At 43.9% G+C, this 230,686-nt stretch carries 205 protein-coding genes, 6 tRNA genes, 3 rRNA genes, 4 pseudogenes and 1 riboswitch (2 of these 219 only partly in view); of the genes and pseudogenes, 105 read left to right on the top strand and 113 right to left on the bottom strand.

The genetic code is table 11. The features are described from left to right. Positions 1-488, bottom strand: the 5' portion of a protein-coding gene (locus VA249_RS16000; protein ID WP_221071525.1) for a phosphate ABC transporter substrate-binding protein. It extends 334 nt beyond the left edge of the window; 488 of the gene's 822 nt are visible here — the first part of the coding sequence; it begins with the start codon at positions 486-488; the stop codon falls past the left edge of the window. A gap of 325 nt (positions 489-813) precedes the next feature. Then, positions 814-2,157, bottom strand: coding sequence for a DEAD/DEAH box helicase (locus tag VA249_RS15995; protein WP_221071524.1), 1,344 nt, complete (start codon positions 2,155-2,157; stop codon positions 814-816). A gap of 422 nt (positions 2,158-2,579) precedes the next feature. On the opposite strand from VA249_RS15995, the gene VA249_RS15990 reads away from it, so the two are divergent. Then, on the top strand, positions 2,580-2,834 hold the full coding sequence (locus tag VA249_RS15990; RefSeq protein WP_211917843.1) for an Lpp/OprI family alanine-zipper lipoprotein: 255 nt from the start codon (positions 2,580-2,582) through the stop codon (positions 2,832-2,834). Positions 2,835-2,866: 32 nt separating this feature from the next. On the opposite strand, the gene VA249_RS15985 is transcribed toward VA249_RS15990, so the two are convergent. The 4 genes from VA249_RS15985 to VA249_RS15970 all read right to left on the bottom strand — a co-directional run bounded on the left by VA249_RS15985 (position 2,867) and on the right by VA249_RS15970 (position 7,054). Continuing rightward, complete coding sequence (locus VA249_RS15985; RefSeq protein ID WP_221071523.1) at positions 2,867-3,793, bottom strand: L,D-transpeptidase family protein; 927 nt, start codon at positions 3,791-3,793, stop codon at positions 2,867-2,869. A 6-nt stretch (positions 3,794-3,799) separates the two neighbouring features. Continuing rightward, positions 3,800-5,215: a deoxyribodipyrimidine photo-lyase gene (gene phrB / locus VA249_RS15980; protein WP_221071522.1), complete on the bottom strand. Its 1,416-nt coding sequence runs from the start codon at positions 5,213-5,215 to the stop codon at positions 3,800-3,802. A gap of 95 nt (positions 5,216-5,310) precedes the next feature. Further along, positions 5,311-6,114 carry a MerR family transcriptional regulator gene (locus VA249_RS15975; protein ID WP_221071521.1) on the bottom strand — a complete coding sequence of 268 codons (804 nt, stop codon included), beginning with the start codon at positions 6,112-6,114 and terminating at the stop codon, positions 5,311-5,313. Then, on the bottom strand, positions 6,104-7,054 hold the full coding sequence (locus VA249_RS15970) for a YbgA family protein (RefSeq protein WP_221071518.1): 951 nt from the start codon (positions 7,052-7,054) through the stop codon (positions 6,104-6,106). Before VA249_RS15970 ends, VA249_RS15975 begins: the two co-directional genes overlap by 11 nt. Before the next feature lie 387 nt (positions 7,055-7,441). Between VA249_RS15970 and deoD the strand changes: the two genes are divergently transcribed. The 4 genes from deoD (at position 7,442) to VA249_RS15950 (ending at position 13,031) form a co-directional block, all read left to right on the top strand. Then, positions 7,442-8,152: a purine-nucleoside phosphorylase gene (deoD, locus tag VA249_RS15965; protein WP_005441106.1), complete on the top strand. Its 711-nt coding sequence runs from the start codon at positions 7,442-7,444 to the stop codon at positions 8,150-8,152. A gap of 99 nt (positions 8,153-8,251) precedes the next feature. Next, positions 8,252-9,721, top strand: a complete 1,470-nt coding sequence (locus tag VA249_RS15960; RefSeq protein WP_221071516.1) for a lactate dehydrogenase — start codon at positions 8,252-8,254, stop codon at positions 9,719-9,721. A 258-nt stretch (positions 9,722-9,979) separates the two neighbouring features. Beyond that, complete coding sequence (locus tag VA249_RS15955) at positions 9,980-11,464, top strand: tetratricopeptide repeat protein (protein WP_221071514.1); 1,485 nt, start codon at positions 9,980-9,982, stop codon at positions 11,462-11,464. Next, positions 11,448-13,031: a GGDEF domain-containing protein gene (locus tag VA249_RS15950; protein ID WP_221071510.1), complete on the top strand. Its 1,584-nt coding sequence runs from the start codon at positions 11,448-11,450 to the stop codon at positions 13,029-13,031. Before VA249_RS15955 ends, VA249_RS15950 begins: the two co-directional genes overlap by 17 nt. A gap of 116 nt (positions 13,032-13,147) precedes the next feature. Here the strand turns inward: VA249_RS15950 and VA249_RS15945 are convergent, their stop codons facing one another. After that, positions 13,148-14,038, bottom strand: a complete 891-nt coding sequence (locus VA249_RS15945; RefSeq protein WP_221071508.1) for a DMT family transporter — start codon at positions 14,036-14,038, stop codon at positions 13,148-13,150. 146 nt (positions 14,039-14,184) lie between these two features. On the opposite strand from VA249_RS15945, the gene VA249_RS15940 reads away from it, so the two are divergent. The 5 genes from VA249_RS15940 (at position 14,185) to VA249_RS15920 (ending at position 19,140) form a co-directional block, all read left to right on the top strand. Continuing rightward, a complete protein-coding gene (locus tag VA249_RS15940; protein ID WP_221071506.1) occupies positions 14,185-14,556 on the top strand; it encodes a DUF3302 domain-containing protein in 372 nt (123 codons plus the stop codon). Continuing rightward, positions 14,556-15,686, top strand: coding sequence for an HlyD family secretion protein (locus VA249_RS15935; protein ID WP_221071504.1), 1,131 nt, complete (start codon positions 14,556-14,558; stop codon positions 15,684-15,686). The genes VA249_RS15940 and VA249_RS15935 overlap by 1 nt, the downstream gene beginning before the upstream one ends. Before the next feature lie 308 nt (positions 15,687-15,994). After that, complete coding sequence (locus VA249_RS15930) at positions 15,995-16,543, top strand: ECF-type riboflavin transporter substrate-binding protein (protein WP_128812659.1); 549 nt, start codon at positions 15,995-15,997, stop codon at positions 16,541-16,543. 6 nt (positions 16,544-16,549) lie between these two features. Continuing rightward, positions 16,550-18,304 (top strand): ABC transporter ATP-binding protein, encoded by a 1,755-nt coding sequence (locus VA249_RS15925; RefSeq protein ID WP_221071502.1) that lies wholly within the window; start codon positions 16,550-16,552, stop codon positions 18,302-18,304. Further along, positions 18,301-19,140, top strand: a complete 840-nt coding sequence (locus VA249_RS15920) for an energy-coupling factor transporter transmembrane component T family protein (protein WP_211917868.1) — start codon at positions 18,301-18,303, stop codon at positions 19,138-19,140. The genes VA249_RS15925 and VA249_RS15920 overlap by 4 nt, the downstream gene beginning before the upstream one ends. A gap of 123 nt (positions 19,141-19,263) precedes the next feature. Here VA249_RS15920 and VA249_RS15915 read toward each other — a convergent pair whose 3' ends face one another. Next, complete coding sequence (locus tag VA249_RS15915) at positions 19,264-20,445, bottom strand: MFS transporter (RefSeq protein WP_221071500.1); 1,182 nt, start codon at positions 20,443-20,445, stop codon at positions 19,264-19,266. 205 nt (positions 20,446-20,650) lie between these two features. Between VA249_RS15915 and VA249_RS15910 the strand changes: the two genes are divergently transcribed. Continuing rightward, the gene (locus VA249_RS15910; RefSeq protein ID WP_221071491.1) at positions 20,651-21,400 is read left to right on the top strand and encodes a metalloregulator ArsR/SmtB family transcription factor; all 750 of its coding nucleotides are present in this window, start codon (positions 20,651-20,653) and stop codon (positions 21,398-21,400) included. A 152-nt stretch (positions 21,401-21,552) separates the two neighbouring features. Here VA249_RS15910 and napH read toward each other — a convergent pair whose 3' ends face one another. Both napH and napG read right to left on the bottom strand, forming a co-directional pair. Continuing rightward, positions 21,553-22,407, bottom strand: a complete 855-nt coding sequence (gene napH / locus VA249_RS15905) for a quinol dehydrogenase ferredoxin subunit NapH (protein WP_221071489.1) — start codon at positions 22,405-22,407, stop codon at positions 21,553-21,555. Beyond that, positions 22,407-23,177 carry a ferredoxin-type protein NapG gene (napG, locus tag VA249_RS15900; protein WP_221071487.1) on the bottom strand — a complete coding sequence of 257 codons (771 nt, stop codon included), beginning with the start codon at positions 23,175-23,177 and terminating at the stop codon, positions 22,407-22,409. The genes napH and napG overlap by 1 nt, the downstream gene beginning before the upstream one ends. Before the next feature lie 391 nt (positions 23,178-23,568). On the opposite strand from napG, the gene VA249_RS15895 reads away from it, so the two are divergent. Further along, entirely contained in the window at positions 23,569-24,069 is a 501-nt protein-coding gene (locus VA249_RS15895) for a GNAT family N-acetyltransferase (protein ID WP_221071485.1), read from the top strand. 293 nt (positions 24,070-24,362) lie between these two features. Beyond that, positions 24,363-25,109, top strand: a complete 747-nt coding sequence (locus VA249_RS15890; RefSeq protein WP_221071483.1) for a flagellar brake protein — start codon at positions 24,363-24,365, stop codon at positions 25,107-25,109. 195 nt (positions 25,110-25,304) lie between these two features. Here the strand turns inward: VA249_RS15890 and VA249_RS15885 are convergent, their stop codons facing one another. Then, positions 25,305-26,933, bottom strand: a complete 1,629-nt coding sequence (locus tag VA249_RS15885) for a methyl-accepting chemotaxis protein (protein ID WP_221071481.1) — start codon at positions 26,931-26,933, stop codon at positions 25,305-25,307. Positions 26,934-27,139: 206 nt separating this feature from the next. Continuing rightward, positions 27,140-29,500, bottom strand: coding sequence for a Lon protease family protein (locus tag VA249_RS15880; RefSeq protein ID WP_221071478.1), 2,361 nt, complete (start codon positions 29,498-29,500; stop codon positions 27,140-27,142). Positions 29,501-29,696: 196 nt separating this feature from the next. On the opposite strand from VA249_RS15880, the gene VA249_RS15875 reads away from it, so the two are divergent. After that, positions 29,697-30,194, top strand: a complete 498-nt coding sequence (locus tag VA249_RS15875) for a hypothetical protein (RefSeq protein ID WP_221072191.1) — start codon at positions 29,697-29,699, stop codon at positions 30,192-30,194. A 288-nt stretch (positions 30,195-30,482) separates the two neighbouring features. On the opposite strand, the gene VA249_RS15870 is transcribed toward VA249_RS15875, so the two are convergent. Together VA249_RS15870 and VA249_RS15865 are read right to left on the bottom strand one after the other, a co-directional pair. Next, positions 30,483-32,516 carry a prolyl oligopeptidase family serine peptidase gene (locus VA249_RS15870; protein ID WP_221071476.1) on the bottom strand — a complete coding sequence of 678 codons (2,034 nt, stop codon included), beginning with the start codon at positions 32,514-32,516 and terminating at the stop codon, positions 30,483-30,485. A 214-nt stretch (positions 32,517-32,730) separates the two neighbouring features. Then, positions 32,731-33,630, bottom strand: a complete 900-nt coding sequence (locus VA249_RS15865) for a LysR family transcriptional regulator (RefSeq protein WP_221071474.1) — start codon at positions 33,628-33,630, stop codon at positions 32,731-32,733. Between the two features lie 160 nt (positions 33,631-33,790). Here VA249_RS15865 and lldD point away from each other — a divergent pair, with 160 nt between their 5' ends. Beyond that, positions 33,791-34,930 carry an FMN-dependent L-lactate dehydrogenase LldD gene (gene lldD / locus VA249_RS15860; protein WP_221071472.1) on the top strand — a complete coding sequence of 380 codons (1,140 nt, stop codon included), beginning with the start codon at positions 33,791-33,793 and terminating at the stop codon, positions 34,928-34,930. Between the two features lie 146 nt (positions 34,931-35,076). Here the strand turns inward: lldD and VA249_RS15855 are convergent, their stop codons facing one another. Beyond that, entirely contained in the window at positions 35,077-35,424 is a 348-nt protein-coding gene (locus tag VA249_RS15855; RefSeq protein ID WP_128812647.1) for an XRE family transcriptional regulator, read from the bottom strand. Between the two features lie 250 nt (positions 35,425-35,674). Here VA249_RS15855 and VA249_RS15850 point away from each other — a divergent pair, with 250 nt between their 5' ends. Then, complete coding sequence (locus VA249_RS15850) at positions 35,675-36,790, top strand: mechanosensitive ion channel family protein (RefSeq protein WP_221071471.1); 1,116 nt, start codon at positions 35,675-35,677, stop codon at positions 36,788-36,790. A gap of 160 nt (positions 36,791-36,950) precedes the next feature. Further along, positions 36,951-37,265 carry a DUF1840 domain-containing protein gene (locus VA249_RS15845; protein ID WP_128812645.1) on the top strand — a complete coding sequence of 105 codons (315 nt, stop codon included), beginning with the start codon at positions 36,951-36,953 and terminating at the stop codon, positions 37,263-37,265. 149 nt (positions 37,266-37,414) lie between these two features. Here VA249_RS15845 and VA249_RS24345 read toward each other — a convergent pair. Beyond that, a pseudogene (locus tag VA249_RS24345) lies at positions 37,415-37,537 on the bottom strand (IS5/IS1182 family transposase); the annotation flags it as partial. 556 nt (positions 37,538-38,093) lie between these two features. Between VA249_RS24345 and VA249_RS15835 the strand changes: the two are divergent. The 5 genes from VA249_RS15835 (at position 38,094) to VA249_RS15815 (ending at position 44,052) form a co-directional block, all read left to right on the top strand. Beyond that, a complete protein-coding gene (locus VA249_RS15835) occupies positions 38,094-38,735 on the top strand; it encodes a winged helix-turn-helix domain-containing protein (RefSeq protein ID WP_221071470.1) in 642 nt (213 codons plus the stop codon). A gap of 1,430 nt (positions 38,736-40,165) precedes the next feature. Beyond that, positions 40,166-41,248 carry a hypothetical protein gene (locus VA249_RS15830; protein ID WP_221071469.1) on the top strand — a complete coding sequence of 361 codons (1,083 nt, stop codon included), beginning with the start codon at positions 40,166-40,168 and terminating at the stop codon, positions 41,246-41,248. A 137-nt stretch (positions 41,249-41,385) separates the two neighbouring features. Further along, positions 41,386-42,774 carry a coiled-coil domain-containing protein gene (locus VA249_RS15825; RefSeq protein ID WP_225927143.1) on the top strand — a complete coding sequence of 463 codons (1,389 nt, stop codon included), beginning with the start codon at positions 41,386-41,388 and terminating at the stop codon, positions 42,772-42,774. Further along, positions 42,767-43,585, top strand: a complete 819-nt coding sequence (locus VA249_RS15820; RefSeq protein ID WP_221071468.1) for a hypothetical protein — start codon at positions 42,767-42,769, stop codon at positions 43,583-43,585. Before VA249_RS15825 ends, VA249_RS15820 begins: the two co-directional genes overlap by 8 nt. Then, positions 43,585-44,052 carry a GIY-YIG nuclease family protein gene (locus VA249_RS15815; protein WP_221071467.1) on the top strand — a complete coding sequence of 156 codons (468 nt, stop codon included), beginning with the start codon at positions 43,585-43,587 and terminating at the stop codon, positions 44,050-44,052. The genes VA249_RS15820 and VA249_RS15815 overlap by 1 nt, the downstream gene beginning before the upstream one ends. A 790-nt stretch (positions 44,053-44,842) precedes the next feature. On the opposite strand, the gene tdh is transcribed toward VA249_RS15815, so the two are convergent. The 9 genes from tdh to VA249_RS15770 all read right to left on the bottom strand — a co-directional run bounded on the left by tdh (position 44,843) and on the right by VA249_RS15770 (position 56,081). Further along, complete coding sequence (gene tdh / locus VA249_RS15810) at positions 44,843-45,874, bottom strand: L-threonine 3-dehydrogenase (protein WP_221071466.1); 1,032 nt, start codon at positions 45,872-45,874, stop codon at positions 44,843-44,845. 64 nt (positions 45,875-45,938) lie between these two features. Then, positions 45,939-47,132 (bottom strand): glycine C-acetyltransferase, encoded by a 1,194-nt coding sequence (locus VA249_RS15805; protein ID WP_128812611.1) that lies wholly within the window; start codon positions 47,130-47,132, stop codon positions 45,939-45,941. 209 nt (positions 47,133-47,341) lie between these two features. After that, positions 47,342-49,669 (bottom strand): putative bifunctional diguanylate cyclase/phosphodiesterase, encoded by a 2,328-nt coding sequence (locus VA249_RS15800; RefSeq protein WP_221071465.1) that lies wholly within the window; start codon positions 49,667-49,669, stop codon positions 47,342-47,344. Next, on the bottom strand, positions 49,666-50,562 hold the full coding sequence (locus tag VA249_RS15795) for a transporter substrate-binding domain-containing protein (protein ID WP_420864281.1): 897 nt from the start codon (positions 50,560-50,562) through the stop codon (positions 49,666-49,668). The genes VA249_RS15800 and VA249_RS15795 overlap by 4 nt, the downstream gene beginning before the upstream one ends. 100 nt (positions 50,563-50,662) lie before the next feature. Continuing rightward, positions 50,663-52,069, bottom strand: a complete 1,407-nt coding sequence (locus VA249_RS15790; protein ID WP_221071463.1) for an aminotransferase class V-fold PLP-dependent enzyme — start codon at positions 52,067-52,069, stop codon at positions 50,663-50,665. A gap of 386 nt (positions 52,070-52,455) precedes the next feature. Next, positions 52,456-53,829, bottom strand: a complete 1,374-nt coding sequence (locus VA249_RS15785) for a sensor histidine kinase (protein ID WP_221071461.1) — start codon at positions 53,827-53,829, stop codon at positions 52,456-52,458. 42 nt (positions 53,830-53,871) lie between these two features. After that, a complete protein-coding gene (locus tag VA249_RS15780) occupies positions 53,872-54,603 on the bottom strand; it encodes a response regulator transcription factor (RefSeq protein WP_221071459.1) in 732 nt (243 codons plus the stop codon). Between the two features lie 85 nt (positions 54,604-54,688). After that, positions 54,689-55,387, bottom strand: coding sequence for a spondin domain-containing protein (locus tag VA249_RS15775; protein ID WP_221071451.1), 699 nt, complete (start codon positions 55,385-55,387; stop codon positions 54,689-54,691). A gap of 10 nt (positions 55,388-55,397) precedes the next feature. Next, positions 55,398-56,081: a spondin domain-containing protein gene (locus VA249_RS15770; protein WP_221071449.1), complete on the bottom strand. Its 684-nt coding sequence runs from the start codon at positions 56,079-56,081 to the stop codon at positions 55,398-55,400. Positions 56,082-56,329: 248 nt separating this feature from the next. Here VA249_RS15770 and VA249_RS15765 point away from each other — a divergent pair, with 248 nt between their 5' ends. From VA249_RS15765 to gloA2, 3 genes are all read left to right on the top strand, one after another. After that, positions 56,330-56,812, top strand: a complete 483-nt coding sequence (locus tag VA249_RS15765) for a hypothetical protein (RefSeq protein ID WP_221071447.1) — start codon at positions 56,330-56,332, stop codon at positions 56,810-56,812. A 77-nt stretch (positions 56,813-56,889) separates the two neighbouring features. Beyond that, a complete protein-coding gene (locus VA249_RS15760) occupies positions 56,890-57,810 on the top strand; it encodes a LysR family transcriptional regulator (protein ID WP_221071445.1) in 921 nt (306 codons plus the stop codon). A 61-nt stretch (positions 57,811-57,871) separates the two neighbouring features. Further along, entirely contained in the window at positions 57,872-58,255 is a 384-nt protein-coding gene (gloA2, locus tag VA249_RS15755) for an SMU1112c/YaeR family gloxylase I-like metalloprotein (protein WP_221071443.1), read from the top strand. A gap of 66 nt (positions 58,256-58,321) precedes the next feature. Here the strand turns inward: gloA2 and VA249_RS15750 are convergent, their stop codons facing one another. Together VA249_RS15750 and VA249_RS15745 are read right to left on the bottom strand one after the other, a co-directional pair. Then, on the bottom strand, positions 58,322-58,711 hold the full coding sequence (locus tag VA249_RS15750) for a cytochrome b562 (protein WP_211917921.1): 390 nt from the start codon (positions 58,709-58,711) through the stop codon (positions 58,322-58,324). A gap of 156 nt (positions 58,712-58,867) precedes the next feature. Then, complete coding sequence (locus VA249_RS15745) at positions 58,868-59,620, bottom strand: phosphatase (RefSeq protein ID WP_221071441.1); 753 nt, start codon at positions 59,618-59,620, stop codon at positions 58,868-58,870. Between the two features lie 289 nt (positions 59,621-59,909). Here VA249_RS15745 and VA249_RS15740 point away from each other — a divergent pair, with 289 nt between their 5' ends. Then, positions 59,910-60,986, top strand: coding sequence for a S1 family peptidase (locus tag VA249_RS15740; protein WP_221071439.1), 1,077 nt, complete (start codon positions 59,910-59,912; stop codon positions 60,984-60,986). A 71-nt stretch (positions 60,987-61,057) separates the two neighbouring features. On the opposite strand, the gene fliJ is transcribed toward VA249_RS15740, so the two are convergent. The 8 genes from fliJ to VA249_RS15700 form a co-directional block, all read right to left on the bottom strand. Further along, entirely contained in the window at positions 61,058-61,498 is a 441-nt protein-coding gene (fliJ, locus tag VA249_RS15735) for a flagellar export protein FliJ (protein WP_221071437.1), read from the bottom strand. 68 nt (positions 61,499-61,566) lie between these two features. Continuing rightward, positions 61,567-62,913 carry a flagellar protein export ATPase FliI gene (gene fliI, locus VA249_RS15730; protein WP_221071435.1) on the bottom strand — a complete coding sequence of 449 codons (1,347 nt, stop codon included), beginning with the start codon at positions 62,911-62,913 and terminating at the stop codon, positions 61,567-61,569. Continuing rightward, positions 62,906-63,637 (bottom strand): flagellar assembly protein FliH, encoded by a 732-nt coding sequence (gene fliH, locus VA249_RS15725; protein WP_420864280.1) that lies wholly within the window; start codon positions 63,635-63,637, stop codon positions 62,906-62,908. Before fliH ends, fliI begins: the two co-directional genes overlap by 8 nt. 27 nt (positions 63,638-63,664) lie before the next feature. Further along, positions 63,665-64,684 carry a flagellar motor switch protein FliG gene (locus tag VA249_RS15720; RefSeq protein ID WP_221071431.1) on the bottom strand — a complete coding sequence of 340 codons (1,020 nt, stop codon included), beginning with the start codon at positions 64,682-64,684 and terminating at the stop codon, positions 63,665-63,667. Next, positions 64,647-66,398, bottom strand: a complete 1,752-nt coding sequence (gene fliF / locus VA249_RS15715) for a flagellar basal-body MS-ring/collar protein FliF (RefSeq protein ID WP_221071429.1) — start codon at positions 66,396-66,398, stop codon at positions 64,647-64,649. The genes VA249_RS15720 and fliF overlap by 38 nt, the downstream gene beginning before the upstream one ends. Positions 66,399-66,401: 3 nt before the next feature. After that, entirely contained in the window at positions 66,402-66,758 is a 357-nt protein-coding gene (fliE, locus tag VA249_RS15710) for a flagellar hook-basal body complex protein FliE (protein WP_221071427.1), read from the bottom strand. Between the two features lie 13 nt (positions 66,759-66,771). Further along, on the bottom strand, positions 66,772-68,103 hold the full coding sequence (locus VA249_RS15705; protein WP_221072186.1) for a sigma-54-dependent transcriptional regulator: 1,332 nt from the start codon (positions 68,101-68,103) through the stop codon (positions 66,772-66,774). Further along, the gene (locus VA249_RS15700; protein ID WP_221071425.1) at positions 68,103-69,125 is read right to left on the bottom strand and encodes a MotY family protein; all 1,023 of its coding nucleotides are present in this window, start codon (positions 69,123-69,125) and stop codon (positions 68,103-68,105) included. Before VA249_RS15700 ends, VA249_RS15705 begins: the two co-directional genes overlap by 1 nt. Before the next feature lie 372 nt (positions 69,126-69,497). Here VA249_RS15700 and VA249_RS15695 point away from each other — a divergent pair, with 372 nt between their 5' ends. The 20 genes from VA249_RS15695 (at position 69,498) to VA249_RS24120 (ending at position 86,221) form a co-directional block, all read left to right on the top strand. After that, complete coding sequence (locus VA249_RS15695) at positions 69,498-70,316, top strand: FliM/FliN family flagellar motor switch protein (RefSeq protein ID WP_128812593.1); 819 nt, start codon at positions 69,498-69,500, stop codon at positions 70,314-70,316. After that, positions 70,313-70,681, top strand: a complete 369-nt coding sequence (gene fliN / locus VA249_RS15690; RefSeq protein ID WP_128812592.1) for a flagellar motor switch protein FliN — start codon at positions 70,313-70,315, stop codon at positions 70,679-70,681. The genes VA249_RS15695 and fliN overlap by 4 nt, the downstream gene beginning before the upstream one ends. Positions 70,682-70,747: 66 nt before the next feature. Further along, the gene (gene fliP, locus VA249_RS15685) at positions 70,748-71,473 is read left to right on the top strand and encodes a flagellar type III secretion system pore protein FliP (protein WP_164837325.1); all 726 of its coding nucleotides are present in this window, start codon (positions 70,748-70,750) and stop codon (positions 71,471-71,473) included. Positions 71,474-71,485: 12 nt separating this feature from the next. Further along, positions 71,486-71,755, top strand: a complete 270-nt coding sequence (gene fliQ, locus VA249_RS15680; RefSeq protein ID WP_128812590.1) for a flagellar biosynthesis protein FliQ — start codon at positions 71,486-71,488, stop codon at positions 71,753-71,755. Next, a complete protein-coding gene (fliR, locus tag VA249_RS15675) occupies positions 71,755-72,531 on the top strand; it encodes a flagellar biosynthetic protein FliR (RefSeq protein WP_211917941.1) in 777 nt (258 codons plus the stop codon). Before fliQ ends, fliR begins: the two co-directional genes overlap by 1 nt. After that, on the top strand, positions 72,528-73,655 hold the full coding sequence (flhB, locus tag VA249_RS15670; RefSeq protein ID WP_221071423.1) for a flagellar biosynthesis protein FlhB: 1,128 nt from the start codon (positions 72,528-72,530) through the stop codon (positions 73,653-73,655). The genes fliR and flhB overlap by 4 nt, the downstream gene beginning before the upstream one ends. Before the next feature lie 31 nt (positions 73,656-73,686). Beyond that, positions 73,687-75,777 carry a flagellar biosynthesis protein FlhA gene (gene flhA / locus VA249_RS15665; RefSeq protein ID WP_221071421.1) on the top strand — a complete coding sequence of 697 codons (2,091 nt, stop codon included), beginning with the start codon at positions 73,687-73,689 and terminating at the stop codon, positions 75,775-75,777. Then, on the top strand, positions 75,770-76,567 hold the full coding sequence (locus VA249_RS15660) for a diguanylate phosphodiesterase (protein ID WP_225927142.1): 798 nt from the start codon (positions 75,770-75,772) through the stop codon (positions 76,565-76,567). Before flhA ends, VA249_RS15660 begins: the two co-directional genes overlap by 8 nt. 262 nt (positions 76,568-76,829) lie before the next feature. Continuing rightward, complete coding sequence (gene lafA, locus VA249_RS15655) at positions 76,830-77,696, top strand: lateral flagellin LafA (RefSeq protein WP_221071419.1); 867 nt, start codon at positions 76,830-76,832, stop codon at positions 77,694-77,696. Between the two features lie 59 nt (positions 77,697-77,755). Continuing rightward, on the top strand, positions 77,756-79,081 hold the full coding sequence (locus VA249_RS15650; protein WP_225927141.1) for a 6-hydroxymethylpterin diphosphokinase MptE-like protein: 1,326 nt from the start codon (positions 77,756-77,758) through the stop codon (positions 79,079-79,081). Further along, the gene (locus VA249_RS15645; protein WP_221071417.1) at positions 79,071-79,325 is read left to right on the top strand and encodes a hypothetical protein; all 255 of its coding nucleotides are present in this window, start codon (positions 79,071-79,073) and stop codon (positions 79,323-79,325) included. The genes VA249_RS15650 and VA249_RS15645 overlap by 11 nt, the downstream gene beginning before the upstream one ends. Before the next feature lie 285 nt (positions 79,326-79,610). After that, positions 79,611-80,963: a flagellar filament capping protein FliD gene (gene fliD, locus VA249_RS15640; protein WP_221071415.1), complete on the top strand. Its 1,353-nt coding sequence runs from the start codon at positions 79,611-79,613 to the stop codon at positions 80,961-80,963. A gap of 13 nt (positions 80,964-80,976) precedes the next feature. After that, positions 80,977-81,363: a flagellar export chaperone FliS gene (gene fliS, locus VA249_RS15635; RefSeq protein ID WP_128812583.1), complete on the top strand. Its 387-nt coding sequence runs from the start codon at positions 80,977-80,979 to the stop codon at positions 81,361-81,363. Beyond that, positions 81,347-81,661: a hypothetical protein gene (locus VA249_RS15630; RefSeq protein WP_221071413.1), complete on the top strand. Its 315-nt coding sequence runs from the start codon at positions 81,347-81,349 to the stop codon at positions 81,659-81,661. The genes fliS and VA249_RS15630 overlap by 17 nt, the downstream gene beginning before the upstream one ends. Positions 81,662-81,679: 18 nt before the next feature. Next, the gene (locus VA249_RS24125; protein ID WP_225927140.1) at positions 81,680-82,720 is read left to right on the top strand and encodes a flagellar hook-length control protein FliK; all 1,041 of its coding nucleotides are present in this window, start codon (positions 81,680-81,682) and stop codon (positions 82,718-82,720) included. 22 nt (positions 82,721-82,742) lie between these two features. Beyond that, positions 82,743-83,246: a flagellar basal body-associated FliL family protein gene (locus VA249_RS15620; protein ID WP_221071411.1), complete on the top strand. Its 504-nt coding sequence runs from the start codon at positions 82,743-82,745 to the stop codon at positions 83,244-83,246. 12 nt (positions 83,247-83,258) lie between these two features. After that, positions 83,259-83,987, top strand: coding sequence for a FliA/WhiG family RNA polymerase sigma factor (locus tag VA249_RS15615; protein WP_221071409.1), 729 nt, complete (start codon positions 83,259-83,261; stop codon positions 83,985-83,987). A gap of 10 nt (positions 83,988-83,997) precedes the next feature. After that, a complete protein-coding gene (gene motA, locus VA249_RS15610; RefSeq protein WP_128812578.1) occupies positions 83,998-84,855 on the top strand; it encodes a flagellar motor stator protein MotA in 858 nt (285 codons plus the stop codon). Beyond that, positions 84,855-85,847: a flagellar motor protein MotB gene (locus tag VA249_RS15605; RefSeq protein WP_128812577.1), complete on the top strand. Its 993-nt coding sequence runs from the start codon at positions 84,855-84,857 to the stop codon at positions 85,845-85,847. The genes motA and VA249_RS15605 overlap by 1 nt, the downstream gene beginning before the upstream one ends. Positions 85,848-85,933: 86 nt before the next feature. Beyond that, positions 85,934-86,221: a hypothetical protein gene (locus VA249_RS24120; protein ID WP_128812576.1), complete on the top strand. Its 288-nt coding sequence runs from the start codon at positions 85,934-85,936 to the stop codon at positions 86,219-86,221. 106 nt (positions 86,222-86,327) lie between these two features. Here the strand turns inward: VA249_RS24120 and VA249_RS15600 are convergent, their stop codons facing one another. The 4 genes from VA249_RS15600 to VA249_RS15585 form a co-directional block, all read right to left on the bottom strand. Beyond that, entirely contained in the window at positions 86,328-86,798 is a 471-nt protein-coding gene (locus VA249_RS15600; RefSeq protein ID WP_221071407.1) for a hypothetical protein, read from the bottom strand. Between the two features lie 218 nt (positions 86,799-87,016). Beyond that, positions 87,017-87,439, bottom strand: a complete 423-nt coding sequence (locus VA249_RS15595) for a hypothetical protein (RefSeq protein ID WP_221071406.1) — start codon at positions 87,437-87,439, stop codon at positions 87,017-87,019. 149 nt (positions 87,440-87,588) lie between these two features. After that, positions 87,589-87,852 (bottom strand): DUF3012 domain-containing protein, encoded by a 264-nt coding sequence (locus VA249_RS15590; RefSeq protein ID WP_128812574.1) that lies wholly within the window; start codon positions 87,850-87,852, stop codon positions 87,589-87,591. Positions 87,853-87,970: 118 nt separating this feature from the next. Next, positions 87,971-88,408: a PACE efflux transporter gene (locus tag VA249_RS15585; protein ID WP_221071403.1), complete on the bottom strand. Its 438-nt coding sequence runs from the start codon at positions 88,406-88,408 to the stop codon at positions 87,971-87,973. A gap of 137 nt (positions 88,409-88,545) precedes the next feature. Between VA249_RS15585 and VA249_RS15580 the strand changes: the two genes are divergently transcribed. Beyond that, positions 88,546-89,433 carry a LysR family transcriptional regulator gene (locus tag VA249_RS15580; RefSeq protein ID WP_221071401.1) on the top strand — a complete coding sequence of 296 codons (888 nt, stop codon included), beginning with the start codon at positions 88,546-88,548 and terminating at the stop codon, positions 89,431-89,433. Positions 89,434-89,447: 14 nt separating this feature from the next. Here the strand turns inward: VA249_RS15580 and fni are convergent, their stop codons facing one another. Both fni and VA249_RS15570 read right to left on the bottom strand, forming a co-directional pair. Next, on the bottom strand, positions 89,448-90,467 hold the full coding sequence (gene fni, locus VA249_RS15575) for a type 2 isopentenyl-diphosphate Delta-isomerase (protein WP_221071399.1): 1,020 nt from the start codon (positions 90,465-90,467) through the stop codon (positions 89,448-89,450). A 285-nt stretch (positions 90,468-90,752) separates the two neighbouring features. Then, positions 90,753-92,546 (bottom strand): cation:proton antiporter, encoded by a 1,794-nt coding sequence (locus tag VA249_RS15570; RefSeq protein ID WP_221071396.1) that lies wholly within the window; start codon positions 92,544-92,546, stop codon positions 90,753-90,755. A gap of 213 nt (positions 92,547-92,759) precedes the next feature. Between VA249_RS15570 and VA249_RS15565 the strand changes: the two genes are divergently transcribed. After that, positions 92,760-95,486, top strand: a complete 2,727-nt coding sequence (locus tag VA249_RS15565; RefSeq protein ID WP_221071389.1) for a DUF2339 domain-containing protein — start codon at positions 92,760-92,762, stop codon at positions 95,484-95,486. A 102-nt stretch (positions 95,487-95,588) separates the two neighbouring features. Here the strand turns inward: VA249_RS15565 and VA249_RS15560 are convergent, their stop codons facing one another. The 16 genes from VA249_RS15560 to flgB form a co-directional block, all read right to left on the bottom strand. Then, positions 95,589-96,737, bottom strand: a complete 1,149-nt coding sequence (locus VA249_RS15560; RefSeq protein ID WP_221071388.1) for a polysaccharide pyruvyl transferase family protein — start codon at positions 96,735-96,737, stop codon at positions 95,589-95,591. Then, positions 96,692-97,816, bottom strand: a complete 1,125-nt coding sequence (gene neuC / locus VA249_RS15555; protein WP_221071387.1) for a UDP-N-acetylglucosamine 2-epimerase — start codon at positions 97,814-97,816, stop codon at positions 96,692-96,694. Before neuC ends, VA249_RS15560 begins: the two co-directional genes overlap by 46 nt. Positions 97,817-97,820: 4 nt before the next feature. Next, positions 97,821-98,861 (bottom strand): N-acetylneuraminate synthase family protein, encoded by a 1,041-nt coding sequence (locus tag VA249_RS15550; RefSeq protein WP_221071386.1) that lies wholly within the window; start codon positions 98,859-98,861, stop codon positions 97,821-97,823. Further along, positions 98,858-99,586, bottom strand: coding sequence for an acylneuraminate cytidylyltransferase family protein (locus VA249_RS15545; protein WP_221071385.1), 729 nt, complete (start codon positions 99,584-99,586; stop codon positions 98,858-98,860). Before VA249_RS15545 ends, VA249_RS15550 begins: the two co-directional genes overlap by 4 nt. A gap of 77 nt (positions 99,587-99,663) precedes the next feature. After that, positions 99,664-100,707 carry a flagellin gene (locus VA249_RS15540; RefSeq protein ID WP_221071384.1) on the bottom strand — a complete coding sequence of 348 codons (1,044 nt, stop codon included), beginning with the start codon at positions 100,705-100,707 and terminating at the stop codon, positions 99,664-99,666. 12 nt (positions 100,708-100,719) lie between these two features. Beyond that, positions 100,720-101,619 carry a flagellar hook-associated protein FlgL gene (gene flgL / locus VA249_RS15535; protein ID WP_128812570.1) on the bottom strand — a complete coding sequence of 300 codons (900 nt, stop codon included), beginning with the start codon at positions 101,617-101,619 and terminating at the stop codon, positions 100,720-100,722. A 12-nt stretch (positions 101,620-101,631) separates the two neighbouring features. Next, the gene (gene flgK / locus VA249_RS15530) at positions 101,632-103,005 is read right to left on the bottom strand and encodes a flagellar hook-associated protein FlgK (protein ID WP_221071383.1); all 1,374 of its coding nucleotides are present in this window, start codon (positions 103,003-103,005) and stop codon (positions 101,632-101,634) included. After that, positions 103,006-103,554 carry a rod-binding protein gene (locus VA249_RS15525; protein WP_221071382.1) on the bottom strand — a complete coding sequence of 183 codons (549 nt, stop codon included), beginning with the start codon at positions 103,552-103,554 and terminating at the stop codon, positions 103,006-103,008. A 10-nt stretch (positions 103,555-103,564) separates the two neighbouring features. Continuing rightward, entirely contained in the window at positions 103,565-104,686 is a 1,122-nt protein-coding gene (locus VA249_RS15520) for a flagellar basal body P-ring protein FlgI (protein ID WP_221071381.1), read from the bottom strand. Then, positions 104,686-105,375: a flagellar basal body L-ring protein FlgH gene (gene flgH / locus VA249_RS15515; protein ID WP_221071379.1), complete on the bottom strand. Its 690-nt coding sequence runs from the start codon at positions 105,373-105,375 to the stop codon at positions 104,686-104,688. Before flgH ends, VA249_RS15520 begins: the two co-directional genes overlap by 1 nt. 13 nt (positions 105,376-105,388) lie before the next feature. Beyond that, on the bottom strand, positions 105,389-106,174 hold the full coding sequence (flgG, locus tag VA249_RS15510) for a flagellar basal-body rod protein FlgG (protein ID WP_221071378.1): 786 nt from the start codon (positions 106,172-106,174) through the stop codon (positions 105,389-105,391). 39 nt (positions 106,175-106,213) lie between these two features. Continuing rightward, complete coding sequence (locus tag VA249_RS15505; RefSeq protein WP_211917977.1) at positions 106,214-106,945, bottom strand: flagellar basal body rod protein FlgF; 732 nt, start codon at positions 106,943-106,945, stop codon at positions 106,214-106,216. Positions 106,946-106,957: 12 nt separating this feature from the next. Further along, complete coding sequence (gene flgE / locus VA249_RS15500; RefSeq protein ID WP_221071377.1) at positions 106,958-108,157, bottom strand: flagellar hook protein FlgE; 1,200 nt, start codon at positions 108,155-108,157, stop codon at positions 106,958-106,960. Positions 108,158-108,182: 25 nt separating this feature from the next. After that, complete coding sequence (gene flgD / locus VA249_RS15495; protein ID WP_221071376.1) at positions 108,183-108,866, bottom strand: flagellar hook assembly protein FlgD; 684 nt, start codon at positions 108,864-108,866, stop codon at positions 108,183-108,185. Then, complete coding sequence (gene flgC / locus VA249_RS15490) at positions 108,866-109,300, bottom strand: flagellar basal body rod protein FlgC (protein ID WP_128812562.1); 435 nt, start codon at positions 109,298-109,300, stop codon at positions 108,866-108,868. The genes flgD and flgC overlap by 1 nt, the downstream gene beginning before the upstream one ends. Before the next feature lie 2 nt (positions 109,301-109,302). Then, positions 109,303-109,665, bottom strand: a complete 363-nt coding sequence (gene flgB / locus VA249_RS15485) for a flagellar basal body rod protein FlgB (RefSeq protein WP_128812561.1) — start codon at positions 109,663-109,665, stop codon at positions 109,303-109,305. A gap of 76 nt (positions 109,666-109,741) precedes the next feature. Between flgB and flgA the strand changes: the two genes are divergently transcribed. The 4 genes from flgA (at position 109,742) to VA249_RS15465 (ending at position 112,172) form a co-directional block, all read left to right on the top strand. Next, a complete protein-coding gene (gene flgA, locus VA249_RS15480) occupies positions 109,742-110,539 on the top strand; it encodes a flagellar basal body P-ring formation chaperone FlgA (RefSeq protein WP_221071375.1) in 798 nt (265 codons plus the stop codon). Between the two features lie 135 nt (positions 110,540-110,674). Next, positions 110,675-110,956, top strand: a complete 282-nt coding sequence (gene flgM / locus VA249_RS15475; protein WP_221071374.1) for a flagellar biosynthesis anti-sigma factor FlgM — start codon at positions 110,675-110,677, stop codon at positions 110,954-110,956. A 21-nt stretch (positions 110,957-110,977) separates the two neighbouring features. Beyond that, positions 110,978-111,415: a flagellar protein FlgN gene (locus VA249_RS15470; RefSeq protein WP_221071373.1), complete on the top strand. Its 438-nt coding sequence runs from the start codon at positions 110,978-110,980 to the stop codon at positions 111,413-111,415. After that, entirely contained in the window at positions 111,396-112,172 is a 777-nt protein-coding gene (locus VA249_RS15465; protein WP_221071372.1) for a lytic transglycosylase domain-containing protein, read from the top strand. The genes VA249_RS15470 and VA249_RS15465 overlap by 20 nt, the downstream gene beginning before the upstream one ends. Before the next feature lie 368 nt (positions 112,173-112,540). On the opposite strand, the gene VA249_RS15460 is transcribed toward VA249_RS15465, so the two are convergent. Next, positions 112,541-113,059 carry an NUDIX hydrolase gene (locus VA249_RS15460; RefSeq protein ID WP_221071371.1) on the bottom strand — a complete coding sequence of 173 codons (519 nt, stop codon included), beginning with the start codon at positions 113,057-113,059 and terminating at the stop codon, positions 112,541-112,543. A 257-nt stretch (positions 113,060-113,316) separates the two neighbouring features. Here VA249_RS15460 and VA249_RS15455 point away from each other — a divergent pair, with 257 nt between their 5' ends. Both VA249_RS15455 and VA249_RS15450 read left to right on the top strand, forming a co-directional pair. Continuing rightward, positions 113,317-113,577, top strand: a complete 261-nt coding sequence (locus VA249_RS15455) for a putative hemolysin (RefSeq protein ID WP_128812556.1) — start codon at positions 113,317-113,319, stop codon at positions 113,575-113,577. Positions 113,578-113,827: 250 nt separating this feature from the next. Next, on the top strand, positions 113,828-114,487 hold the full coding sequence (locus VA249_RS15450; protein ID WP_221071370.1) for a hypothetical protein: 660 nt from the start codon (positions 113,828-113,830) through the stop codon (positions 114,485-114,487). A gap of 65 nt (positions 114,488-114,552) precedes the next feature. Here the strand turns inward: VA249_RS15450 and VA249_RS15445 are convergent, their stop codons facing one another. Then, on the bottom strand, positions 114,553-115,395 hold the full coding sequence (locus VA249_RS15445) for a YdcF family protein (protein WP_221071369.1): 843 nt from the start codon (positions 115,393-115,395) through the stop codon (positions 114,553-114,555). Positions 115,396-115,584: 189 nt separating this feature from the next. On the opposite strand from VA249_RS15445, the gene VA249_RS15440 reads away from it, so the two are divergent. Together VA249_RS15440 and VA249_RS15435 are read left to right on the top strand one after the other, a co-directional pair. Continuing rightward, entirely contained in the window at positions 115,585-116,955 is a 1,371-nt protein-coding gene (locus tag VA249_RS15440; protein WP_221071361.1) for an L-serine ammonia-lyase, read from the top strand. Positions 116,956-117,435: 480 nt separating this feature from the next. Then, positions 117,436-118,920: a peptide MFS transporter gene (locus VA249_RS15435; RefSeq protein ID WP_221071359.1), complete on the top strand. Its 1,485-nt coding sequence runs from the start codon at positions 117,436-117,438 to the stop codon at positions 118,918-118,920. 99 nt (positions 118,921-119,019) lie between these two features. Here VA249_RS15435 and VA249_RS15430 read toward each other — a convergent pair whose 3' ends face one another. The 4 genes from VA249_RS15430 to VA249_RS15415 form a co-directional block, all read right to left on the bottom strand. After that, positions 119,020-120,291, bottom strand: coding sequence for an Nramp family divalent metal transporter (locus VA249_RS15430; RefSeq protein ID WP_221071357.1), 1,272 nt, complete (start codon positions 120,289-120,291; stop codon positions 119,020-119,022). A 231-nt stretch (positions 120,292-120,522) separates the two neighbouring features. Beyond that, the gene (locus VA249_RS15425; protein ID WP_221071354.1) at positions 120,523-121,296 is read right to left on the bottom strand and encodes a phosphotransferase enzyme family protein; all 774 of its coding nucleotides are present in this window, start codon (positions 121,294-121,296) and stop codon (positions 120,523-120,525) included. A gap of 219 nt (positions 121,297-121,515) precedes the next feature. Then, positions 121,516-122,487, bottom strand: a complete 972-nt coding sequence (locus VA249_RS15420) for an outer membrane beta-barrel protein (RefSeq protein WP_221071352.1) — start codon at positions 122,485-122,487, stop codon at positions 121,516-121,518. Positions 122,488-123,029: 542 nt separating this feature from the next. Beyond that, a complete protein-coding gene (locus VA249_RS15415) occupies positions 123,030-124,154 on the bottom strand; it encodes a M14 family metallopeptidase (RefSeq protein ID WP_221071350.1) in 1,125 nt (374 codons plus the stop codon). Between the two features lie 275 nt (positions 124,155-124,429). On the opposite strand from VA249_RS15415, the gene VA249_RS15410 reads away from it, so the two are divergent. Further along, positions 124,430-127,756 carry a mechanosensitive ion channel domain-containing protein gene (locus tag VA249_RS15410; protein ID WP_225927139.1) on the top strand — a complete coding sequence of 1,109 codons (3,327 nt, stop codon included), beginning with the start codon at positions 124,430-124,432 and terminating at the stop codon, positions 127,754-127,756. A 108-nt stretch (positions 127,757-127,864) separates the two neighbouring features. On the opposite strand, the gene VA249_RS15405 is transcribed toward VA249_RS15410, so the two are convergent. Continuing rightward, on the bottom strand, positions 127,865-128,404 hold the full coding sequence (locus VA249_RS15405) for an NUDIX domain-containing protein (protein ID WP_128812548.1): 540 nt from the start codon (positions 128,402-128,404) through the stop codon (positions 127,865-127,867). Positions 128,405-128,650: 246 nt separating this feature from the next. Between VA249_RS15405 and VA249_RS15400 the strand changes: the two genes are divergently transcribed. Both VA249_RS15400 and VA249_RS15395 read left to right on the top strand, forming a co-directional pair. Then, a complete protein-coding gene (locus VA249_RS15400) occupies positions 128,651-129,112 on the top strand; it encodes a hypothetical protein (protein ID WP_128812547.1) in 462 nt (153 codons plus the stop codon). 179 nt (positions 129,113-129,291) lie between these two features. Then, complete coding sequence (locus VA249_RS15395) at positions 129,292-131,274, top strand: hypothetical protein (protein ID WP_221071349.1); 1,983 nt, start codon at positions 129,292-129,294, stop codon at positions 131,272-131,274. Between the two features lie 176 nt (positions 131,275-131,450). Here VA249_RS15395 and yjjG read toward each other — a convergent pair whose 3' ends face one another. After that, positions 131,451-132,125 (bottom strand): pyrimidine 5'-nucleotidase, encoded by a 675-nt coding sequence (gene yjjG, locus VA249_RS15390; RefSeq protein WP_221072180.1) that lies wholly within the window; start codon positions 132,123-132,125, stop codon positions 131,451-131,453. 261 nt (positions 132,126-132,386) lie between these two features. Between yjjG and VA249_RS15385 the strand changes: the two genes are divergently transcribed. Then, positions 132,387-133,790 carry an endonuclease/exonuclease/phosphatase family protein gene (locus tag VA249_RS15385; RefSeq protein ID WP_221071347.1) on the top strand — a complete coding sequence of 468 codons (1,404 nt, stop codon included), beginning with the start codon at positions 132,387-132,389 and terminating at the stop codon, positions 133,788-133,790. A gap of 88 nt (positions 133,791-133,878) precedes the next feature. Here the strand turns inward: VA249_RS15385 and VA249_RS15380 are convergent, their stop codons facing one another. Continuing rightward, the gene (locus tag VA249_RS15380; protein ID WP_221071345.1) at positions 133,879-134,043 is read right to left on the bottom strand and encodes a hypothetical protein; all 165 of its coding nucleotides are present in this window, start codon (positions 134,041-134,043) and stop codon (positions 133,879-133,881) included. A gap of 110 nt (positions 134,044-134,153) precedes the next feature. On the opposite strand from VA249_RS15380, the gene VA249_RS15375 reads away from it, so the two are divergent. Further along, on the top strand, positions 134,154-134,636 hold the full coding sequence (locus VA249_RS15375; protein WP_221071343.1) for a DUF4405 domain-containing protein: 483 nt from the start codon (positions 134,154-134,156) through the stop codon (positions 134,634-134,636). A 35-nt stretch (positions 134,637-134,671) separates the two neighbouring features. Here the strand turns inward: VA249_RS15375 and VA249_RS15370 are convergent, their stop codons facing one another. Then, entirely contained in the window at positions 134,672-135,223 is a 552-nt protein-coding gene (locus VA249_RS15370) for a sugar O-acetyltransferase (RefSeq protein WP_221071341.1), read from the bottom strand. Positions 135,224-135,332: 109 nt separating this feature from the next. Further along, a complete protein-coding gene (locus tag VA249_RS15365) occupies positions 135,333-135,731 on the bottom strand; it encodes an OsmC family protein (protein ID WP_221071339.1) in 399 nt (132 codons plus the stop codon). Positions 135,732-135,916: 185 nt separating this feature from the next. Here VA249_RS15365 and msrB point away from each other — a divergent pair, with 185 nt between their 5' ends. Together msrB and VA249_RS15355 are read left to right on the top strand one after the other, a co-directional pair. Next, positions 135,917-137,059: a peptide-methionine (R)-S-oxide reductase MsrB gene (gene msrB, locus VA249_RS15360; RefSeq protein WP_221071337.1), complete on the top strand. Its 1,143-nt coding sequence runs from the start codon at positions 135,917-135,919 to the stop codon at positions 137,057-137,059. A gap of 44 nt (positions 137,060-137,103) precedes the next feature. Continuing rightward, positions 137,104-137,247, top strand: coding sequence for a DUF2256 domain-containing protein (locus VA249_RS15355; protein WP_221071335.1), 144 nt, complete (start codon positions 137,104-137,106; stop codon positions 137,245-137,247). 69 nt (positions 137,248-137,316) lie between these two features. On the opposite strand, the gene VA249_RS15350 is transcribed toward VA249_RS15355, so the two are convergent. The 3 genes from VA249_RS15350 to VA249_RS15340 are packed head-to-tail and all read right to left on the bottom strand — an operon-like array spanning position 137,317 to position 140,920. Further along, positions 137,317-138,024 (bottom strand): SDR family oxidoreductase, encoded by a 708-nt coding sequence (locus VA249_RS15350; protein ID WP_221071333.1) that lies wholly within the window; start codon positions 138,022-138,024, stop codon positions 137,317-137,319. After that, on the bottom strand, positions 138,024-139,568 hold the full coding sequence (locus tag VA249_RS15345) for a cryptochrome/photolyase family protein (RefSeq protein WP_221071331.1): 1,545 nt from the start codon (positions 139,566-139,568) through the stop codon (positions 138,024-138,026). The genes VA249_RS15350 and VA249_RS15345 overlap by 1 nt, the downstream gene beginning before the upstream one ends. Positions 139,569-139,585: 17 nt before the next feature. Further along, positions 139,586-140,920: a DASH family cryptochrome gene (locus VA249_RS15340; RefSeq protein ID WP_221071330.1), complete on the bottom strand. Its 1,335-nt coding sequence runs from the start codon at positions 140,918-140,920 to the stop codon at positions 139,586-139,588. Between the two features lie 274 nt (positions 140,921-141,194). On the opposite strand from VA249_RS15340, the gene gefA reads away from it, so the two are divergent. After that, positions 141,195-142,208 (top strand): diguanylate cyclase GefA, encoded by a 1,014-nt coding sequence (gene gefA, locus VA249_RS15335; protein ID WP_221071328.1) that lies wholly within the window; start codon positions 141,195-141,197, stop codon positions 142,206-142,208. A 127-nt stretch (positions 142,209-142,335) separates the two neighbouring features. Here gefA and VA249_RS15330 read toward each other — a convergent pair whose 3' ends face one another. Continuing rightward, positions 142,336-142,914, bottom strand: coding sequence for an aldolase/citrate lyase/malate synthase family protein (locus VA249_RS15330; protein WP_221071326.1), 579 nt, complete (start codon positions 142,912-142,914; stop codon positions 142,336-142,338). A gap of 269 nt (positions 142,915-143,183) precedes the next feature. Between VA249_RS15330 and VA249_RS15325 the strand changes: the two genes are divergently transcribed. Beyond that, positions 143,184-144,740 carry a DUF3612 domain-containing protein gene (locus tag VA249_RS15325; protein ID WP_221071324.1) on the top strand — a complete coding sequence of 519 codons (1,557 nt, stop codon included), beginning with the start codon at positions 143,184-143,186 and terminating at the stop codon, positions 144,738-144,740. A gap of 366 nt (positions 144,741-145,106) precedes the next feature. On the opposite strand, the gene VA249_RS15320 is transcribed toward VA249_RS15325, so the two are convergent. Then, the gene (locus VA249_RS15320; RefSeq protein WP_221071322.1) at positions 145,107-146,462 is read right to left on the bottom strand and encodes a diguanylate cyclase; all 1,356 of its coding nucleotides are present in this window, start codon (positions 146,460-146,462) and stop codon (positions 145,107-145,109) included. Positions 146,463-146,567: 105 nt separating this feature from the next. Between VA249_RS15320 and VA249_RS15315 the strand changes: the two genes are divergently transcribed. Then, positions 146,568-147,185, top strand: coding sequence for an alpha-ketoglutarate-dependent dioxygenase AlkB family protein (locus VA249_RS15315; RefSeq protein ID WP_221071320.1), 618 nt, complete (start codon positions 146,568-146,570; stop codon positions 147,183-147,185). Between the two features lie 78 nt (positions 147,186-147,263). Here VA249_RS15315 and VA249_RS15310 read toward each other — a convergent pair whose 3' ends face one another. Beyond that, the gene (locus VA249_RS15310; RefSeq protein WP_128812532.1) at positions 147,264-148,472 is read right to left on the bottom strand and encodes a NupC/NupG family nucleoside CNT transporter; all 1,209 of its coding nucleotides are present in this window, start codon (positions 148,470-148,472) and stop codon (positions 147,264-147,266) included. Positions 148,473-149,058: 586 nt separating this feature from the next. Here VA249_RS15310 and VA249_RS15305 point away from each other — a divergent pair. Together VA249_RS15305 and VA249_RS15300 are read left to right on the top strand one after the other, a co-directional pair. Then, positions 149,059-149,142, top strand: a tRNA-Leu gene (locus tag VA249_RS15305). Positions 149,143-149,171: 29 nt separating this feature from the next. Continuing rightward, positions 149,172-149,782 (top strand): annotated as a pseudogene (locus VA249_RS15300) (DUF2913 family protein). A gap of 98 nt (positions 149,783-149,880) precedes the next feature. Here the strand turns inward: VA249_RS15300 and VA249_RS15295 are convergent. Together VA249_RS15295 and VA249_RS15290 are read right to left on the bottom strand one after the other, a co-directional pair. Beyond that, complete coding sequence (locus VA249_RS15295) at positions 149,881-151,281, bottom strand: tryptophanase (protein WP_211918040.1); 1,401 nt, start codon at positions 151,279-151,281, stop codon at positions 149,881-149,883. 297 nt (positions 151,282-151,578) lie between these two features. After that, positions 151,579-152,823, bottom strand: coding sequence for an NADH:ubiquinone reductase (Na(+)-transporting) subunit B (locus VA249_RS15290; protein WP_221071318.1), 1,245 nt, complete (start codon positions 152,821-152,823; stop codon positions 151,579-151,581). A 361-nt stretch (positions 152,824-153,184) separates the two neighbouring features. Between VA249_RS15290 and VA249_RS15285 the strand changes: the two genes are divergently transcribed. Further along, the gene (locus VA249_RS15285) at positions 153,185-153,586 is read left to right on the top strand and encodes a cystatin domain-containing protein (RefSeq protein ID WP_128812528.1); all 402 of its coding nucleotides are present in this window, start codon (positions 153,185-153,187) and stop codon (positions 153,584-153,586) included. Positions 153,587-153,769: 183 nt separating this feature from the next. On the opposite strand, the gene lhgO is transcribed toward VA249_RS15285, so the two are convergent. The 3 genes from lhgO to VA249_RS15270 form a co-directional block, all read right to left on the bottom strand. Further along, positions 153,770-155,017, bottom strand: coding sequence for an L-2-hydroxyglutarate oxidase (gene lhgO / locus VA249_RS15280; protein WP_221071316.1), 1,248 nt, complete (start codon positions 155,015-155,017; stop codon positions 153,770-153,772). Between the two features lie 8 nt (positions 155,018-155,025). Further along, positions 155,026-157,149 (bottom strand): TRAP transporter permease, encoded by a 2,124-nt coding sequence (locus VA249_RS15275; protein ID WP_221071314.1) that lies wholly within the window; start codon positions 157,147-157,149, stop codon positions 155,026-155,028. Positions 157,150-157,231: 82 nt separating this feature from the next. Continuing rightward, positions 157,232-158,242, bottom strand: coding sequence for a TAXI family TRAP transporter solute-binding subunit (locus VA249_RS15270; RefSeq protein WP_221071312.1), 1,011 nt, complete (start codon positions 158,240-158,242; stop codon positions 157,232-157,234). Between the two features lie 832 nt (positions 158,243-159,074). On the opposite strand from VA249_RS15270, the gene brnQ reads away from it, so the two are divergent. Both brnQ and VA249_RS15260 read left to right on the top strand, forming a co-directional pair. After that, positions 159,075-160,382 carry a branched-chain amino acid transport system II carrier protein gene (gene brnQ / locus VA249_RS15265; RefSeq protein WP_221071309.1) on the top strand — a complete coding sequence of 436 codons (1,308 nt, stop codon included), beginning with the start codon at positions 159,075-159,077 and terminating at the stop codon, positions 160,380-160,382. Positions 160,383-160,545: 163 nt separating this feature from the next. Further along, positions 160,546-161,751: a GGDEF domain-containing protein gene (locus VA249_RS15260; RefSeq protein ID WP_221071307.1), complete on the top strand. Its 1,206-nt coding sequence runs from the start codon at positions 160,546-160,548 to the stop codon at positions 161,749-161,751. A 158-nt stretch (positions 161,752-161,909) separates the two neighbouring features. On the opposite strand, the gene VA249_RS15255 is transcribed toward VA249_RS15260, so the two are convergent. Further along, a complete protein-coding gene (locus tag VA249_RS15255; protein WP_221071306.1) occupies positions 161,910-163,277 on the bottom strand; it encodes a sigma-54-dependent transcriptional regulator in 1,368 nt (455 codons plus the stop codon). 186 nt (positions 163,278-163,463) lie between these two features. Here VA249_RS15255 and VA249_RS15250 point away from each other — a divergent pair, with 186 nt between their 5' ends. After that, positions 163,464-165,530, top strand: a complete 2,067-nt coding sequence (locus VA249_RS15250) for a sensor histidine kinase (RefSeq protein ID WP_221071304.1) — start codon at positions 163,464-163,466, stop codon at positions 165,528-165,530. A gap of 168 nt (positions 165,531-165,698) precedes the next feature. Then, a complete protein-coding gene (locus VA249_RS15245; protein ID WP_221071303.1) occupies positions 165,699-167,090 on the top strand; it encodes a glycoside hydrolase family 1 protein in 1,392 nt (463 codons plus the stop codon). A 126-nt stretch (positions 167,091-167,216) separates the two neighbouring features. On the opposite strand, the gene VA249_RS15240 is transcribed toward VA249_RS15245, so the two are convergent. Further along, on the bottom strand, positions 167,217-169,253 hold the full coding sequence (locus VA249_RS15240) for a PhoX family protein (RefSeq protein ID WP_221071302.1): 2,037 nt from the start codon (positions 169,251-169,253) through the stop codon (positions 167,217-167,219). Between the two features lie 235 nt (positions 169,254-169,488). Here VA249_RS15240 and VA249_RS15235 point away from each other — a divergent pair, with 235 nt between their 5' ends. The 4 genes from VA249_RS15235 (at position 169,489) to VA249_RS15220 (ending at position 173,690) form a co-directional block, all read left to right on the top strand. Beyond that, positions 169,489-169,827, top strand: a complete 339-nt coding sequence (locus VA249_RS15235) for a YggL 50S ribosome-binding family protein (RefSeq protein ID WP_128812519.1) — start codon at positions 169,489-169,491, stop codon at positions 169,825-169,827. 1,190 nt (positions 169,828-171,017) lie between these two features. Continuing rightward, a complete protein-coding gene (locus VA249_RS15230; RefSeq protein ID WP_221071301.1) occupies positions 171,018-171,926 on the top strand; it encodes a LysR family transcriptional regulator in 909 nt (302 codons plus the stop codon). A gap of 367 nt (positions 171,927-172,293) precedes the next feature. After that, positions 172,294-173,199, top strand: coding sequence for a 30S ribosomal protein S6--L-glutamate ligase (gene rimK, locus VA249_RS15225; protein ID WP_128812517.1), 906 nt, complete (start codon positions 172,294-172,296; stop codon positions 173,197-173,199). A 62-nt stretch (positions 173,200-173,261) separates the two neighbouring features. After that, positions 173,262-173,690: an ATP-dependent zinc protease family protein gene (locus VA249_RS15220; protein WP_128812516.1), complete on the top strand. Its 429-nt coding sequence runs from the start codon at positions 173,262-173,264 to the stop codon at positions 173,688-173,690. Between the two features lie 95 nt (positions 173,691-173,785). On the opposite strand, the gene VA249_RS15215 is transcribed toward VA249_RS15220, so the two are convergent. Beyond that, positions 173,786-174,520, bottom strand: coding sequence for an MBL fold metallo-hydrolase (locus VA249_RS15215; protein WP_221072178.1), 735 nt, complete (start codon positions 174,518-174,520; stop codon positions 173,786-173,788). A gap of 370 nt (positions 174,521-174,890) precedes the next feature. Here VA249_RS15215 and speA point away from each other — a divergent pair, with 370 nt between their 5' ends. The 4 genes from speA to VA249_RS15195 all read left to right on the top strand — a co-directional run bounded on the left by speA (position 174,891) and on the right by VA249_RS15195 (position 181,610). Beyond that, positions 174,891-176,801 (top strand): arginine decarboxylase, encoded by a 1,911-nt coding sequence (gene speA / locus VA249_RS15210; RefSeq protein WP_221071300.1) that lies wholly within the window; start codon positions 174,891-174,893, stop codon positions 176,799-176,801. Position 176,802: 1 nt separating this feature from the next. Beyond that, entirely contained in the window at positions 176,803-177,723 is a 921-nt protein-coding gene (speB, locus tag VA249_RS15205) for an agmatinase (RefSeq protein WP_039976066.1), read from the top strand. A 262-nt stretch (positions 177,724-177,985) separates the two neighbouring features. Next, complete coding sequence (emrD, locus tag VA249_RS15200; protein WP_221071293.1) at positions 177,986-179,191, top strand: multidrug efflux MFS transporter EmrD; 1,206 nt, start codon at positions 177,986-177,988, stop codon at positions 179,189-179,191. A 253-nt stretch (positions 179,192-179,444) separates the two neighbouring features. Further along, positions 179,445-181,610 (top strand): S9 family peptidase, encoded by a 2,166-nt coding sequence (locus VA249_RS15195; RefSeq protein ID WP_221071291.1) that lies wholly within the window; start codon positions 179,445-179,447, stop codon positions 181,608-181,610. 160 nt (positions 181,611-181,770) lie between these two features. On the opposite strand, the gene VA249_RS15190 is transcribed toward VA249_RS15195, so the two are convergent. The 11 genes and pseudogenes from VA249_RS15190 to VA249_RS15145 all read right to left on the bottom strand — a co-directional run bounded on the left by VA249_RS15190 (position 181,771) and on the right by VA249_RS15145 (position 192,669). Continuing rightward, positions 181,771-182,829 carry a porin gene (locus tag VA249_RS15190; RefSeq protein ID WP_221071289.1) on the bottom strand — a complete coding sequence of 353 codons (1,059 nt, stop codon included), beginning with the start codon at positions 182,827-182,829 and terminating at the stop codon, positions 181,771-181,773. Between the two features lie 215 nt (positions 182,830-183,044). Then, positions 183,045-183,228, bottom strand: a pseudogene (locus tag VA249_RS24115) (ABC transporter substrate-binding protein); the annotation flags it as partial. 145 nt (positions 183,229-183,373) lie between these two features. Beyond that, positions 183,374-184,546, bottom strand: coding sequence for a tetratricopeptide repeat protein (locus VA249_RS15185; RefSeq protein ID WP_221071287.1), 1,173 nt, complete (start codon positions 184,544-184,546; stop codon positions 183,374-183,376). Further along, positions 184,543-185,163 (bottom strand): energy transducer TonB, encoded by a 621-nt coding sequence (locus tag VA249_RS15180; RefSeq protein WP_221071285.1) that lies wholly within the window; start codon positions 185,161-185,163, stop codon positions 184,543-184,545. Before VA249_RS15180 ends, VA249_RS15185 begins: the two co-directional genes overlap by 4 nt. Further along, positions 185,163-185,567 carry an ExbD/TolR family protein gene (locus VA249_RS15175; RefSeq protein ID WP_128812508.1) on the bottom strand — a complete coding sequence of 135 codons (405 nt, stop codon included), beginning with the start codon at positions 185,565-185,567 and terminating at the stop codon, positions 185,163-185,165. Before VA249_RS15175 ends, VA249_RS15180 begins: the two co-directional genes overlap by 1 nt. Continuing rightward, positions 185,564-186,118, bottom strand: a complete 555-nt coding sequence (locus tag VA249_RS15170; RefSeq protein ID WP_221071283.1) for a MotA/TolQ/ExbB proton channel family protein — start codon at positions 186,116-186,118, stop codon at positions 185,564-185,566. Before VA249_RS15170 ends, VA249_RS15175 begins: the two co-directional genes overlap by 4 nt. Further along, on the bottom strand, positions 186,118-187,518 hold the full coding sequence (locus tag VA249_RS15165) for a MotA/TolQ/ExbB proton channel family protein (protein ID WP_221071282.1): 1,401 nt from the start codon (positions 187,516-187,518) through the stop codon (positions 186,118-186,120). The genes VA249_RS15170 and VA249_RS15165 overlap by 1 nt, the downstream gene beginning before the upstream one ends. Then, a complete protein-coding gene (locus tag VA249_RS15160) occupies positions 187,519-188,286 on the bottom strand; it encodes a DUF3450 domain-containing protein (protein ID WP_221071280.1) in 768 nt (255 codons plus the stop codon). A gap of 75 nt (positions 188,287-188,361) precedes the next feature. Then, the gene (locus tag VA249_RS15155) at positions 188,362-190,455 is read right to left on the bottom strand and encodes a TonB-dependent siderophore receptor (RefSeq protein WP_221071278.1); all 2,094 of its coding nucleotides are present in this window, start codon (positions 190,453-190,455) and stop codon (positions 188,362-188,364) included. A 175-nt stretch (positions 190,456-190,630) separates the two neighbouring features. Beyond that, positions 190,631-192,004, bottom strand: a complete 1,374-nt coding sequence (locus tag VA249_RS15150; RefSeq protein ID WP_221071276.1) for a sensor histidine kinase — start codon at positions 192,002-192,004, stop codon at positions 190,631-190,633. Next, positions 192,001-192,669 carry a response regulator transcription factor gene (locus VA249_RS15145; protein WP_221071274.1) on the bottom strand — a complete coding sequence of 223 codons (669 nt, stop codon included), beginning with the start codon at positions 192,667-192,669 and terminating at the stop codon, positions 192,001-192,003. The genes VA249_RS15150 and VA249_RS15145 overlap by 4 nt, the downstream gene beginning before the upstream one ends. A gap of 225 nt (positions 192,670-192,894) precedes the next feature. Between VA249_RS15145 and VA249_RS15140 the strand changes: the two genes are divergently transcribed. After that, a complete protein-coding gene (locus VA249_RS15140; protein ID WP_221071272.1) occupies positions 192,895-193,605 on the top strand; it encodes a glycerophosphodiester phosphodiesterase family protein in 711 nt (236 codons plus the stop codon). A 39-nt stretch (positions 193,606-193,644) separates the two neighbouring features. Here the strand turns inward: VA249_RS15140 and VA249_RS15135 are convergent, their stop codons facing one another. Beyond that, positions 193,645-194,127 (bottom strand): L,D-transpeptidase family protein, encoded by a 483-nt coding sequence (locus tag VA249_RS15135; RefSeq protein WP_221071270.1) that lies wholly within the window; start codon positions 194,125-194,127, stop codon positions 193,645-193,647. Positions 194,128-194,406: 279 nt separating this feature from the next. On the opposite strand from VA249_RS15135, the gene VA249_RS15130 reads away from it, so the two are divergent. Beyond that, positions 194,407-195,402, top strand: coding sequence for a 2-hydroxyacid dehydrogenase (locus tag VA249_RS15130; protein ID WP_221071268.1), 996 nt, complete (start codon positions 194,407-194,409; stop codon positions 195,400-195,402). 84 nt (positions 195,403-195,486) lie between these two features. Continuing rightward, complete coding sequence (locus VA249_RS15125; protein WP_211918098.1) at positions 195,487-195,843, top strand: YibL family ribosome-associated protein; 357 nt, start codon at positions 195,487-195,489, stop codon at positions 195,841-195,843. Between the two features lie 122 nt (positions 195,844-195,965). Here VA249_RS15125 and VA249_RS15120 read toward each other — a convergent pair whose 3' ends face one another. The 11 genes from VA249_RS15120 to VA249_RS15070 form a co-directional block, all read right to left on the bottom strand. Next, positions 195,966-196,316, bottom strand: a complete 351-nt coding sequence (locus VA249_RS15120) for a DUF3147 family protein (protein WP_221071267.1) — start codon at positions 196,314-196,316, stop codon at positions 195,966-195,968. A gap of 492 nt (positions 196,317-196,808) precedes the next feature. Then, positions 196,809-197,588, bottom strand: coding sequence for a hypothetical protein (locus VA249_RS15115; protein WP_221071265.1), 780 nt, complete (start codon positions 197,586-197,588; stop codon positions 196,809-196,811). Between the two features lie 377 nt (positions 197,589-197,965). Next, positions 197,966-198,056, bottom strand: a tRNA-Ser gene (locus tag VA249_RS15110). Positions 198,057-198,146: 90 nt separating this feature from the next. Then, positions 198,147-198,263, bottom strand: a 5S ribosomal RNA gene (gene rrf / locus VA249_RS15105). 91 nt (positions 198,264-198,354) lie between these two features. Next, positions 198,355-201,247, bottom strand: a 23S ribosomal RNA gene (locus VA249_RS15100). A gap of 328 nt (positions 201,248-201,575) precedes the next feature. Further along, positions 201,576-201,651: transfer RNA gene (locus VA249_RS15095), tRNA-Val, on the bottom strand. A 35-nt stretch (positions 201,652-201,686) separates the two neighbouring features. After that, positions 201,687-201,762: transfer RNA gene (locus VA249_RS15090), tRNA-Ala, on the bottom strand. A gap of 28 nt (positions 201,763-201,790) precedes the next feature. Further along, a tRNA-Lys gene (locus VA249_RS15085) sits at positions 201,791-201,866 on the bottom strand. A gap of 2 nt (positions 201,867-201,868) precedes the next feature. Continuing rightward, positions 201,869-201,944: transfer RNA gene (locus tag VA249_RS15080), tRNA-Glu, on the bottom strand. Positions 201,945-202,034: 90 nt separating this feature from the next. After that, positions 202,035-203,587, bottom strand: a 16S ribosomal RNA gene (locus VA249_RS15075). The 16S, 23S and 5S rRNA genes sit together here with 5 tRNA genes alongside, the layout of an rRNA operon. Positions 203,588-204,056: 469 nt before the next feature. Then, entirely contained in the window at positions 204,057-204,581 is a 525-nt protein-coding gene (locus tag VA249_RS15070) for a DUF3087 domain-containing protein (protein WP_221071263.1), read from the bottom strand. Positions 204,582-204,829: 248 nt separating this feature from the next. Between VA249_RS15070 and trmY the strand changes: the two genes are divergently transcribed. Then, positions 204,830-205,429 (top strand): tRNA (pseudouridine(54)-N(1))-methyltransferase TrmY, encoded by a 600-nt coding sequence (gene trmY, locus VA249_RS15065; protein WP_005374282.1) that lies wholly within the window; start codon positions 204,830-204,832, stop codon positions 205,427-205,429. A gap of 69 nt (positions 205,430-205,498) precedes the next feature. On the opposite strand, the gene VA249_RS15060 is transcribed toward trmY, so the two are convergent. Next, a complete protein-coding gene (locus tag VA249_RS15060; RefSeq protein ID WP_221071261.1) occupies positions 205,499-206,842 on the bottom strand; it encodes a TldD/PmbA family protein in 1,344 nt (447 codons plus the stop codon). Then, positions 206,842-208,227 carry a TldD/PmbA family protein gene (locus VA249_RS15055; RefSeq protein ID WP_221071250.1) on the bottom strand — a complete coding sequence of 462 codons (1,386 nt, stop codon included), beginning with the start codon at positions 208,225-208,227 and terminating at the stop codon, positions 206,842-206,844. Before VA249_RS15055 ends, VA249_RS15060 begins: the two co-directional genes overlap by 1 nt. Positions 208,228-208,623: 396 nt before the next feature. After that, positions 208,624-208,733, top strand: a riboswitch (TPP riboswitch). 112 nt (positions 208,734-208,845) lie between these two features. Between VA249_RS15055 and thiD the strand changes: the two genes are divergently transcribed. The 8 genes and pseudogenes from thiD (at position 208,846) to VA249_RS15015 (ending at position 215,411) form a co-directional block, all read left to right on the top strand. Further along, entirely contained in the window at positions 208,846-209,739 is an 894-nt protein-coding gene (gene thiD, locus VA249_RS15050; protein ID WP_221071247.1) for a bifunctional hydroxymethylpyrimidine kinase/phosphomethylpyrimidine kinase, read from the top strand. Further along, positions 209,729-210,493, top strand: a complete 765-nt coding sequence (locus tag VA249_RS15045) for an ABC transporter ATP-binding protein (RefSeq protein WP_221071245.1) — start codon at positions 209,729-209,731, stop codon at positions 210,491-210,493. The genes thiD and VA249_RS15045 overlap by 11 nt, the downstream gene beginning before the upstream one ends. Positions 210,494-210,551: 58 nt before the next feature. Then, positions 210,552-211,286, top strand: a pseudogene (locus tag VA249_RS15040) (ABC transporter permease); the annotation flags it as partial. Between the two features lie 47 nt (positions 211,287-211,333). After that, positions 211,334-212,284: an ABC transporter substrate-binding protein gene (locus tag VA249_RS15035; protein WP_221071241.1), complete on the top strand. Its 951-nt coding sequence runs from the start codon at positions 211,334-211,336 to the stop codon at positions 212,282-212,284. A 54-nt stretch (positions 212,285-212,338) separates the two neighbouring features. Further along, positions 212,339-213,007, top strand: coding sequence for a thiaminase II (gene tenA / locus VA249_RS15030; protein ID WP_221071239.1), 669 nt, complete (start codon positions 212,339-212,341; stop codon positions 213,005-213,007). Between the two features lie 12 nt (positions 213,008-213,019). Continuing rightward, positions 213,020-213,811 carry a hydroxyethylthiazole kinase gene (thiM, locus tag VA249_RS15025; RefSeq protein WP_221071237.1) on the top strand — a complete coding sequence of 264 codons (792 nt, stop codon included), beginning with the start codon at positions 213,020-213,022 and terminating at the stop codon, positions 213,809-213,811. A gap of 64 nt (positions 213,812-213,875) precedes the next feature. Next, positions 213,876-214,490, top strand: coding sequence for a thiamine phosphate synthase (gene thiE, locus VA249_RS15020; protein ID WP_221071235.1), 615 nt, complete (start codon positions 213,876-213,878; stop codon positions 214,488-214,490). Between the two features lie 195 nt (positions 214,491-214,685). After that, positions 214,686-215,411 (top strand): phosphatase PAP2 family protein, encoded by a 726-nt coding sequence (locus VA249_RS15015; RefSeq protein WP_221071233.1) that lies wholly within the window; start codon positions 214,686-214,688, stop codon positions 215,409-215,411. 86 nt (positions 215,412-215,497) lie between these two features. On the opposite strand, the gene VA249_RS15010 is transcribed toward VA249_RS15015, so the two are convergent. Continuing rightward, positions 215,498-217,945, bottom strand: coding sequence for a molybdopterin guanine dinucleotide-containing S/N-oxide reductase (locus tag VA249_RS15010; RefSeq protein ID WP_221071231.1), 2,448 nt, complete (start codon positions 217,943-217,945; stop codon positions 215,498-215,500). Between the two features lie 23 nt (positions 217,946-217,968). After that, positions 217,969-219,063 (bottom strand): NapC/NirT family cytochrome c, encoded by a 1,095-nt coding sequence (locus tag VA249_RS15005; protein WP_221071230.1) that lies wholly within the window; start codon positions 219,061-219,063, stop codon positions 217,969-217,971. Between the two features lie 252 nt (positions 219,064-219,315). On the opposite strand from VA249_RS15005, the gene VA249_RS15000 reads away from it, so the two are divergent. Next, positions 219,316-219,780 (top strand): HAD family hydrolase, encoded by a 465-nt coding sequence (locus VA249_RS15000; RefSeq protein WP_221071229.1) that lies wholly within the window; start codon positions 219,316-219,318, stop codon positions 219,778-219,780. 69 nt (positions 219,781-219,849) lie between these two features. Next, complete coding sequence (locus VA249_RS14995) at positions 219,850-220,365, top strand: GNAT family N-acetyltransferase (RefSeq protein ID WP_221071228.1); 516 nt, start codon at positions 219,850-219,852, stop codon at positions 220,363-220,365. On the opposite strand, the gene VA249_RS14990 is transcribed toward VA249_RS14995, so the two are convergent. Further along, positions 220,347-220,826, bottom strand: coding sequence for a c-type cytochrome (locus VA249_RS14990; RefSeq protein WP_221071227.1), 480 nt, complete (start codon positions 220,824-220,826; stop codon positions 220,347-220,349). The genes VA249_RS14995 and VA249_RS14990 overlap by 19 nt on opposite strands. A 129-nt stretch (positions 220,827-220,955) precedes the next feature. Here VA249_RS14990 and VA249_RS14985 point away from each other — a divergent pair, with 129 nt between their 5' ends. Then, a complete protein-coding gene (locus VA249_RS14985) occupies positions 220,956-221,594 on the top strand; it encodes a cytochrome b/b6 domain-containing protein (protein ID WP_221072177.1) in 639 nt (212 codons plus the stop codon). Between the two features lie 10 nt (positions 221,595-221,604). Further along, positions 221,605-222,033 carry a MarR family winged helix-turn-helix transcriptional regulator gene (locus VA249_RS14980; protein WP_221071226.1) on the top strand — a complete coding sequence of 143 codons (429 nt, stop codon included), beginning with the start codon at positions 221,605-221,607 and terminating at the stop codon, positions 222,031-222,033. Between the two features lie 146 nt (positions 222,034-222,179). Here VA249_RS14980 and VA249_RS14975 read toward each other — a convergent pair whose 3' ends face one another. Both VA249_RS14975 and VA249_RS14970 read right to left on the bottom strand, forming a co-directional pair. Beyond that, the gene (locus tag VA249_RS14975) at positions 222,180-222,731 is read right to left on the bottom strand and encodes a type II secretion system protein (RefSeq protein WP_221071225.1); all 552 of its coding nucleotides are present in this window, start codon (positions 222,729-222,731) and stop codon (positions 222,180-222,182) included. Positions 222,732-223,124: 393 nt separating this feature from the next. Next, entirely contained in the window at positions 223,125-223,412 is a 288-nt protein-coding gene (locus tag VA249_RS14970) for a hypothetical protein (RefSeq protein WP_128813489.1), read from the bottom strand. A gap of 290 nt (positions 223,413-223,702) precedes the next feature. Between VA249_RS14970 and VA249_RS14965 the strand changes: the two genes are divergently transcribed. The 6 genes from VA249_RS14965 (at position 223,703) to VA249_RS14940 (ending at position 228,024) form a co-directional block, all read left to right on the top strand. Further along, on the top strand, positions 223,703-223,876 hold the full coding sequence (locus tag VA249_RS14965; RefSeq protein WP_128812475.1) for a hypothetical protein: 174 nt from the start codon (positions 223,703-223,705) through the stop codon (positions 223,874-223,876). Positions 223,877-224,061: 185 nt separating this feature from the next. Continuing rightward, positions 224,062-225,909, top strand: a complete 1,848-nt coding sequence (locus VA249_RS14960; protein WP_221071224.1) for a M3 family metallopeptidase — start codon at positions 224,062-224,064, stop codon at positions 225,907-225,909. A 70-nt stretch (positions 225,910-225,979) separates the two neighbouring features. Next, complete coding sequence (locus VA249_RS14955; RefSeq protein WP_221071223.1) at positions 225,980-226,516, top strand: DUF924 family protein; 537 nt, start codon at positions 225,980-225,982, stop codon at positions 226,514-226,516. A gap of 143 nt (positions 226,517-226,659) precedes the next feature. Beyond that, positions 226,660-226,950, top strand: a complete 291-nt coding sequence (locus VA249_RS14950; RefSeq protein WP_221071221.1) for a putative quinol monooxygenase — start codon at positions 226,660-226,662, stop codon at positions 226,948-226,950. A gap of 132 nt (positions 226,951-227,082) precedes the next feature. Next, positions 227,083-227,400, top strand: coding sequence for a DUF4144 family protein (locus VA249_RS14945; RefSeq protein WP_221071219.1), 318 nt, complete (start codon positions 227,083-227,085; stop codon positions 227,398-227,400). Positions 227,401-227,538: 138 nt separating this feature from the next. Then, on the top strand, positions 227,539-228,024 hold the full coding sequence (locus VA249_RS14940; RefSeq protein ID WP_128812472.1) for a VOC family protein: 486 nt from the start codon (positions 227,539-227,541) through the stop codon (positions 228,022-228,024). Between the two features lie 92 nt (positions 228,025-228,116). Here VA249_RS14940 and VA249_RS14935 read toward each other — a convergent pair whose 3' ends face one another. Further along, on the bottom strand, positions 228,117-229,208 hold the full coding sequence (locus VA249_RS14935; RefSeq protein ID WP_221071217.1) for a methyl-accepting chemotaxis protein: 1,092 nt from the start codon (positions 229,206-229,208) through the stop codon (positions 228,117-228,119). 366 nt (positions 229,209-229,574) lie between these two features. Here VA249_RS14935 and VA249_RS14930 point away from each other — a divergent pair, with 366 nt between their 5' ends. Together VA249_RS14930 and VA249_RS14925 are read left to right on the top strand one after the other, a co-directional pair. Beyond that, a complete protein-coding gene (locus VA249_RS14930; RefSeq protein WP_221071214.1) occupies positions 229,575-230,171 on the top strand; it encodes a LysE/ArgO family amino acid transporter in 597 nt (198 codons plus the stop codon). Positions 230,172-230,280: 109 nt separating this feature from the next. After that, positions 230,281-230,686, top strand: the 5' portion of a protein-coding gene (locus tag VA249_RS14925; RefSeq protein WP_221071212.1) for a VOC family protein. It continues 20 nt past the right edge of the window; the window shows 406 of its 426 coding nt (coding positions 1-406); it begins with the start codon at positions 230,281-230,283; the stop codon falls past the right edge of the window.

The raw sequence follows: 230,686 nt of genomic DNA, 5'->3' as shown, positions 1-230,686 counted from the left end.
ATTTTTAGAGACATGATGTCTTCGAATGCGCCGCGAGTACCAGAAGCCGTATCACGAGTGATTGCGACGATTGGTTTATCTGCACCGCCAACATCTTTCCAGTTTGTTACTTCACCTTTGTAGATAGCAGTAACTTGGTCTGCCGTTAGGCCTGCCAGTTTATTTTGTGGGTTTACAACTACTGCAATACCGTCAAGAGCAACGGTCTCTTCTTTAAGAGAAGATTCTTTCTCATCGTCTTTTAGGTTACGAGAAGACATACCTAAGTCCGCTGAACCGTTTTTCGCTGCTTTAACACCAGCAGATGAACCAGGGCCTTGAACTTCAATAAATACATTTGGGTTTGTCTTCATGTATGTTTCAGAGAAAACTTCCATCAGTGGCGTTACGCTGCTAGAACCCACTGCAGAGATAGTTTCTTTAGCAGAAACAGGAGTCACTGCCATTGCGCCTAGAAGTGCGATTGCACCGATTACTGTCTTTTTCATCACAATTTCCTTTAAGTGGCTTCATTGCCGTTGTTTTTCACTTGAACGGTGCTCACTTTAGAATCCTATTGTGACAGTTGTGTTTCACTTCGTTGAAGCCTATGTGACACGTTAAAGAACACTATTATTTAACGCCTATTTTCCCAGCTCATTGCGGCTTATATGTGCAAAGTCGAGATTTAGAGGCTTAGCCGATCTCAAGAAAACAGCCATGATTAGGGCTTGTCGATAGAATAATCGAGAAAGAAATTTAAGATTTAATGGCAAAAAAAAAGTCCGAACAATATGTTCGGACCTCTGAGATAGGTGAGCAATTTGCTGAAATTTAATCTTCAGCGCTTGGCTCTGCAGGCTTTTTCTTAGGGATAAACACGTTGTCACCCACAGCCACGTTTTGGTAGTAACTTTTGTCACGTTTAGCAGGCGCTTTTGCAACTTTCTTCGCTTGAGGACGAGCTTTTGGCGTTGCTGCTTTCTTATTACGGAAATCCTGTTTCTTCGGTTTCAGGCCGGTAAACTTACCTTTTAAGCCATCAAGTACAGAGAAATTTAGATCCTGCTGTAGGTACGCTTCCACGCGCTTAAAGCTATCCCAGTCTTTTGGACCAACAAGCGAAACTGCATCGCCCTTGTTACCTGCACGACCAGTACGACCAACACGGTGTACGTACTCTTCTGTATGCTTTGGCATATCAAAGTTGATTACGTGAGTAACGGTTGAAATATCCAAGCCACGAGATGCTACGTCCGTGGTAACCAAAATCTTGAACACTGCACGTTCAAACTGACTCATGATGGTATTACGTTGCGTTTGGTTTAAGTTGCCACTTAATGCCACCGCTTTAAGCTTTTTCTCATTCAGCTTATTGGTTAAACGCTCAGTATCGTCACGCGTTGCAGTAAAGATAATAACCTGACGGTATTCCGCTTCTTCTAAGACGCGCTCAAGAATCGCTTCTTTATGATCTAGGTGATCGCATAAGTAGAATTTTTGCTCAATATCTTTGTGCTGTTCATTGGATACGCCAATAGCGATGCGCTTTGGTGCATTCAACATCTCTGCTGCAATATCGTTCACTTCAGCGTGGTCTAGTGTTGCTGAAAACATCAACGTTTGACGACGACGGTGTTTAGCCGCTTTATGAATACGGCGCAACTCTGGAGCAAAACCAAGATCTAGCATGCGGTCTGCTTCATCTAAGATCAGTGTTTCTAATCCATCAAGGTAAAGAGAACGGTGTTCCAAATGGTCCGCTAAACGTCCTGGCGTTGCCACGATAAACTTAGGGTAACGACGAAGCGCTTTCACCTGATCGTTAAAGTTCTCACCACCAAGAATCAAAGTCGCATCATAGGTTAAACCTGCCAGCATAGAGCGAAGTTCACCATACACCTGTTTTGCAAGTTCACGCGTCGGAGCAAGAATCACTGCACGAGGATCTTTCGCAGAAAAAGATTTCGTCTTAAGAGACTTGTGAAGCATTGGCAATACAAACGCCAAAGTCTTGCCCGAACCCGTTTTCGAAGATGCCAGTAGATCCTTACCGGCAATCGCTACAGGTATTGCCTGCTTCTGAATGTCAGTCGGTTTTTTAAAATCGTAGTGTTTTAGGTTCTTCAACAATCGGTTGTCTAGGCCCAGATCTTTAAATTGCAAAGTATTCTCCAATAAATCAATAAGCGTCTCAGCGCTTTCTCAGTGTCATTTCCGCTTTAAATGCAGCAAAAAATAAAAGCTCGGTATAGTACCGCAAATCCTATGAGTATAGATAGAGATCACACAAACTTATTGTTCACGCGCAACGAACTTTCCATCAGAAACTTTATTTTATTGGAATATCGTCTAAATTATTGATATCAGGCAAGTGGCAAATTGACCTGTTGTAAGGCTAGCTTTTAATGTTTTTTTGACGCAGAGCTTACTTTTGTAAAGTCCAAGTAAACATTAAATGTGAGTAGCCTATGAAATTCTTGGATTTTTTTGACTTTTGCTACATCATGTACTGATAGAATTTATCCACACTTAACTCTACGACTATATGACATGTTGTTAATAGCGTAGAACTTTCACTATAAGCAAGGAGTTCTTACATGAACAAAACGTTGATCGCAGCTGCAGCAACTTCAGTACTTCTACTAGCTGGTTGTGCTTCATCTGATGATGCAGCAATGGCAAACGCAGCAAAACTAGACGAGCTAAGCAACCAAGTTAGCCAACTAAGCCAAGACGTTCAGTCTCTACAGTCTAACGTTCAAGCTGCTGGTAACGCGGCAATGTCAGCACAAGAAGAAGCAGCACGTGCAAATGAGCGTATCGACAACATCGCTCAATCTTACACTAAGTAAGATATCGCTTTACTGCCGCGCTTTAACAGCCGTTAAGGCGCGGTAATTTCTACTGGTACACCATTTTGAGCAGCAATCGTTGCTTTCGCTTTTACATCCGTCAAGCCAAATTCATCTAGCCACCAGCCCAACTCTTTTGGCAAAGACAAATCATCTTTTTCACCATTGCTACGCGTTAGCGGTTCATGCGCCTCAACAAACACACTACGGTCAGGTTCTAGCGTCACTTTCACTGGCTCATTGATAATACGTACTTTTTCTCCGCGACGTACTTTCTCAAACAACCATTCGATATCATTTGGGTCCATACGTATACAGCCCGCGCTCACGCGCATACCAATACCAAAGTCTTTATTCGTACCATGGATCAAATATTCACCGTTACCATATGCTAAGCGTAAAGCAAACAAACCGAGGGGGTTATCTGGGCCAGCTGGAACTACCGCAGGTAAATCGACGCCTTTCGCTTTGTACTCCGCTCGGATAGATGCAGGCGGAGTCCACGTTGGATTTGGCCGCTTCTGACTGATGCTCGTCGTCATCACCGGTGTATCTCTACCAATGCGTCCGATTCCAACCGGGAAGACATGCACAATGTTTTCTTTGGGTGGAAAGTAATAAAGTCTTAGCTCTGCTAGGTTAATCACGATACCTTTATGTGGTACATCCGGCAGGATTAACTGAGTAGGAATAGTAAGAACATGCCCCTCTCTAGGAAGAAAAGGATCCACGCCTTTGTTTGCCGCCATCAAAGCTAACATACCCACATCATACTGCTTCGCAATATTGGCCATCGTCTCACCATGTTGGACCACATGGTTTTCCAAACGACCAATGACACGAGCACCGTCATCTGGTAATTCATACATTTTTGCAAATGACAAACCACTCACTAAAGACAATGAAATGGATAACAGGGTACGTTTAGCGATATGCATTGATCGCTTCTTGCTAGGCATCTCTCTCTATTCCTTGGCATTTTTGAACAGCTGTAAGGTTATCTCTCTTTCTACCTTATGATCAACCATCGGCTTGTGATAATCCAGTAAAGAAAAATCCTGCCAAAGCCAAGGATTATGAATGAACTTGTTTGGTACTGCCCTAAGCTCGGGGATCCAATGTCTTATAAATGCACCATCCGCATCAAACCTTTGCCCCTGACTGATGGGATTAAAAATACGAAAGTAAGGCTGACCATCACACCCAGTTGATGCCGACCACTGCCAACCACCATTATTTGCCGCAAAATCGCCATCAACCAGTTTGCTCATGAAATAAGCCTCCCCCCAACGCCAATCAATGTGAAGATCTTTGGTTAAGAAGCTTGCGACAACCATGCGCAGTCGATTGTGCATCCAGCCAGTCGAGTTAAGTTGACGCATTGCCGCATCAATAATGGGATACCCTGTTGAACCGGTTTTCCAGCGTTCGAAAGCTTGTTCGTCGTAAGACCATTGAATCCTCTCTTCCCATGGAATGAACCCCTTACCTTTGACAAGCTTCGGTTCAAACACAAGCAAGTGCTGATAAAACTCACGCCAAATAATTTCACTCAGCCACGTTGCTTTACCATCGGACAAATCTGGTATCGAGCTCTCAGCATAAAGTCTTGCAATGCATTGCCTTGGTGAAAGCGCACCGATAGCCAAGTAAGGTGATAGCTGACTCGTTCCATCTATCGCTGGGAAGTCCCGCTCCTCTCGATACGCATCACTTCTTTCTCGCACAAACGCTCGCAGCTGGTGAAGAATCTCGCGGGTTGATACATGCCATTGTTGACTTGATTCGCGCGGATAACTGAATGAAACATTGTCATGATAACGATCTGTAAAGAGCGCACCAGATATACATTCTTCGAGTGGCGCTTGAGGTTGCGGCTTCGACACAAACGGCATTTTAAACTTCTGCAACCAAGCTCGTTTGAACGGCGTAAATACTTTAAAGTATTCCCCTTGTTTATTGAGGACCGTTGTTGGTGCATGCACACATTTATCGTGAAAGGCTTCGAACACCACACCTTGTTCATTCAACGAGCTTGAAACTTCTCTATCTAGCGATTGCTCATTCACTTCATAGTGTATATTCACCATCACTTTGCTGACCCCTAACGACGTCCCCCACCCCACAATAGTCTCAGTTACATCACAAAAGCTCGACACTTCTTGATATAGAAATGGAATGTTAAGCTCAGTCAGTTCCTCATTAAGGCAATGCAAGCGACGAGCAATCATGTCGGCTTGCATTGGCGACATATGATGTTGGTGCCACTGATCTGGCGTAGCAACAAAACAAGCGACCACGGGCTCGCCTGAACTAAGGGCTGCGCTCAATGCGGTGTGATCGACGGTTCTTAAATCACGTCGAAACCAAACCAGAATCATGTCATCTCCTTAAGAGAAAGTGCTCGTTCATAAAAATACTGTTACTCACGACAACACTGTTATTTGCGAGAAAGTGGTGACTTACGAAATTAGGATTAGGCGGTAAAATGCAGCTTTTCTATCACTTCAGAGAACTGAACTTTTTCCGGTAGCTGTGTTTGTAGCGTGGTTAACGCTTCCACCTGCTTATTAGGCAATGCTTTGTTAGAGAAGAAATGCACAACCTGATAACGAGACAGCACCTTGTGATCAATCAAACCTGATATATCTTCTACTCTATCAATCAGAGTGATGTGATAACCCTGTTCGCAAAGCTTCGCTGCTTGTATCCAGCCATCTGTGGATCGAACTTGATCGAAACTAACAAGTAAACACTTCCCTTTTGTTGACGCTTTGTTCTCTGATTCCACTACATACGCGAGCCGTGTAATCAAGCAAGTCTGAAACAAGCCCATTTGCAAAGATCGTAAGGAAATTTTAACGAGCTCAAGAGCGTCCAATATTGGATTGATGAACTGTTCAACAACAATATCCAATGGGTATTCTTTAAGCACACGTGACAACAACGTTTCCGTTTTACCTCTGTTGAGCTCTGACAATGCCTCTAGCACCGCTTCCGATTCTTCTAAACGTTGCTTGTGAGGAGGTAACGATGTGTTAATCGGTTGCCCGAGTAGTTCTTTTACCTTACCTATCGCAACCCCTTTCGCTAACCAACTTTGCACCTCACGAATAACATCGACATCTTGTTGGCGAAATACACGATGTCCTTTGTCTGTTCTCTGTGGCTGTATTAAGTTGTAACGTCGTTGCCAAGCGCGAAGCGTAACCGGCTTAACACCGGTTAGCTCTGAAACATCTCGGATAGCATATAATTTCTCTTCTTTGCTACAAACCATAGCGTAATCTCATCTCCTGTGGATGTGGGTCTATGTACTTTTGCTTTTGTAGATACTCATCTGGGTAAGCATTAAGGTAGTGTTTAATCAACGTAAGAGGCGCAAGCAACGGCAATAAGCCTGTACGATAATCACTGATCACGGTAGCCAGCTCGGCTTTTTCTTCTGGATTCAGTGAGCGCTTAAAGTAACCTTGCAAGTGCATCAAAACGTTTGTGTTATTTTTACGGCTTGCCCGATTCTGCAACGCTTTCATTAAACCTAGGCGATACAGACTATGAAAAGTATCCATATCATAACTCGCGATATCTGCGACTAAACGTCCTAACGATTTATACGATTCTGGGTGATGTGCCATTAACGTTAACTTATAGCGAGAGTGAAACTCGATGATCTTGCCGCGGGTTGGCTCACCACCCATCGACTCATAAAAGTCATTTAGGCAGTAAACGCGGGTAATGAAGTTCTCTTTTAGTACTGGATCATTTAAGCGTCCATCTTCTTCAACGGGTAGCCACGGCATTTTTTCCATTAGGGTCTTGGTGTAGAGCCCCACCCCCTCTTTCGCCGCATTGTTCTTACTGTACACTTTTACGCGTTCCATGCCACAAGTCGGGGATTTAGCACATACGATGTAGCCACACAGCTGTTCCCCTTGAAGCTCGTTCACTTTGTTTTCTGAATACGTCAGCATTTTATCGGTATGGTCGTTTTCAGGATTTTTGGTTTCCACCAATGCAATGCGCTCTTCGTTACTCACTAGGCGAATGGTTGGTCTAGGCACTGTCATGCCAACCCCCACTTCTGGACATACAGGCACGAAACTGAAGTATCCATCTAATTCTTTAGTAACGAAGTTGCTGATTTTGTGTCCTGAGTCGAAACGCACACGTTGACCCATTACACAAGAACTAATACCTACTTTGATTGATGATTCCATGATGCCGCGCCCCTATACAAAATGTTTTGTTGTATAACTTATAGCAAGTGATATAAGTTTGTACAAGATATTAATTTGTACAACACTAACTTTTACTGCCACGTCTTAGATTCGATCAGAAAATTTTTTAAAATACTGGCATCTCTAAAAAGCCTACGAAACCACTAAATAACTCACGAGCAAATCGATTGCCCCACCGCTTTCAACATATTTAGTTATCAACAAGAAGTTTTACTGAGAAAACGAACCATTTTGTGACTTAACTCTCAAGTACCTCTTGGTCGTCCCGATATTATTGCCTCAAAGAAAACGAACAAGTTCAACAGAATTGGTAATAGCGTCCTATACTAGAGGCGTTTTATCTGAACAAAACTTTGGAGAGCACTTATGGCAACCCCACACATTAACGCACAACCAGGTGATTTCGCAGAAACCGTTCTAATGCCGGGCGACCCGTTGCGCGCAAAATACATTGCAGAAACGTTCCTAGAAGATGTGAAACAAGTTTGTGATGTTCGTAACATGTTCGGTTTTACTGGTACTTACAAAGGTAAAAAAGTGTCTGTAATGGGCCATGGTATGGGTATCCCTTCTTGCTGTATCTATGTACACGAACTGATCGCTGAGTACGGCGTGAAAAACGTAATCCGTGTAGGCAGCTGTGGCGCTGTACGTGATGACGTTAAACTGATGGACGTTGTTATCGGTATGGGAGCTTCTACAGACTCAAAAGTTAACCGTATCCGCTTCAACAACCACGACTTCGCTGCCATCGCTGACTACGGTCTTCTAGAAGAAGCGGTTAACCAAGCACGAGCTCAAGAAGTACCGGTTAAAGTTGGTAACGTATTCTCTGCAGACCTGTTCTACACACCAGAAGCCGACCTTTTCGAGAAGATGGAAAAACTAGGCATCCTAGGTGTAGACATGGAAGCGGCTGGTATCTACGGCGTAGCTGCAGACCTAGGCGCGAAAGCGCTAACTATCCTGACAGTTTCTGACCACATCATCCGTGGTGAAAAACTAAGCTCTGAAGAGCGTCAGAAGTCATTTAACGACATGATGAAAGTGGCTCTAGAAACCGCAATCAACATCTAAGAAACAAATATACCCAGGCAACCCCGAGATTCTTGGGTATAAGTAGTAAATTGCAGCCGGAGCCTGACCGGCTGCTCGAATTATCCCGAGGGGGCGATTGTGTCTAACGGCGAACTGCCAAAGGACGCAGATGGGTTACAACTCAACTTTTGTAAAACATTGGCGTGTGACAACTTTGGATTGAGCGATGCAAAGCGATACGTTTTGCAACATGCTAACCCTAAACGTCCGGCGATGGTATGCCGTGAATGTGGAGCTTTCCCCCCCTTACTTAACAACCGCGATGTGGTGAATGAACTTCATCGCTTGAGACACGTCCACAGCGATGGGTTACCGGCTTGTCGCAATGGTGACTGTGAAAACTTTGGGCTTTCTGTTCATACCCATAAACACCTCTACCATGCTTTTGGTTACAGTGGCGATCGCCAGCGTTACCGATGCAAAGCGTGTCAAAGCACTTTTGTCGACAAATGGTCTGGCATTAATAAAAAGCTTCAGTTCCAAGAGAACTTAATGGGGCTGCTGTTTACTGGTTATTCTGTTCGCGAGATCTGCCGCAAGCTCAATATCAATCCAAAAACGTTTTATGACCATGTTGATCATATTGCAAGCCGTTGCCGTCGTAAACTTGCGACGATTGATGCACGCTGGGTCAACCATGCAAATCATTACGAGCTAGCATCAAACTATGTCGCTCTACAACCTAAAAGTAACAATGGTGTCTATTGGATAGTGTCTGGAGAAGCGCATTCTGGTTATATCCTATGTCAGCATGTTAACTATTCTGTTGATGATGAGCCTGTCGCAAATATCGATCACAATCCTTACGATGAAGTATCACGCTTCGTGTCCCAAGAATACACAGCAGAAGCCAGTGAAGCACCGCCAGCACCATCAAACAAGTTACGAGAACGCATTGACCAAAAATACCAAACGATTTTGGCTCGTGGCAACGTAGAGGATCCACTAGGGAATCTTTCGATTTTCCACTATCCATCTAAAGGCGCATTAATTCGCCCTCCTTACACCTCTTACGCGCATTATTTGCATGTGTTGGATATGTGCAACTCCGAAAAGCGAGTTTCTATCTATATGCCTCAAGATCCCCTGCTTCGCTCTGCAGCATTGAGCGTTTGCTTATCTCGTATTCAAGAAAAAAACGTTGATCTGATGTATGTCGAAGAAGATGCCCATTGGGATATGGCCGCGCCGTTTGGCAAAGTGGATATTGCCTATATGAGTTGGTGGCGAGATCGCTGGGGTATTTCCAATCAAGGAGAAAGTACAAAAGGCATTTGCTACTTAGCTGGCGATAAAAATGAACCTGAGTCGTGGCTCAACGTGGCAACAACTCGTCACATACAGTTCTATCAAAACCGTTTCCAGTTATTGTTTGAGACATTCATTAACGAACCTCGTCGCAAATTACGTCCTGCAGGGATTTTGCCGCTTTTAGATATATTCCGAGCTTGGCATAATTTATGTTACCAAGATAAAGAGGGGCTTACTGCCGCACAGCGATTAAAAGTCACCGATGTCCCGCTCACTATCAAGCAATTATTGTCATAAGTCGCTAACAATCTACTCAATTAATAGTAGTAAATCGAGGCCGGGCGCGGTATACATTCAGTAACCTATTTTTTTACTGTAAGTTATATGTTTACAGTAGCTTACATGTTGATAGTAACTTACATGTTGACAGTAACCAATATGTTTACAGTAAACATATAAGTTTAGGTGTGGTATTCATCCCGCCCTAAGAAGATTGATACATCTAACCACTTATTTTAGATGTAGATTCCAGTTCGTTAGTCATGGATGGAAACGTTGGAAAAAAACCAATTTCAGCTTGAATCTGAACTCGATGCCATTAAAGGCTTAATTAAAGTTGACCCAGAGCGCACTTTTCGTATTGCGGAACAGTGCCTAATACGCGCCGAACAAATACTATTTGTCGACGGTGAAATTAAAGCGCTTCTCGTTATGGCCCATAGCTGCTGGTGCAAAATGGACTATCGACAAGGACTAAAGTTTGTAAAAGACGCGTATAGCAAGCAAGCTCAACTTGATACCGATGAGCACCTCCCAGATATCTTACACTTGTTTGCTCTGCAATATTGGGGGCAGGCTAAGTATTACTCCGCTCAACAGTACTGGATCAACGCGTTAGAACAGTCTGCTCTCGTCGACAACATCGAAATGCAAATTGAAGCACTCGTTGGCATAGGGAATGTTTGGCGTATCACCAATGAATATAAGCTCGCAGCATCTACCCATGAGTTAGCCGTCAAAGTCGCAAACAATGCGCGCATTACCTATTTAGAGGGAAAAGCAAGAATATTGCTCGCGTGGGATTTCTATCTGCTACAAAATTATGCAGAGATGTTAACCGTATTAGATGGTGCAACGGAAATATTAAAATCCCATGATGACAATACGTGGCATGCTGAAGTTTGGGATTTTAGAGGCTTGGCTTTCCTCGGTTTAGGGCGACTTGACGCTGCTGAAAACGCGACTCAAAAAGCCTATAACATCGCTGTTGAGCACGACCTAACATGGATGAAAGCGCACTCATTCATCAGTCGAGCAAGATTGGAATTACTACGAAAAAATACCCAAGAAGCCACAACATTACTTCTCGCTGCAGAAGAGTCCGCCAAAAGCTTCGATAACGGCGAACTACTAAGCCAAATTTGCTTTCAACAATCTCGAGTTTCAGAAGAGCAAGGAGATTACCAAGCTGCATTGCTCGCTTTCCAAAAATATCGCAAGTACGCCCTTAAAATCTTAAAAGAGCAAACCCAGAGAGAGCACTTAGACAAAGCTCAAAGCTCAAAACAACACTTAGATTTACGATCTCGAAAACTCATCAATCGCATTCGAGCTCAGCATGAGTACCGGCCAGAGAAGCAGCTTTCTAAAGTCGTATCTGAAACCTACTGGTGGGAACAACTCGTGTTGTTCAAAACAGAACTAAAAACGTCAAATCACGCGGTAATCATCATTCAACACGATAACTCAGCGATTCTCGATATCTGCACAGAACTATTGCATTCACTCACGACATCTAATGATCTTATCTCCCGACTTAGCCGTGACTATCTTGCTATATTGATTGCCGAAAAAGGACAAGCAGCAGAAGCACTCTATAAAACCATTTGTTCAATAATTGAACTTTACCCTTGGAAACGTCGCGGGCTAGATGACACATTACCCTCGCTTTATTTACAAGACATTCTCACATTTCCGTTCACTCTTGAGCAATTGGAAGAAAATCATACAGAGGTAACGCAGCATGGAACAATTGCTTAATAAAGTAACAAATGCAGGTATGGACCCCTCTGCGGTTACTGGCGAAGAAGCACTCGTTCTCTGGGAGCACATACGTCAATACATTGCCTCAACGAACCTTGACAAAGCCCATTGTCACATCATTAGCGCAGAATATCGCTCCAAGCTACTTCAACACACTGAAAGCATTGAAGAGCTCAGAGCCGCGCTTGAATTACTATCGTTGCCACAAGACATCGATGACATATTGTTAGTGAAAACCAGTTTGAGTGAGCGCTTATTAGAAAAAGGGGCTTATGGTGAAGCGCTGAATGAATATGTCTTAACGGCAAACATCGCGGTGGAATATGGGCGAATCGATCATTACGTGATAGCCATCATCGGAATGGGCAACTTGTGTGATGCATACGGCGATCACAACCGCGCACTGCGCTTTTATCAGAAGATTGATAGTGTCGATCATGCGATCACTAGCCGCTCTCTCAGATTACGCTATAAGCTCTACATGCTGTCTTGTTACATTAGCCTGCAACGTATTGGCGCCGCCACCGAACAACTCAATGAATGTGAAGAGCTGAGTATCTTGGTGAGTGATAAAAACCTCACAAGTCAGATCCACCTCTATCGTTCAAAGTTACATCGTCTACAAAAAGAACACCAACAGGCTATCGTCGCACTTTCTCGGATTCAATATGCCACAGGCAAAGCGCATGCACAGTGGTTATCTGTGATGGTAAAAATTGAAACGGCCTATTGCTTACACGAATTTGGGCACCATCCACTAGCAAACTTGCTACTTGACTCAATTGGTAAACGAATCAACCCAACAACATCACCGTTGATCGCAATGCGCTTTTACAATGCAATGAGCCAAATAGCGGCATCACAGAACAAGTTTCAACTTGCACTCGATTATGAAAAAAGGGCATTTCAAATTGAGTCGGATCTTATCAAACATATCCCTATCAGTGATCTAGGTTCTGCTCAATTACGCCGCCTTTCGCGCTTTGAACTCCAGCTAAAACTCATTATTTCTGAAATTGAAAACAAAGAGCTCAAAGAAACAACAAAACTGCATAAAAATGCAGTAGCACAATTACAACAAGATGTGTTGACAGATCCGCTCACCTCACTCCACAACCGTCGATGGCTAGAGGTAAAACTCAAAGAACTACTACTGAATGAGAAACCTTTTGCCTTACTGGTCATTGATATCGACCATTTTAAGTCCATTAATGATGAACTCAGCCATTTAGTCGGAGATAAAGCGATACAAACGGTATCGCAAGAACTTTCGAAATACTTCAAGTTTCATGGCGCATCATGCATCCGTTTCGGTGGTGAAGAGTTTTTGGTGATCCTAGAAAATACTGAACTCGCTCAAGCACAAGTCCATGCTGAAAACTATCGAAAACGAATCCATCAATTTTCGTGGCATAATATTCTCGGAGAGCGCGGATTGACGGTTTCTGTTGGTGTTACATTACATCGCGACGGAGAGAATACTCAGCGTACCTTTTATCGTGCTGACAAGGCCTTATATCGAGCCAAAGCAAATGGCCGTAACCAAGTATGCAGTGAACTATAAATAGCATGTGATTTAAAATGCCCCAAGGTCTTTGGTCTATGGTCTATAGTCTATGGTCTATGGTCTATGGTCTATGGTCTATGGTCTATGGGGCATTTATCGTGTGAGCGAACACCTCAAAGGAAAAATAACGAAATCCCGCCTAAAGCAACTAAAGTACCAACGATACTCTTCCCTCCTACCTTTTCACCTTTGAGCATGTAAATGACCAAAATAAAAAGCGGACTGGTGGCGATCAACGTTTGTGCAATCGCGGGGTTAGCGTATTTAAGCGCGACTTGCTGTAACCACAGCGCGAGAAATGTTCCAACAAAAATCGCCATCAATAGCCACCTTAAAGCCTTTCCCCCCATCTCTGAAACATGTCGTTGTATTCCATTAAATGGCTCTGGTTCGATGAATTTAATCACCAAAGCGACAGCCAATACACCAATACTCAATCGAATTAATGCGCCGAGCAAAGGCGGTAAATCACCCGCCACTAATGCATAGTGGGAAATGACCACGCCAGACGCTTGACATACGCTGGCTAATAGGCCGAATCCAATGCCACTCCAGCAAGTAGCCTCGCCCGAGGAAGAAGGTTGAAAAACAACAAAAGTCACCGCTGCGGTCGTAACAACGACACCAAGCCAGCTTTGTAATGTTAATTCTGAGCCTAAAAAGACGAGAGCGAGAACGCCAGATAACGGGGGCGCAAGGGATTCCAGTAAAAGCGTTTTATTCGGCCCAATGCGCTTTAACGCTGCGAAATAGGCAGAATCACCAATAGCAATACCTATCACACCAGAAACCGCTAACACTGCTAAGTGAAGCGGCTCTATTTCCGATGGGAACTCTTGAGGTAAAAAAGGCATCACCGCAAGCATCATTGCGCAAGCTACAATGCCTTTCACTATATTCAATTGCATTGCCGAAAAGCGATGACTAAATTGGCTGTAGATCCACGTCGCAATAGCCCACACAAACGCTGCACAAATTGCAGCGATTTCACCAGAATATAACACTATCTACTCCCTCGTATTCCATGCCGTATATCTCAATAACCATGGTTTAAGATACAAATAACTTGATTAGACTATGGTTCTACTAAATACTTAAACAGTTAATTTACGTAAGTTTTTCGATTTAGCAACAAACACAGGGAAGTAAGATGTTTCTAGACTATTTTGCGCTTGGGTTACTTATATTCGTTGCTTTGGTTATCTTCTACGGAATTATCGTGATCCACGACATTCCTTACGAAATAGCAAAAGAGCGCGAGCATCCTCACCAAGACGCAATTCACTATGCTGGCTGGGTCAGCCTTTTCACTTTACACGCACTATGGCCGTTTCTATGGATATGGGCAACCTTATGGCGTAAAGAACGTGGTTGGGGTTTCAAACAACTGGAACAAGAAACCCATGATATTCACCATCGCCTTGAAGAGCTTATTGATGAAGTTAATGCGCTAAAAAAAGAAGTATCTACACTAAAAAGCCAAAAAACAACACAACAAGAACAAGGTAAGGAGGATCAATAATGGATTTACTACTGGTTCTGACTTACGCTGCGATTTGTATCGCTATTTTTAAAGTTTTCAACATACCACTCAATAAATGGACGGTGCCTACTGCTGTTCTTGGTGGTGTAGTGTTGGTCGGTACACTTATCCTGTTAATGAACTATAACCATCCGTTCACTCAAATTGGTAACCAAGTGTTCTCAACAACACCTGTCGTGTCGGGCGTGCGAGGTCGTGTTATCGACGTGCCTGTTCAGCCAAACCAACCTTTAGCGAAAGGAGACGTGTTGTTCCGTATCGATCCAATCCCATTTCAAGCGGAAGTGGATAAGCTTCGAGCAAAAGTGAAAGAAGCAAGCCAAGGTGCACTTGGGCTTGAGTCAAGCTTACAAGAAGCGGATGCTGCGGTACTAAAAGCACTGGCGGAAAGAGACAAAGCACAACGTGAGTTCGACCGTTACAAGCGCGGCTTTGACCGTGGTGCATTTACTGAACAACAACTCGACACGCGTCGACAAGCCTTTAAAGCGGCTCAAGCAGCACTGGAAGTGGCTGAGTCAAAACAAGATCAAGCGAAAATCGCCTTAGATTCTGAGGTCGGTGGTGAGAATACCCAAGTTGCATCATTACTCGCAGAACTAAGAAAAGCCGAGTTCAACCTTGAGCAAACCATCGTAACAGCACCAACTGACGGTTATGTGACTCAATTGGCATTACGCCCAGGTGTTATGGCCGTGCCTTTGCCTCTTGCGCCAGTCATGACGTTCGTTCATACCGAAGAGAAACTCTACACCGCGGCTTTTCGTCAAAATTCACTGCAACGTCTTGAGCCTGGTTTTGAGGCAGAATTTATGTTTCGAGCACTTCCTGGGAAGATCTTCAAAGGCAAAGTGGTTGAGGTACTGCCGGCTATTGGGGAAAGCCAATTCCAAGCAAGAGGTGCATTACTAGGAACGGAAGCGTTAAGAACAAGCGGACGAGTGTTCGTCACGCTCAGAGTGACTGACGATTTACAAAAGTATCACTTGCCTATGGGTACCGCCGTTGAAGTCGCCGTCTACTCAGACAGTTTCTCCCATGTTTCGGTCATGCGGAAAGTCCTCATTCGCATGAAAAGTTGGCAAAACTACCTTTACCTAGATCATTAATTTGACGGAAAAAACCACACTTAGAAGTGTAACCAGGGGCTGACAGTCAGCCCCTGGTTTCATTTTAGCCATCCAGACAGATAGCATTCCCACTTTCATTTATATTCTGTATAATGCGCGCCTTATTTTTGATGCTTGCTAACAAATTAAGCCAGTAAATAGAATGCGCAGACCATTTCTCGCATTCCCTTAAGAAAAAACAGAGCAAACTACAAGCGACTTGATTGTTTAAGCACCATGTCACTCAATCAGCGCAATAAAAACGCAAGTTAACGTTCTTTAAAATCGACAATGAACTGAGGTTATCTATGAATCTTTCTGCTAAAACCGTGGTGGTTATTGCAATCGGTGCTGCCCTTTATGGTATCGGTGGTCTACCAATGTTTGGTATTCCAGTGTTTGCAAACACAACGCTAAAACCAGCAATGGCGGTCTTGGCACTGTTCTCAGTACTCTTTGGCCCACTTGTGGGTTTCTTAGTCGGCTTCATCGGCCACTGGGTAACAGACTTATTCGCAGGTTGGGGCGTTTGGCTCACGTGGGTACTTGGCTCAGGCATTGTCGGTTTGATCATTGGTCTTTTCCCTTCTCTAACACGCAACCGTCTAGAGAAAGGTGATTTCAATATGAAAGACTTCGCGCTATTCGTAATACTTGCTCTATTAGGCAATGTATTTGGTTATGGCTGCTCTGCTTTCCTAGATACCATTTTGTACGCAGAACCGTTTACTAAAGTATTTACCCAACTGTCTATCATTGCCGTGGGTAACAGTATTCTTATTGCAATTGTTGGCTTCTTCATTCTTAAGTCTGTCGCCAAACGTAACAAGCAAAGCCGCAACTTAACAGAGGCTTAATGTCGAATGACAATCGAATTTTCTAACTTCTCTTTTAGATATGAGTCGCTGGACAAACCGACGCTAAAAAATATCAATCTAAGGATAGAGAAAGGAGAGAAAATCGTCATCATCGGTCCAAGTGGTAGTGGGAAATCTACCCTTGGCCAATGTCTTAACGGACTGATTCCACATGCAATCAAAGGGGAAGTCACAGGCTCGTTGACCATCAACGGTCTTGATGCTGCGCCTTTTGATATGCACCAATATACCGAGCAAGTTGGCACTGTACTTCAAGATACTGACAGCCAATTTGTTGGGTTAAGCATTGGTGAAGACATCGCATTCGCATTGGAAAACCAGCTCATGTCTAACATCGACATGTACCCGTTGGTCAAAGCCACGGCGAAAATGGTCGACTTAGACCAGATGCTAAAACGTTCCCCACACGATCTTTCTGGTGGGCAAAAACAGCGCGTTTCTTTGGCGGGTATTCTCGTCGATGACGTCGATATTTTGCTATTCGATGAGCCACTTGCCGCGCTTGACCCGAAAACCGGCAAAAAAACCATCGAGATCATTGATGACCTGCATCGTGAAACGGGTAAAACCATCGTCATCATCGAGCATCGTCTTGAGGATGTGCTGCATCGTTCCGTTGACCGTGTCATTTTGATGGAAAGTGGCGAAATTATTGCCGACACAACACCGGATGAACTCTTAGCATCACCATTACTTGCTGAGTATGGTATTCGTGAACCGCTTTATCTATCGGCCCTAAAAACAGCTGGATGTTCAGTAGAATGTGATACAAAGCCATCTAAACTGACGACACTACCGTTGGAACAATACAAACCTACCGTTAATGCATGGTTTGAAGCGTCCCAAACTGATTCATCAAATACTCAAGCAGACATTTTACTTGAAGTACGCAACCTCACCTACTCATACGACGGTGAAAAAAATGCGTTAGAAGATGTGAGTTTTAACGTAAAGCGCGGTGAATTTGTTTCCGTCCTTGGCAAAAATGGGTCTGGTAAGTCTACCATCACAAAACTTGTTATGGGCGTTGTGGAGCCAGACAACGGCAACATGATGCTGAATGGACAAGATCTGAGTGAGCTCACCATTTTTGAACGCAGCCAAAAGGTTGGCGTGGTCATGCAAAACCCAAATCATATGATCTCCCATCACATGATTTTTGATGAGATCGCTTTTGGCCTGCGCAATCGTGGCGTTGATGAGCAACAAGTACAAACCAAAGTTCTCGAAGTGCTAGAGCTGTGTGGTTTGAGCAAATATCGCCACTGGCCGATTGAAGCATTAAGTTATGGTCAGAAAAAGCGGGTTACGATTGCCTCAATTCTTGCTTTAGAGCCGGAGCTACTCATTCTCGATGAACCAACTGCGGGTCAAGACTATCGTAACTATACCTCGATGCTGAGCTTTATCGAGCGACTGAATCGAGAATTGGGTATTACCGTGATGATCATCTCTCACGATATGCATTTGGTATTGGAATACACCACACGCTCTATCGTGATCGCTGACAGCAAACTGATTGCCGATGCGCCAATGACTCAGGTATTCAGTAACCCAACGTTATTAGACCAAGCGAACCTAACCACAACCAGCTTGTACGACCTAGCCCTTGAATTGGACATTGAAGACACAAACGGCTTTATGCTGCATTTTATTGATACAGAGAAAGCCAACCGAGCAAAAACAACGCTCCCTAACAAAAGTGTTGAGAATGAAAACATTGAGAACGTAGTGGCATGAAAGACAACAAGATGAAGTTTGGTATCAACTACATTGATACCCAATCGCCACTGCATCAACTTAATGGCATTACTAAGTTTTTGATGTTCATTGCTTGGGTGACGGTTGTACTCACCACTTTTGATTTACGCATCATTGCGGTGTTGATCGTGACTGGCCTTTGGTTATTAAAAATGACTAAGGTGCCATTCCATGTATACAAGCCGCTATTAATTGGTACGGCTAGCGTCTTGATGATGAATGCCTTGTTTATGTTTGCATTGGCACCGCAACAAGGTTCTGAATACATGGGCTCCACTACGGTACTGCTGTCGTTGCCGGGTAACTACTCACTCACTCAAGAAACCTTGTTTTATCTTGTTACGGTCACCTTGAAATACTTCAGCATGTTCCCGATTGCACTTGTATTCGTCTTTACGACGCATCCGACGGAGTTTGCAGCAAGCTTAAACCGTTTAGGCGTGCCTTACAAAATCGCCTATGCAGTCAGTTTGACGCTGCGCTATTTGCCAGAAGTGAAAAAGGACTTTGTTAACATTATGCATGCTCAACAAGCACGTGGCGTTGAACTCAGCAAGAAAGCACCGTTGTTCACTCGTATTAAGAACGTCGCGAAAATTCTTGGTCCTTTGATCTTCTCAAGCCTAGACCGCGCGGATCAGATCTCAAATGCGATGACGTTACGCGGTTTTGGCCGTCACTCATCACGCACTTGGTACAGTTTAAAGCCACTAACTAAAGCAGATATGATGTGCATGATAGGCATTGCTGTGATTGTTGTCGCGGCGATCAGCAAGCGCGTGTTGGATTCTCAGCTGTTCTGGTATCCGTTCTAAGCTTCAATTATCTAAATCTCAACAAGCTAAGTGTAAAAAAACACAGTATCAAAAACAAAAATGGGATGCCTCTGCATCCCATTTTTTATATCTAACATTCAGTTATGTTATTGATAAAATGACTTAGCTCCAACGCAATATGCGTGTTTCGTTGCCCTCATCTGGCTTCGCCGGAATATTCAATGAAAGCAGTAAACTTATCGCAGCCATCCCTGCCCCGATGTAAAACACACTCGACGGCGACACTAACCAAATCACACCAAAGGTCACAGGAATGACAACCGCTGCAATGTGATTAATGGTAAATGCCACACCAGCAGTCGATGCCATATCGGCAGGATCGGCAATTTTCTGGAAGTACGTTTTAATGGCTAAAGCCAACGCAAAGAACAGGTGGTCAATGATGTACAGCGCCGCCGCCCACTCCGCCGTTTGCACAAGGCCATAGCCCACAAAAACAAAGATTAAGCCGACATACTCAAACACCAGAGCTTTTCGCTCCCCGACCGCACCGATGAAACGACCGATTCGTTTTGCAAATAAGAAGTTAAATAGGTAGTTCACTAAAAACAACAACGTGATGTCGGCAGCAGAATAACCAAACTTCTCTACCATTAGAAAGCCTGCAAATACTGTGAATATCTGACGGCGCGCACCACTCATAAAGGTTAATGCATAGTACAACCAGTACCGCTTACGCAGTACGAGCTTCTTGTTTTGAGGAACTTTGGTTTCAAACTCCGGGAACGTAAAGGCCATCACCATAATTAAAACAAAACCGATACCACCTGCGAGTAAGTACACCGTTTTAAATTCTAATTTAAGCTGCTCTAATAATACCCAAATGGCGCCATAAGTGATTAACGATGCGAGAGCGCCAACAGAAATAAACTTCCCTAACATCTCTGGCGCTTCCTCTTTAGAAAGCCACTGTAGAGAGAGCGATTGCTTAAGCGTTTCAAAATAATGAAAGCCTGTCGACATTAACAACGTGGTAAGAAGTAAACCAAACAAAGTGGGGAAATAACCGGTTAATGCCGTGCCCAAAGTAAGCATCGCAAGAGAAACCAACATAAAACGTTGCTCTCGAATAAAGAGCAGAACGAATACCACCGTGAACGCCAAAAAACCGGGGATTTCACGGACACTCTGTAATAAGCCGATGTCTGCCCCATCAAAGTTGGCTTTTTCAATAACAAAGTTATTAAGCAATGCCATCCATGTTGAGAATGCAATTGGAACAATAATGGAGATAAGTAAGAGGAAGTTTTGTGGCGTCTTCCAACTTTTAGATGCCGTATTCATAACGTTTCCTTAAGGTATTAGAGCGCAATAATAACCTAAATACGATAAATTCACATTACCATCCCAACGAATAACTCTGCTTTATCATGCTAATACTAAAGGGAATATAAAGAATTGTAGGGGATCAACCCGGCACTGGCTTCTTAATCTTCTTTTACGAGGTTATACTGTTTGTTTAGTGCTGCCATAATCCTAAATATCAGACATGATGAAAAAACAAGTCCTCTTCCTATGCACTGGCAATTCTGCTCGCTCCCAGCTTGCTCAAGCGCTGTTCAATCATTTGGCGAATGAACGCTTTCATGCCGACAGTGCTGGTGTTAATCCAAGTGATATTGATCCGCGCGTATTTGATGTTCTCAACGCACGTTCAATCAATAGTGGTGAGCTTTACTCCAAAGATTACTCCGACATCCAAGACAAGCACTACGATTTTGTTATTACCTTATGTGATAACGCCAAAGATGAGTGCGTGATATTTGCCGATGATATTCACCAAATTCACTGGAACTTGTTTGATCCTAAACCTCTGGATGGCATAGAACCATTTGAAAAGACGGCAAAAGATCTCATCGAACGCATTAACTTGTTCTTGCTGCTGAATGAAGACGAAAACACAGCAAACGTTGACCCAAGTAGTTTCTTTAAACTGCTCAGTGACCCACTTCGCTTAAAGATTTTGATGCTATTGGGTGACGAACAGGACCTAACGGTGACTGATCTCAAAAATGCTCTCAACGAGAGCCAGCCTAAAGTATCTCGTCATCTTGCGTTGTTGCGAGATACCACTTTCTTAAAAGACTCACGAGACGGCTTATGGATCCACTACCGCTTGTCTCCATCGTTACCTACTTGGATACTGCACATACTACAGACCGTTAGATTAGGTAATCCAGGAATTATTAACGCAGAAAAATCCCGCTTAAAAGCGTCGCAATTGAACACTAAACCATAGCTATTTAAATGAATAGCTATTTACATGAATTGCTATTTGCATGAATAGCTTTCTGTTTAAGTAGCTACCTGCATGGAGAGCTATCTGCATGGATAACTCTCCGCTAGAATCACTCTCTACGCGAGTAAGTGCGCTACGTCGCTCAAATGATGTCAGTTAATATTTTTAACCTTGAGTCGGTTTTCAAATTTGAAGACATTTTCAGGGCACACATCAATGCAGCGCCCACAACTGATACACGTTTGATCCATCACGCGTCGGTCTCCCTCTTTTAAGGGCTGGCGCAAAATGTCTGGTTCGGGACAAACGTAAAAACAATCCATGCACTTGGTGCAGTTTTCTCGCTGTACCGCAGTAATACGCAGTAAGCTCTTACTACCAATCACACCGTAAGTTGCACCAAGAGGACACAAATGGCCACACCATCCATGTTCCACTAAAAGCAGATCAAGTATAAACACGAGCAAGATAAGCACCCAACCTGCCCCCATGCCAAACACTAACCCTCGATGCAAAGCCGCAACCGGATCAAGCCAAGTCCACAATACCGAACCAGAAATTGCACTACCAAGCATTAACACGGGAACAAGCCAGTAGCGAATATTCGGAGACCATCGATAGCTCGCTTTCAGGTTCAGCTTTCTACGTAGCCACGCAGCAACATCCGTTACGATGTTAAGCGGACACACCCAAGCACAAAATGCTCTTGGGGCCAAAATGGCATAAAACAACGCGACCAGAGCGACACCGAGCAGAGCGTTGAATTCCGGAATGTGCCCAGTCGCAAGAGATTGCATCACAATCAAAGGATCACTCAAAGGAATCGTGTTGAATAGCATGCTGGAAGATAAGTTTCCCTGCAAAATCCCCCAGGAGGGCCCCGCCATGAATAGTGCAATAATGGTCAATTGACACAATCGACGCAAAATCAAAAAACGATGCGCTTGCCACCAGCCCAACTTTTTCGTCGCTTCTTTGCCCGCATCTTGTGCTAAGTTTTTTGCCATTAGCGACCTCCTTTGAGCGATTCAAGCGCACCACTAGGTACCGGATTTTCTTCCGGTAAAACATTTTCTAGTGGCTTGTCGATTTCTTGCCATCCAAAGTTATAGTGACTGCCTACCTTACCTTTCGCTAGGTCAGTCGGAACAACTTTGATAGCAGCAACATCGAGCACACAAGCTTGTTCACACTTGCCACAGCCAGTGCACACATCAGAATGAACCGTTGGGATCAACTTAGCGTGGTACCCAGTGCGGTCATTACGAATGTTCTCTAAGGTGATGGCTTCATCAATCAAAGGGCAGACGCGATAACAAACATCACAGCGCAACCCTTGCCAATTCAAACAAGTTTCGTGGTCAATCAGAACCGCCGTTCCCATTCTGGCATCATCAATGTCTGTTAAATCATGATCTAATGCGCCACTTGGGCAAGCGACCACGCAAGGAATGTCCTCACACATCTCACAAGGAATATCACGTGCAATAAAATAAGGCGAGCCTGTCGCAACGGGAGAAAGTAACGTGGCGAGTTTTAACGTATCATAAGGACAAGCCTGAACACACAAACCACATCGAATACAAGCCGATTCAAAATCCCCCTCTGGCAACGCACCTGGTGGACGAATCGGGACGCCTTTGGTCTCTCTCGCTTGGCTTTGCAACGACTGTAGTCCCAATACACACGCAGCCGCTCCAACACCTGCGGCAGTACGGGCGGTATCGCGCAAGAATCGACGGCGAGACTGCGAGATTTTTGACGACGAGGATTTCATAGGTATTCCCTCAACTGCACCTATATCAAGTTAAGCATAAATAGCGCGAAAAAAATGTCAGCCACATACCCAATAAGGGGTAAGTAGAGCCTACCTTGACTAAAATCAACTCGTTGCAGATACACAGTTCACACTTTTACTTTATCGTTCACTTATCGAAAATAAAGATCACCAATTTCCTCTCGAATATGAATTGTCTTTAGTGCAATATTTCGCCACCCCACCAATCTTCTGCCCGACTTTACCGATAATCAACTAAAGAAATCATCTTTAGCATTTTTGTAAACAACTAATTTTTAAGTAATTTAAATGCAAAAAAGTAAAAAAACTATTCAAGCGTCTTTTCTCCCGTTAAATTAAAGTAAATTCCAATAAACCAAAGGAGAGAAGTATGGAGATCATCGTCCGACCTGCCACGGTTGAAGACGCAGCAGCCCTTGTCGAAGTCTATTCACAAAGCAAAGCACAACGAGAAACCCTGCAACTCCCTAACCCACCTCTCGCAAAATGGGTTGAACGATTGTCGAGCACACCTACTGGGGTTTATCGTTATGTCGCTGAGATTGATGGCAAGGTTGTTGGAAATATTGGCTTTCATCATTCACAAAACCCAAGAACCGCACATACGGCATCATTTGGGATCGGTGTTCATGATAAATTTCATGGGCTCGGTGTGGGAAGTGCCCTAATTCGTACTGTGACAGAGTTGGCTGATAAATGGTTAAATATCAGACGCATTCAAATAGAGGTGAATGCAGATAATGAAGCAGCGATAGGCTTATACAAAAAACATGGATTTAAAATTGAAGGCGAAGCCGTCGATGGCTCATTCAGAGATGGGGAATTTATCAATACTTACTATATGGCTCGTATTCGAAAACCAAAGAATTAGAGCGAGTGCCTTTTCCAAATGATTTAATGCACCTCCCTTTGTAGGAGGTGCACTTTTTTGCTAGATAACTCTTTTTAGGCCTCACTTGCAACCAAATGCACCTACTTGCTCTACTTTGCGACATAAGTCGCTCTGGCCGATGTCCCATTTTTATCAATAAAATGTTGAAAAAACCGCGATTTTATTGAAACACGCCCCTTGTCTGCTTAGAATTATTCTCATATCTAATACTTAAAACTTTAGTGCTAGATATTGGTGTGCATCCAACATTCTCAGAAGGCATCAAAATTATAATGAGAAATTCAATTCCGAGTGCGCGAAACGAAAACACGCCTCAATCAAAAAACAATGCACAGGAACGTCAGGCTACAACGTTAAACAGTACAGATGCAATGTCGATGATAGAGCACGGCAGTGAAGTAACGATGCATGTTACAACACCTGTGGGTACTAAGTGTATTACGACAAGCACCTTTGTCGGCTGCCATTCGAATAAGACAGCATTGATCGAAGTGCCGAATATTTCTGATGAAGACTTAAAGTTCTATTTTCAGGAAGGATTCTGGATAAACGTAAAAGCATTTTCACATCGGGGAGAAGGTGCCGTTATTCCGTTTCGAGCACAATTGAAATATCGCTTATCCGAGCCATACCCTTTATTGGTATTGAGCTTGCCGAATACCATGCAAGTTTATCAGCTGCGAAAAGAAGTGCGCTACGACGTCAATCTACGTTCACGTGTTCAGATGAACGATTACCGAACGCAATGTGAGATTCGAGACTTATCCCGCAGTGGCTGCCGCTTTGTCACCTCACCAATGAGCCGTCCACTTCAAGTTGGCGATCAGATCTCACTAGACTTAGTGTTATCCACCAACGGACAAATCTTAGCTCCTCTAAAAGGACGTATTTGTAACTTACAAAAGTCTATTCATTATGCACGTTACGGTGTTGAGTTTGATGATGTAGGAAAAGCCAACGCAAAAAATCTACTGAGCCAACTTAAATTTGATGGTGTAAAACTCAAGCTAAAGCACTAGCCCAAAAATCGCTGTCAGTTCAACGGACGCTCTATCGTGAGCGATGTATATTTTAAGCTGTTATTCAATGGACACGATAAGCTGTTTAATGAATGCAAAAAGGCACCCGACGGTGCCTTTCTGTTTTTTGTCTCTACTAATTTTCGTTTCACGCACTAGAGTCAGCCGTTGCCGACTATGCGGTTAGCGTAAAAACTAAAGTTTAAAGAAGCTCAACTGCTCTTTCTGTTTTTCTGCAAGTAGAGATAGCTCTGCGCTCGCGCTTGCACTCTGGCTAATACCTGCCACGTTTTGGTTTACAAGTTCAGACATGTTCACCACGTTACGATTAATGTCTTGTGTTACCTGAGATTGTTGCTCTGCCGCCGTAGCAACTTGAGTATTTGAATTATTGATATTCACAACCGATTCAGTAATACCGACAAGTGCGTCATTTGCCTGCTGCGTCAACTCATTGTTTCGACTCAGCATTTCGAGGCTAATTTGCATACTGTCGTTTGCTAATCCAGATTGAGCTTGAAGCTCTTCAATGATGGTTTGAATTTCTTGAGTCGAATCTTGCGTTCTAGCGGCAAGCATACGTACTTCATCTGCAACCACCGCGAAACCACGACCAGATTCACCGGCACGAGCCGCTTCAATCGCCGCGTTAAGCGCCAACAAGTTGGTCTGTTCAGAAACGCCACGAATCACTTCAATCACGTTACTGATTTGCTCTGATTGTTCTTTTAAGCGAAGCACCACTTGCGCTGCATCGTTAAGAGCACTCGACATTTGTTCACTGGCTTGAGCACTTTCTTGGAAAATTGTTAGGCCAGATTGTGCTAGACCATCGGCTTCACGCGCAGTCGAGTCTGCCGCAAGCGCATTGTCGCTGACATTATCCGCCGTACATGCTAGCTCGTTCACCGCTGACGCGACTTGCTCAATTTCTGCCAATTCTTGTTGTGCATTGGCTTCTGCTTGCGTCATTACCGCCGCGAGCTCTGTTGAAGCAGAAGCAACCTCTTCACTAATGCGCGTAAGCTGCTCAACCGTCTCGTGCAATTGAACCGCAGTTTGGTTAACGTCTTTACTCAGCTGAGCAATTTCATTCTCACCATCTACTGTCGCACGCACAGATAGGTCACCCGCGGCTAATTGACGCATGGTCGATTGCAACTTTTGAATTGGACTGACGATCATTCCAGACAGGATCCAAGCCACCACAAGAGAGATCACAAACACGACCGCAATAATCAGCATGGCATTCGTCTCAACACGATTCATTTGACGAGTGCTTGTCTCATTTGCTTGCGCTGCAACTTGGTTTAAACGTTGAGAAAGTCCGTTAATTTGTTCAATCATTTCGTTACCAACAATACGGTATTGGGAAATGAAAGAGCGATATTCTTGATCCGATACTAAACCTTTGTCATGACGGTCAAAAACTTGCACCGAACGCATTGAGTAGTCCACGTACGCTTCAATGCTTTTACGAATTTCCGTCGCCTCGGTGCGGAATGTACCACGCGCTTCGATCTTATTTAGATCAAGATCAATCACTCGCATACCCGCTTTCAATTCATTTAAAAAACTCTCACGACGTGATGCATCATAGATTGCGTAAACCGCACTGATTCGTAATGGGTAAATATTGTCATCAATTCGAGAAATTGCATCTTGATAGAACACCAATGAATTGGAGTTATCAGTCACCAATGCTTGTTCGGTATCAAGATTGCTCTTCGCGAACCACAAACCAGTAAACACCGTCAGTGCTGTAAATAATACGGGGATCAAAACCTGTGTACGAACGGACAAGTTTTTAAGTGAAAGTTGCATGGTAAACCTCTAATTTTTGCGTATCGGCCTAGTTGCTAACTCAATCAGTAAGGTAGGCAACAAGGGGCGCAAATGTTAGAGGTTGATCACATTTTTGTCTAGTATAGAACAGCCATAAATTCATGTATTTAGGCGACAATATTTTGTCATTGGACAGAATATTGCCGCCATACGAGTTTACGACGAATCAGATGGGTATAAACACGCTATTTCCGAAGTGCGTTCAGTTTTGCTTGAGCCAACCCAAAGATAGTATCAATCGGATACGTGCCCTCGTCCGTTGCTTCTCCCGCTGGTTTACCAGTAAAGAGTTCAATTGCCTCGCTGACATGATCGATCGCCCAAATATGGAAGTCACCTCTTTCTACCGCTTTAACCACATCCTGACGTAACATAAGGTTATGCACATTTGAACGAGGAATGATGACCCCCTGTCCAATATGACGACCTTTGATCACACAAACGTCGTAGAAGCCCTCAATTTTCTCATTTACACCACCAATAGGCTGCGCTTCACCAAATTGGTTCATAGAGCCAGTGATCGCAATATCCTGACGGTTGGGTTGGCGAGAAAATGCAGAAACCACAGCGCAAAACTCCGCCATACTTGCACTATCACCATCTACACCTCCATAAGATTGCTCAAACGTAATCGTGGTGGTCAGTGGGACACGCGCCGTTTTACCAAATACCGAAGACAAATAGGCAGACAGGATCATCACACCTTTTGAGTGAATACTGCCACCAAGATCGACACTACGTTCAATATCAATCACTTCCCCATCACCATAGCAGGTTGTGGCCGTGATCCGGTTTGGCGCACCAAACATATGATCGCTGGTGCTCAGTACCGATAAGGCATTGACTTGCCCAACCGCCGAACCCTCTGTATGAATTAACGTGGTGCCATTCACGAATGTTTCCATCACGTTGTCTTGTAGACGACTGACTCGCATCTCTTGGTTCTTTAGGGCTTCTTCTACATGCCCAATTCGGATCATGTTGGAATTTGCCTGACGCGCAACGTAGTTGGATTCACGAAGTAAATTAGCAATATTGGCAGAATGCAAAGACAATTTCGTTTGATCGCCTGACAAACGAGAACTGTACTCAATAATGCGAGCAATGGCTTTTCTATCGCAATGGAGTAAATTGTTATCGTGTACAACACTTGAAATAAAGCGTGCATATTGCAACTCTGAGTCAGGCGTACGTTTCATTTCATCTTCAAAATCAGCCGTTACACGGAATAGTTCTCCGAATTCTGGGTCGAAATGTTGCAGTAATTGATAAGTTCGGTAATCACCAAACAAGATAATTTTGATATCCAATGGGATCGGTTCAGGATCTAACGATACTGCACCGGTGAGCGTTACTTCTTTCTCGAGCGAGGTGAAGCTAAGCTGACGAGAACGCAAAGCACGTTTTAAACCATCCCATACATAAGGTTGCTCAAGGACTTTCTGAGCATCCATTAGCAGCACGCCACCATTGGCTTTGTGTAAACTGCCAGCACGAATTAAGGAGAAATCAGTAAATACTGTTCCTTTAAACGTTGCCGTCTCAATCGATCCAAATAACGAGTGGTAGTTCGGATTTTCTTCTACCACGATTGGAAAGTCACAATGACTGCGATTCACCAAGACATTCACTTTGTATCGGCGTGGTAGTTTTTTATCTAATGACGCTGTTGCAATCTCGCCTTGCTCACCACTTTGCTCAAGAAAAATATCCGCATTCTCAACGATGTCTTTCTGCAACTCAGTCAAGTAAGTCTTAATTTCAGGGTACTGTGCGTAATCCACTTTCAACTGTTTGATGAAATGCGTGATCACATCTAGCGTAACATCATCGTTGAGCTTTTTGATTTTCTCGCTGAATGACTCTTCCCATTCAGTAAGCTCACGAATCATATTCCGTAGACTCACTTCTAGTTCATCAATGCTGCTACTGAAGTACTCTTGTTCTTTCTTACTTAGCGCATCAAATGACTCTTCAGTATGAAGCTCTTCCCCATTCATCGCGACGAATTGGTAATCGCCTTGAGTTGTAATGGTTAAGCTAATGCCTTTCTCTTTCGCCTCTTTGCTGATGCTATCCAGCTCAAGTTGCTGTTTATTTGCCAACTGATTTTTAAGACGGTCAGCTCGGCTATAGTACATCTCATTGTCAAAGGCGAGCGGCAGGGCATTGAGTAGCTTGCCCATCAACTTCTCAATATCGACTTTTAATTTACTGCCTATACCACAAGGCAATTTGAGCACTTTTGGTGTTCGTGTATCGTCAAAATTTGCAACGTAACACCAATCAAACAGCGCAGCATCATCGTGTTGATGACGATTTAAGTAGCGTAAAATCATCGTACGCTTACCTAAACCATTTTGGCCAATGGCGTAGATATTGTAGCCTTTCTCCTTGATAGACATCGCAAACTCTACCGCTTTTTGGGCGCGCTCTTGACCAACAATTTCATCAATTGGGGCTAATTCCTTGGTCGACTTACACGGCATATTTTCAAGCCCGGCGACAGAATACAGCTGTGTTGATTCCAATCTTTGTACTGCCATATTCATTTCCTTTTCTTATTGTCTTTACCTCAGTGTAGAGATTATTTGTTTAAATTTAAGTGATTTATCTTCCACACCAGTCCGTTCGAACATTTTACGAGCAGCCATTTGGCAAATAAATAGGCAAAAAACACACTTGCAATTGATAATCAATATCATTTAATATTTATTGAAATCAAGTTTAAGGGACTGGATGATGGACTTAGAACAATGCTGGATGCGGTATCTGAAAGCTGAGCAGTTGACAACGCAAGGTCACTGGCCCGAGGCTCACCGCCTATACGAAGACGTACTTTCCCATCTACCGAATCACATTCACGCGGTGCTTGAGGATGAGCAAACCAAACCATGCCTTTTTGTTTGCATGATCAGCGGATTACGAGATGCGAGTGTCGCTCAATCAGAAATTTTAAATAAACTCGGTTTACACCAAGAAGCATATTCCACTTTGAATCAATCTTATGCGCTGCTTCAGTTTTTACAGCTTGAGAGTCATCCTTTGGTTCACCGTGTCCGCTCTCTGCTAATTAAACAAAGTGAGGATTTATTGGCGCACATGGCCGCATTTTGCTCTGCACAACGCGATGCAAAATGGATGATTGAACTTAACCATGTCAGCCGTGCTCATGAGCAGTTTTTACAACTGCAAGCATTGAGTGAAGCACAGGCTAACTCATCAGAGCTTTATAATTAAACGCAATGCGCAAGAGTGAGGGAGAAAAGTAGAAAGCCTGCAAACCACTTATATTGCGGCACCTAATTAATCAAAATTTCATATAGATGAGCTAGACTCATTGTGTGGGTGAGTTCATCACCATATCCAAGAAAATGGTATAGCTGCCATTCGGTTTGGCCGCCGAGACTGGTTGGTTCAAGTGTCAGACTTAGTCAATCTGACAAAAGTATTGAGTTCCCTCCAACCATAAAAAATGCCGCGATGTTTATCGCGGCATTTTTTATGGTTGGCGCTCTGCAATGCAAACTACAAAGATTCAATCCCCATATTAAACAAGGTGAATGCATATACATCTGTCGTCAGATCAATTTGCTTACTTAACGGCATACCCGCACCATGGCCCGCATTGACATCGATACGAATCAACACTGGGTTGTCACCATGATGCTTATCTTGCAGCTCCGCAATAAACTTGTATGAGTGGGCTGGCACAACACGATCGTCATGATCGGCAGTAGTGACAAGCGTCGCAGGATAGGCCACTCCATCTTTGACATTGTGCACTGGTGAGTAACCCAGAATATACTGGAACATTGCTTCACTTTGCTCTGATGTACCGAAATCGTACTTCCACCCCTCACCGGAGGTAAACGTGTGGTATCGAAGCATATCTAAAACTCCCACCGCAGGCAGCGCCACTTTGAACAACTCCGGACGTTGCGTCATACAGGCCCCAACAAGCAAACCACCGTTCGATCCTCCACGAATCGCTAAACGTTCAGAACTCGTGTAATCATGCTCAATTAAGTACTCTGCTGCAGCAATAAAATCATCAAACACATTCTGCTTCTGTTGTTGAGTACCAGCATTGTGCCATGCTTTACCGTACTCGCCACCTCCACGCATGTTCGCTACCGCATAAATACCGCCAAGTTCTAACCAGTTCGCAACGTTACCGGAAAACATAGGCGTGAGACTGATGTTAAAACCACCATATCCGTAAAGCATTGTCGGTGCACTGCCGTCTAGCTTGATACCTTTTTTGTAAGAGATGATCATCGGCACCTTGGTGCCATCTTTCGAGGTATAGAACACTTGCTTAGACTCGTAGTTCATACGCTCAAACGGGGCTTTCGATTCTTGATACAGGTTAGAATCTCCAGTATCGACATCAAAAGAGAATATGGTCGGTGGAGTAACATAATTGGTAAAGGTGTAATAGAGCGTCTTGTCCTCTACTCGCCCCTGTAAGCCATAAGCGGTCCCCTGATCTGGGAGCGCAACTTCTCGCACTAACTCACCTTGATATGTGTATTGCTGTACCTTAGAGAGCACATCAACCATATAAGTTGCAAAGAGATACCCACCCCCTTTACTGATCTCTAATGGTTGATCTTGCTCCGCAATCACGACATCCCACTGCTGAGTTTGAGTGTGATAACTCACTACTTTTCCGTTAGGCGCATCTAGATTGGTGTAAAACAGGATCGTATTGTCTTGGCTATCAATCAGGTAAGTATCGCTGTCGGTCGTATCGTGCAAACAGATAACGGCTTGGTCGTTGGATTCTAAATCAACATAAAACAGACGATTTCCTGAAGTCGATTCCGCCCCAGTAATCACCAAGAAATGGTCGTCATGAGTCGTAATACCTGAAACGTAACGGTGCTTTTGAGATTCCAACGCGCCAAATACCACTTTATCTTCAGATTGCGGAGTGCCTAGCTCATGGTAATAAAGCTTATGTTGTTCTGTACGAGCAGACAGTTCACTGCCTTTTGGTTTGTCATAGCTGGAGTAGTAAAAGCCTTTGCTACCAATCCAAGAAATCGCAGTAAATTTTGCATCGATAATTTCAGGCTCGATTTGCTGCTTGGTTTCAGTATCAATAACAAAAATCTTACGCCAATCACTGCCACCCTCAGAAATTGAGTAAGCCACTAAGCGATTATCTTTGGAAAACTTCACTTCGCCAAGTGAGGTCGTCCCCTCTTGAGAAAAGGTATTGGGATCTAAGAAAACTTCCGCTTCTCCATCCCCTTTTTTGCGATAAAGCACGCTCTGATTCTGCAGCCCATCGTTTTTATAGAAATAGGTGTACTCACCATGAACAAAAGGTTGTGAGTACTTCTCATAGTTTTGACTGTTCGCCACCAAGTCACGAATTTGTTGGCGAAATGGGATTTGACCAAGATAGTCAAAAGTCACTGAATTTTGTCCAGTAACCCACTCTGCGGTATCTTGGCTGAGGTCATCTTCTAGCCAACGATATGGATCTGCGATCTCGTGTCCAAAATAGGTGTCTACGACAGAATCTTTACGAGTTTTTGGATAATGCATAACGTCCGTGTTGCTCCATTTGAATTCATTAGTTGCTAGTACTTTCTTTTATTATTTTGTTGAGATTTGTTCTCAATACCTACCTTAGGGCGCAGGTGTGGAATTTCAACCTAAAGTTTGAAACATTTAGTGAATATATGATTCATGTGGGCGAGAGGGATACAACTCAAAACTCATTCAACTAAAAAGCAAGTCAACTCAAACCTAATACGACTCAAAAGTAATGTGAAATCGTCAAATACCGTTCACGAATGTGCTCAATGAGTAATTTGACTTTATTTGGCGGCTGGCGAGTAAATGGGTAAACCGCATAAACACCCAATTTTTTGCCGACGAGTTCAGGAAAAATGTCCACAAGTTGACCGTTGCGAATGTCATGATACACCAAGCAACGAGGAACATAAGCGATACCATGACCACCTAGTGCTGCCTTTCTCAGTGCTGTTGCATTGTCAGTAGAAAATGAGCCTGAAATTTTGACGATATAGTTCCCCTCTTTTCCTTTAAATTGCCAGTCTGTCGCCCCTGTCGTTTGGTACGCGTACTGCAGGCAATTATGAGCAATCAGATCGAGCGGCTGTATCGGCTTGCCATTTTTGGCGATATAAGAGGGAGAAGCACAAACAACCCATTGCGAGTCCAAGATATGTCGAGCAATGAGGCTAGAATCTTCCAAATAACCAGTGCGTATGACTAAGTCATAGCCACCAGCAACCAAATCAACAAATCGATTATTCAGTGACATATCGACCGTTAATCCTGGGTGCATATTACAAAACTCAGCCACCGCATCCGCTAAAATAAGATCACCAGAGATGGTGGGTACCGACATTTTGATATGACCACTGATGTTCTCACCAAACCCCGAAACCGCATCCCTCGCCTCTTGAGTTGCTTGCTTCACATTTTTAGCGCTGTTCAATAGTGCTTGCCCTGCTTCAGTCAGCGTTAATTTGCGCGTTGTTCGATATAATAGTTGAACGCCAATCTCTTCTTCGAGCCGCGCGATTCTTTTGCTAACTACCGAATTTGTCAGGCTATTTTCTTCTGCCACCTTACTGAAGCTTCCCATTTCTACGACTTGAGAAAAGAGTATTAGGTCATCTGCACGCATTGATTATGTCACTTTTGGAAAAAATCAATTTCATTATTTATCTATATTGATAAAAAATAAAGAGATAAATTAACACACCAAGAACAAACTGATTACAACTCTCGTATCTGTCGGGGATTAATCGAAACGCACCTTTGAATACTAGTCAGGACACACCACTATGATTATCTCTGCTTCTACTGATTATCGAGCCGCCGCGAAAGCCAAGTTGCCTCCGTTCCTTTTTCATTACATTGATGGCGGCTCATACAACGAACATACGCTTCAACGCAATACCGAAGATTTGAGCCATGTGGCATTGCGTCAACGCGTTCTTCGAGACATGAGCGATCTCAGCCTAGAAACTGAAATCTTCGGGGAGAAACTCGCGATGCCTATTGCGCTGGCGCCGGTCGGTTTAACGGGTATGTACGCTCGACGCGGAGAAGTCCAAGCCGCAAAAGCGGCCGAGAAAAAAGGCATACCTTTTACAATGTCGACCGTATCCGTTTGCCCGATAGAAGAAGTGGCACCAGCGATCACACGCCCAATGTGGTTTCAACTTTATGTGCTCAAAGATCGCGGATTCATGAAAAACGTTCTAGAACGAGCAAAAGCTGCTGGGGTGACTACCCTCGTTTTCACGGTTGATATGCCGGTGCCAGGGGCTCGTTATCGTGATATACGGTCTGGAATGAGTGGACCAAATGCCGCGTTGCGTCGTGTATTTCAAGCCATCCGTCACCCAGCCTGGGCATTGGATGTGGGTTTATTAGGTAAACCCCATGATTTGGGCAATATCTCTGCCTACCGTGGTGAGCCGACTAAATTGGAAGACTACATCGGTTGGTTGGGCGCAAACTTTGACCCATCTATATCTTGGAAAGATCTCGAGTGGATTCGTGATTTTTGGGATGGACCAATGGTCATCAAAGGCATATTAGATGAAGAAGACGCTAAAGATGCGGTACGTTTCGGAGCCGATGGTATTGTGGTATCTAATCACGGCGGTCGTCAATTAGATGGCGTACTGTCTACTGCGCGAGCCTTACCTAACATTGCCGATTCTGTAAAAGGAGACATCAAAATACTCGTGGACTCCGGAATACGCACCGGTTTGGATGTCGTACGCATGCTCGCGTTAGGCGCAGATTGTACATTACTTGGCCGATCGTTTGTTTATGCTCTAGCTGCACAAGGTGGGAGTGGTGTAGAAAACTTGCTCGATTTTTACGATAAGGAAATGCGTGTCGCCATGACACTGACGGGAGCAAAAACCATTTCCGACCTCTCGAATGATTCTTTAGCCCGCCAATATTAGCAGGCTATCAAATATTAGCAGACGAGCAAACTGGTCATTGAGCAAGCACAAAAATCAACAAATCAACAAATCAACAAATCAACAACTTATAAAACGCTAAGATTGCGAGCATTAAAACACTCGCAATCTCCTACTCAGTCATTGGGTTAACTGATTTGGTGCTCATACTCAATAATGACTTGGTTGCCTTCAATGAATACATTTCGAATTTCACCATCCACCATCACACGGTTTTGCAAATATACCGCTCCCGGCGCCACCAGCTCGCGTTCAAAAAAAGAGGGAATAACCTGACTTGGGCGAACGTGTAGCTGTTCGCATAATTGGTTAACGAACGTTAAAGTCAAAGGCGCATTGCCACGCAATAACGCAGTAAACTCATGCAACCCTAAGCCAAGTCGCTTTGCCATCTCCATTTGTGTCATGTGCATTTTTGCTTTTTGCGACATCCAAATGTCGTAGAGCGCATTTCGATCCAGCTCTGTCAGTTCCATATTTTCCTCCGTTATTTTTTCTGCACATACACTCTCACACTAGAGTCTGATAAATGTTAGGGATGAGTCAGAGTACAAACAATTCATCTATTGAATCTCTTACGCTCTCAGCACTCCAAACATCAATAACGGATAGATAAACACTAGGGCTGACAAACTTCTCGTTTCTGCTATGTCAATGATTCCACTAGGGCAAAGGCCGAATTTTTGTTACCTTTTATCTATTGTCCTTTTGTAAGAAACCTTATTTATGTCACCTTGGCTTACTGAGCTTCAAAATTACGTCTTGGCTCACCATCAACAGTGGAGCAGCAGCGTTTTATTTATCACCATTGCCAGCTTTTTTGCTTGGATTGCATGGCGAGTGCTGCACTCCCGCTTATCCATTCTGGTAGAGAAGACCCCTTTCCATTGGGACGATCTATTACTTGAGGCACTAAAGACCCCTGTGAGCACATTAATTTGGTGTTGGCCAGCAACCGTATCACTCGGAATCGTCTTACAAAGTGAACTGGGTAATAAGTTTAACTGGCTAAGTACACTGAAACTGATCCTTGTGATCAGCGTGCTTGTCTGGATAGTCATGCGCCTCATAACAAATGTTGAAGACTACGTTCTAGAGCAAAAAACTCGTGATGAGACGACTGTTCAAGCCATAGCCAAAGTTGCACGGCTGTTTTTCATTGTCATTGGCGTTCTTACTGTAATGCAAGCATTTGGTCTCAGCCTTTCTGGCTTACTCACCTTTGGTGGTGTCGGTGGCTTAATTGTCGGTTTAGCGGCGAAAGATCTGCTATCGAACTTCTTTGGGGGATTAATGATTTACTTCGACCGTCCTTTCAAAGTTGGAGACTGGATTCGATCGCCAGATCGCCAAATTGAAGGAACGGTAGAGCGCATTGGTTGGCGTATGACCAGCATCCGTACATTTGATAAGCGTCCGTTGTATGTTCCAAATTCAGTGTTTAGCAATATCGTGGTAGAAAACCCATCGCGCATGCTCAACCGCCGTATTTTTGAGACGATAGGCTTACGTTACGATGATGCAGATAAAGTACCAGCTATTATTGATGAAGTACGAGAAATGCTCAAAAACCACAAAGACATCGATGCCCGTCAGACCTTAATTGTGAATTTTGATTCCTTTGGCGCATCATCACTAAACTTTTTCATTTACACGTTTACTAAGACCGTCAACTGGATCCGCTATCATGAAGTTAAGCAAGATGTGCTACTGCAAGTCATGGCCATCATTAAAAAGCATGATGCTGACATCGCATTTCCGACTCAGACACTCAAATTGGATCCAGTGGCGTTAACATACAGTCAACAAGATTCAATGCAATCAATCAAAGGCAGCGAGTAATCATTGTAATTTGTTCGTTCTTATACCTTACTGAACAACGAGCGCATAGAATTTTGTACGAAGATGAAATGTGAGTTTGGTTTTATCGTCATACTCTAAGTGCAATCTATGGTCTAAGATTACCCATAAATTTGTTAATTAATCACAAAGGTAGCCTGCGATGCTTGTTAAATTCAGCTGTAAGTCATATTCCAACATCATCATGTTTCACGATATTGCTTCGCATATGTTGAAGATGATGGGGCACAGTACGAACATTCCTGGTGTTATAGAGGCCGAAGATGTACCGAGCGCTCTCGAACATTTGCAGCAAAGCCTGAAACATGAAAGCGATTTGCCTGAAATTGAAAGCTTTGAAGATGATGAGGATGCAATGGAACATGCCGTTAGTCTCAAAAACAGAGCGCTTCCATTGATTGAACTTCTCAGCGCCGCTTCACGAGATAAGTGCGATGTAATGTGGGATAAGGAATAGCAACTGAGCGCTCCGCTAAACATAGAGCTCGATATAAGCCAGATTTGGTAATCCTATCCACCCGTTAAAATGGCCCCGAGAACTTCTTGGGGCCATTTAATTAATTCATTAGACTACACACGGGATCGGCTTCTCTAAATCAGAAATAGAGTCAAGTTGAGTAAGTTAGGACGTATTTCTACATCAGTGACCGTTGATAAACTCAATTTCACAGCAATAACTTCATGAGTACTCAGATCCACAGCGATATGTAATTTGCGCTGCACTTGCCGTCCGTGCCATATTTTTCTTATTTCCATTCACTCATAACTCTTTCGTCAATCCAAAAAGTTAGAGAACCTAGATTGATCAAAGCTTGGTTGTATTGCTTGCAGTAGTTCGTAACGTGGCTTTGGCATGATACTGCAGAGTTGAATAAATGTAGTCGATCAGCTCGTAAGCTTTGGATTTGGTTCCAGCGATTTACACGACAAACCAACCCAAAATCACAAAATCACAAAATCACAAAATCACAAAATCACAAAATCACAAAATCACAAAATCACAAAATCACAAAATCACAAAATCACAAAATCACAAAATATAATCACTAACATAAAATGTAATTACAATATTATATCTTTATTTATCAACAATATAGACACAAAAAAACTGTACTAACCAACTCGCATTCTCGATCCCCAATGTAACTACAGTTAGTAACTTACTAAGGACTATAATCAGCACTAACAAAATCTATTTTTTGACAAGTACGCAAAAAAGTAAAATGAAACATTCATTTTCTAATCCTAACGTTGTCATTACTCCTTACTTTTAAATAATCACCAAATGCAATGCGATAAACCTATTCTTGTTGGCAAATTTCACTGGGATGTAAAGTCTCGATTCTTGTATAGAACCAACAGCGATATAAACGATATAGACAAAAATGCGGTAACATTGACCCCTAAGCAACATCGCCTTTTGCTAAGTTTGTACAATGCATCCCCCAACATCTTACAACGACATGAAATCATTAATTTTGTATGGGAATCAAAACCGACTTGTCCAGAGAGTTTACCTCAACTCATAAACCGAACACGACTTGCCCTTGAAGACAACAATAAGGAGATTTTAGTTAATGAACCAGGTGTCGGTTACTCACTCAATTTCACTTTGCCGGAAGAAGAGGAAGAAGTTGAAGATAGAACCACATTTGAAAATTCTGCTCAGCCAAAAGTAATAATTAGCGTTGAAGCAAAACCAGTAGATCTGAAAGCAAAACTCATCTTACCAGTACTCATTGTATTGACGATGTGTCACTTAGGCTCGGCGATTGAGGCTAGTTACTACACACATCAATTTCTGGGTGCTTTCTCAGCTACGCCGTACCCTCACGCAAAAAAAATTGATGCACATAATATTTCTATCGTAATTGATAACAATGAATGCCACTATACTAAGAACACTCAACTACTTAAATGCCAATAGAACGATCACCATAGCACTGCTTCTAGTGGTCAATATCACATCGCTCTATGTAACATCGATCTCTAAGGTAAATATATACGGTCGAATCGAAGCAGAAGGCTATCGATGGGCGACATACTCTACTCTGTTTAAACAAGATTTTACGACTCGGATCATCTACTCTAAAGTCGATGACCCACATGCAAAAACAGTGTCTCATACCAACACTTATGTAGAGTCTGAAGTGCATGGCAATTCGTTTATTTCATTAGGAGATAACAACTCTATTGCGATCAGCCATAATCGAATATTTGCGATAGATGACAAATGTGCGCTGTTCTTCAGTGGCCGGGAAAAATTAGCCATGGAAAACGCATCTCTTCGATGCTTTTATTAATAAATAACCCCAGAGCCAATTTTCCAGATTCTGTTCTCGATAGCGTTCACCTAGCTACAACTTGTGATTTGTGAGTCATATTGAGCCAGAATTTTGGAGTCCAACCAAGGACGAAAAATCACTCCTCACAATGGACTTCTCGTTAATTCGATTCGAACCTTTTCTTCAGCAAGTAAACTCCCCCTATGAAGTCAGCAAACCCTCGTCATTTAGAGCAATGTGATAATCTGAATAAATCAGCGACGTAAAACTAAACCCAACACTGAGTTTTTCTCTAATCATCAGCCATGAACTGGTGAAGGGATTACTTTAATTATTCGTAATTTATTTTCCATGTTTTCTACTGTGTAAATTCAATAAAATACCTAGCCATAACCACACTGAATGTTGTGTGTGATGAAGCTTGAAGATCCGCTACTACAACTCTGTAGAATAATACCTGAACGGTAAGTTTAGATTGAGGCAATTTCATAAATTGACCATTATATACATGAGCTATAACTAAATTTATTTATATAATGGTTACATTCTACTAACCACAGCCTAAAAGTAATGAAATTACAAAAATTATAATTTTATATAATCCATCAATCGTAAAAAATTAACGAAATTTAACCACCAATTACTAAATGACATATAGATACGAGTATAGTAATACTTCATAAAGTGGATGTATTTTTAACCAGAATGGGCAGTTTCATTTAGAAAAATATATTTTTTTAAATATATTCACATATCAACATAAAGAAGACCGTGGATCTTGATTTTTCTTATAAATTAACAACTTGCAAATATAAATATTTTTTCTCAAACAAGACTATCATTCATAATAGAGACCACTCTTAGAATAATTTAAAAGCTATCTAACAGAAGCAAAATCGCTTACCATGATTGCAACTGTCACCTTTAATAACAAATCAAAGTGACCAAACTATTCTATAGTCATAGTTGATTGATTAGCATTATTTAACTATCAGTTCCATCATCTTTATTGATATAATGGAAGAGTATTTTAGTTTTAGAACATTAATTACTAAATTTTTAAAGGTTTATCATGAAATTTAAGTGTAGCATTTTGGCTTTGCTTTTTCCAATGGTAGTCGTAACCATTGGTGGTTGTTCATCAATCAAGGGATCATCAATATCGTCGATTTATGACTCGATGCAGGGATCGATCAATTCGACATTCAATTCCGTAGCAAGCAACAATGTGCCTGAACCCCCTACCAAAGATAATGCTGAAGATAATAAAAAAACTGAAAAAAAACAGAATAACACTGAAAGGAAAGGCCTAATTCCACCTTATCAATATAAACCTCAGGAAGACGTAAAAACAAGTCAACCGAATTCGGTTAAGGAGGGGATATCAGCTAAGAAAGCTAACTCCGAATCAACGCAATCTACGGTAGAAGATGTGAAAAATAATGGGCAAGACATTACTAAGAAATCTCTTCCCTCAAAGCCAGTGAACATCGCAACACCAGCATTGCCTTATATACCTAAACTAGATCTAACTAAGCTGCGTCAGGTACCAAAAATGCCAAATCTACCATCGCTACCTGAGCTATTAGAGAAACCTGTTGAAATTCAGGCGCCATCTCAATTTCAACACCCGTTAATTGAGAGTGATCAACTGTACTTTATGCTTGGAGAAGATAGTAAAGGAAAATATCTTTACGCAGAAGGTGCCGTAATTAAGGGGGCTTACGACAAATTTGTTAAATACGTAAATCACTTTGAATCACGCGGTATCAAACTCGACAGATTTATGATGCATAGCAATGGAGGCTTGCTAAACGAAGGCCTAAAGATTGGTAAGTACGTTCATGATAACAGTTGGACTACTGACGCGGACGCTAATATTCAATGTTATTCATCGTGCGGAATAATTTACGCATCAGGTGTAAATAAGCGAATGCAGACCGGTGCGAAAGTTGGTTTCCATCGTCCGTATTACCCTAACCAACCTGATACACCTGAGCTAATTATTGAAGTTTACCAAAGTTACCTTCCGTACTGGGAATATATAAGAGGCGATCAGAAGCTTTACGACAAATTTATGCAATATAAACGTTCAGATATGTATGTATTAGACGCGGAAACTGCCAACAATTATATGCAGACCGAAATTTACTAACAAAAGCGTTTAACACCAGTCCTTTAACCTAGTTTGAAATTTATATTTTTATGGCCACATCAACACAAATGACCCTATTTCAGTCGAGTAAACTTTCTAGAACACCCGAATTCATCAGATTGTTTGTAAAGTACCCTATGCTTCACTTCACTTTATGGGGTATGGGTATTTTAATCGTTACGTTCAATGTAATGGGCTACGACGAGCTGTTCAACGCTGAACCATGGTTTGAGTGGTTTCCGATTACTCCATTCGGTATGCTTCTTGGTTTTGCAGAGTTTGCTGTTCTTGGTTATACCAGTGCAATTTTTAGCAACTGGGTGCACACAAGTTTCACACAGAAGTGTGTAACTTGGATGATTATTTTTTCCTTTGGAATGCTCTGCTTCTCTGGTGTTAATGGGTATCTACAAAGCTTATCAACATCAGAAATCGTTAAGGCTACAGAAGCACGTAAAAAGACTGAAAACAATGTCGAGTACATCGCGACACTAGAAAATGATATCCAAAACCTTGAATCAAACATCACACAATTGACTGCGCAGATTATTCCTCTGAGTGAACAAATCGAGTCCAAAGGTTTGCAGATTAAAGAGCTTCACGAAAAGGCAAGTGCACGTCGTTTTAAAACGCTAGTATGTGATGAGGTTAAAGACTGTCGCGATTCAGTTACAGCATTTGTTAACCAAGCTGAATTACTTGAGGATGAAGTTGATTTTCTAAACTCAACTCGAGTCCATGCACAGGCGAAAGTTATCGACCTCGAAAAAGAACTATCAGCGATGAAAATAACATTGCGCACAGAACAAGTAAAAGATCGCGATACGATTAATGAATACGCAGGTACCGAAACTGACTACGAGTTAAAAAAACAGTCTTACGAGAATAAGGTTAACGCAATTCTTGGGTTGTTCGGTATTAAAACTGACACTCCATACGATTGGTTTATCGGTTTCGTGAGTTTTATTATTTATCCAGTTTACCTTGCACTCAATATGTTTGTGAACTTCCAATCTGATGTAAATATTTCTAAACGTGAAGAAATAAAGGCAGAAAAAGCAACGAAAAAGATAGTAAAAAACAGACACAAGTCTATTCGCACTCGTATGCTTAAACATATTCTTCAGTATGTGATGTTAATGAATCAACGCAATAAGAACCATAAAGAATTGCAGTCTAAACCAGTGAATAAAGGCATCCTACGTAAGCTTATCAAGTACTTTCGAGTTTGGTCTAAACGTCGGACAAAACTAATTCCAGTGGAAACAATCGTTGAAAAAGAGATTGAAGTGGAAGTTGAAAAGCTAGTTGAAATAGAAAAGCTTGTTGAAGTAGATAAAGAAATTCCTGTTTACGTTGACCGAGTTATTGCCGCAAACAATGAAGTTCCTGTCTACGTGGACAAAATTGTTGAAGTAGAGGTTCCTTACCTCGTTAAACAACCTGAGATTATCGTGCACGAACGCATTATTCCAGTACCTGATTCCATTACTGGTGACGAACTTCAGGAGTTAGTGAATGCGTAGTTTAGATTTAACGGTACTGAACCAGCATAATCGTGATAAGTATTTAAGGAAGATTAGTGGTGGTGTCGTAGCATTACAAAGTGGTGAGGTTGTATTAAGCCAACCTGATGACTCATACAAACCAATATTTCAGGCACGGGATAAGTCGCAGGTTCGTGATGATGTTCAAAGAGGGGCCGCTAACGAGGTTAAGAATTCTACACCAACTGACGTTTATTCAGATAAGGGGAATAATTCAGTTTTTGTGCCACCTATTGACAATAATCCTATTAACGATTGCTCTGAAAATAACACTATCAACCATACTGGTGATGGTGCTGACTGTACTAGAAACGGTTACAGTGGTGGCAATTCTTCTGATGATATGAGTAACGGTTCTACGACTGGTAATCAAGGCGCTGGTAAGTCAAACCATCTTTATGCAAATGATGAGCGATTTGTAAATGGCGAGGAGATTAGTCCTAGTTCTGTTCCAAGCGACAATAAAAAGACGATGTATGAACCTGCAAATCGAGTTTCAAAAATGGAAAGGTTTAAAAGCTTCATCAAGTTTCTAATTCTGATCATTTTGCTTGTTACGGTAATTCTGGCTTGTTTATTGGGTCTTTACAAACTTGCACGGTGGGCTTTGGAAGACCCTCATGTAATTACGAAAGAAATAACAAAAGAAGTAACGAAAGAGGTTGTACCAGAAGAGTGCGCTATGATTCGTAAAGATGGTAAGGTATACATGGACTGTTCGGGTGTTAAAATTGATGGTGCTAAATCCATTTCTGAATCTGGTATTGAAAATGTACCGGAGTTATTGTAATGGATGTTGATATTACAAACGAACTCAATTTTAAAATGATTCAACTTGGCATTGCGGTGTTTATTGGATTCATACTGGCTTACTGGCTGTTTACACGTGTTATCAAACAGTGGCAGTACATCAAAGAAGTTCGACCTTACTACGTACAATCGGCGTTACGAGATGTCAAAAACCATTCTGTGTATATTATTAAGGTTGAAGGTGAGTCAGATCATCATCGTGTTTATGTGGGGGTCACCAATAACTTCGAAAGACGGTTTGGTGAACACAAGGTTCAATTAGAAAGCGGCAGTCACGCAAATCACAAAATGCAGAATGTATTTAACGAAGGTGGTAGATTTGTAATGCATCGGATTGGTAGAGACTATACCAAGATGGAAGCATATTCAAAGGAACATCAACTTAGACCGAAATGGAACACTGGGCTAAATATTGCACCAGGTGGTTTGCGTGGTATCCATTACTAATCTTATTTGTATTTGTATTTGTATTTGTATAAATTCAAATCACATCGGATACCTAAATTCAACTGTCGCTTTAATTAAAGGTACTGAATTCATAATCAAAAATAGATGATAGTTCACCCTATCAGGTTCTTGAGCACTAATGTTTGAATTTGTAGACTTCTAAGAGTAGTTAAATAAATCAACTATTACTGCAATGCTTCCGTCATTAAAAATATCTTAAGGCGAAATAAGAGCGGTAATACTAACCGCTTTCTTTTTGCCGAGCATAACTTGCTTCCAATATGTTCCGAGGCTGGGAGTCAGATGGTTCTATCATAGAGGTACGAAGTCTAAAAGATAGCTACGATTTCATTTCCGTAGTTCTTATGACAATAGAGCAATCCACCCAATTTGGCAGCCCATATGCAAGAAAGCCCAAATAGACTATCGCGAGCCTTACCAACTCCCCTATACCTATGCCAGTTGGCTAATTACATTTTCTAACATCCACCTGAGCTATTTGGCAGACCAAATGGGACATGCGGAGGTAACTATAATTGCTAAGATTTACAGAAAATGGCTTAAGCAAGCTAACAAGCACGAGTCAGAGCGCGCTTGGAAAGAACTAAAAAGCGCAAAAGAGAGAGCTAAAATTACAAGCTATAAACATTTATTTATTAATCACTTAAAAAAAGCCCCATAAATCTATGGGGCATTTTGATGGATTAAACAGGAGTATTTTTACTGTTCACCGGTTCGGATAACCAGTTTAAAGTAAACAACAACAGCCTCTCATTCCCCTGAGTTTACCCTACTCCCAATCAAGGATAACTTTGCCGGAAGCCCCGCTACGCATGACGTCGAAGCCTTTTTGGAAGTCATCAACCTTGTAGTGGTGTGTGATGATTGGCGTCAAATCTAGACCTGATTGGATCAATGAAGCCATCTTGTACCACGTTTCGAACATTTCACGGCCGTAGATACCTTTGATCACCAAGCCTTTGAAGATAACTTGGTTCCAGTCAATACCCATGTCTGATGGTGGAATACCTAGCAGTGCAATGCGACCACCATGGTTCATGGTTTTCAACATTGAGTTAAATGCTGATGGGTTACCAGACATTTCTAGACCAACGTCGAAGCCCTCTGTCATGCCTAGCTCAGACATCACGTCTTCTAACTTCTCTTCAGCAACGTTTACTGCGCGCGTTACGCCCATCTTACGAGCAAGGTCTAGACGGTATTCGTTTACGTCTGTGATCACAACGTGACGAGCACCAACGTGTTTTGCTACGGCTGCCGCCATAATACCGATTGGACCAGCACCCGTGATCAGCACATCTTCACCAACTAGGTCAAAAGAAAGCGCTGTGTGTACTGCGTTACCAAATGGGTCGAAGATAGACGCAAGATCATCAGAAATACCTTCAGGGATCTTGAATGCGTTAAACGCTGGGATCACTAGGTATTCTGCGAATGCACCTTCACGGTTTACACCCACACCAATCGTGTTACGACATAGATGAGTACGGCCGCCACGACAGTTACGACAGTGACCACATGTGATGTGACCTTCGCCAGATACGCGATCACCGATTTCAAAGCCACGAACTTCCTGACCAATCGCAACGACTTCACCCACATATTCATGACCGACAACCATTGGCGTAGGAATGGTTTTTTGTGACCATTCGTCCCAGTTGTAGATGTGTACGTCTGTACCACAGATCGCTGTCTTCTTGATTTTGATCAGGATGTCATTGTGACCCATTTCAGGTTTATCAACCTCTGTCATCCAGATGCCTTCTTCAGGCTTTAGCTTTGATAGTGCTTTAATTTTCATAATCGTTACCTAATATTGCCCCGCAACGGCGAGGCAAGAAATTCGTTCTTGGTATCAATAGGGCTTAGATGATGCCCATATCCTTACCAACTTGGATAAACGCGTCGATTGCACGGTCTAGTTGCTCACGTGAGTGTGCTGCTGACATTTGAGTACGGATACGTGCTTGGCCTTTTGGTACCACTGGGAATGAGAAACCAATTACGTAGATGCCTTTCTCTAGCGCGCGCTCAGCAAATTCTGCCGCTACTTTTGCATCACCAAGCATGATAGGAATGATTGCATGATCCGCACCACCCATTGTGAAACCCGCGCCTTCCATACGTGCACGGAAGTGTGCCGCGTTTTCCCATAGGTGATCACGCAGGTCACCGCTTTGCTCTAGTAGATCAAGAACGCGGATAGATGCGCTTACGATTGCAGGTGCAACAGAGTTAGAAAATAGGTATGGACGAGAACGTTGACGCAACCAGTCGATCACTTCTTTTTTGCCCGATGTGTAGCCGCCTGACGCGCCACCCATTGCTTTACCTAACGTACCTGTGATGATGTCGATGCGATCAACCACATTGTGGTATTCATGAGTACCCGCGCCATTTTTGCCCATGAAACCCACTGCGTGAGAATCATCAACCATAGTTAGTGCACCGTACTTATCTGCAAGATCACAGATAGCAGGAAGGTTAGCCACCACACCGTCCATTGAGAACACGCCGTCTGTCACGATAAGAATATGACGCGCACCTGCTTCTTTCGCAGCGATCAATTGCTGTTCTAGCTCTTCCATGTTGTTGTTCGAGTAACGGAAGCGCATCGCTTTACATAGACGAACACCATCGATGATTGATGCGTGGTTTAACGCATCTGAAATAATCGCGTCTTCTGCGCCTAAAATGGTTTCAAACAGGCCTGTGTTTGCATCGAAACAAGAGGTGTAAAGAATAGTATCTTCTTTACCGAGGAATTTAGAAAGCTTCTGCTCAAGCTCTTTGTGGCTATCTTGCGTACCACAAATGAAACGTACTGATGCCATACCAAAACCGTGTTCATCCATGCCCGCTTTTGCAGCGTCGATCAGTGCAGGATGGTTTGCAAGACCAAGGTAGTTGTTCGCACAGAAGTTAAGAACTTCTTCACCCGTAGAGATTTTTACCGCAGCTTGCTGTTGCGACGTAATAATACGTTCTGCTTTGTAAAGACCTTCAGCCTTTACTTCTTCGATTTGCTCTTGGATCTGTTGGTAAAATGCAGAAGACATTCGTAATTCCTTCCTGTTTATAGTGTCGAGTTTTTACTCGTTTTGAATTAGGGCGAGCCTTTATGTGACGGGGATCACAGGCTATTGCACATCATTTAAGTGTAGTGTAATTCAAGGAAAGAAAAACGATTATCCCTCAAGGTGGAAAAGCATTAGTGAACTTGAGGAACAAATGCACCAATGCTTTATTAAGAGATTGAAAGAGAACGCTATAGCGATAATGATTGTTTTAGTAGTGCCTCAAATTCTGGTACTGGCAAAGGACGGCTATAATGAAAACCCTGCCCAAATTCACAGTTTAAGTTTGTTAAATAATCCACATGCCGCTGCTCTTCAATACCTTCAGCGACAATTTGCAAGTTAAGCGCTTTCGCCATTGCAATGATAACGTTAACCAATTCTCGATCGGAATCATTCTCGAACATGGTCTGCATAAAACTTCGGTCAATCTTAAGACGATCAAATGGAAATTTCTGTAGGTAACTCAACGCAGAATATCCTGTCCCGAAATCATCAATGGTCAACTTCGCACCAAGAGATCGCAAGCGTTCTAACAAGTCCATAAGCTCGTCGCTATGATTAAACAACAAGCTTTCTGTCACTTCGATATCAAACTTATCTGCCGGTAAACCTGATGCGTCTAAATAGCGCTTAATTTGATCAAACAATCGGTCACAATAACGGAACTGCACACTAGAGAAATTAACTGATACAACAAGTGGCGCGATACTTTGCCACTGCGCTGCTTGATGACAAGCCTGACGAATTGCAAAATCACCGAGTTGATGGATCAGACCATTTTTCTCTGCAATCGCGATAAACTCATCCGGACTAACAAAACCAAACTTTTCATCATTCCAACGCATTAAGGCTTCTGCTCCCACGATACGCCCTGTTTCTAATGCGATGATAGGTTGATAGTAGAGTTCCAACAAATTATGTGAAATGGCGTGACGCAAGCGACTTTCCAAATCTAAAAATCGCTGTAAGTCTTGGTTCATATTCTGATCATAAAAACAAAAAGCATTACGACCATCTTGCTTAACGCGATACATCGCCATATCAGCAGACGCTAACAATTGCTGTGCGTTATGACCGTCATCAGGGTAAATCGACATACCCACACTGACCGATAGGAAGAATTCTTGATTTTGCCAACTAAACGGCTCGTTAAACACGGATAAAACGGTTGATGCAAAACGCTTCGCACTTTCTTTATCACGTAAGTCAGGGATCACAAGCAAAAACTCATCACCACCAATTCGAGCTAGAAGGTCCGATTTACGCACGGTTTGATGCAAGCGATCGGCGGCGAGTTTTAAAATCTCATCACCAACCATGTGCCCCATGGAATCATTGATTTGCTTAAAATGATCCAAATCGATAAACATGGCTAGCACATTCGTGCCTGCTCGCTTCGCTCTTGATAATTCGACTTCCAAGCGCTCAGATCCGTTAGAACGATTTGGCAACCCTGTCAGCGCATCATGTTTTGCTTGATACTCTAGCTCCATTTCTGACGAACGACGTCGCTCTATTTCATTCGTCAATCGCTGGTTTTGCTGGGATAAAAACTCTTTGCGTTTCTGCTCTTCTTCCAGCTTTATTTTGAGTCCAACTCGAGTGTTATTAAGATTGAACGCGTACAGCAATCCCAAAACAATCATGATGGCGAGCACACTCAACCCAGAGATAAAGATTCTTGATGTATAAAGGTCGCGTTCACTGAGTGACTCAAACCAAGCCATCAATTTAAAATGATGGCGTTCGTCGAGCACTTCGAAATACAGTTTCTGTTTAAGCTCGTTCGCCAAAGCATCTGACGTGTATTGGTTTTCTTGCTCCAACTTACCACTGATTGAGTCCCATACCGTCATTTCAATGTCATTAACCGCAAGCACCATGCGGCTATAACTCCCCTCATGCTCTTGATTTGTTAACTGAGAGATAACGACATCTTTATTTATATCTGCAATCAAATAACCAACCGCTTTATCCGAGAATAAAACAGGCTTAATAACTTTAATCACGACATTGCCATTTTCACGTGTCGCTCTGACTTCTTCACCATGACTATAGCCCAGCATAAAACTGGACACATTGTTGGTCACATCGTCTGCAGCTTCTGTCGTCACGATTAACTTTCCATCTAAACCGATTAGACTCAATCGTTGATATATATCTAAACCATTGACGAACTTCGTGTCTGCTTTTTCATTTAGTTTACGTTTCAAATTGATCAGACTCGCCCCGAGTCCGTACTCCATCGACATGCCTGAGGCAAGATTGGCATAAAACGTTTGTACGGTTTTATCGGTCGATAAATGATCTATATCTTCACTGGCAATAGTAAATAGATTATTTAAAGTACCGGCGTAACTCTTAACTTTTAAATCAAGCTCTCTATATTGAGAGTCTTTTAACTTATGTTGGCCTAAACTTGTTACCGTAATAATCATCGCCAAATAGAGCGAAACCAATATGGCACATATGGTAATAATTTTCTTGCTTGAGATTTTTTTTGCAGATTTAATCATAAATGTTTCTTACTATCTGCTAAGAAATAGTCATTATAAAAATAGTAAATCGATGGGTAGTATTTTTCTACCAAGGATTGGTAGGTGCCATCTTGTTTAATTGAATGCAAGTATTGGTTGAATGCGTTTTTTAGTTCAGGTGAATTTTTTCTAAATGCAACGGCCATTTTTTGATTTTCAGATATTGGGCCAATCACTTTAATTTCACCCGGCCATTTTTCTAGCGCTATGAGTGTATCAGCAACATCGAGCAACGTACTCTCAGCATCATTTTTCATGATCGCGGGAACCATTTCATTTAATCGACGCTGACCATCAGGCAAAATTACCGTTGCTCCGGTGTCGTAAAGATCGTAGAGGTTAGGGTCAAGACAAGAGTGTTCCATAGCAAGTACTTCACGCCCCTTAATAAGCGATTTTACTTTCACGATATCTTGTTCTATCGACCCTGTAGGCTTAATTGGTATCAAAGAAGAGTCTGTGCGTGCCACAAGCCATACCGCTGATGGAAAATAGTCTTCTGAAAAATCGATAACTTCCGTTCGCCAATCAAGGATCGTGACACCATTAGCAATCAAATCGCCCTCAATGGGCATCTTCTCACCTTGCACCATTTGGTTATCTTTATAAGCAACCTGCTGTCCTGTCAATTTACCAACCACATTGCTCCACTGTGCCGGCACATATTCGTATCGAACGCCAAGAGATTGCGCAAAGCCCTTTATGATTTCAACATCTAAACCGGATAGCGTCGCCACCTCTCCTTGTTCAATATACGAAACAAAATTTGCGTAAGGCACGCCAAGATGACGCAACACACCAGCATCTTTGATTTCTTGAAGGTCATTGGCGAAAGTATTCAAAGAGACCAGTGACGTTGCACACATCACCATCGTCGCAAGACGTTGCTTAAAGGACTTACATAGCATAGTCAAATTCCTTCTTTTTCAAAGAGCGCCCAATAGGTGGGCGCTTTGGTGATCGCTATCAATGTTAGAATGAGTAGTAAAGGTCTTCGATTGCCTCTACTAACCCTTCAACATCTTGCTCATCGTGGAACAAGTGCGTTGAAATACGTAGCGCATGCGTTTCATAAGCATCATCTTTGTACAATTTAAAGCTCGTTGTACGAATAATGTAACCGTACTCTTCGCGAAGACGATCACGGAACAATGTTAAGCGTTCTTCATCAGTGACATCATTAAATGGGTTGAACGTCGTTAAGCCACTCGTTAACCCCTCTACGTTTGGTGAGTACATTTTTGAATGTGGTAAGGCATCCGTAAGCAACGTCTTACATTGATGACTTAACGCTAAAACACGTTCTTGAATACGCTCACGGCCAATGTCATCCCACATTTTACAACTGTCAGCCAATGCTTGTTTTGCTGGATAGTTATCGTTACCAACATATTGCATTTGCAGTTGCTTTCCTAAGTAATCAGCATGAGATAACGACGAATTGATCATCCATAATGGGTTCTCACGATCGCTCCAATACTCGTTCAGGCGCTTACCATTATCACGTACATACAAGATACCTGTAGCACCCGGTCCGCACTGCCACTTATGACCAGAACCTGTATAGAAATCACAATCCATATCATGCAAATCTAAAGCAAACATGCCAACAGTGTGCGCACCATCAACTAGTGTCGGAATATGATATTGTTTTGCGAGAGAGCAGATGTCTTTTGCAGGAAGTGTAGTGCCCGTTTTATAGGTGATATGGGAGAAGACAATAAGACGAACATTTTGGTGGGTTTCAATCGCATCGCGGAAAGCTTGAACGTAATCTTGCTCAGTGACGTTTTCTGTGCCTGTGAATACTGGAAGTTGGATCTCTACCACTTCGACACCAAAACGATGTTTAACAACGTTCAATGGCGAGGTGGCAGCCACATGCTCATGGTGTGTGGTTAAGATGACATCACCAGGTTCAAAATGAAGCCCATTGATGATAGAACACAATCCGTCGGTCGTGTTACGGCTTAGAACGAGTTCATCCGCATTTGCGCCAAAGCCTGGAGCAACATCTGCAATCATATCAGATACATATGGAAAGCTACCAAACTTGCCTTTCATGTCCCAAGGAGACTTCGCAACCAACTTATTATTGTGCTCATAACCATCCAGAACCTGTTTTGGCATCGAACCTGTCGTACCAATATTCATATAGGTCGTTCGTTTATCCAAAACAAACTGCTTTTTAACTTTACGCCAGAAGTGCTTATCGTGTTTCCCACTTCGAGAGACAGAGCTCCAATCAATATTCTGTTCTGCTGCTTGTACTGTACCGGATAGAACGGAAGCACTAACACCAGCCACAACGGCACCCGTTGCACCTTTAAGGAAGTTGCGGCGGCCTAGATTGGCTTGAATTAATTCCTTGTCACTCATATTTTCGATCCTTGTCGGAATTTTAGCTGAATAAAAATCACCCGCATAACATTATGTAAAACAAATAACATGATGTTACTTAAGCAATATTACCGACTCGAACAATAGGGTAGATTTTTCTACCGCAATAAAGTGACTTTAGTTCCAAATTTTTATAATATTTGGTGATATAAACGACAATTCAGAAGCGAGCACATAAACAACCAAATTCATAAAATAAAATAGCGCCATACCGTTCATAATATAATTAAACAACATTAGTATTTATTTTGTAAATACTAATTCTGCTATGGCACATACAGGCACTAGCTCCGATTTTAGATTAGACAATAAACACGGTCAAATAACATACAAGAGTCATTCTTCAAATAGGGTAACTGGCTTACCTAGACAGCCCGCAAGCTAAACTTCTGCTGATACTGGCTTGCAGTGGCATGAGTTTCTAAATAACTATGGTGCAGCATTAAGATTGATTGAACAATTTTCATTCCAATGCCTAACGTTCCGCTCGGCGCATCTTTTTCTATGTTATTGATGAAAACAAAATGAATGCGAGATTTGTCTTCATTCAATTGAACTTGGCAATGCACTTCAGATCTTGCGGGGCTATGACGCAGTGCATTTTCCAACAAATTCAGTATCAACCTCTCAAGTAAACTTTTATCCCCTACCGTTTGAACATATGGATCGACATCGATTCTAAGTAATACCCCTTTACGCGCGAACTGGCTGTGCATTGTCTCTGCGCACTCAGCGATAAGCCGGCTAAGATCGACCGGACAATATTGATAATTTGGTGTAGGTGCTTCTTTGCGCGCCATATCTAGCAATGAGTGTAATTGAATTGAAAGCTTCTCGCAGTTGCGGAAAGCTACATCAATCAATGGGTCTGATTTCGGGTGTTGTAAACGCCACGTTTCTAAATAACCAAGCACACTAGATAACGGTGTTTTTAGATCATGGCTCAGTTGCAATAAGCTTTGTCGACGATGGGAAGATTGATACTCCAACTGTAAAAACTGCTGCTGAATGTACTTTGCCATTAACTGATAAGAATGAGCAATGGGCACTAATTCTGGCACTTGGCGAGTAAAGTCCGGACACAGTCTAAAATCTTGCTCTGCCTGTTGCTGAAGTTGATTTGTCACCCGTTCAATCGGATCGAGTAAACTGTGTTTGACTAACATATAGGCCCCTAAGGCAAAGCCAAGTATCGAGATTAATACCAAGCCGGCAAGGGCAAGATAAGGGGTATCCACTTGAGCATTGGCAATCGCAGTATGACGCGCGCTACCAATGACTACATACAAATAACCCACCGTCGAACCAAGCTCCTTAATCGCTGCAACGGAGAACACTTTGTGCTCGCCTTGATTGCGTGGATCTTCACCCAAAATTGGGAATGGATCATTGCTTAAAAATTGCTGAATTGGCTTGAGATCGACAGCTCCCATGATCTCCGTTCCGTCCGGGGCTGCGTGGGTTGTAATCTTTCCTTGGCTATCAAGAAAATAGATTTCAAAATCAGGGCCAATAAGCATCAACGTATGAAAGATGGATTTAAGTGCTTTCGGGTTATAATCCGTACCAATCATCAAGGGATTGTCATCGCGCATATGACTTGCCAACTCCTTGTGCAAGCTTTGCTTTGTGCGCTGCTCAATGGTCTCTTTCTGCCAATTATAAGTAAGGGCAATGACCACTGTAGCTAAGCTAAACCATAAGCATGTAAACACCACCAAACGTGATTTGAAGCTCATCCTATCGCCTCCTTAAACAGCAACACAAATGAAGAACAAAAACTAATGCTGCGGTTGAAACTTATACCCTACTCCCCACACCGTTTGTATAAAATGATGCTCTGAGTCAGACAAAGATAATTTGCTACGTAAGCGATTAATGGTGCTACATACCGTATGGTGATAACCAGAATGGGAGGTCTCCCATACATGATCGAGAAGTTCGTCTTTACTGTAGACTCTACCCGGGCGTGTCGCTAGAAACTGCAACAGAGAAAATTCCGTGGCGGTGAGACTGACATCCTTGTCATTGATTGACACTTGATGCAGTGCAGGAATGATGGTCAACACGCCAAAGTTCATAGAATCATGCACAGGGCTAACATCATGTTTAACGTCGAGCGTTTGGCTCACTCGTCGAAGTACGTTTCTTACTCTTGCTTGAAACTCTAATACGCTGAACGGCTTAGTAATGTAATCATCGACACCCGCTTCTAATCCATCCACTTTATCAAGTTCACCATCCCTCGCAGTCAAAACCAGCACTGGTATCCAATCTTGCCGACGACGTAATTCATGACAAATATCGAGCCCGTCCCCATCAGGCAAACCTCGGTCAAGAATCAACAAATCAAAATGTTGTTGCGAATATTGTACTTTTGCATCCGAGACGCTGTTTACCCGATACACTTCGTGCCCTTGAAATTTAAGGTGCATTTGAACCAGTTCGGCCAAATCGTCATCGTCTTCTACGAGCAAAATTGTCGCAACTAAATGGATTACTTGCTGTTCCATGGTACTGTCCCTGCGTCGGAGTCTCATCTCTCTGCACATGACCGGAACAGTCCATGATTTCTTTCAGTATGTTCAATTCAAATCGCTATTCGACTCGCGTAATAACGACTTTCGCACCCGGGTTCAAAAAACGATGGTTTGCAGATAACGCTGAGTTCGCTAATCCATCGTCTTGGCTAATCACACCAGCATGAAATGCAACCCTGTTACTGTCATCATCTCGAGTGGCATTGAAACCCTCGCCACCACCAGCAGGCCCCGGTATCGTACTCGCCATTTCATCATTACGTTCGGTTCCTGAATCCCACACATTCATGTTCATCTCATAACTTTCGCCAACGGCAAGAGATTTAAGTGGTAATCCCGTCTCACCCACAAAAGCGTCATTGGTGTTAACGAACATAGAAGCAACAGAGAGGTAACCGTAGCGGCTTGGATCAACCGTAATCGTCACTTGGTCAGATTCGCCGGGCAGCACCAATCCATTCCCTGACACCCCTTGGTAAACGCTGTCATTACTGTCCATTAATGCAAGTAATTCCGTATTGCTTCCGCCCTCAGCTAAGTGTTCTAACTCAACCGATGCAGCCTGGCCAACGCGAAACAAATTGTAATCCTCGTTATGAGTGAGCACCGCAAGTGGAGACAAAGGTTGATTCGCTGTTAAGTTAGCCACGTTTACCGTGTATCGGTACGATTTCATGACTGCGTTATCGTCGTCATCGCTAGGACACCCAGCGAGAATGCCAACAGAGGCCGCAACAAGTAAGATTCTGACTTTCATAGCGCTCTCCTTACTTCACAACAATGGTGATGGCTGCAACTGGGTTTAACCAACGATGGCTGCTATTGTCGAGGTCGCTTATGCCACCTGCCGAGTCACTATCGCCTAAATTGCCTGGATGCACGTGCACTTTGTCATTCGTTACGGAAGTTTCAACTCCGGAGCCACCACTGCCAAAGGTTATAAACGGAGGGTTTGGCATACTTGATGCCAACTCATCATTCACTTCAGTCCCTGCATCATAACTTCTTAAAGTAGCTTTATAAGTCCCCGCTTCGGTTGGAATTTTCCAGCTATCAAGACCAACAAAGCCATCATTAGTCGGAAGCAGCATCGCACTAAGGGACAGATAGCCATGATCACCACTGTTCATCATAAAAGTAGTTGCTGAGCCTGGGTCTAAAATACCACCAGCAGGATTTTCTACAACGACTCCTCCAGAATTACCAATCAAACTTGCAAGGCCTGAAATATCGCCTCCCTCAGCCATAGCTTCAAGTTCTGGCGTGGCGGACTCTCCCGTTCTGAACATGTGTAAGTCAGAGTCATGAGCGGCGACAATGAGAGGGGTAAAATAAATGCCTTTGGTTGCGTTAGTAATCGTAATTTCTAGCTCCGCAGCATTCACTGATGCAGAACAAAAAGCCAAAGCCGCTGCCGACATGACAAATCCGAGTTGAGTGCGTTTTTTCATTCTGATTCCATCCTTTAATGAGAGTTTACATTGAGCCAAACCCCAATAAGCCGTTACCTCATAACTTATGGCTTGAACTCATTTCGTGTTCGTGTCTCTAAGAATGGCGAGCAAATCTATCAGCGACTTCATCGATTTCTCATAAAATCCTCACAACTTCCAAGCAATTTACTTCACCTATGCGATTTGCGCTGAGTTTCCAACTTTCCTAAAATGCATCACATCCTGTATCAATGACAACTCTCACCATGATTCATCACATATTGTCTGCCTATTATGGCGAAATCTATGGCATTGCTTTCTTCAATCAGTACTTAAAACGCCACTCACACACCCAGCAAACCGAGTTATGGCAAACTCTAATAGATGTAGAAATACTGACGGCAGAAAAGCTAAAACCAGTCTTAATCATGCATGACATCGATGTTGAAAGCCGGAATAAGGAGATGCAAGAAAAAGGACGTCTTGATGCAAAGAAATGGATTGAGTTGCCGTGGGATGATCTCATCAGCACACTGCTGTCTTGGGTTGAACCATATGAAATCAAATATCGTGAGTGGAATGAGAATACGCAAGAGTTCGCCGATCTCGAGCCGAACTCAAATCCAGAAAACACTGCATTTCAGATCATTGCAGAACACGAAACTGCCATCTATCAGTGCTTAAAACAATATCACTCTGGCACGTCTGGTTTGCCCATTTTAGAGGCGTTTCTTGCAAAATATCGCTAAAGCGAGACAAGCACACTTGCGCCAATCTACCTCGTGCCAGACAATACATTAATTACGCTAAAAAGACTGAACATTTTATGGTTAGCCCAAAACTCATCGCCCTACTTCCTGATCTCGCTTCATTTATCTTAGTGGTGAATGAAGGCAGTTTTACTGCGGCAGCTAAAAAGCTGGGCGTGACACCATCGGCTTTAAGTAAGCTGATCACACGGCTAGAAAAAGCGCTCTCTGTTAAGTTGTTTGAACGCACTACGCGCAAACTGCTCATCACACAAGCAGGACAAAAAGTCTATGATCAAAGCGTCGCGATGGTGAATGCGGCTCAACAAGCCGTCGAGCTGTCGGCTGAAGATCACACCGAACCTACTGGTGCTCTCACGGTTGCCGCTCCAGAGGCCTTTCTTAACTCGGTATTACAACCCTTTGTGCTGCCTTTTCTCCAGCGCTATCCTAACATTCAGCTCAAGTTACGCGCTGCTGATGGCGAGATTGACCTGTTTAGAGAAGGTATCGATGTAGCGTTCAAACTTACCGACAAGCCAGATGAAAACCTAGTCGTCAAAGAAATCAGTAAAACGAACCTCGTACTGTGCGCATCGCCTGACTACCTTGTCAAAAATGGCATGCCTGAACATCCAACACAGCTAGAGCAACACGACTGCATTTACCTTGCTGAAAACGACAGGGATAACATTTGGTCTTTTTTTAAAGACGAAGCATTCTATTCTATCGCTGTTCGTGGTCGCTATGCCGTTAACCACTCTCAAATGCGTCTGAATGGGGTGAAAGCCGGGTTGGGGATTGGCATCTTCCATAACTTTGTGATTAAAGATGCGTTAAAACGTGGGGAAGTCGTCGAAGTGCTGGCTGACTGGATGATCAAAAGTAACTACCATGGTGCGATTGCTATGCAATACGCCCAAACCAAATACATGCCTGCTCGCTTGCGGGTATTTATTGACTTCGTTAATGAGCACTTAGTGTCAAAAGGTATTTAATCTAGAGTCTAATAAAAAAGCAGCCGTCTAAAAGAACACATCGCATCTAAGGATTTAGAACATGTTAAATGCCATACATCACGTTGCAATCATTTGCAGTGATTATTCGACTTCAAAGCACTTTTATACCGAGATTTTAGGGTTGCAAGTTATTGCAGAGAACTACCGTGAAGCAAGAAACTCATACAAACTGGATCTTGCACTGCCTGATGGTACTCAAATAGAACTGTTTAGCTTTCCAAACGCCCCTGAAAGACCAAGTTTTCCAGAGGCACATGGGTTACGCCATCTTGCTTTTCAAGTAGACAGTGTACATAACGTGAAAGCGTATCTTGAATCTCAAAATGTGGAAGTCGAGCCAATACGCATTGATGAATTCACTGGAAAAATGTTTACTTTCTTCCAAGACCCCGATGGCTTACCCCTAGAACTGTATCAAGCCTAGCTCAACTGCCAGACTATCGCCTAAACAAAAATAAACCCGCAGATTTGCAGGTTTTAGTATTCATCTTTAGCCGAACAGCTTGCTCCAAATGCTTGGATTACGTTTATCGTGATACTCTTCGCGCAAACTATCAATTTCACGCAATTGTTGCTGGGCCTCTTGCAAGTTCCCTGCGTCAAGGTCGGCTTCAATTTCATCGAGAGTCGCCGTTAACTTATTAAAGCCCTCTAGATATAAGTCGAACTTCTCTGGCGGGTAATTTCCACGTTTCGATTGCTCGACAATCGCTTGCAAACTATCAATGGCGGATTTCATGGTTTCCACATCAGACGCTTCCGCCGCCTGTTTGAAATCCATCTTCATTTGCTTCATGTTCTGTTTTAAATCGACGGCTTCTGCCATTGCGTGTGTAGAGCCTAACGCGATTATGCACCCAAGCACTAAAGGACGTAACATCTTTACTTCTCCATGTTATGCCGAATTCTGAGTCGGCTTCTTATACCTAAGCTATCTTAAAATACTTAGGTAAATACCAATATCCAAATCAATCGGTATTGACACGCAGTGTAAAGCAAACCGTTAACAAGTCCATAACCAATAATGTGATCAAGTTTATGCGTTGCGAATCTCGTCATATTCTACAATGGGTTCACGACCTCTTAGTTCAAGAAATGACAAAAATTGGTTCGTAGAGTGCGTGATTACTTTATTACTATCAACGCCTACTTTATCCATTAGCTCACTGACTAAACTCAGATTACCAACATCGTGACAAAAGTGCGCGTCACTGCCTGTCGTGAAGTAAACCCCAAGCTGCTTACCAATTCTCGCGATTTCATAGCAACGATCCACACTACCAACACGACTGTTACCTTTTAATGTCGTGTTATTGATTTCAATCGCGACATTGTGCTGTTTGGCACACGTTAACACCGTTTCAAAATCAAAATCGAAATTCGGGTTACCAAGATGCCCAAGCGCATCGATACGGCCACTTTTGATCACATTCATCAGGGCTTCAGTATGAGCAGCTTGGTTGGCAGGATGAAACACCGGTTCGTGGAAGCTTGCGATAACCCAATCTAGGTTGAGATCAACACTAGGCGGTATATCAATATCCCCTTCTGTATTGAGAATGTTTGATTCCACGCCGCGAATAATCGCTACCCCATTTAAAAAGCGAGGCAGAATTTTCTGATTCGAAAAAAACCAGTAATGAGGAGCACCTGGCATAGATTCCGCGTGATCGGTGGTACAGAACATATCTAAGCCATTTTCTTTTGCCAACTTGGCATTTTCAATCAACGTACTGTATGCATGACCACTCGCATACGTATGAGTGTGGGTGTCTACCTTAAATTTCATCGTCAACTCTCTTGGTGCGCATCTTTGATTATTGTATACGCAAGTTCCGGTATTTTGTGATTTTACATACGTTAAAGGCCGAACCTTGGCCTAAACCTTAGTTTACAAGACGAACACGAACCCGAAATTTTCTCACTAAATCGTACCAGTTGTGTAAACTTAAATAAGCACTTGAGTGAACACGTCGCAATAAATATACGCGCTAGAAGATTGTTTTTGTTAAAAAGATTGATGTGAGTTATTAATGTAACGAGTGTAAAGTTGTAAATGGATTAACAAGGATGTTTATATGAATTCGTATCGAACTCTATTAAGTAGCGCTTGCCTGCTTGCGCCAATGATAGGCTTGGCAAGCCCAACCTCCACAAATGCGCCTGATATTTCAGCATTTATTGTGGGAGGACAACCAACGACAACCAATCAGATACCGTTCTATGCACGTGTGATCTTGTACCGCCCAGGAACAAGTCAATATGTGAATCTTTGTGGTGGTTCCATCGTCAATGACCGCTATATTATGACCGCAGCCCATTGTGTCGAGTCTGAGGTATACACCGACGGTTGGACAATTGATAATCTTCGCGTCCTTGTAAAAAATCCATCGACCGATGACGTATTTATTGATGAGTTCAAAGATGTTCGAACCATTACGATACATCCTCAATATGTCCAAAATGATCTTTGGATTAATGATATCGCACTGATTGAGCTCTCCTACCCAATTACAGATAACGTTCAATCCATTACTCTTCCGCAAGATTTTGGCGATTACAGTGACCAAAGCTCGTATCAGATATTCGGTCTTGGCTTGACATCAAGCAATGATCAATCAGGGCCAGACTTTCTGCGTTGGGCTGAAATTCAACCCCTGTCTGATGCGCAATGCTCGTCTCTTGTTGATGGCTATAACTCGCAAGAAACCTTGTGTGCGAATGGATTTGAAGGCCGTGCGTATACTGGCATTTGCCAAGGGGATTCTGGAGGGCCGCTCACTTATCAAGATACCAATGGCGAGTACCAGCAAATTGGCCTAACCAGCTATGGCTCTTCGGTATGTGATTCACCCTCGATACCAAGCGTGTTTACTGAAATCTTAAACTATACATCGTGGATTGAAGCGGTCACGAGCAACGGCATAAAAACCAGCTATGATGCCTCACTTGCGGCTACGGAAGATTATCACAGCGTAGGTGATTCTGGTGCCAGCCCCGTAAAAACAACGCTTAACGAACCAGAAGTAAATAGTGGAAGTGGTAATACCCCAAATTCCGGAACGAGCAACAGTGGTAGTAGCGGTGGCGGCAGCATCGGTTGGTTAACGCTTGCTCTTGGTGCCCTTGTGGGTTTAAGAAGAAAATGGCGCTGATAACGCTTATAAGATTTATCAAGCTTATGAGCCTTTTAATTTACAAGGGGGTTGTTTATAACGGGGGGCGCTTATATAGCTTTTCGCTTAAAACGTGAGTTAATGATGTCTTCAATGAGCCTTTGTTCTTTTTTGGCTTTCTCATAACTCTGTTTTTTTCGCCAACGTTCCAATACGTTTTCTAACCCCTGAACTCGAGCATGTTTGCCGGCGAGTACTTTTTGCATAGATGCACACTCAGCCTGCATCACTGCTTGCTCTTGCTCTTGATGGCGCAGCATTTTTTGTAGCATTTGATCGACACTGTTGAGGTTCATTAACGTTGCGCTATTGAGGCTAGGACTTAATAGCGCAGATTGTCCTGCATGGGCTTTAAGGGCTGATAACTGACTCAACTGAGCAGACAAATAAGCGTGTCTCTGTCGCATTGTATCAAGCTGCTGACCGATTCGGTCACGGCGCTTTTCTTCCAATTGCTGCAACTTGCCGACCGCTTTTAGCTTTCCATCCATTTGTCGCACTCCTCTATTTAATCTTTCCCAACGTTTATCTACGTTAACGACTATCTGTTTTGTCTTGCCTATCCGTTTTGAAACATCTGTGCGAGCGACGTTAAACTTGCCGAGTAATCCACCGATTCATCAACTGATTGCTGAAGATAACCACGTAACTGAGGGTACATGGACACCGCACGATCCAGCTCCGGATCTTGCCCTGGTTGATAGCCACCCAAAGGCAGTAGTTCTTTTACTTGCAGATAATTGGAATACAGTTGACGGAATTGATTGGCGATTGTGCTGTGAGCCTCATTTGTGCAGGCACTCATACAACGACTAATAGACGCGTTGATATCAATTGCTGGGTAATGTCCCTGCTCGGCCAATTGACGAGAGAGCACCACGTGACCATCAAGAATAGCTCGAGCGGAATCCACTACCGGATCTTGTTGATCATCACCCTCCGCTAACACAGTATAGATCGCCGTTAAGCTGCCAAATGGATTTTCACTATTTCCGGCCCGCTCTAGTAACTGTGGAAGAATGCTGAATACCGATGGCGGGTAGCCACGCGATGCTGGGGGCTCACCAAGTGACAGTGCAATTTCTCGCTGCGCCATGGCATACCGAGTCAGCGAGTCCATTAACAGCAAGACATCTTTGCCTTGATCGCGAAAATACTCTGCCACTCGATGACACAACAACGTGGCGCGTAAACGCATTAAAGGTGATTCATCCGCAGGTGCTGCAATAATGACCGCTTTCTGGCGTGATTCTGGTGTGAGATTTCGCTCAATAAACTCACGAACTTCTCGTCCTCGCTCACCAATGAGGCCAACCACAATAACGTCTGCTTCTGTATTCTGAGTGATCATCCCCATTAACACACTCTTACCTACACCACTGCCAGCCATAAGACCAATGCGTTGGCCTTTACCTACTGTCAGTAGGCCATTTATCGCACGAACACCCACATTCAATGGTGTGTCGACGGGTCTACGTTTGAGTGGGTTAATCGGCTTTGGTTCAAGAGAGACGCGATCTCCCCCTTTCAACGGTGCGCCATCATCAAAAGGCTCACCTAATCCATTAACCACACGGCCTAGCCATTGTGAGCTGAGTTGAACGGTGCTGTCTCCCTCTAAGGGAATCACTTTTGCGCCTGCAAATAGTCCCCCAAGACGACGAATTGGCATTAAATAAGCAACAGTATGCTCAAAACCGACGACTTGGGCTTCAATCATGTCGCCCTCCGCCGTTTCAACCAAACAGCGCTGCTCCAATTTAAATCGACACCCAACGGCTTGAAGCATCAAACCATTGACCTTAATTAGCCGCCCCGTCACTCGTGCGACAGGGATAGAATCCAGAGACGCGATTGCATCACTCAAACGCTCATTGAGCAGATCGTGGCTAAAAGCACTACTCATTTTCTTGCTCTACTGGCGGCGGTGTCACTTCATCAAGCAAATGTTGTTTCACATTATCCATGCAGGCTTGAAGACGAGAATCACAGCTTGCATCGGCTTCTGCATCATCCGTCACGAGTTGGCATCCGCCTACGGGCAGTTCGTTGTTAGCAACCATTTTCCAAGACGAGGGTAAATCGGCATTGATTTGCATGATTCGTTCTAAGTCTTGTGGATTCAAATGTACTGTGACGGTTTCTGCTTTCCCTGGCATCGCTGATAATGTTTCATCAACGAGAGCCAGTATCTGTTGAGGCATCAGCGTCAGTTCTGCTCGAATCACTTGCTGAGCAACTTTCTGAACTAGTTCACAAATCATATGGCGTTGTTGTTGTTCTTTCTCACTCTGCCATTGAGAAAGTGCATGAAACAGCTCATTGACTGGTTTCACAGCTTCCAAGAAGCTTTGTTTGCCCGATTGTTCGCCGGAGATAAACCCTTTTTGGAATCCCTCTTTTTGCCCATCTAGGAGACCTTGCTGCTTACCTTGATCTATGCCTTGACGCAAACCTTCTTCATGACCTTGCTGAAGCCCTTGCTGAAAACCAGCTTCAAGTTGTTGCTGAATGTCAACTTGTGACTCTTGCCAACTTGAATGCTCCATTGAAACATCACTCTCATAGCTGACTGGTTTCGCTAAAGGTGGAAAGCGGTGCAGACGATAGCCACTCGGTGGTAAGCGCATGATGGCATTATTTCTCTCAGTCATGGGTTACTCCACCGTTTTCTCTTCATAAAGAACAAGTTGGATCTCACCAGCTTCATCTAGCTCACGCGCCAGCTGCATAACCTCGTTGCGTGCACGATGAACCCGACTCAGCGGAACTGCGCCGCGCAACTCCATGTCGTCTTCTAGCGCTTTAGACATACGTTGAGGCATTGAACGCTTAATAGCTTGTTGAAGCGTAATTTCCGCGCCTTTTAAAGCCACCGACCAAAGCTCTAGAGGAATTTGCTGAACCAAGATATCCATCGTTTCTTCGCGTTGGCGACCGAGCACCATGAAATCAAACATATTTTGTTCAATTTCGCTCACTACGTCAGCATCATGAAGTTTCAACATTTCCATTAACGAAGCGCGGTCACCCTCAAAACGGTTGATGATGTCTGCCGCTTGCTTAACTCCTGAGAGTGGAACGCTTTGACTCACAGATACTTTCTCAATGCAACGTTCTACTAAGTCATGCAAATCGTTCGCGACTTGTTGATCAATATCTTGCAGCCTCGCAATGCGAAACAGAATCTCATCGTGGTAATCCTGTGGAAGGTACTTTAGAACCGAGGAAGAACTATCCGCAGGAAGATAAGCTAAGAATATCGCTTGCATCTGCGGGTGCTCATTCACAATAAAACGAGCAAGTATTTCCGCATCCACCCACTGTAAGCGCTGCATATTATTGCGAATTTCATCGCCGTATAAGTTGTTGAGCAGACCTTTCGCCAAATCATTACCTAGTGCTTTACGCAACGTGTTGGCAAGGTATTCTTTCGACGCACCACGAATGCCACTGTGTTCACTAAAATCTTCAAAAAATTGCTGAATGACATTACGTGCAGAGTCACTCTTAATGCCATTCAATTTAGCCATTGCACGCGTAACGCGCTGTGTTTCATCTCGGCTGAAATGCTGCAACACTTTGGCCGCCGCATCCTCACCCATCCCGAGCAACACTAGCGCAGTTTGCTCTACATGACTAAGCGCCTGTTTTGATGTCGACTGTGCTGTGTTCATTGATGTTTACCCATTGTTTCAATATCTCGGCTACACGCTCTGGCTCTTCATTGGCAATAAGCTGTAGGTGTTTAAGTTGAATTTCTAGAGGAGAGCCCGGAGGTGGCAACATGTCGCTGTTCACATCCAAACCTGATGACCAGACAATGCCTTTTTCGGACAAGCGACGGTTGAGCGATTCTTCATGTTCCCGCTCTTCTCGTGTTTGTAAATTATCGTAGATTGGTTCATCTGATGGCTCAGCAAACTCAAGCTCAGATGGACGCTTATCAGCCCCAGTTAAGTGCATAATAAGAGGACGAAGCACAAACATGATCATTGCCAGTCCCAACAAGCCACCGATAACATAACGCAAAGGCTGCTGAACCGTCGGGTCTTGCCACCAAGGCAAAGCAGGTGGTGCATCAATTTCGATGGGTGTAAAGTTAAAGCTCATCAAACTCAAGCTATCGCCTCTTGCTGCTGTAATACCCACAGCATCCATGATCATGGTCGAGATCTGTGCTTTATCAGCTTCGCTCCACGCAACGCCATCAGGAGATGCTTGCGAGTTGAGCAATACAGATACGCTTAGCTTTTCAATTTGCCCTTGCTGGTATTGAGTCCGACGGACACTGCTGCCCACCGCATATTGACGATTCACCTCTGATCGAGCATTGGTATTTTGCGAGTCGTTATCTGCCTCTTCACCGGTAACAGGAGGTTGATTACTGAGAGAGCCTGGAATACCTAGTGCTATTTGGTCAATCGAACTATTTTGGATGGTATGTTCATTTCGAACGACAGGTGCGCTATCTAGAATTTCTTGAGTCTCTTCTACTTGACTGAAGTTCATGTCTGCGGCGACTTGCACTCTGAAGTTACTCGGACCGACAATTGGAGTCAGCATGTCTGATGCGCGCTGAATGATCTGCTTCTCTACGTTCTTTTGATATTCGAGATACTTTGCGTTCACCTTACCCGCTTCTAATGACGCCACATCAGCACTCAATAATCGACCATATTGATCAATAACAGATACAAATTCTGGCTTCATTGCGGTAACACTACCTACCACCAAGTTAATGATCGCTTCCACTTGTTCTGGCTTTAAATCTTCACCGGGTTTGAGTTCTAACATCACTGAAGCCGATGGATTTTCACTATTTTGACGAACAAATAGTGTTTGACGTGGAATGGCAAGGTGGACACGCGCATTCGCCACAGCGTTCAATGACATGATAGTACGTACTAACTCTCCCTCTAAACCATGGCGGTAACGAGCGGTTTCCATAAACTGGCTCGTACCCAATGAACTGTCTTCTTTAAGAGAATCTAACCCCGTTGGCAATTTGGCTTTCACGCCTTTGGCTGCCAGAAGCATACGAATACGCGCAACCTCCCCCTCTGGAACCAGAACTTGGCCATTTTGTTCCTGCATTCGATAGCCAATACCCTCACTTTCAAGCACGGAGATTATCTCACCAATGTCAAAGCGCTCTTGCTGGCTATAGAGAGGGCGATAGCTCTGAGAAGAGCTCCAGAGTGCCACCACAATAATGGCTGCCACAATGGCGGCTAATACCGCTGATAATACCAAGTTGCGCTGGCTGCTCGACCAAAGCTGTTTTATCTTGTGATTGAGCTCCTCCATCCCTTTAGATGAAGCTACTTTGTGTGTCGTTCCGGCAGACATGGTCGTTGCTCCGGCAACTTGAGGAGTAAGATCTGACATGGGTTACACCGGCATCTTCATAATATCTTCAAAAGAACTAACGACTTTATTGCGCACCTGCATCAAAGCATTAAAAGAGAGACTGGCCTTTTGGCTAGCCACCATTGCGCCAACCAAATCATCACTTTTTCCTGTCTCTACCGCCGTCATTTTTTGGCTTGCAATAGATTGGTGCTGGTTAACCGTATCCAAAACACTGGTCATCGCTTGAGAAAAAGACAACGGTGCATTCAAAGATTGGCTGTCAATAGGATTTGGACTCACGACAAAGTCTGGCAACTGAGTTTGCGTTCGTATTGCCTCCATTTTCGATAGCATGAGTTGCTCTGCTGAAGCTGCATTTATAGGTTGATTGTTCATTCATATTCTCCTTTTAGGCAGCTGAGCCTAGTGCCAACTGTAAGTCGATACCGTGCTCACGCATGGCTGCAAGTTTATAGCGTAATGCTCGGGTCGAGACCCCTAAGGCGTTTGCTGTTTTAGTCCGATTGCCACCAAACTGACGTAACTTATCTAACACAAATTGAAATTCCGCTTGTTTCTTCGCTTCTACATGATTAAAGCTTGAGGCAAATTCAGGTTCGGTAACCGGAGATGACATTTCAACAGGAAGCATCAAGTCTTGTGCAGTGATGTAATCACCATGTCGCATGACGAGAGCGCGTTGAATCACATTTTCTAACTCTCGAATATTCCCTGGCCAGTGGTATTGACTAAGAGCGGAAATCGCATCTTGAGACAGTCGGCATCGGCTGCTTTCTTGATATTTTTCAATAAAGAAATGACTGATAGGCAGAATGTCTTCTTTACGTTCACGTAACGGAGGCCAATGAAGCGGCAGAACATCAAGACGGTAATAAAGATCTTCACGGAACAGACCTTTCTGGACTTCTTCTCGTAAGTCTTTGTTTGTTGCTGCAATCACTCGAATATCTAATTGAATGGCTTTGTGGCTACCAACACGCTCGACTTCGCGCTCTTGCAATACTCGCAGCAACTTAGCTTGCACCGCTGGAGACATTTCACCAATTTCATCAAGTAAAATCGTGCCACCATTTGCCTCTTCAAATTTACCGCTTTGTGAACCCGTAGCGCCGGTAAACGCGCCTTTAACGTGACCAAATAATACCGCTTCGAGCATGGATTCAGGGATTGCCGCGCAGTTCACAGCAATAAAAGGGCCATTGAGGCGAGACGAGTGCTCATGTACATAGCGAGCTAATACTTCTTTACCAGTTCCTGATTCCCCTGTAATCAACACACTCGCACTCGTGCATGCTGCACGATGAGCAAGCTGAAGCACTTGTTTGCTGCGCCATGACTCTGCCACTATATTGGCGAGAGGCTTACCTAATGCTTCAACACGCTTAAGTAAATTCAATAATTGGTTTGACTCAAATGGACGTAACAGATAATCCGTCGCGCCTGATTTCATTGTCTCAGCGGCAAGAATGCCCTGATCTTGATCCACAATAGCAATGACGATCCCTGAATTGATTTTCTTCTGATGACAGGCAACAAATTCACGGACCCCCATATCAGGTAAGGTCGAACTGACTAACGTAATGCTTGCACTTTCTCCGAGCAAAGCCGTTCTCCCAGTGCGAGAGTGTCGAGCGCAATAGCCTGCACTTTCCAACACATCCAGAACTGGTCGAGCAAGATTTTCATTTGGCTCTACCAGCAAAATATCCGTTTTTGTCATCATTGAACCTTAGCCTTGTTTTGCTGTATGTCTTGTTTCATTTCGTTATTCAATTTAGCGACGATGCGTTCGTCATCTCTCACAAGCCTAATCGTCACGCGACGATTTCGAGCCTGTCCCTCGTTGGTATCATTACTGGCAATCGGATAACGGGCACCATGCCCCCTCACTTCGATCATTTGCTCATCGACACCTTTACGAATAAGGACCTGTTTAACTTGTTCTGCTCGCTGACGAGAAACAACCAAGTTGGAGACATCCGAGCCCACATTATCTGTATGGCCATCAATCAGAATTTTTGTTACCCGAGGATCCACAGAAACATAACTGTATAACGCTCCTAACGTTGCCATATGAGAAGCATCTAGCCTTTTTTGCCCAAACTGAAATGGAATGACCACGTCACGAGCTTGAAAAAAAGACAGCTTAGGTAAACGCTCTCGACAAGCGTTGAACTCAGACAGCGCTGATTGCGTTTTTATAGTGGGCAATGTGATACCGGCAAGAGAGGAAGGAACGCTTCCACTTAGTGACACTGTAACCCAACTGCCCGATGAAACATCATCTAAAAGGGCATCTATGCCTGATTGGAATTCGAACCGCTGTTCCAAACGAGAAAGCTGTTGTGAATCGTAGTGCTTGGTCGCGACGACGTTGTTCCATGGTGCACTTTGGCTTTGAAGTGAAGCTCTATTCCATTTGTTATCGTCATATTGAACATCCGCAACAAAAGAAATTTTTTCACTTGGCTCAGCGCGGAAATAAAACTTCCCATAGGAAGTTTCCATATGGAATAAATTACACTCAAGATGGTTAGACTTATATTCCCAAGTGGAAAGATCCATAGGAATGGTGACAAGCTCATTTGCCATAGATAATTTAGAGCATGTAAAAAAAATAAAACAAACAAATACTTTCGTTAATCTAGCGTGACAATCAATTAAGTATTTTTTACATAACCCTGACTTAGAGCGCTTAATCAAATATGCCATTGTCATACGGTAAAAGGCATAGTTAATCATATCGATTCCCTGTTCAAAAAAAACATTTCAGGCCACTAAATGAACAAAAATGATTATTTGTCTACTTTTCAACCATTTCTGAATAAAATGCTGACCAAATAAGGATTACATCGCACCAAATTGAAAATTGACCATAATACAATCACTTTTATGGTCAAGTTTAACATTTGAGCTAATTTTTATTTTCTAGTTTATGCCGCAAAGCTAACTCTTTTTATTTTTCATGAAAAGAGCATCGACCTATTGATAAATCAACATATGAACTAAAGTCACATTATTTAAAGTTGAAACTAAAGGTTATTAAAGAACTCTGTGTAGACTACGAGCCATTAAGTTAAACAACTTCGATTGTTAGAGCACGGTAAAATATAAATGGAAAGCAGAGTCAAAGAGCCTATTTACGACATCAAAACACTTGATGTTGAATTATTAGGCAAACCTATTCATATCATTCGTGAAAGACTCGAAAGTTTGATTTCAGAATCTTGTATTTACCTTAGCAACGAGCTGCAAAATTGGTTAAGCACCAACAAGATTGAAGCAAAATTACATTCTGTTGACCTTCATCGGTTCGAACCAAATTTGATGGACAAAGAATTCACTTCCACATATCAACATTTAGAACAAGGCAAAGTGTTTCTCCATGGTGATGCTCGTGTACTTATCAAACTTGCAGATCGCTTCTATGGTGCCAGTATGGAGCGCTCGTCGACCAAATTGAGTGCGAGCGATCTTCGCTTACAAGAAAGAGTCGGGCAAATTATTACCAACTGGCTTGCTCCAAAGGACATGTGGTGCGCATGTGAGTACGAGACCCCTCAAGGTATTGGACTGCACGCAGAACTTTCGATCTCATTTGATGACTTCCAAGGTACTTTTCACATCAAACTCGATAGTCTTTTCATTCAAACACTGATTGAGCAGCTTGAGCTTCAAACTGATGTGGATCTGTACCAGCCTTTTTGTCGTTCGTTGGAATCAACCCCTGTTCGAGTCAATGCTGTTCTCAGTAAAAAGCAAATGGCTCTAAGTGACGTAATTGACCTAAAAGCCAACGACATTTTACCCATTGATCTTCTCAATACCGTTCCTATCAGTATTGGAAACCAATCTTTGTTTACCGGTCGGGTTGCAGACCAAGACGGCCAATTAGTTTTGATTATTAATTCAGATAAGGAATCGCAACGATGAGCGAAGCCCAACAACCAACGGCATTCGATGCCGATGATTTAAACTTTGATGACTTTCAATTAGAAGACTTCTCAACCGAATCTTCATTCCAAACACAGGCATCTGTTGAACGAGATCTCAGCTTTTTTAAAAGCATTCCTGTCACGGTGACGTTGGAAGTGGCAAGTAAAGAGATCGCTCTCGGAGACTTAATGAAAGCAGGTGAAGGCTCGGTGATTGAACTTGATAAGCTCAACGGCGAGCCTCTCGATGTGAAAGTCAACGGATCGCTAATGGGTCATGCCGAAGTGGTCGTCATCAATGACAAATACGGTCTTCGTTTGATTGATGTTCTTGATTCTGCATTGAGTGGTGTAGGTAGATAGACCTTGATGGGCATCACAATGAAATTTTTCGCATCTGTAACGCCACGTTTTATCAGCGGGCCATTAATGCTGTTTAGCCTAGCGTTATTTCTATTTGCGTTTCCTAGCGTAGCATCAGAAAACGGTTTAACTATTTTGTCTGTGACTGACGGCAGCAGTCAACAAGAATACAGTGTCAAACTGCAAATCTTACTTCTTATGACGGCGCTTGGTTTTCTTCCCGCGTTCATTTTGATGGCCACCAGCTTCACTCGTATCATCGTAGTATTAGCCATATTGCGTCAGGCACTTGGTTTACAGCAGAGCCCGCCAAACCGTGTTTTAGTCGGTATTGCACTGGCGTTAACGCTACTCATCATGCGCCCGGTTTGGACCGATATCTATGAGAACGCTTTCCAGCCCTATGACAACGGTGAAATTACATTGATGCAGGCATTTTCTGTAGCAGAAAAACCTGTTCGAAACTTCATGTTGGCGCAAACTCATCAAAGTTCATTAGAACAAATGCTGAGGATTGCTAATGAACCACTTGACCAAAATGTAGAAGATATTTCTTTTGCGATAGTCCTTCCTGCATTTGTCATCAGTGAATTAAAAACCGCGTTTCAAATCGGGTTCATGTTATTTATTCCTTTTCTGATCATCGATTTAGTCGTCGCGAGTGTCTTGATGGCAATGGGTATGATGATGCTCTCGCCTCTGATCATCTCCCTACCGTTTAAACTCGTTATATTTGTTTTGGTCGACGGCTGGGCGATGACGGTTGGCACTCTTTCTGCCAGCTTTGGTTAACAGGAGTTCATCATGACACCCGAACTGACCGTTACGCTTTTTTCTGATGCGGTATGGATGATCATCCTCATGGTCGCCGTGTTGGTCTTACCCGGTCTGGTTGTTGGTTTAGCAATTGCGGTTTTTCAAGCCGCGACACAAATTAACGAGCAGACCCTGAGTTTTCTTCCTCGCTTGCTGGTGACTCTACTCATGGTCATTTTTGCGGGGCACTGGATGCTACGCAAGATCATGGAACTATTTGATTACCTATTCCACGCCATTCCAGGGATGATCGGTTAATGGCCATCACATTTGCAGAGCTCTCCGCTATTCTTGGCCAACTATGGTGGCCATTTTTTCGAGTGGGCGCTGTTTTTATTTCCATGCCATTTTTTGGCGATGCACTGATTCCTGTTTGGGTCCGTAGCCTACTTGCACTGGCTATTGTCGTGATTACTGCCCCACTCATGCCGACGATGCCAGCGGTCGAGTTGTTCTCTTTAACGTCACTGTTTCTTGCTTTTGAACAAGCCATTTGGGGACTCATGTTTGGTTTGATTCTTCACATGCTATTCCATGTTTTTAGTATGTTAGGACAAACGGTATCACTGCAAATGGGCTTAGGTATGGCCATGATGAATGACCCTGTTAATGGTCTTTCGGTTGCCATCTTGGGGCGTATGTTCCTGATTTTTTCTACGCTGCTTTTCCTAGCATTAGAGGGGCATTTGCTCGTTATCGATATTGTCATTCAAAGCTTTGTCGTATGGCCTGTTGGGTCAGGGATCACATCGATGTCTTTGCAAGGGGTGATCAATATCTTCGGTTGGATGTTTGCTTCATCGCTGGCTTTAGCACTGCCTGCTATTGTCTCAATGCTACTGGCGAATATCAGCTTTGGTGTTATGAACCGAGCAGCACCTTCGTTGAACGTATATGCTTTGGGTTTTCCTATGACCATGTTGCTTGGTCTCTTTAGTGTGCTTATCTCTATTTCTGGTGTCCCAAGTGGCTATACAAACCTAGTCCATGACACCATTCGCCACCTGAACAACTTTATGTTGGGGGGAGCATGAGCGATCAATCGTCACAGGACAAAACCGAAAAAGCCTCTCCTCAGAAAGTCAGAAAAGCACGTCAAGAAGGGCAAATACCGCGTGCGAAAGAGTTTACTGCAGCGGTTATTTTTCTCGCCGTAGTGCTTTATTTTCAAGCCCAATTCGACACGATGTGGGAGCAAATCTCCGGCATTTTTCGCTATAACATGGCCCTCACCAAAGCGGACCTAGAAAACCCACTGCAGATGATAGAACAGGTCGGTAACAGCCTGGGCATCATCATAGAAATGCTATTGCCACTGTTTGCCGTCATCATTATTGGTGCATCTGCGAGCAGCATGATACTCGGAGGGTGGATGTTCCGTCCCGCCAATGTTCTACCAAAGTTGAACAAGTTAAATCCGCTTAGCGGCATTAAACGTATTTTCTCGACACGCTCTGTTGCGGAGTTGGTCAAATCAACGGTGAAAGTGACCGTCATCTTCGCCATTTTGTATGCTTATCTAGACAATAACTTACAGTCGCTTCTAGGCATGCAGCAACTCTCTTTGAGCCAAGGCTTTATCATGGTGATGTCCATTCTTTTCGAAGGCGTTCTTCTCATGGGCGTTGCCTTGCTGGTGTTTGGTGCGATCGATATCCCTTACCAAAATTGGGAGCACTTAAAAGAGCTAAGAATGACCAAGCAAGAACTGAAAGAAGAGTTCAAAAACAACGAAGGACGTCCAGAAGTGAAGCAAAGAATTCGCCAAATTCAGCAACAATTTGCCCGTCGAAAAATTGATAAGATGGTGCCATCTGCGGACGTTGTGATCACTAACCCGACTCACTATGCTGTTGCCCTAAAGTATGACCCATCGCTTTCTGATGCCCCCTTTGTGGTCGCAAAAGGCGTTGATGAAACAGCAATGCATATCCAGCGTATTGCGCGTGAGAACAAGGTCGAGATCATTAACCTGCCACCTTTGACTCGCTCCATTTATTACACCACAGCGATAGAGCAAGCTATTCCTAGCCAGCTATACATCGCGGTCGCACACATTCTTACTTACGTTTTGCAATTGAAAGCATTCCGTAAAGGCAGTGGGAATAAGCCTACGCCTTTGCCTCATTTTTCTATTCCAAAGCATTTGCAGCACTGATTAACCCGCGTTTATCCAAGGATTCGAGAGTATGTTTACCCGGTTAAAGCAACTTCAAACCTCCACAAAAGGCTATCTTGGCATTCCGATCGTATTGCTAATGGTATTGGCCATGGTCATCCTACCATTGCCACCATTACTGCTGGATGCTTTGTTTACATTCAACATTGTACTTGCCATTTTAGTGCTGCTAGTGAGCACGACGGCTAAACGCCCATTAGACTTTTCAATTTTCCCAACGATTCTGCTGATTGCCACGCTGCTTCGTTTAACACTGAACGTGGCATCAACCCGAATTGTTTTACTTGAGGGACATAATGGCGGAGATGCCGCAGGTAAAGTGATTCAAGCATTCGGTGAGGTAGTGATCGGGGGAAACTACGTCGTTGGTATGGTGGTCTTTGTCATCTTGATGATCATTAACTTTGTCGTGATCACAAAAGGTGGCGAGCGTATTTCCGAGGTTTCTGCACGTTTCACCTTAGATGCACTCCCTGGTAAGCAAATGGCGATAGACGCCGATCTTAACGCGGGTCTCATCGACCAAGAAACAGCACGTATTCGCCGTAAAGAAGTCGCCAATGAAGCGGATTTTCACGGTTCAATGGACGGTGCTTCAAAGTTTGTAAGGGGCGATGCTATTGCCGGATTGTTGATCCTTTTTATCAACATCATCGGTGGTGTCAGCATTGGTATATTTGAGCACGGATTGCCAGCTTCAGAAGCTTTCAAAACTTATGCTCTTTTGACCATTGGTGATGGCCTTGTCGCACAAATCCCATCATTACTATTGGCAACCGCTGCCGCGATTATTGTGACTCGTATTAATGACAGCGATAACGGCATGTCAGAGACGATGCGCAAACAGTTATTGGCTACGCCTGCCACTCTGTTTACTGTCGCCGTGATTATGGCGGTGATTGGCATGGTTCCAGGCATGCCACACCTCGCCTTTTTTACATTCGCAGCAGCATTAGGGTTTGCAGGTTGGCGCCAACATAAAGCGCCAACGCAAGACACTCAAATCGAGCAAGTTGAAATCTTGTCTCATGCTATGCAGGAAGAAGAAGCCCCACTGACTTGGGATGACATTCCACATGTGCATACCTTATCGCTCGCACTCGGTTACCGCTTAGTACATCTGGTCAATAAAGACCAAGGCGCACCATTAGCACAACGCATTCGAGGAGTTCGTCGTAACCTATCTGAACAAGTCGGTTTTTTACTGCCTGAAGTACGCATTCGTGACAATCTAAGCCTCAAACCCAATCAATACACTATCTCCCTAAACGGAGAGATCATAGAGCAAGGCTTTATTGAGCCCGATCGTCTCATGGCCATTGCGGTCGGTGAAACTTATGGCGAAATTGATGGCATTCTAGGAAGTGATCCTGCCTACCAACTTCCTGCAGTATGGATCGAACACACTGAAAAAGCCAAAGCACTCAATATGGGCTACCAAGTGGTAGACGACGGTACCGTGATCGCTACGCACATCAGTAAAATCATGAAAACGAATCTCGCAGAACTGTTTACTCATGACGATGTAGAAGCGATGAATCAACGTCTGACGCAACAAGCGCCCAAATTGTCAGAGGCATTAACATCGGCATTAACGCCAGCACAACAGCTCAAGGTATACCGTCAATTATTGTTAGACCAAGTTCCGTTAAAAGACATTCGTACCATCGCGAATACCATGCTGGAATCTTCGGAGAACACCAAAGACCCAATCTTATTAGCTGCAGACATTCGCTGTGCTTTAAAGCGCACCTTAGTCAATCTGATTGCAGGGCAAAAGAGCGAACTGAACGTCTACGCCCTATCAGATGAGCTTGAACAAATGTTGATGACCTCTCTCCAACAAGCACAAGCATCTGGCGCGGTCATGTTAGATAGCTTTCCTATCGAACCGAATATCCTTGGGCAATTTCAGCAAAACTTGCCACTCATTCGCCAACAATTAAAACAGCAAGGGTTGCCTCCCATCTTGTTGGTGATGCCGCAACTGCGCCCGCTATTGGCTCGATACGCACGCACCTTTACACAAGGATTGGCCGTGTTGTCTTACAATGAAATCCCAGAAAACAAACAAATCAACGTGGTAGGCAACCTTGGCTAATTTGATCTCTACGCAAGCAATGTACAAATATATATGCGATCTTGCACAAGACCACATCGAAACAGACGATGATGAACTTGTCTTTAATGCACTAAAGCACAACGATATCAAACACGCTTGCCAAGCCATTCGCGAAGTCAAAACAGGAGAGGTGGAGTTTCAGCACCTCACCTTGCGATTTGGTGCTCGTGGTGAGCAAAGTGTGTATCAATTTACTCTATCGACACACATGCAATACTGCTTAGATCTATTCAGTTTGTATTTAGCTTTGCGTCAAACACAATTTCAATTGGAAGCATTTCATCCGAATTTGATCAGTAATGTCGTGGTTCCTGTTCATGTCGAAGCACTGCTTTGGCCTGCTGGCTCACATCTTCTTAAACAAATGATGCAATTCCATTCAAGTAGCTTTCAGCATGTCATCCCTTCTCTCCAAGGAGATGAGATTCTGTGCTTACATGAGCGCGTTCTTTCCTTAACCAAACAATTGAAAGAGAATGCGTATGCTTTGTGGTTTGAGCTCTCCACCACTCAGGTACACTTTAAGCACATCACCAAGTTCGAGCCAGATATGCTCAAGCTCTCAGCAACCATAGAAGATAAGCAGCAACAGCAAAGCCTATTACCCCTTGCTCGCTTTTTGCGCAATCATCGTTATGCTTGGGTTGCAGGGCGGGTTGCAAGTCAAACCGAGTTAAATCGCTATCGATTATTAGGTGCAAGTCATTACTTTGGATATTTCAGTGATATCCCCACGTCACTCTCTTTTAAGTCATTCGAAGAAGAATAGCCCATCCAATTGACGCGAATCTTGGCTTGCCTTGTTGTCAATTCACGCCGATTTATCCCTGAGAAGAGTTATGAGTTAAGAATTAAGAGTTACGAGCTAAAACCTAAACTTTTGGAATGAACCTCACTAAATTGAAGCAATTCTGACTATTTAGGGCAATTTTTTAAATTTTAGATTAATCATCAAACTTGAATGACCGCCTCTAGTTAGTGTGAAGGGGAAACCCATAGCCTAGTTACTTAAATTACCAAGGAGTCCTAAGATGGCTTTATCAATGCACACTAACTACACACAGCTTGTCACTCAAAACACGCTAAACAAAACAAGCAACCTGATGAACACTGCGATGGAGCGTCTTAGTACAGGTTTCCGCATCAACTCTGCAGCAGATGACGCAGCAGGCCTACAGATCGCAAACCGTCTAGAAGCACAAACGCGTGGTATGTCTGTTGCGATGCGTAACGCACAAGACGGCATCTCAATGGCGCAAACGGCTGAAGGCGCAATGGATGAGATGACTAACATCACTTACCGCATGAAAGACCTTGCACTGCAAGCATCTAACGACACCGCATCTGCGACAGACGTAGCAGCAATGGATAAAGAGTTCCAAGCACTAAGCGCAGAACTAACAAACATCATGGAGTCAACTAGCTTCGGTGGTCAAACATTGCTGAATTCGGGCACTGGCTCATTTGCTGCTGGTGCAGTGAACATTCAAATTGGTACAAACGCTGGCGATCAACTGGCTATGAACGTTTCTACGGCAGTTAACGCAATCAATACTGCGCTTGCAGCAACTGGCGGTTTTGGTAGCCTAACTGCAACTGGCGGTGCAGCAGACGCACTAACTGCACTTACTGGCACAGGTGGTAACGCTGGTCTTCTAGGCTTAATCGGTACTGCTCGTTCTGATTTAGGTGCGAACATCAACCGTCTAGAGCACACTATTACGAATCTAGGCAACATGTCTGAGAACACATCGGCAGCGAAAGGCCGCATCATGGATGCTGACTTCGCGGTAGAGTCGGCAAGCATGACCAAAAACCAAATGCTGATGCAAGCAGGAACATCAATGCTAAACCAAACTAAGCAGATGTCTGGCATGGCAATGTCTCTACTAGGTTAATCTAGAGAGTTCAACAACCCCATCATTGCGGTGGGGTTTTTTTATTTTATGAGCAGTACATGATGACTCCCATTTACCAACAACACCTTGATATCATTAGTAAGCGCTGGCCAACGGTTGCTGGCGCATTAGAACAAGCCAGCTTTGACGAACTCGAATTCGAAATCGTTGAAAAAAAGACCATCACGCTCAAAGTGAATGGTGTACAACTGTCTAGTGCTTACGATCCTCTGGAAGAGGCGTTTCAGTATCGCAGTCTCACATCCGGCAATGATTACCATATTTGGGGCATCGGGATGGGTAATGTGCAATCATTACTGATACAGGATAAAGAGTGCCAATCCATCCATGTTTACCTGTACAATCTTGAACTGACCAAATTACTCCTTTCCCTAGTTCCTCATGCTTGGCTCAGCGATTCGCGCGTGACACTTCACTGTGTGAGCGAGCACTCAGAAAATGTTACACGACAATTACGTGGCTTAACTGACTGTGGTTGCATCATTTTAAATGGTGATAAGTTTATATCTAAACACTCCCATCAATGGTTATTTTTCCGTATGGAGAATACCCTGACCATGCAACACGTGCATCGCAACCAACTCGACAATGATGACGCATTTTTGCAACGCGAGACTGAAAACCTGCCGCAATTGAAACGTATGCCATCAATTGATACGTTTATTCAATACAAAATCAAAGAAGCCATTTGTATCGGTGCAGGACCTTCACTTTCTCATCACATTGAAGAACTCAAAACCATTTATCACCAAAAATCACGTCCCCACTTTATCGCGGCAGCTACCGCGTGTAAGTGTCTATTAGAGAACGGGATTAAACCTGATGTGGTGTATGCCATCGATGGAAGAATTAGCGACACTCACATACCATTTGAGATTGCAAAAAATACGATTCTCATCGGCTCGAGTCGTTTGCCAATGGGGCACTTTTCGCAATGGCACGGTGAAAAATATTATTTGCATTTAGCTGACCATACTTATGATCGTATCAACAACGAGTTACCAACGGCTTTCCGTCCTTATGTGTATGGCTCTGTTATCCATCCATTAATTCATACAACGATAATTCAAGGAGCAAAAAACATTCGCTTAATTGGTTGTGACTTTGGCTTCCCTGGTGAAATTATCCATGCCGCAATGGATAACGATGTAAACAATCACAATTCAACCATGACAGCCATCACGGAAAATGGTTACGGAGAAATGATCAAAACCTCACCAACGTACCGTATGTTTGCCACTGGTGTAGAGAATCTCATCAGTTCTGCTCCTAACACTCGCTTTTACAACATGAGTCGAATGGGGGCCAAGATACTTGGCGCATCCTATCTTGATGAATTGATTGGAGAACAACATGCAAACTAGTCCATTAGAGGCGCTTTTTTTAAAAGCATCGCTCGTTTATTCCTATGGTGACCACATAACTGGCGATATTTTGCTGACTCAATGCTCTTTGTTAATCGCTAAACTGTTTGAGGTCGATACGCAGAAACACTTTGTTCTCGAAGTGCTCAGTCGTGTCGGTGAAGCACGCAAAAATGACGATTTCACGCAAATTGCTGACATTCTACGCTATGAAATTGTGCCTATCCTTAATACTGCACATTAATCGCATCTACTCATGCCTCATGCCTCATGCCTCATGCCAAGCAAGCATGGGGCGCACTTCATATTCATCACTTTCCCAGTTAATTATTTCCACAATTTGGTCGCCTTTAACATTGTGTATAAGCAAAGATTCCCTAAGGAAGTAAGGAAGCACCACATGGAACATTTTCTTCCTTATAAAAAGCAAAACAACACTCAAACCATTGTTTTAATTAGATAAAAATAATGGATCGCTTTTTGCTAATTGTAATCATTGCACGGGTTCATCAATTTTAGGAAACGAGAAATGAGTTCGATCGATCCAATCACTATGGCTACATCGCTAGCCACTTACGAAGTGCAGCCTTTTCAGGATCGCTATCAATTGCAAGCGGATAAGTACCAAGCGCAAATTGGCGCGATTGGTAAAGTTGAATCTGCAATGCGTGAATTTAGAAGTGTTATCACGAGCATGAGTGGATTTGGTAACAGTGTTATTAGCAACTCAGCAAGCACTTCAGAAGATGGGTTCTTTAGTGCCAGTGTTGACGCTAACGCTATTGGTGGGAACTACCAAATTTTTGTTGAACAAGTGGCAACTAACCACCAAGCATCGGCTAACTTTTCTGGTACTTCAATCGCTGCTGATACGGAAATTCCAACCACTGGCGAAATGAAATTCACCGTGAACGGTGAAGAGTTAATTGTCGATCTTTCCACCGTCGATATCGACGGTGATGGTAAAGCAACCATGTCCGAACTGGTTAATACCATTAACAATGACAAGAACAACCCCGGCGTGAATGCAACACTGGTTCGCTCTAACGGTGAAACACACCTGATGTTTGCCTCTGCAGAGACCGGCGAAGCGAACAAGGTTGCGGTTGAAGTAACTGGCACCACTGCAGGCACAGACGATTGGTTCTCTAACGCATTTGGCGCAAATCTAAACACCATCTCAGAACCTAAAGACGCGATTATCTGGCTAGGTGCAAAAGATACGGGCTTAAAACTGACTAACGCAAGCAACACGTTTGAAGGTGTGATTGAGGGTGTTGATATCACAGTAACCAAAGCGCAAACCGTCGACGACGCACCAATTAGTATGGCTGTAGGTCCAGACAGCGAAGCAACCAAAGAACAAATTACGAAATTTGTCGATGCCTTTAACAATGTCATGTCGACCATTAACGAACATATGGCTATTGGGGGGGAAGACCAAAAACGAGGTGCTCTTGCAAGTGATTCAACCATGCGTTCAATTAAAAGCCAACTTTCGAACATGATTCGAACCGAGTTTAGTGGCACCAGTTTATACACTGTTGGACTGAGTATGAACAGCGACGGAAAGTTAGCATTGGATGACAAAAAGTTCGCTGAAGCACAAAAAAATGGTGGCGCCGCATTAGAGCAATTATTTAACGGTGACGGAGGCTTACTCGACTCGATGGAAAAGGTCATGGAACCTTACATCCAAACGGGCAGCGGCATGTTATCGACTAAGAAAGAGACATTAGAGAACAATGTCAGCCGAATTGACGACAAAATGGATCAACTCGATCGTAAATACAGCATGTCTTACAACCGATATCTTGCACAGTTTACGCAAATGAACGCCGTTATTACTCAAATGAACTCAAACATGTCGTTATTTGGCTAGGAGATAAACTTATATGTTTTTAGATTCTGGGTACGATTCGTACCAACAAGTCGATTTGAATGCTCAGGCTGCGGCTGCATCACCACACCAACTTGTAGTGATGCTGATAGACGGACTGCTTAATGAAGTGGAACGTGCCCGCGGCCACATGAGTGCAGGACGACTGGCGCAAAAAGGGGCAAGCATCAATAAATGCATGAATATCTTAGTGGGCTTAGACAGTGCGCTAGATATGGAAAACGGCGGTGAGATTGCCGAAAACTTGCATCAACTCTATGACTTTTGCCAACTAGAACTGTTTAACGCTAGCGTACACAACGATTTAGACAAACTCACTAACGTTGAACGCGTTATGGGCAACATTCGAGAAGGATGGGTAGGTTTTGGAAAGCTCGCCTAAAGTCACATCCGCTCTCCTTAAGCGGTTGACAAATTGCATCGAACAAGCGACCGAGCAGCAAAATTGGGATGCGCTTAAACAACTTGATATGACCATGGGAAATATCTTGAGGAGCCATCCTAACTGTCTCACTGAACGAGCACTTCGTCCCGATATTGAACAGCTCAAACTTGTTCACCGTAAGGCTTTTTGTGCCTTAAAAAAAGCGGCCTGTGAGCTAGAAAAGAAGTTAGAAAACATGCAATCAGAACAAGAACGAGCTCAAGCTTACCAACTTGCCATGACGATGGAGTACTAACAGATGCTAGTAAATGCAATGAAACAGCCATCCGGCTTAGCGTGTGGCGAAGCATCGGCACAGAAAAGTTCCGTAACTGCCGCCAATGGATTTAATCAGCAGAACACGACGGAATCATTTAATTTGCAGAGTGTCTTTGCTCCCCTTACGCCATCATTTGAGCACGCTGAGCCTGCCAGCACTGAACAGCAAAGCGCTCAAGGCGAGAAAGCGATAGATTCATCTTCGTCAATGGCATTAACTCACACGCTCACGCAAGTCAGCACGGATATATCCAAAGATACAACGCTCGATATGTTGTCCTCTCAACACGCAGCGTCGTTCGGCAGTTCAACAGCGCTGCACAATGAACATCGTATTGGTCGAGATTTGTCATCCTCTATGGCCACGCAAATCCCTAGTACTACCTCTCTCGAATCGGCAGCATTCAGCGGCACTTTCACATCGAGTTCAGTGTCTCCAAGCACTATGGTCGGAATAGAAGCAACATCGGCTCACACTCAGCCAAACCAGACGCCTGCCGCGATTCAACTTGTAACGACGCAAGCTCCAACCATGCAATCGATGGTAAGTGAGGTGGCTCAACACTTGTCTTCCCCGACAGAGTCTTCCACAGCAGCCAAGCCTGAATGGGCCCCTATTCGAGTAGACACTTCGGCGGCTAAATGGGGCGAACAAATGATGCAGGTGCTTCATGACCGTGTGACACTCCAAGCTCAACAAAATGTACAGGAAGCCAAAATTCGTCTTGACCCACCCGATCTCGGGAAGTTAGACGTTTTAGTCCGTGTTGAGGGCGATCGTCTGAGTGTGCAAATCAATGCCAACACCGCAGCAACTCGTGAAGCACTCATGCAGGTATCTGAACGTCTTCGCGCCGAACTACAAGAACAAAACTTTGTTCACGTTGATGTGAACGTCGGCTCTGAACAAGGTCAACGGTCTCAACAACAAGAGCAATACGAAGAAGATACAAATATCTTTTCTGCCAAAGAAGTCCATTCACTTCAATCTAATACACCAAGCTATTCAGAGCATTGGCTAAATACTCAAGCTTAATGCACATCGAGGAAAAAAGGTTATGACCAAAAAAAACATGATCGCGCTATTTACCACTATGATCATCACCAGTGCCCTCGTCTCGGCCGCCACCGTCACAGGCGGTATTTGGTATCTTAACAAAAATACACAAACATCACCTAGTAGCTCAAACTCCCTACTCGACAACCTATCTTTCAATTTTTTGAGCAAAGAGGACGCAAAGAACGAACACCCAAGTTTCCACCCTTTGGATAAAATTGTGTTGACAGTCAAAGGAAAAAGGCAAACTCATTTCGTGATGCTAGAACTTGCCATCGAAACTCGCAGACCTGAGCGCATTCAACAATTAGACAACTATATGCCTGTCGTCCAAAACTCATTACTCAAACTATTTAGTAATAAAACATTTGATGAGTTGCAGCAAACCGGGGCCATTGATGCGCTTCAAAACGAAGTGAAAGACACTCTGCTTTTGGCATTTTCCGAGACGGATATCGTTCATGATATTGACGATGTTTTACTCACCAAATATGTCGTGCAATAACGGAGCACAACCATGTTGGAGATGAACTTACAGGAAAGTTATACCTCAGCAGACGAAGCTCACACCGCGTCTCGTGCTATTGATGAAAATGCGCTGCTCCAACGCCACCAAGTGATGGTTAAACGAGTCGTCAATCAATTGCGAATACACGCGACTTCTCATTGCAGCGTCGAAGACATGCAGCAGATTGGATTAATTGCGCTTATCGAAGCGGGCCGCCGCTATGGTGACGTAGACGATCCTCATTTTCCTGCATTTGCCGTTTGCCGAGTGCGAGGGGCAATTTTGGATGAACTACGACGTCTCGACTGGCGCTCTCGTAAAACTCGTCAACAAGCTCACGAGCTCAATGATGTGACCCGCGATCTTACACGTGCTTTGGGACGGTTACCTACCGATACCGAAATCATCAACGCTTTGGGGACCAATGAACAAGATTATTACAACAGGCAACATGCAGCATTAGCGGGCGAAATGCAAAGTCTTGATCAACTGATGGAAAGTGGTAACGACAACCAGTTTGGCGGTCAATATGACGGTATGGAACATGAGCATATCCGTCGAAGCTTGGAAACTGCATTAAACAAGTTATCCAAACGAGATCAACTGTTGCTGACTCTGTTTTATCAACACGAACTCAATTTACATGAAATCGCCCTTGTGCTCGATCTGACACCTCCACGGATCTGTCAACTGCACAAACAAGCGCTTAAGCAACTCAATCAATTACTGTCCTCTTAGGAATCACACAATGCAAAAGTTTTTTGGAGCCATTACCGTTCTGTTATGTGTCTTTGGTGGATACATGTGGGCGGGCGGCAAACTCGGAGCCATTTGGCAACCTGCGGAATTTCTGATCATCATAGGAGCAGCCGTCGGCTCACTAATTATCGGCAACCCGCCTCAAGTCCTTAAAGAAATGCGCCAACAAGTGCGCGCTACCATCTCTGGACCAAAGCAAGAGTATGAGTACTACATGCAACTTATGGCACTACTCAATCATTTACTCGAAACAGCACGAAGCCGGGGCTTCAAGTTCTTGGATTCACATATCGAGTCCCCAGAAGAGAGTGCGATTTTTCAGGCGTACCCTAAAGTCAGCACAGACCATCGGCTAATTTCTTTCATTACCGATAATTTACGTTTAATGGCAATGGGACAAATGTCGCCTCATGAATTAGAGGGACTGTTAGAACAGGAAATCGAAGCGATCCAAACTGAAATGCTATTGCCATCGCGCTCAATGCAACGAACGGCAGAAGCACTTCCTGGCTTTGGTATTTTGGCAGCCGTCGGCGGCATTATTATCACCATGCAAGCCATTGACGGTTCGATTGCTTTGATCGGCTACCACGTTGCTGCAGCCCTAGTAGGAACATTTATTGGTATTTTTGGCTGTTACTGTTGTTTAGATCCACTGAGTAACGCCATGGCCCAGCGAGTCAAACGAAATATGACGGCATTCGAATGCGTACGCGCGACATTAGTCGCTTACGTGGCGAAAAAACCGACATTGCTTGCAATTGACGCTGGCCGTAAACACATTCAGCTAGACATCAAACCTACTTTTAACCAAATGGAGAAGTGGCTAACTGAACAGGAGGGATAATGCAAAAACAAGAGCATGTGGTATTTAAGCGTGCAAGAGCACATGATCATGATGAATTTCATGGTGGTGCGTGGAAAGTCGCATTTGCCGATTTTATGATCGCTTTAATGGCGTTGTTCCTCGTCCTTTGGGTCATGCAAGTGGTCGACAAAGAAGAACGCAAAGCCATCATGGCACATTTGCATAGCGCGAGCGTGTTCGACAAAAGTTTTGGTAACCCATTTGACTCGTCACAAAGTATCTCTCCTATCGACTTGGCACAGGACTCTTCTGTGCCAAGTAAGCACAATTCCAATCACATCGTCAGCTCGTTTTTCCAAGGTGATGGTGACGGTCCAGAAATCGATTCCCTGATTCCGGGCAACTTCGATACGCAAGAGCAACTGGCATTATTGGCAAAAGTCATTGACGAGGTAGTTGGGCAAATCAGTGCACAAGGAAATGTCAACGTTACTGTGACCCCTCAAGGTCTGCGCATTGTTCTTCAAGATGACTATAAACAGCATATGTTCACCCGTGGCGGGGTGAAGTTAACACCATTTTTCGAGGATTTATTAGTAGCACTCGCTCCTGTATTTCAGCGAATAGGTAACCCTTTGATTATCAGCGGTCACACTGACTCTACGCCCTTTAAACAAGGCTACGGCCGGCAATCAAACTGGGCACTCTCGGCAAGCCGTGCTGACGTGGCTCGAAATACCCTTGTAGAGGGAGGAATGCCCGACGATCGAGTAATGCAAGTCACGGGCATGTCTGACCGAGCATTACTTAACTTCGAGGATCCAGACTCAAGCGAAAATCGTCGTATCGAGCTATTTGTTCTGACCACGCCAGCAGCACAAGTCCTTCAAACATTTTTTGGTAACCAAGCGGATAGCGAACTGCAAAAAGCAAAACAAAAAGCGCAGTTCAACCAACCTGTTATCAGGCAAGAAGTGATCCGCTATTCTGTGGACTCAGATTCACAAGAGGCCAAAATTCAAAACCTCTAATTTGAGGGGGTCACCATTCCTACCTCGGTGACCCTAATCTATCCATAAGCTATTGATGTTGCAGAGCCTGTTCAGTTGAGTTCACTATGCCCATACCCGCATCCAATAAAGCCAAAAATGATCCAATAAAAAAAGCCTTTCTCTGGCTAATCATTTTCGACTACCTATTGTTGGCGTTTTTTCTCTCGCAGTTATCGACGCTAAACCTAAACAGTGGAACCATGATCAGCCTGTTGCTTGTGGTGTACAACATTTTGCTCGTCTCTCTGTGCTACCAACGCACCAACCACCAGGATGCGTATATCATTTATCCTGTTTTATCTGCGACATTATTAGCATTTGTCTGTTTTCTGTATTTCTTCTTTTTGGTCTAACATCTTGCTTGAAACAGTTTGCTTTAGAACATTTTGCTTTAGAACATTTGCTTGAAAAAAGAGGGGAGTGTAAAAACACGCCCCTCTCCCAATTGACCATAAACATTTACATCACGCACTCTTTTACTGCTTTTGCTTTCTCAATACCTGTTTCTATCAACGATTTCACTTCATCATTGCTTACTGACGCCATCATCCCATTTACCGTACTGTCGGCCTCCGATTCAGATGTTGCCTCGACATAACATTGGTAGCTGTTCGCTATTTTATTTTTTACATCCTCAATCGCTTGAGGATCACTAAAATCTACATTCATCGCTTCTTTTACTGCATCGGAAAACGATTTTGCCATCTCAGATGTGGTAGAAAACTGGTCAAAATCAAATGCGACGGAATCGACCTGCTCTTGCATCTTGTCCATCTGTTCTTGCACGATTTCTGTTGCATCGTCGGCAGTTTGCTGAACTTTCTCCATCGCTTTTGTTGCGGTCTCTTGTGCATCATCTACGGTTTTATTCGCATCTTCACAACCAAGCAACACCAGGACCATCATCACTGCAAAAATTGTTTTTTTCATTTTGAACCTATATTCCTATTCGTGAACACTATGAAATTTTAGTTCATCATCACAACAGGCGTGGAAAACAAAGGCTGATATGGGGTTTTAATATGAGGCATTTTGTAAAAATAAGCGATTATCTAGCTACTTACAGGCATTAATGATTGTCATAAAATTAATGATTGTCATAAAAAAGGAGGATCCGAAGATCCCCCTACTTTGAAGAGAGTGTGAGCTTACATCACGCATTCTTTTGCTGCTTGTGCTTTCTCAATCCCTTCTTCAATTAAGGATTTCGTCTCTTCGTCACCAATTGATGCCATCACCTTATCCATGACTTTTTCAACCGTCGACTCCGTTGAGGCATCAACTAAACAGGCATAAGCATTGGCAATGTGTTCTTTTGCTTCTACCAGCGCTTCAGGATCACTAAAATCCACATTCATTGCTTCTTCTACTGATTCAGCGAGCTCTTGGGCAGCGTCAGCCGCACCTTGAAATTGATCAACATTAAAAGCAGATTCAACCGATTCAATCTGCTCTTGAACCGAATCAATCGCTTTGTTTGCGGCGGCTTGCGCCTCATCAATAGCCTTTGTTGCGTCTTCACAGCCAAACAAAGCTGTCACCAAACCAAGTGTTAATATCGTTTTTCTCATTTTCATTCTCAAAGCACTTATGCCAATTTGGTCAAATTCATTGCCAGTATATTGAGTTAGAAAAGGCATACAAGTAATGAATCATTCAAATACAAAAAACCGAGCAAAAGCCCGGTTTGTAGAATATACAACAATCAGTAAAACTGTGTTTAGAAGATACAATGCTTGGTATAGCTTGTCGCTTCATTCGCCGTCCATTCACCTTTTGGTTTTTCTTTCAGGCCTTTACACCATTGCTCGCTGCCAACACCGTCTTGCAGTACACAGTGCTGAGCAAAATCTAAAGCGTTATCCGTTGTCCATTCGGTCTTTGGCTTGTCACGCATTTTGGTACACCAGCTTTCAGTGCCTACTTCATCAGAGCAAGCGGTTAATGCAGTTGCCGCCAATAGTAGCATTGCGATTTTTTTCATAAGTTCCAGAGCCTAGTTACAAACAGTGAAGAGAATATACCCAAAATATTGGTCCGAGTGTTAATTCTCCGACAATTTATCAACTCATGATCTATAAAAGCGACGAATTGTCTTTAAATCAACCTAACTGCACTGAAGCTGCCATTCGACGTTTAATCAACAATGCTCGAAGATGGTCATAGGTATAATTGAAGACAAACGCATAGAGTGTGATGAAAATAGTGACACCGACGTCCATCAAAAACGCTTCCCATAAACCGACATCCAACATCCACGCCATCGCCGGTATCGTGACAAACAATAAGCCCGCTTCAAACAGCACCACATGGACGATACGCAGCAAAATTGTACGCTTCTCTTTAGGCCCTGTAGCAAAGTGGTCAAAGATCCAATTAAAGATGAAATTCCAGATCATTGCGATTGTCGCAACAACTATCATTGTTCCTGATAATGCGCTGACTTCATGTTCGGTGAATACAGCCAATCCAACAATTGATAAACTGATCGCTAATACTTCAAATAAAACTGCGTGGAAAATACGCTCTATCGTTCCCATTTAAACCTCACAACTTTTGTCTAGAGCAAGTTAAGTGGCGCCGATTATGTCAGCTAAATAAAGAAGAGAAAGTTAACAACCATCACAAATCGTGATAGCTTATTTTAAGTCTTAACCACATCCTCTTAGGCACTGCAATGTACAGTTTTGAACAGCTAAAAATTTTTGTTACTGTCTGTGAAACTGGTTCGTTCTCAGCGGCAGCACGAAAGCTAAAACGAGCGCAGTCTGGCGTCAGTCAATCTGTCGCAAACTTAGAAATCGCCATTAACCAAGAGTTGTTTAGCCGAGAAAAGAACACGCCAACACTGACAGATAGCGGCAAAGCTTTGCTACCCATTGCACAATCAATCTTGCATCAACAGAAATTCTTCGATCAAAAAGTAGAGTCACTAGAAAACACGTACGAACATGAGTTGGTGATTGCGGTGGATGAAGCGCTCATCAACCAATCACTTTTGGCTCAGTTTGCTAGCTTGGCAGAGCAATTTCCTATCACACAGTTCGATATCATTACTGTGCCGACATTTGATGTGGAAGCATTGATCCGAGAGGGAAAAGCGCAAGTCGGTATTGTACTGGCAGATGGCGAACTCAAAATGGATATGGATTCCTTTACACTTGGCCAAACTCGCTTTCTCACTGTAGCCTCCCCTGCCCATCCATTGGCGAAACTTTCGGTTGTATACGATGCTGAGTTGAAAGCCCACCGCCAATTGGTACTGCGCAGTGCCAAGAGAAAAGAGTTGTGGTTCAGCTATGCCATCAGCTCTCAATTATGGTTTGCCAATTCACATAAAACACTGACAGACTTGGCTTGCCAAGGTGTTGGCTGGGGCTTATTGCCAGAGCGAGTGGTTCGCAGCGAAATAGAAAACAACAAGTTGGTAGCGTTGCCCGTAGCGCATGAGTTTGATGGGTGGCTAACTACGGTTGGGTGTTTAGTTTCTCGAACAAGAAGTATGGGGCCAGTCTTACAAGCGCTAGTCAAAACGCTACAACAGTACCGCTACCAAGACGAATAGCGCTAGAGACTAGATTAGAGACGACGAGCTTGAGTCAATGCTTGAAGATTCGCAGAGCCAGTGCCAAAACAAGCTAAACGTAATTCCAGCGCCATTTGATCAAAATGTTCGATTACTGATTCGGTATTGATGGTCGCTGCTTTTAGGACCGCGCCAGCTTGCCCTGCGAGATTCGCTCCAAGGTGTATCGCTTTTGCCGCTTCCAGACCATTATGCACGCCACCAGAAGCAATTAAAGGCAGATCTGGATAATACTCTCGAATTTGCTCTAAACACGTAGAGGTCGGAATGCCCCAATCACGGAACAGTTCTGCTACGCGCTGCATTTTGCTATCAGCCTGGCAATAACCCTCGACAGCAGACCAACTTGTGCCACCAGCTCCCGCAACATCAATTGCATCTACGCCTGCTTCGACAAGCTGCTTAGCAACCGAACCGCTAATGCCAAAGCCCACTTCTTTGATGATCATAGGAACATTCACGCGCTGCTTGAGTTGCTCAATCGACTTAAGCACACCAACCCAATCGTGATCGCCGTTCTGCTGAAAGGCTTCTTGCATTGGATTAAGATGCACAAATAACGCATCTGCTTGAATAAAATCAACGGCGCGCTGTGCATTATCAAGGCGCTGTTTGTCTCGAAGCTGCGCTGCACCTAAATTGGAATACAACGGCACACCTTTCGCAAGATCACGGATGGTTTTACCCAAACCCGAATGCAGGCTATCTTCTAGGCTAACGCGCTGTGAGCCCACCCCCATCGCAATACCCATCTCACTGGCCGCTTCTGCCAAACGACAATTGATGATTTCTGCCTCTTTTGCTCCGCCCGTCATCGAGCTGATCAAAAATGGTAGTTTCAATTGATGACCGAGAAACTCGCTAGAAAGGTCAATGCTATTAAAGTCACATTCTGGCAACGCACAATGCTCAAATTCGACGGTCTCAAAGCCCGCCGTTTTATTTTTCATGCTCATATCATGATGTAAAACAGCGTCAAGATGCTGGTCTTTTCGATTGAATTGCGAAGCCATATTGTCACCCTAAAGTCAAACAGTGGCGCAGTATTGCGATCCTTGTCATTAACGTCAATGCGAAAATTCAGAAATGTGTCAATTTTTTCCCGAACTCTACATTGATGGAAAAACACAATCGTCCGGATAGGAATCAGACCTAAGTACGTTTTAAACACCACGATGAAAGCTCTATATAAGCTTGGGGAATAAACCGAAAAACGGCCACTCTGATGTGTCAGAATGACCGTTTCGTAAGAGGAGATTGGGTATGGGGGAGTTGGTACCCACCACATTTATTTGTAACTAATCCGAGGCATCTGTTTGAATTAACGCGACGACTGTACTGTTTGTTGATGGCGCGAACTGTTCAGGATCATCACAAAATTGAATTTTGCCTTTTTCTTCAACATGAAAAAGAGGTATTACCAAATTACTTTTGTGGTGTTCCAAATAATGCTGATAGGAAAAGCTATCACTCAATTTTGTGTGCTTAATTTCTGCGCCTCGACTCAGCAAACTCGCCAATTGTGTGTAACTGACATTGCCTCCCATGAGTAATTTTCCATGATATTCTTGGGCTACCGAATGCTTTTCACTGCCGTTTGATTTACTTTTTTGCAGACAATGGACCCTATCTTCACCGAACTCGCTAACAAACTGCATACAAGCCATAATATTGAAATGTTGATCTGGCGTCAGCGCGACGACTTCTCCAATGCCTATTAGGTTGAGGTTATCATCCGCATGACTTGAAATTGGATTACCATAATAATGGTCCATTCCCGACATGCGAACTTGGCTGATGTAGTCCCAATTAGAATCGGTTAATAGCACTCGTCTATCATACCTTGCCAATGCTTGACCAATTTCTCTTGCCACACGATTCGCTCCTATCAGTAAAAAACCTCTTGGCGCTGGTTCAGCCACACCAAGAGCTAACGCCATTGGACGAGCAGTCGCACTTTGCAATACGACAGTACCGATGATCACCATAAAAGTCATCGGGACAAGTAAGGTTGCCTCGCTGATTCCAAACTCCATCAACTTGATGGCAAATAGTGACGAGATAGACGCTGCGACAATACCCCGTGGCGCTACCCAAGAAAGAAAGACTTTGTCTTTGAATGATAAGTTGCTTCTAAAAGTCGAAATAAAAATCGAGAGTGGACGAGAGACAAGTTGCATGAAGACAAACAGAATGAGTGCTCCGCTCCCTAGTGCAGTAAAATCATCTAAGCTGATTCGGGCTGCTAAGAAGATAAATAACCCAGTGATCAGCAATATTGTAAGGTGTTCTTTAAAGTGCAAGATCTGTTGAATATTGATCCCTTTCGCATTAGCCAACCACATTCCCATGACCGTCACGGTAAGCAATCCTGCCTCTGATTCTAATTGATTCGACACAGAAAAAACGCCAAGTACCACCATTAACACTGCAAACGGCTGCAGGTACTCTGGCAGCCATGCTCGCCGTAAAACGGTTGCCACTGCAATCCCAGACGCAACGCCTAAAATTAAACCGACCGCAATAATAGTGCCGAACACTTCAACGCTGTTCACCGCATTATGCGAGACAATGAACTCGTAAACCATCACCACAAACAGCGCGCCTAACGAATCAATCAAAATGCCTTCCCAGCGCAGAATATTCGCAAGCTTTGAGGTCGGTCTAACCGTTCTAAGCAGCGGAACAATCACCGTTGGGCCAGTAACGACCGTTAAGCTACCGAACAGAATCGCTAGCTCCCAAGTAAAATTAAGGAAGTAATGGGTCGCCACACTTGTTGCGACCCAAGAGATAATGGCACCAACAGAAACAATGCTCCAAACCGCACCACTGACCCCACGAATTTCTTTAAAGTTCAGCGTTAAACTGCCCTCAAACAAGATCACGGCTACGGCAAGAGAAACCAAAGGGAACAGTAGATTGCCGAGAATATCGTCCGGATTAAGCCATTGCAAAAACGGTCCTACAATTAAGCCAGCTAGGAGCAAAAATAAAATGGCTGGCAAACGCATTCGCCATGCTAACCATTGGCACCCTAAGCCAATCACCCCAACCGCCGACAGCACCAGCGCTTCATTGCCAACTTGCATGTATCGTCACCTAGTTTGTTGTTATTTGGCCAAGCTCTCACTCTACGCCAATTAAGATTTTGAAAAGTATTATGAATATAGTTTATACCCAAGTAAGCTCAAGAGACGGAGTTCAATGAAAATGACTCGGAGATAGTTCCCATAAACTTGTGATACTGTGAACTAAACTTGACTAAGCGGCTCAAAATCAAGGATTCAAAACGGCAACAAGGAGTGCAACGGTTGTTTATTTCACTGGCGGTTATTTTGGCGACTTTCGCCATGCTCATCACGTTAAAAGCGGTGAATCGAATATCACAGCTAGAAGACGATCTATCTAGCCTTAAAAAAGAGTTGGCGGAATTGAGAGCGCGTCAGTTTGAGAACACGTCCGTTAAAAACCAAAAGTCCGAATTGCACTCTCTGAACCTAAACGCGCAGACAAGTGCCCCCGTCGGATCCATCTCAGCAAGAACACCGATAAGCACAGAACCAAATAGTATAAAACCAGATAACAAGGCCCCACATGAGCCTCAGGAACCATTAGAACCCAACGACACAACCCCACTTGAAGAACCCAATATTCTATCGACAGACGACGTTCATATTGCCGGATTAGCACAAAGCAGTGAAACATTGTTTGAAAAACAAGCCAGTAAGCTCCTAAGCAATATTCAAGAAAACTGGCTCGTTTGGGTTGGGGCATTAGCTATGCTGATGGGTGGCGGCTATTTGGTTCAAGTCATTGGCAGCCATATCGAATTTTCACCCATCATACGAGTATCCATTGCATTGTCCGTTTCTCTTGTGACGGTGTTGTTAGGTGAATGGTTTCATCGTCGTGAGCAAAAAAGTCTAGATCGAGCCAAACGCGCGCAAGGTTTCACCTATGTACCCGCCGCTATTTCTGGAACAGGTTTAACTGGCATTTACTGCACGGTGATCTTCGCATTTGTGTTCTATCAAATGTTAACGCCTGGCGCTTCTTTACTTATGTTAGCGAGCGCCGCTTTCTTTAGCTTGGCATTGTCACTACGCCAAGGACCATTGATGGCATTATTAGGCTTAATTGGCGGTTACTCCGCACCACTATGGATTGGTGGAACAGAACCTGATTACTATTTACTTGCCAGTTACATAAGTGCAATTTCTATCGCAGCAACGCTACTGATGCAAAGGACCCGACACGCATGGATTTCTCCCTGCATTGCCGGTCCTCATTTAATCTGGATGCTATTATTAATCGAAAACATCCCGACAGAAACGTTGTTCTCATGGTTGGTAATTTTCCTTTCACTGACTGCATATTTACTGTTCGCGGTGCCTAGGCTTGGCTGGATGTTAAATCCGCGTTTTCGCCATAATCAAGGAAAGTGGACGCACATACCAACAGTCCTCGCATTAGCTACTGTGTTATTGGCTTTATCCGCATTGGCGCGTCTGCCAAGCATCAATCCAATACAAATGAGCTACTTATATGCAATCTTAGTGATATTGCTTTGGCTCCCTGCAATTCGAACAGGTTGGTCACTCAGAATATATATGCCCTCTATCTTGGTGGTGTTTGCTGCATCCCTGATGTTATCCATCGCTCTTCACTTGCTCTACATGACCAATAGCGAAACTCTCATTCTCATCGCACTGGGCATCTGCATTACTTTGATTGCCCTAAGAACGCTTTGCCAAACCTTAGCCAATGACCGTTCACAAATGGCAACTGGATTTTTTCTTGTACTTGCGCCATCAATGACGCTACTGGTATTGCTTTATACCAATGAATTTGTAGAAAGCCATGTTCTCAGTTGGACGGTATTTACAGCGTTAGTTACCGCTTACTACCTGCTGATTGGCTTGCGATACAAAGATCTCGCTTTTGAGTGTTCTGCGATCATGCATACCATGATTGCAGGTACCGCTTTCATCTGGTTAAGTGACACTTGGCTAACAACAGCGATTTCGTTGCAAGTTGCGGTAATGGCACTACAGGTTAAATCAAGCCTATTCCGACCTGCGAGTTGGGCTGTCAAGCTGGCAATGAGCATTCTTGTTGCACGACTGACCCTTTTGCCATTCATTCCTGATTGGCAACCCGTCAATACAGAGCATTGGGCTTGGGTTATCATCAGCTACCTGCCATCACTGGCCATTCTCGCGTACGCTCGTAGTGTATTGCAGCGTTCTGAAAACGAACTCGCGAATTGGTTTGAAGGTGCGTTTTTGCATGTTTTCTTGATGGCCCTTTTCACCCAAACTAATTACTGGTTAACTGGGCAATATGGCTATCTCGGTTATCTCGATTTCACTTCCGCGATTGTTTTTGCCAATCAAGCGCTTGTGATGGGCTTGGTATACAGCTATCGCAGCCAGTTCGCTCAGCAACTAGAGCGAATGTATCAAGTATACAGCTACCTGCTTTGGTGCGTTTTTCTTGTGCTTATTGCACTACTTAACAGCCTTGAATCACCACTATTAGTGAACAACGTATCTGCACAGGCTATGCCTGTATTTAACATGCTGTCAGTGGGGTGGCTATTGCCTGCTGCGATACTTATCGTGACCGCCTATAAGCGTTGGAACACTCTGCGTATTTCACCGAAAGCCATTGCGAGTATCGGCTTCACCTTAGGTACCATTTGGTTAGGCATGTCTATCCGCCAATTCTGGCAAACGACATCAATGACACTTGCCCAATCCACTAGCATGGCGGAAATGTTTACCTACTCGGTGACCGGCTTAATAATAGGTGGCCTACTGACATGGAAAGGGGTTACAGGCAAGATACCTGTCATACAACGAATTGGGCTGATTGTGCTAGCTTGTGTCGCACTCAAAGTATTCTTGTGGGATGTCCGCTCACTAGATGGGTTCTGGCGAGCGATGAGCTTCTTGGGTTTAGGTGCTTCATTGATCGCGCTTGGGTGGCTATTCCAGAAGTTGCACCGGCCATTAAGTCAAAAATAGTGGAATGACAATAAAGTTAGGCGAGTCATAGCTCAACACTCCACCTATTGGAAGTGCCAAAATCGGTATTAATGGCCGCCACCTAACTTTCACGATTAAAATTCAAATATTAGAAAAATACGATTTATAAAAATCTATTGTCTTGTTTCGCATTCTTGTAATTTCATCGTCATTCCTAAAACAAGCACTTTTATCTATCAGATCCAAAACTTCCATGTGAAAGTTCGGTGTTATGGACACATTCGAATTTTTAGATAAAAGTTGAGCGTGCGTATATTCAATCCTATTCAAAGGAGAAAGACCAATCAAAGGAGTATTAAAAGCCATAGAACAAACATTAGCATGATATCTAGACGCAATGGTAAAATTTGCATTCTTATAAATATTAAAAATGAAATCAGTGCCTTTATCCCCCTGCAAACAAGGAGCAACTACCGTGTGAGTGCGTGAAAGTCCGGATGGTAGCTTACTCAAAACTTTACCAATTGCTTCAACATCTTGATGTATATGGGGGACGAATACTGATTTTAAACCTCGTTCAGCAAGACCACTCACTAATAGCTCAAATTCTTTATAATACCATTCTCTATTATCACTTAAGCCCCCTTGCATATTAAGTTGGTCATCCGTGATATTAATCGCAACATAATCTTTATCTATTGGAAGAACTCCATCACTGCTTGGAGAATAGAAATAGCCATGATCTAATATTTCAACGACACCATCTAGATAATTTAACCCAAAATCATTGATTATCGAGTTTACTGAACCATCATTTCGTAACGCTATTGTTATATTATTAGAGCTTCGTACGTAATCCAAAAATTTAGTAAATTTTACATAATTTTCTTTTGGAACGCTTCGATGAGGATTGCACCCTACACTTGTAATTAAGATTCTGGTCGATATCTTATCTAAAATATCAGGTTCAATATCAATCGTGGTCCCAGTGCTTGAACCCTCAACCCAATAATCTAAGAAACCACCACCACCAAATATCACTAAGTCATACGTATTAGCAAGATCCGCAAATTTTTCATTGAACTCAAGCTTATCATCTAAAATATAGTTTCTATATGCTTTTCTTATTTCCAACCTATCTATTGCATAAGAAGCATTAATTTCATCCATTATGCTAGCAAGCCCCAAATGGCTCGCATTATCTCCAATATTCCCCTCGAATGAGGCTATGTGCAAAATTTTAATCAACTTGCGATATCCATGAAAATTTTCTGTGTACGTACTTGCCAAGTTTTTTCTTCCTGGATAGCCTTAATAAATAGTTCATTGCTTTTACCATCACCAAACTCTCGTGTTTTTAAAAACAACTTTCGTTCAGACTGTCTAATAGCAGATAAAATTTGTTGGCTATTCTCTTCTACATTTAAAATAGATTCGGCATTAGAACGGTTGTTTTGACGACTACCCAAATTTATAGTTGGCTTACCATAGAAAGGGGCCTCTCTGACTCCTGCACTAGAGTTTCCTATTATAAACTCTGCATTTTTTAGCAATGTTAGAAAATATTCAAACCGAACACTCGGGTATATTTTAAACCTACAATTTCCTTTAAGTCTTTCATATTCATTAATTATAACATCTGAACCATGATCGTTGTTCGGAAAAATTACAACGTAGTTTAACCCGCTATCTATAACTCCAGATACAACTTCACGAATATTTTCTCCAAGTTCATTTAATGCGGTCGTAACTGGGTGATACATTAAAATAGAGTATTTATCAAAATCGATATCATACCTATCTTTAACGTCCACTAAACTTGGCAATTCGTTTGACTTCATTATATCTAAATCAGGTGAACCGATTACAAATATACTTGATTCACACTCACCAAGCTGTATCAGTCGTTTCCTAGCAAAGTCATTCGATACAAAATGAAGATGAGACATCTTTGATACTGAATGACGAATGAGTTCATCAATCGTTCCTGAAACCTCACCACCTTCAATATGAGCGACCAATATATTATTCAAAGATCCTACAATTGCCCCAGCTAAAGCTTCTACGCGGTCACCATGTACCACAATCATATCCGGTTTTAGATCCTGAACATAATCTGAAAGACCTTGAATGGTTTTTGACAATACAATATCCATTGAATCGTGACCATTCTGATTGATGTATTTATAAAGTGATTTGAAACCTGATTTTTCTACTTCATTTGCTGTCATACCATATTTTGCCATCATATGCATGCCAGTTATAAAAATGTGCGCTTCAAATTGCGCATGATATTCAACCTTTTTAATTAAGCTCTTTAATTTACCAAAATCGGCGCGAGTTCCTGTTAAAAATAATATTTTTTTCATGAAACTAAATATGTTCCATCTTCAGTTGAATATCAGCAAGGATATCTTCTTTGGCAACACATCCCAGTAATGATTCATACTTCTCTGCAAGGAAATCACCCGTTCCAGGACGCTTAACCCAAATATTCTCCGTTGTCAGTTTTTCGCCTTTCTTGATCTCAGAAATAGTCACTACACTTGCATACGCAAAATCAATGGTAACTTGCTCTTCTTTTGCTGCTTCTTTTTTGCCACCACGCATCTTTGCCATCCGCTTTGACTGTATAATCAACTCTGCACATTCTTTAGGATCCATAGAGCAGGCGATATCCGGACCAGGTCGACTTTTTCTATCGGTAAAGTGCCGCTCGAGGACTGAGGCTCCAGAGGCAACCGCTCCTAGGCAAGCTAAATTATCAATGCTATGGTCAGAAAGACCAACAACTGCATCAGGAAATGCTGCTTGGAGCGCTTCCATAGCACCGAAGCGAATTAAGTGGTCAGGTGTCGGATATAAGTTAGTCGTATGCAGTAAGCAAAAAGGAGTTTTATGTTTACGGAAAATATTCACTGCTTTCTCAACAGAAGATATATCATTCATGCCTGTGCTAAGAATTATTGGTTTACCAAAACTTGCGATCAGCTCAAGTAAAGGATAATTATTACACTCGCCAGAACCAATTTTATAGGCAGGTACATTCATTCGTTCTAAACGCAAAGTCGCTGCACGAGAGAATGGCGTGCTAATAAAAATTGCGCCTTTAGATTCTACATACTCCTGTAGCTTAATTTCATCCTTTTCTGATAGAGCACAACGCTCCATTATTTGATAAATAGAAACATCTGAATTTCCAGGAACGACACTTTTAGCTTCATGACTCATTTCATCATCGACTACGTGAGTCTGATGCTTGATAACCTCTGCTCCACTTTGAATTGCGGCATCAACCATTTCAAAAGCGACGGTCAAAGATCCCTCGTGGTTAATGCCTATTTCAGCAATGACTAGTGGGTCATAGTCTAATCCAATTTTACGATTACATATTTCAAATACTGGATTTGTCATCTTGGTAATTCCATCATTACTTTTTCCACCGCTAATAAATCATCCAATGTGTCAATATCTAATGAGTCGCACTCTGACATCAAATATGGGTAAACATTACTTTGGGGAAATCGGTTATTTAATTTAAATGCATTTTTTGAAAAGGCATAAATTGCACCATTCGGCTGAAAAGCTCGAGGTAAATCTTGCCTCCTGGTATAGGGAGCATCATCGCTATAAAGACCGGCTATTGAACCATCTTCCCTTTCTATATACGACTTTATTGGGGTATGGGAAGGTTCAAACACACTGATCACAAGATCAGCATTCTTAACTGTATAGAGATGCAATGATTCTTGTAAATGAACTGCGTTACGTAATGGGGAGGTTGGCTGTAACAACACAAGATACTCACTCTGAATATTGTTAAGCTCTAACCAATCAATCGCATGTGAAAGAGCATCAATACTACTAGAAGTGTCTAAAGCTAACTCTGGAGGCCTATCTATAATCTCAGCACCTAAACTGATGCTAGTTGTTGCGATTTCGCTATCATCTGTTGACACAAATACGCGCCCCACTTGAGGGCACTGCAGGGCAGCCTCTATTGTCCAACTGATAACTGGTTTTCCATTAAGAGGGAGAATATTCTTTCTCGGTAAACCTTTTGAACCGCCTCTAGCGAGGATGAGCGCCACAAATTTTTCGGCGTTATTAGCCTTCTGTATGATATTTCTATTTTTCATTCCGGAGCTTCACTAACTTTTGGGATTGATAGATCCCACAAGTACAAATTTCGTCAAAGAGACCTTGCTTCAAGGTATCAATTCAACAGAGCCACCACGGTATGTCGACGAACATTCGCCTGAGCATTTAAGGCTTGAAACGTTGACGTAAATTGAGAAGAACTCTCTATAAAACTGTTTAACTTTGCGTTAACAACACTAACAGAAAGCTGACTAGAGCTGTTATGAACAGATTGTATCTGGACACCCAACTCACTTTGAAAGTCTTTCGCCTGCTCTAGACTCGTTTGAACTTGTCCTAAGTGTTGATTCACTTTCGCAATAGATTGCTTAATGCCGTCACGTGAACCGAGATCAAAACTTAACTCGGCAATACCATCGGGTTCTGCTTTCAAACTGAGCACATTCGGCTGGCCTGCTGGAAATCGATGTCCCTCCCCCGTGACCAGCACTTTTTGTTGCATTTGACGGTAGGCCGTCTCTGATGCTTCAAATAAAATCGCCCCATCTTCACCGAGTGACGCTCGCATTCCTAATCCGATCACACTTCGGTCAAGCATTTTAACGGTGCGCTCACCATCCGCTAAGCCATCAAACTGAATCATCACCGACTGTCCTTGAGGAAAGTCCAAACGAATTTGCTCAGCTCTCTCGCTCAAACGATGAACATTCAAACCCGGAATAGAAAATCGACGTATGTTTGCTTTATCGAGTTTAAGATGCAGTTCATTATCGATGACTTTGTTACCATCAAAACTCGCTTGCTCAACAACTTGCTGAATACCACTCTTCGAGCGTACGAGTGAATCTTGTAAGCCAGGAACGTTTTGCACACCTTGGTGAAGAGCCTGAGACAAGCCGCGCTTTATGAGAGTCAGCTCTTTTCCTATGACTTGCAAGGATTTAGAAGCAATTTGAACTGCCGTTGCTTGCTGCTGCCCATGCATGAGTTGAATGCCAGAAAATGAATAGGCTGATGTCGCTGCATCAGCCAAAACAGTAACCGGACGTGGCGTGATCGCAGCACTTGAATCTGCTGATCGGGTTGGCATGATAGAGGCTTGTTCTTGCCCCCCAAGTCGTATGCTATGGGGTCTAACCTCTACTGCACTCATTACCATGTGGGGTGCTCCTTAAATACGATCAAATAAATTAAGATCGTTGATCTTTACGTAACTCGCTTGGGTGGCTTGTAATGCCGCCATGTAGTCGCTCAAACGTACAGAAGCTTCACCATAATCCAGCGCTGATAGATCGCCTGTCACTTTATCAACAAACAGTTGGTTTTCGCTGTGCGAACTATCCATCAAATCTAGGTTATTGTGGCGTCCACCGATTTCGGTCATCGCCCCTAGCACGTTTGCCATTGTAGCATCGATGGCTTCTAGGCTAGCCCCTACTTCAGCTTGAAAATTTGGACTCGGATTCTCAAATTCGGCAATTAGAGCATCAATTTGATTAAGTACATTATCACCGCCGCCCAGCTCCAAGATATCTTGCGCGGTCATGTTCGCTTCCATCGTCACGCCTTTTGCTACCGTCACCACTCTCTTATCACTGTTACCATCAATGACGTAATTCCCTGTTGAGCTATTAATGGCTGGCGTAGTAGTAAGCGTTCCAGAGAAGATGTAGTGCCCTTCCTGATCTTGCGTATTGAAAGACGACTCAATCGAATCACGGTAACTTTTTAGCTCAGTAATCATCCCTGTACGATCTTCATCAGTTAGGGTCTCATTTGCCCCCCAGAGCACCAAGTCTCGCATGCTTTTTAAACTTTCATTGACCGCATCTAAGTGAACTTCTTGCTGAGATAGTGTGGTTTTTAAATTAGCAATATTGTTTTGGTATTGACCTAACGCACTAGTTTCGCGCTCTAGGTTAAGTAATTTAATTGACGCCATTGGATCGTCAGACAGTTTTGTTAGTCGCTCACCTGTGGACATTTGGTGCATGACTAAACCAAGACCTGCGTTGTTGCTTTGCAGGCTTTGAAGCATCATATGGCTAAATTGGTTATCACTAATACGCATCTGTAGTTCCTATTAGAACAATTGTAAAACGGAGTCAAACAGTTGATTAGCCGTACTAATCACTTTCATATTCGCATTGTGAGCGTTCGCAAACGTCATTAAGTTCGCCGCCTCTTCATCACTATTCACTGAACTCACATTGTCGCGAGCAGCATGAGCTTGGTGGTTCATGGCGGCTTTGGCTTCGTAATCAGAAGCGGCTTGACGAGACTTAACGGCGGCATCACCGACCATGGCGGTAAAGGCATCATTAAGGCTTAAGGAACCATAACCTGTAATGGCAACGGGCTTGTTGCTCAATACGATCAAATCATTAAGTACATCCGCATTGCCCGGTGTACCATCACTTGAGAATGCCAACTCCTCAGCATCGATATCAGTGATAGTGAGGCTAGACGCCGGGTTCGCAGGATCATAACTAAATAGTGGTTTGCCCGGGTTACCATTAAGATCCTTGCCTGTAGATAATACGTCGTTATATTCATCAGCAAGCGCTTTTGCCATGTCATCCAATGCGACTTGGTTTTTCTTCAAAACGTCCGTTTGATAATCGTTAATTGCACCTAATTGACCACCAACAGATTGTTCAACCGCAAATTCTTGGTTGGCAAACTCGACATTCAGTTCTGCCAAGTAAGGGTCATTCATATCTGGAGTGGCCGTCAGCTTTCCGTAATCAGCCCCCATAACCAGTGGTTGACCGGAAGCAAGAGTCACTTGTAGGCTTCCATCTGGCTGGTCTGTGGTTTTAATTTCAACAATTTTTGATAGTTCACCAACCAACGCATCACGTGAGTCCATCAACTGAGCAGGGTTTCCGCCACTGCCTTGCATTTCAACGATCTGCTTGTTCACCTGAGCAATGTTTGCCATCAGACTGTTCGCACTCGCCAACGTCGCGGTGCGCTGGTCACTCATGTCTTTGTGTTGGTTATGTAATGACTCATTCAGCGTGTTGAAGCGACGAGATAATGCTTCAGCTTCTGCGATGATTTGCTGACGAAATGGAACAGAATCTGGTTTAACGGTTGCGTCGTTAAGAGCGGCATGAAACGAATCTAGGCCCGCAGAAATACTAAAGCCATCAGCACCTAGCGTATTTTCTAATTGGCTCATCGCCACGGTATAACTCGACGCATAAGAGGCTGCACTGTTCGTTGACCATGTTTGCTTAACCAAATATTGGTCTGTAACTCGACGTATGCTCGTCACTTCGACACCATTTCCGGCACTTAATGAGTTAGATACACTACCGCCAACCGACGCCATCAGCGCTTGCTGACGACTGTATCCCGGCGTGTTGACGTTTGCCACGTTTTGCGCGGTAACGTTAAGAGCAACACGATTAGCGTTTAAGCCTGATAGGGCGATATTAACAAGATTCATTTACAGCTCCATTTTTCTGTTCAGCGGCTGAGAAAACGCGGTTGTCATACCGGCTTCACCAAGCACCTGTTGCACAGAGGCGACCGCTTGCTGAACAGAATTAATCGTATTGGGATGCGCGATTGCCGCTTCGCTTTCAACTTGTGATATGCGTTCAAAGTCTACGTCATCGTGGTCATTCGCCGACGATACGTTACGAGTAGAATCAAACGCGACTTCTCGCATCGATGGACTCAACTGCTGAACCAACATATCAGCAATACCTGAGTTTTGTTTCTTTGCTAATTCGATTGCGAGTTGCCCATCGTACATATCACGAAACACACCTTGTTGTTGGCTCGAAAATGGACTGTCTTTGTGAGCTAACACATCACTGCTACTGCGCATTTGACGCAGTACCATTTGCAGAAACATGGCTTCAAACTGGCCGGCGACTACTTCGAGCGCTCCCTCTTTATCACGACTCTGCTTGATGCTCGCGAGGGCATTATTGTCATGATAAAGCATGGCGTTGATTGGAGTTTGGTCACCACTATTGTCTAACTTCATCTTTCAATCCTTAAATCACAACCAGTTCAGCGTTTAATGCGCCAGCTTCGTTCAATGCTTGTAGAATGGACATCAAGTCTGTTGGCGTTGCACCTAAACTGTTTACCGCACTGACGATAGTGTTGAGCTCAGTCCCCGGAGGCCAAATCACCATTTGAGCTTGCTCTTCGTTCACATCAATTTTGGATTGATTGACCACTTTGGTTTCACCATCAGAGAATGCATTCGGCTGGCTCACTTGTTCTGATTCGGAAATACGGACTGTCAAATTGCCGTGGCTCACCGCCGCCTCACCAACTTTCACATTTTTCCCAATAACGACGGTACCAGTGCGCGAATTGAAAACAATACGCGCAGGCTTGCGGCCCTCAACCACACTCATTTCTTCTAACATCGACATCATAATCACACGCTGTTGCGTATCCATAGGCGCACGCATGTCCACACGCGCTTTGTTAATCGCGACCGCAACATTTGGTCCAAATGTACTGTTGATTTCTCGTACGATGTTCTTCGCCGTCGTAAAGCTTGGCTTGCGTAAATTCAGGGTAATTTCATCTCGTTCATTAAAATCGGTCTCAATTTCACGTTCGAGGATTGCACCATTAGGGATACGACCCGCGGTTGGTGTGTTTACTTCTACTTTGGAGCCGCTTTTACCCTCTGCTGAAAGGCCACCAACCACAACACTTCCTTGGGCAATGGCATACACTTCACCGTCGATGCCTCGAAGTGGCGTCAGTAGCAACGTACCTCCGCGTAGACTCTTCGCATCACCAATGGATGAGACCACAACATCCAACGCCTGCCCCGGCCCCGCCATTGGGTCCACTGAAGCGGTGACACTCACTGAAGCCACATTGCGCAACTTAGGATTCATACTGTCATCAATCTGCACACCAAATTGGCGCAGCATATTCGTTATAGACTGTGAGGTAAATTTGACTTGGTTTCGGTCACCTTGCCCAGCTAAGCCAACCACTAAACCGTAGCCGACAAGTTGGTTCTCACGAATACCTTGTACATCAACCAAGTCCATAATAGGAATTTCCACTTCGGCGTGAGCGGTCACCGGCAATCCCAACGTGAATGCCAATAAGAAAGAAGAAAGAAAAGCATTTACTGGCTTCATTAGAATGGTATCCATGGGCTATTAAAGAATTGCGTTAACCAACCTGCCGCATTGCTATCTGCCAATGCCCCGCGGCCTGCATAAGTAATTCGAGCGTCTGCGATACGCTGAGAAGAAACTTGGTTACTGCGACTGATGTCATCGACACGAACAATCCCAGTAAGGCGAATGAACTCATCCCCTTGATTCAGACGCAGCCACTTTTCACCGCTGATTCGGAGGACACCATTAGGCAACACTTCATGCACGGTGACCGTTATCGCACCTTGTAACTTATTACCTTGTGAACTGGATGCGCTGCCATCAAAGTTACGGCTTCCATCAAGACTGACGCCAAATTCATTGTAAGTTTTATTACCAATCGTCGGAGCGGCAAAATCGACGGTCGAGTTCTTACCAAATTGAGTGCCTGCTTTCTTACTGGAAGACGTTTCTTCTGAAAGCTGCACCGTAAGCACGTCACCAACGCGATATGCACGGCGGTCTTGGAATAAAGTCATGGTGTATTGGTGACGATAAAGGCTGCCCGATTTCGTATCCGGTAGCGTGTAGTCAAGCACTGGTGGCGCATACTCTTCTGCGTTTGGTTCTGGCGGAATAAATTCCTGACGCCCAGCACAACCTGCCAATAAAATCACAGCAATGACCCAATGCTTCGCTAGCCATTTGTTTGTGTAATCCTTCATCATCACCACTTCTTTATTACATTGATTGCGAGACAAATTTCAGCATGTCATCCGCTGCTGAGACCACTTTGGCATTCATCTCATACGCACGTTGAGTCGTGATCATTTCAACCATCTCTTCAACGACTTGTACGTTCGAACCCTCCAAAGCACCTTGCTTGATACTGCCTGCGCCATCTTCACCAGCGATCAACTCATCCGCAGGGCCGCTTGCTTCCGTCTCGCGGAATAAGTTACCGCCAACGGCTTCTAAGCCCGCAGGGTTGATAAACTTAGCCAACGTGATTTGACCCAGTTGCTGTGGTGTTGGGTCGTCAGCGGAGGTTGTTGTGACCGTGCCATCCACACCAACTGAAAATGAAATCGCGTTATCTGGGATCTGGATTTGTGGCTCCAATGGAAGACCTTGGCTATTCACCATTAAGCCCTCTGAGTTAATGTGGAACTGACCATTACGTGTGTACATGATCTGACCGTCAGAGTTTTCAATTTGGAAGAAACCTTGTCCCATCACGGCTAAATCCAACTCTTGGGTGGTATTTTGAGTGTTGCCTTGAGTAAAGACTTTTTGCGTTCCTACTACACGCACACCAGAACCAAGTTGTACACCACTTGGCAACTCGTTTACTTGGTCAACTTGCGCACCTGGCTGACGCTGAATGCTGTAAAAAAGATCTTCAAAAACAACTCGATCACGCTTAAAGCCAATCGTATTAACGTTTGCAAGGTTATTGGAAATGGCAGTCATCTTCGTGTCCTGCGCTGCCATACCTGTTTTACTTACCCATAATGCTGAATGCATTGCTTATCTCCTTTGGGCGGAAACTCTCTTTAAAAAGAATTACTTCGCCGCCATCAATTTATTGCCAGCTTGAGCCAGTGTTTCTGCGGTTTTCATCATGCGAACTTGCATTTCAAAGTTGCGAGTTAGAGACATCACACTTAACAGTTCATCAATCGCGGACACGTTGCTGCCCTCTAGATGTTCTGGCGAAATTTGTACGGTTTCATCGATTGGAAAAGGCGCGCCATCTGCACTGTGCAACAAGCTGTCGCTCTCTTTCTGTAATTGATCCATTGGCGGCTTAACGAGCTTTAACGTTCCGACTTCCACTTCGGCCCCCCCACCTGGAGGGATGACAGAGACACGCCCACGTTCACTGATTTCGATTTTTTGAAAATCTGGCGCAACAAGAGGGCCATTTTCGCCTAACACAGGAAAACCATTGATCGACATCGCACCGAATGTATCCACTTGGATGTTACCTGCTCGGGTATAAGCCTCCCCACCAGCAGGCGTCTCCACGGCAAAATAACCATCGCCCATGATAGCGACATCAAGTGGACGACCGGTTTTCATAATGTCACCAGAGTCAAAGCGCGTTGCTGCGGAGTTCGTCACGACCATGGTTCGTCCATCAAACCCCGCCCCTTGCAATTCGATACTGCTAACGCGCTCCATATCTGCACGGAAACCTGCAGTATCCGCATTCGACAAGTTGTTCGAACGTACGTGCTGAGCCTTAAGAACACGGCTTGCACCCGACGTAGCTGTAAATAACAAGCTATCCATGCCGAACTCCCATTACACCGCGTTGAACAAAGCTTGGGTCAGCTTATCGCTGGTAGAAATGGTTTTCGCATTTGCTTGGTAATTTCGTTGAGCCGTCATCAATGCAACCAATTCACTCGTCAAGTCAACGTTCGAACCTTCAAGTGCGCCCGGCGTTAGGCTGCCAAGAGTGCCTGAACCCGGAACGCCAAGAATTGGTGCGCCAGAGCTAAAACTTTGTGTCCAAGACGTACCGCCGGCATTTGCAAGCCCTTGCTCGTTAGCAAAATCGGCGATCACTACCTGACCTTGCAATTGAGATTGACCATTGGTGTAGGTCGCATACACCATACCGTTGTCTTCTACGCGGATGCCTGCAAGCTCACCTGATGTGTAGCCATTCGGGTTGTTAGAGCTCACACCAAATGCCGCACCAAATTGCGTACTGCCTGCAAGGCTAATGTCAATGCTCATCGCCTCTGCACCTGCAGCGGGGAATGCAACATTAAACGAGCCAGTTGGTGATGCTAGCGTACCGTCAGGGTTGAAAGTCACTGTCTGCTTAGTCGCCGGAATTGTCGCCGCACCATCTACATTGACATTCACTTCCCACTGGTTATCAGCCGTTTTCGTGAAGTACTGTGTTACCGTGTGTGCGTTGCCCAACGAATCGTGCACTTTCGTGGTGTAAGAAGAACTGAACGAACTTGGATCGTCAGGATCAAATGGCGTGACCGCTGTATCGATCACAGATGCACTCGCATCAAAGTTCGCCACAAAGTCCAATTTATCTGTCGCTTGCGCTTTTAGCGAAGACGTTGAAATCTGAATATCACCGACAGAACCTGTCTGTAGGTTGTTATTGCTATCGACACTGTAACCTTGCAATTTTGCGCCATTGTTCGACGTAACAAAGTTGTTTTTATCTGTACCGAAAACACCCGAACGTGTGTACAGCATTTGACCTGCACTATCACGAGTCACAAAAAATCCAGAACCATTAATTGCCAAATCCATCGAGCGGCCTGTGCCTGTGATAGAGCCGTTCTTATCGAAGTTCTGAGAAATCGATGCCACTTCAACGCCACCTGGTTGCATGCCGTTGTATACCGCAGCAAATTCCGTTCGACCGCCCTTAAAACCGTACGTCGACGCGTTAGCGATGTTATGGCTAATAGTGTTTAGCTCTTGGTTGGTAGCATCAAGGCCACTTAGTGCAATATTAAAACTCATGAAAAACCTCTAATTTTTAGTTCGGTTAGGCACCAAACTGTGAAATTTGATAGAAAGGAATGCTGCCAACACCCTCAACTTTAACCAGCGCGGCACCACCTGAACTTGGAATGCGAACTTGTTCGACCTTGCCAGCTAACAAAATATTCGGGCTAGCTTGCCCTTCTTGAACTTCGACGGATACCGTGTATTTGCCAGGCTTCAAACCAAGCTCTTCTGGGTTAATCGAGAATTCGACGTCACCAGCACTGTGCGCACCGAGTGGCACTTTTGTAGACTGACCAAACTCATCTTTCACCACAAGGGTCACTTGGTTCGAGTTGTGTTCAAGCTCAATCTTGCCGCTTTGAACGCCTTCGCCGAGTTCAAACTCATCAGAAGAAACATAAACCGTTTGTCCAACTAAGCCTGCGGTCGACAGTACTTGCATGTTATCCAGTAGCACCATGCTGTTTTGCATCAAGCCTGACATGTTCTCCATACTTTGTACTTGTGAGAACTGAGCCAATTGGCTGACATATTCCGTACCATCAAGAGGATTTAATGGGTCTTGGTTTTGAATTTGTGCCACCATCAAGGTGATGAATTCATTTTGCAGTGACGAAGCGCTGTTAGAATCTAGAGGGTTTGAAGCCACACTTGCCGTGTCTTTCGCCGCAGCTGATACAGGAGTATCAGCCGATAGAGCGGTGTATTGTGCCAAGCTCATTAGCTACCCTGCCCTAAACGCAGTAGACCTTGTTGCATGCTTTTCACATTAGCTAACACTTCCACATTAGTCTCAAAACTTCGCGTTGCCGACATCATATCGGCCATTTCAGACACCACATCAATGTCTGGGTAGTAAACATAGCCATCATCGTTCGCCAACGGGTTATTTGGCTCAAAGCGCTTCTCTGCTTGACCTGCATTTTGTACGACATCCACAATGCGTACTTCTGCGTTTGGATAAACGCCATTTTCCGTCGACATTTGGCTCTTTTGATAAACCGTTGCAAATACGGGTTTTAATGCTTGATAGGCATCTTCTGGATTAGCCGAAACCGCATCCGCATTCGCAAGGTTACTGGCTACCGTGTTTAAACGTACAGTTTGTGCCGTCATCGCCGAGCCAGTAATTGAATAAATATCAGTAAAAGACATGATTACCGTCCCTCTATTACTTTTGCCAATCCACTGAATTTCATGTTGAGAAATGTCAGACTGGTCTGAAAGTCCATGTTGTTCTGTGTGAATTTGGCTTGTTCAACACCAAGCTCAACCGTATTGCCATCTTTGCTATTTTGATAAGGAACCGAATACAGTGTTTCAATTTGAAACTTAGGTACCGATTTACTTACGCCAGTGGATGACATCTGACTCATCACAGTGCTAAAGCTAAGGTCTTTTGCTAGGTACCCCGGCGTGTCAACATTTGCTAGGTTACTCGCTAAGACTTTGGTACGCTGAACGCGAAAATTAAGGGCCTCAGGATGTACTCCTAACGCATTTTCAAATGAGATCGCCATGTATCTTCCTTACAGTCGGCTCGAATACGCCAAGATCAAACAAGATGCATGCCATAAAAAATAGCAATATAAATCAATGAATTACTATCAAGCAGGGAAAGCTCACTTCCGCTCTCCGGAAAGAAAAGAAAATAAGAGGAAACGTCGATATTCCTCGATAAAAGCCTTGGTTGGCATCGCATGCCTTGTGATAAGCCACTCTGCAAACGCGAGTAACAGCACACTAACTGTCGATGAATTGAAAATGTTTGTCGCTCAAATTTTTGAACAGGAAGTCGCTAAAACGGCGCAAGCAAGAGGATGGGAGAATCACCATCTTGAATATGATATCTGGGCTCCAAGTGCCGCCAATTATCTGCCGACATGTCACATACCTTTAGTGGTAAGCAGTCGAGACAATAGACTGATTCCTGTCGGGAACCTAAAACGGGCAGTGAGTTGCGAAAGTCTCGACTCACCTTGGCGAATTAATGTCACGATAAGAGCAACGCTCACCTTACCCGTGCTCGTCGCAACCACGACACTTGATCGCAATGAGACGATTTCAGCTTCACATATCAAGCTGGAAACCCGCACTATCACTCGACAAGACGATTTTTATACACGAGCGCATCAAGCGATTGGCTTAGAAACATCACGTCGGCTAAAGGCCGGTCAAATCGTAGATCCTAGTATTCTTAATGCTCGCCCAATGATAGTGAAAGGTAACGAAGTTATTATTATCGCGAGCAAAAACGGGTTTCATGCAAGCACCAAAGGCATCGCATTAGAAGATGGGAAAAAAGGAGATCAAATTGAAATCGAAAATCAAAGCTCTGGAAAAATAGTTCGCGCTGTCGTTACGGGGGTAAACCAAGTTCACACTCAGTTCTAATTTTGGACTCAGCGTATCACTTTTTGACTATTCTTCTCGTCAAACAGAACCAAAATCGACTAAAAATAAAAATTTAATGTTCATCACAACCTAGTCGCCTATTCGATTTAGAACATGATGATTGAGGAACACAGCATGAAAATCGATAAAGTGACGAGCGGCCATGTCTCACACACAACGTTGCAGCAATCTAGCAGCAAACCTGCAGAGACAGCGCCACAAAGCCAAATCCGTGAACCTGCACTGCAAGCAAACACCGCAGCCGTGGAGCGTGCTCAAGCCGAAATGCAATCTCTGCCTGATGTGGACATGGCGAAAGTTGAACAGATCCGAAATGCACTCGCTCGTGGTGAATTAAACCTAGATACGAAAGCACTGTCTAAAGCTCTCATGCAATTCCATACTGGACATGAGTAACAACGCAATTTAGGACGCAGCATGACATCAGCAGCATCTCAGCACATTCAACACTTTGTTCGCTTAATTGCAGCAGATATAAAGCGATACCAACAATTGTTGATTCTAGTACAGCGACAAAAAGCACTCTATCTGACCTTTGATGGTTCAGAACTGAGTAATAATATTAAGCAACAAGCGCCAATACTCGATCAACTCAATCGCTCTGCGAGTGAAAGAACCCAATCCATGCGAGCTCTGGGTTTGCCTTGCAATAGCGCAGGTGCTGAGAAAATTATAAATGCTTTACCACGTCACATTCGTACTCAGGTAAAAGTGCAATGGACGCAGTTAGAATCGTTAGTTAAGCAATGCCACCAATACAATCAAAGTAATGGTCAAAGCTCCGCGGCGTTCCATGAGCTAATAAGTCACATTAAACAACCTGTTCAGCACACCTATGAAGAGAGAACACTCTAAACATCATCAGCACCGCCACCAGCATCAGTGCCACCTACAGCACCTGAACCATCCGAAAATTGCAACACCACTGAAAAGTGGTACGGTAAATTGGCTTTTGCTTTTCTGCCTGATATTCCCATCTTTTCTCTATGCTGCGCCTTATTCCAAAGATATTCAGAGGGAGTATCAAGTACTCGCTCCTTACTCCGAACAAATTACCAAGCGTATCGAATCATCCCAACAGGTTGTGAACTATATTCTGAAGAATCTCAAGCAGCGAGCACTACCAGAACAGTTTGTGTTAGTGCCTATGCTAGAGTCCTCTTACGACTCTCAAGCCGTATCTCATGCAAATGCAGCTGGGCTTTGGCAGCTCATTCCTGCAACAGCGACTCGCTTCGGCTTAAAAGTCACTTCCGAATATGATGAACGTTTTGATGAAAGAGCCAGTACGTTGGCAGCCATCGATTACCTGGCATTCCTTTATAATAAATTCGATCAGGATATGGCATTAACTCTGGCAGCCTACAACGCAGGTGAAGGACGTGTGATGAAAGCGATAAACAAGGCAGATAGTTCACAGTTTGCTCTGTTGGGATTACCTAAAGAGACACGTCAGTACGTTAGCCGCTTCTACGCGTTACAACAACTGATAGACATTAAACAAATCGAGCCGGCCTCCTTTCAACCAATATTGCTATTTTCATCAAGTTCAAACTTCAATGTGCAGCCACTGATCGCACAGGATCGATTACCACCACTTATTGAACTATAAACAGTTCAATTAAAATTCACACAAATTGGCCTCAAAATTACACACACCGTGATATCGCTCGAAACATGTGCATTTAGTTTACTTTAGCCTTTCTCAAAGATAAGAAACTCAGTACCATTTGAACGTTATTTGATCGCCATTACTTGCAAATAGCTTAGAGATGGGTCGCGTAGTTGATGGGTTTAGCATGAAATGCTCATTGAAACGCTATTAAGCATTTACACAGCAAATATAAAACAGCTATTGTATTTACATATTGATACAAATACCAAATGATAAAAATGACGCTTCGCTTGCGCGTCTGGAATAAGTCCGGGTTCCGGGGGGGAGCTCGGACTTTTTTAATGGTAAAAATTCGCGAACTAAAACTACAGCAACTCTTTCACAATAAGTTGCAGCAAAAACGTTTCTCGCTCGATGCTCATGCCTTTTTTAGGACTTTCCGCCATCGTTTTTTCATTATGAGCAATCGCCTCGTGTACATTCATCCAAACTGGGCGCATGCCATTTTTTATTTCATAATCTTCATAAGACGTCTCGCCTAATTCACGAGCAATTTTACAGGTGTAGCAATATGAGGTCATGTGCATCACATCCGCATCGTCTTTGTACCACGGTCTAAATTCTTCAAAAATACCAAATGGTTTAATGTTGTGAATATTCTGCGCACCCGTTTCTTCTTCTAGTTCACGAACCAAACCCGCAATAACATCTTCCCCCTCATCAATACCGCCTCCAGGAAGCGTGTAATCGTGATAACGCTCAGTATAAAGAAGCAGTACATCTTCACCATCTAATACGATGGCGCGCGCTGCATTCCGCTTTGCGATAATTTTGTCATCCAAATGTTCGATGTCTGGGTGCGTCGTGGTTTTTAAATGTCTCATCACAGATTCCGCCGTAATTATTTTGTCCGCATACTACCGAAATTTATGAGTATACCCAAGTGACTTCAAGGTGCGGAATTCAGAGCTTTGTTACTGATTCAGGCCCAATGAAACATAAACACATGAATAGTGAGCAGATTCTAAATTTGGTAACAAATTCATCGTCGGGTCGAGCTTTTAACAAACATAGGACATTATTTTGCTGAAAGTCTCCTATAATCAACACACTACTCGTCAATCCCATGTGGAGATTAAGAATGAATAAGACAGCGTTAGGAACAGCAATGGCAGCGGCGATCATACTGGCAGGTTGTTCTACTTATGAGGGGGCGACTCGCTCTAATGAATACACATCAGCCGCCAACCCAGCCGCCGTTTACTGTGTTCAACAGGGTGGAGAGTTAGAAACGGTCACTGAAAATGGTGAACGCGTAACATACTGTCTGCTATCTGAGAACGAACGTGTAGAACAATGGGAATACTACCGTAGAAATCACAAGCAAGATGACAACTCGTAACAAACGCGCAATCTTAGATTTCACAATTCCAAAAAAAGGAGCGCTATGCTCCTTTTTATTTCTCAATTAACCAATAACTTTCTTGTACTTAGCCCCTCTTTCTTTTCATTTACCGTACTCAAATACGATATTGAACGGCGTTTTATTCCTGACATTCCCCTGACATTACTTTCCAAGTGGTTAATAAAATTCTTTGCACATCACGAATTTTCACTTTTTTTCCACATTTTTACTGCAGCGGGTGGTCAGGATGAAAACAGACACGGTCCAACAAACCGATTCGGTACAATCAAATGTCATCACCGAAGAGACAAAGCGCACAATTTACAAATCAATGTTAAGTGCTCTGACGATTGTAGCTATTAGCATATTAGTCAATCTAAGTATTCGAGTTGATTATGTCTTGTTAGGGTCGAGCCTTGGCGAAACATCCGTTACTGAGACTCTACAACTGATTATGCTAGCCGTTGCTTCTTGGTCATTCTATCGTATATCAAAACAAGAGCCTCAAGTCTCTCATGCGGCAATCCTAATCTCTGGTTTCTTCGCCGTATTGATGATCCGTGAAATGGACTACTGGATGGATATGATTCATCACGGTTCTTGGGTATTCCCAGCCTTAGCGGTTACCGCTCTAGCTTGTGCAAAAGCGTACCAAGGTGGTAAAGCAACCGTAAATGAAATGGCAACGATTCTTCAATCACCATACATGAAACTGCTTATTGGTTCGGTAGTCTTGTTATTGGTGTTTTCACGCCTATACGGCATGGGTAGCTTCTGGCAACATGTCATGAACGAGCATTATGTACGTGATGTTAAAAACATCTCCGAAGAGGGCATGGAGCTTCTTTGTTACAGCCTAATTGCATTGAGTGCGGTTCGTACTCACCGTGAACTTACCGGTAAGTGATCTGATATCACGTTAGACAATTAGACAATTAGACAAGCGCTAAAATAAACCCGTATTTACTTCGATTAACATTCGGTGGCGGCCTCTGGATCAAGTTGTTGATTTAATGCGGTCAATATCGGATGAAAGACGGATAGCGCTTCTTCCGCGAGTAACACTGAATCATCAAAGGCCGTAACTTCAACGGCCTTTTTCATTTCTGAAATTTGTCTTTGAATACCGTCATCTAACTTTAAGGTTTCGAGCCTTTCTATGGCGCTAAGAGCAATAGCAAGTGGTTTGGACTTTACTTTTGAAAGCTCACGCTTAAAAACGCCGCGCCTTACACCCTCTAAGTACACCCGATAAGTCGTGAGTTCATCACACAGCAAGAAAGCCTCCGCCAATTTCCCGGAATGGGGATATGGCACACTGATATGCTCATGCATCACTAAAGGTATATCCAATTCAATATTCTTCTGTGCACAGTGCATTTTGAGCACACGTAATAGCCCTTGCTCATCCATCAACGTTTGAATTTCGATGATCCGTTCTAAATGATATTGGCTAGAAAGAAGAAGCACTTTGATTGATTGTCCCATTTTACACAAACCACTTTTGTGTAACTCGAAAGCAGCATTCTGCATATTTTCAACCGTATTCAACGAACGGTTTTCAACGATGATTTGCTGCGGGGGAAAGACCACACCTCTCGCCGAACTAAGCTGTAAAAAATAGGCGTGCATCGCATCAGCTTCAGAAAGTACGTTTCCTTGTGTCACGCCACCACAAAATACGATCGCAGTAGAAGAAAAACACAAGCGGCCTAAAGCATCGACCAACGCCTCGACTCTTGTTCGCCCTTCTGCCGTCAGTTGATTTCCCACCAACCTTTTACCAAGAACAATAACGACCTTGTTTAACTTCATTATCTAGCTCTCAATTACTCATACTTTACCGAACATTTTGTATACAAACATCGGCTTTACCCATACCATTTAATGATTAACAATAAATTAACAACGTCATTTTAAACATTTGCCGCATACCCGTAACCTCAAACGCCAGATTTGGCGAGAGACTTGGGCATTTCAGTCTACAGATACAGGAAGTCAATCATGCTGTCGATTTTCGATATTTTTAAAGTTGGAGTGGGTCCATCCAGTTCCCACACAAACGGTCCCATGCTTGCTGGTTATCACTTTACTCAATTATTGAACGACTCTATGGCGAAAGTCCACAAGGTTCAAGTTGACCTGTATGGTTCTTTGTCATTGACAGGAAAAGGTCACCACACCAACCGTGCCGTTGTTCTCGGACTAATGGGAAACAAGCCAGACACCATCAAAATGACGAGCGCAAAACACGCCCTTCAACACACCATGGAGCATGGCACATTATCCGTCGCGGGTGTCCATGAAATCGAGTTCAGCTATGATCACGATATTGTGTTCCACAGTGACAATCTACCTCTGCATGAAAACGGCATGATGATTACGGCTTTCGATGCGGCAGGAGGACAAGTCGAGTTTGAAACTTACTATTCGATTGGCGGCGGCTTTATTGCGACCGCCGCAGAGCTAGAAAATGGCAGCAGCCAAACTGAAGTCTCAGTGCCTTTCCCTTTCTCTTCCGCTGATGAGATGTTGGAAAAAGCGGAGCGATATGGATTAAGCATCGGCGGCATGATCTTACAAAATGAATGCGCCTTTCGTAAGCCAGATGAGATCGTCAATAAAGCCGACCAAATCTGGAAAGTCATGTCACTTTGTATGCAACGAGGGTTCGATACGGAGGGCATTCTTGAAGGTGGATTGAATGTCACTCGCAGAGCCCCTAACCTACTAAAAAAATTGGAAGCAAACGCAGCCATTGAAAACGATCCGATGGAAATCATGGATTGGATTAACTTATTCGCCTTTGCCGTTAGTGAAGAGAACGCCGCCGGAGGACAAGTGGTTACCTCTCCAACCAACGGTGCAGCTGGCGTTATCCCAGCGGTTCTAATGTACTACCACCGTTTTATTAAAGAGCTCGATAATAAACAGTTGCAAGATTTCCTCGCCGTTGCCGGTGCGATTGGCATATTGTACAAAACCAATGCTTCCATCTCAGGAGCGGAAGTCGGTTGCCAAGGAGAAGTTGGCGTATCTTCTTCCATGGCGGCGGCTGGCTTAACCGCACTCCGAGGGGGCAGCAACGAACAAATCTGTATTGCCGCTGAAATTGCTATGGAACACTCATTAGGCATGACATGCGACCCAATTGGTGGGCTTGTGCAAGTACCGTGCATTGAGCGCAATGCGATGGGCGCAATGAAAGCCATCAACGCCTCTCGCATGGCGCTAAAACGTACAAGTAAATGTTTAATTTCATTAGATAAAGTTATCGAAACCATGTATCAAACAGGAAAAGACATGAACAAAAAGTATCGTGAAACTTCGCTTGGTGGGTTAGCGATCATTCATATGGCCCCTCCTTGCGAATAGCGTACGCTTTCCATTCTCTGCTTATTAATATTTTTCATTGTTGGCGGAAGATATTTCGCCAACAATCCTGATTTGGCCAACGCTAAGATTTACGGCAATACTACGAATTATGGCAATACACAGAACTGTGAGCATGATCTCGATGCTATTTCTCGCTTGATATTGTTTTATCGACGCCTCAAAAACTTAGATTCCAGATTAGTATAATTTGCTAATAATTTTAGATTTTAAAGTTATTTAGCCTCATTTGACCCACTTGATCCAGCTCAATGCATTATCCAAGCAAACGTTTTGCATTGGAAAATATAGTGCATTCTCTCCCGTTTATGCGACAATTGTTTCAATCTGTAACATCGCGTTTAAGTAACCTTTAACAGCAATAATGACGACAGATATCCAAATCACTCCAAAAGGAGCTATTCTGCTGGGCGTGATTTAGGTATTTGAATATCCCCACCTCGCAATAGTGAGCATGAGAATATGTGGAACAAACTAAATAAATCTATGATGTTCTGCCAAATGATGTTTGGCTTATCATTTTATGGCGTGTTAGTGAGCCTAACGCGTTTCTTTTTAGAAGATCTAAATTACAACGAAGCCGATACCATGATGATCGTGGGTGCCTTTTCTGCTATCGGTCCTTTGTTTGCGATTGCTGGTGGCTTCATTGCCGACAAATTTTTAGGTGCTTACCGTTCTTTGACGATCAGCTTCGTAGCATTCGCATCAGGTTATGTATTGCTCGTTTTGGGAGCCTCCGCAACCAACGTCCCTCTATCTATGTGTGGTATTGCCCTTGCTAGTTACGGTCGTGGTTTGATGTCGCCATCTTACCCTAGCCTATATAAGCGCACGTTCCGTTCTCAAGAAGACTTTGAGAAAGGCTACCCAATCAACTATTCCGTCAACAACGTAGGGGCTTTTCTAGGTCAGTACTTGTTCCCAATGCTTGTGCTTGTTATCGGCTTTAATGGTGGCTTTGTCATTTCAACCGTCATGGCAACTGCCGCTTTGGTTATGCTCATTGCATTCCGTAAAGGACTGGTCGGGGTCGCTTCTGAGCTTGACAAAAAATCCGTTAGTCTCCAAAACTGGATTTTCTTTGCATTAATCTCTGTAGCAATGATTGCCCTAGTGTTCTTCATGTTCTCCAACATGGATATTGGCCAAAACATTGTTTACGCGATTGGTGGTGCAGCGATTCTTTACTTTGTCTCTCTCATGCTAAAAGCAAGCAAAGCTGAATCACTAAAGATGGGGACGATCTTAATCGTGACATTCCTGACCACATGTTTCTTCGTTTACTATGGCCAGATGATGACTTCAATGAACATGGTAGCAATCAATACATTAAAAGGATCGCTATTCGGTTTCATTCCGCTCGAGCCAGAAGCAGCAATGGCAATGAATCCTCTATGGTGTATGGTTGGTGGCCCTATTGTGGCTGGTCTCTTTGGCATGCTGGAGAAACGTGATATTCACCTGTCGACTGCCACTAAGATTGCTTTGGCGTTCGTACTAACCGCTATTGCGTTTGGCATCCTGACCTTTGCAGTGACTACCGTTGGTGACGACATTGTGATCATGCCAGAAGTCTTCTTAGTGATTCATTTCTTCCAAGCTATTGCAGAAGTAATTGTTGGATCAATGGTTGTCGCATTCATCTTATCCGTTGCGCCGAAGCACATTGAGAACTTCTCTGTGAGCTTATTCTCTGTCGCTATTGCTTTAAGTGGTATTGTTGGTGCTGCATTCTCGACCACCATCGCGCTAGAAAAAGGCCAAGAAATCACACAAGAAATCGTTCAGCACGTCTATGGTGATTACTTCCAACTACTTACTATTCTTGCGGTTGTGATGGTTGGTATTGCACTAGCAGCCTCTTTCATCATCCGTAAAATGCTTGAAGCAGCAAAACGTAGCGAAGCAGAAATGGAATTGGTTGAAGCAAACGCAGAAAGTTAATGTCTCTATTTCCTCTCTTATTCTGAGACAAAAGCGGAAGCCAATTGGCTTCCGCTTTTTTATCGACAAGAGGACTCATTCTCCTCAACTCGGAATACCTCAGGCCATCAAGGTCACCATTAAATATGCATTTAGCGCTAGCACCAACGTAACGATAACCATACCAGAGTAAGAAACCCACTTGCTGTTTTTGAACTCCCCCATCAAGCGCTCACTATTTGTAAAGATAAGCAATGGAATAATCGCAAGCGCAATACCAAAACTCAGTACTACTTGGCTCATCACCAAAATATCGGTGGTATTCATACCAAGGCCAATCACAACGAATGACGGTGCCATGGTAATCAATCGGCGAACCCACATTGGGATAGAAAAGCGCACAAAACCTTGCATCACCACCTGCCCCGCCATCGTACCCACCACAGTAGAAGATAAGCCAGAAGCTATCAATGACACACCAAACAATATCGAAGCGGCTTTGCCAACAAGCGGAGTGAGCGTCATATAGGCTGTTTCTATCTCAGCCACATGTTGATTGCCTGAATAGTGGAACACTGCCGCGGCCATTGCCACAATCGCGATATTCACAAAGCCTGCAATCACCATCGCAATCAACACATCGAAGCGAGTGGTTCTAAGCCATGTTCTAGTGCTTTCGCCATAACTATTTTTAAACAATGCAGAATGAAGATAAATCACATGAGGCATCACGGTTGCCCCCAAAATCCCTGCGGCAAGGTAAATTTGGTGTGAATCAGTAAAGGTTGGGGTTAGCAAACCTTTTACCATTTCTGTTCCTGCTGGATGCGCAAAGAACAACTCAGCAATGTAAATTACAGCGACAAGCATCAACAAAGAGCCAATCACGACTTCTAATGGTTTCTGCCCTTTCTGATTAAGCATTAGGATCATCACGGTCACCACCGCCGTAATCATCGCACCTTCCATTAAGCTGATGCCAAATACCAGCTGAAAGCCTACCGCAGCACCAATGAACTCCGCTAAATCAGTAGCGATGGCAATCACTTCTGCTTGAATCCAATAAAAGCCAACTGCCCACTTATTGGGCAAATGGTCTCGCAAATGTTCAGCAAGATTTTTACCCGTTACGATCCCCAGTTTCGCTGATAAATACTGAATCAACATCGCCATTAAGTTCGCCCAAAGTACTACCCAAAGTAGTTGGTAACCAAATGAAGATCCCGATTCAATATTCGTCGCAAAGTTGCCTGGATCGATGTAACCAATAGCAGCAATAAACGCCGGGCCAAGCATCAATAATTTGCGCTTTATTTTGTTGAATGCCGAAGCTTTTTGCGTGGCAGTCGTATCTAAATGCATGGACGCACTATTTATAGAGACATTACTCATCGCGTTTTCCTCTCAAGTCGATGAGAAGAATCATACGCCCACACAAATGAGAATCAATATCATCTAAATAACTAAAAATGAAACGTTAGATTTCGACAATTAATTTTAAATTATCGATAAACAAAAGCTATCAAAAGTTCTTCAAAGAGATACTTTGTATGCCTAATCTAACTTCGATTCGGGATAAGAAAGTCTACATTGCTGAATGGCTTAGGTTATCCCGATATGAAGTTAATCTAATAAACCTTGCGTTATGACCCGTCGATGTTTACGCAGATACTCAATATCCTGTAAATAAGCATCGTGGTGGCAGTCTTGCATATTTGCATGGAAACTCGCATCACCTTTTGTCGCCATAGTTCGCATATAATCAACCAGCGCGGTCAGTCGAAGTGTCATGACTTCAACCAACTCTTCTCGATCTAAGCGAGAACAGCCATAACTGTCGCAGAATAGTTTTGCGCGGCGTATTTGCTCTTCTAGCGTCCCCAATTTGTCATATTCGTTGGTTTTAAACGGTGCCCAACCATAAACTGACATGGCAATATCCCAGACTCTTGGGGCTGGATGAATGGTATCAAAATCAAACACGCCAACAACACACTCCCCATCCAAGGCTACGTTGTATGGCATAAAATCACCATGGCAAATTACTTCTTTCGGAAGCCGTTCGGGCAGCATCCAGTGAAGCACGGTATCTTGATGGTTGTTCAGAAAGTTGGCAGATGCATCGTGCAAATTTCTGAGCATTTTCGCGGCAGATTTTAACGCCGTAATTGAACCGACAGAGCCACATAGAGGATAGTTATAGGATTGCCCCTCCACATACGTCAGTATTTCTTTACCTTTTTCTATAGAAATCGGTCTTGGGCAAGCGTGAAAGCCATTTGAATGCAAATGCTCAAGAAACAGATGTACCGTCATCGTCCAATGGTTTGCCGGACGAAGTACAACATCATCTTTGCGATAGATCGCCCGTTCTCGGCCACCTTGCAACGTTTCCATACGACTCCTTAAGCATCGTGCTCAGTGGTTAGAGCAGGCAATAAGCATGAAAAACTCAACAAGGCGTCAGTTTATCACTGAGTTTACAAACAAGATTTAAAGGAAGAGCGAGACTGTTAGCTAAATCGCATTCTCATATTTTTAAAAACAAGAATATAGAGGATCAAAAAAGCCAGCACAAAAGTACTGGCTTCTTAACGTTACGGTTTCAACAATAGATTATTGAGCTTGTACCGTTTCTTTGTATTGGAATGCAGGAACAACCACTTCTACACGACGGTTCTCTTCACGACCTTCACGAGTTTCGTTACTTGCTACTGGGTTAGCTTCACCCATACCTTTTACAGTCATACGCTCTGCTGCAATACCTTCCGCTTTGAACTGTTCAGCAACGGCTTCTGCACGCTTCTCAGTTAGCGCTTGGTTGTACGCTTCAGAACCTGTTGTATCGCTGTAACCAGTGATTTCAACTTGAGCTTGTGGGTAAGTGTTCATTAGTTCGATAGTTGTAGATAGACGAGATGCATCTTGAACTTCTGCGCTTTCTAGACCAAATTGAACCGTTTCCACTTGAGCTGGGTACACGTGCTCAACGATACGTGCCGCAGGACGAGCTTCTACCACTTCTTCTACGACTTCTTCAACAACAACTGGCTCTGAACCGAACTTGTAGTTGAAACCAAGACCAAAGTAGTTTGCATCCATGTCAGAAATTACGTTATCAGACATGTTTTCGAAACGTTGGTATTCAGCACGTAGGCTTAGGTTGTAGTTTACTTTGTACTCTGCACCTAGAGAGCCAGTTGGTACGATGTCTTTCTCATCACCAGCCATCATGTATGCCGCACCCGCTTTAGCGAATAGGTTGAATGAATCAGTAACTGGTAGGTTGAACTTAGGCGCAAGAGTGATTGCCCATAGGTCACCGTCTACTGTGTTTTTACCCGCTTTATCAAAGTTAGCTTTGAATGAGCCTAGGTAATCAACGCCGTACTCAGCTGCAACGTATTCGTTGAAGTTGTAACCTAGGTGCATAGATGCTGCAAAGCTATCATCATCACAAGGTGCATTTAGGTGACAAGCATCATTTAGAGCGTTGTAACCTAGTTTGCCACCCATGTAAGTGTCTGCAACTGCTGCATTTGATAGGCCAGTTACTACTGCTGCCACTGCTAGAGCGATTTTTTTCATTATTTTATTTCCTTTTTCGCGAAGGTGACCCAATCTAGTCAGCACCAGCTAGAATGCAGATGTTTCAAGTTAGAACCTTGCTTTATTATGATTTTAAAACCGTGTCTGTTAATCCAAATATATCCATCCTAAAAGAACTCAAATACCCTCTATAAACCTCGATATCTTTCATCACCAATATTGGGCATATTGATTAACAATTTTTGTGTAATCGTTGCTTACTGGAATATCGAGTCAGATGGTAATAAAGCGACGTAAGCCGCAATAACGCTCGCACACAAGAAGACCCTCTATACGTAACGTTTTGGTTCTAGGAAAGTTTTGTGACACAAATCTCAAAAGCACTCTAACAGAATGTTTACCTTTATATCAATTAAAATGCCTTTTATTACGATAAAAATATTTTATCGACAACCAAATAAGCAGCTGATTTTGCGCAATTAACACGTTAAGTGATGACAAAGAGAGCACTATAGGATTCTAAGATAGGAAAGTTCTGACAACGCCACAGTCACAAGCAGACAAACTGTGGCGCTACTTAACTATATTTTGTGTGATACTGCCAAAGTTGCTGCCAACACATCTTGACCAAATAATACACTACGCTCCGGAGACCAACCATACAACGGATCTGGATGGTTGTTGTTGTCCTTAAACGGCATTTCTATTGTATATGACAAACACTTAAATTGTTCTGCTACCCAGTTTGAACCGACGGTCAGATTTGCCTTACCCGGCTCATCTTTGTCGTAACCTACGTCATCTTGAAATTCTGGCGTGATCGTTAATAACGCGCTTTTAAACATCTTTTCAAGTTCTGCCAGACTCTCATCGTAGGATGGAATACCCTCTGAACCAGCAACAAAGTTATAAGGGATCGCCTCATCACCATGAACGTCTAAAAACATATCAACACCCGTTTCTAGCATACGCTCACGAACGAGGAAGACTTCTGGACTCTTCTCCATTGATGGCGTCTGCCATTCACGGTTTAAATTTACACCTACTGCGTTTGTACGCAAATGACCACGAATGCCACCATCTGGGTTCATGTTTGGTACGACATAAAGTACCGCTTTTTCTAATAATGCGCGCGCTACTGTATCGTTTTCATCTAATAGACGCTGAATCATGCCCTCCATGAACCATTCAGCCATTGTCTCACCAGGGTGTTGACGGGCAATCATCCAGATTTTCTTTCTGCTTTCTTCAGGCTCACCAAAAGTCAATAAACTCATGTCATTGCCATCAAGCGTATGACCCAATGTTTCAAGTTGGCAATGATGAGCGCTTTGTGCCATGTGTAACAAGTCTAGATGGCGATCGTATGTATAAGGTGCAAAATACGCAAAGTAAACTGAGCTGCGCTCAGGAATCACCGTGAAAGTCAGGGTGTCACCATCAAATTCTGTTGGGATTCGAAACCATTCTTCACGGTCATACGATGCGACAACATCGTACCCTTGCCATCCCTCTGGATATGCAGACTTCGCCAAATCCAATAACTTAATCGTATGGGACTGCTCCGTTTCGGTTTCTAAACGGAAGTGGAACCACTGGTAGAATTCCGACATGTTGTCTTTTGGGATTTTAAGCTGAATATCATTTTTATCCTCGGCTTTCACTACGTGAATACTGCCGCTGTCAAAATTGCTGAATACTTTCATTGTATGACTCACCTTTTGCATCTGAGTTTAAGAGAAAGAGGCTAACACAAAGGCGGTTCTGCCCCCTACGAGTTTGTGGTCGTCATTTCATCTAAACCTAAACCTAAACCACGTAGAGTGTAGATAAAACTTAAGCCTCTCTTCCAATCTTAAGAGTCAACGGGGATATATACGCCTCTCTAGTCACACTTTTCATCCAAATTAAGAAAAAAAGCACCCTTTCAATCTAACGTATACACTTAATTTTATTGAATAAGCATGATTTGGAGACCGATGTGAGCAAGCTTGTGAATGGTAGTTTTTGCAAAATCAGTTTTAGCAAGATAGTAAGTTATTTAATCACCTTTTCCTGCTTAATACTCGCAGAAAAAACCCTTGCACAAGAATTGCCCAACGCTCAGTTTATCCAAAATGAAATAACCCGCCTCAATAGCGAGGAGCCCAAAAATGAGCTTCTCCTGACTCAGTATCAAACGCTGCTCAACCAAATCGATGGTTTTGATGCACAACGATCCTTAATCAAAGATTATCGCTCTATCGTTAGCCAATATCCTTTACAGAAAGAACGCTTGCTAAAGCAAATTGAACAAGCTGAGCAATTGGATTTATTACAAACCAAACAACTCGACAGCTATAGCGACTTATCTCAATCTATCGCGTCCCTGCAAGCGGCCATAAACGAATGGAGCAACACCTCAAAAGCAAATGCAGAGATAAGCATTCAACTCACGACTGATCGTAAAACCTTACCCGTTTCTTTAGCGCAACTCAGCCAACAGTTGGAACAAGCATCGATCATCAAAAACGACAACGGCTCCGACATTGAACAATGGCTGCAGTTATCCAATTTAACCTATCTAAAACTACAGCAAGAAGCCACAGCTGCCGAACTTCAAAGTCTCGATGAACGAACCGAACTATTAAGACTTGAGCAAAAGCTGCTCGACAGAAAAATCCAACTCGCTTCCCCTTTGCTGATTACACTTCAAGATAAGTTGACTCGCGTCGAACAAGCATCAGTCAAAAACCTTATCGCTGACGTTCGCTCATTAGAAACTGACATCGAACCATCAGATCTTATAGCGGTACAGAGCTTTGCTACCGTCACTCAATATGCAGACGAGTTAGAGCAAATATTGGCAACCATTGAACAATCACGTATTGAAAAGCAGCAATTGGAAGTAGAAAGAAGAAGCCTTGCCGAAGAACAACGCCTCATTAAAGACAATCTCTCTTGGTTAAAAAACAGTACTGCTTTTGGTGCGTCAATTCGTGCACAGCTGCAACGACTTCCTAATCAAGTTGGAGACAAATCAATCCCAGATGAAATTGCCGCCGCACACATTCGCAAATACGAAATAAGTCAAACGTTAGCGGATCATGCCTTAAATAGTGCCGTTCAATCGACACACAATAAAGGTCAATTGGTGGCGTCAACTCAAACTCAAACTCAAACTCAAACCAGAATAAACACCTTATCTCTAGAATTATTAAAACAGTTAACAACCGACTACGAAAAGCTGATCATTGCTCTGGGAAAGTTACAACTGACGATCAATCAATATTCACTAGAGGTCGACAGTGCACGTTCATTTTTAAGGGAACAACAATTTTGGACTCGTAGTAATGTGCCATTTTGGCAGCACATGACTGACTTTAGTAAAATCACTTGGTTTGGAGACGCAACACCTTTGCAATCCATGATTGAACGCACCGATATAGAGCGCCTAAAGCTGATCGGTATTGCTTTTGTTATCTACTCTGTAGTTCTGATTTACGGTCATGGTCGACTAAGAAAACGGGCGACTCAATTGCGTCATGACTATCAAAAAGCATTCGGTCACCCGTTACGTGATCGTTTTCAAAACACCATGTCTCTGCTCAGTATTGCCGCCATTCAAGCATTAGTGTTGCCTTTCGGACTCGTTCTGATGGCCTCGTCTCTTTTTTGGGTGTGGCCGATACCCAACGCAACCGAATCAAAAATGTTGATACTTGCCAGTGCTGGTGCACTGTTTTTTCTCGAGTTAATCTATGCGTTGAGCCCCACAAAAGGTCTACTCAATTTGCATCTAAATTGGCCTGATCATGTTTGCTTCTACTTGCATAAAGAGAGCCGAAAACTTCGTTTTCCATTGACCATTTTCTTATTGTGTATATTTTTTGCGGATTTGGTTGCAGGAGAACAAGAAGCCGAAATTTCGCGAATGTTCTTCCTTGTCCTGACCCTTGCCATGGCTCTTATCTATGCTGCGTTACTCAAACCAGAACGCATCCCTGCAGCATTGCCCTCCCCTGTAAATAAAGGATTGGGGTTACTCAGCTTAAAAGTACTGCTTTTTGGCTCTTTCTTTGCCATTGTCGTCATGGCGATACTCGGCCTCTTTATCGCTTCTTGGCTACTGTTGCTCTACCAACAATTAACACTATTTGTGATTCTTGGTGTTTTGTTTATTTATCAACTTGGCGAACGCTGGCTCAAACTCGAACACCGTCAGTTAAATTATCAACGGTTACTGGCCCGCCGTGAAGAACTGATTGCACAGCAACAAGAACAAGCTGAAGAACCACCAGAACTCGCCGAGCTCAGAGAAAATTTTCCTGAGGTCGAAGAAAAAAGCCTCGGTAGTGAACAAATCAGCGAGCAGTCCATGACTTTACTGCGTGGATTGTCTTTGATCGCATTGATTGCAGCCGTGCTCACGCTGTGGTCTAGCGCATTAGAAATGACTCGGTGGTTAGATAACGTCGTTATTTGGCAAGTCAGCGAAGCAGTCAGTGGCAGTTCCACACTCGTTGATGTGACTTTGCAATCACTTATCTATGCATTAACCATTCTTCTTGTCACCTTTGTCGGTGTACGCAACCTTCCCGGAATATTGGAGTTATTGGTTCTGAGGAGGCTTGAGCTTTCACCTGGCACAGGGTATGCGATTACTACATTATTGCGTTATCTGATTTTAATGACGGGCGTGCTGTCTGCATTTGCCATTCTCGGCTTTCAGTGGTCTCGACTACAGTGGTTAGTGGCCGCATTTGGTGTGGGGTTAGGCTTTGGTTTACAAGAGATATTTGCCAACTTCATTTCCGGCTTGATCTTACTATTTGAACGTCCAATTCGTATCGGTGACATTGTTACCATTAACGAACTCTCCGGAACCGTCAGCAAAATCCAAACCCGAGCGACCACTATCATCGATTGGGACAACAAAGAAATTGTCGTCCCCAATAAAACATTCATCACGGAAAAATTGATCAACTGGTCCTTAACCGACTCCATTACTCGCATCGTGATCCCGATTGGTGTCGCATACGGTTCTGATGTCAGTAAAGTAGAAGCATTGCTTTACAGAGTTGCTGAAGAACATCCATTGGTGCTAAACGATCCATCACCCTCAGTGTTCTTTCTTGCCTTTGGTGCGAGCAGTCTGGATTTTGAGCTTAGAGTACACATTAACTCTATCGATCACCGCCTATCAACCATTCACCTGATCAATAAAAATATCGACAAATTGTTCAAAGAGAATGATATTGAAATTGCGTTCCCGCAGATGGATGTACATGTTCGTGACTGGCCGCAACAAAACAACGCAACAGAATAACGAGGCGTTAGCAAATCTAGGGTCTGTTGACCTTTCGAGCTGATTTAAAATGTAACCTCGAAAGATAAACAGACCCTAAGTACGAACTTAGATTAACCTGAATTGAGGTTAAATGAGCCCTTTTAGTTTGGCTAACCCGTATGCAGCGATGGTGACACAATCTTTGATGTCACCATCAATCATCATTCGTTCAAATTCATCGACCGTGAATGAACGCGTAATTAAGTCTTCTTCTTCACGATCAAGTTGATTGCCAACCTGAGATAACTCGGTGGCCAAATAAACATGACACGTTTGATTCAAAAAACCATACGCAATGAATTGTGCCCCCACATACACCATCTTATTGGCGTGCATACCTGTCTCTTCTTTTAATTCACCTTTTGCGAGTTCAAGATGATCGGCTTCTGGATTTGATTCCCATGCCCCCTGCGGGATTTCCCAGCACCGTTGACCAATCGTATAACGGTACTGTTGCACCAAATGAATCACGTCATTATCAATCGCAATAATCGCAGCGCAATCGGGTTTATCCACCACCCCATAGATCCCTTCTGCTCCACTCGGGCGTAAAATTCTATCTTCACGCACTGTCATCCATTTGTTTTGATACACCACTTTGCTATCGAGCTGCTTGATGTCTGTCATATGTATCCTTACGGCTTGATTTTTGGCAATTGTTTTTAGGATAACGCGATTTTTACTCGCGTTTGTAGACGCTTTTCAAATTCAACGCGTTTATTTGAATTCAATATATCGCATCAAAATAATCATTCATTGAAATGATTTACATGGCGCAAAATGGCAATTTTTCATTTCAAATTACTCATATAGTAACTCCATCGACGCAAGGCATGACTTTGCAAACTTGTTCACTATTGATTGAGGGTTCTTATGAGCGCAGCAGATAAAGTCTACGGTTTCAACACACCACAACGTCTGTTTGTTGGTTATACCTTGGCGGTATTGGTAGACCTTACGGTACTGAACTTTTACGACGAATATTGGGATTTCGTCACCATTGACTCATTTACCATCTCTTTTGCGGCGGCATTGCTGCTTCAGTTACTACTCAAACTCTCGATTAAAGCTGAACACAAAATTGCCGAATACTTTAAATCGAAACCCGGCACCGCACCTAAAATTTATCGCGGTATTTCAACTTACGTTATCTTAGTCGGATCCAAGTTTGTCATGCTAGAAGCAATTAATATTCTTTTTGGTGACAAAGTTGACTTTAGTGGTCCTTGGAATGGTGTCGTTGCGTTCTTTGCTGTGGTATTCACTATTCTTATTTCCGAAGTGATTGTGGGTAAACTCTACTTCAAACTAGGTGAAAAAGATCCACAATCATAAACACATGAATTTCCACACTAAAAGCGCTGATTGTTCGGCGCTTTTTCTTGTATGTCCTGCTTACCTTAGAATGCTCAAACGAATAGATTGTCGTGAATATTCCTAACTGAAAATGTTCCTCCCATGGATTAACTATACTTTGTTGGTAATACATCCAATGTAGGCAGGGAGATCGCCCCATGATTGCTCAAGCTATCGTTCGACTAACAATGGCAATGAGCCTGATGTTCTGCACTTTGATAGGCTCAACAACATATGCCAACACTAACCCCGCACTTCGTATCTCATTAGAAGAAAAGCAGATACTGATGGAAATTAGAAACAACGTCTTTGGTGGTGCAAGGCTAGATGCGGCATTTCGACAAGCAACGATCTCAGGGCAGGAACCGCCCATATTCCCTTATGACGTAGATGATCGCGGGCTGATAATATGGGAGCTCGATCCAGCCCAAACACACGCATTTTCAAGCAATGTTGGTATCTTTCCCCCCTACCAGATCACGAGCGTAAACCCGATCGTCATTCATCGCTCTCCAATGGATGCAACGCGCTTTGAGGAGTTTCTTGAAGAAAAGGGATGGCAACGGTTAAGAGAGATGTTATTCCCGAAAAGGTTCTATGTTGTCGCGGATATCGGACTCACTACCCGTGCGGAGCAAGGTTATAAAGTCGACTTAAAAACGTTTGTTCAACTTCCAGGAAGCGACACCACATATCTATATCGATTTGCCAGCTATAAAGCGACGCCTGGAACTGACTTGTTGCAACTATCCAATTTGACACCAGCGCAAATACAACTCACCTCGTTGCCTCAACAATGGTCCGGCACACTGCTAACGAATGAGGGCAGTTTACATTGGACGGTTCCGCTCAAGACAAAAAAAACTGACATGTCAAAAATCAACAAACGCCAGCGCTTTTCACAGTGGTATCTTGATGCAAGTGAAAAGGTCTTAGGGCCAATGGGTAGCCTCTCTCGCTACTATTACGATGGCAGTTCAGTCAGTGCAAAGTTCATCGCAACCAAGCCAAAGTCTGCCGACATCCATCATGATTTTCCATGGGGGCAATTCGTTATAGGATCACCAAAAGCATTTGTACTGGCAGAAACAAGCGAGTTCTTAGTTCAACCCGTCACTTCCCCCGTACAGGTGCTTGCTGGTGGTGTTAGAGCATGTGCACTAGCGACTCAATCGAGCAATAGCTCAGAGCTTTTCAGCCACCTCATCGGTTGTGTACTAGAGGGACAAAGTCCACAAGATGTGTTTGCAACGCTGTTTGGCATTGCTCAATCTCAACCGACTGTGCTTCCGGCTCAAACCCTACCGACCTTATATTATGCGCTATTAGATATTTACCAAGGTCTGGGGATTCTTTATGGCATAGAAAAACCGAAGATGTTCTTCTCACTACTGACCGCACCAAAGACGTTGTTTATTAACTTTGAAATCCCCGCTAATCGTATCCGCGCATTTGAAAAAGCCTTTTTGCCTCCCTCGTTTGAACTCGCCAAAATGCGTTTTTATCCAGAGCAACGTAAAGCCGTTTACGCCGTATCGTTGAATATTTATCAATCGGTGGGGCAAAACCTCAATGGTTATCGAGCGGAATGGTCGACCTATGTCATCAACCCAGAAGAATCGGATCCGAAACCTAGGTTCAGTGTTTTAGAGGCACAAACTAACATCGGAGGGTTTGATCCGATTGTCGCACTAGAACGCTATCTACCCGGAATGGATTTTTCTAACCCGGCTACTTTAGCGCAATTAATCGAGCCGCCCTCCGATCAGTTCACCTATACAGAGAACATTGACGATGGGATTCAAGTCAGATTGAGAGACAACATAGAGGGAATAGTGCTAGATGTTGATATTCAGTATCCACCAACCTCTCAAATGCTCAAGACCAATCCCACGACAGAATGGATGGAAGCCAATGATTTTGTTTATTGGGGGAAAGTGGCAGATATTCTGAAATATGATCAACAGGTTATGTTTGCTGACTTACTGGTGTTCCCTGTGAAATCGACTGACCTGATTTCAGACTCCACTTTCGCTGAATATGTAAAACCAAAGCCGTTACCGATTATTATTTGGAACGGCGGGCAAGATATCGCGCTTGAGCCGTGGGGCAACCTCGAAGCAGTGATTGTTGATGAGTAAAGTGCTTATTGATGGATAAACGAGTTGTTAATGAATAAAGTAGATCATTAATGAACAATACAAAAACACCATCGTGCATTCGATGGTGTTTTCAATCAGTCACCCAGACTTGTTTGGGATGCTAATACGATCTTTGCATGCTAAATAGTCAAGGTCACTTAAGTAATCTACGAAACTTACGCAACAAGGATACTTTTTAGCTCATCTAATGAAGCAACCGTATAGCTTGGTGCTATCTGGTCATCAACACTTGCGCCGGTCGTATTCAACCAACACGTTTCAATGCCAAAATTGTTGCCACCAAGAATATCGGAATGCAGGTTGTCCCCCACCATCAGTACGCGCGTTTTACACGGATAGCCCATTTGACCCATCGCGTATTCAAAGATACCTAAATCCGGTTTCGCAATCCCTACCTGCTCAGAGATCACCACATGATCAAAATAGTTCGCCATTCCTGTACGCTCTAGTCGAATCGCTTGCAGTTCGGTAAACCCGTTGGTGATGATCCCCATCTTCGCTTTACCATGCAGCGCTTCCATCAGCTCTTTTGCACCAGGGAGTAAAGTACAGATGTCTGCCATCGCCTCTAGAAAGGCACTGTTCAATTCTGCCGTCGTCGTACTCAGTTTTTCAGCCCACTCGGTGAAACGCTTATGCTTCAACTCTTCTGCCGTCACTTTACCATCTTGATAATCGACCCAAAGTGGCTTGTTGACCGTTTGGTAATGCGCGAAGTCTTGCTCCGTGAAATCCACACCTTTGCGAGAAAACATCAGCTGTAAACCTTTGAAAGCATCAAAGTGAAACAAGGTTTCATCAGCATCAAACAAGATCCAATCGTATTTCATTTTCTTCTTTCCAATATCAAGGTCATTTCTGGCGAGTAGTTTAGATGGTCTTATTCTCAATGGAAATCTCTTATTCATGACTCTTTTCATCACCCACGCTAAAAGTAAGAAAATTGGAAGAGTCAAAAGCAATCACATTCTTAGTTCGTTAACTGCTGTCCAAAAATGAGTTAAACGATTACCGCAAACGTTTACATTGATAGAATTGTTAATCTAGAATGCGCCGCCCTTAATTGATGGGCGGAATGTATTGAGATATCTATGAAAACGAAATTTTTAGCAATGCTTGTTGCCTCTGCACTACTAAGTGGCTGTGGTTCTAACTCTGGCGACACCGTTCAAACCCCTGAGAACGTTAAATTTGCATCATTCAATGTTTCATTTGCCCATGACAATGACCCAACAGAAAACTTTGAGCAATGGATTGGTTATATGAATCTTCCACTCTCAGAGCAAAACGCTTTAATTCAAGAGTGGAAAGATAACCTTGAGCAAGGGATAACTGACGGAGCAAATGAAAAGCTAGCAGAGCGCATCATTCAAATTCGTAATATCGCTGCAATCATCCAAAAAAATCGTCCCGATGTATTACTACTTACAGAATTCAACAACGATGGTGAAGGCCAAAACTACGAAGCGCTAAACGGCTTTCAGAAGAACTACCTATCCGTTGCACAAAGTATGAATAGTGTTGATGGCGGTGATTTGTTAGAGCCTATTCAATACCCATTCGTGCAAAACTATGCGACTAATACTGGCTTGCATTCGAATATGGATTTAGACAATACGGGCGGTATTGATCCGAAAGATCCTGACGATGCATTTGGTTTTGGTTATTACCATGGACATTATGCATTTGCGCTAATGTCAAAATATGAAATCGACACTGCGAATACGCGCACATTCCAAACATTCAAACGCAAAGATTTACCGAACGCCGTCAACCCAGAAATCAATGTTTGTGATGGTTCAAAGCCAATGCCTTCAAATATGGCCTGTGGTGACACATGGTTTAGCAGTGAAGAGTGGGACGAGGTTCGCCTCTCTTCTAAAAACCATGTAGATGCACCTATACTCATCCCAACTGAAAATGGCCATAAAATCATTCATGCTTTGATGTCACACCCTACTCCATCAGGCTTCGATTCGGTCAGTGACAACAACAAGTATCGTAATAGCGATGAAAATGTATTCTGGCATCACTACATTAAAAACAGCGATGCGATTTATGATGATGCGGGTAAATTCGGCGGCTTTACAGGTGAAAGTTTCGTCGTGATGGGCGATTTAAACGCAGATGCCGAATTTGGCAATGCAACAGACGCTCGATTTGACGGTGTATTTGAGCTAATGAACGATTCTTTAGTCAATCAAGACGTTGCTCATGTCGGCCAACCGAAAACACCAGAATCAACAGGAGCAACACAAGAAGACAATAGCAAAGGTCATCCTTATCCAGAAACACGCACTGCAACGTTTGGCTCTCGAGTGGATTACGCAGTGCCATCTGCTGACCTTGATGTGGTAGATACAGGCGTATATTGGCAAGCAGAGGGCGAAGAGGGTCGTTTGTTATTTAATGACCCTCGAGTTGGGGTTCGTGGCACCGACAAAGAAATTTCTTCTGACCACCGCTTTGTATGGGCAACAGTAAAAGTGAACTAACTCCCATATTAATTGCATAATGCTTTATCTAAGCCACGAGTATTCATCTGAAGTCGTGGCTTTTGTATTTAACCATTCAGAGGGAACATTAAGACTTATCTGAACCACATTTAGCACATTCTTGATAGGTTCTTTCCCCTTCACTAATGACGACATAGTGACCGACACACTTCTCACACAAAGCCAATGTTGGATAAGCTAACTTTGCTTTCTTGGCGTTGATATCACCCTCAACTACGTAGAACTTTCTCATATTTGTCATCACTCATTATAAATTGACAAAGCATTATATCTGAAACTTCCACATTTTTTAGACACAAGCATTCATAATATTGAGTCAAATACCTTGCATTCCAGCTCAATATGAACAAACAAAAACTCGCCACTGCAAGCACAATTGGTTTATCTCTTGTCGTATCTTTAACCGGTTTATTGCTATTTTTTGAAATCTCCTCGGGCGCAATCAGAGCCACACATGAATGGATAAGTATGGTCTTTATTGTTGCCGCAGGGGTTCATGCATATACGCACAAGAAAGCATTAGTCAGATATTTTGATAAAAAGAATAGGTTACCGATCACCCTTGGCTTGTGCGCGAGCGTAGCGTTGTTTACTGTCTCATATGGCGATGTATATGCAGCAAGTGCGATCTTTGACCGAGTGATTGATACTCCACTCCAAACGAGTGTTGGGGTATTCGGCCTTACTTCAGAACAAGCCATCGTCTCGCTCAACAGCGCCGGCATCACCCACATATCGATGACAGATACCATTGCTGAAATAGCTCATATCAATAACACCGACATCTACGATGTTATTGATATTTTATTAGCAGCCAAACAATAGCAACTCAACATGAAATCACGACTGCATTGAGGATTCTATTCTTGATCTAAACGACGGATTAATTTAGCCGGTGTTCCACCATACAAGCAGTCTGGCGGAACATCACTGTTTACCACTGAGTTAGATGCAATTACTGAGCGAGCACCAATGGTCACGCCTTGGTTGATCACCGAGTTGCCACCAATCCAGACACTATCTTCAATGGTGATCGGCTTACAAAATGTTTCCCACTTGAGTCGACTGCGGTAATCCAGAGAGTGCGAAGCGGTATAAAACTGAACACTAGGGCCGATAAGAACGTGGCTACCAATGGTGATTTTAGCCCCATCAAGCATCACCACGTTCATGTTGATAAACGTCTGCTCGCCGATCTCAATAGTTTTACCAAATTCACAATGAAATGGTGGTTGGATATAGCTGTTTCCCACCTTGCCTAGTAGCTCTGCTTGTAGGGTAATACGCTCTTCGGCATCAGTGCTGCTATTCAACTTGAGTAACGTTTTGGTTGCATTCGTACGAATCGCATCGATCTCTTCGTCTCCACCATCAAAGATTTGGCCGGACATCATTTTTTCTAATTCGGTCACTGGATTATTCCTACAACTTTTGACATCAATAGAGTAATGCAAGATAGCGATAAAAAAAGAGAAAAACTCGCGCTTTTCTCTTTCCTATTTTGTGATTTTGCAAAGAGGGTTATACGATTTCCCAACTATGAGTCATCTCTACGCCTTTACCGAGCATCAAGCACACTGAGCAGTATTTCTCTAGTGAATCTGCCGCGATTTTAGCGACGATTTCAGAGTCAAGATCCTCACCCGACACTTCAAAGTGGATATTCACTTGTGTGAAAATTCGCGGTGCTATTTCACGACGTTCCGTTGTAAGCTTCGCGTTAACAGAAGTAACTTTCTGACCCGCCGTTTTCAAACCATCGACAACGTCTACAGAACTGCAACCACCAGCGGCCATTAATACCATCTCCATTGGACTTGGTGCCGTTGCGCCGCCATTGCCATCCATCACTACCGAGTGACCAGATTGAGATTGACCAAGGAACTTAAACCCTTCAACCCATTTTACTTCTGCTTGCATGATATTCCTCATGATTACTTGTGGCTCATCGAGTGAAAAACATTGATGAGCGCATATATCTTGCCGTTAATGTAGCCCTCTTGAAGATAAAGAGAAAATGAAAATTAACGATTGTTGTAATTTTTTCGCTCTTTGCTCTGTCTTCTTACGTAACAATCATAGGAACAATCACGTTTGAGGAAGTTATGAAGAATGTATCTAAGTTGTTGGTAGGGTTATCTTTCACACTCCCTGTTCTGTTTATATTACTAAGTAAAACAGGCACCGCTGATACCATGGATAAGATGGACGCATCGAACAAAACTGATATTGCGACATTAGCGGGCGGTTGCTTCTGGTGTACTGAATCGGACTTAGAGCAATTACCGGGGGTATTTGACGTTGTGTCTGGCTATTCAGGTGGTGATTTGGCCAATCCGACCTATCGCCAAGTCTCTTCGGGAAAATCTGGCCATATTGAAGTCATCGAAGTGAAATTCGATCCTACCGTCGTTAATTACGAGCAAGTGCTGGATTATTTCTTCCGTCATATTGACCCAACAGACGATAAAGGCTCATTCGTTGACCGTGGCCCTCAATACCGTCCTGCAATTTTCTACCATAGTGCAGAGCAAAAGCAGATTGCTGAGCAATTTATGATGGAAATCGACAAGGCAATGATTTACCCAAAACCACTGAAAACAGAGTTGATCGAGTTTGAGAAGTTCTACCCTGCAGAGTCGTACCATCAGGATTACTACAAAAAGAGTAGCTTGAAATACAAGTACTATCGCTACGCATCTGGCCGCGATAAATACCTAGACGAAGTGTTTGGTGACGATCGCCAAGAGAATCCCAAAACACTGCGCCAACTTATTGATGAAAAGGAATCACAAGCCAAAGTAAAGGTTTACGCTAAGCCCTCCGACAAAGAGATTAAGGCAAAGCTGACCGAGTTACAGTACTACGTCACCCAAGAAGAGGGAACAGAGCGCCCTTTTGATAACAAGTATTGGGATAACAAAGCAGCAGGAATATACGTTGATGTTGTATCTGGAGAGCCACTGTTTTCATCCACCGACAAGTACAAATCAGGCACCGGTTGGCCAAGCTTTACTCGACCAATTGACTCTGCTTACATCGTCGAGAAAACCGACTTCAAACTGCTTTACCCGCGTACCGAGATCCGCAGTAAGTTTGGCGATTCTCACATTGGTCACGTATTCAAAGACGGGCCAAAGCCAACCGGATTACGTTACTGCATGAACTCAGCCGCAATGGAGTTTATCCCTGTCAACAAGATGGCGAGCCTAGGTTATGGTGATTACCTGTACTTATTTGATAAATAACTAAGCCGTTTGTTTAACCAAATTAGGAGTAAACATTCAGAGCGATGAAAGGTTTCAAATCCAATCTGCCGATAAAAGTTTGTCTTGTGTGTAAACGCCCATTTTCTTGGCGAAAGAAGTGGGTGCGAAATTGGGAGGAAATCATTTATTGTTCTGCGCGTTGCCGAAGAAGTAAAGCTAGGAAGTAAAAACAAAGAAAATGTAGGGCAATCGCCCATCGTCTCTTTCTGATTATAACGTTTAAAGGTCCTGAGCTTTTACCAAGCTAATAACGCGCCATCATAAGCCCAAAATGCCCCGCTATCTTGAGGGGTTGCGTTTTCTATCAAGCGCAATAAATCCTTTGCCACACTTTCTGGTGTAAACAACTTACCCTCAGGCACATTCGCTTGAAATGGGGCCGATAAGGCAGTATCCGTCGTACCAGGATGAAGTGAAAGCACCGTGCCATGTTTAACCATTCGATGCCATTCTATCGACATGGTTTTAAGGAACATGTTTAATGCCGCTTTGGATGCGCGGTAGCTGTACCAACCACCTAGCTGATTGTCACTGATGCTGCCAACTTTGGCCGATATGGCCGCAAACTTAGGTGCAGCACTGCGCTTGAGCTTGGGCGTGAAGTATTTCGCTAACAGCAAACCTGGCAGAGTATTAACCATGATGGTTTGTTGAAAAAAGTCTGCGTCGAGGGAGCTAAGATTCTTCTCTGGGCCTTTCTCTTTAGTGTGCAACATACCCACGCAGTTCACCAACCAGTCGACATGTTCAATTTGTTCGCTGAGCGCTTTGACGTTGGCATCTTGCGTCACATCAACTCGATACCAGATAACATGAGGATGCGACCAACTGGGCTTTTGCTTGCGGTACGTTGCGTGCAACCGTGCATGAGGAAAACGAGCCGCCGCTTGTTGCACCATCGCCAAACCAATTCCACCATTGCCACCGACGATGAGTATTTCCATCACAAGTTCTCCACGTTTTCTATATAGTGTTCTGCAGTATCGAGTATCGCTTGACGTTGGTGCTCTTCCATATTGTCCCAAGAACGGTAAATCATCCCAATACGTGGGTTGGCTGCTAAGCGTTTATCGTGTTTGTTCATAAAGCGCCAATAAAGGCTGTTAAACGGACAAGAGCCTTCACCGCTACGTGCTTTGTTGTCGTAGTTACAGCCCTTGCAGTAGTCGCTCATTTTGTTGATGTAAGAACCACTCGCAGCGTAAGGTTTAGTGCCAACAATACCTCCATCCGCAAACAGTGCCATACCACGTGTGTTTGGCATTTCTACCCATTCAATGGCATCGACATAGATGCCGAGGTACCACTCCTCCACTTGGTTTGGATCTATCTCGGTTAGCAAACAAAAATTACCAGTGACCATCAAACGTTGGATGTGGTGTGCGTAGGCATAATCGAGGGACTGACCAATCGCATTGCGCATACAGGCCATTTTGGTTTCGCCATTCCAAAAGAAGTCTGGCAGCTTTCTTTCTGCGCCCAACTCATTCTTTTTTGGGTAATGAGGCATGTTCGCCCAATAGACGCCTCGGATGTACTCTCGCCATCCCAAGATTTGGCGAATAAACCCTTCAACTTGAGAAATGTCGATGTCCGTGTTGGAATGAAATGCCTTAAGTGAAGCATCAATGACTTCTCTCGGGTGCAGTAATTTGCTGTTAAGCGAGAATGAAATTCGGCTGTGATACAAGCTCCACTTAGCATGGTGCTGGCCTGTCATGGCGTCTTGAAAACGTCCGAATAACGGCAGACAGACTTGGCAGAAATGCGCGAGTAAAGACAGGCTCTGTGCGCGATTGATCGGCCACAACAAATCACCCCCAAGGTTTCCGATGGTTTTGATGTTGTGTCGCGCCAACCGCTCAGTAATACCGCGCACATCAGTGCTGAACATCAGAGGTTGTGGCAGTTGCTCGATGTCTTGGGCCTTGAGCTTATTACGATTATTGGTGTCGTAATTCCATTTCCCGCCAATAGGTTTGCCGTCTTGCATCAAGATGTCGAATCGCTTGCGCATACGGCGGTAGAAGTGCTCCATCATGATGTGTTTGCCTTGAGGAAACTGCGATTCTATTTCTTCAAACGGCAGCAAAAAATGTTCCGAATCGACACAACGCGTCACCACCCCATCAAGCTTTAGTTTGGCTAACTGCTCTAGTAAACGGTATTCATCGGGGCGTTGATATTCAAACTTACTTGCACCGACTTCTCTCACATAGTGCTGTAGGACGTGCTCAAGATCCTCAAACGACTGGGTATCATCCAATGTGAGGTGCAAAACTTGGTGACTTTCGCTCTGACGCTCTTTCGCAAATTGTTCCATTGCAGAAAAGAAAGCACACACTTTCTGAATATGGTGCGTGACGTAAGTATTCTCTTGCTTGAGCTCGGCAATCAGGTAAAGCACTTGCTCATCCGGTTGCTGAAACCAAGAGTGCTCACTGTTGAGTTGATCGCCCAATATCAATCGTACGGTTTCAAATTGCATTACGATGTCTCCGATGACTAAGTATTGCCATTGCTGTCCGTCACAATAGGCCAATCGACCATATCTACACTATCCAAATGTGCGCCTGCGCAACGTCCTTTCCATCGTTCAATAAATTCCATATATGGGTCATACATCTGCGTCTGTTTTTCGAGATTGAATTGTCGTGTCCCCCGAGGATCGGCTCCGACCCCAGCCAGGTATTGCCAATTTCCCCAATTCGATGCCACGTCGTAGTCGATCAATTGTGATTCAAAATATGCCGCACCATAGCGCCAATCAAGGCCAAGCTCGTGCACCAAACAACTTGCAACCAATTGCCTGCCACGGTTCGACATATAACCCGTTTCGTTTAGTTGGTGCATGCAAGCGTTTACGATGGGAAAAGGCGTCTCTCCTTTTTTCCATTGTTGAAAGCGATGCGCGTAATAACTCGTAAGCGGTCTTTGCCCCTTAATCCCACCGAAACGAAATAAGGCCTCTCTATACTTTCGTGCGTACCAATAAAAATACTCTCTCCAAAGCAATTCAAAATAAATCCAATAGGTCGATTCGTTTGCTTGATTATCGCGCTCGTATCGCTTGAGCATCGCATAAACCATTCTCGGTGAGATGTTCCCATGAGCTAACCAAGGAGAGAACTTCGTTGACGCATTCATACCATCTAACTCGTTTCGCGTTTGTTTGTATTCGCTCGCAAAGGTCGATGAAAAATAGCGATGACAATGCGCTAAACCTGCCCGTTCTCCGCCTATAAAAGAACGGGCTCTATTTGATGAAGAAAAGCTTAACGTTGATTCTGAATGATAGGTCACTTCGCAAGGCATCACCTGTACTTTGTCCCTTGGATGCGAAACCTCCAGAGAGTCAACTTGCTTTCTAAATTGAGTAAATGTGTTGGGCAACTCTCGCAAAGTGAACGGCAGTTGTTCCTGAGTGAACAACGTGCAAGTTTCCTTTTGAGTAACAATAAGGTGTGGATTCTGTCTCTTAATTATTTCTACCGCTCTTTGCTCATCCACCCCTGCGCTCGCATTGATATATAAATGCGTTACTCCTATTTGCTCAATCGCATGTTGCAAAGCTGGCAAGGGGCTGAGGTTAACAACAGTGAGTCGTTGCCCAAGAGAATGAAGAGAATTATCGAGACACAAAAGCGCATCTTTAATAAAGCGCTGCCTACCTTGTCCAAGCTGGGAGACTTGAGCGTAATGAGATAAAAAGGGGGTGATGCATGGATAACAATACAAACACAGAAGTTCATCTACCTCTTGCGTGGCATGACTCAGAAGCAAATTGTCATGCACTCGTAGATCGTTGGTAAACCAATATAATCCGACTCTTCTGCTCAAATTAGCCTCTCAGACACTCGTTGTCATCTAAACCATTCTTACGCTTAGTAGATAAATGAGATCAAAACTGACGATTTTATGGAAGCCAAATGAGTAAACAAACGATTGCCTGAAATTTATAAATTCAACATAATTAACTAAGACTTTTGAGGTATTTGTTTGATTATTTACCCATTTTTCAAGTTTATTGACTCAAAATGGCAAAATTTTAAAGCGATGTCACGTTATATCCGTTAACCTAAAGATACTCTTATTTGCACGTTATACCGCATAGATGACCGACGAGTTTAAAAAATCAGCCGCTAACCTCAGAAAAGCCGTTCCACTCATGATCAAAAACCACGTAGCCGCCACTCCTGCGAACTACGCGCTTTGGTATACCTACGTCGATAAAACTATGCCTGAGCTGAATATGGAGTTAGATCGAGTCCTCGAAAACTACGAGACTTGTCCACCAGCCGTACACAAGCAGCTCTATAACAACTACGTTGCAAGCAAAGCTGAAACTAGCCTAGAAGAGTTAAAGACGAATGTCGAAGTGCTACTAGGTGAACTCACAAGCTCTATGAACGACACGATCAGCGATACATCCTCATTCTCTGATATGGTCGATAAGAGCTTTTCCAAATTGGAAAAAGTGGAAGACAACAGTTTAAGCATTGAAGAAGTGATGAGCGTGATTCGTCAACTTATTGCTGAATCCCGAGAAATTCGCCACTCAACTAAATTTCTCAATAATCAACTGACCAACGCGAGTGAAGAAATCTCCCGCCTAAAAAGCCAACTCGCCGAAGTTCAAAAAGACGCCTTGTTTGATGGCCTGTCTAAATTGTATAACCGACGCGCTTTCGACAGTGATTTAAATGCCCTAATTGAAAGTAATCAGAGCATGTCACTGGTTATGCTCGATATTGATCATTTCAAAGCATTCAATGATAACTATGGTCACTTATTTGGTGATACTGTCATCAAAGGGATCGCACGCCGATTGCAGCAAAGTTGTCGCGATGGCATTTGTGCCTATCGTTTTGGCGGCGAGGAATTTGCGTTAATCGTCCCAAACAAGTCTCTACGGATAGCTCGTCAATATGCAGATACATTACGTCGTATGATTGAAAAACTGCACGTTACAGACAAACGTTCGGGCACCCAAGTGCAAAGTGTGACCGCCTCTTTTGGTGTTGCTGAATACGAGGTCGGCGATACGTTAGAAACGCTGATCAACAAAGCAGACAAACAACTCTATGAGGCAAAACAACTCGGTCGAAATCGAGTGATGCCTGTCTGATACCAACCGTAGTAAATAACAGCTCATCCCAAGCGGTTATAACGGGCGACAACTTCGTTTAAATTCTTGACTAAAAACAAACCCCAAGCGTCTGCTTGGGGTTTGTTATTTCTAAATTCATTAAAAGCTAGTCAACGCTATAACAATAGCTTAAGAAGTAGTCTTCACCATTCTTAGCGGTGTACTCTTTGTCCTCACTGCAAGCCATCGGTTTCCCTTTTTTGTCACCTTTAATTAGGCTGATCCAATGGCGCATCGCCGTCGGTGCATTACCCGTTAACTCAGGGCTAAAGGTCGTACGAGTCTCTAGTTGAATATCATCAATATCCATAAGTTCTACGCAACCTGTGCCTTTGTGACAACCAAACATCACTTCCACATGGCTACCCGATTCATCTTTAAAAAGAATCGACTTTGGATCTTCCTTTTCACCCGTATAGGCAACAAAGTGTTTAGGGCATTTAAGGCCACTGTGCGTTCCGTCTTTGAAGTAAACCATCACATGTCGGTAATCAATCACGTAACTTGATACATCTTGGTGTGACCCGTTCTCTAGTGGGAACATGCGGTCTAGAAGCTGTTTTGCCTTAATTTGCTTCTCGCTCTGCTGTTCTGCACTTACCGCCTCGACGGCAAATACAGCTTCAGCGATAAATGGGCGTTCTTGTTGTTGGATGTCTTTTTTATCGAAATTCAGCATATTCATCGTCGTATCCTCGCACTTAAATACTCTACTGCACCAAAACTAACTACTGTACTTAAACTAAATACTGCACCTAAACACTCTACTTGTGCCCTTAAACAGTCTATTTGGCGTAACTTCCTACTACTTAGAGTAAAAACTTAAAACCTCTGTTTAAGTTTCAGGCAAATCTGTGAAGTTGATGGTTAATTTTCTTGCCTGCTTATTATGTAGACTAGCGAATAATTGACTACAATTTCACAACAAAAATTTTACAATGTGAATTTTACAAAATGCCAGTGTCAAAAAGTCTTATTCGTCAATCTCATTTCTTAGGTACGAAAATTCGCAACCTAAGAAAAAACAACCATTTAACCATGGAGGATTTATCTGCGCGTTGTGTAAGGATAAATCCGGAGTACGCTCCATCGGTTTCCTACTTATCAATGATCGAACGTGGAAAGCGGGTCCCTAGCATCGATATGTTAGAGGTGATTGCCGAAGTTTTTCAAAAAGATCCCACTTGGTTTTTGGACGATGAACCAGAGCTTGAAGCGATCACGCCCAACAAAGGGAATCGTGGTGGCATCAGTGGTATGGCACTAGAACCTAGCTTTCTGTTTTCGAATGACATTCTCCAAATCGCGATTCCAGAGATGCTCTCGCAAACCGGCATTACTGGCCGTCAGTTCGCACATTTGCTTATCCGTGCCCACCAAGAAAATCATCAAAACCATTTTCCAGATTTAGAGCGCGCCGCTGAAGAAGTGGGCCTAAAACGCTTAAACCTGTCCGTCGAGGATTTGATCGACATCGCCAAAAGCATGGGGCTAAGTATTCGTTGGGTTGACCGTGCTCCACAAGATGTGATCGATGAACTGGGGGTGAGCGCGAAACAGCTCGTCACCTCCTTTATGGAAGCGCCGGGAACCATCTATCTCAATAAACGCATGCGTGACTATCCAACCCGCTTAAAATACGATCTCGCCGTCTACATAGGCCACCGTGTGTTGCACAGCAATGATGGTATGAACAATGTCCTGTCTATTGGCCAACAAAATAACTGGGAACAGACCGATGGCCCGACATCAAGCTCAGGGCTGAACTCTCAAGACATTCTTCAAGCATGGCGAGATTTTGAGTCGAGCTTTTTCGCCGGAGCTTTGTTGTGCCCGAAAGTGCCATTTAGACAATTACTGGATAGATCCGGGTACGAAATCTCAGTTCATAAGAAAGCAGGAGTGTCACCCTCTGTCGCGATGCGTCGAATGACTGTTGTCTCTCCCTACCCTCATTGGCATTACTTTGATGCTTACGGTCCCGGGAAGCTGAAAGCCGTTTATCGAGGAAATGGCATTCCACTCCCTTGGGGCAACATGCGAACGGTTAACGATCCTTGTCAGCATTGGGCCGTTTTCCGTCGATTATCAGAACCACTTGATACGAGTTCAGCACAAATATCGATTCTAAATGTCGGTGATGAACCTCGTATTTACTGCTGTGAGTCGGTCAACGTATTCGACCCTGCAGGTAACAATCGCGTGCTGTGTGCGGGCATCGATCTTAACCCTGCAATTTCAGCTCAAGGTGGCGATGCTATCGCTATTGCGCAAGAGCTCAAATCGTTGTGTGTTGAATCGGGGGGCAGCGCAATGATTCCTCAAAGCATCAAAAAAGACCTAACAACCGTCGCTAAGATCCTAAACATCAACTGGATTGAACGAGGTATTCAGACCCAAGCCAGATTAATTTGTTCTAGAGGAGCGGTATGCCCAAGGCAACCAAGTTGTTATAGCAAGTGTGGGGATTCAGGAGAAGCGAACGATGAAATGCAGACGATCAATCTCTAATCGACCTTGGGGGCCAAAAAGAAAAAACGCCAACCACAATAAAGGTGATTGGCGGTATATATGTGTGAACAAAATACGTTCACTAACAACGTCAGTTGGCTAGGTGACCCTCGGCTTAAGAAGGGTCACTACTAGTAAAGCACAATACGTGCCAACTTTAAAACACCAAAAACAACCGACTTTTTATGCATATTGCTGCTTTAACAAACACTGCATTCGCATTTTGGAATTGCAAAATGCGAATCCTTTTAAATATGCCATTTGGTGCAATGCTACTTATTGTTTTCTCAACAACCGCTAACCAAAAACCAATGCATACGACATGAATGGATTTTGTAGACAGGCCTTGTCTATCGCCCCCTGTCATCACAAGCGCCGCTTATCTGCATACATCCAATCATCAGCCACTTTTAACATCGCTTCCGGAGATGCAATACTCGGATGAAACATCGCATAACCGAGACTGGCATTAAAACGAATATGCTCAGTCCCATAAATCACAGGGTCTGAGAATACTTCCACCTTTAACTTGTCCATTAATAACTTAACATTCGACTCTGTCACCGGGTTATGGATAAGGATCAAAAATTCATCGCCTCCTACTCTCGCGACCGTATCTGAGCGTCGAAGACTCTTTTTTATTCGTTGAGCACATGCGATCAAAACGCCATCCCCCGCACTGTGCCCATAATTGTCATTTACTGCTTTGAACTTATTAAGATCAACATTTATCAACGCAAAGCTATAACGCTTTTTGTAACGCTTAGCGATTTCAAACTGTTGATTAAGCGTTTGCATAAAATAGCGGCGATTCGGTAAATGAGTGAGTTCATCATGAAGCGCACGATCATTCGCAATTCGATACAGTCGGTAGATAACCAACATCGCGATGCTTATCACAAGCAAAATTGAATAACCAACTAAGCGACTGACATTCACAATATACCAAGGAACCCCTCGCTCAAATTCACTGCTGCTATGAACTTCCATACTCCACCCACCATACGGAAAGTTAACGCGCTCTTTGATTCTGACGGTTTCATTCGGTTGCAGTTGACCAAAAAACACTTCTCCAAGCAGGCCACTACTATCATATCCCCGTAGCACCACATGATAGGCCTGAGAGAACTCACGAATACCGGTATCTTCAAGTAATGCATTAAAATCAATGGTTGCACTGACCATTCCCCAATAGTGCGCATTTTTGGGGGAATCAGTAAATATTGGCACACGAACGATCAATCCAAATCCACCCTGTGTCAGCGTCACTGGACCTGCAATGAAAATGCCTTCAATCTCTTTTGCTTTTTGTACCTGAGCCCATTGTTGAGGTGATGAGCGATAACTTAAACCGATAGCTCGTTCATTCCCCTGCAATGGATATACGTGTGCGATGACATCGTTTGGTGCGATCCCGATACTTGTAATGTGTCGGCCTTTTTCTAAGGTTTGATTGACGACCATATCCAACTTACTTTGGTCGCGGGCTGACAATAAAGGAATGATAGTGGCCAAGGTGCTGACTTTATAAATATCAGCCATGACCGACGCTTCTAGGTTAGAGGCCAGAATCGCGAGCTGATTTTTTGCTTGAACCTGAGCATGTTGTTGGCGAAGCAAGTTTAAATTTTGATGTAAAAGTTCCGTAATGGCCACACAGGCAACAAGAAAAATAAAAAAGAACAGCACAAAGTATCGCTGCTTTTTGGGCGTATAAGACATAAGTCTCCCATCGGTTCACACTCTTGTGTTAGTTCAACAACTAACCAATGACGTCGGGAGTTCTATTTATTATTCTTATCATTCATATTTCTATAAGGCGACTATATGAACAACCAAGGCGAATTATTTGAACATTCATATTGGGAAAATGTAGTTCATGGAAAGCTCTACTTCCAACCAAATTTTTTGGCTCCAACAGAAGCGGATGATTATTTTGCTCGCCTAAAAGCTACTCTACCATGGCGACAGGAGCGAATTATGATGTTTGGTCGTTCCGTACTTCAACCCCGCCTCCAAGCATGGCACGGTGATGCAGCATACACGTATTCTGGACTAACGATGCCCCCAAACCCTTGGACTCCAGAGCTAAAATCTCTCAAAGAACGATGTAAACACGTGGCCAAATCGCCATTTAATTCGGTTTTAGCAAATTTGTATCGCGATGGTCGAGATTCTATGGGGTGGCATCAAGATAACGAGCCGGAGCTTGGTAAAAACCCAATCATCGCCTCGCTCAACCTAGGCGAAACTCGTCGTTTTTTATTAGAAAATTTACATTGTAAAACTAAGATCGAATTTGAACTATCACACGGTTCACTGCTCATTATGGCTGGAGAATTGCAGCATCATTGGAAGCATTCCGTTCCCAAAACAACCAAAATCAAAAATGAAAGAATCAATCTGACGTTTCGATACATTAAAGACTTATCAGCGCCCTCTTAAAAGCAAACATCGACAAATTTTCCTTATAAAAAAACCCGCCAATTAGGCGGGCTTACATGTCATGATGAATATCAAATCCTACAGCGAGATAAAAATACCCGCCAAACATGCACTCATTAAGTTTGCTAGTGTACCTGCTGCTACCGCTTTAAGGCCCATATTTGCCACATCTTTACGACGTTCAGGCGCCATCACACCGATAGAGCCAAGCTGAATCGCAATAGAACCAATGTTCGCAAAGCCACACAGTGCAAAAGTAATGATTACTTGTGTGTGCTCTGTTAACGCCGCTTTGTGTTGAACAAAGTCGATAAACGCAACGAATTCGTTCATGACAATCTTCTGACCAATGTAAGAGCCAGCGGCAAGTACTTCATGGCTTGGTACGCCAATAAGCCAAGCTAGAGGTGCAAATAAGTAACCAAAAATAGCTTGCAGCGTAATCCCTGCAAAGCCGAACATCTCACCTAGATTTTCTAGGCCGGTGTTCACCATCGCAATCACACTCACAAAAGCAATCAGCATGGTACCGACTGCGACGGCAACTTTCATACCGCCCATGGCACCACTTGCCAGAGCATCTATCACGTTGCTCTCTTCAGACTTATCCAACTCAATATCGTTGTAATCACTTGGCGTTTGACGCTCAGGAATGATGATTTTAGCCATCAATAAACTACCAGGTGCAGCCATGAAGCTTGCAGCAATCAGATACTTAAGCTCAACGCCAAGTCCAGCATAGCCACCGAGAACACTGCCCGCGACGGATGCCATACCACCTGCCATGACAGCGAACAGCTCTGAGCGCGTCATGTTTTTCAAGAATGGACGAATAAGCAGTGGAGACTCACCTTGAGATAAGAAGATATTGCCCGTCGCAACAAGGGATTCTGCTTTGCTGGTACCCAAGAATTTTTGGATAGCGCCACCAATCAATTGAATGACTTTTTGCATTATACCCAAGTAGTAAAGGGCAGAGATAAGCGCACTGAAGAAGATGATGATAGGAAGAACACGAACAGCGAAGATAAAACCAGTAGAAGCAAGATCACCAAAGAGAAACTTTATCCCCTCATCGGCGAAACTCAATAGTCCCGCAACACCGCTACTTAGACTAGCCAATGCCGCTTGCCCCCAAGGGAAATAAAGAACCAGTGCAGCAAAGCCCATCTGTAACAATAATGCTCGAGAAACCGTTTTCCAATTGATTGAAGAACGACTCTCGGAAAGCAAAAACGCACAGCCCAACAGAGCAACAATACCAAATAAACTAAATAGAACACTCATGAATTGGACCTACTGAACGTTGAAAAGAAATGAAACGCCAGTGGGATTGGCAAAGGAAAGGAACAACGTATTGAGTGATGAAACACTCAGAGATCCAAATTGGTGACAGAATCGATAGTTCGACATTATATTTTTACCTTATACAAGCAATTGAACTTAGCTGGTCCGGTCCGTGGGGTCATTCACTGTAAGCAAGTTTATAAAAAGCAAGTTATAAACTCAGCTCACTCCATGTGACGGCTTGTATGGGTAAGGGCCCTGAACAACTGAACCCTATCTCCCGCTTAAACGGGACGCAAGTATAGTCAAGAAAACGAGAGTTTCATCACATTTTTTGACGCAAACGTTCAAGCGTTCAAAAAACAATCAATTCATCATTTTTCACCAATTCACATATAATTATTGAGGTTATGGAGGGCATTCATAAGGGGGGCATCGCTATGAATAGCATCAAGTTGAGCAATAAATGTGCAATTGAACTTTAAAACAGAGAATTTTGTCATTTTGCTCTCGCCAAGGCATGGATTTTGGATATACAATCCAACACGCTTCTTAGGAAGCCTCTGAGTATTCAGAGCATCATGATGCCGAGATGGTGAAATTGGTAGACACGCTAGCATGAGGTGCTAGTGCCTTAGGTGTGAGGGTTCGAGTCCCTCTCTCGGCACCATTATCTTTCTTAAAGAAATTTAGAGTGTAATGCAAAGTTCTAAGCAGGCTAAACTATCCGCAGATGCTAACCAATTGCTTAGCGAGCTTGCGGTGCACGCCCTATTACACCTACACTTCAAAATCCACGCATCAACGCGTAATTTCCCGACTAAAGAACGTAACGACCTACTGCAAAAATGGCTTAAACCTAAGCTGAAAAGTAATCGCTATAAACTGATTAAAAAGCCATTAAAGTCTCTGACTCACAGGCAAAAGGGGAAAACGGCAATCTAGAAATACTTCTTGAACGCTGTGTGGGTGCCGATAAGCCGAGCAATCCTCAACCTCACCTCGACAGTTACCTGCTGCTGATTAACGAAATTGAGAAGAAGCTAGGTACGACGGTCTTACTCTCTCGTCCGGAAAAAGTTGACCTGTCACACGATCAACATGGCTGCCTACTGTGCGTGCTATCTGAGAATCTAAATCAACACTTCGATGATAATAATGCCCTCATCGCTCCGATTTCGATGTTATTCCGTGGTCCACTCAGTCAACGTTCTTTGTTCCTCGGTAGTATTTACGCGAGCAACACATTCCATTATGACGTACAGTATCAAGATGACCAATTCGTGCGAATCACGCTGGATTTGGCTTAGATTATTTGTCTGATTCAAAAAGGCCGCGATATTCGCGGCCTTTTGCTTTTGTCAGTTTTACTTCTAGCTTCTGTTAGTAATATCTATTGGATTTTGCGCTACTCTATCTCACGAAAGCGAGCGGTGAAGTGACGAAGCACCGGTGGCTCATATTCAAAAGTCAGGCCTTTTAGCTTATTGGCACTGTCTCTTAACTCGATAATCGCATCAGCGATATAATCCATATGATCATTGGTGTAAACACGGCGTGGAATGGTTAAACGCATCAATTCAAGCTCTGAAGCTTTCTGCTCACCGGTTTCTGGATCGCGTCCTAGCAACAATGAACCAATTTCCACCGCGCGAATTCCAGCTTCCAAATACAACGCATTACAGAGCACCTGCGCTGGAAATTGATCCGCTGGAATATGAGGTAAAATTTTTGCTGCATCAACAAACACGGCATGCCCGCCCGTTGGGTATTGAATCGGTATGCCCGCTTCCCGTAGACGTTCCCCCAAATATTGAACTTGGCTAATGCGATAATGGAGGTAGTCTTCATCAGCCCCCTCGTATAAACCACGAGCAAGCGCCTCCATGTCACGTCCAGCCATACCACCATAAGTCACAAAGCCCTCCATCGGCACGCATCGTGTTTGTACCGCTTGGAACAGCTCTTGATGATCGCGAATACAGCACATACCACCAATGTTCACCATGGGATCTTTTTTCGCTGACATGGTTAGCATGTCTCCGTATTGGTACATTTCGCGGATGATCTCCAGAATCGATGTATTTTCGTAACCTGATTCACGCTGCTTAATGAAATACGCATTTTCACAATAACGAGCAGAGTCAATCACTACCGGGATGTCGTACTTAGTCGCAATTTCATACACACTGCGCATGTTTTGCATCGACACCGGCTGCCCACCCGAGCTATTGCACGTCACCGTCGTGATGATCGCACAGATATTATGAGCACCGTGCTCTTCAATCGTGGCCACCAGCTTGTTGAGATCAAAATTACCTTTCCAGTCATATGGCGTGGTGGTATCGAACGCCTCTTCCGTTACCACGTTAATCGCCTTACCACCATTCAACTCAATATGACCCGCCGTGGTATCAAAGTGGTAATTGGAGATAAATACTGGCGTTTCACCACCGCGAACCTGACGCATTCGTTCAATCAAAGCAGGAAACAAGATTTGCTCTGCGCCTCGCCCTTGGTGAGCAGGTACAGTCAATTTGTAGCCAAAGAAATGTTCAACCGCATCACATAAGTGGTAATAGTTGCGACTCCCCGCATAGGACTCATCACCCATCATGATGCCAGCCCACTGATTGTCACTCATGGCACCCGTACCAGAGTCGGTCAATAGATCGATGTACACATCATCACTACGAAGAAGAAATGGGTTAAAACCTGCTTGTTTAAGGGCAATTTCTCGGTCAGCCAAGGTTGTCATTTTGATTGGCTCAACCATTTTAATGCGGAACGGTTCTGGGATACGTTTCATTGTTAATTTCCTTATACGCATAGCCATACGCACGTAAGCGCAAGGCCAAAAAATCAAATAGATAGATTGCTTTCAATGCGAGTGCATTGAGGAAATTAACGAGAAGAGATTTTGCTAAGAAGCGATAAGCCGTAATCTAGGTTGTACCAGAACGACAGCACCAAACGGCTATCGAGAATATCCTTAATTCTCATCGTCTTTGCCCTCCTGATAAAAAGAAAAGCCAGAAACCCCATGTCTCTGACCTTTTCAATATAGTGCAATTTTCAGTCACATTTCAGTGAGACTACCCTCATTTTACGAAGGTCTCATTCTTTTCATTCTTCGTTTGATGTTGTTCTCTTTCACCATGTAATCGAACAAAGGAGCAAACAAATTTGCAAACAATATCGCAAGCATAATGCCCTCGGGATAGGCAGGATTAAGTACTCGAATAAAGATGGTCATCACACCAATCAAAATACCATAAGCCCACTTACCACCATTGGTAAAGGCAGCAGAAACTGGGTCTGTCGCCATAAAGAAAGTACCAAACGCGACACCACCAATCACAAAATGCCAATAGAAAGGCATGGAGAACATCGGGTTGGTGTTAGAGCCAATGGCATTAAGCATGAGTGATGTTACTGCTAAACCGACCAACACACCTGAGACAATTCGCCATGAGGCAATCTTCATAAAGATCAACACCAATCCTGTTAACACGATCAGTAAAGTCGATACCTCCCCCATCGATCCAGGTAGGTTACCAACAAACGCATCCGTCCAAGAAATCGGCTGACTGGTCATGTTATTCATCAAAGCGCTTCGACCACCCTCATACCATTGGCTAAGCGGCGTTGCACCAGAGTAGCCGTCCGCTGCAATCCATACGGCACCACCAGACATATTTGCAGGATAAGCAAAGTATAAGAATGCGCGTCCCGCCAACGCAGGGTTTAGGAAGTTACGCCCAGTACCGCCGAAGACCTCTTTCGCTACCACGATACCAAACGTGATGCCCAGTGCGGCTTGCCAAAGCGGAACGGTTGGCGGCAGAATCAAAGCAAACAATATGGAGCTGACAAAGAATCCTTCGTTCACCTCGTGCTTGCGGACGATAGCAAAAAGCACTTCCCAAAAACCACCGACGACAAACACCGTTGCATAAACAGGCAGAAAATAAGTTGCGCCGACGAGCATCTTACTTCCCCACCCCGCTTGACTAGCCGCTTCGACCGAGCCCCAAACCCAACTCAGCCCCCAAGAGGCATCAATGGCTTGTTGCGCTGTTGCTTGTTCAAGACCATAGAACAACGCGTCACTGGATTGCTGACCAATGTTGTACATCCCCCAAAACATTGCAGGGAAAACCGCTAGCCACACCATAATCATGATGCGTTTCAAGTCGATACTATCTCGAACATGGGTAATGCCATGATTCACCTTACCGGGCGTATAGAAAAGCGTTTCGACCGCTTCGAACAGTGGATAAAACTTGTGATACTGGCCTCCAGGCTCAAACTTTGGTGAGACCTTTTCAAAGTAGTGCTTCAGACTCATAACGTCTCCTCCTTTAAGAGTGTTACGAATGACTCACTAAAGCGATCGTTTTTACTTTTATGACCGTTGATAACCTTTACTACCGCAAGTGAATGTTTACTACCTCAAGTGAATGTTGTAACCATTGGGAACGTCGCGATCATTTTTAACATTTATAATGCTGAGTTACGTAAACAAATTGATACATGGTGTGTATGCTGATTAGGTAAAGCAATCAAGCCACGCTTATACTCAAACCATAATCTAAGCTAGTAAGCGATAAGACGCTCAGCTAGTAAGCGAAAAGAAACTTAGCGAGTTAACCAATACTTAAGCCAGTAAACTAATACTTAAGACAGCAAACTAACAACGGAGTGCTTTTATGAATGTGAGGATGTTCTGGACATTAATACTGTCTGTATCTGCCCTACCTATGGCAACCCATGCCTTAGCCGTGGACAAGCAAATGTCAAAAGAGATGAAGAAGAAAATGCAAGCCATTTGCGCGCCAGAAAAAGGCCTCGCTGGAGGATGGCAAGTTTCTGAAGTCACACCAGATGCAGAACGCTCACTCAGTATGGTTTTGCATCAAATGAACGCCTTAGACAAGCTTAAGCAAATTAATGAGGTGAGAACACAAGTCGTTGCAGGAACAAGGTATGCCATTGAATTCGAATTTAAAGATGGCGAAATCTGGAACGCGATGATATTTCATAGTGCTCGCGGCGATTACATGATCGAACGCCATGCCAAGAAAGGCCCGCTTTGTCCAAAAGAGACTTAACTATTCAATACAAGTCACAAAATGCTAGCCACAATATAATGGCATTTTCAAGAATTGGCAGGAAGCTTAATGAACAAGAAGCGTAGAGGCGACTGACTTAGTTGCCTTTACGCTGATTTGATGTGTCTCATCCTGAAATGTGCGGAGAAGTATTAATTTGGACTAGAGCACGCAACTCCATCTTTATTTCTCGCTGACTTCATTCTTATCTTTCTTCTCTTGTAACTTGTCGATGACCTTATCGCAAATATATTCACCGATGGGCATCGCAGACGTTGCAGCTGGGGACGGTGCGTTACACACATGGAGACTTCTCGCACTTTCAGCGAAGAGAAAATCATGCACAAGGGTACCGTCAGAAAGTACGGCTTGTGCACGAATCCCCGCAGGATAGGGTTTAAGGTCTTCCACTTGGATACTTGGGCAGTATTTATTGACGAGCTTGAGATAACCTGGCTTCCACCATGAATTTTTGAACTCATCTAGTCCTGTTTTTAGATGTTTTTGTGTCACTTTCCAAAAACCCGAGAAGCTGATCATCTGCAGGGTATCTTGTAAATCAATATTGAACTTGCCATACCCCTCACGCTTCCAACCTTGCACCGCGTTTGGGCCAACCGTAACTGAACCATCAATCATACGAGTAAGGTGAACACCTAAAAAAGGCAAGTCAGGATCAGGAATTGGATAGATCAAATGATTGACCACTTGATCATGTTTGCTATCCAAGCGGTAGTATTCTCCACGATATGGAATTATTTGAAAATCGGTAGGAATACCCATCATCTTCGTCATTCGATCAGCCATTAAACCACTGCAAGTGACCAAAAATCTTGTATTCAATTGCATTGTCTGGCCATCTGAAACGCAGGTGAGTTGAACTTCATCATCATTCTCTTCAACCGCGATCACCTTGGTTCTTAAACTAACTTGACCACCAATTTTTTTAAACTCGTTCGCCATCTGCTCGGTAACCAAACGATAGTCAACAATACTGGTCGCTTTTACGTAAATTGCGCCAAGTCCAGTAATATTCGGTTCTGCGAGTTTCAACTGAATTTCATCTAATAACTGTACATCGATACCATTAACCTGACATCGTTCATAGAGCGCATTCATACGCGTAACTTCTTGCTCATTCGTCGCAACCAGTAACTTGCCACAGTTTTCCACTGGAATATCGTGCTCAGCACAAAACGACAGCGTTCGCTCGACACCACGTTTACAAAAGTCTGCTTTAAGACTTCCTGGCGCGTAATACACGCCCGCATGAATAACACCACTGTTGTGCCCCGTTTGGTGCTGAGCATAACCAGATTCTTTCTCCACCAATAAAATGCGACGGTCTGGGTGACGTTGCTGCAATTGCCAAGCGGTTGAGACACCGACGATACCGCCACCAACAATGATGTAGTCATAGACTGATTTCATACCACCCCTTATAAAACCGATAGCTGAGACTGTTGCAATTTGAACTTGCGACTGCTGTAAATAAAGATGGCGACAAAAATGCCACAACATGCCACGCGAACTAGCACTGGAATATCGTGCCAAACTAACAACGTACCGGTAATCACCAGTACTAGACGCAATAAAATGTTCAACGGCCCCTCAAGATAGCCCTCAATCGCACCAATCAATGAATAGGTGCCAATGATGGCAAAAAAGCCAACAGTAATAACAGATGTGGCATCCCAACTGACCAATCCTGTATAAGCAATCAACAACGGAACCAGATACAAACCCTTGGCAATTTTCCAAGCCATAAGACCTGTACGCATTGGTGGTGTTTTCGCTATCGTTGCCGCCGCAAAAGCAGTCAAACACACTGGTGGCGTGACATTGCTGTCTTGCGACAACCAGAAAATAATCAGGTGTGCAGCCAGCAAAGCTAAGCCAACGGCTTCAATTCCGAGGCTTTGCTCCAAAAGTGTTTCCATAAAATCAGCGGGCACGAGCGCGACCATCTCTTTTGCCGTTTCTAATGCCATTGGCGCATTGAGTAAATCTAACTTATCTGGTGCCGCGAGCATGAAAATGGCTTTCGCTTGTTCAGGCAGTTGACCTGACATCATAAGCTCAAGCAATTGGTTTTCAGCTATCAATTTATAAAGGGCAGGAGCAGACAGTGTGCCCAACACGATGTAGGCCGCCGTGACGGGCAACCCCATGCCGAGAACGAGAGATGCGAGGGCAATAAGGACAATCATGATAAATAAATCACCGTTTGCCCAGCCATCGATCATGAGCGAAAAAGTATTCCCGACCCCTGTCGTGCTAATCACGTTGATCACCAAGCCGATGCCCACCAACAATACTGCGGTGGTCGCCATGTTTTTCGCACCTTGAGAGAGCGCTTCAATGATCGCTTTTGGTCCCATTTTGTGCTCTTTCGAAAACCAAGATGCCACCACGACAGAAATGATCGACAAGCCCGCCGCATACGTTGGTGTAAAGCCTTGCACCAACAAGGTGACTAATACCACCAGCGGAATTAAGTTGTGCCAACCACTGATCAATACTTTGAACAGTGACTCGTCGCTCGTTGTGATCTTTTGGACCCCGCTGCGTTTTGCTTCAATACGAACGAAGAAAGCCACAGACAAAAAGTAAATCAACGCAGGGATAAACGATACTGCAATGATGTCCACATAAGGAATTTGAGTATAAGACGCCATAATGAACGCACCTGCGCCCATCACGGGTGGCATCAATTGCCCACCCGTTGATGCCGCCGCCTCTACTCCGGCCGCAAAGCGCGATGGGAAGCCTGCTTTTTGCATCAACGGAATACTAATCACACCTGTCGATACTGTATTTGCAACACTAGACCCCGATACCGACCCCATCAAACCAGAGCCAATAACAGCTATAAATCCTGGACCACCAATGATTTTCCCGGCCGCAGCACGAGCGACATTAATGATGTAATCTCCCACCCCAGAGCGCACAAGGAACGCACCAAACAAGATGAACATAAAGACAAAGGTCCAACTGATGCGAGAAATAGAACCGAACATGCCCTCTGAAGAATAGAAGCTTCGGTAAAGTAAGGTTTCCATGCTCAAACCAGGAAAGTGAAAAATACCGGTTGCCCATTTCCCCCATAAGACGACATAACTCAAACACACCACGATAAGCACTGGAATAAACCAGCCCATTGTGCGTCTGATGAGCTCTATCACTATCAATATCGCCATAATGGCGAATACCCAATCACTGGTGACGAACTTGACTCCGCGCTCGTATAGCGCATCTTCGGCATACGGAATATAGACTAAACAAGCAATGGCACCACAAGCGATTAACACATCGACGGCAAGAGCAAACTTACTCTGTTTCAAGGAGATATGGGCGGGATACCAAAGTGCACAAATCACAGCAAATCCAGCAAAGTGAGTCGCCGAGATCCAAAGTTCTGGCAATGTCGATAAGGTGTTAAACCAAATATGCAAAACAGACAGTACAACTCCAAACACTGTGATTGTCGTCGTTACCCACGGAAAGTCACTGCGTGTAGGCAGTTCAAATTTCTGCAATTCCTTTTCCATTGACTCGCTCATCTTATACTCCAAGCTCTCGCGGCCGTTGTTCGTTCCATCAGAAAATATATGCCCCAAGCCATGACTCGGGGCAACGATCAAACTATTGAATGATCAGATCGGCAGGGATCTCTATGCCCATCTCTTTGTAATAACGAACGGCTCCTGGGTGCAACGGCACAGGTAGGCCTGCAATCGCCTTTTCAATTGCCATTGCCTTGGTCGCTTTATGGATACCTTGTAAGAAAGGCAAATTTTCGTAGATCGCTTTGGTTAACTGGTAAACATCGTCTTCAGAGATGTCTTCACGCACGGCGAGAAAGTTTGGCTGTGCGATTGTTGTCACTGGCTTATCTAAGCCTGGGTAGGTATTTGCTGGGATCTCATATTTCGTCCATAGGTTATAGTCGCCGTTCGCTTCTTTGATTTGCTCATCAGTAAACGAAAGAATCGAAATGTCTTTTCCTAGAGCGGCAAACGCTTGTGTTACCGCACCAACAGGTACACCTGCCGGCGTATTCATCCCATCAATCGTTCCATTTTGAAGTGCACTTGCACTACCGCCGTAGCCCATGAATGCCAAATTAAATTTTTCTGGGTTCACATTGAGGCCTTTCATGATCTGACGACCTGAATTTTCTGTACCTGAGTTCTTTTTACCGATTGAAAACTTTTTTCCATCTAAGTTATTCAAGTCACTGACAGTGCCCGTTTTCGCTAACTCCGTACGAACAATAAAGTGCTCAACGTTTTGCCAAAGCATCGAAACAGAGCGAAGTTGCTCTTGACGACCGCTCTTAGCATATGGCCCTTCACCAGACCATGCCCACGCGCCATAAAGACCTTGCAAAATAGCAAATTGAGCTTCGTTTTCATTAAGCAATTTAACGTTTTCACCCGATCCTGCCGAACTGATCGCTGAAAGAGAAAAGTGATGTTTGGGTGCCAGTTTCACTTTACTCAAGGTAGCAAGTGCAACACCTACTGGGTAATAAGTACCCCCGGTGGATGCTGTCGCCAAAATATAGCTACGATCTTCAGCAACCGCATTTGCTGCAATGCCAAAAGAAGTCACAGCGACAGCCAAAGCTTTAACTAGCTTATTCATTTTCATTATTACTCTCCATGTAGTCGTCCTATAGACGCACGTTTACATCACATTAAATTATCATTAACAACAAGCACTCAAGAGCAATTTGAATGCCAAACCTTAAATGATTGTATTTGTTAACTTTAATTTTCTAGGGAACGAAAATGAGCAAAAACCTGCTGATTGAATAGAAAGGTAATGAGCAAAAACTTGCTTATCATAAAGACAATATTTATGCGATTGACTCACAAAAAGTTAATAAAATGTGATCAATACAAAATAATCGCTCGATTGCCTAATGAGCAAGTTTTTGCCTATATCGACAAAGGATGCAGATACCGTCATAACGATCTTAAAAGTAAGAATAAAAAACATCCCCCTAAAACGTTCACTTTTTCGACAGCAAACTAAGGTCTAAATCTCTACAAATTGAACAAAAAAACATCAAAACAAGAAGTGTTAACAAAATGAAAAGTCATTTATTCTGCCTTATAATTTAAAAAGCAGTTCAATCCACCAGTTCAAAAACAAACATCAACCTTATCATCTTATTTTCCACTTCAGGGTTGTCCCCATCGCCTCATGTTCGTTAGTGTAGATGCACACCAAGGCAAACGTATTCCTTGGTGTAATTTCATCATTAAGGATCAATCATGTCAGCAACAATGCAATTACTACTTGCTTTTAAACGCCCATCTGGCGTTGCTGCTGCGATCCTCCTGCTCTCTCTGAAACTGATTCAGAGCTGACAGGCTATATCTAAAATTTCTGTCAGCTTGATTAGAAGCTGACGGAATGTTGCCACCCTCCCCTTATTCCTTCTGTTTCTTTCAAGCGAAATGTAAGAGGAATAACAATGTTAAGCGCACGCAATATCGCCGCTTTGGGCTTTATGACTTTTGCCATGTACTTAGGTGCAGGTAACCTGATCTTCCCGCCTTTTTTAGGCTACCAAGCAGGAGAAAACTTCCTTAGTGGAATGTCCGGTTTTCTATTAACGGGAGTTGGACTACCTGCAATGGCACTTGTGATCGTTGCCATTGTTAATGGTTCTGACAAGCTGACTGCTGCTTTACCTAAACCTTTGGCAACCAGTTTTTGGGTGATGGTATTTATCGTGATTGGTCCAGCATTCGTGATTCCGCGTGCTATTACTGTCGCTTACCAATTCAGCTTTGCGCCAACCTTTGGTGATATGGCACTCATGCCTTTTACTATTGCTTTCTGTATTATCACTATTCTGTTTGCCCTCTACCCGGGTAAGCTAATTGATAACCTAGGCAAAATCTTAACGCCTGCATTGATGGCTATCTTAGTGGTCATGTCAGTCACAGCATTGGTTTACCCTGCAGGTGAACTGACATCAGCAACGGGGCCATACGTGGAAGGGGCATTTGCTGAGGGGTTAACTCAAGGCTATATGACGATGGATGCGTTGGGCTCGATTGGCTTTGGTTGGATTATCTTCCGTGCAATTCGCAGCATGGGGGTGGATTGCCCTAAAGCCACTGCGAAGTACACGCTTATCGCGGCTTTAATGTACGCAATTGCAATGACATTTGTTTATGTATCATTGTCTTACATTGGGTCAACGAGTTCTTATCTAGGCTCAGAATTCAGTAATGGTGGAGACATATTAACAGCGTTTACTTTCAACCACTTTGGTGCCTTTGGATCTTTACTATTAGGCGCGGTCATGGTTTTAGCATGCTTGACAACAGCGATTGGTGTTACCACCGCGGGCAGCGAGTTCTACGACAGCACCTTTTGCAAAGTGAACTACAAAGGCTGTGTGATCACAACGATGGTACTGGCGGGTTTGATCGCAAACGTAGGTCTAGAGCAGCTACTTGCTATCACTTTGCCAGCCGTTGTTGCCCTTCATCCCGTCGCAATTGCACTAATGATAATGGCACCCGTACGCAACAAGATGTCTCAGATGATGGTGGTTATTACCACATGTACCGCACTTACTTTTGGATGCATCGATGCCTTGCATATTCTCGACTACATGCCAGAAGTGACAAACCAATGGCTAAATAATAATATGCCGCTATACAAGTACTTTGCCAGCTGGATAGTTCCAACAATCATGATAGTCATATTAGGAGTACTCACTTATAGAGCTAAGCGGCACGTTGCTTTCGAACATTCTACGACTTGAGATTGTTTCATTGCATTAGCCCACAAATGTGGGCTACTTCTATTAACTGCGAAAAGTATCAGCTATTCAAGACATTTGAGAGTAATTAATCTACTATGAATCATATTTACTATTGATAGGTAAAGGATCGATACACAAGTAGTTAGGATGCTAGGATGGCAACATGGATAACTTTTCGTTAGATATAAGAACGCTCAACTTCATTATTATTCTTTTCTCTTGTATCTACTCAATTGGGCTTATCTTCTACCAATTCAATCAACGTAAAATTCCAGGGCTATCGTGCTTTGCAATTTCGCTATTGTTTATTGGTGGAGGACCTTTTCTGTTGAGTCTTAGAGACAGTGCGTCAGACTGGCTCACCGTCACAGCTTCAAATACGATCATTTTGATTGGCTTTCTGCTGACATTATATGGGTTGAGTCTATTTCGTGCTTTTCCCCTCAACATCGCACGCTATCTCACTGCGGCTCTCCCATTCACAAGCGGTGGAATCTATTATTTTACTTTTCACTCTCCCTCTATTCGTAGTCGTATCATTGTTGTGAGCCTCTATTTATCTGCCGTTACTTTTGCCAGTGCTTACGCCATGCTCAAAGGGAGAAATCGTGATCTCCAATTGCCAATGGTTGGCATGGCTACCTCCTTACTTGGCTTCAGCGCCTTTATGATCGGAAGAACCATTTGGACTTACTTCGACTCAGAGCTCAACAACTTTATGACGGCAGGTTTGGTTCATCAATTAACTTTTTTATTTAGCATTTGTTTGGTTGTTTCCATGAGCTTTTGCATGTTGTGGTTAATCAATGCAAGGCTGCTGCAATCCATAAGAAGTTTATCGTTTCAAGATGCCCTAACCGGATTACTCAATCGAAGAGCAATGGAAGATGTGATTCCCAATCTCGTTGCAAAAACCGTTGCCAAACAAGAACCGCTAAGCATCATCATGACGGATATCGACAACTTTAAGTATATTAACGACGAGTTTGGTCACTTAGCTGGTGACAATACGATTGTCAGTGTCGCCAATATCATGAGTCGAAATCTGCCCAAAGAGGCTCAAGTGATACGCTTTGGCGGGGATGAGTTTATGGTCGTTCTACCAAAGTACACTGCTCATCAGGCGGCAGAACATGCTGAAACGCTACGACACTCGATCAAGAATGCATCCTGTCAAGGCAGCAAAGAGAAAAGGATAACCATGAGTTTTGGTGTTGCTGAGATAAAATCTGGAGAGCGATTACACGACGTTATTTCTCGCTCCGACCATGCACTTTACCATTCAAAAGAACAAGGTAGAGACAGAGTCACCATGCTATCAGCTAAAACAGCAAGTTTTAAACAACCGTTCTACGAACAACGTGCATAACGACTTATCGCCATTTTAGAGTTAAGCTTTATTGCGGTGATCAGAGTTAGCGTTGGAAAAACGCTTGAAAACCAGGCTAAAATTTTCGATAAGTAGTTATTCTACCGCCTAAATTTTCAACGGGGTTATCGAGTATTATAACAAGCTAGAATGACCCGTTATTTACTACGATTAGCATAAGTATAGTCGGCCCGATTCAATCCAAATTTTTGCATTTTTTGGTTAAGCGTTCGACGTGGTAAATCGAGCTCTAGCATGACCTCACTAATATGCCCTTGGTGTCGAATCAACGAATCATGCAATACTTTACGTTCAAAGTTGTGCAATTGTATAACCAATGGCACACCAGTTTGGGTTTCTTCTGTCGTAGAAGATGGGCGCGTTGATAAAATTTCCATCACTGAAATCGCATCATCCAAAGCAAAACGAATCGCCACGTTACGCAGTTCACGTACATTACCGGGCCAAGCATAAGTCTGGATAGCTTTTCTATCCGCGCTACTTAAAGGACGATAATCTGGATTACTTTGAACGGCAAAGTGTTCGAACAGTATCAAGGCATCGTCTTCTCGTTCTCGCAATGGTGGCAAATAAATTTGCCCAACATTAAGTCGATAATAAAGATCCTGTCGAAACTCTTCATGATCGTTAAGATCTTCTTTTGCGGCAGCGATCACCCGCAAATCTATCGCGATCTGTTTATTTCCACCGACTCGCTCGACAGTATGCTCTTGCAATGAACGTAACACTTTGACCTGCATCGGTAACGGCATACTCTCAATTTCATCTAAAAACAATGTGCCTTTATCCGCATACTCCAATTTACCAATGCGCTTTTTGCTTGCTCCTGTAAATGCGCCCGCTTCATGACCAAACAATTCACTTTCAAACAAGCTTTCAGGAATTGCGCCGCAGTTAATCGGAACAAAATGATGGGCATAACGTCGACTCTCATTATGGAGGCTAGTCGCAACGAGCTCTTTACCGCTGCCAGTTTCACCATAAATGATCACGTTGGTATCCATTCTTGCCAGCTTTGCAATTTGTTCTCGCAGTTGTTGCATGGATCGACTTCGTCCAATCAACACTTCCTCAAGCCCGCTGACACTGGCTAAGTACTCATGCCGAACTTGAGTTGAGGCTTGCGCACGATACGTTTCTACGGCTTCTTTAACTCGCTCGGATAAACGTTCAGGTAAAAACGGCTTTTCAATAAAATCAAAGGCCCCTTTTTGCAGTGCACTTACCGCCATATCGACATCGCCATGGCCAGTGATCAGTATGATCGGCGTTCTTATTTGATTGCTAGTTAGCGTCTCTAAAATCAGCAAACCATCGGTATCGGGTAAACGCACGTCACTCACAATTGCATCAAAATCTTGAGACAAAATGGCCGCTTGCCCCTCCAAACCTGAGCAAAATGAAGCAACGTCGAACCCTGCTAATTGCAGCCATTGGCTTGTTGCCTGCTGCACGATGTCATCGTCTTCGATAAGAGCAATCTTGGGGATATCATCAAACGCCATAAGTAAGTGCCTACCGTGAGTAGTAAGGGATAGCTTTGTCGCTGAGCTAGCGAGCCAAATCGTTCTTGGCTTACGTTAACAAAAAACCATACAGAGAAAAGGAGCTGGATCTCACTTCTCACTTACAAGTCTTTAACATCCAAAAGGTTAAGCGCAATCTTGTATCAGTTTCGTTAAGGAGCCCTTATGTTGCGTAGTAAGAATAGGAAAACATGGCTAATCATCGCGATTGCTAGCGTATTAATTTCATTCTGCTATACCGCCAGTAGGGAGGTTGCCCGTCAATGGTTAAATGTGCAGTCACAAACCGATGCTCAGCAAAAACTACTTGATTATATTGGTGAAGTTCGACGCGCCCTTAAACGTTTCTATCACCTGCCTTATCTGGTCACCAACAATCCAGAAACCATCGCTTTTGTGAAAGGGAACCTCACTTACTACGAGCCGATTGAGGCCCAACTGATACAACTCGATAAAGCGGCAAATACAGAGGGTTGGCTAATTCTATCCGCTAAGGGAGAAGTCTTGGTATCTAGCTTAGTTGATGAGCGCTTTAGTCTGCCGGACCGCCAAGCTATCGTTGAGCAAATACATAACCAAGGCGGCGGCGTTTCTTTGGTCAATAAAACCAAGGGGTCTAGTCCGCTCTATTATTTAGCCGCCCCCATTTATGATGGCCTCGAAATTGCGGGGATTGTTGTCGTACAAATAAACTTAAGCTTGCTCACCGATCAGACTCTTACCAGTCAAGACATCATCACTTTACAAAATCGTCAGCAACGCTTCATCTTATCAAGCAGCGCCACATACAACGCGGACTGGTTTAACGAACAGAACAATACCATTAACGTTGAAACCCAACGCCTTTACGATGACACGATTATTCGAGTCTGGACTTTGCAAAAACAGCGGTATTTTGCACATACCGTCAAACTCGATGATTTGGATTGGTACGTCAGTTACCTCTCTCCGATTAAACCCGTTCAGCAAACGATCAACATGGTTGGCTGGGGTGTCGTCGCCCTATTATTGTTAATCCTTTTACTGTCAATTATCGGTGTACAGCGTCATCAAAAAAATCTCAACCAACGACGAATTCAATCACTACTAGAAGAATCTCAGCGCCGTTTAAAGCAAATGATCAACAAGACTCATGTTGGGTTGTTACTGATTGATGAACAAGGCAAGTTATTCGATCTTAACCCGATGGCAAAACGGTTATTCTCTCTGCCTGAAAGCGTCAATCGTGAGACATCTGCTTGGGAACTTTTTGATGCTGGCAATCAAAATTCAACGACGTTAACGCTACTTAAGGACTTACCTAAACACCGAGAGTTAGCTGAAATTAGTAACGCAGAAACGCTCGCCAGACGAAGTGATGGCAGTGTATTCCCGATCTTGTTCTCTTTAACCCGCTTCCCTTTGCATGGCGAACAATACTTTTTAGCGACCCTTATCGACATCAGTAAACGTAAAAAAGCAGAACAGTCACTCCAACAAGTCAACCAAGAACTGGCACAACGAGTAGAAGAGCGCACGCAAGCCCTGAAAGAAGCGCAAAGCCAATTAATTGAATCGAGTAAAATGGCAGCCTTGGGCAGAATGTCGAGCGCCATTACTCACGAGTTAAACCAACCTCTAACAGGTTTGCGCACCTTGCTCACCACCAATGAACTGCTCATCGAGCGCGGTGAGGTGGATATGGTAAAAGCCAATAATGTTTTAATCCAAAAACTCATTGATCGCATGGCAAGTATGACTCGCCAACTCAAAACCTTTGCTTACAGCAAACCAGAAAACCTTCAGGCAATATCGCTTACAGCCGCATTGGAAGAAACATTACGTCTCTACCAGTCTCAACTTGCCCCTATCGATGTGCGAGTACGAATCCCTCATGAATTACCATCAATTAAAGGGGAAGAGCAAAGGTTACTCCAAGTACTCGGAAACCTTATATCTAACGCTCTAGATGCCATGATAGAAACCAACCAACCACAGCTAAATCTTATTGTTAACCCAATGGGAAAACTGATCGAATTAACCATCAGTGATAATGGTTGTGGCGTGCCAGAGGAACAGTTAGGCTCAATATTTGAGCCATTCCAAACATCAAAAAAAATTGGGAAAGGGCTAGGCCTTGGATTAGCCATCACCGCAAACAACATGCGAGATATGGGTGGAAGTGTTTCAGTAAAAACGAATCCACAGCACGGTCTCACGTTTCACTTACTGTTTCAAACCGCATCATCCTGATGTGCCCCCTCAAATTACGTTCAGATTATTGATTACAATCCCATCAATAAAACCATTATTCCTCACGCTTTGGGAAAAATACGATCTCAATACAAGAATCGCACTCTCACCTACACTATTCTCAAACACACAGAACACATAATTTCAAAACCATAAAGAGCGAGAAACATGATTAAGTTTCCAGAACATTTTCTTTGGGGCGGTGCCATTGCAGCCAACCAAGTAGAAGGGTCGTACAACCTTGGGGGGAAAGGGTTATCGACATCAGACATGCTGCCAAACGGTATTCTGAGCCCACATCAAACCCGTGAAGAACGCACTCCAGGTATCAAAGACGTAGCGATCGATTTCTACAACCGCTACCCAGAAGACATCGCTCTATTTAAAGAGATGGGCTTCAACTGTTTGCGTCTTTCTTTGGGGTGGAGTCGCATTTTCCCAAATGGTGATGAGTCAGAACCAAACGAAGAGGGTTTGGCATTCTACGATAAGATTTTTGAAGAGCTTGCTGAGCACAATATTCAACCTTTCGTGACACTATCTCACTACGAAATGCCTTACGCATTGGTTGAAAACTATGGCGGTTGGGGCGATCGTCGCGTTATCGATTTCTTTGAGCGTTACGCACGCACGGTTCTAGAACGCTACAAAGACAAAGTAAAACTGTGGCTCACGTTCAATGAAATCAACATGTCTTTACACGCACCATTTACTGGTGTTGGCTTGCAAGAAGACGCCAATGAACAAGAGATCTACCAAGCGATTCACCACCAATTGGTTGCGAACGCGAAAGCAGTGAAACTGTGTCAAAAAATCGTACCAAACGGCAAAATTGGTAACATGCTACTTGGCGCTATCAACTACCCATACACCTGTAACCCTGATGACGTTCTTGCCGCAATGCACGAAAACAACAAATGGCTGTTCTTCGGTGATGTGCAAACACGCGGTCAATACCCGGGTTACATGACGCGCTACTTCCGAGAAAATGGCATTGAAATCCAGATGGAAGCTGGCGACTTGGAAGAAATTGCGTCGGCAAGTGTCGATTTTATCTCATTTAGCTATTACGCCAGTGGCTGTGCGAGTGCAGATCCAAAACAAAAAGAAGTCGGTAATATCGTCGACAGCGTGCCAAACCCATATCTCGAAAAGAGCCAATGGGGTTGGTTGATTGACCCAAAAGGTTTGCGCGTTCTATTGAACTTCCTACACGATCGCTACCAAAAGCCACTATTTGTTGTAGAGAATGGACTAGGTGCACGTGATGAAATCGATGAAAACGGTGAAATTCAAGATGATTACCGCATCGCTTACTTGAATGACCACCTAGTGCAAGCTCATGAAGCAATGCTAGACGGCGTGGAACTCATGGGCTTTACGAGTTGGGGGCCTATCGATCTCGTTGCGAACTCAACGGCAGAAATGAGCAAACGTTATGGTTTTATTTATGTTGACCGCCATAACGATGGTCAAGGAACGTTAGAGCGCAAACGCAAAAAGAGCTTCTTCTGGTACCAAGATGTGATTCGTACTGCCGGTGGATCATTAAAAAGCTGAGCTTATCATCTAGATACAAGCCTAGATATAAAGTGCATTTTTATTTAGATAGAAACAACAAAGCCCTGTCAGCACAGGGCTTTATTACACCTAATATAACCTCACGAGAAGGTGAGTCTTGCTAGGCTATACGCCAATTTCGCCACCATCTTCTCGGCGAATAACCACCGTTGCCGCTCTAGGACGGACAGTCATACCTGCTGGCGTCGCTTCCGCAGCGTTATCACTATAAGGCCAGTTACCAGGGTGTTGAATGTTGACGAATAGCGATTTGTAATCAGGGCTGATGGTAAAGCCTGTGACTTCACACCCATTTGGACCGACAAAGAAACGTTTTAACTCCGCTTGGTTGTCTGCCCCTATCGTGGCTTGGTTACCATTTTCATCAGTGAGCTTAGATGGCACGACGGCCAACATTTGATCGTTCGTGTATTCCTCTACTTCGTCTGCACCGTTATCGGTTTGAATCCATAAAATACCACGAGGGTCAAAAGCCAAACCATCAGGGCTAGCAAATTGATTAAGCTCCGTTAGGCTTGAACGGTTGGTATCTGCATCACCATTTGCTGGCGAACCAAATACAAAGATATCCCATGTAAATTCAGTTGCCACCTCTCCCTCATCCCAACGGATAACGTGACCAAATTTATTATTCAAACGTGGATTGGCAGGGTTAGTTTCATCTGTACGTCTGGTGTTATTAGTCAACGTCAGATACACCGAGCCAGTATATGGATCGACTGTACACCATTCCGGACGGTCCATTGGTGTCGCGCCGACTAAATCAGCCGCACCTGCTGTGTTCAAAATAATATCAGCTAATGAAGAAAAGCGGTCTGCTAGTGTCCCGCCAGAAACCGTTGTACTGTCCAATGTCAATGGAAGCCATGTGCCCGAACTGTCTTCGTTAAAGCGAGCAACATACAATATGCCGTCATCCATATATTTATCGCCCATTGCCAAACGATTTGATGGATTTGCATCTGCAGGATCCCAAACCACAGCAGACTCAAATTTGTATAGGTACTCAAAGCGAGAGTCGTGACCAGAATAAAATACGACGGGTTTGCCTGCTTCAAGCTTACCGAACGTGCACCCCTCGTGACGGAAGCGACCTAATGCGGTGCGTTTTTTCGCTCGTGAATTTTGCGTATAAGGGTCAATTTCGACAATATAACCATGTCCGTTTGCTTCATTGCGATAGTCATCCATCGCACTGCTGCCCGTAGGCTTGACGTTAAAGCGTGCAAACTCATCCAATCGCTCTTCTGCATCCCCTGCTAACGTTTCCCACAAATATCGCGTATTTTCATCATCGACACCAATACGGTCTTGCTCTTGTGTACGAACGCCAGCATTAACAAAATAACCAGGCCAGTTTTCTTCACACGTCAAGTAGGTTCCCCAAGGGGTATAACCATTACCACAATTGTTCAAAGTACCTCGCGCTTGACTCCCATCTGGGGAAAAACGTGTTACGGCAAGGCTCGTGTGCGCGATAGGACCAGAAAGATCCATAACCGTCGCGCCAGTATAGCGACGATTTAGCGGGTCATTATCCACTAACTGCCATTGATTATCGCTTAATTGAATACGAACGACTGACACACCATGTGCGTTTATTTCTTTACGTACCTCGTCTACAATCGTACGCACACCATTTTCAACCGTCGGGCCATTTGGATGTAAAGCAGACAAATCAATGTACTCATGGTTGATACATAATAGACCATCGGTACTGCTGTCGTTCAATGGAAAGAAATGCATTCCATCATGATGCATTCCAAGCGCATTAAGCTGATCTGTCCCGGTATTGCTACCATCGTCTTTCCAGTCATTGCCTTGCGCATTCAAAGGCGTTCCCCAAGGAACAAGCACTTGGGCCGTGTAACCCGGCGGAATCGCAACCGCATCGGTTAATGAGCCTGGAATGGATTCAAAATTCAATACGGCACTCGCTGCACCAGAAGCCGCTTTGACAGAATTACCCGAGGTTGAAGAGTCACACCCTGCAAGACCAAATGCTCCAAAAGCCGTCATTGCACTGATCCCAACGCCACCTTTTATTATGCTGCGTCGTGAAAGATTGGCTTCCAGTACCTCTTCAAAAGGCTTGTTCTTACTTTGGTTAAAACGTGTTGCGTCAAAAGTTTCCTTACTCATGGTGTCGCTTTCCCAGTATTCATGTTCGTTATTAGAAGATGGTATTTCCATTGATTGGACGTGATGAAGTGTGAGTGAGAAAAATGACAGAAATACTCGATGTGTATGAAAGTTATGTTTACAGAATGTTATAAAACAAGATTCGGTAACGATAGTGCCGATTTTCGCTGGGTTTCACCTTAAATAGGGTGTATAAAGTTACTCGGATATATTCAATCATCTACGAGAAATAATCATGAAACTAGATAAAATCGATAACAAAAATCGTCGTCTTCGCAAGAAGCTGTTCCTTGGTGAATTTGCGATCCTGGGTTTCGAGATCAGCTGTGAAACAGACATCAACGACTTTGACCGTTACGATGCATTCGTTGATGAGTTTATCGACTACATTGATACTTTAAATCTATGCTTCGGCGGTGGCGGCCTTGAGCTATTCGAAGGTTTCCTATGTTCAACAGATCGCTACGCAAGTGCGACAGAAGAACAGAAAGCGCAAGTTCTCGCTTGGCTACAAGCTCGTCCAGAAGTTCGCAACGCACAAGCAGGCGAGTTGGTTGACGCAAATTACTTGTAATTAGTAAGTCAGAGCAATGATTGAAAAGCTGGTCTTCGGACTGGCTTTTTTGCATTTTAGGCAAAAAAATATTGGAAAAGAAAGTGGTTAGCAGTTGCTTTGCTGAGTGGGGTAAATAGGTCGTGTTAGGTTCTTAGAGCTGGCAATTAATGGGAAAGGTATCAATTCCATTGCCAGCTCGGTTTCTTCAAGTGTGGTTAACTATGCTTTTCTAGACATTTCAGTTTTCGTGTCTTTCCAGTATTGAATGCGAACACGATGCAACTGAGCTTTTCTCATCTTTTTCATAGTAATCTCCCTCATCTATATAGGTAACGCTCATCATGAGCTTATTGTCTAAGGTTTTATTCCCCTCCAATCTATCGGGGATTGAGTTAATTAACCGTGACAAATTTCACAACATAATGATAAAAACCGGGTCGTTGCAGTCATTTTTTGACCAGTTAAGCCGTTTTATCTTGTTGCTACGGTAAAATTACTCTCTGCTTATGACAGAAAAATTTCAATCAAGTTCCCTGCAACACCTTTAATAAAATTTTAATCTACTTACTGCTAGCGTGAATCCATTTAATCTGTGATATCAAACACCTTTTAGCGAATTTAGAAATCTCTCTAAACAAGATATTAGCCAGTTCATTTGTAAGAGATCTCTTACAAAACATGTAAGCCAAACGACTAAAAACATCTAAGATTAAATTGCACTAAATAATAAGCAACTGATATTAAAACGAAAATTTAAAAACCACATATTGATAACTCTATTTTTCTTTGTCTAGCTAATTGAGAGCCATCAGTAAAACGTCAATACTAAATGTGTCGACAGGATGTTGGCGGGAACAGGAAAAAGCCTAAAGGATTGGGTATCTTCAGGAAGAAGATGTGGTAGCTTAGGATGAGTTATCAGCAAGGATGTCGTTAAACTCTAGGATAGGGTTCGCCAGTCAGGATGACGGGCAAGAATGGACACCGCTAGGAAGGCGATGAACAAGGAACTCGGTTAAAGGATTTAGCCACAATCAAGGATAGATGCAGGGAGCACCTATTAGTAGCCGGATTGCTGCGAAGAAGAATAAGCCCCGTCTGGGAAACCAGGCGGGGTTTTATTTTGCCTGCCATTTCTCTTTGTTCCACTCCCCATCATGCTATTATTTCCACAACTTCTTTAGCACGCTTACGGCAAAACATTCCCTATGCTCAATCCAGTTTGGTTACACACATTTAAAACCCTTGTCGAAGTCGGCCACTTTACTCAGACCGCAGAAAAGCTCTACATGACCCAACCCGGCGTCAGCCAGCACATTAAAAAGCTAGAGCAAGCGTGTCAGCACCCACTTATAAAACGTGAAAACAAAAGCTTCGAGCTGACTGAGCAAGGTCGCATGGTGTATGCCTACGCGCTAGATCTTGAAGAGAAAGAGAAAAACCTACTGGAAGATTTGAGCTTCGATGACCCCTTTGCTGGCCATTGTAAACTGGCTTGTTCTGGGGCACTTGCGTTAATGCTATTTGACCCTCTACTTGAGAAACAAAAACAACACCGTAGCCTGTCCATTCATTTAGAAGCCGCGCCCAACCAATCTATTCTAAATGGTGTTGCCGATGGCCGCATTGATATGGGTATCGTGACTTATTCACCGAATAAAAGCGTGTTCCAGAGCGAGCAAATTGGTCGAGAAACCTTGTGTTTGATCTTGCCGAAATCTTATCAAGGAAAACCACTAACGCCTGAGGCCCTAATACGTTGTGGTGTGATTGGTCATCCTGATGCTGAACACTACATGACGCTATTTTTCGACCAATGTGCAGAGCCTTTACTTAAAGAGATTAAGGTCAGCGATATGCCACTCTCTGGCTACGTAAACCAATTGAGCCAAATCCTATTGCCTGTCAGTAAAGGACTTGGTTTTACTGTTCTACCGTACAGCGCGGTTGAGAGTTTTTCTTTACGAGAAGAGTTGTATGTGGCGGAATTAAAACAACCCGTATACGAAGATTTGTTTTTGGTGAGAAAACGCAGTCGCACACTGCCGCTGCGATACCAGACGATCAAAGAAGTATTATTGGGGGTTATGGGATGCGACTTTCTCCTATCAAAATAGCCATCTAAACGGCTTAATGCTTGTTAAACCATATTTAAACGCTTAATATCAGCGACCAAAAGAAGACTTAATTTCGTTATATTCATTCCAAAAGCGATGATTTTTTACTTAATTTTTATTTATTTCTCCCTTGACAGTCGCGTACAGTAAGGCCTGAGCACTTGATAAATAATTTTTATCGTGACGATGATTTTTTTTCGTTTTTATCCATTAGCAAAACCCCCTAAGGTTCGCCCTCTGACGACGTGGTTGTCCAATCACAATTCTAAATCGTTGAAGAGAGTGGGTTCTGTCACATCATTCACACCTGCTCACTATACTCTATACTTACATTTTTAATTTGGTACTGACTTACTAAGGAATTGCCATGCGTATTGCTATTCTTTCTCGTAATGAGAATCTATATTCAACCATGCGCCTAAAGCAGGCGGGTGAAGAGCGCGGACATCAAGTTGATGTTATCGATACTCTGCACTGTTATATGGATATTACGAGTAACAACCCTAAGATTCGTTACAAGGGTGAAGAATTGCCAAAATACGATGCGGTCATTCCACGCATTGGTGCATCTATCACTTTCTACGGTACAGCTGTTGTACGTCAGTTCGAAATGATGGGTACATTCTGTGTGAACGAATCAGTAGCAATTAGCCGCTCACGTGACAAACTGCGCTCAATGCAGTTGCTTTCACGCCAAGGCATCGGTCTACCACGTACTGGTTTTGCCCACCACCCAGACAACATTCAAGATGTGATCAAAAACGTTGGCGGCGCACCATTGGTTATCAAGCTACTTGAAGGTACTCAAGGTATCGGCGTTGTGCTTGCTGAAACAACCAAAGCAGCGGAAAGCGTGATCGAAGCATTCATGGGCCTAAAGGCAAACATCATGGTGCAAGAGTTCATTGAAGAAGCTAACGGTGCGGATATTCGCTGTTTTGTTGTAGGCAACAAAGTGATTGCAGCGATGAAACGCCAAGCAAAAGAAGGCGAGTTCCGCTCTAACCTACACCGTGGTGGTTCTGCTCAACTGGTTAAGTTAAGCAAAGAAGAGCGTGCAACTGCACTGAACGCCGCGAAAGTGATGGGTCTAAATCTATGTGGCGTTGATATTCTTCAATCGAAAAATGGCCCTGTTGTAATGGAAGTCAACTCTTCTCCAGGCCTTGAGGGCATCGAAACTGCAACAGAGAAAGACGTTGCTGGTATGATCTTCGATTTCATTGAGAAAAACGCTAAACCAAACGCTAACCGTACTCGCGGTAAAGGTTGATAATTCTATCAGAAAGAGCCCTATTTGAGGCTCTTTCTGAAAACCATCGCTAGGATGAGACTATGAATCAGAAAATGATCATTGGGAACGCCGAAGCAATTTGCTTACCTGAGTTAGGGATTACTCACCTAGAAGCGCGCATCGACACCGGTGCACAGACTTCTTCTATTCACGTAGATAACCTTGAATGTGTTGAAAAAGACGGTGAATCTTACGTTGAATTCGATTTGCACCCAGATGTTTACCACTTAGAGCAAGTGGTTCGCTGTAAAGCGCTAGTAAAAGCAAATCGTAAAGTAAAATCATCAAACGGCACATTTGAGCACCGTTATGTTATCACGACAATGTTGCGTATGGGCGGACAAGAATGGCCAATCGATATTACGCTGACAAACCGTGGCAAAATGACATACATGATGTTGTTAGGCCGTCAGGGTATGGCAGACAAAGTTCTGGTAGACCCTAGCCAATCACACCTACTGGCACCATAATCCCCGTAGCTACAGATGAGTGAACTTCACGGTCGCTCATCTGGCTCTTTACGCCTTTCTTGAAATTTCTTTCTTCTTATTTCCTTTCTTTTTATTCAAATGGCTTTCTTACTTCTTAGTACAGAGCGAACCAACCCTTTTATCTTTATCTTTGTCACACGCCAATGTGTGATCGGCCTTGTCGGCGCAGTATTCATGATGTGCTGGTAAGCACTATGGTCGAAATCGACCTCCCCTCCGTGAGCAACCAACAAACACGCTGGATTCATTTCAAAGACTCGCAACAACGATTGACGATACTGATTCGGGTGGAATATAGGAAAAGGCGCAATCAAACGGCTTTTTACTTTCACCATTAAGTCTGCCACGTACAATACGTTTTGTTCGGCGTGATACACGGATAAGTCTCGATCAGTATGCCCTGGCGTTTCCAACACCTGCCAATCTTCAAACCCAGGGATCACGTCGCCATCCACCAGCTCGATATCAGGACGAAGCTTTCGTGAATACCACAAATTACGCTTGGGCTTTCGCATTCTATTCGCCATCCACCGAGCCAAAACCAAATCGGTCAAGTGCATAAGCCAACCGTCTAAACCACCATACCAATGACGCTCTCGCTTTGCTGCCAACACTTTGCATCCCGTTAAATCACGCAGTTTGTGCGCTGCACCAGCATGATCAGGATGCATATGTGTCACCACCACCAACTTGAGTTCGTTGAAAGGACGATGAAGTTGGTGTTCAATAAAGTCTTTCAGGTTCGGGATATCTGCTCGACTAGCACCATCAAGCAGCATCAATTTATCTGAATACTCAGCAAGATACATGGTTTGAATGTAGCCTTGGATTCTATGTAGCTGCAAAACGTATCCTTGTTTTCTTAGTCATAGGGGATGTTTGAATGGCGAAAATGTTACCAAGTAGTGAACGTCAATTTACCACAGACACCAAAAACTGGTCAGACCAACTATAACAGTAGAATGGACACTCTGTTAAACAAATGTTTACAGAACACATTCATAACAACTCCTTGTCGATAGGATAGATTTTAATTACTAGACTCCCGAGTGCTTTTGACCGTTAATGCGCGCACACGGAGTTCGTGTCGGGGTATGAGGCTAATGCCTCATGATTTGCTTTTTTGTACTTTCTCTTCTATTAAATTAAGGACTTAAGTACATTTTTGTGAGATTCGATGTGGAAAAAGCATCCAAATTAGATCGCATTCGTGCGGACTACAACGTTCACTACTGGAGCCAAGGCTTCTACGGAATTGATGACCAAGGCGAGGTATATGTATCACCTCGTAGTGACCGCGCCCACCAAATCCCTTTCAGTGCCATTGTCAATGAGCTAGAAGCAAGAGAACTTAACCTCCCAGTGTTAGTTCGCTTCCCGCAAATCGTGCATCAGCGTGTGCATGGTATTTGCCAAGCATTCAACCAAGCCATTGAAGAATACCAGTACCCAAACAATTACCTACTTGTCTACCCAATCAAGGTAAACCAACAGCGTGAAGTTGTTGACGAGATCCTTGCGAGCCAAGCTCAATTGGAGACGAAACAACTCGGTCTTGAAGCGGGCAGTAAACCAGAATTGCTAGCAGTATTGGCACTGGCTCAGCAAGGTAGCTCCGTTATTGTATGTAATGGTTATAAAGACCGGGAGTACGTACGTCTTGCGCTGATCGGCGAGAAATTGGGCCACAAAGTATTTATCGTACTAGAGAAGCTAACCGAGCTTGATCTGGTACTTGAAGAAGCAAAAAGCCTAGGCGTAACGCCTCGACTTGGTTTGCGCATCCGTCTTGCATCTCAAGGTGCGGGTAAATGGCAAGCAAGCGGCGGCGAGAAGTCGAAGTTCGGCCTATCTGCGTCCCAAGTATTAAGTGTGATCGAACGCCTAAAACGCGAAGACAAACTGGATACCATGCAATTGGTTCACTTCCACTTAGGCTCACAGATGGCAAACATCCGTGACGTACGTAATGGTGTAAATGAATCCGCTCGTTTCTACTGTGAACTTCGTGCAATGGGTGCCAACATTGATTACTTCGATGTTGGTGGTGGCTTGGCTGTCGATTACGACGGTACTCGTAGCCAATCTTCAAACTCAATGAACTACGGTCTTGCTGAGTACGCACGTAATATCGTGAATACCGTTGGCGACGTGTGTCAGCAGTATGAACAACCGATGCCAGTGATTATCTCTGAATCAGGTCGTTCCTTGACCGCTCACCATGCGGTTTTGATTTCAAACGTGATTGGTACCGAAACTTACCAACCAGAAGAAGTCTTCGAACCTGCTGAAGATGCCCCTATCTTGCTACAGAATATGTGGCGAAATTGGGAGAACTTGCAAGATGGCACCGATGCTCGCGCATTGATCGAAATTTATAATGATACCCAAAGCGATTTAGCAGAGGTACACTCGCAATTCGCAACTGGTGTGTTGAACCTTGAACAACGTGCGTGGGCAGAGCAATTGTCACTACGCATCTACTTCGAGCTAAGCCGCCAGATGAGTACAAAGAACCGTTTTCACCGTCCAATTTTGGATGAGTTGAGCGAACGTCTTGCAGATAAGTTCTTCGTAAACTTCTCTCTTTTCCAATCTCTACCAGATGCATGGGGTATTGATCAGGTGTTCCCTGTTCTCCCACTTTCTGGACTTGGTGATGTAGAAGAGCGTCGTGCGGTGATGTTGGACATCACTTGTGACTCCGACGGTGCTATCGACAACTATGTTGATGGCCAAGGCATCGAGAGCACGCTACCCGTACCAGCATGGAGCAACGACAAGCCGTACCTAATGGGCTTCTTCCTTGTAGGTGCATACCAAGAAATTCTTGGCGATATGCACAATCTATTTGGTGATACCCACAGTGCAGTAGTCAATGTTGATGAACAAGGTCAATTCGAGATCAGTTACATCAACGAAGGTGATAGCGTAGAAGACATGATGCGCTACGTTCATATCGACGTAGATGCGATTCGTGACAATTACAAGCAATTGGTTTCCGAACGTGTTGAGGCCAATGAACAAGAACAAATCCTAGCTGAACTAGAACAAGGTTTAGCAGGCTACACCTATTTAGAGGACTTCTGATATGAATGATTTGTTTACTAAAACCGATTATTCGCTTTACTCCAACTCTATGTCGTTTCTTCGTCGACCGTACATCAAAAACCCTGTATCGGCAGACGCAGACGTTGTAGTACTTGGCGTTCCTCTGGACATGGCGACATCTGGTCGTCCTGGTGCACGCATGGGTCCAGATGCGATCCGTCGTGCGTCAGTAAACCTTGCTTGGGAAGGCAAGAAGTTCCCTTGGGACTTCAACGTATTTGATAAATTGAAAGTAATCGACGCTGGTGACCTCGTGTTCGATTGTGGTGATGCAGAAGATTTCACTTACCGCCTAGAAGCAGCAACAAGCGAAATTCTAAAAAGCGGTAAGACAATGCTAGGCTTGGGTGGTGACCACTTCATCACGCTACCAATCCTACGTGCTTACGCGAAACATCACGGTCAAATGGCACTGATTCACTTCGATGCGCATACTGACACTTATGCAAACGGCAGTTCTTACGACCACGGCACCATGTTCTACCATGCGCCAAAAGAGGGTCTGATTTCTGCTAAGAACTCTGTGCAAATCGGTATTCGTACTGAGTATGACCAACAAGACCACGGCTTCAATGTGATCAATGCAATGCAAGCGAACGACATGTCAGTAGAAGAAATTCTAGCAGAAGTTCGTCGCACGGTTGCGGATAAGCCAGTGTATGTTACTTTCGACATCGACTGTCTGGATCCTGCGTTTGCTCCAGGTACAGGAACACCTGTTTGTGGTGGTCTGAACTCAGATAAAATTCTGAAGATCATTCGTGGTTTCGCAGGCATGAACATCGTGGGTATGGACGTTGTGGAAGTCTCGCCTCCTTACGACCACAGTGATGTCACAGCGCTAGCTGGTGCAACTGTCGCTCTTGAACTGCTTTACGCATACGCGTCAGGTCGTGAATAACGAAAGTTGTTCTCAATGAGCACTGAATTTTAAAGGGAGCTTCGGCTCCCTTTTTAGTTTTCAACATTCAACAAAAATAGATTAGTTTTTCTAATCCAAATCATAGATTTTTATCTTGCTCAAGTTCACACTTTTTGGTTGCTAAGTCAGCAGCCAAGCTCTAATATCTCGCGCCTAGATTCCCTAATCACTTTCTTTATTTGGCTCTCCTATATGGAGCGCTAAGGCTTTTTACGTCTTAAATTTCTGGAGAGATACGCAAATGTCCGCCACGTTTCCATTAGCGAAACTTACCTTTTTAATCGCAATTCTGACTGCCGTAGGTCAAATGACTCAAACGATGTACGTGCCTTCTATCGGTCATATGGCGGGAGAATTCTTGGTATCAGCGTCTTCACTGCAGGCGGTGATGGCTTGTTACCTGATCCCTTACGGTCTATCGCAATTTGTATACGGTACGCTTTCTGATCGCCTTGGTCGTAAACCGATCATTATCGCCGGTCTGATCATTTACATTCTCGGTACTTTAGTCGCGTTGTTTGCCCATGAATACGAATGGTTCTTAGCCGGTAGCTTCATTCAAGGTTTGGGTATTGGTTGTGGGGGCGCGATGTCTCGTACTCTAACTCGTGACTGCTTTGAAGGTCCTGAACTACACCGTGCAAACAGCTTGATCAGCATGTGTGTGATTTTCTCACCACTGATTGCACCTGTACTTGGCGGTTACCTCACTGAAGCATTTGGCTGGCGTTCAAGTTACTTATTCTTAGCGCTATTTGGTATCGCTGTTGTAATCACCATGATGACAAGCATGATGGAAACACTACCAAAGGAACGTCGCAAACATGAATCGGTCGTAAAAAGCTACAAATTCGTACTGTCTGACAAACGCTTCCAAGGTTTCTTGTTGGTGCTGGTCGCAACATTCGCGGGCGTAGCAGTATTTGAAGCGGCAGCAGGCGTACTGCTGGGCGGCGTATTAGGTTTGCCGGCAACCACAGTCAGCTTGCTTTTCGTATTGCCAATCCCTGGTTATTTGGTTGGTGCTGGCCTATCAAGTTACATTGCGCAGCGTCGTTCTGAGCGTCGTGCATTGAACGTAGGGTTGGTCGCAATTTTTATTGGTTCTGCCGTTGTCCTAATTCCTGGTTTATTTGGTATGACAACAGCTTTGACACTTGTTGGCGGCGCAACCATCTACTTTTTGGGTGCAGGCATTTTGTTCCCAGCAGCAACAACTGGCGCTCTATCTCCATTCCCATACCATGCTGGTACTGGTGGTGCGATTTTGGGCGGTATGCAAAACCTTGGGGCGGGTATCGCGACATTATTCGCGTCATTCTTCCCGGCGCAAGACCAAATGCCACTTGGTTGTTTAATGATGGCAATGTCGATCATCGCAATGCTTGGCTTACGTTGGGTTAATCGCAAACACGATCACTCAAACGAAATGCCATTGGCTATCTAAAACAAGTATCGATTATCTCCAAAAGGGACATGCTTTTCAGTATGTCCCTTTTTTGTTGCACGAATAGCTCCCATCCACCAGCATTTGCATTTAACATCCCCTCAAATCTTTGATAAAAGAACCATTGCTTAAAAACATACCGAGCCAGTATCCGATATAAACCCCATCACTGGAAGAAAACCAATGTACCTGAACTCTCAATTAAAAGGATGCTGGCATTAAAACGAGTAAGGTACAAAATAAGGACATACAGATGCGCTTCACTTTAACTACTCTGGCCGTTTCGGCCGTGCTCATCGCCGGATGCAGCAACCAAGGAATACCAACCATGAATGAATACTCCCAATCTCAACTCGTTGCTCAACAAACTCAAGCTCCTGTTGCCAAGAAAGTCCCTCATGCAATGACGATTCATGGTGATACACGAATCGATAACTACTACTGGATGCGTGATGACGAAAGACAAGATCCAGAAATCTTGCAGCATCTTGAACAAGAAAATCAGTATGCAGAAGCCGTATTGAAGCACACTGAAGGATTGCAAGAACAGTTGTTTGAGGAGATCAAAGGTCGCATAGCAAAAGATGATAGCTCAGTACCAGTGCGCAAAGGCAAATACTATTACTCAAACGAAGTCACAGGCGACAACGAGTATGAAGTTCACCTACGTGCTAAAGACTTTTCTGGCACAGATAAACATGTCATCTTAGATGTGAACGAACTGGCGAAAGAACATGAATTTTTCAGCATTGGTGGATTGAATATCAGCCCAAATGAAAACCTTTTGGCTTACGGCGAAGATACCCTGAGCCGTCGCATTTACACCATCAAAATAAAAGATCTCACAACAGGTGAATATCTAAAAGATGAAATCGAAGGCGCCTCAAGTGCAATAGCATGGCAGAACGACAACCAAGCTTTCTACTACATTAAGAAAGATCCACAAACACTACTTGGTTACCAAGTTTATCGCCACGTTTTGGGTACACCTCAAGCAAACGATGAACTGATCTACGAAGAAACTGACAGCGCTTACTATACTTTCTTAAGTAAAAGCAAAGATGGCGAACAAGTCTATATCTGGCACTCAAGCACAGAAACGAGCGGCGTTTCAGTCATTGATGCCAACAACCCTAATGCTAAAGCAGAACTATTCTATCCGCGAGAAACGGGCATTGAGTACAGCATCGCTAAACTGGGCGATTGGTACTACATCTACACCAACTATCAAGCGGTGAATTTCCGTTTGATGAAAGTTAACACCAAAGACATGCACGACCGTTCAAAGTGGGTCGATGTCATCCCGGCAGACAACAACACTCAACTTGTCGATTTCGATCTATTTGATGATCACCTCGTTTATGAGCAACGTGCCAACGGCTTATCGACCGTTAAGGTTCGTCAGTTGTCAACGGGCAAAGAATTCCCACTTGAGTTTAACGATACCGCTTTTGCTGCTTATCTGACAGGTAACTACGAATTAGATAACTCAAAAGTTCGCATCTACTATAGCAGCCTAACCACACCAGGAACTTACTTTGATTTCGACCTTAATACAGGTGAGTCAGAAATCATGAAACAAACACCGGTACTCGGTGATTTTGATGCAGATAACTATCAATCCGAACGCATCATGGTGACCGCTCGTGATGGTAAACAAGTGCCAGTATCACTTGTTTATCGCAAAGACCTATTTAAAAAAGATGGTACCAACCCAATTTACCAATACGGTTACGGATCTTACGGTGCCACTATTGAACCAACATTCCGCTCAACCCGATTAAGCCTACTTGATCGCGGTTTCGTTTACGCGATTGCTCATATCCGTGGCTCTGAGATGCTTGGACGCCCTTGGTATGAAGACGGCAAAAAGCTGACCAAACAAAACACATTCAATGATTTTATTGATGTGACAAAAGGTCTTGTTGAAGAGGGTTACGGAGCAAAAGACAAAGTATTTGCTGTTGGCGGTTCAGCTGGAGGATTGTTGATGGGTGCAATCATTAACCAAGCACCTGAACTGTATCGTGGTATTGGTGCTCACGTACCGTTTGTGGATGTCGTCACCACCATGCTAGATGAATCAATACCACTGACCACCAACGAATACGATGAATGGGGCAATCCAAACGATAAAGCATATTACGATTACATGCTTAACTACTCACCGTACGACAATATCAAAGCACAAAGCTATCCGAACATGTTAGTCACAACGGGATTGCACGATTCCCAAGTACAATATTTCGAACCAATGAAATGGATAGCCAAACTGCGTGAGATGAAAACGGACAATAATGTTCTGATATTCAAGACCGATATGGAAGCAGGACATGGTGGCGCATCGGGTCGATTTAAACGGTTAAAAGAAGATGCACTAGAGTACGCATTTTTCTTAGACTTGCTCGAAACCAAGTAAGCGGTTTACTCAGTAAAAAACAATGCCCGCCATTTGCGGGCATTTTTAATGAGACGTTTTCCACCTCATTTAGGATCTCAACAAAAAGAAAAACGCCTACTCATAACAAGTAGGCGTTAACACAATATTTGTGTTTAGGCAGTAGAAACTGTCCTATTTATTAGAAGTAGTAACGAGCACCTAGTGTCCAAGAATCATCTTCTGCTTTTTTGATATCGTTACCTAGGTCAAATTGGTAACCTGCATACGTATAGAACGATGACGTTACTGCGTACTCTGCTTGTAGCGCACTTTGGCTAAACAGTGTCTTACTTGTTTTATCATCTTCTACAGATTCGTAGTTCACGCTTAGCGTTAAATTGTTAAATCCGTACGCCAATAGACCTTCAAGCTGTACTGTCTCTTCCAACCCCTCATAGAAGTATTCATTCATACCGTACACGATAGCGGCATAAAGACCAGAGCCGTATTCGCCGTAGTTAGCAGCAAAAATGTGCGATGTCGCATCTTTAGTCATTGTGCCAGTAGCAACATCACCACCGCTGTAAACGTAACCCAGGCCAAAGCCTGCAAGTTGAGTGCTTAGTGCAATTTGACCACGTGCGTCATATACCGTTTTCGTTGTTTTTTCGTACACCGCACATTTTACAGTGCAGTTTTCATCAACCTTCTCTAAGCTTGTTTTCTTATCAGTTTGCTTACCTTGCCAACCTAGACCTAGATTGAAACCAAAACCCTCACCAAACTCAAAGCTCTTACGGTAGCTAAGCATTTTTTCCGCACGGCCTGAACCTAAATTATTGTGGTTCTCGTATAGAAAATCATTTGCATATGCAATTGGTAAGTCAGCAACACCAGCTACGTCGTAGTAAGGTGACCATTGCGTACCACCAACAACGCGACCGAACTGCTCATGCGTTGCACCAATGTAGCCTAGACGTGTTGTAAATGAATTCTCACCGCCGTTAAGGTAGTTCAATTGCCATTCACCTTTCGCATCAACTGTCACACCATTACCGATATCTTTCTTACCAGAAAGATTGATACGAGGAGAGTTAGTGCCAACATCTGTTTCACCTTCGTCAGAACCGTTCAAATTAATTGAAACGTGACCACCGATAGACATAGATGTGCCATCGTTGTTGTAGATTTCTGCTGCGAAAGTCTGTGTACCACATGCTAGTGCCGCCACTGCAACGGCTAGAGTTTTCATTTTCATTGTTAACATCCATATAGTTGTTTGTACCGGTTCGTTCCGACAGCAAAAGTTTTAGATATAGATCGCAACGAACAGATAACAAGGTAATAATGAAATATAAATGAAACAAATACTTTCTGACAAACAGCTGCTTTTGTGGGTCATTATTTAACATTGATCACATAAAAAAAGTGAACTTTTCATTTTCATTCATTTTTTGTGTGGTGTTTTGCGTGTTACAGGTACCAGCGTGCGAGTGGCTTCTCATTTTTGATACCTTTTTCCCCAGCGATCAATTACATCGATATAGAGAATTCGATCAGGTGAAATAATAGAGGTTAATAGTTTTGACAGGGGCTTATCGATGACAAGCCAAAGTGTTTTGTTTTGCTCAAACAAGCTTTTCAAAGCGTATTTATCTATGGGAAACCGAACATTAGACGACTTTTCAGAACGTAAAAAATTCAGAAAGTAAAAAAAAGCCCGAGTGTTCACTCGAGCCTTTCCATTCGTTATTTAAGTGATTCATGTAATGTAATGTTCAACGAGAGCAACTTTCAGCTAATCAGCTACTTTGCGTCGCTTTCGCCTTGCGCAATTGAGTTAAATACTTCACCCAACTTTGGGCTTGCGTAGATGGTTCAATCTCATTCGCTCTTTTTGCATTCGCTAGGGCGTCTTCAATGCGCTTCAACTTGTAGTAAGCACGTGTCTTAACCAAAGCCACGTCGGCTTTACGTCCGGAAACTTTATCTAAAGCGACAAGCGCGTCTTGATAATGCCCCTCTTGCACTAACAGTTGAGAGAGGTTCCAGTAATATTGACGATCTAACTTTGCAGCAAGACGCCAACTTGCAATGGACTCATCCCACTCTTTCGCCATCTGCCAATACGTTGCTTGTTGGGCTTTCAGTTTGCTGTCAGAATCAATGTCTTTCAGCTCCCCCAGCACCATAGCAGCACGCTCAGGAATACCACGTCGACCATACATTTGAGCAAGCAACTTTAGGTCCTCTTGGCTTAATGCCACCCCTTTTAACTTCGCTAATGCCATTGAATCTAGCGCACGTTTGTCATCATTAACACGAAGATATAATGCCGCTAGCTGGCGCCACCACTCAACACGTTCAGACTCTATTGTAATCAAACGTTTGATCGTACCAATGGCTGGCTGCCACTTTTTAAGTTCTAGCTCTGCTGACAATTTAATGGACAGTGGCGCGAGTTCATCAGGTTGTCCAAATTGCTCATAACGCCCCATCGCTGCTAGGACTTTACTCCACTGACTCAACTGATAATGAGACTGGGCAATACGCAACCAAATGTCATGCGCGGTTTGTTTTTCAGGAACCGACTTACTTAGATCATAGTAATGTGGCAACGCTTTAGAGAATTGTTGCTCATTGATCAACATATCAGCCAACATCTTCCGGGTTTGCCAAGCTTGCTCATCGTCTAATAAGCCACTATTCACGGCAACTTCAAGCTGTTTAATTGCCAAAGTCACCTGCTCGTTCTGCCAATAAAAAATACCGAGCATGCGAGCGACAAACGCTTGATCATAACCACGAGAAAGCTCTAAAGCCTCTAAGGTCGAAATAGCCTCTTTGAGCTTTTCTTCTTGTGCCAGGTTATGCGCCCGTTGCACGCGAGTCGCTGCATATTGGCTTAGCTCATTGGCAACCGATGCGAAAGCGCTCAAACTCAAGAGCGCACCGAGTAAGAATTTCTTCATCATTTGGCTAACTTGAACTCCACTCTAGCGGTTTGTCCGAACTGCTCAATCGACACACCATTCTCAACTTTTGGCTGATATTTCCACTTTTTCAGTGCTCGTACCGCTTCTTTTTCAAACATGCGTTTTGGCTGTGCTTCAATCACTTCAACATTTTTAGGACGACCTGTCGCATCAATGGTAAAGCGCATGATCACATAACCCTCTACTTTACGTTTAAGCGCTTGACTTGGGTAACGAGGATCAACCCGATATAACGGAAGTGCTTGCTGATTGCCCATGGTACCTTTTAGATTCGGGGCGCTGATCGCGATACCATCAAGTGCCGTGTTTAAACCTAACGCACTGATTGGCGTGACTGGACTGATTGCTTCCATTTGCGTTTCAGCTTGAGACAAATCCATCGGCTGCGGAGCTTTTGGAGGCTCAGGTTGCTCTGGAACAGAACGTTGACGACGTTGTACATCCGCATCATTCTCTACCATCACCATATCAAAGCGCACCGATTCTGATGACTCTGGCGCACGTTGATTGCCTTTATCGACCATCCACGCCATAAAGCTAAACAGGCTCACCGCGATCATCAATGATACTGGTAGCGCGAGTAATAGCCTACCCATTAAGGTTTCTCCGCGGCCAATGCAATGCTCTTAACGCCTGCGCCTTTTGCGGCATCCATCACTTTTACTACTGTACCGTTGTAAGCGTGCTCATCGGCCTGAATAACCAAAGAGGCTTCCGGTTGTTCTAAAAGTAAATGCTCAATTGTGGCCTCAACACGCTCGATATCGACCAAACGTTTATCGATATACACATCGTTTGCTGCAGTGACGGCAATAAAAATACCGGCATCTTTTTGGCTAACCACATTTGACGCTTGTGGGCGGTTAACTTCCACACCGGACTCGCGTACAAACGAACTGGTTACAATAAAGAAAATCAACATGATGAATACGATGTCCAGCATTGAGGTTAAATCAATTTGCGCTTCATCTTGCTGATTAGATCTACGTCCGAGTCTCACTTCTGACTCCTTAAAGATTGTTCTAACTGGATAGCTTTACGCTCACACACTTTACTTAAGCGAGCATGCACAAACATACCGGCTAAAGCTGCTACCATGCCGGCCATCGTCGGCAATGTCGCAAGTGAAATACCTGAAGCCATCAATTTGGGATTGCTGCTGCCCTGAGTCGCCATCACATCAAAGACCGTGATCATGCCGGTTACGGTGCCAAGCAGGCCCAGCATCGGACAAATCGCTACAAGCAGTTTAATGGTTGAAAGATGCTGGCGCAGTTCAATTTGTGCTTTCGCAATCCAGCCATCACGGATTTGATGCGCATACCAAGAATGGTGGTCGGGTCTTGCGGACCACTGTTCACAAAGCTGCTTCTTCACCTTTGGGAAAACCGCTATTAGGTAAATCACACGCTCCATAACCAGTAACCAACATACCGCGACAACGGCTGCCAACCACCATAGGATCTGGCCACCTTGCTGCATAAAGCTAATCAAGGTTGTGGCCCAATCCTCACTGATCAAACCCAATGTGTTGAGTAGGATCTGCTCCATTACGCTGCGTGCTCCGCTATCGTATTAGAAGTTTGATTTCTTTTGGCCATATCACGTTCAGCTTGCTCTGCCACAAGACCAATACCTTGTTTTTCAAGGATATTGCGAATGTTATCTGCCTGTGAGCTCAATACGTTATGAGCAAGAAGTAATGGCATTGCCGCAACAAGACCAAGTACGGTCGTCACGAGTGCCATAGAAATACCACCTGCCATCACTTTAGGATCGCCGTTGCCAAATTGGGTGATCACTTGGAATGTTTCAATCATACCCGTTACCGTACCTAACAGACCAAGCATTGGCGCGAGTGCAGCAAGCAGTTTCAACATCGATAAGCCTTTCTCTAAATGAGTTTGCTCATCAACAACCGCTTCTAGTAGGCGCAACTCTAATGCTTCTACACTACGGTGCTTATCTTTTTGGTAAACAGCCAAAATTCGACCCAATGGGTTATCACCTGGCTGATTCGGTGCTTTTAGCTGTTTCGCAATTTTTTGACGAGCCATCAAGAGTGACACGCCACGGACCAAGGCGATAATGAAACCAATAGCTAACAGGCCAAGAATGATATTGCCCACTACACCACCAGCATTTAGACGATCAGACAATGTTGGTGAGTTGGCTAATTGTTCAAGTAGAATGCCGCGAGATGGGTCAATCACCAGCGATGTCATTTCGCCACTATTAAGTGCACTGGTCAACGTGCTCGCCGTTGGACCATGTTCCGGTTGGCGTAAATAGTTCACCGCATCACCGCGTTGACCATTCCATTTGACGTAACCCGCATCATCAAGCAGCGCCATTGAGCCAAGACGAATACCATTAACGGTTTGTTCGCGACCTTCACCATCCAGCAGATTGAATGACACATTCGCTATCTCGCCACTTGCTTTTACTTGCTCTGCCATACTGCGCCACATGGCTTCTAGCTGTGTGAGTGTTGGTAGTGATTTTGCCGCGACGATATCATCTATGTTTTGCAGGTAAGTATTCGCATCAACACCCGTGACAGAATGTTTTAGCTCCGCTTCTAGCTCTTTTGCGTTTTGGCGAACAACACCAAACAATTCACCCAAGCTGCCCGTTTCTAAACGTAATTTTTCTTCTAGCTGTGCTAGCTCAGCTTCATTTTCACTGAATGTCACACTCAGTGTGTCAGCTTCTGCTTGTAGCGCGGCACGTTCTGCAACAAGCTTATTTTTCATCACTTGCAGTTCTTGCTGTGTTTGCTTAAAACCAGATTCACGAACGGTATTATGAGACTGTTGTTGACGGTTCTCTTGCTGCGCTTTTTGTACTAAGGATTTATCTAAAGCAACTTGGTTGTCACTTGCAAGTGTGGTGTGTGGTAGAAGCGCAGCAGAAGAGAGCAATGCAACCGATAGCCATTTTTTCATCATTTATTTGCCCTCCGCAATATTTAGAGACACAGGCAAAGTAAGCATACTCGGTGCAATTTGTTTGTTTGCCATTGCAAAAGCTTTATCCAATTCTGATTTTTGTTCTTTGCCGACAGGTAGCCATGCGCTCTGTGCTTGAGACCAACTCCAGAAATGTTCACCCGATAAGCTGCGAGCAACCAATGAAACGCGACCGAGATAAAGGACGTCAGCTTCAATTTGTTCGCTCTCACTCAGAGCAATTTTACCTTGGTAAACGCCCAGTTTCGTGCCGTAATCCATTTCAATTTGATACGCTTCTAAAATTCGACGAAACTTCTCAGCATCCGCGACATCCGCACGAGTCATCATGGTATCTAGCTTAGCAATACGCTCTTCTCGTTGCGCTTTACGGATAGGTTTATCATTTGCAACAATCGTTTTTAAACCATCAAGCATGTGATACATCAAAGGCACGACCCCTTGACGAGTTTGCGCAATCTGAACGATCTGTTCATTTAAATTGCTCACTTCTTGGTTTTGACTTTCGACAAGATTGGACAAGTGATCGCGATAAATCTTCAAGTTGCTTACTTCTTCCTGCAACTGTTCAATTTCAGCTTCCAAAGTCAATGCAGTCTCTGCACTGGCGTCAATTCGCTTTTGGCTCACTGCCGACGCTTGGTTCGTTTTACTCTGCACTGCCTGAGCATCGCTTAGATTATCCGCCTGTGCGGGAATCAAAACCGATGAGATCAACAGAGCGATACTTGATTTCATTAGATTCATACGAGTTTAAATATCTTTATTCTAGAAACGACTAAAGGGGAAGACTACTCTTCCCCTTTTAAAATCATATTGTTATCAATACTTGAACTGAATAGTCGCCATGTAGTTTCGACCTTCACCGACCACTACACCATTTGCACCAGCTTGTTGGCTGTTTGTGCTACCGCCACCAGCTAGGTAATCAGTATCAAACAAGTTTTCAACATTAAAGCGGGCAACAATATCCAAGTTCTCATCATACTTGTGTGTGTACGCAACGCCCATATCAATACGTGCATACCCATCTTTCTTAAATGTGTTCGCTGCGTCACCGTAGCGTTCACCTTCATAAATTAGGCCTAAGTTTACGTCTGTATTAGCCTGAACATGATAGCTAGACCAAACACTTGCCGAGAATTCAGGCACATCAGCCGGACGATTTCCTTTGTACTTCGTCGAACTTTCCGTGATCTCTGCGTCTAGGTACATAGCAGAAGCCGTCAACGATAGTGCGTCCGTAACAAAACCTTGCGCAAGAATCTCAGCACCGCGATGCACTTGTTCACCATCTTGGGTTCGTTTGTACATCACCTCGTCATCCGCGTTCATGCCGTCTTCTACATCAAGGGGCACATTTTCTAACGTAATATCAAACAACGCGCCTGTGAGGTATAGACGCTCATCGAGCAACTCCCACTTAGTACCAATTTCATAAGAAATACCGCGTTCAGCATCTAACTCTTCACCATCATTGGTGTACTTGTCATCACTGACCATACCTTGAGGCATGAAACTTTCAGAGTACTGAACGTAGATAGAACCGTTGCTAGCCGGGTGGAAAATGACACCCAACTTCGGTGATACCTGACTTTCTGTGAGCTCGTCACTGCGTTTTTCATCGTAACGAACACCAGCTAATACTTGCCAGTAATCGTTAATCGTCATCATGTTTTGTGCGTAGATACCCCAAGTATCATACTCACTAGTCGGCCATTTCTTTGAACTAACAGGAACAGGCTTAACGACCGTTTCACCCGCTGGTACGTACTCACCCTTATGAAATGCCATAAAGCGGTCGTAGCTATAATCCAGATAGTTCGCACCAACTAACAAGGTGTTCTCTGTACCAAACAACGAAAACTCTGACGTTACATCAGCGTAAGCCGTGTCAAACACCCAGTTATCTGTTCGCTCATTACCTTTGTGTCGGATAGTACCGTCCGTTTCGTACTGGTCGAACTTAGGGTAAGACTCGACGTCAAAACGGTTGAAGTCTTGGCGGTTGTAACCCGCTTTTACGTTCACATTGTCGGTGATTTGCGCGTTGATATCGATACCATAGTTTTCTACGTCGTTATCAATGTTCGACCACTGAGCATCCCAAATGTACTTATCACCACGGACAACATGTCCATCGACAACATAAGCGCCCGAATCAACACTGCCCTCATCTTTCGTCCGATCATAGTGCGCCGTCACCATGATGTTTTCCGTGATGTCATATTCGACAACCAATCCACCTACCATTCGATCCGTCTGAGGTTTGGTGCCATCTCCATAACGACGCCATGAACTGTAGCTTTCTTTTGCAAGAATAGCTCGAGCTCGCAATGTCTCTTCTGCATTCAACGCACCACTAACATCTAGAACGGTGCGCGAGTGATCGTTTGAACCAATATCTTGGCTCAGACTCACTTGCGTCTCATGTGTCGGCTTCTTAGAAACCATATTCACTAGGCCACCTGGCTCAGATTTGCCGTAAAGCAAACCTGATGGGCCTTTAAGCACTTCAACACGCTCTAAAAGCTCAATTGGCTGACGGTAATGTGACCAGTGTTGACGACCATCTTTTAGGAAACCGTCAGAGCTACTCAGTTCAAAACCACGTAATGAAAAGCGCTCTCTGTTACGACTTGTACCGCCTGCGCTCACACTTGCGTCATTTTGTAGAACTTCACCTAGTGTGCTCGCACGTTGTTCATCGATCACCGCTTCATCAATAACTGCAACTTGTCCCGGTGTTTCCAACTGCGTCATTTCCATGCGCATTGCTGTACTGTTCGTATCTGCTTTGTAGCCGAACTCTCGGCCTTCGACAACCAGGTGTTCATCTGTTTTTTGAACGTCTGCCACTGCAGGTGCTGCTAGCACCGCACCGATCACTAATGCCAGTTGGCTCTTAGTAAACATATCCTTTCACTCCGACTATTTCTCGGGTCACACAACATGTTGTGTAATTCCCTCTTAATTATTTCGGTCGTGAATATAAGTGATAATTATTACTATTTGCATTAAATTTACATTCTTTGCATTCGTAAAGTTTTGTAAATTTCGAAATGACTGCTATGGATTTAGACTCTCACCATCACTGCTTAAACAATAATGTGACTGCCAACCCACCACTAGAGCGATTCGTCGCTTTTGCTTTGCCACCCATCATCCGCATCGACTCCTTAACAATCGCAAGCCCTAGGCCATAACCACCTAGCTTTTTGTCACGAGATGGGTCTAGTCGCGTAAACGGGTTGAAGATATCAGACAACTTACTATCAGGGATGCCTGGTCCGTTATCTGCAATGGTAAGCGCCAAATAATTCTGCTGTTCATGTCGCTCATTAACCAAAGAGACCTCAATTTTTGCAGATTGACCCGCGTATTTTATTGCATTCCCAATAATGTTATTCAAGCAACGAACCACCAAAGTATCGTCACACTGCACTTTACTCAACAGCGCCTTTGATTCAAAAACCAGTTCCTGATCCACTTTAAGATCAATCTTGCAGCGTTCAACTTGTGGTTCCAGCAGTACTTCTAAATCAATACGCTTCAACTCGGTATCGTAGCGAGCATTCTCCAGCCGGCTGAATTCTAAAATCTCACCAACGAGGTGGTTAAGTTCATTCGCCTCTTCTTCCATCCGAGTCACGAGACCTTGTTCACTCTCGCTCACTCGCTTACGCAGTAAATGCAGCACCAAATTTTGACGAGCAAGCGGTGTACGCAATTCATGAGATACATTTCGAATTAAATAACGCTGCTTTTCAGCAAGAGTGTGGATCTCTTTCGTCATGTCATCGAAATCTTGAGCCAACTCATTAAACTCTCGGGTATTGGACTTCAATTCATCCACAACGCTGACATTAAAATCACCGTTTGATAGCTTTTTACTCGCTTCTCTCAATCTGTCTAAAGGCTGTTGTAAGCTCCTTGCCATCAGCAATGAAAACAGAGCTAAGATGACAACCGCTATAACAACCTTTAACACATTGAAATAGAGTATAAACTCACGTGCCGGGTGCAAACGATGAGGTAATTGAATCACCAAGCTGTTGTTACCAACCAGAGGAATACTAAAAATTGGCTGACTCACTCTCCCTTTCAATTGCTCATCAAGGCTTCTTTTGAATTGTAATTTGAATTCAAAATGCGGATGCATCAATCGATGAGTTAAAGGGTGGAGATTTTCGTCCAGCACAAATAGATAGTATTTTTGGCTATTGGCCCAATCGGCCAGTTCATCCATATCACCATATTCAATCATCACATTAGCTTGATGAGCTAAATCCAACATTTCTGTTTTTACGTGATTCGGTACTTTTAATACGGCTTTCACCAACGCCTGTTCTGCAAGAGCTTGTACGGCTAGAATACTGAAGACTATCGCTGTCATGTAGCTAAAAAGCTGAAACGCTAGGCTGTCTTTTCGTTGTGATATATACGACGGACAACGAAATTTCATGACCCCGCAGCGGCCTCGATATAACTATAGCCTTTACCTCGAAGCGTCTTTATATGTTGCTTCGATAGTCCACCCTCAACCAACTTACGACGGATGTTACTTATGTGCATATCGAGATTTCGGTCAAACGGACTCAGTTCTTTCTTCAGCACTTCGATTTGCAATTCGGCTTTCGAGATCACTAGTCCCGGTTTTTTTACCAGATACCCCAATAAATCCGCTTCGGTCTCTGTTAATGGCAAACTATTCAGGCGGTCGCTGATATTTTGCACAGTGGAACACATTGCTTGCCTATGACGCTCTAAACCTACACGACGAAGAACCGCTTTTATTCGCATGAGTAGTTCTGCGACGTTAAAAGGTTTTGCGATGTATTGATCTGCCCCAGCTTGATAGCCATCAAGCATAGAGTTTTCATCACTCAATGCGGTAAGCATCAGAATCGGCGTAGCGAATCTTTGACAAATCCGACGTGCAACCTGCATTCCATTTAGGTTCGGTAACATCACATCAAGCAGAACGAGATCAACCGACGTTTTTTCCATGTATTGCAATGCACTTTCACCGCAATGAACCGATGAGACGGTATAGCCCTCATCTTGCAACACTGCTTCAAGTAATTCGCATAACGGAACGTCATCGTCCACGATCAACACTCGTGACATTTCCAATCACCATTTTAAATAGAAATGGTTCGCATTCTATTACTCATTTACAAATTAAACAACCATAGTTTTTGTGGTTTTTCTGCTTAATTGTACTCATGTCATTTGGGTGCCGTAACTTTCCTTGATTCAACTGCTTTTATTCTCATATTCCAATGACTTTCTGTCATCGCGTTTTAATTGGAGTACAATCTCATCAACTTGTTACTGGAGTAATAAAACGAAATGAAAATGCTGTTAATTGGTCACCGTGGCGTGGCAGGAAAATACCCAGAAAACACAAGGGTCAGTGTGCAAGCTGCCATTGATATGGGCTTAAATTGGGTGGAAGTCGATGTACAGCCGACAAAAGATAACATTCTTGTCGTTTGTCATGATCATACTGTTGACCGTTGCAGCAATGGCAAAGGCCGAATCGATCAGATGACATTAAGTGAATTGAAAGAGCTCGATTTCGGTAGCTGGTTTAGTCCTGAGTTTGCGCATCAACCAATCATGACATTAGCTGAGCTACTTGAACTCGCTAACAGTCATCAGCTCAATCTGAACATCGAAGTCAAGGTTGACCACCATTCCGCTGAACAAGTCGCTCAGATACTTGCGCAAACCCTAACACAAGGCTCTCTAAGTCACGATCGTATCTTACTGTCTAGCTTTAGCCATGACGTCATACGGGCGCTGCATAAAAACTGCAAAGGGTATCGTCTTGGTGTATTAAGTGAATTTTTTACACGTAAAGATCGTGCGCTATTGGAAGAGGTCAACGCTTACAGTTGTAACCTAAACATTAACTGGGTGCGTTCGCGCCAGATCCTTAAGCTTCAACAGGCAGGATTCAAAGTGATGTGCTATACGGTGAATAACCCAAATAAGCTCAAGCACTTGCCAGTGCTCGATGGCATTTTTAGCGATTACCCGAGCCGATTCATAATATAGACACTCTAAACTAAAAATGGGAACCGATGAGAACAATCATTACCACTCAATGAGAATAGGAGTTCCCATCTTCACTAACTCAATAAATTCATCCATTTCTTCGTTACTGATTGCGATACAACCATTCGTCCAATCAAAGCTTTGAATAAACTGAGCGGATCGCGTTTCGCCGTTTTTCAATCCGTGGATCTTGATGTCACCACCCGGAGAAACTCCACGTCGATGGGCTTCAAGCCGATCAATGGCATCTGGATAACTAATATGAACCGAGCGATAGAATGCGGAATCTTCAATGATGTAATCTAGAGTGTAATCGCCCTCAGGCGTTCTATTATCTCCCTCTTCTTGCTTGTGACCTTTCGGATTTGCCCCCAACGCGATGCGGTACTCCTTGACCACTTCACCATTTTCAATCAAATACATTCTACGCTTGGATTTATCCACTTTGACTAAATCGACCGCAGCATGAGCACTAAATGCCAACGTACAAAACAAAACTAGAGGTAACCATTTTATTGACATCAACACAGCGCCCAACTCACACGAAACAAGAAATATTCAAAAGGAGCTATGCTAGTCAGATGGTAATAGTAAAGCAAACTTAAAGTGACAAAATTGAACTACTCATTACGTCCTGACTGAATTACTGTAGTAATAGAAAGCATCATAAACAAATCGTTTTATAAGCAGATGATTTTATAGACACAAGTTACTTTGAAAAGCCTAGCCCTACGAAAACAACGTGGCTTTCAGACGCGATGCTTATTTGAAATAACGGGGCATAAATGTGGAGAGGAAATTATGTTAAACATTGCTTTTTTCAGTGCCAAGTCCTATGACGAAGCGTCTTTCAACAAAGTAAAAGATAATAGAGATTTCACATTCCATTACCACGACTTTAGGTTAACCGCTAAGACAGCCAAAATGGCACAAAACTGTGAGGTGGTCTGCGCTTTTGTTAACGATGATCTATCAGAACCCGTCTTAAAACAGCTTTCTATCGGCGGCACACGTCTAATTGCCATGCGTTGTGCAGGCTTTGATAAGGTCGACTTAAATGCCGCCAAAGCGTTAGAATTACAAGTGGTGCGGGTCCCTGCTTATTCTCCTGAAGCCGTCGCTGAGCATACTGTCGGGATGATGATGTGCCTTAACCGCCGTCTTCATAAAGCTTATCAGCGAACTCGTGATGCGAACTTCTCTCTTGAGGGTTTAGTTGGCTTTAACTTCTTTGGAAAAACGGTTGGTGTCATTGGCACTGGAAAAATTGGTATTGCCACTATGCGCATCTTCAAAGGACTAGGAATGGATCTGCTTTGCTATGACCCGTACGAAAATCCTTTAGCATCAGAAATGGGCGCTCGCTACTGTTCACTTGAAGAGATCTACGCGAAATCAGATGTCATCTCTCTTCACTGTCCAATGAGCGAAGAAAATTACCATTTACTTAATGAGCACGCTTTCTCACAAATGAAAGATGGTGTCATGATCATCAACACAAGCCGTGGGGAACTTCTCGATTCAGTTGCTGCTATAGAAGCGCTTAAACAAGGTAAAATTGGGGCACTAGGCTTGGATGTATATGACAATGAAAAAGACTTGTTCTTTCAAGATAAATCAAACGACGTGATCGTCGATGACGTATTCCGCCGCTTATCAGCGTGTCACAACGTACTATTCACAGGGCATCAAGCATTCTTAACTCATGAAGCTCTCAACAACATCGCATCCGTTACGCTAAATAATATCGACGCATTCTTATCAGGAGTACCATCAGGGAACGAACTCATTAACTAAATCAAGCAATCTCGCAGTATAGTAGAGCGTAGAATTTCAGCTATGCTATACTCCCGACCTTTAAAAATATTGAGTCCTATTACCATGAGCATAAAAACTGATATTCAAAAGCTGCACAACCGTTTAGATACATGCCAACGTAAACTTGACGCGGCACGTTCTCGTGGTGATCAAGAAATGATTACTAAATTCACGAATGAGGTTGATGAGCTATCTAAAAAGCTAAACCAACTAAAACACAAGCAAGCTTACGAAGTAAACAAAGAACGTAAGAGTCTACTTGATATGCCATTCTCTCGTGAAATCACTAAAGAAGAACAAGCAGATATCGGCAAGCTTAAAAAACGTGTTCGTGGCCTAGTGATTGTTCACCCTCTAACGAAAATGGGTAAAGAACTGCGCCTAGACGCAATGACGGGCTTTGCACCAAAAGAATTCTAATTGCTCAGTAACACTGCGTATTTTAATCGCCCAAGTAAATCGCTTGGGCTTTTTTACTTTTATAACCCCAAAACTATAACCCTACAAACCGGTTTAATTTCTTTGATAAGAAAGTCCCTTGTCTACAATAGATTGACACCAAACTGTTTCAAAACAAAATTGGTGACAAAAAAACAAACAATCGACACCACGCAACTAATTAGCAAAGTGATCCCAAAAGGGTACTTAGTCAGCAAATAAGGAAAAATCAGGAACATTGGTAAAGTAGGCAACACATACCAAAATGTGTAAAACGCATGGTTGGAGAGTTTTTCTGTCCCTTGCCCCTCGATATGCATCCAAATCAAAGCCAGTATTGTGACAGTCGGTAAAGCGGCAACTAACGCCCCTAGCTTATCGCTTCGCTTTGCGACTTCAGAAATAAGCACAACAATCGCAGCAGTTGTCAGGTACTTAATCGCAATCCATAGCACTAGTAACCTCCTTGCAAACAGTATTTAGCCAGTACGTCGATTATTTACTTACTACACGACCAAGAAATCTCAAGACTGTTTGATCATTACCATCTTGATGATCCGGCCGAAAATAAGCACAACGTTTCTTATTTGCTAGCCGTTCCAACTCTACACTATTTTCAGCAAGATAAACGTGTTGGTGACAATAGGAACAATACTTCATCTTATCATTACCTATATCCTCCAAATCTGACCATGCTCTATCACAAATGAATTCAAACTCGCACTTCATCAGTTTCTCCTTAGCCTGATAAATAGGTACTTTTCCTTATACACAAGAAGCATCATCATGACACCATCACAGGCTTTAACAAGTCCATTGACGTCAATACTGTTCAAAAGAGATCGAATTATTTTCTATACTTGAATAACTTACATCCTATGTTTAATCAAAATGATAGATACAAAAAAGCACTCGAGAACGAGTGCTTATACTTAAAAGAAATGCGCTTAATGTTGAACAGGCGTACTGATATACAGTGTTTTATTCAGCGTTGTGGTACTTGGCTCAAGTTCAAAGTTCCAGTGACCAACGATAGGTGCGTGATAACCACCTTCCACGATAAATTCAACAGTATTGTGTGTTTTCTTCCAGATTCGTACCAATCCATCGATATTACTTGTTCGGATAATACTGTGAGCAATCGGATCTGAACACCCAGGTAAAAACTCACCTTCATTCAGAGTAATCTTATACAAAGTACGATTTGAGCTCATGAGAAAATCATCGGCATGCACGCCATCTACATCTAGAGTCGCAACCTTATTCGCTAAAATATGCGGTGTGTCAGGTGGCGTTACATCAATCTCAACTGGTATGCGAATACTCAAATCATGCTCAGTAGAAAGCACGCTTTTATCAAGCGTAAAATCAATGAAGTTCACTGCACGGTGATCAAGTTCACCAGAAATTCGATAGCTAATTGTATTTGAACTTGCACGATAAGGGCGAAGAACATTATCAGTGGAAAGACTCGTTGCGTTACGTAGAGTATTAACGTTAGTCGTTGTTAGTGTTGCCCCCTCTAACTCCACGTGAAGTTGGAAACCATATAAGAGATGTTGGTATGGCAATACATCATAGTTAACCTTAATCTTTGGCACACTAATACCATAACGCTCTGCGTCTTCAACAGTAAGCGTATACTCATGAGCGAGTGTTGGTTGAGTCACACCGAGTGAAAGCGCTGAAGCAATAAATAGAGCCGAAAGTGACTTATTGGTTTTCATAATTGCACCTATAGTTAACATTCATTAATTTGATAAAAACCGGAGACGCAAATTGCGTGAAAACCGTTGAACTGGCAACTATTAAGTAAAATAAAGTCTCAATATTGAGAATCTCATTCAGGAATTTTACCAACTGCCATACTGCTCGTATCGCATTGCTACTCATTTTCTATTTTATGAACGGCTGGTAAAAGCATCGAAACTGAAAAAATTTTAAGCCATATTTCTGTGTAATTTTGGAGTTCGAGGAGACCTATTTGGGGTTGGATACAACTAGGGGTTTAGTCAATCCCTGCCATTTCCTGCACGTGTTGTATCTTGACCTAAAAAACTGAAACGAAAAAAGCCTCGCTATTTCTAGCGAGGCTTCTTAATAGTGGCGGAGAGATAGGGATTTGAACCCTAGGTACGCTATTAACGTACGCCGGTTTTCAAGACCGGTGCTTTCAACCACTCAGCCATCTCTCCGCAAATTTTTACTAAAATTTAGTCTTATACTAATGATGCTAAATCTCAGTTTTGCCTTTAGATTTTTTAAAATCTAAAAACAGTAAGCAAGCCTGGCGATGTCCTACTCTCACATGGGGAAACCCCACACTACCATCGGCGCTATTTCGTTTCACTTCTGAGTTCGGAATGGAAATCAGGTGGGTCCAAAATGCTATGGTCGCCAAGCAAATTCTTTAATCTGGAAAGCTGTTTTTGTGTTCTCTACACAATCAAGTCTGTTCTTGCTTTGAGTCCATCAAAACCCTTTGGGTGTTGTATGGTTAAGCCTCACGGGCAATTAGTATCAGTTAGCTCAATGCCTCACAGCACTTACACACCTGACCTATCAACGTCGTAGTCTCCGACAACCCTTTAGGATACTTAAAGTATCAGGGAGAACTCATCTCAAGGCTCGCTTCCCGCTTAGATGCTTTCAGCGGTTATCGATTCCGAACTTAGCTACCGGGCAATGCGTCTGGCGACACAACCCGAACACCAGAGGTTCGTCCACTCCGGTCCTCTCGTACTAGGAGCAGCCCCTTTCAATTCTCCAACGCCCACGGCAGATAGGGACCGAACTGTCTCACGACGTTCTAAACCCAGCTCGCGTACCACTTTAAATGGCGAACAGCCATACCCTTGGGACCGACTTCAGCCCCAGGATGTGATGAGCCGACATCGAGGTGCCAAACACCGCCGTCGATATGAACTCTTGGGCGGTATCAGCCTGTTATCCCCGGAGTACCTTTTATCCGTTGAGCGATGGCCCTTCCATTCAGAACCACCGGATCACTATGACCTGCTTTCGCACCTGCTCGAATTGTCATTCTCGCAGTCAAGCGGGCTTATGCCATTGCACTAACCTCACGATGTCCAACCGTGATTAGCCCACCTTCGTGCTCCTCCGTTACTCTTTGGGAGGAGACCGCCCCAGTCAAACTACCCACCAGGCACTGTCCGCAACCCCGATAAGGGGTCGACGTTAGAACATCAACACTACAAGGGTGGTATTTCAAGGACGGCTCCACAGATACTAGCGTACCTGCTTCAAAGCCTCCCACCTATCCTACACATGTAGGGTCAATGTTCAGTGCCAAGCTGTAGTAAAGGTTCACGGGGTCTTTCCGTCTAGCCGCGGGTACACTGCATCTTCACAGCGATTTCAATTTCACTGAGTCTCGGGTGGAGACAGCGTGGCCATCATTACGCCATTCGTGCAGGTCGGAACTTACCCGACAAGGAATTTCGCTACCTTAGGACCGTTATAGTTACGGCCGCCGTTTACCGGGGCTTCGATCAAGAGCTTCGACCGAAGTCTAACCCCATCAATTAACCTTCCGGCACCGGGCAGGCGTCACACCGTATACGTCATCTTACGATTTTGCACAGTGCTGTGTTTTTAATAAACAGTTGCAGCCACCTGGTATCTGCGACTCTCGTCAGCTCCATCCGCAAGGGACTTCACCATCAAGAGCGTACCTTCTCCCGAAGTTACGGTACCATTTTGCCTAGTTCCTTCACCCGAGTTCTCTCAAGCGCCTTGGTATTCTCTACCCGACCACCTGTGTCGGTTTGGGGTACGATTCCTTACAATCTGAAGCTTAGAGGCTTTTCCTGGAAGCATGGCATCAATGACTTCACTACCGTAGTAGCTCGACGTCGTGTCTCAGCCTTAGAAAGAGCCGGATTTACCTAACTCTTAAGCCTACGCACTTGAACCTGGACAACCGTCGCCAGGCCCACCTAGCCTTCTCCGTCCCCCCATCGCAATTGTAAGAAGTACGGGAATATTAACCCGTTTCCCATCGACTACGCCTTTCGGCCTCGCCTTAGGGGTCGACTTACCCTGCCCCGATTAACGTTGGACAGGAACCCTTGGTCTTCCGGCGAGGAGGTTTTTCACCCCCTTTATCGTTACTCATGTCAGCATTCGCACTTCTGATACCTCCAGCATGCTTTACAACACACCTTCAACGGCTTACAGAACGCTCCCCTACCCAATGAAGTAAACTTCATTGCCGCAGCTTCGGTTTATTACTTAGCCCCGTTACATCTTCCGCGCAGGCCGACTCGACCAGTGAGCTATTACGCTTTCTTTAAATGATGGCTGCTTCTAAGCCAACATCCTGGCTGTCTGAGCCTTCCCACATCGTTTCCCACTTAGTAATAATTTGGGACCTTAGCTGGCGGTCTGGGTTGTTTCCCTCTCCACGACGGACGTTAGCACCCGCCGTGTGTCTCCCGGATAGTACTTACTGGTATTCGGAGTTTGCAAAGGGTTGGTAAGTCGGGATGACCCCCTAGCCTTAACAGTGCTCTACCCCCAGTAGTATTCGTCCGAGGCGCTACCTAAATAGCTTTCGGGGAGAACCAGCTATCTCCAGGTTTGATTGGCCTTTCACCCCTAGCCACAAGTCATCCGCTAATTTTTCAACATTAGTCGGTTCGGTCCTCCAATTGATGTTACTCAATCTTCAACCTGCCCATGGCTAGATCACCTGGTTTCGGGTCTATATCCAGAGACTGAACGCCCAGTTAAGACTCGGTTTCCCTACGGCTCCCCTAGATGGTTAACCTTGCCACTGAATATAAGTCGCTGACCCATTATACAAAAGGTACGCAGTCACAGGACGTAATGCCTGCTCCTACTGCTTGTACGTACACGGTTTCAGGTTCTATTTCACTCCCCTCACAGGGGTTCTTTTCGCCTTTCCCTCACGGTACTGGTTCACTATCGGTCAGTCAGTAGTATTTAGCCTTGGAGGATGGTCCCCCCATATTCAGACAGGATATCACGTGTCCCGCCCTACTCGATTTCACTGAATGTGCGTTGTCGACTACGGGGCTATCACCCTGTATCGCCGGACTTTCCAGACCGTTCGTCTAACGCATATAAAGCTTAAGGGCTAGTCCAATTTCGCTCGCCGCTACTTTCGGAATCTCGGTTGATTTCTTTTCCTCGGGGTACTTAGATGTTTCAGTTCCCCCGGTTCGCCTCATTAACCTATGAATTCAGTTAATGATACTAGCTTGTGCTAGTGGGTTTCCCCATTCAGAAATCCCAGACTCAAATGGTTGTTACTACCTAATCTGGGCTTATCGCAAGTTACTACGTCTTTCATCGCCTCTGACTGCCAAGGCATCCACCGTGTACGCTTAGTCACTTAACCATACAACCCCAAAGAGTTTCAGAAGAAATCTTGAGTTTGTTGTTTAAACAACCAAAGTTGCTATCTCATTATTTGAATGAGCGAGATAGCTATCGATTTTGCCGGACTCAAATATGTTTTGCTTTCGCAAAACCCAAGAACACTTGAATGTGTTTTTGTGTATTCATCGAAATGAATACTTTGAGAACTTTACAAACAAACGCTTATCTATTTAAGACAAGATTTGTTTTGTCAGCTTTCCAAATTGTTAAAGAGCTAATCACTTCTCATGAAGTAACCATTTTTAAAAACACTCTGCTTTCTGTTTTAAAGAAAGTGTGCTTAAAGATGGTGGGCGATACCGGGCTCGAACCAGTGACCCCCTGCTTGTAAGGCAGGTGCTCTCCCAACTGAGCTAATCGCCCACATGAGTTTTACGTCTCGTGGTAGACGTCAAGAATGGTGGAGCTATGCGGGATCGAACCGCAGACCTCCTGCGTGCAAGGCAGGCGCTCTCCCAGCTGAGCTATAGCCCCATCTTGAGAGTCATTTCTAAAAAAGAAATGGTGGGTCGTGCAGGATTCGAACCTGCGACCAATTGATTAAAAGTCAACTGCTCTACCAACTGAGCTAACGACCCAATGGTATCCCGTAGGGGAGTCGAACCCCTGTTACCGCCGTGAAAGGGCGGTGTCCTAGGCCTCTAGACGAACGGGACACTGGATTGAAGATATTGGGATATCTTCGTCTCTTTTACTTTATAAACCGTATCAATCTGTGTGGACACTCATCGTGAGTAATCATCGTATAAGGAGGTGATCCAGCGCCAGGTTCCCCTAGCGCTACCTTGTTACGACTTCACCCCAGTCATGAACCACAAAGTGGTAAGCGTCCTCCCGAAGGTTAAACTACCTACTTCTTTTGCAGCCCACTCCCATGGTGTGACGGGCGGTGTGTACAAGGCCCGGGAACGTATTCACCGTGGCATTCTGATCCACGATTACTAGCGATTCCGACTTCATGGAGTCGAGTTGCAGACTCCAATCCGGACTACGACGCACTTTTTGGGATTCGCTCACTTTCGCAAGTTGGCTGCCCTCTGTATGCGCCATTGTAGCACGTGTGTAGCCCTACTCGTAAGGGCCATGATGACTTGACGTCGTCCCCACCTTCCTCCGGTTTATCACCGGCAGTCTCCCTGGAGTTCCCGACATTACTCGCTGGCAAACAAGGATAAGGGTTGCGCTCGTTGCGGGACTTAACCCAACATTTCACAACACGAGCTGACGACAGCCATGCAGCACCTGTCTCAGAGTTCCCGAAGGCACACCTGCATCTCTGCTGGCTTCTCTGGATGTCAAGAGTAGGTAAGGTTCTTCGCGTTGCATCGAATTAAACCACATGCTCCACCGCTTGTGCGGGCCCCCGTCAATTCATTTGAGTTTTAATCTTGCGACCGTACTCCCCAGGCGGTCTACTTAACGCGTTAGCTCCGAAAGCCACGGCTCAAGGCCACAACCTCCAAGTAGACATCGTTTACGGCGTGGACTACCAGGGTATCTAATCCTGTTTGCTCCCCACGCTTTCGCATCTGAGTGTCAGTATCTGTCCAGGGGGCCGCCTTCGCCACCGGTATTCCTTCAGATCTCTACGCATTTCACCGCTACACCTGAAATTCTACCCCCCTCTACAGTACTCTAGTCTGCCAGTTTCAAATGCAATTCCGAGGTTGAGCCCCGGGCTTTCACATCTGACTTAACAAACCACCTGCATGCGCTTTACGCCCAGTAATTCCGATTAACGCTCGCACCCTCCGTATTACCGCGGCTGCTGGCACGGAGTTAGCCGGTGCTTCTTCTGTAGGTAACGTCAAATCCATACGCTATTAACGCATGAACCTTCCTCCCTACTGAAAGTGCTTTACAACCCGAAGGCCTTCTTCACACACGCGGCATGGCTGCATCAGGCTTGCGCCCATTGTGCAATATTCCCCACTGCTGCCTCCCGTAGGAGTCTGGACCGTGTCTCAGTTCCAGTGTGGCTGATCATCCTCTCAGACCAGCTAGGGATCGTCGCCTTGGTGAGCCCTTACCTCACCAACTAGCTAATCCCACCTAGGCATATCCTGACGCGAGAGGCCCGAAGGTCCCCCTCTTTGGCCCGTAGGCATCATGCGGTATTAGCCATCGTTTCCAATGGTTATCCCCCACATCAGGGCAATTTCCTAGGCATTACTCACCCGTCCGCCGCTCGCCGCCCAACAAATCCTCCGAAGATTCAATGTTGTCGCTGCCGCTCGACTTGCATGTGTTAGGCCTGCCGCCAGCGTTCAATCTGAGCCATGATCAAACTCTTCAATTTAAGATTTTGTTCGACTCAATGAATACTGAACATTACATAGTAATGTTTGAATTGACTGTGCTGAATCTTTCGATTCAATGGTCACTTCGTTTCATTGAAATCTAATTTGAAGCCGAAGCTTCTAATTTGGATTATCATCAACGAGTGCCCACACAGATTGATAGGTCTATATTGTTAAAGAGCTTGCTTCGTAAGCTTTACTATCGAAGCGGAGGCGTATTCTAAGGAATTAATTCTTAGTGTCAAACACTTTTTTAAATTAATTTTTAGAAGCTTTTCTTTCGCCTCATTGCCAACTGCTTTTGCGTTTCCGCTTTGCCCTGACAACGGAGGCGCATTATAGGGAGATAATTTTTCTTGGCAACCCTTTTTTAGAAAAAAAACTTAAAAAAAAGCGTTAAGTGATGAAATCTTACTCAAACGCTTGTTTTTAGCACTTGGTTGTTAACTTCAAGTAGCAAATAGGCAATCAATATGTATCTATCCAAGACTCTTCAAAGCTTGTGATATCAAGATCCAGTGATTGTGCCGCTTCGATTTTCTCAATAGCCTCTAATTCTTTATTTACACTGCTCATCGTCAATGTGTTGTTGTCTAACTCAAACACCTGACTTTGAGTCGTATAGTAGAACTTAAGTACCGTCAGCGCTTTTACATCATGCTCAGCAGAAGCGGCTTTAATGCTTTTCAGTTTGCGGAAGATCTTGTTGTGCAGCTGCTTGAGTTTCCAGACATACAACACTTCCTCCATGTATGACCGAGTTTTAAATTGATTCAGTAAAGAGAGTGACGTTGCGAACGCGAGAACCACACCAATCAAGTTCCAGTGAAAGTTTCCCGTTGATTGCTCAGGAACGATGTCTGTATTTCCAAATAAAACGATCAACACTGTGCTAAATGCAAGGGAGGATATCGCAAGCAGTGCTACAAAGCCGCCAATGACGAGATTCACTTTCTTTCTATAAACTTGTTTGTTTATTTTTCTAATTTCCATATACCGCTCCTAAATAGATTACTTCTATTCTAACGAGCACACTCAGCACAACAATCGAAGCTTTGTAAATAAGTTCACATTTACTATTAAGCTCACAGCCTGCCCTTTCTCTATTGCGATAGGCTTCGGTGTATTGGATTCCAATGATTATCTAACCACAAAATCAACGCTACCTCTGGTCCTAGCATATTGCGCTTACTTAGGTATATACTCCGCGCATTCACTCTTTCTATATAGAGGCTAAATTTATGCGCTCTTTTGTTTTACGAGCTCGCGCTGCACCCACCACCAGCAAGGCACTGTTAGAAGGTGTTGGTAATGAAGCGCATACAGAGATTCTTGCTCATACCATGATGAACACTATGTTTGTTGCTCAATCGCACCGTGAAGATGTTGTTGTGCATTTGGTTTTAGAAAGCACAAAAGATTTCTCCCGTACCATCACTATTCGCTCCAACGACATCACCAACATTGGCGGCTTCCATGAGTCAACGCTAATTGCAGCAGTGGCTCGCGCTTTGGACGCATCAGTGGGCATGGGTAAAGAGCAGCTTCGTGAAGTCGAACCTGGTATTACCGTTCGCACAGTGAGTTTCGAACGACTAGTGCAAGAACTCGCAGAAGACCACCAGCTATATATGTTGGATAAAAAAGGTGAATTTGTTCGTGATGCTGAAATCGGTGGAAACCCATGTTTCTTGCTAACTGACCATATTCCGATGCCGAAGAAGTCTTTTAACAGCTTGAAGCGCCTTGGCACAGAGAAGATCAGCTTAGGTCCTAAGATGCTTTTCGCTTCTCAGTGTGTGGTTTTAATCCACAATGAGTTGGACATTCGCGAATTTTAATTTTCGTGAGTTGATAAAAGAAAGAGGACTGCAATGAGTCCTCTTTTTGTTTCTATAGGAATGCTAAGTTTACTTACCACCAATGCTCAAACGAGCAAAACGAACGTCTGGCGAGAAGAAAGTGCGGCTATCGTTAATTAGCTGAGTATCACCTACTGCCTCAACTTCTTGCAGCAACTTGTAGAAGTTACCCGCTACCGTGATACCACGTACTGGTTGAATGCGCTTACCATCACGACACAAGAAGCCACTCGCACCAAACGAGAAATCACCACTCACTGCATCCGCCCCAGAATGGACACCTTGAAGTTCGACTAACTCTAGGTACTCACCCGCTTTTACTTCTGACGCACTGCTGTTGCCTGTCGCAATCACTTTGTGATTCGCTGACACGTCTAAGCTCGATTTTGCACCACGCGCAGCACTTGCTGTCGAGACTGCGCCCAAGTAACTTGCGGTCTGGCTGTTGTGTAGCAAGGTTTTCAACTCACCATTAGCAATCATGACATTGTTTTGAGTCGCGAAGCCTTCACTATCAAAACTTGCGATCGCCATACCATTTGGCATGTAAGCCGTATCGGTAAAGGTAATCAAATCACTCGCAACACGTTGACCAAGCTTGTCACCCAGTGGCGTAATACCTTTCATCGCGCTTACACCAGAGAAAGCACTGCCGAAAGCACCGAATAAACTTGCTAGCGCATTGATGTGAAAAATAGCAGGATAGTTACCCGTCGTAACCGGAGCGCCTTCAAGAAGATCACGAGCAAGGTTGTAACCACTTTCGATACAGTAAGCTGGGTTCAACTCATCAAAATGGCGACCCAGTGACATTCTACCCGCCATCGACTGTTTGCCGTCTTTTTCAAACAAGGTATACGCGTAACAAGTAAACGAGCGTTCGAAGTGTTGGCACAACGAGCCTTGTGTATTGGCGATGATTAATTGCGTTTCGCTATCACTATAACCATTGTAAGGTGCGCTAGAAGCGTGAGGCAGAGCGACTACGCCTTGCTCAAGAGCGAGAGACAGTTCGATCTTTTCGTCAACCGAGGTGGTATCCTCTTGTGCAATCTCAGCAACATCGGTCGTGATTTGGCTGTTCACACAGCTAATGGCCTGATGTTCATCTTGCTTGGAAAAGCGAGCGCTTTGCAGTGCATTGGTCAGCATCAAATCTAAGCTTGGTTGCTCTAACGACTCAGAATAGCTCGTTGCAACGCGCGCATCTTTCACAACACGAACACCCAGAACTTGGCTTGAGCTTACTTTGTACTCATCCAGCTTTCCTTGGTTCGCTTTCAAAGAAAAGCTGCTGTTGCGGTTTACAATGACGTCCGCTTCTGCCCCTTGGCGTTTTGCTTCTGATAGGACGTAATCAACCGCAGTAAGAAGTTGTTGTTCTTGGCTCATTAGTTACCGCCTCCTACCAGAATGTTATCGACTTTCAGCGTTGGCTGACCGACTGTTGTTGGTACTGAACCACTTACTGAACCACACATGCCCGGCGCAAGCGCCATGTCTTTGCCGACCATGCTGATTTCTTTCAACACTTTTGGACCCGTGCTGATCAGCGTTGCTGTTTTCAGAGGCTTGGTGATTTTGCCATTTTCAATGAGATAAGCTTCACGAACAGCAAAGTTAAACTCACCCGTACCCGGTTGAACCGAGCCACCGCCCATCTTCTTCGCATAGATACCACGTTCGATGCCTGCCAGCATGTCATCAAGTGCATGCTCGCCCTCTTCGATAAAGGTGTTACGCATGCGCGATGTTGGTGCGAACTTGTAGTTTTGACGACGACCAGAACCCGTAGGCTCATAACCTGTCTTCATGCCACCCATTTTATCGACCATGAAGCTGGTTAGCTTACCGTCTTTGATCAATTGAGTGCGCTGAGTCTTCATGCCTTCATCATCAATGTGAATCGAGCCCCATTCGTTGGTCATGGTGCCATCATCGACTGCATTCACTGCGGTGTGAGCAACCATTTCGCCCATCTTGTCGTGGAAGACTGATGCTTTCTTCGCAACCGAAGTGGTTTCTAGCAAGTGACCACACGCTTCATGGAAGATAACACCGCCAAAACCGTTACCAATTACCACTGGCATTTCACCCGATGGACACGCATCCGCACCAAGTTTTACTAACGCTTGCTGCGCGATAGTTTGACCTAGCTCTTTCGCATCCAGCTGTTCACTGAACTCCCAACCAGCAAGAGCGCCAGGACCTTCCATACCAGAAGACTGCTCATTACCTTTTTGCGCGACAGTGTTACCAGCAACTCGGATGTAGTGGCGAGTATCATCAACGTGTAGACCTTCTGAGTTGAAGATAGACACTTGCTGTTCGCGCTGAAGCACGCTGCCAATGAACTGGCTGATATGTTCACTCTCTGCGCGTGCGGCTTGGTCAACTTGCAATAAGAAAGCAATTTTAGAATCTAGGTTAGCGTCTTTGCCAAGTGGCATACGACAACCATGTTGAATTGGGTAGCGGTTCAGATTGAGAGAACCTGCTGACACGATTTGCTCACGCTTGTCTTTTGCTGCAAGCAGTGAGGTTACGCGTTTAAGCTCGGCTTCATCGGTGCTGTTGGTGTAACCGTAAAGCACTTTATGACCGAAGAAGAGACGAATACCGATACCAAAATCGATACCCGAGTTCACCTTGTCCACCTCACCAGATGCGATCTGGACAGTGTTGGTTTGATGGTGTTCAACGAATAGCTCAGCGAAATCAGCCCCTAAAAAGAGGGCATGATCGATCACCGCTTTCGCTGTTACAGAATTAAGCATGAAATCTCCTTGCTCGTTGATCGTCCTAGCCTTCCCCACCTCTGAGTTAGACTCTGTTTATAACAGTCACAACCTAAATTGGATGACTCAAAAGCATATTGGCAACGCGTTAAATGTTAACACTTTTTTAACCTTGTTTTATGCTAATCCTTGCTAAATCAAACAACGATTCGTTACGTATTATGTCGAACTATCAATGATAAATGGAGTCTTTCTCTACCACTTTCAATGCAAAACATCATTTGTTCCAAGAACTTTCCAGTCAATTTTTAATTAACAGAGATAAAAATACTCAATACCGATATCAAACAGAGTTGGACTTCTCAAAATTTATCGATTGTTTGATTCAAACGAAAAAATCCGTACATCTACTATTCGTGAACTGCTATTATCCTAGCGAAATAGTCGGGGAGCCAATGCAGTAATTGTGTTGGCTGAGATCGAAATAGAGACCCGTTGAACCTGATTCAGTTAGTACTGACGTAGGGAACTATCATTACTTTGCCACTAGCCGATCTTGAACATCCATCAGTTTAGCTAGCCTCAACGGATCCGATCACCGATCTTCCCTTGCGATAGCCAAAGTCAGTTCCTATACGTCTTTTAATAGGAGCGACCATGGCGCAGCAATCAAACCAAGAACAACCATCAGCAGAGTCGAAAACACAAACGACAGTATCGTCAACCACCCCGATTGTATTGACGATCGCAGGGTCGGACAGTGGCGGCGGCGCAGGCATTCAAGCAGACATCAAAGCCATATCCGCAACCGGAAGCTTTGCCTGTTCGGTGATTACTGCTATTACCTCGCAAAATACGCAGGGTGTTTCCGCTATTTTCCCGATACCTTTAGAGCATGTTGAAAGCCAGCTCGATTCCGTTTTTACCGACCTCAACATTGTCGCAGTTAAAGTTGGCATGCTGGCGGATTCGAGCATCATTAAAGTTGTTGCCAACAAGATTAAGCAGTATCAGCCCAAGCACCTTGTCATTGATCCTGTAATGGTCGCCACCAGCGGCGATTTGTTATTGGAACAGTCTGCCATCAGCACATTGAAAGAAGCACTGATTCCGCTCGCTGACATCATTACTCCAAATTTACCAGAGGGTGCAGCGCTTACGGGTAAGGCGGTTCCTCAATCAGAGTCTGAGATGAATGACATGATTGCCGACTTACGCGCTCTCGGTGCAAAAGCGGTACTGTTAAAAGGCGGGCATTTAGAAAAAGATGAAAACAGTAACGATCTCTTGATCCTGCAAGACAGTGCTGAACTCATCAGTGCGAAACGATTCCCAACCAAAAACACACACGGTACTGGCTGCACGCTTTCATCCGCTATCGCCTCTTACCTTGGCCAAGAGAACAGTCTAAATAGAGCCGTACATTTGGGTAAAGAATACATCACCCAAGCTATTGCTCATGCCGATGAGTTAGATGTCGGTCAAGGTCACGGCCCTGTGCATCATTTCTTTGCTGGTCCAAACTTTGGCAAAAACAATAATGCGCGTTAGAACTCTGGGCCTTCAACTTTCGGACGCTGGCCTACAATACAAAGACAGCCTGACCCCCACGCTAGCAAGGTTGAGCATGAACATCCCTGCGAACAAATGGACAGTCTTACTTGGTCGCAGTGGTTGTGGTAAAACGACGATCCTGCGCTATCTCGCGGGTCTGCTGGATGACAAGGTTGATTGGTATGGAGAGCTGACCACCACGGATGGCATCGCCTTGCGCGATCGCATTGCCTACATGGCGCAGCAAGACCTGTTACTGCCATGGTTGAACGTGTTAGACAACGTCTGCCTAAGTTCACGATTTTCTCATTCAACAAGGCCTCATGGGTCCGAACAAAACAAGCAACGTGCGCTGACCTTATTAAAACAAGTTGGATTGACAGAATACGCAAACACCAAACCCGATCAACTGTCTGGCGGCATGAGACAGCGTGTCGCTCTCGCCCGAACTCTCATGCAAGACAAGCCCTTAGTTCTCATGGATGAACCTTTCTCGGCGCTCGATGCCGTGACTCGTCATAAACTGCAAACCTTATCTGCCGAATTACTAAAAGATAAGACCGTGGTATTGATCACTCATGATCCCCAAGAAGCGGTGCGACTAGCTCACCAACTCTATGTATTGCAGGGTACGCCTGCGCAAGCTCTTCACCTTGTTGTTCCAAACTCAAAGCCACCGAGAGTGCTCGACGGTGAATGTGCTGCATTACAACAAGCCATATTGGATCAATTGGAGAAAGACTATGAGTGACATGACTCAGTACAACTCCATTTCAACGAAAATAGATAAAAAGGAGCGAGTGACTCATCCGGCACTTCGCTTGGTAATCAGCACGACGGTCATCTTGGGCTTGTGGCAACTGGCTGTTGTCGTATTCGACATGCCAAGTTTCATCTTACCCTCGCCAATTGAAGTTCTGGACAGATTAGTGACTCGTTATGACGTATTGCTCAAACATACTTGGGTTACGGCTCAAGAGATCTTGTTTGGTCTGGTGCTTGGATTATCAATGGGCTTGTTCTTCGCATTACAAATGCTGATGTTCGAACCGCTCAAACGTTGGCTCCTGCCCATTCTGATTGCCAGCCAAGCAATACCGGTATTTGCGATCGCGCCTGTGCTCATGCTTTGGCTAGGTTATGGCATCGCATCAAAAGTGGTGATGGCGGCGATCATCATCTTTTTCCCCGTCACGACATGTTGTTATGACGGTCTTCGGAATACACCAACCGGTTATCTCGATCTTGCTAAAACTATGGGAGCGTCGAAATGGCAATTGCTGCGCCATATCCAGTTGCCTGCCGCTCTACCTACACTGGCATCCGGGATTCGTGTCGCCGTGGTTATTGCACCAATTGGTGCCGTGGTGGGTGAATGGGTTGGTTCAAGTGAGGGTTTAGGCTATCTGATGTTACAAGCCAACGCTCGCATGATCATTGATGAAATGTTTGCGGCGCTGTTTATCCTCGCCGTGTTGTCAATCGCACTCTACTTCATCACCGATAAATTATTGAAAAAAGCCATCCCTTGGGAAAACAAGTAATTACAGAAAATAGTCAAAGTAAATAGGGAAAGAAAAGGAAGAACCCCGTGAATAAAAACAAACTTATGAGCGCTGCTGCTCTGCTCGCTTCAGTGGTATCAACCAACGTACTTGGTGCCGAAAAAGAGATGACGCTAATGCTGGATTGGTTCGTCAACCCAAACCATGGTCCTATCGTGATCGCCAAAGAGCGTGGTTACTTCAAAGAGCAAGGTTTGAAAGTCAACATTCAAGAGCCCGCAGACCCAAGCACACCACCTAAGTTGGTCGCGGCAGGTAAAGTCGACATGGCGATTTCTTACCAACCAAGCCTGACAATTGATGTCGCGGCTGGCTTGCCATTAATCCGCTCTGCGACTCTGATTGCTACGCCACTCAACACGCTGATGGTGCTGGATAACGGTAAGAACGAAAACCTTGGTGGCTTAAAAGGTAAGAAGATCGGTATTGCGATCGCAGGTAACGAAGAAGCGACAATCGGCACCATGCTTGCGCAAGAAAACGTGAAGTTTTCTGACGTGCAAATCATCAATATAGGTTGGGCGCTGTCATCATCTCTCGCATCTGGCAAAGTAGATGCGATTTGGGGTGGTCTACGTAACTTCGAAACCAACCAACTTGCGCTAGAGGGTTACAAAGCCAAAGCTTTCTTCCCAGAGGAGCACGGCGTGCCAGCGTATGACGAGTTGGTCTTCGTAGCCAATGCAAAAACCTACGACAAAGAAGCCATCAAGGCATTCAACAAAGCACTAGAGCAAGCAACCACTTACATTGTTAACCATCCAAAAGCGTCGTGGAAAGAGTTCGTGGCTTATTCACCAGACACCCTCAACAACGAACTTAACCAACGCGCTTGGAACGACACGCTAACTCGTTTCGCTCTTCGTCCATCCGCAGTAGATCTGAAACGCTACGATGATTATGCCGAATTCATGTATTCACAAAACATCATCGAAACACTGCCAAAAGCAAAAGATTACGTACCGAACTTTGACTAGTCCTACTGACCTTAGGCTCAAAGCCTAAGGTCTATTGATAACGAGATACCTATAATGACATACCAAGATTTGATCGACGCTTGCCGCCAAGATTGGCAAGAATACACCGAGCATGCTTTCGTGCAGCAATTGGCGCAAGGCACTCTGGCTCAACCTTGTTTTCTGCATTACCTAAAGCAGGATTTTCTGTTCCTAAAACAGTACGCTCGAGCTTACGCATTAGCAATCTACAAAGCGCGTACTTTGGATGATATGCGCCGCGCTCTCCCAAGCGTACATGCATTGCTCGATTCTGAAATCGCCCACCACGTGACTTACTGTGAGCAATGGGGATTAACTGAATTTGACTTAGAAAACGAGCCAGAAGATTTCGGGACAGTAGCTTATACCCGCTACGTATTGGATGCTGGCATGACGGGCGATCTTGTTGATCTATACGCGGCACTGGCACCGTGCTCTATCGGTTATGCCGTAATCGGTAAGATGCTGATTGAAGACGAAAACACGGTAATCGAAGGTAACCCATACGCAAGTTGGATTAACCTCTACGGTGGTGAAGAGTTCCAATCTGGTGTCGCAAAAGGTGCAGAACACTTTAATCAGTTATTGGCGAAAATCGATATCAACAGCCAGCGCGGTCAAAACCTGATTCAGGTATTCAAAACTGCAACGCGTATGGAAGTGGCATTCTGGCAACAAGGTCTGAACGCTCAGCAAGATTAATTGGAGAGTCTCATGTTAATTGAACAAATCACCCAAGCATTAACGGCAGTACGCCAGCAAAAGCCATTGGTTGTCAACATCACTAACTACGTGGTGATGAACAACACGGCAAACGCCCTATTGGCTATCGGTGCTTCCCCAATCATGGCGCACTCCAAACAAGAAATGGCAGAGATGATGTCGTTCGCTGGTTCACTGGTTATCAATATCGGTACCCTAGATAGCGTTTGGACACCGCGTATGAGTTATGCCGTAGAGCAAGCCAATGCCAATGGCAAAATCGTTGTGCTCGATCCTGTCGGTTGTGGAGCAAGCTCACTACGTACCGAGACATCACGTGAAATCGCACGCCTTGCAAACAAACTCATCATCCGTGGTAACGCCTCAGAAATCATTGCTCTTGCTGGCGAGCAAGCACAAAGTAAAGGCGTCGATGCGCTAGACAGCAGTGACGCAGCGCTTGGTGCAGCCAACTTCTTAGTCGCAGAGTACGGTGCAAACGTGGTGATTTCTGGCGAGACCGATTACATCGTCACAAAAGAGCAGACAGTGCAGCTAAACAATGGTCACGAGATGATGCCATACGTAACCGGAATGGGCTGTACGCTAACGGCACTGACAGGTGCATTTGCAGCCGTTGGTGATGATACTGGTCTCGCAGCAGCAGCGGTACTTGGCGTTGTTGGTGAAATTGCTGCGGAACAAGCTCGTGGTCCAGGTAGCCTGCAAATGAACCTGTTGGATGAGCTTTACCAGTTGGATGAAGAAACATTGGCAAAGCGCCTCAAACTGCTCGTGCAATAAGCTTTTATCTCTTTTAACACTAGCCTCTCAATCCTCTTTCAATGAGAGGCTTAAAGGAAACCCAATGAACGCCTATCGTTTATATTTGGTCACCGATGACCAACAAGATTTAGCCACACTAAAGCGTGTTGTGAAAAAAGCCGTGGAAGGTGGCGTGACCATGGTACAAGTCCGCGAAAAACACGGTGATGTGCGTGCGTTTATCGAACGAGCTCAAGCCGTCAAAGACATCCTTAAAGATACCGATGTGCCTTTGATCATCAATGACCGCGTAGATGTCGCACTGGCTGTCGATGCTGATGGGGTTCACCTCGGGCAATCAGACATGCCTGCAATCATTGCTCGTGAGTTGATTGGACCAAACAAAATCCTCGGCTTATCCATCGAAAATGAAGAGCAGCTTGCAGAAGCGGACTCTCTTTCGATTGATTACATCGGTTTGAGCGCGATCTTCGCGACGCCGACCAAAACTAACACCAAAAAACATTGGGGTATTGATGGGTTGAAGGTGGCATTAGAGACAACCTCAATGCCGATTGTTGCCATTGGCGGCATTAACGAAAGTAACATTCCACAGCTTAGCGCCACTGGTGTTCATGGCTTAGCTTTGGTTTCAGCGATTTGCCACGCTAAAGATCCAAAAGCCGCATCGGAATATCTACTAAGCCTGATGAGCTAAGATTCCATCATGTTTATTTCAAGGCGTTTATGGATTAACGCCTTGATATTCCAACATCATATAGCCTCTTCCCTCTCCGGCAATTTTCTCGGTTGAATTGACAAAGCGTTGATGAGTTTTTCACATCGACTATCGTAAGATAGCGACCTGATTTTTACTGCTGCGTAACTCTTAATGAAAACCCCAAAATACGTAATGAAAACCAAAAAATACGGATTGATGATGTTGACCTTTTTCGTCGCAGGTATCTTTCCTCTCTCGCTGACTGCCTCTTATCACGATCTTACTTCTCACGTTTCTGATGGCGTCGGCATCTTAATTACGTTGTTGACGGATTCGGCGGGTAGCAAAGGCTTTTTGATTTCCCTGACACTATTAATTCTGTCACTGTATCGTTTCAAGCCAACAAAGACAGAATGGATACAAAAACTCTCCATGCTTGGGCTGTTATTGATAATAGGCTTTGTAAGTAAAACTGGCTTAAAGCTCATGACAGAGAGTCCGCGTCCCTACACTGAATTACTCGCAGCAGAGCAATTGATTGAGAACCCAGAAACGTTTTATCAACTAGAAATCTCTCAACAAGCCGATATTATTGGTCAGATTTCAGAAAAAGTAAGTGAATGGCGCACGCTCCACTGGCAAGGTGAAAAAGATTACTCTTTCCCATCTGGTCATACGATTTTCGTTTCAATCTGTTTAGCTTTCTTTGGTGGGTTATTTTTGCAGAATCAGTGCTATTTTTCTGCTGCAACTTTGTGGGTGTGGGCAATGGGCGTCGCGTACAGCCGTTTGTGGCTCGGCATGCACAGAATTGAGGATTTGATTGGTTCAGTGGTGTTTGTCGCTGTGATATTTACCTTACTGCCTAGATTTCAAATAACTAAAAGAGCGCCTTTCGTTGCCTTAGCAACCAAGTAAAAGTCTTAAAAAATAGAGAAAAAAGAAGCCAGCAACTTGCTGGCTTCTTTAGTTTTGTATCTTAAGTGCTAGGCTCTAGGCCATGATTATCCGTTTTTTGGCGGTGTGAATGCCGTTAGTTCTAGCGCTGGTCCTTCATACTTCTCGATGCGAACCAATGCAGAGTTTGCCGCACAACCATTCGCAAGGCGGGATGTTGGGATATCGAGCGTCAGGACGTTACAGCCACCGTTTTTACAGATGCCCGTTTTCGGATCGAGGTCCGGCCAACCACCTTCGTGGATACATACAGAGCCTTGCTTGATACCATCAGTAACCAATGCCCCCACCAGAACTTGGCCACGACCATTGTATGCTCGGACAAGATCGCCCGTCTTAATACCACGCGTTTTTGCATCTTCTGGGTGAATAGAGATCGGTTCACGATCAGCAATCGCATACTCTTCACGAAGTTTCGCGTAGTTGAACTGGCTGTGCAAGCGATGCGCTGAGTGCGCCGTCATTAACTGTAGCTCACCGTCAGTTGCGTTACCTGTGTATTCAGTTGGCTCCAACCAAGTTGGGTGTGGAGGACAGTCCTCTAACTGGTAGCCCTCGATGGTACGAGAATAGATCTCAAACTTACCGCTTGGTGTACCTAATGGATTCATGATCGGATTCTCACGGAACTCTGCATAACGAACAAACTGAGCGTTCTTATCGTTCCACTTCATCTCGATTAACTGATTATCTTCCCAGAACTTACTGAAGTTAGGCATTGCTATACGTTGAGCACGACCGCCTTGCTGTGCTACTTTGTAGAAACCGTAAAGCCATTCCATCTCTGTTTTGCCTTCGGTGTACACATCACGACCACCTGGAGCAAGTAGTTCTGCCATATCCGCAAACACATCGAAGTCGTTACGAGCTTCACCTTGAGGCTCAACCACTTGCTTCATTGGCACTAGGTGCTGGTTACTGTAGTCACCTGTCATGGTCATGTCGTTGCGTTCGAACGATGTGGTGATTGGCAAAACGATGTCTGCGTGTTTCGCAGCCGCTGTCCAGTATGGTTCAGAGATAACGATCAGCTCAGGTTTTTGCCACGCTTTAATCAGGCGGTTAGTGTCTTGGTGATGAGTAAAGTTCGCACCACCAGCCCACCAAATCATCTTGATCTCAGGGAACGTTAAATCATGACCATTGTGGTGGTAACTCATGCCAGGATTTTCTAACGCTTCAACAATGCGTGCTACTGGGAACGCATTCACCGAGCCGGAAACCGCCCAGTCGTTACCCGCAGAAGAGCCACCACCGAGTGAGGCTGAAATTGCCGGTAGTACACCAGCATCGCGAGCTGGGTTACCGCCGTTTGAGTAGTGGTAAGACAAACCGAAACCACCACCTGGTAAACCGATTTGGCCCAACATGGTCGCTAGAGTGACTAACATCCAGTGGCGTTGCTCACCGTACTGTTGACGCTGCATGCCCCAACCAGACATCAGCATTGTGCGGTTATTGCTAAAGATATCTGCAAGCAATTCAAGCTGTTTCACTGGCACACCACAGATCTTCGACGCCCACTCTGCAGATTTCTCAACGCCGTCTTCTTTACCCATTAGGTAAGCTTCGAATACGTCGTAGCCAGTGGTGTATTTCGCTAGGAATTCTTTGTCATGCTTACCTTGTTTAACCAACGTATGTGCGATACCCATCATCATCGCTACATCCGTCATAGGGTGCGGAGCGATCCACTGTGCGTTGTCGCCGAAAAACTCGATGGTTTCTGAACGCATTGGGTCGATAGCGATAACCGTTTTGCCAGACTTCTTAAGCTGATGGAAGAATTCAAGGCCTGCGCAGTCTGTTGAGCTCCACGCAATCTTTAGGGTGTTGATTGGGTTAAGGCCCCAAAGCACAACAACATCACTATGTTCAAGTACCACTGGGTAAGTCGTTTGCTGTTCGTAAACTTCGATAGAACCCACAACGTGCGGCATGATCACTTGAGCTGCACCCGTAGAGTAGTCACCCAAGTGACCTGAGTAACCGCCAGCCATACTCATGTAACGTTGCAATAGTGTTTGAGCTTTATGTAATACACCGCTTGAGCGCCATCCGTAAGAGCCTGCGAATACAGATTCCGCGCCGTGCTCTTTACGAATACGCATGTGTTGCTCGTGAATCAGCTTGTAAACTTCATCCCAAGACACGCGAATAAATTCATCGCTACCACGCACACCCTCTGGTGCCGATGGATTTGCCAAGAAGCCTTTACGTACCATTGGGTACTTAACACGCGCTTTAGTATGAACCTGATCTGGGCCCGTTGTTTGTAGGCTGTTTGGTACCGTTTGTGCCAATGCGTTCCTGGTTGAAACCAGCTTACCGTCTTTTACTTCACACAACATTGGGCCCATACGACCAGCCGTTAGTACACCTGCACCTCGTTTATCTGAAGCCAATGCACTCATAGGTGTCAATGAAGTAAATGCCAACGCACCTGCAGTTAGTCCTGTGCCTTTTAGAAATCCACGACGAGTTAAATTAGTCATTATGTTATCCTTCTATTTCTCTATTAGTGACCAACCACATCTTTCGCGTGGTGCTGGAAGAACTTAGTCAAAATTTCTAGGTTTTCGGCGGTAATATCCGTGCGATCACCCATACTCTTCGCGACAGGACCCCATGCGTTCACTGTGAAGTGATTTGAAGGAATTTTTGCATGACAAGTGGCACAGTAAACATTGTCCAACTCTTCTGCGTATGACCAGACTGGCTCTAGCGTATCAACCACTGGAGAATCAATCGTTGCCGTTAGAGAAACAGGACGCCATTCATTGCCGTACACATCTGCTTTGAACTCGCCAGCTTCTAGTGCTTGTTCACCTTGTTCAGATAGCGTTGCAATCATCGCGCGTTGACCTTCACCCATGTAAAGCACTTGCTCTGCGCCTTTCATTTGGAATGCATTTAACTTAACGGTACGGTTATCACCCTCGACTTTCACAACTTCTAATTTCGTTGTTGGGTTAATCGTGCCAAAGTCACCCATATTGATCGTCGTCACTGGATACACAACTTTTGCGTCTGCTGAGGTCTTAGTCGTGAAGCTCATTAGCATTTCAAATGCTTTACTATCAAGCTCCGCTTCAGGAGCAAAGTGCGCAACACCTTTGTGGCAGTCGATACACGTTTGATCATTCGCTTTCGCATAAGCGTGCATCTTCGCGGCATCACGTGATTGTTCGAATTCTTCCATTGCATCGAAATCGTGACAAGAACGACACGTAGCCGAATCGTTCTCACGGAATTGCTCCCAAACCATTTCGGCAAGTTCGGTGCGATGAGCTTCGTATTTTTCTGGCGTATCAATTTTACCAGTCACGAACTCATGATAGATGTCTTTCGACGCGCGGATCTTAGTGATCAAATAGTCCATTGGCTCTTTCGGAATGTGACAGTCTGAACATTCTGCACGAATGCCCTTGGCATTACTGAAGTGAACAGAGCCTTGATACTCTTTATAAGGGATTTCCATAGAGTGGCAGGAGAGACAAAACTCCGTATCAGAAGTGTAGTGCATAATAGCGGCAGAACCGCCCAAGGTTAACCAGCCCAAGCCGACGCCAGCAGCGACGAGCAGAGCAACATATCTTTTTTTCATCGACATAATTAGAAACAAATGCTCACATTTAGTAATTTATAGTCGTAATTTACCTCTTTAGTATTACAGGTTATTGATCCACATCATATGCGTATTACAACCACTGTCTTGATTATGAAAAACTGTGGTTTTAGTCTACTTCAAACTGCCAATCACTCTATGGGAGTAACGAAAAGCTACGTGAATCGCATTTATCCCAATAGCATGCGCTCTGCGTGATAAAAAACGATAGGATGTTCTGATATAGGAGATTCGAACATGATTTATCTTTTCGATTGGGGCAACACCTTGATGGTCGATTTTCCCCACGCACAAGGAAAAATGTGCAATTGGGAGCACGTAGAAACCATCCCTAAAGCAAGAGAGATGCTCTCGGTGCTGTCACAAAACCACTCTATTTATATCGCGACCAGTGCATCCGATTCACGATTAGAAGATGTACAAAGAGCATTCCAACGTGTCGAACTCGATCCGTTTATCGCAGGCTATTTTTGTTATGCGAACCTTGGCGTTAAAAAAAACCAACCCGCTTTCTATCAAGCGATTGCAGCGCAACTTAAGGTAAAACCAACACAACTTACGATGGTTGGCGATCTGCCACAGAAAGATATCTATCCGGCAATGGAGGCTGGGTTAAACACGATTTGGTTCAACCCTAAACATTTAACTGCACCTGAGCAGTCTATACCTCATCAAATCCACTGCTTATCCGAGCTTATTTAAACCAAGACTTTCAAATGAACGGGTAATGGCGTTCAGGTATAACGTTCATCCATAGCGCAGGAATGAAAAATGCAAGTCAGGCCAATCAAAATAGAAGATATTGACCAATTTATCGCACTTTGGGATCGCGTGTATGAGGAAGGTGAATATCTACGCTCACCCGCACCAGAGCGAGGCAAGGTGACCGAGGTATTAACGCGTGTAAAAAAGGAATCCATTCCCCAGTTCGTCGCGATTGACGAACAATATTTAGTTGGTAGCGTCGAAATTTTTCCGGCCAGTATGTGTGGTTATGAGGGGGGTGAATTTATCCATACTGGTATTCTTGGCATTCATATCGATCATCAATATCGAAATCAAGGGCTTGGTAAACAACTTCTCGCCACCGCTATTCAACGAGGATGGGATTATGGTTTTGACACTATTGTGCTCAATGTTTACAAGCACAACCTCCCCGCTATCGCGCTATATGAACAATTTAGCTTTAAACATTGCGGAGAGTTAGGCGTCGTCACTTTAGCAAATGGCAAGCAGGTCATGAGCCAAAAGATGGAACTAAAGCGCGGCTACCAACGAGAACGATAGGCGCGATGACAACTACGACATGTATCTTGTGCCTTTTCCAATCCTTGTTCAGCCTCAGGTGCATTCTGAGCCTGTACCCCTCGATACAACTCAATAAACCCATTATCCATCTCCACCATTAGGTGGTTAAAGTTATCAGGCTTACTCCATACCTCTTGTTTTGCTTTGCTGTTCTCTTGGCTACCAACAGGAAAAGCCACGTGCAACTGCGCGCTATTTCTTGTGAGCTCTTTCCCAACTTGCTCTAAAGCTTGCCAGTCTGACTCATTGCCATTCAGCAAATTAGAAGCTTGCTTAGACAGTATTTCAATCTTCTCAAAAGCATTCTGCCGAGCTTCAATCTGACTAACTAAATCTTGTGACGAGCTTAAATCTTGCTGCACGGTTAAATCTTGAGCAAAAAGTGTTGTTGGAAAAAATATTGTTGGAAAAAGCGATAGCAGAATCAATGTTTTTTTCATGTGGTACTCCAATTTCTCATTCAAGGTCTCTTGAAGCTTTAATTTACACAACAAAGATTGCGTGCGCAACAATTGTTGTGTAAATTAAAATAAAGAAAATCATCGTAGTCAAAAAAACCGAGGTGAATGATGAACGTTTGGGACTTAGCAACCCGCCTTTACCACTGGGCTCAAGCTCTGTTATTTGTTGCTCTTATGGGGTCAGGGCTGAGTGGAAATGGTCCACATATTCAGTTAGGACTGATGCTATTTACACTCTTACTATGGCGCGTAACATGGGGCTTTGTGGGTAGTGAAACCAGTTTATTTCGTCAGTTTTTGCGTTCTCCGAAACGCGTCGTAGCCCACTTACTTGGCAAATCAACATTAACTGCTGGCCACAATCCAGCGGGTGGATGGATGGTCGCAGCACTTCTAACGGCATTACTGTTGCAATGCATCAGTGGGATGGTACTCGCAGGCCTGTTCGATGCTTGGCCCAATGCTGACATTTGGCTAAACGATAACATTTTTTCTGCAATGGAATGGCTACATCTTTCTTTAGCTAATCTACTGCCAATGCTGATTGCTCTGCATCTAGGCGCCATTCTGTTCTACAAATTAAAAGGCAAACCGCTGGTAAAAGCGATGCTTACTGGCAAGCAAATTCAGAATGAACAATCTACCGATCAAACACATAGCGTTCTCTACTTTGCCCCACAAATTCGTGCCTTAAAGGTGCTAGTTGCGAGCACATTGGTTACTATTGCAATAATTGCTTTATCATAAGAGAACCGGAATGAGCGAACAGTTTGACAGACAAGATAGCTTTGGTTGGATGATCAATGTCGTCGCCAACGATGCATCGAAACAATTTGAAGCGGAATTAAAGAAGCACGGCCTCACCGTAGCACTCTGGCCGACCATGATGTGTTTATGGGAAGAAGAAGGAATCACACAGCGAGACATTGCGGAAAAATCAAAAGTCGAAAACTCAACGACAACTCGTACATTAGATAAATTGGAGAAATTGGGATTGGTTGAGCGACACCCTGATCCCAATAGCCGACGTTCATTTCGTATTTATTTAACCGACAAAGGGCGAGGATTAAAAGATTCTTTGTTACCTGTTCCTTTAGCGGTCAATAAATCGTTAATGAGCCCTCTCACTCCTAATGAGCAAAAAGAGATGCTTCGAATGCTTAAAAAGTTAATTGCTGAAATTTAGTCCAAAGGTTTAACTTTGAGTATCTGATAAAACGTTAATCATCTGATATAGCGTTAAATTTCTGATAAAACATGCCCCGAACCAACATTTGGGCATGTTTTATACGGGTTAAAATAACAAACAATGAAACAAGTCCAATCAAATCATTAACAACCGCTCGTCACACTCCCTTTTACCACAGACTCTGTAGATGATTGGTTAACGTAATAAAAGTAACACTCTTCTTCGGCTAACGTGTACCCCTGGGGCCAGACATAAACGACGCGGTCTAAACCAGAATAGTCGGAAAACTGATAGTCTGGAATATCAATAAAATTGGCACTATTTGGATATTGTTGACCAATAATGCAAAAATCACTGCCCTCACATGGCTCATCTATTTGAGAACCTCCTGCGACAGGAAGATCAATCTCCAATAAAGCTCTGATACTATCGGCACTCGCTTCAGGCATGCCATTGAGCAGCTTTACATTCCTATCGATATAAATGATCTGACGTTCATTTTCCGCATCGTCAATAACCACTCTGGCCTGAAAAAATTTGAGTGCGGTATTCAAGGAAGAATGGGAGCTTTGCAACATTGCCGCGTAAGCTTGACGATGAATATCAAGTAAAACCGGCATAGCCGCCAACGCAATCGAACCGAGCGTTGCAATGACAATAGAAATTTCCAATAAGGTGAATCCTTTTTGCTTCACTTTTTTATCTCAACTCAGGCAATCAAATATACATACCCAATGGGTTTCAAGGTGCAAGATTCACAGCGATAAGATCTTCAAATCATCGCGGCATCGATAAGCCAAGCGATTCAGCTATGCAGAGAACCTTGAGATTAATAGGGATGAAAAACGCTCACTTTTTTGTAGCGCGAAACCAATATATCTTTGATTTTGTGAAGATAAATAGGGAAAGATAGGAAAAGTACTAGCGACATTAGACATTGAGAGTCACAATGCAATTACAATGAAATGAACTACAACGTGTATCAAAAACTGGAATTATCTCAATATGTTAAGATGTATAACGTTGAGGCGAATTACTATCCGTGGACCTACGGTTTAAAAAACACCGAATGCCTCAACAATTATCGGTTACGCGTTCAATAACGGGACATTATTGCGGATCAAACCGCGACGTACATTCGTACACATTTTTCCAAATCGACGAATTTCATCAAACTGAGGAGTAATGCCACGATCCAGAGCCGATTCCCAATAAGTCAATTCTGAGTCCACCATTTCCAACAATTTTTTAGGGCAACCAATACACTTACCCTCTGGCCCACAAACGAACGTCTCCGGCTCATAAATCGGTAATTCAGCTTTCACTTGCGCAATGATATCGCGCATTGCGGTCATTCGGTCTGGTTTGATGGTCATCATGCGACTCCAAAAAAAGATGAGGGTCGCGATTGTACTCTCTAGCACACAAAAATCCTCTTTTTTTATCTTTTCAGACAGCATTTCTCCACATATTCGCACCCAGGAATCACATACAAAAAATAAGGTCATATTTTTACGGTCTAAGGCAAAGGACTCTATACTTACAACAGGTAATCTCTAGAAGCTTGGTTTATCGGTGATCGTTACGCGAAACGCATAGTCAGTACCGAACATCTTCTTGAGGTTGTGTGGGTAACAATCTGAAATTATGACCAAAGGGAATGAATATGGAACTGCGTAACAAAGCGGGTGACACGGCAAAAATTGCAGATAATCTCACCCTAAAAGAAGTTACTGAAATGGGGTATACCGTTGATCTTTGTGACGAAGCCTTTGATCCAAACGAGCATTGGAAAGCGGAAGGTAAAGATCAAGGTCGAGGCGAATACCCTGAAGAGTAACCACTATTTAATCTAGCCGAGTAAGCTCATTACTCGGCTACTGCTTCTCGTCAATTTATGCTTTGAGTCCTTTAAAAAGAGCATCACTTCGAATAATTAGGTTTCACTTTCCTAAGCACTCTTTAAACATGCCATAATCAAACATCACTAAAACTATCAATAAAGCAACCATTTGAAGGAACAAAATGACGGCGACGGAATACCTCAATACCCTTAACCAACGTTACCTCGATATCCATCGTACTAAAGAAGATTTCTTTTGGGATACCTATATGGGTAACAGCGACGACCACGATGGCTCAACCAAAGCACAAACCGCTTGGACTAATTTTTTAAGCAATTCAGAGCAAATTACAGCCATTAAGCAACAACTTGTCTCTGCTGAAGCCATTAAAAATCCGCAAGAAAAACAGCAAACACAAACTGGCCTGCAAGGTTGGTTAGCCACATTTGAAGCGCACGCAATTGAAGGACAAGAAGCACAAGCACTAAAAAAATCACTTATCGCTTTCGAAGCTGAATTGTTCGAGAAAAAACAAAAACACGTACTCACATTCATCAATGAGCATGGTGAGCAAGTCGAGGGGTCCCTACCCGTTTTAGCTTCTACGATCCGAACCAATAATCATGAGACAGTTCGTCAGTCAGCCCATCAAACTCTGCTCGATCTAGAACAGTGGTTATTAAAAAATGGTTTCATTGAACTCATCAAAATGCGTAACCAATTTGCACACACTTTGGGCTACAAAACGTTTTTTGATTACTCAGTCAAAAAAACAGAAAAAATGACCTCCGACGAACTGTTTAACATCCTAAATGATTTTGAACAACGCACACGTAACGCCAACTTAAACAGCTTACGAACACTCGCTCAGGAGAAGGGACAAAACTCACTAACGGGTTACAACTTCATATACTCCTTTGCGGGAGATGTGATGCGTGACCTCGACCCATATGTCCCATTTTCAAAATCGCTGCGCCGTTGGGTAGAGTCGTTTGGACGTCTTAATATTGACTACTCTAAAGCAGAGTTGAAGCTTGATCTTCTCGATCGCAAGGGCAAATACCCGAATGGTTTCTGTCATGGACCCGTTCCATCATTCTACAACCAAGGTGATTGGGTTGCCGCGCAAGTAAACTTCACGAGTAACGCCAAACCAGACCAAGTCGGTAGCGGCTACGATGGCATCAATACGCTTTTCCATGAGGGAGGTCATGCCGCGCACTTTGCCAACGTTAAAATGAATGCGCCATGTTTTTCACAAGAATTTGCACCAACTTCAATGGCGTATGCTGAAACACAATCAATGTTTTGTGATAGCTTACTGACGGATGCTGATTGGCTCAAACAGTACGCTCTGGATGCCGAGGGTAATCCAGTGCCTGATGACATCATTCGAGCAATGATCAATAGCCGTCAACCGTTTAAAGCCTATGAAGAAAGAAGCATTTTAGTTGTGCCGTACTTTGAGCGAGCATTGTACCAACTGAGCGATGATGAACTGACACCAGAGCGTATCACGAAACTGGCGCGTGATTGTGAAAAGCAAATTCTCGGCTTGGAGTGCAGTCCGCGTCCGCTCATGGCCATCCCGCATCTTATTTCGGATGAAGCAGCTTGTGCCTACCATGGCTACTTACTCGCGCACATGGCGGTTTACCAAACACGAGCCTACTTCCTTGATAAGTTTGGCTACCTTACTGACAACCCCGAAATTGGTCCGCTACTCGCAAAACACTACTGGCATGCCGGTAATCAGGTGTCACACAACGAAACAATCGTTAGTCTAACGGGTGAGGGATTCAACGCGAAGTACCTAGCTGACGTGTGCAACTTATCACCAAAGCAAGCCTGGGAAGTACAACAGAAAAAAATCGACTCATTAACTACTCGTAAACGTGCGCCAGTCGCCTCTTTGAATGCCAGCATAAAAGTCGTGGATGGCACACATGAACTCGCCAACAACACAATTTCGGACGACCAAATGTGTCATCAATTTGAGCGTTATATTGAACAAACATACGGCCGATAAGTGAAACTAAGATCCGGCATACCTATCCCGGATCTTTTTCTATCAAGACTTTTTCTTTCAGGAAAGCCACATGTACCAAGATATACTCACATTCTGGTTTGAAGAACTGGAGCCAAAAGATTGGTTTATTAGCAATGCCGATGTCGACAAACAAATCAAAAATCGATTTCTGACGACTTTGGAACGGGCTACACGATCAGAGCTATTTAGTTGGCGCGATACCGCACAAGGTCGCCTTGCAGAAATCATCGTACTCGACCAGTTTTCTCGCAATGTCTACCGCGATACACCAAACGCCTTTGCTCAAGACACATTAGCACTCGCACTTGCCCAAGAGGCGATTCGTTTAGGTTTAGACCAAGATTTAAATGACGTTGAGCGCAGTTTCTTATACATGCCATTTATGCACAGTGAATCTCAACTGATTCATAAAGAGGCCGAGAAACTGTTTAAAACACTGGGTCGAGAGTCTAACTATGAGTTCGAACTGAAGCATAAAGTGATCATTGATCGTTTTGGTCGCTACCCACACCGAAATGCAATATTAGGTCGTGACAGCACAGAAGAAGAGAAAGCGTTTTTACAGCAACCAAACTCGAGTTTCTAAGTAGGGTTAGCACAAAATTGTCATTCGATTATCAATTTTTCTTTGATAATCATTCAACCATTGTGCTGTTTATTCTTTCGTGATTCGCGACTAATCTTTACCTCATCAACACGATACATCACGATCAACAGAGGATTTCCACCATGGCTAAATTGACCATCGTCGCTAACATCATTGCCAAAGCAGACCAAGTAGAGTTGGTAAAAACCGAGCTACTTAAGCTGATTGATGTCACTCGTGCAGAAGAGGGGTGTATCAACTATGATCTTCACCAAGACAATGAAAACCCAGCGCATTTCACGTTCTATGAAAACTGGGAGTCACGTGAATTATGGCGTAAGCACATGGACAACGCACATTTAGCGGAATACATGAAAGCAACAGACGGCGCTGTCGACACTTTCACGCTGAGCGAGATGTCTCACATCGCTTAATGCTCTACACAACAAAATTTGGAAAGCTAGCAAGTATCGCCTTGCTAGCTTTTTGTTTTATCTTTCAGAACATTTATCTTTCCAAACATTGTGTGGGGTAAGTAGCCCACTCAAATTTTATAAGGTTTCACAATGATAACATGGCCTTGCGTACTCAAGCTCGATGGCGACGATGAACTGGTTTATTTAGATTCACCAGAAACATTGAATATTGAATGCCAAGCATTGATTTGGGGCGAAGATGACGTTGTGATTGATGCAAAAGGCCAGTGCTATGCCTTACAAGCAAGAGCTGACCACTCCTTGGAATTAAGACCATTGCCTCAAACATTAAACTTACAAGAAGTAACAACGCTCATTCAAAAGCACGAGTTTAGTCAGGCACAAACTTGCCTCATTAAAATTCACTTTTCATCGGTTCAGCAAGCCATCGAAGCGCTATCTCACTAATTCACTAACGCCACACTTGAAATAACAAAAAATTATCATTATGAAAATTATTGATAATTTCATGTAATCACGTTTTATTCCTATACTCTCCTCATCGAAACGAACAACCAATCAATCATCAAGATTTGGAGTAGAATTATGAAAATGAGTCATATCGGCATCATGGTAAGTGACATGGATAAAGCGGTTGAGTTTTACACTCAAGCTCTCGGCCTAAAAGTAGTAATGGGTAACACCAAAGTTGTGGAAGAGCGTGAAACTGCAATCGGAAGAATGTGTATTGCCGTATTCGGTGAAGGCTTTAAAGGATTCAACATCGCGCACCTTGTCACATCAGATGGTATTGGCTTTGAGCTGTTTGAGATGGTTGATCACGAAGAGCGCCATATCGTCGACTTTTCTCGCATCGGTTTGTTCCACTTTTCTCTACAAACCGACGACTTTGAAGGCGTGATAAAACGTACTGAAGAATTAGGCGGTAAAGTACGTATGGACATCATGCGCTACCACCCAGAAGACGACAGCAAACCAGCAAAAATGGTTTACCTAGAAGACCCGTTTGGCACGCTATTTGAGCTTTACTCGCACACTTACGAAGAAACTTACGCGTCTGATTATGAATAATCCGACTCGATAGAAACGAGAAAGGTTGGCCAAAAGCCAACCCTTTTTTACTTACTTTTTATTTGCATGTTTATGTGCATAGCGACAATAAGTTATCCGAATTTCGCTTTCGTGATGTCGTCCATCAAGCAGTCAATCTGATACACCACCTCACAACTCGCTTTCTCCATCGCCTTAATCGCTTGAATCATCGAGTAGGTATCGGAGTTCTTACCAAATTTAAGCGCATTTTTACCGTATTCATGAACTTCTTTATGCGGTTCTTCAAGCAACGCAAAGCTACGTAATTGCCCATATTGTTTGCCAGAACCTCGATAATACCATTCACCAAGTCGGCATTCGGTATGTTCAGAAACATGTTCATCAAACGCTTCGGCTTCAACAAGTTTGTATAAGTTCTGCTTCCATACCGCGTGATCGAGTTTCACTGTATCAAGGAATGAGCGAGTTGATGCTAAGAAAATAACTCGTTGCATGTGCCCAGATTTCACTACGACCTCGTTCACGATGCAGCCAATTTGCGATGATGACGCCGACACTTCTTCCGCACAACTTTGGTTCTCTGAGATCGCCTCTTTTATTTCAGAAACTTGAGATACGATTTGGTTAACAAGCTGGTCTATTTTTCCGCTTGTTTCATGTGCTTTCGCCGCGAGGCCTCGGACTTCATCGGCCACGACAGCAAAGCCTCTACCAGCTTCCCCTGCCCTAGCAGCCTCTATCGCTGCGTTCAAAGCAAGTAAATTTGTTTGGTCTGAGATCTCTTTAATGGTTGATACAAACTGGGTGATTGAGTTCGCAGTGCTATCCAAACTTTGTACCGCCGCCATACTGCTGCCGGCATGATGACTAATTTTATCTGCTCGACTTTCCAAACGAGCAAGCGCTTGATGAGTTTGAGCAAACATTTCATCCAAGAGTTTTAACTCTTCATTCTCCGCTTGCAAAGATTCCGCGCTTGTTGCCATTTGCGTACGAATGGTTTCAAGCATCAAGCTCCCCTCAAGGCTTGAAAGCGTAACCTGTTTGTTCAGTTCTTCATTTTCTCGCGAAATTTGTACCTCTTGTAAGGCAGAGTCAAGCTGCTGACGCATAGATTGCATATCTGCATCATACTTAGCCCTCAAGGTTGCGATTTCATTCTTTAGCTCTTCATTTTCACGTTTTAATTTTTGCCAAAACACGGTCGTTTCCATCATTTGTATAGTTATAAATCCACAAGCATTTTATTTGATTCCATTTATTAATCTATAAATAAAATATGCTCTTGATAACAAATATATTTAATTTAAGTTTTTACAAACAACAACTTAGTTAATTACGAGTTAAAACAACGAGCCATAACAACCAATAATAAAAACAACAAACATAAGCACAACAAATACAACACTGAGGTAAATTGTCCGTAACAGGCAAATTTTTGGTTAAAGAGCGTCGATTCATGAACTCCTCTGCACAATATGTGATTAGTCCCTCATTTTCTTGCGGGCTCATACTCGGACGTCTAGAGTTTGAAACTCAATGACAAAGCGACTCAAGGAAGAAGACCAATGCCGACTTATCTCGCAGGTTTTACGCTAGGTATCACCCTCATACTTGCTATCGGCGCTCAAAATACCTTTGTTCTTAAACAAGGCATTAAGCAACAGCATGTATTTCTAGTTTGTGCCATTTGTGCATTCTCCGATGCTATTTTGATTTCTTTTGGTGTCCTTGGTTTTGGCTATTTGGTAAAGCAGTTCCCGTTAATTGAAACGATAGCGCGATATGCCGGTATGCTATTTTTAATTTGGTATGGGCTAAGCAGCTTACATTCTTCACTAACACAACGTCATGTTATAAATCCCGAGGGAAATACAAGCAAAGGAGTATGGAAAACGGCGTTATTCTGCCTTGCGTTCACATGGCTCAATCCGCATGTTTACCTCGACACCGTCGTTCTTCTTGGTTCGATTTCAACTCAGTATGACCCCCACCAATGGTATTTTTATGCGGGAGCACTCACTGCCTCATTCGTGTTTTTTTTCAGCTTAGGTTATGGAGCAAAATATCTCACACCAATATTTCGGCACGCTCGATCTTGGCAAATACTGGAATTCATAATTGGCTGGGTTATGTTATTTTTGGCCATTAGCCTTGTGGTTTAAGCAAAGAGACAGCTAACGACTCCACGATGCAGCTTTACCTCACATTTGAATCTGTAACTTTGGTCTAACCGTATATACTGTAGTGAACACTCCGTAAGGAATTCTGGGAATGATCAATCACAATAACCCGATCGAAATTAGAGCACTCGATCATGTTGTACTGAGGACCCGCGATTTATCAAGCATGCTTCGCTTTTACCAGCAGATTTTAGGTTGCCCAATTGAAAGGGAATTGCCTGAGCTGGGATTAACGCAGTTGCGAGCAGGTAACTCCCTGATAGATATCGTGACCGTTGAAAGTGAACTCGGCCAACTTGGCGGTGGAAATCCAAAGCAAGACGGACGAAATCTTGATCATTTCTGCCTCCAAATCGCACCTTTCATTGAAGCTGAACTGCTTCGTTATTTGAAAAAACATAATATCCAAGTTGCAGAGTTTACTGAGCGATATGGTGCACAAGGTTTTGGCCGATCCATATACCTCACCGATCCTGAGGGAAATGTGGTAGAGCTAA

Origin of the sequence: Vibrio alfacsensis, assembly GCF_019670485.1 — a bacterium.
Classification (GTDB): Bacteria; Pseudomonadota; Gammaproteobacteria; order Enterobacterales; family Vibrionaceae; genus Vibrio; species Vibrio alfacsensis.
The sequence above is the reverse complement of the archived record's forward strand: the minus strand, read 5'-3'. Positions and strand labels throughout refer to the sequence as shown.

Bases quoted from the DNA above. Each gene is read 5' to 3' on its own strand.
- VA249_RS15990 (WP_211917843.1), top strand. From the start codon at position 2,580: ATGAACAAAACGTTGATCGCAGCTGCAGCAACTTCAGTACTTCTACTA.
- VA249_RS15985 (WP_221071523.1), bottom strand. From the start codon at position 3,793: ATGCCTAGCAAGAAGCGATCAATGCATATCGCTAAACGTACCCTGTTA.
- phrB (WP_221071522.1), bottom strand. From the start codon at position 5,215: ATGATTCTGGTTTGGTTTCGACGTGATTTAAGAACCGTCGATCACACC.
- VA249_RS15975 (WP_221071521.1), bottom strand. From the start codon at position 6,114: ATGGTTTGTAGCAAAGAAGAGAAATTATATGCTATCCGAGATGTTTCA.
- VA249_RS15970 (WP_221071518.1), bottom strand. From the start codon at position 7,054: ATGGAATCATCAATCAAAGTAGGTATTAGTTCTTGTGTAATGGGTCAA.
- deoD (WP_005441106.1), top strand. From the start codon at position 7,442: ATGGCAACCCCACACATTAACGCACAACCAGGTGATTTCGCAGAAACC.
- VA249_RS15950 (WP_221071510.1), top strand. From the start codon at position 11,448: ATGGAACAATTGCTTAATAAAGTAACAAATGCAGGTATGGACCCCTCT.
- VA249_RS15940 (WP_221071506.1), top strand. From the start codon at position 14,185: ATGTTTCTAGACTATTTTGCGCTTGGGTTACTTATATTCGTTGCTTTG.
- VA249_RS15935 (WP_221071504.1), top strand. From the start codon at position 14,556: ATGGATTTACTACTGGTTCTGACTTACGCTGCGATTTGTATCGCTATT.
- VA249_RS15930 (WP_128812659.1), top strand. From the start codon at position 15,995: ATGAATCTTTCTGCTAAAACCGTGGTGGTTATTGCAATCGGTGCTGCC.
- VA249_RS15925 (WP_221071502.1), top strand. From the start codon at position 16,550: ATGACAATCGAATTTTCTAACTTCTCTTTTAGATATGAGTCGCTGGAC.
- VA249_RS15920 (WP_211917868.1), top strand. From the start codon at position 18,301: ATGAAAGACAACAAGATGAAGTTTGGTATCAACTACATTGATACCCAA.
- VA249_RS15915 (WP_221071500.1), bottom strand. From the start codon at position 20,445: ATGAATACGGCATCTAAAAGTTGGAAGACGCCACAAAACTTCCTCTTA.
- VA249_RS15910 (WP_221071491.1), top strand. From the start codon at position 20,651: ATGATGAAAAAACAAGTCCTCTTCCTATGCACTGGCAATTCTGCTCGC.
- napH (WP_221071489.1), bottom strand. From the start codon at position 22,407: ATGGCAAAAAACTTAGCACAAGATGCGGGCAAAGAAGCGACGAAAAAG.
- napG (WP_221071487.1), bottom strand. From the start codon at position 23,177: ATGAAATCCTCGTCGTCAAAAATCTCGCAGTCTCGCCGTCGATTCTTG.
- VA249_RS15895 (WP_221071485.1), top strand. From the start codon at position 23,569: ATGGAGATCATCGTCCGACCTGCCACGGTTGAAGACGCAGCAGCCCTT.
- VA249_RS15890 (WP_221071483.1), top strand. From the start codon at position 24,363: ATGAGAAATTCAATTCCGAGTGCGCGAAACGAAAACACGCCTCAATCA.
- VA249_RS15885 (WP_221071481.1), bottom strand. From the start codon at position 26,933: ATGCAACTTTCACTTAAAAACTTGTCCGTTCGTACACAGGTTTTGATC.
- VA249_RS15880 (WP_221071478.1), bottom strand. From the start codon at position 29,500: ATGGCAGTACAAAGATTGGAATCAACACAGCTGTATTCTGTCGCCGGG.
- VA249_RS15875 (WP_221072191.1), top strand. From the start codon at position 29,697: ATGGACTTAGAACAATGCTGGATGCGGTATCTGAAAGCTGAGCAGTTG.
- VA249_RS15870 (WP_221071476.1), bottom strand. From the start codon at position 32,516: ATGCATTATCCAAAAACTCGTAAAGATTCTGTCGTAGACACCTATTTT.
- VA249_RS15865 (WP_221071474.1), bottom strand. From the start codon at position 33,630: ATGCGTGCAGATGACCTAATACTCTTTTCTCAAGTCGTAGAAATGGGA.
- lldD (WP_221071472.1), top strand. From the start codon at position 33,791: ATGATTATCTCTGCTTCTACTGATTATCGAGCCGCCGCGAAAGCCAAG.
- VA249_RS15855 (WP_128812647.1), bottom strand. From the start codon at position 35,424: ATGGAACTGACAGAGCTGGATCGAAATGCGCTCTACGACATTTGGATG.
- VA249_RS15850 (WP_221071471.1), top strand. From the start codon at position 35,675: ATGTCACCTTGGCTTACTGAGCTTCAAAATTACGTCTTGGCTCACCAT.
- VA249_RS15845 (WP_128812645.1), top strand. From the start codon at position 36,951: ATGCTTGTTAAATTCAGCTGTAAGTCATATTCCAACATCATCATGTTT.
- VA249_RS15835 (WP_221071470.1), top strand. From the start codon at position 38,094: ATGCAATGCGATAAACCTATTCTTGTTGGCAAATTTCACTGGGATGTA.
- VA249_RS15830 (WP_221071469.1), top strand. From the start codon at position 40,166: ATGAAATTTAAGTGTAGCATTTTGGCTTTGCTTTTTCCAATGGTAGTC.
- VA249_RS15825 (WP_225927143.1), top strand. From the start codon at position 41,386: ATGCTTCACTTCACTTTATGGGGTATGGGTATTTTAATCGTTACGTTC.
- VA249_RS15820 (WP_221071468.1), top strand. From the start codon at position 42,767: ATGCGTAGTTTAGATTTAACGGTACTGAACCAGCATAATCGTGATAAG.
- VA249_RS15815 (WP_221071467.1), top strand. From the start codon at position 43,585: ATGGATGTTGATATTACAAACGAACTCAATTTTAAAATGATTCAACTT.
- tdh (WP_221071466.1), bottom strand. From the start codon at position 45,874: ATGAAAATTAAAGCACTATCAAAGCTAAAGCCTGAAGAAGGCATCTGG.
- VA249_RS15805 (WP_128812611.1), bottom strand. From the start codon at position 47,132: ATGTCTTCTGCATTTTACCAACAGATCCAAGAGCAAATCGAAGAAGTA.
- VA249_RS15800 (WP_221071465.1), bottom strand. From the start codon at position 49,669: ATGATTAAATCTGCAAAAAAAATCTCAAGCAAGAAAATTATTACCATA.
- VA249_RS15795 (WP_420864281.1), bottom strand. From the start codon at position 50,562: ATGGTGATGTGTGCAACGTCACTGGTCTCTTTGAATACTTTCGCCAAT.
- VA249_RS15790 (WP_221071463.1), bottom strand. From the start codon at position 52,069: ATGAGTGACAAGGAATTAATTCAAGCCAATCTAGGCCGCCGCAACTTC.
- VA249_RS15785 (WP_221071461.1), bottom strand. From the start codon at position 53,829: ATGAGCTTCAAATCACGTTTGGTGGTGTTTACATGCTTATGGTTTAGC.
- VA249_RS15780 (WP_221071459.1), bottom strand. From the start codon at position 54,603: ATGGAACAGCAAGTAATCCATTTAGTTGCGACAATTTTGCTCGTAGAA.
- VA249_RS15775 (WP_221071451.1), bottom strand. From the start codon at position 55,387: ATGAAAGTCAGAATCTTACTTGTTGCGGCCTCTGTTGGCATTCTCGCT.
- VA249_RS15770 (WP_221071449.1), bottom strand. From the start codon at position 56,081: ATGAAAAAACGCACTCAACTCGGATTTGTCATGTCGGCAGCGGCTTTG.
- VA249_RS15765 (WP_221071447.1), top strand. From the start codon at position 56,330: ATGATTCATCACATATTGTCTGCCTATTATGGCGAAATCTATGGCATT.
- VA249_RS15760 (WP_221071445.1), top strand. From the start codon at position 56,890: ATGGTTAGCCCAAAACTCATCGCCCTACTTCCTGATCTCGCTTCATTT.
- gloA2 (WP_221071443.1), top strand. From the start codon at position 57,872: ATGTTAAATGCCATACATCACGTTGCAATCATTTGCAGTGATTATTCG.
- VA249_RS15750 (WP_211917921.1), bottom strand. From the start codon at position 58,711: ATGTTACGTCCTTTAGTGCTTGGGTGCATAATCGCGTTAGGCTCTACA.
- VA249_RS15745 (WP_221071441.1), bottom strand. From the start codon at position 59,620: ATGAAATTTAAGGTAGACACCCACACTCATACGTATGCGAGTGGTCAT.
- VA249_RS15740 (WP_221071439.1), top strand. From the start codon at position 59,910: ATGAATTCGTATCGAACTCTATTAAGTAGCGCTTGCCTGCTTGCGCCA.
- fliJ (WP_221071437.1), bottom strand. From the start codon at position 61,498: ATGGATGGAAAGCTAAAAGCGGTCGGCAAGTTGCAGCAATTGGAAGAA.
- fliI (WP_221071435.1), bottom strand. From the start codon at position 62,913: ATGAGTAGTGCTTTTAGCCACGATCTGCTCAATGAGCGTTTGAGTGAT.
- fliH (WP_420864280.1), bottom strand. From the start codon at position 63,637: ATGCGCTTACCACCGAGTGGCTATCGTCTGCACCGCTTTCCACCTTTA.
- VA249_RS15720 (WP_221071431.1), bottom strand. From the start codon at position 64,684: ATGAACACAGCACAGTCGACATCAAAACAGGCGCTTAGTCATGTAGAG.
- fliF (WP_221071429.1), bottom strand. From the start codon at position 66,398: ATGTCAGATCTTACTCCTCAAGTTGCCGGAGCAACGACCATGTCTGCC.
- fliE (WP_221071427.1), bottom strand. From the start codon at position 66,758: ATGAACAATCAACCTATAAATGCAGCTTCAGCAGAGCAACTCATGCTA.
- VA249_RS15705 (WP_221072186.1), bottom strand. From the start codon at position 68,103: ATGACAAAAACGGATATTTTGCTGGTAGAGCCAAATGAAAATCTTGCT.
- VA249_RS15700 (WP_221071425.1), bottom strand. From the start codon at position 69,125: ATGATTAACTATGCCTTTTACCGTATGACAATGGCATATTTGATTAAG.
- VA249_RS15695 (WP_128812593.1), top strand. From the start codon at position 69,498: ATGGAAAGCAGAGTCAAAGAGCCTATTTACGACATCAAAACACTTGAT.
- fliN (WP_128812592.1), top strand. From the start codon at position 70,313: ATGAGCGAAGCCCAACAACCAACGGCATTCGATGCCGATGATTTAAAC.
- fliP (WP_164837325.1), top strand. From the start codon at position 70,748: ATGCTGTTTAGCCTAGCGTTATTTCTATTTGCGTTTCCTAGCGTAGCA.
- fliQ (WP_128812590.1), top strand. From the start codon at position 71,486: ATGACACCCGAACTGACCGTTACGCTTTTTTCTGATGCGGTATGGATG.
- fliR (WP_211917941.1), top strand. From the start codon at position 71,755: ATGGCCATCACATTTGCAGAGCTCTCCGCTATTCTTGGCCAACTATGG.
- flhB (WP_221071423.1), top strand. From the start codon at position 72,528: ATGAGCGATCAATCGTCACAGGACAAAACCGAAAAAGCCTCTCCTCAG.
- flhA (WP_221071421.1), top strand. From the start codon at position 73,687: ATGTTTACCCGGTTAAAGCAACTTCAAACCTCCACAAAAGGCTATCTT.
- lafA (WP_221071419.1), top strand. From the start codon at position 76,830: ATGGCTTTATCAATGCACACTAACTACACACAGCTTGTCACTCAAAAC.
- VA249_RS15650 (WP_225927141.1), top strand. From the start codon at position 77,756: ATGATGACTCCCATTTACCAACAACACCTTGATATCATTAGTAAGCGC.
- VA249_RS15645 (WP_221071417.1), top strand. From the start codon at position 79,071: ATGCAAACTAGTCCATTAGAGGCGCTTTTTTTAAAAGCATCGCTCGTT.
- fliD (WP_221071415.1), top strand. From the start codon at position 79,611: ATGAGTTCGATCGATCCAATCACTATGGCTACATCGCTAGCCACTTAC.
- fliS (WP_128812583.1), top strand. From the start codon at position 80,977: ATGTTTTTAGATTCTGGGTACGATTCGTACCAACAAGTCGATTTGAAT.
- VA249_RS24125 (WP_225927140.1), top strand. From the start codon at position 81,680: ATGAAACAGCCATCCGGCTTAGCGTGTGGCGAAGCATCGGCACAGAAA.
- VA249_RS15620 (WP_221071411.1), top strand. From the start codon at position 82,743: ATGACCAAAAAAAACATGATCGCGCTATTTACCACTATGATCATCACC.
- VA249_RS15615 (WP_221071409.1), top strand. From the start codon at position 83,259: ATGTTGGAGATGAACTTACAGGAAAGTTATACCTCAGCAGACGAAGCT.
- motA (WP_128812578.1), top strand. From the start codon at position 83,998: ATGCAAAAGTTTTTTGGAGCCATTACCGTTCTGTTATGTGTCTTTGGT.
- VA249_RS15605 (WP_128812577.1), top strand. From the start codon at position 84,855: ATGCAAAAACAAGAGCATGTGGTATTTAAGCGTGCAAGAGCACATGAT.
- VA249_RS24120 (WP_128812576.1), top strand. From the start codon at position 85,934: ATGCCCATACCCGCATCCAATAAAGCCAAAAATGATCCAATAAAAAAA.
- VA249_RS15600 (WP_221071407.1), bottom strand. From the start codon at position 86,798: ATGAAAAAAACAATTTTTGCAGTGATGATGGTCCTGGTGTTGCTTGGT.
- VA249_RS15595 (WP_221071406.1), bottom strand. From the start codon at position 87,439: ATGAGAAAAACGATATTAACACTTGGTTTGGTGACAGCTTTGTTTGGC.
- VA249_RS15590 (WP_128812574.1), bottom strand. From the start codon at position 87,852: ATGAAAAAAATCGCAATGCTACTATTGGCGGCAACTGCATTAACCGCT.
- VA249_RS15585 (WP_221071403.1), bottom strand. From the start codon at position 88,408: ATGGGAACGATAGAGCGTATTTTCCACGCAGTTTTATTTGAAGTATTA.
- VA249_RS15580 (WP_221071401.1), top strand. From the start codon at position 88,546: ATGTACAGTTTTGAACAGCTAAAAATTTTTGTTACTGTCTGTGAAACT.
- fni (WP_221071399.1), bottom strand. From the start codon at position 90,467: ATGGCTTCGCAATTCAATCGAAAAGACCAGCATCTTGACGCTGTTTTA.
- VA249_RS15570 (WP_221071396.1), bottom strand. From the start codon at position 92,546: ATGCAAGTTGGCAATGAAGCGCTGGTGCTGTCGGCGGTTGGGGTGATT.
- neuC (WP_221071387.1), bottom strand. From the start codon at position 97,816: ATGAAAAAAATATTATTTTTAACAGGAACTCGCGCCGATTTTGGTAAA.
- VA249_RS15550 (WP_221071386.1), bottom strand. From the start codon at position 98,861: ATGACAAATCCAGTATTTGAAATATGTAATCGTAAAATTGGATTAGAC.
- VA249_RS15545 (WP_221071385.1), bottom strand. From the start codon at position 99,586: ATGAAAAATAGAAATATCATACAGAAGGCTAATAACGCCGAAAAATTT.
- VA249_RS15540 (WP_221071384.1), bottom strand. From the start codon at position 100,707: ATGGTAATGAGTGCAGTAGAGGTTAGACCCCATAGCATACGACTTGGG.
- flgL (WP_128812570.1), bottom strand. From the start codon at position 101,619: ATGCGTATTAGTGATAACCAATTTAGCCATATGATGCTTCAAAGCCTG.
- flgK (WP_221071383.1), bottom strand. From the start codon at position 103,005: ATGAATCTTGTTAATATCGCCCTATCAGGCTTAAACGCTAATCGTGTT.
- VA249_RS15525 (WP_221071382.1), bottom strand. From the start codon at position 103,554: ATGAAGTTAGACAATAGTGGTGACCAAACTCCAATCAACGCCATGCTT.
- VA249_RS15520 (WP_221071381.1), bottom strand. From the start codon at position 104,686: ATGAAGCCAGTAAATGCTTTTCTTTCTTCTTTCTTATTGGCATTCACG.
- flgH (WP_221071379.1), bottom strand. From the start codon at position 105,375: ATGATGAAGGATTACACAAACAAATGGCTAGCGAAGCATTGGGTCATT.
- flgG (WP_221071378.1), bottom strand. From the start codon at position 106,174: ATGCATTCAGCATTATGGGTAAGTAAAACAGGTATGGCAGCGCAGGAC.
- VA249_RS15505 (WP_211917977.1), bottom strand. From the start codon at position 106,945: ATGGATAGCTTGTTATTTACAGCTACGTCGGGTGCAAGCCGTGTTCTT.
- flgE (WP_221071377.1), bottom strand. From the start codon at position 108,157: ATGAGTTTTAATATTGCACTAAGTGGCCTTGATGCTACCAACCAAGAG.
- flgD (WP_221071376.1), bottom strand. From the start codon at position 108,866: ATGAGCTTGGCACAATACACCGCTCTATCGGCTGATACTCCTGTATCA.
- flgC (WP_128812562.1), bottom strand. From the start codon at position 109,300: ATGTCTTTTACTGATATTTATTCAATTACTGGCTCGGCGATGACGGCA.
- flgB (WP_128812561.1), bottom strand. From the start codon at position 109,665: ATGGCGATCTCATTTGAAAATGCGTTAGGAGTACATCCTGAGGCCCTT.
- flgA (WP_221071375.1), top strand. From the start codon at position 109,742: ATGAATTACTATCAAGCAGGGAAAGCTCACTTCCGCTCTCCGGAAAGA.
- flgM (WP_221071374.1), top strand. From the start codon at position 110,675: ATGAAAATCGATAAAGTGACGAGCGGCCATGTCTCACACACAACGTTG.
- VA249_RS15470 (WP_221071373.1), top strand. From the start codon at position 110,978: ATGACATCAGCAGCATCTCAGCACATTCAACACTTTGTTCGCTTAATT.
- VA249_RS15465 (WP_221071372.1), top strand. From the start codon at position 111,396: ATGAAGAGAGAACACTCTAAACATCATCAGCACCGCCACCAGCATCAG.
- VA249_RS15460 (WP_221071371.1), bottom strand. From the start codon at position 113,059: ATGAGACATTTAAAAACCACGACGCACCCAGACATCGAACATTTGGAT.
- VA249_RS15455 (WP_128812556.1), top strand. From the start codon at position 113,317: ATGAATAAGACAGCGTTAGGAACAGCAATGGCAGCGGCGATCATACTG.
- VA249_RS15450 (WP_221071370.1), top strand. From the start codon at position 113,828: ATGAAAACAGACACGGTCCAACAAACCGATTCGGTACAATCAAATGTC.
- VA249_RS15445 (WP_221071369.1), bottom strand. From the start codon at position 115,395: ATGAAGTTAAACAAGGTCGTTATTGTTCTTGGTAAAAGGTTGGTGGGA.
- VA249_RS15440 (WP_221071361.1), top strand. From the start codon at position 115,585: ATGCTGTCGATTTTCGATATTTTTAAAGTTGGAGTGGGTCCATCCAGT.
- VA249_RS15435 (WP_221071359.1), top strand. From the start codon at position 117,436: ATGTGGAACAAACTAAATAAATCTATGATGTTCTGCCAAATGATGTTT.
- VA249_RS15430 (WP_221071357.1), bottom strand. From the start codon at position 120,291: ATGAGTAATGTCTCTATAAATAGTGCGTCCATGCATTTAGATACGACT.
- VA249_RS15425 (WP_221071354.1), bottom strand. From the start codon at position 121,296: ATGGAAACGTTGCAAGGTGGCCGAGAACGGGCGATCTATCGCAAAGAT.
- VA249_RS15420 (WP_221071352.1), bottom strand. From the start codon at position 122,487: ATGAAAAAAATCGCTCTAGCAGTGGCAGCAGTAGTAACTGGCCTATCA.
- VA249_RS15415 (WP_221071350.1), bottom strand. From the start codon at position 124,154: ATGAAAGTATTCAGCAATTTTGACAGCGGCAGTATTCACGTAGTGAAA.
- VA249_RS15405 (WP_128812548.1), bottom strand. From the start codon at position 128,404: ATGACAGACATCAAGCAGCTCGATAGCAAAGTGGTGTATCAAAACAAA.
- VA249_RS15400 (WP_128812547.1), top strand. From the start codon at position 128,651: ATGAGCGCAGCAGATAAAGTCTACGGTTTCAACACACCACAACGTCTG.
- VA249_RS15395 (WP_221071349.1), top strand. From the start codon at position 129,292: ATGATTGCTCAAGCTATCGTTCGACTAACAATGGCAATGAGCCTGATG.
- yjjG (WP_221072180.1), bottom strand. From the start codon at position 132,125: ATGAAATACGATTGGATCTTGTTTGATGCTGATGAAACCTTGTTTCAC.
- VA249_RS15385 (WP_221071347.1), top strand. From the start codon at position 132,387: ATGAAAACGAAATTTTTAGCAATGCTTGTTGCCTCTGCACTACTAAGT.
- VA249_RS15380 (WP_221071345.1), bottom strand. From the start codon at position 134,043: ATGAGAAAGTTCTACGTAGTTGAGGGTGATATCAACGCCAAGAAAGCA.
- VA249_RS15375 (WP_221071343.1), top strand. From the start codon at position 134,154: ATGAACAAACAAAAACTCGCCACTGCAAGCACAATTGGTTTATCTCTT.
- VA249_RS15365 (WP_221071339.1), bottom strand. From the start codon at position 135,731: ATGCAAGCAGAAGTAAAATGGGTTGAAGGGTTTAAGTTCCTTGGTCAA.
- msrB (WP_221071337.1), top strand. From the start codon at position 135,917: ATGAAGAATGTATCTAAGTTGTTGGTAGGGTTATCTTTCACACTCCCT.
- VA249_RS15355 (WP_221071335.1), top strand. From the start codon at position 137,104: ATGAAAGGTTTCAAATCCAATCTGCCGATAAAAGTTTGTCTTGTGTGT.
- VA249_RS15350 (WP_221071333.1), bottom strand. From the start codon at position 138,024: ATGGAAATACTCATCGTCGGTGGCAATGGTGGAATTGGTTTGGCGATG.
- VA249_RS15345 (WP_221071331.1), bottom strand. From the start codon at position 139,568: ATGCAATTTGAAACCGTACGATTGATATTGGGCGATCAACTCAACAGT.
- gefA (WP_221071328.1), top strand. From the start codon at position 141,195: ATGACCGACGAGTTTAAAAAATCAGCCGCTAACCTCAGAAAAGCCGTT.
- VA249_RS15330 (WP_221071326.1), bottom strand. From the start codon at position 142,914: ATGAATATGCTGAATTTCGATAAAAAAGACATCCAACAACAAGAACGC.
- VA249_RS15325 (WP_221071324.1), top strand. From the start codon at position 143,184: ATGCCAGTGTCAAAAAGTCTTATTCGTCAATCTCATTTCTTAGGTACG.
- VA249_RS15320 (WP_221071322.1), bottom strand. From the start codon at position 146,462: ATGTCTTATACGCCCAAAAAGCAGCGATACTTTGTGCTGTTCTTTTTT.
- VA249_RS15315 (WP_221071320.1), top strand. From the start codon at position 146,568: ATGAACAACCAAGGCGAATTATTTGAACATTCATATTGGGAAAATGTA.
- VA249_RS15310 (WP_128812532.1), bottom strand. From the start codon at position 148,472: ATGAGTGTTCTATTTAGTTTATTTGGTATTGTTGCTCTGTTGGGCTGT.
- VA249_RS15295 (WP_211918040.1), bottom strand. From the start codon at position 151,281: ATGAAACGTATCCCAGAACCGTTCCGCATTAAAATGGTTGAGCCAATC.
- VA249_RS15290 (WP_221071318.1), bottom strand. From the start codon at position 152,823: ATGAGTCTGAAGCACTACTTTGAAAAGGTCTCACCAAAGTTTGAGCCT.
- VA249_RS15285 (WP_128812528.1), top strand. From the start codon at position 153,185: ATGAATGTGAGGATGTTCTGGACATTAATACTGTCTGTATCTGCCCTA.
- lhgO (WP_221071316.1), bottom strand. From the start codon at position 155,017: ATGAAATCAGTCTATGACTACATCATTGTTGGTGGCGGTATCGTCGGT.
- VA249_RS15275 (WP_221071314.1), bottom strand. From the start codon at position 157,149: ATGAGCGAGTCAATGGAAAAGGAATTGCAGAAATTTGAACTGCCTACA.
- VA249_RS15270 (WP_221071312.1), bottom strand. From the start codon at position 158,242: ATGAAAATGAATAAGCTAGTTAAAGCTTTGGCTGTCGCTGTGACTTCT.
- brnQ (WP_221071309.1), top strand. From the start codon at position 159,075: ATGTTAAGCGCACGCAATATCGCCGCTTTGGGCTTTATGACTTTTGCC.
- VA249_RS15260 (WP_221071307.1), top strand. From the start codon at position 160,546: ATGGATAACTTTTCGTTAGATATAAGAACGCTCAACTTCATTATTATT.
- VA249_RS15255 (WP_221071306.1), bottom strand. From the start codon at position 163,277: ATGGCGTTTGATGATATCCCCAAGATTGCTCTTATCGAAGACGATGAC.
- VA249_RS15250 (WP_221071304.1), top strand. From the start codon at position 163,464: ATGTTGCGTAGTAAGAATAGGAAAACATGGCTAATCATCGCGATTGCT.
- VA249_RS15245 (WP_221071303.1), top strand. From the start codon at position 165,699: ATGATTAAGTTTCCAGAACATTTTCTTTGGGGCGGTGCCATTGCAGCC.
- VA249_RS15240 (WP_221071302.1), bottom strand. From the start codon at position 169,253: ATGAGTAAGGAAACTTTTGACGCAACACGTTTTAACCAAAGTAAGAAC.
- VA249_RS15235 (WP_128812519.1), top strand. From the start codon at position 169,489: ATGAAACTAGATAAAATCGATAACAAAAATCGTCGTCTTCGCAAGAAG.
- VA249_RS15230 (WP_221071301.1), top strand. From the start codon at position 171,018: ATGCTCAATCCAGTTTGGTTACACACATTTAAAACCCTTGTCGAAGTC.
- rimK (WP_128812517.1), top strand. From the start codon at position 172,294: ATGCGTATTGCTATTCTTTCTCGTAATGAGAATCTATATTCAACCATG.
- VA249_RS15220 (WP_128812516.1), top strand. From the start codon at position 173,262: ATGAATCAGAAAATGATCATTGGGAACGCCGAAGCAATTTGCTTACCT.
- VA249_RS15215 (WP_221072178.1), bottom strand. From the start codon at position 174,520: ATGTATCTTGCTGAGTATTCAGATAAATTGATGCTGCTTGATGGTGCT.
- speB (WP_039976066.1), top strand. From the start codon at position 176,803: ATGAATGATTTGTTTACTAAAACCGATTATTCGCTTTACTCCAACTCT.
- emrD (WP_221071293.1), top strand. From the start codon at position 177,986: ATGTCCGCCACGTTTCCATTAGCGAAACTTACCTTTTTAATCGCAATT.
- VA249_RS15195 (WP_221071291.1), top strand. From the start codon at position 179,445: ATGCGCTTCACTTTAACTACTCTGGCCGTTTCGGCCGTGCTCATCGCC.
- VA249_RS15190 (WP_221071289.1), bottom strand. From the start codon at position 182,829: ATGAAAATGAAAACTCTAGCCGTTGCAGTGGCGGCACTAGCATGTGGT.
- VA249_RS15185 (WP_221071287.1), bottom strand. From the start codon at position 184,546: ATGATGAAGAAATTCTTACTCGGTGCGCTCTTGAGTTTGAGCGCTTTC.
- VA249_RS15180 (WP_221071285.1), bottom strand. From the start codon at position 185,163: ATGGGTAGGCTATTACTCGCGCTACCAGTATCATTGATGATCGCGGTG.
- VA249_RS15170 (WP_221071283.1), bottom strand. From the start codon at position 186,118: ATGGAGCAGATCCTACTCAACACATTGGGTTTGATCAGTGAGGATTGG.
- VA249_RS15165 (WP_221071282.1), bottom strand. From the start codon at position 187,518: ATGATGAAAAAATGGCTATCGGTTGCATTGCTCTCTTCTGCTGCGCTT.
- VA249_RS15160 (WP_221071280.1), bottom strand. From the start codon at position 188,286: ATGAATCTAATGAAATCAAGTATCGCTCTGTTGATCTCATCGGTTTTG.
- VA249_RS15155 (WP_221071278.1), bottom strand. From the start codon at position 190,455: ATGTTTACTAAGAGCCAACTGGCATTAGTGATCGGTGCGGTGCTAGCA.
- VA249_RS15150 (WP_221071276.1), bottom strand. From the start codon at position 192,004: ATGAAATTTCGTTGTCCGTCGTATATATCACAACGAAAAGACAGCCTA.
- VA249_RS15145 (WP_221071274.1), bottom strand. From the start codon at position 192,669: ATGTCACGAGTGTTGATCGTGGACGATGACGTTCCGTTATGCGAATTA.
- VA249_RS15140 (WP_221071272.1), top strand. From the start codon at position 192,895: ATGAAAATGCTGTTAATTGGTCACCGTGGCGTGGCAGGAAAATACCCA.
- VA249_RS15135 (WP_221071270.1), bottom strand. From the start codon at position 194,127: ATGTCAATAAAATGGTTACCTCTAGTTTTGTTTTGTACGTTGGCATTT.
- VA249_RS15130 (WP_221071268.1), top strand. From the start codon at position 194,407: ATGTTAAACATTGCTTTTTTCAGTGCCAAGTCCTATGACGAAGCGTCT.
- VA249_RS15125 (WP_211918098.1), top strand. From the start codon at position 195,487: ATGAGCATAAAAACTGATATTCAAAAGCTGCACAACCGTTTAGATACA.
- VA249_RS15115 (WP_221071265.1), bottom strand. From the start codon at position 197,588: ATGAAAACCAATAAGTCACTTTCGGCTCTATTTATTGCTTCAGCGCTT.
- VA249_RS15070 (WP_221071263.1), bottom strand. From the start codon at position 204,581: ATGGAAATTAGAAAAATAAACAAACAAGTTTATAGAAAGAAAGTGAAT.
- trmY (WP_005374282.1), top strand. From the start codon at position 204,830: ATGCGCTCTTTTGTTTTACGAGCTCGCGCTGCACCCACCACCAGCAAG.
- VA249_RS15060 (WP_221071261.1), bottom strand. From the start codon at position 206,842: ATGAGCCAAGAACAACAACTTCTTACTGCGGTTGATTACGTCCTATCA.
- VA249_RS15055 (WP_221071250.1), bottom strand. From the start codon at position 208,227: ATGCTTAATTCTGTAACAGCGAAAGCGGTGATCGATCATGCCCTCTTT.
- thiD (WP_221071247.1), top strand. From the start codon at position 208,846: ATGGCGCAGCAATCAAACCAAGAACAACCATCAGCAGAGTCGAAAACA.
- VA249_RS15045 (WP_221071245.1), top strand. From the start codon at position 209,729: ATGCGCGTTAGAACTCTGGGCCTTCAACTTTCGGACGCTGGCCTACAA.
- tenA (WP_221071239.1), top strand. From the start codon at position 212,339: ATGACATACCAAGATTTGATCGACGCTTGCCGCCAAGATTGGCAAGAA.
- thiM (WP_221071237.1), top strand. From the start codon at position 213,020: ATGTTAATTGAACAAATCACCCAAGCATTAACGGCAGTACGCCAGCAA.
- thiE (WP_221071235.1), top strand. From the start codon at position 213,876: ATGAACGCCTATCGTTTATATTTGGTCACCGATGACCAACAAGATTTA.
- VA249_RS15015 (WP_221071233.1), top strand. From the start codon at position 214,686: ATGAAAACCAAAAAATACGGATTGATGATGTTGACCTTTTTCGTCGCA.
- VA249_RS15010 (WP_221071231.1), bottom strand. From the start codon at position 217,945: ATGACTAATTTAACTCGTCGTGGATTTCTAAAAGGCACAGGACTAACT.
- VA249_RS15005 (WP_221071230.1), bottom strand. From the start codon at position 219,063: ATGTCGATGAAAAAAAGATATGTTGCTCTGCTCGTCGCTGCTGGCGTC.
- VA249_RS15000 (WP_221071229.1), top strand. From the start codon at position 219,316: ATGATTTATCTTTTCGATTGGGGCAACACCTTGATGGTCGATTTTCCC.
- VA249_RS14995 (WP_221071228.1), top strand. From the start codon at position 219,850: ATGCAAGTCAGGCCAATCAAAATAGAAGATATTGACCAATTTATCGCA.
- VA249_RS14990 (WP_221071227.1), bottom strand. From the start codon at position 220,826: ATGAAAAAAACATTGATTCTGCTATCGCTTTTTCCAACAATATTTTTT.
- VA249_RS14985 (WP_221072177.1), top strand. From the start codon at position 220,956: ATGAACGTTTGGGACTTAGCAACCCGCCTTTACCACTGGGCTCAAGCT.
- VA249_RS14980 (WP_221071226.1), top strand. From the start codon at position 221,605: ATGAGCGAACAGTTTGACAGACAAGATAGCTTTGGTTGGATGATCAAT.
- VA249_RS14970 (WP_128813489.1), bottom strand. From the start codon at position 223,412: ATGACCATCAAACCAGACCGAATGACCGCAATGCGCGATATCATTGCG.
- VA249_RS14965 (WP_128812475.1), top strand. From the start codon at position 223,703: ATGGAACTGCGTAACAAAGCGGGTGACACGGCAAAAATTGCAGATAAT.
- VA249_RS14960 (WP_221071224.1), top strand. From the start codon at position 224,062: ATGACGGCGACGGAATACCTCAATACCCTTAACCAACGTTACCTCGAT.
- VA249_RS14955 (WP_221071223.1), top strand. From the start codon at position 225,980: ATGTACCAAGATATACTCACATTCTGGTTTGAAGAACTGGAGCCAAAA.
- VA249_RS14950 (WP_221071221.1), top strand. From the start codon at position 226,660: ATGGCTAAATTGACCATCGTCGCTAACATCATTGCCAAAGCAGACCAA.
- VA249_RS14945 (WP_221071219.1), top strand. From the start codon at position 227,083: ATGATAACATGGCCTTGCGTACTCAAGCTCGATGGCGACGATGAACTG.
- VA249_RS14940 (WP_128812472.1), top strand. From the start codon at position 227,539: ATGAAAATGAGTCATATCGGCATCATGGTAAGTGACATGGATAAAGCG.
- VA249_RS14930 (WP_221071214.1), top strand. From the start codon at position 229,575: ATGCCGACTTATCTCGCAGGTTTTACGCTAGGTATCACCCTCATACTT.